Source organism: Nioella nitratireducens (assembly GCF_001879715.1).
Classification (GTDB): domain Bacteria; phylum Pseudomonadota; class Alphaproteobacteria; order Rhodobacterales; family Rhodobacteraceae; genus Nioella; species Nioella nitratireducens.
Map to the genome: position 1 here is coordinate 1 of NZ_MNBW01000009.1, position 190,895 is coordinate 190,895.

Genomic DNA, 190,895 nt, shown 5'->3' on the forward strand with positions numbered 1-190,895 from the left:
GGCCTGGCGCATCTCGAACACGCTGGAGGCCGACTTCTGTGTCGAGGCACTGAACGAGGCCATCCACAAGTTCGGGCCGCCCGAGATAATGAATACCGATCAGGGATCGCAGTTCACGTCCTTTGCATGGACAGACCGACTGCGCAGGAGCGGTGTGCGGATCTCGATGGACGGAAAGGGGCGCTTCCTGGACAATATCTTCATCGAGCGGCTCTGGCGGACCCTGAAATACGAGTGCGTCTACCTGCATGCTTGGGAAACCGGATCAGAGGCGAAAGCCGGTGTCGGCAGGTGGATCGAGTTCTACAACCGCAAGCGCCCCCATTCCGCCCTTGGCGGCAAACCCCCGGCCGTGGTCTACTGGCTGCGAAAAGACGAAACCCAAACCGGTCAGCAGGTGCAACGAGTAGCTTGATTTACGCCAGATCCTGTCCAACCGATGGGGAGTAGCTCAGAGGGCGGAACCGCTCGCCGTCCGGTGCACAAGCATCTTCATGCTGCCACCTCCTTTTTACCGATGTGCCGGAAGAATGCCGCGCGATCCTGGGCGCTCATGGCCTCGAAGGATGCGAGGGCGTATGCCTTGATTTCGGAGCGGTTGGCGTGAGAGGCCCAAAGACGCGCTTCATCCATGCCACCAAAGAGGGGCGGCACTGGCACGCCAGCCGATCCTATGGCGGCAGCCGCCGTTGCCTCGGCTTTGTCCTGGGCGAGTGTCGTCAGAGCGGCGAATGCCAGCCCGGCGCGCTCGGTTTCTGAAAGCCGAGCGGCAGAAAGAAGGCGGAAATTCATCCAGGCTTCGATAGTGCCAAGCGTCAGACAATAGCCGAGCGCCCGCGCCATGCGCTTGTGCTCGGGCTTGATGTAATGGCTGAGGCTCGAGGTGGCGCGGCGGGTGTTCTTGTGTCCCGAACGCCCCTCTAACCCATTGTTCTCAAATGCGCCGAAATCGGGCTGTGTGTCCCAGCTTGACCCCTGAAATTGCTTAGGAAATTGGCGAAGTTCGAATCCTGCCGGGGTCACCCTGTTTCCGGTTTGCCAGCCTTAGTCGAGGATCATAACCAGACCCTCGCGCACGAGGCGGCGGATCAGCACGGCGCGGCCTTCGGTGTCAAGGTCGCCGGGCAGGTCGCCCAAGGTGAAGCGCGGGGTTGTGATGGCGTAGGTCAGCGGGTCTTTCGCATAGGCGGGCAGAGTGATGACTGTGCCTTGGCACGAGAGGCCGACGCTGTCGTCTTCTCCGTCTTTTCCGGGCGTGTCGGTAAGGCGATAGATCAGGTTCGGACGCGCGCCGAGGGCGGTGGATTCGTTCAGCCCGTCCATGCGGGAGAGCTGCGCCATCTGGTTATGGGCGCGCGGCAGGCGGGTTCCGATGAAATCGGCACTGAATTCGTTCAGGATCGGCGGCAGGGTGGCGCCCGAGATACGCCCCAGAAGAGCGGCGAATTTGGCCTCGGCGCCGGACATGTCAAAGCCTTCGTTGGCGAAACCGGGCGGCAGGCTTTCGCGGAAGGCGGAGTCGTTCAGCGCCAGCTTGCGCACCGCCTCGACCATCACGTCGGCCCAGGACCGGGTCATCAGGCCGGTTGTGATGTGCAGCGAGGTTTGATCGGTCGAAACCGCGTCATGGGTCAGACCGCGTGGCACATAGACCATATCGCCCGGTTCCAGAACGAAGCGGTCGGTTTCCTCGCCGATCGGCACGTCATGGGGGTTGAAGCCCTGTTCCTGCAACGGCAGGTGCACCGGTGTGTCGTAGATGCGCCATTCCTTGGTGCCTTCGACTTGCAACACCAGCACGTCATGGCCGTCGTAGTGCGCCTTGAAGCCCTGGCTATGGGCCGGGGTCAGGTAGATGTTGGTCTGGACCCGGGCGGAAAAGACTTTTTCCAAGGCGCGGCAGAACTCGGCCAGCTTCGGCAGCCGTTCCTGCAAGTTCGACATGATGATGGTCGCGCCCTCGTCGAACAGCTTGCTGACGGACAGCGGATCGGTGAAGCCGCTTTCATAGGCGAAATCGGCTGCGGTAATGTCCCGGTCGGCCTGCACGACATTCACCTCGGGCGTGCTGAGGCCGAGGGTGGTGACGGCCCAGTCAATGTCGGCTGTGGACAGCAGGCTGGAGTAGTAGTCAGGTTGCCCCCGGCGGATGACGAGGTGCTTTTTCTCAAAACTGTCGGCGAAGAAGGCGTCACGTGTGACCGGGGCAATCACCTGATCGAAACTCATGGACATCTTTGGCGGTCTCCAATGGCAATATGATGCTTTTTTGTAGCTATGCGCAGATTTTGTGTTGGTGCAACGGTCGTTGGAACGTAGGTCGGTCTCAAAGATATTGACCGGATTGCGGGAAGCCACTATACTTCGTGTGTTTTATACATACACATAAGGCAGCGCGAAAGGCCACCTGAAATGACGAAGACCCCCAAAAAAGATCAGAAGTCCCTGACCGACGCAGATATCTCGACCGCCCGCCCGGCGCGTCGCGCGTTCCTGGGCCTGATGGCCGCCGGTGGCGGCGCGGCCATTGTGGCCCTGACCCCCACCAATGCACAGGCCGCTGACATCGACAACGGCTCTTGGACCGACAACGGTGCCTGCCCGCGCGGCAGCGGCGGCGTTTACTCCGGCTACACCGACAGCGACAACGGCAACCTGACCGATGCCGCCGGTTATGGTCGCGGTGCGCCCTACTGCTGAGGTGTTGCCTTTGCCTCGCTAACACTGCGGGCTGACTATGATACACTCTATCCGCGCAGGGCCATTTGGCTTGCGCGGATCGTTTCTTTTCGGGGGGGCGGAATGTCTGGAACCAACAAGACGCTGACAGAGGATGATATCGTGTCGCGCCCGGCGCGGCGGTGGGTTCTGGGGCTGGCCGTGGCTGGCGGGGCGATGGCCCTGATGCCGACGCGGGCGCAGGCCGCCGATGGCGATACCGGTTCCTGGACCGATGGCACGGCCTGCCCGCGCGGGCCGGGCGGTACCTGGACCGGCGCCACCGACAGCGACAATGGCGCGATCTCGGATCGCAGCGGCTATGGCCGGGGGCAGCCCAATTCTTGCTGACGGGGCTCAGATCATCTTGATGACGTCCTTGTCGATGGCCAGCATATAACCCCGACGGGCAATGTTCTTGACCAGAAGTTCGCTGACCATCTGGTTTCCGAGCGTGTCGCGCAGGCGCTTGATGCGGGTCGCACCGGCAGCCTCTTCGCAATCGGCGGCGGCCTTGCCTGACACCATTGATTCGATCTCGGCCCCCGACAACACGTCGTCGTCCATTCGCGCCTCGGCCAGCACGGCGAGGGTTTCCATCGCGGCGGCGGTCAGCTTGAATTCCATGTTGTTGAGGTACACCACGCCTTCTTCACGGCTGACCACCAGCGACGAGACCTGAATGCCCGATTTCTCGATTTCGTGCATCCGGCGGTTGAGCGTGATGATCGTGACCAGAAAGACAAGGCAGGCCACCAGAAGCGCCGTGGCGAAAAGGATCAGGACGAAGATGATGGCCCGATAGCTGGCGAGCACCTTGGAAAAGGTGGTGCCGGATTGGGCGAGGATTTCCAGAATCCGGATCGACTCGGTCGTCGTCAATGCATCGTTGACGAGGAAGATCTCGCGCACCGCGTCGTTGAACTCGTTGGCGTCCGGAAGATAGGAAAACAGCAAGACCGCCGCCACCGTAAGGATGGCGACGACTGCGACGATCCCAAGCTGGATGACTCGGGTGGCGGTGATCCGCGATTCAGAAGCGGAGGTAGTATTGTCCTGCACGTGCTCTCCTCGAATCCAACCCGGCCTCGTCAAAGACCGACATGACTTCCAGAAGTTGCCAGCCGCCCGTGAGACGGCCCGAGATATAGGACTGGGCTGCGCCGACAGAGCAGGCATTCGCTGGCAACTCAATCACACCGTAATGCAGGCGGAGCGGGTTATCCATCGTTGCCTTGTAGTCGGCGTAGCAGTTTGCGTTGGCCGCGGTGGCGATGCCCAGAAGGGCGAGGGAGAGGAGAAGCTGTTTCATCATGGTTCCCAGTTAGGGCGAACCGGCGTGGTCATTCAATATCAAGGGTTTGCGCGTGCCATGTTATTCGATAGCGGGGCGCTGATATTGCCTGTCCGAGTGGCTTGGATGGATTGTGGACAAGGACCGCGACTCTTGCGGTTTTTCATGACCTGTTCCCATCCCTCCTTGAAGACCCGGAGAAAACCCATGTTGAAATCCCTTCCCAAGCGCGTCGCTGCCCTGGGTCTGGCCGCAACCATCGCCGTCACGGGCGTAGCCGCCAGTTCCTCGCCCGCGCGTGCCGATAACGATAACCTTTTGCGATTCCTCGGTGGCGCAGCCGCCATTGCCATCATTGCCGGTGCCGTCGAAGCCAACCGCAACACGCGCCATCACGGCCACACCTATGTGCCCGCGCAGCCGCCGGTGACCCGCTATGGCTACGGCTATGGCTACACGCCGCCACCGCCGCCGCCGGTTCCCGTGCCGCTGTTGCCGAACCGGCGCCTGACCCTGCCCGGATCGTGCTTCAACTGGTTCGAGGGCCCCAATGGCCGCGTGCGTGGCTTTGGCGCGCATTGCCTCTACCAGCACGGCAACGGCTACGCGTCCCTGCCCAACAGCTGCCGGGACGAAGTGTTCACCTATCACGGTTGGCGCGATGTCTATGACGCGCAGTGCCTGTATCGCCACGGCTACGTCCGGTCGTGACCTGACCCCCTTTCGAGCAGGGCCAAGGCGGGCGGCGGGGTTTGACCTCGCCGCCATTTTGCTTGTGCCGCTGACCCTCGCATGGTTTCTGAGGGCATGAGCGACGGACCCGATCTTTTCTTTGAAATTCAGGCTGGTGGTCGTGTGGCCGGGGTGGACGAGGTCGGGCGCGGCCCGCTGGCTGGCCCGGTGACGGCGGCGGCCGTGGTGCTGAACCCCGCCGCCATTCCCGAAGGGCTGAACGATTCCAAGAAGCTGACGGCCCGCAAGCGCACGGCATTGATCGAGCTTTTGCTGGCGCATGCCGAGGTCTCGCTCGGGTGGGCCAGCGTCGAGGAAATCGACGCACTGAACATCCGCAACGCGACGTTTCTGGCGATGCAGAGGGCACTGGCGGGCTTGGCCCAGGTCGATCACGCGCTGATTGACGGCAACGCGATTCCCCCCGACCTGCCATGCCCCGCAACGGCCATCGTGAAAGGCGACGGGCGCAGCCTGTCCATCTCGGCGGCCTCGATCGCGGCGAAGGTCGCGCGGGATGATCACATGCGGGCGCTTGGGCAACAGTTTCCGGGTTACGGCTGGGACCGGAACGCCGGGTATCCGACAGCGGACCATAGGCAGGCCTTGCTAGATATTGGTGTTAGCCCCCACCATAGACGCAGCTTCAAGCCGGTCCACAATATCTTGTATCAAGATAAATCTATAACCTCCTGATTCAAAAAAGAAATTGACGACGAATCACCTTTGACTCATCTTTGGTGGTACAAAACAGCGCCCAAAAGAGGCGTGAGCCAGAGGCAGTATGATGAGCAAACCCAAACGAACGGAGGCCCCAGTGCTTCCGCTGAATACCATTTTGTCCGGGGACTGCATCGACCAGATGAACAGCCTGCCGGAATCGTCGGTGGATCTGATCTTCGCGGACCCGCCCTATAACCTGCAACTCAAAGGCAACCTGCATCGCCCCGACAATTCGATGGTCGATGCGGTGGATGACCATTGGGACCAGTTCGACAGCTTCGCCATCTATGACGCGTTCACGCGCGAATGGCTCAAGGCAGCAAACCGGCTGCTCAAGCCCAACGGGGCGATCTGGGTGATCGGCAGCTATCACAACATCTTCCGCGTGGGGGCCGAGCTTCAGAACCAGGGCTATTGGATTCTGAACGACGTGGTGTGGCGCAAGTCGAACCCGATGCCGAACTTTCGCGGCAAGCGGCTGACCAATGCCCATGAAACCCTGATCTGGGCCTCGAAATCCGAAGGGGCGAAATACACCTTCAATTACGAGGCGCTGAAGGCGTTGAACGAAGGCGTGCAGATGCGGTCGGATTGGGTTCTGCCGATCTGCAACGGGCATGAGCGGATCAAGGACCACAAGGGCGACAAAGCCCATCCGACGCAGAAGCCCGAAAGCCTGCTGCACCGGATTCTGGTGGCGACGACCAATCCCGGTGACGTGGTGCTCGATCCGTTCTTCGGCACCGGCACGACTGGTGCGGTGGCCAAGAAACTGGGCCGTGATTTCATTGGGATCGAGCGCGAGGACGCCTATCGAGAGGTGGCCGAGAAACGGCTCAAGGATATTCGCCGTTTCGACCGCTCGTCGCTGGAGGTCAGCACCTCGAAACGTGCCGAGCCAAGGGTGCCCTTTGGCCAGTTGGTCGAGCGCGGCCTGCTGACCCCCGGCGAAGAACTGGTCAGCCCGCGCGGCAAGATCGCCAAGATCCGGGCCGATGGCACGTTGGTCGTGTCGAACACCAAAGGCTCGATCCATCAGGTGGGTGCCAAGCTGGAGGGCGCGCCCTCGTGCAACGGCTGGACCTATTGGCACTTCCGCCGGGATGGAAAGACGGTCCCAATCGACCTTCTGCGTCAGCAGATCCGGTCGGAACTGAGCGGCTAGGCGTTCAACAAGAATACCGCCGGTGCCCCGCGGCCTGACCGTCGGGGGCACGCATCCTTGCCCCGCCAACCCATTGGATTGGCGGGGTCTTTTGGTATCAGGTCGCCCCCTGCTACATTGGCGTGCGGCCCTTGTCATAGGCCCGCCAGTCGGTGATTTCAGGATAATACATCTGCCGCCAGCGCTGCACGCGCGGGTTCATCCGCTTGCGCCACAGGCTGGGGACCAGGGCCATTGCCGTCATCGCGGGATAGCCGAGCGGCAATTGCGGGGCGTCAGCCTCGGAATAGGTTTGCAGCAGCGGAAACCGGCGGCTCGGCTTGTAGTGGTGGTCGGAATGGCGTTGCAGATTGATCAAGAGCCAGTTCGAGACGCGATGCGAGGCGTTCCAGCTGTGACGCGGCTGCACATGCTCGTATTTGCCGTTTCCAAGGTGTTTGCGGGTCAGGCCGTAGTGCTCGATATAGTTCGTCAGTTCGAGGAACGAGATGGCGAAAAAGGCTTGCAGCAGGAACAGCGCCAACCCCGGAAGTCCCCCAAGTATCAGAGCCAAAACGATAAATCCGGCTTGCAGTGCCCAGTAGCGCCAGAACGGGTTGGATTTGTGGTGCCATTGCAGCCCTTTGCGGGCCAGCATCGCTTTTTCCGCCCGGAAGGACGACCGCCAGCAGGCGGGCAGGATGCGGGCGAAGAAGTGATAAAAACCCTCATTATATCTGGCAGTTACGGGGTCTCGGGGGGTGCCGACATGGACGTGGTGGACCAGCAGGTGTTCGCTGCGGAAATGGCTGTAGAGGACGGAAGCCATCAAAAGGTCGCCAAGCCAGCGTTCCAGCGGTGGTTTCTGATGCATCAGCTCATGTGCATAGACGATGCCGACGCCGCCGGACATGATGCCAACCCCATAGAACAACAGGATTTTTTCCCAACCGGCGATTTGTCCGAAATGGGTGACGTACCAGACGAGGCCCAGTTGGGTGCTGATTTGCAGCGGGAACCAGATGAGTGTGATCAGGCGATACCAAAACAGCCCCGTTTCGGGCGTTTCCGGGTCGGGATTGGCGGTGTTCAGGCCGCTTGCTGCATCTAAAATAGTTGTCAAAACAATAGCGTAGAGAGGCGTCAGCACCAGTGCCCACCCGCCGACAGTGGCACCGAACCAGACCAGTGGCACCAGCGCGATGGTGATCCAGAAGGGCAGGGCATTTTGCAGCTTCACAACCTGTTGGGCAGGGATCATCGCGGGGCCTTTTTGACAGTTGCGTCGGAAATTTCTGACGGCGGTGTCGGAAAATCTTCACGGATCAGTGTGACCCGAGTTCGGGTTTAGCTCAATCCTCGGGCCATGCGCCTTGCGCAAGGTCAAACGCCTTGCGCATCACGGTGGGCAGGTTGGCGGGGCGGAATTGGTCGCGCGGCAGGAAGGTGCCTCGGGCGGGGTTGGCGGTTTCGACCGTGGCCAGCCGCAAGGACAGGCGCAGGTGGAAATGGGTGAAGGTATGGCGCACCTCCAGCTCTGGGTTGTGCCAGTCGGTGTCCAGCGGCGGGGATTCCGCCGGGGTGGCCTCGGTCCAGTCGGTTCCGGGCCATCCCAGCATCCCCCCAAGCAGCCCCTTGTCGGGCCGGGTTTCCAGCAGCCACGCGCCATCGGCGCGGCGGGCCAGATAGGCGATGCCGCGCCGGGTTGGCTTGGTCTTTTTCGGGGCTTTGCGGGGCAGGTCGGCGGCGATGCCCTGCGCGCGGGCCTGACAGGGGGCGCGCAGGGGGCAGATGCCGCACGCGGGGTTGCGCGGGGTGCAGATGGTGGCGCCGAGGTCCATCACCGCTTGCGCGTGATCGCCGGGGCGGTCCTGCGGCGTGACCGAGGCCGCACGGGCCTTGAGCACCAGTTTGACCTCTGGCAACGGGTCGGTTTCCGCGAAGACGCGGGACATGACGCGTTCCACGTTGCCGTCCATCACGACGGCGGGCCGGTCAAAGGCGATCGAGGCGATGGCAGCGGCGGTGTAGGGGCCGATTCCGGGAAGGTTTTGCAACGCGTCTTCGGTGTCGGGAAAGCGCCCGTCCAGATCAACCGCCACCACCCGCGCGCATTTCAGCAGGTTTCGGGCGCGGGCGTAATATCCCAGCCCCGCCCATTCGCCCATCACGGTGGCATCTTCCGCCGCCGCCAGATCGGCCACAGTGGGCCAAAGCGTTGTAAAGCGATGGAAATAGTCCTTCACCGCCGCGACGGTGGTCTGCTGCAGCATGACTTCGGACAGCCAGACGCGGTAGGGATCGGGCAGCACGCTGGCGCGGCGATCCTCTGGCGCGACGCGCCACGGCAGCACGCGGGCGTGGACATCATACCAGTCCAGCAAGACGGCGCTGAAATCTTCGTCACGCAAGTTTTATGTGCCCCTATCGTCTCGGCCATTGGTTCCCCTTGCCGGGAAGGATAGATTGAGCCGACAGAAAGGAAACCCCATGGCTGCCGCCAAACCTTCCATTCCTGCCCGACCGACCCGCCGCAAGCGCGGGTTCGAGGCCGCGTCGAAACTGGTCGCGGGGCATTTGCGCGGTCCGCTGGACAAACGCGGGTTTTCCGAGACCAAGCTGATCACCCATTGGGCCGGGATCGTGGGGCCCGATATCGCCGCCTGCGCGATGCCGGTGAAGATCACCCATTCGCGCGCCGGGATCGGCACCACGCTGGTTTTGCTGACGACCGGAGGCCATGCGCCGCTGCTTGAGATGCAAAAGGACACGATCCGCCAGAAGGTGAACGCCTGCTATGGTTATAACGCGGTCAGCAAGATCCATATCACGCAAACCGCCCCCACGGGCTTTGCAGAGGGGCAGGTGCAGTTCGCCGCGCGAGACAAGCCGCGCCCGGCCCCGACGCCCGAAATCCTGACCGCCGCACATGCAGCGGCTGCCCCGATACACGACGACCGGCTGAAAGAGGCGCTTGAACGCCTTGCCCGGAACGTTCTAACCAAGAACAGCCATTGAGGAGAGTATTTTGATGACCCGAACCCTCGTTCTATCCGCCCTGTCCGCCGTCATGGTGGCGCTTGGCGGCTACGTCTACCTGTCGATGTCGCAGCAGGTGGTCAGCGATCAGACCCGGCTGCCGCTGATGGCGGTTGGCGCGCAGGAAACCGACGAGTCGTCGGATGCCGCCGCAGCCGACGCCACCGCGCAGGAGGCCGATACCCCCGAAGTGATGGAAATGGTCGAGGGCTCGCCCGATGCGCCGATCACGGTGATCGAATATGCCTCGCTGACCTGCCCGCATTGCGCGCGCTTCAGCCAAGAGGTCTATCCGCAATTGGTGGAGAACTACGTCGATACCGGCCAAGTCCAGTTCGTCCTGCGCGAAGTCTATTTCGACCGCTACGGCCTGTGGGCCGGGATGGTCGCGCGCTGTGGCGGGCCGTTGCGCTATTTCGGCATCGTCGAGATGATGTTCGAAGAGCAGCGGGACTGGGTGCAGGGCGAACCGGCGGATGTGGCCGAGAACCTGCGCCGTATTGGCCGCCGTGCCGGGCTGAGCGATGACCAGTTGGAGCAATGCCTGAGTGATAACGCCATGGCGCAGGCGATGGTCACCCTGTCGACCGAGCAATCGACGGCTGACGAGATTCAGGGCACCCCGAGCTTTGTCATCAACGGTGAGCTTTACAGCAACATGAGCTATGCCGATTTCTCGGAACTGCTCGACGGTATGCTGGCCGACAGTCAGGAATGACGGCTCCGCTCGAAGGGCTGAAAGTCCTTGAACTCGCCCGTATTCTGGCCGGCCCCTGGGCGGGTCAGACCCTGTCCGACCTTGGCGCCGAGGTGACCAAGGTCGAAAGCCCCGCCGGCGATGACACGCGCCAGTGGGGCCCCCCGTTCATCGAGCGGGACGGCGACCGGACGGCGGCCTATTTCCATTCCTGCAACCGGGGAAAGCACTCGGTCGTGGCCGATTTCCGCACCCCCGAGGGGCAGGAATTCGTTCGCGGGCTGGCGGCCGAGTCCGATATCCTGATCGAGAATTTCAAGTTGGGTGGGCTGGAGAAATACGGGCTGGACTACGAGAGCCTCGCAAAGATCAACCCGCGCCTGATCTATTGCTCGATCACCGGGTTCGGGCAGACGGGGCCGTATGCGCACCGGGCGGGCTATGACTACATCATTCAGGGCATGTCGGGGCTGATGTCGATCACCGGCGACCCCGAGGGCCAGCCGCAGCGCGTGGGCGTGGCGGTGACCGATATCGTGACGGGGCTGTATTCCGTGAACGGCATCCTCGCGGCGCTCTATCAGCGGGAACGCACAGGGCGCGGGCAGCATGTGGACATGGCCCTGCTGGATTGCGCGGTGTCGATCACGGCCAACCAGGCGATGAACTACCTCGCCACGGGAACACCGCCGGGGCGGACCGGGAACTATCACCCGAACCTGACGCCCTACCAGGTGTTCGATTGCTCGGACGGGTTCATCATCATCGCCACCGGCAATGACGGGCAATATCGGCGGCTGTGCCGGTTGCTCGGGCTGGAGGATATGGCCGAAGCACCGGACTACCTGACCAATGCCGACCGGATCGCCAACCGCGACGAGATGATCCGCCGCCTGACCGAGCGCACCCTGCAACGGACCAAGGCCGATCTTTTGGCGGCCTGCGAGGCCGAGGGCGTGCCCGCAGGGCCGATCAACGACATGGCCGAGGTTTTTGCCGATCCACAGGTCGCTGCGCGCGGAATGCGGTTGGACCTGGACGGGGTGCCAGGGGTGCGCTCGCCGTTCCGGTTTTCGGAGGCCGGGCTGAAGCTGGACAAGGCATCGCCCAAGCTGGGAGAAGGGTAAGCGGGGGGTTTGACGGGGTCGATCCGCGCGGACTCAATGCCTTCAGCCCGCCCCCAACACCCGGTCCAGCGCCGTGTCGAGCGGGGTCCAGTCGTCCAGCCGCAATCGCACGGGCACCGTCAACACCTTGGGGCGGAAGTTGTCGGGCAGGCGGGTGGCGTCCTTTTCGGTCGTGACCAGTTGCGCGCCGAGGGTGCGGGCGTCCTGTTCCAACCGGGCGAGCAGCGTGTCGGTCAGCGGCTGGTGATCCGAGAGGCCCTCGGCCCGAAGCACCTTGGCGCCCATGGCGCGCAGCGTGGCGAAGAACTTTTCCGGGTGGCCGATCCCGGCGAAGGCCAGCACGGGCAGCCCCTCGAACGGCATACCCGTTGGCAGCGGTTCCAGCTTGCCGGTCAGGTGTGGGACGGTAATCGCCTCGCCCCATTGCGCGCGGAAATGGTCTTGCGCGGCGCGCGGGCCGATCGAGAGCAGCAGGTCGGCGCGGGCCATGCCGGTGGCCACGGGTTCGCGCAGGGGGCCTGCGGGGATCACCTTGCCATTGCCGAAGCCGCGCGCGGCATCCACGACGACAAGCGATATATCCTTGCGCAGGGCCGGGTTCTGGAACCCGTCGTCGAGCAAGATGACCTCGGCGCCCGCCCCGACAGCGGCGCGTGCCCCGGCGGCGCGATCCGTGGCGACCCAGACCGGCAGCCATGCGGCGATCAGCAGGGGTTCGTCGCCGACGGTTTCGGCATCGTCTGTTGTGGGGTCGACGCGATGCGGCCCCTCGACCGAGCCGCCATAGCCCCGGCTGACCACATGCGCGCTGATCCCGCGCGCGGTCAGAACCTCGGCCAGCGCGATCACGGTGGGGGTTTTGCCGGTGCCGCCCGCGTTGATGTTGCCGACGCAGATGACGGGCACGCCGGGGCCGTCCCACGGCCCTTTGGCCAGCCGCCGCGCGGTCGCCCGTGCATAGAGGGCGCCAAGCGGGGCAAGCAGGGAGCTTTGCCAGCCGGGGGGGTGATGCCAGAACGCGGGCGCCTGCATTACGCCGCCGACAGCCGCGGGGTGCGGTCGAGATAGTCGAACAGCATGTCCAGCGCCTTGTCGGTCACGTCGGCCCCGGCCGAGCAGACCTCCCACGCGGCATGGGCCATTTCGGCGGCGCGGTCGGGGTTGAGCAGGTCGTTCACCGCCGCCGCCAGCGATTCGGGCGAGGACACCAGTCGCGCGGCCTTGGCCTCGGCCAGCCGTTGGAATATATCGACGAAGTTGCTGACATAAGGCCCGTGCAGGATGACCGAGCCGAGCGCCGCGGGTTCAAACGGATTGTGGCCGCCGACAGGTTCCAGCGAGCCGCCGACGAAGCTGATCGGGGCAAGGCGATACCACAGGCCAAGCTCGCCCATCGTGTCGGCCAGATAGACGCTGGTGTCGGACCCCGGCAGCGCGCCCTTGCTGCGGCGGGCAAAGGTGCAGCGGTGATGTTCCATCATCTCGGCGATCTCGTCACCGCGATGCGGATGGCGGGGGACCAGAACCAGCAATAGCCGCGGATTGACCTTGAGCGCCAGTTTATGCGCTTCCAGCACCTTTTCCTCTTCGCCCTCATGGGTCGAGGCGGCCAGCCAGGTGGGCCGCCCGTTGAGGTGCGAGGCCAGCCGCGCGCGTTCGTCTTCATCGCACGGCAGGGCGGCGGCGCCTTCCTTGAGCGTGCCGGTGACATGCAGACGCTTGCCCGGCAGGCCGAGACGGCGCAGGTAGCCCGCCGTCAGGTCGTCTTGCACATGCGCCTCGTCGAAGCGGTCCAGCAGGCTGCGGGCCATGCCACGCAGAAAGCGCCAGCGGTCGTGGCTGGCCTTGGACATACGCGCGTTGATGATGACCATCGGGATGTTGCGCGCCTTGGTCTCGGTGATAAGGGCGGGCCAAAGCTCGCTCTCCGTCCAGACAGCAAGGTCGGGCTGCCAATGGTCGAGGAAGCGGCGCACATAGGGCAGCACATCGACGGGCACGAATTGGTGCATGGCGGCTGCGGGCAAGCGCGCCTCCATCACCTGGGCCGAGGTGACGGTGCCGGTGGTGACCAGAACGTGCAGGTCTGGGCGTTCCTCGGTCATCCGGCGGATGAGTTCCAGCAGGGACAGGGACTCGCCGACGCTGGCAGCGTGGAACCAGGCAAGCTGGCCCTCGGGGCGCGGACGCGCGGCGATGCCACGCCGCTCGTCGATGCGGGCGGGGTCTTCCTTGCCTGCCTCAAGCCGCGCGGCGAGTTTTTTCTCGGCAAAGCGGGTGGCGCGGGCGGAAAAGGCGAGATAGGCCGCGAGGGCGAGGGATCTTGGCATACGGGGCGCGCTCAGCCGTCGAGTTCCTCTGTCGACGAGGCCTCTTTGTTCTCGTCGCGCAGGCGGTGAATATGGGCGATGTAATAGCGCATATGGGCATTGTCGACCGTGCGCTGCGCGGCGTCTTTCCACGCGTCATAGGCACTGGCGTAGTCGGGGAACATGCCGACGATGTCGATGTCGTCCACATCCTTGAAAACGCTCTTGGAGGGGTCGACCAGTTCGCCGCCGAAAACAAGGTGAAGTCGCTGTGCCATGGGGGCCTCTGAGCATGTGTTGCGGGTTGCGGGCACCCTAGGGATTTGGGGCCAAGGGTCAAGCGGCGCGGGGTCGCTGGTGGTGGCCGCCCCGCGACCGCCCCAGAGGGTTTCCGCAAGGCAGACGGGTGGTCAGCGCGGTTGCCTGCGGGCTATCAGGGCGGCGTGCAGGGGGCGGGTGGCGGCGATGACGCCGGGCAACAGGGCAGAGGGGCCGTTGAACGCGAGCGGCTGGCCGTCGCGGCCGGTGACGATGGCCCCGGCCTCGGCCACGATCAGGGCCCCGGCGGCGATGTCCCATTCCCAGCTGTCGCGCAAGGTGATCATGCCGTCGAAGCGGCCTTCGCCCACAAGGGCGAGGCGGTAGGCCAGCGAGGGGCGAAAGCTGCGCTGCACGGGGGGCACACCGCCGGGCCAGTGGCTGTCGCTGAAATTGGGGCGCGAGGCGAGCACGGTGGACTCATTTTCCTCGGTCAGGGCAGAGGCGGCGAGCGGCTGGCCGTTCAGCGCCGCGCCTTGCCTGCGTTCCGCCGTGTAGAGCCGGTCCAGCATGGGCAGGTAAACCACGCCCGCCGTGACCTGCCCGTATTTCACCACCGCCAGCGAATGGGCGAAGTTCTTTTGCCCGTCGATGAATGACCGCGTCCCGTCGATGGGATCGACGATGAAGGTGCTTGGGCGCGACAGGCGGGCGGTGCTGTCCTCGGTTTCTTCCGACAGCCAGCCATAGTCGGGACGGGCGGCGGTCAGTTCGGTTCGCAGCATCCGGTCGATTTCAAGATCGGCCTCGGTCACCGGGCCGTGGCCGCCGGGTTTGTCCCAGATTTGCGGGTCGCGCGTCCAGTGGCGGGCGGCGATGTCTCCGGCGGCGCGGGCGGCGTCGATCAGAAGGGAGAGGTCACGCCCCGGCAAGCGTCAGCCCCTCGACCAGCAACGAGGGCACTACGCGCGACAGGTGCGGGCGGGCATCGTTGGCAGGCACGATCGTCATCAGCATGTCGCGCAGGGTGCCGGCAACGGTGCATTCGTTGACCGGATAGGTGATCTCGCCATTCTCGACCCAGAAGCCCGAGGCGCCGCGCGAATAGTCGCCGGTGTTGGGGTTGATCGAACTGCCGATCATCGACGTGATAAGAAGGCCTGTGCCCATTTGTTTGAGCAGATCTTCCCGGCTGGCCCCGCCTTGCGTCAGCGCGATGTTCGAGACCGAGGGGGACGGCGGCGCGGACAGGCCGCGCGCGGCATTGGCGGTGGAGGGCAGGTCCAGCTTGCGTCCGGTGGCAAGGTCCAGCGTCCAGCCTGTCAGCACGCCATCTTCGACGATGGCGCGTTTCGCGGTCGGCAGCCCCTCGGCATCGAAGGGGCGCGATCCGGCGGCGCGGGGGCGCAGAGGGTCTTCCACGACCGAGAGGCCCTTGGGCAGCACCTGTTCGCCCAGGGCATCGCGCAGCCAAGAGGCGCCGCGCACGATGGCAGAGCCGTTCACCGCCTGCAAAAGGTGGCCGATCAGGCCCGATGCGATGCGTTCATCGAAAAGCACGGGGTAGGCGCCGGTCTTGGGCTGGCGCGCGCCCTGACGCGCCACGGTGCGTTCGGCGGCAAGGCGGCCAACCTCGGCGGGGTCCATCAGGTCGGCGCGGTGCATCCGCATGTCGCCGTAATAATCACGCTCCATCCCCAGCCCTTCGCCGGTGATGGCGACGCAGGAAATCGCGTGGTCCGTGCGGGTGTAGCCACCGGAAAAGCCGTTGCTGGCGGCAAGGTGCCGGGTGCGGCGGCCATAGGCGGCGGTGGCGGACTGAACCTGTGAAATGCCCTCGACGGCGAGCGCGGCGGCCTCGGCTGTCAGCGCGGCAGCCTCTAACGCGGAGGGGTCGGGGGCGTCGTCCGGGTCGATCATGTCGAGCGCGGCGATGTCCCACGATGTCGCCAGTTGCGCCGGATCAGCCAAGCCTATGGTCGGATCAACCGGGGCTTCTCGGGCCATGGCGACGGCGCGCTCGGCCATTTCCTGCATGGTTTCTGGCCGGGTGTCGGATGCCGAAACGCAGGCCTGCCGCTGGCCCACCAGCACCCGAAGACCGATCTCGACCTCGTCCGAGCGTTCGGCCTGTTCCAGTGACCCCTTGAGAACGCCGATCGAGACCGAGGTGCCCTCTGCCGCGATCGCGTCCGCTGCGTCGGCCCCGGCTTTGCGGGCGGCGTCGAGAAGGGCGTGGGCGAGGGTTTCGGGGCTCTGGCGCATCGGGACATCCTGTATCTGGCTGATTGGCAGAGGTAGTGCCCGAGGCACGGGCGTGCAAGGTGGCACCAAAAACCCCCGGTCCGTACGGGGCGGACCGGGGGCGGTGTTGCGGCGGTGGCGTGCTTATTGCAGCGGCACGCCGTTCGCGGTGATCTGCCCGTCTTCGTGGAATTCGACAGTCGAGGTGAAGGTGTCAGCCTCGGCGCCGGGGATGGCGAACATACCGAGCATCCCGCGCGCCATGCCAGCCTGTTGCGGCGGCAGCAGGCCGCCATCGCTGAGGTTCTGGATCAGGCCGTTGGCCCCGGTCAGGCTGAGGTCGACCGTGCCCACGGGCATCGGCACCATCTGGCCGGGGGCGAACGTCACGTCGCCGGAGCCGGTCAGTTGCGCGCCGCCTGCCGACACCTCCAGGTCATTGAGGGTCATGCTGCGCAGTTCGCCCGGAGGCGCGGTCATGTTTTCCATCTGGTCTGGGGTCATCATCAGCAGATCGGCAAGGATCTGCACGGTGCCCGACAGATCGACAACAATTGATGCAGGGGTGCGCGGGATCGCCTGACCGGGGTCGAACATGGACCAGACAGACTCATCCATCGTCACACCGCGATAGCCGATGGCCGCCCCGAAGGACGAGGGTTGATCCTGTTGCGACAGCGGCAGGTCGATCGACAGGGCCGTCGATTCGGCAGAGGCCGAGACCGGGAAGGGCATATCCGGCGCGGTCATGGTAAAGGCCACGGTATTGGCGGACATTCCGAATTGCACACGGTCCTGCGATATGCCGAAACTCAGCCCGCCGCCCTGGTTGCTGGCCGAGCCCGAGGTGGTGTCGCCGTTTTCATGGAACAGGAAATCGAACGAGGCAGAGCCGTAGTTGGTGTCGCCGCTGATCGACATGCCGTCGGGGAAGTGGTCCAACTCCATCCAGTTGATGCCGCGGGGCATCACGCCCTGCGACGTGGCCTGAAGGCCGGACATCTGGATGGTGGTATCGAACCGCCCGTCCGCGCCGCCTTGGGTCATGCCGCCGGGGGCGGGCATCGGGGCCGGGGCGTCCGGCGTCACGAATTTGCCCGGCGCCGGAGAGGTCGGCTGCGGCGCGGGCGTCGGCGCCGGGGCGGGCATGGGCGCGGGCACAATGCCGGTATTGCCCGGCTCAAGCATGTCGAGGGCCAGAATCATGCTGTCCATGGTCGCGGTGGAGGTAAAGTCCAGCATGGCACTGTTGGACAGGTCATAGGTGGCGGTCGCGGAATAGCCGTCGAACGCGATGTCATAGGTCATCTCGGGAACCTCGGAGGGGTCGATCCCCTCGAAATTCACGTCTTCGACGGCGATCCGGGTAAAGCCGGATACGAGGGTCAGGTTTTCGGGTGTGCCAGAGGCGGTAGCGGTCATGTCCGTCAGGCTGACCAGCACGGTCATGGCGTCGGGGGCGTCGCCGCCCTCGAACCCGGTAATGCGATAGCGCATGGTGTCAGAGGTCGAGATGGAGACGGTGCCGTCGGCCTGATTGGTCATGGTGACCGAATCAACCGTGCCGGTGATCTGGATATCTTCGACCATGACCGTGTTGGTGACGTTGGACAGCGTCAGGCCATCCGCCGTCTCCGTCGCGGAGGCGGTCATGCTGTAGCCGAATTCGGCGGCTTGGTCTTGCCAGATCGACCAGAGCTGATCGGCGGTGATATCGGCAAATGCCGGGCTGGCGCAGACCAGCGCGGCGGCGGAGAGGCTGTAAGAAAGGGATTTCATCTTTGACATAAGGTCCATCCGAATGTGAATTGCTGAGCTGAATGTTCCGCCTCGAAAGGGCGGGCGTCAAGGCTCGTCCAGTATGGCCTTGAGACAATTGAAATTCTAGGCGGGAGTCTGCGCAATGGGCAAGTTGGATGGCAAGGTTGTCATGATCACAGGGGCAAGCCGGGGGATCGGCGAAGCGACGGCGAGGCTGTTCGCACAAGAAGGCGCGAAGGTCTGTTTGCTGGCACGGTCGCGGGATCGAATCGCTGAAATCGCGGGAGAGATCGGCCCTGCGGCGCTGGCCATTCCCTGCGATGTCAGACGCTTCTGGGAGGTGGAGGCGGCCGTCAACGCCTGTGTCGAAAACCTCGGCGGGCTGGATATCCTGATCAACAACGCGGGCGTGATCGAACCGATTGCCCCCCTGATGGAGGCTGACCCCGAGGGCTGGAGCGACGCCATCGACATCAACCTCAAGGGCGTCTTCAACGGGATGCGCGCGGCGATGCCGATCATGGTGGCCAAGGGGGGCGGGTCTATCCTGACCATCAGTTCCGGCGCGGCGCATAACGCGCTGGAAGGGTGGAGCCATTATTGCGCCTCCAAGGCCGGTGCGGCGATGATGACGAAATGCGCCCATGTCGAAGGGGCCGATCAGGGGATTCGCGCCATGGGCCTGTCGCCGGGGACGGTGGCCACCCAGATGCAGCGCGAGATCAAGGCCAGCGGGATCAACCCGGTCAGCGCGCTGGACTGGTCCGACCACATTCCCGCCGACTGGCCCGCGCACTGCCTGTTGTGGATGTGCTCGGAGGATGCGGACGAATACCTTGGCGAGGAAATTTCGCTGCGGGACGAAGATATTCGCCGCCGGATCGGAGTGACTGCGTGATCGGTCTGGAACGGGCGGGCGGTTTGTGGACCGTCACGCTGAACCGCCCGGACAAGGCCAATTCCCTGACCGAAGCGATGCTGCGCGACCTGTGCGAGATGGCCGAGGCCGCCGCCAAGGACGACAGCCTGCGCGCGCTGGTGCTGACCGGTGCGGGCAACCGGGTGTTTTCCGCCGGTGCGGATCTTGAAGCCGCCAAGGCGGGGCTTGCGACCTCGGACCTGTGGGAACGCCTTTCGGGGGCCATCGCGGCGCTGCCCTGCCTGACCATCGCGGCGCTCAACGGCACGCTGGCGGGCGGTGCCACGGGAATGGCGCTGGCCTGCGATATTCGCCTTGCGGTGCCGGGGGCCAAGTTCTTCTACCCCGTGGCCACGCTCGGCTATCTGCCGCAACCCTCTGATCCGGCGCGCATGGCGGCGCTGATCGGCCCGGCGCGCACCAAGATGATCCTGCTTGGCGCGCAGAAGGTCATGGCAGAGGAGGCCCTGGCGTGGGGGTTGGTCGATCGGCTGGTGGCGCCGGATGCGCTGATGGAGACCGCCCGCGATCTGGCCAAGGCGTCGCTGGAGGGCACGCCAGAGGTGCTGCGCGGGATCAAGGCGCTTTGCGTCTAGCCCCGTCGGCGCGTTCTGCCGCGCCGTGCACCTGGCGTCTTGGAATGGAAATCGTCTGGCCGCTTGCGGACCCATGCGATGAACCTGGCCAGCCGAGGGTGGGCCTGCAAGGCCTCGACCGTGTTGTAGACCCGCGCCAGCTCGGCCTCTGACAAGGTGGCGTGAATCTCGTTGTGGCAGATCTGGTGCAGCAGCACCGTTGGCCCGCCCTTGCCGCCGCGAAGGCGGGGAATCAGGTGGTGCAGGCTCTGCCTGGCCTGTGGCGGGATCGGGCGTCCGCAGAGCGGGCAAATGGGAAAGCTATGGTCCATGTCGCCTGTGGTGATGGGGGCCGCTGCCGCTTAGGATGGTGCGAAAGAACCAAGGGGCAAGGGCCGGATGTCAGCCGAAGAGATCGACGCATTGGTGGTTGGGGCCGGGCCTGCCGGGCTGATGGCCGCCGAGGTGCTGGCCAAAGCGGGGCGGTCGGTCGTGGTGGCCGAGGCCAAACCCTCTGCCGCGCGCAAACTGTTGATGGCGGGCAAATCCGGCCTGAACCTGACAAAGGACGAGCCATTCGAGGCGTTCCTTGCGGAATATCGCGAAGCTGCGGAGTGGCTGCGCCCGATGCTGGAGGCGTTCGGACCGCAGGAGGTCACGGCGTGGGCCGAGGTGCTTGGCCAGCCGGTTTTCACAGGCTCATCAGGGCGGGTCTTCCCCGAGGCGATGAAGGCCTCGCCACTGTTGCGGGCTTGGTTGGGCCGCACGCGGGCCGACATGCGGCTGCGCTGGCGTTGGCTGGGGTTCGACGGCAGCGGCCTGCGGTTTCAAACCCCGGACGGCCCGCAGGTGCTGGCGCCAAAGGTGACGGTTCTGGCCCTTGGCGGCGGCTCCTGGGCGCGGCTGGGGTCTGATTCGGCGTGGATGCCTTGGCTACAGGCCGAGGGGGTGGAGGTTGCCCCGATCTCGCCTGCGAACATGGGCTTTCGCGTGGATTGGTCGCCGCATATGGCCAAGCATTTCGGCGGGCCAGTCAAGGGATGTGCGCTGTCGGCAGGCGACCGGCAGGTGCGGGCGGAATTCGTGGTGTCGGAACAGGGCGTGGAAGGCGGCGGGATCTATGCGCTTTACCGCGAATTGCGAGAGGGCGCGTCACTGCGGCTGGATCTGTTCCCCGATTTGAGCGTCGCGGACCTGACCAGCCGCCTGTCGCGCCCGCGTGGCAAGGCGAGCCTCGCCAACCATCTGCGCAAGACCGTCGGGCTGGACGGCGTGCGCGCAGCGCTGGTTAACGAAGTCGCCCGCCCCCTGCCGTCAGGCGCGGCGTTGGGCGAACGGCTGAAGGCGCTGACGTTGCCCGTCGTCGGTCCCCGGCCTCTGGACGAGGCGATTTCTACCGCCGGTGGTGTGACGCGCGCCGCCGTGGATACGGGTCTGATGCTGCGCGTCCGACCAGGTGTGTTCGTGGCGGGCGAAATGTTGGATTGGGAGGCCCCGACCGGCGGCTACCTGCTGACGGCTTGTTTTGCCACGGGCCGTTGGGCCGCAGAGCATGCCACCCGGTGGGCAAAGGCCGAGGATCAGGCCCCGCTTCAGGCCCCTGTCGCACGTCCATAGGCCGGGCGGTCGAACATCATCGCGCCGAAGTCGTGCAGGCGATCCTCGATGATCGGGAACTTGGCGGCCACCGCCCATCGCAGGCAATGGGCAAGCAGCAGATCGGCAATGGTCATTGTCTCGCCCATCAGGAAGGGGCCGGTTTCGGACATGCGGTGCATCAGGCGTTTCTGGCTGCCCTCGAATTCCCATTTCAGGCTGTCCTTGACCGCAGGAACGCGATGCTCTTCGGGCAGGATGAAGCTGTGGCGCGCGGCCATCCACAAAAGCTGATCGAATTCTTCATGCACGAATTGGGTCAGCGAATCCTGGTGGGCGCGGTCGACGGTGCCTGCGGGAAAGGTCAGGCTGCCATGCTTGTCAGCCAGAAAGGTCATGATTGCCACGGAATCGGTGATCGGCACCCCGGCTGCTACCAGCACCGGCACCTTGCCGGCAGGATTAACCGCAACCACCGCCGGATCGCGCGGGGGGGCCTTTACATGGTCGTAGGCGAGGCCAAGCTCTTCCAGTGCCCACAGCACGCGAAAGGTGCGGGTCTGGGTGTTGCCGATGACTTTGTACATGCGCCGGATCCTTCTGTTGGCGGGCACAGGCTGGCACGCGGCGCGGGGGCCGTCCAGTGCGTTCAGCGCATCCGGCTGGCTGCCGTGGCGAGACGGATCAGCACCCGCTCCAACAGCGCCACCTGCGGAGCCTGCTGGCTGGACCGCAGGGTCAGGTCAGCCTCGACCAGCGCCTGCAACGCCTGTTCCAGACGCGAGGCCCCCCAACTGCCCGCCTGCCGGGCCAGTCGATCGCGGCGCGGGCCGAAGACGGGCGGGCGCAGCGCGCCGACGCCGGCGGAGGCGCCGTTGGGATGGATCGCCGCCGTATAAAGCGTGCGGAAATGGCGCAGCGCCATGATGGCCAGCGTCACCGGGGCGACCCCCTGGCCCGCGAGCTTTTGCATCAAGGGGCCGATTTCGGCGATGCGCCCCTCGGCCGCGGCGTTGACGATGTCGTCAATGCCTGCCTCGATCGTGGACGGGGAACAGGCGGCGACATCCGCGACCGTGACCGGGGCGGGGTCGCTCAGCTTGTAGAGCGCCAGTTTCTCGACAGTCTGCCGGAAATCGCCAGGGTCGAGCTGCGTTGCCAGCGTGGTCAGGTGGGCCGAGGCATCGCGGTCGATCTGGGTGACGCCGGATTTGGCCAGTGTTTCCTCGATCTCGGCGCGGGTCGGCGGGTTGTCGTAGATGCCAATGGCGTAGGCCCGCTTGTGCCCCTCGAAGAGCTTGCGCAGCGCCGATTTCGCGGCCAGTTGCCGGGGCGCGGTGACGATCACCTGTGCGTCGCCCGGCTGCCAGTCCGCCAGCGCCCCGGCGATGACGGGCGCAAGGCCATCGGCTGCATCCTCGACAAAGGCCACGCGCGGGCCGGGGAAGAAGCCCACGGATTTGATTGCATCGAGCAGCAGGGTCTTTTCGCTGCGCAACTCGCCCGCCGGAATCCGGGTGAGGCGCATTTCCTCTTCCGCGCCGGGGCCGAGCAGTTTGGCGATCACGTCCTGCCGCCGGATGGCGACCCGCATCGCATCGGCGCCAAAGATCAACAGCCCGGCTGCCGAGGAATCGGGATTGGCGAAATAGGCGGACGAGTCGCGGGCGTTGAGCTTCATGACCAGCGCGCGGAGGAAGCCAGAAGCCGCGACATTATCTGGTCGGCCAGCGCGCGCATCAGACGGTCTTCGGCATCGCGGCGCGCGGCGGCGGTGGCAACGGCGGTCGAAGTGGTGGAATAGGCCGTGAAGGTCGCCACCGTATCGGCCAGAAGCTGTGCGTCGGTCGCGGTCTCGACCAGTGTGAAGGACACGCTGCCGTGGATATTGATCCGGGTGATGTCGTTGGTGCCGGTGATGGCGAGGTCGGATTCAGAGGTGTTGATCTGGTAGTTCAGCCGGTAGGCCGCCGCATCGCCGCGCCCCAGCCGATCCTCCAGCCGGGACACCAGTTGAAACCCGAGCCGCGTGTCGGGGGCCGCGACCAGAACCTGCCCGCGCAGTGCCTGCCCCGTTCCGCCCGGCGCATAGACCGGGGCAAAGCCGCAGCCCGCAAGCGGGGCCACGGCCAGAAGGGTCAGGAAATGGCGGCGGTCAGATGACGACATTGACGATACGGCCCGGCACAACGATCAGCTTTTTCGGCTGGCCCCCGTCGAGGGCCTTGACCACAGCGTCGTCTGCCAGCGCGATCTTTTCAACCTCTTCCTTGGCCAGATCCTTGGCCACGGTGATTTCCGAGCGTCGCTTGCCGTTGATCTGGATCGGCAGCGTGACGGTGTTTTCCACCAGCATCGCTTCGTCGGCCTGCGGCCACGCAGCCTCGGCCACCAGACCCTCGCCGCCCAGAAGCGCCCAGATGTCTTCAGACAGGTGCGGTGTCATCGGTGACATGAGCTGTGCCAAGGTCTTGGTTGCCTGGCGCTTGGCCTCGGCCCCCGCCTTGGATTTGGCCAGCGCGTTGGTGAAGGCATAGAGCTTGGCGATGGCGGCGTTGAAGCCGAAGCTTTCCACCCCGAGCGTCACGTCTCGGATCGCCTTGTGCATCTCGCGCAGCAGGGCCTCATCCTCTCCGGTCGGGGCGTCTTGGGCTGCCGCGACCTCTTCGGCGATGCGCCAGACACGGCCGAGGTGCTTGAAGGCCGCGTCGGCCCCGGCGGCTGTCCATTCCACGTCGCGTTCGGGCGGGGAATCGGACAGCACGAACCAACGCGCGGTGTCGGCGCCGTAGGACGAGATGATGTTGACCGGATCGACGACGTTCTTCTTGGACTTCGACATCTTGGCCGAGGGGATGATCTCGACCGCCTCGCCGGTGGCGGCGAGTTTGCCGTCTTCCACGTCTTCGGGCAGGTGATAGACCGGGCGGTCATTGGCGTCGCGGGTCTGGTAGATTTCGTGTGTCACCATGCCTTGCGTAAACAGCGCGTTGAACGGCTCTTTCGACTTCTCGGGCAGGTGGCCGCAGATGTGCATCGCGCGGGCAAAGAAGCGGGAATAGAGCAAATGCAGAATCGCGTGCTCGATGCCGCCGATATACTGGTCGACGTTCATCCAGTAATCCGCCTCGGCCATGTCGGTCGGGGTTTCGGCGCGCGGCGCGGTGAACCGGGCGAAATACCACGACGAATCGACGAAGGTATCCATCGTGTCGGTTTCGCGCCGGGCGGGCGCCCCGCAGGCCGGGCAGGAACAGTCGCGCCATGTCGGGTGGCGATCCAGCGGGTTGCCGGGCTTGTCAAAGCTGACATCATCGGGCAGGCGGATCGGCAGGTTTTCCTTCTTCTCGGGCACCACGCCGCAGGCGTCACAATGGACAACGGGAATCGGGCAGCCCCAGTAACGCTGACGGGACAGGCCCCAGTCGCGCAGGCGGAACTTGGTGACGCCCTGACCCCAACCCTGTTTTTCGGCAAAGTCGATGGTGGCGTCGATGGCCTGTTGCCCCGTGGCCACATCAAGACCGGCGAAGTGGTTGATCCATTTCACTTTTTCGGTCTTCGGCGGCACGAATGCCTCGGTTTTGACCGGTGTTTGGTCGTCGAGCCCAAAGAAGGTGTCGATCACCGGCAGGTCATACTTGCGGCAGAAATCAAGGTCTCGCTGGTCATGCGCCGGACAGCCGAAGATGGCCCCTGTGCCGTAGTCCATCAGGATGAAATTGGCGATCCAGACCGGCAGTTCCCAGTCGGGGTTCAGCGGGTGCCGCACACGAATGCCGGTGTCGTAGCCCAGTTTCTCGGCGGTCTCGATCGCCTCTTCCGTGGTGCCGCCCTTGCGCGCCTCTTTCAGGAAGGCGGCAAGCTCGGTGCTGTCGGCCTCCATCGCCTTGGCGATCGGGTGGTCCGGGGAAATGCCGACGAAGCTGGCACCCAACAGCGTATCGGGCCGCGTGGTATAGACGGTAATCGGGTCGCCCGCGTCCGTGCGGTCAAAGCTGAATTGCAGCCCGCGCGACCTGCCGATCCAGTTTTCCTGCATCAGCCGCACCTTGGCGGGCCAGTCTTCCAGTGTATCGAGCGCGTCCAGCAGCTCTTCCGAGAAGTCGGAGATCTTGAAGAACCACTGGGTCAGCTCGCGCCGTTCCACCAGCGCGCCCGAGCGCCAGCCACGGCCGTTTTCCACCTGCTCGTTGGCCAGCACGGTCATGTCGACCGGGTCCCAGTTGACCACGGCGTTCTTGCGGTAGACGAGGCCCTTTTCGAGGAAATCGAGAAACAGCGCCTGCTGCTGGCCGTAATAGTCCGGGTCACAGGTGGCAAATTCGCGCGACCAGTCGATCGACAGTCCGAGCGGTTTCATCTGCTCTTTCATCGTGGCGATGTTGCCGTAGGTCCAGTCCTTGGGGTGGCCGCCAATGGCCATGGCAGCGTTTTCGGCGGGCATTCCGAAGGCGTCCCAGCCCATTGGATGCAGCACGTTGTGGCCGGTGGCAATCTTGTAGCGCGCTACCACGTCGCCCATCGTGTAGTTGCGCACATGGCCCATGTGGATGCGGCCCGAGGGGTAGGGGAACATCTCGAGCACGTAGTATTTCGGGCGGCTCTCATCGCGGGTGGCGGTGAAGGTGCCGGCCTCGTCCCACGCGGTTTGCCATTTCGGTTCGGTCACACCGGGGTCAAATCGGGCCATTTGCAGTCCTTAGGAGTGTCTTGTCATACGAAAACGCCGGGCGCGTGGGCCCGGCGTGTGTTTAAGAGTCTGTGCGGGCAGAATCTAGAGGTCACCGTCACGAATGCGTAGTTGACGGGCGCGGGTCAGGATCGCGTCTTCAACCGCGCGCGAGGTGTCGCGGCTGACCGGGCCGCCGCGCGACTGCAACGCCACCCGCAGGCTGCGGGCGTCGAGCGCGGGATCGGTGATATAAACCGTGGCGCGATAGGCGCGCCCGCCGCCGGGCGGGGTGCCGTAGCCATAGACGATGACACCCGAAAACGGGTCGGCTGCGTCGATCGGCATGAAGTCGAGGATTTCCAGCGTGGCGTTCCACAGGTAGCGGTTGACCTCGACCGTCACGTTGGGATCGTCGGCGTTTGTAAACAGGTCAAGCAGCGTGCTGCGGTTGGGATCGGCGATAGCGCCGTTTGCGATCAGTTGGGCGCGGGTTTCAGGGGACATTTCATTGTCCAGCGCGCCGCCGCCCAACCTGCTGCAACCAGCAAGGGCCGCCAGCGCCAGCACCACTACCGTGACTTTGCCGATACGTCCGATCATCTTGCGCCCTCGCCCCTCTTTCGCGGTCTTCGGCCCTGCGGCCGCTCGGCCCTTGGTATCGCAGGCCCAATAGCGCGGCAAGGGTATTGAGTCGTGCAGCGTTCAGGTGGGGTGTGGCATGTCTGCACCATAGGGCACGCAAGATGCGGATGCCGGTGCCCCGTTTCTTGCAATTGGAGGCCCGAAAGAAGAGTAGAGGGGCATACCCAACGCGGATTCCCCGGTTGGGGAGCTTTTATCTAACGAGGGAAAAACCATGAAAAAGGTTCTCTTCGCCACGACCGCGCTGATCGCGACCGCAGGCGTTGCCTCCGCACAGGGCGTGACCCTGTCCGGTTCCGCTGAAATGGGCATCTACGGCGGCGACATGATCAACTTCGGTACCGGTGTTGTCACTGCGCGCAACACCCAGTTCCACACCGACATTGACGTGACCTTCACCATGTCCGGCACCACCGACAACGGCCTGACCTTCGGCGCGTCGGTCGACCTCGACGAATCCGACGGTGCTGGCGCTGTTGGCGCATCCGCCGCTTTCGCAGCCAACACCCAGGGCGGTGAAACCATCTTCCTGTCCGGCAACTTCGGCACCGTCACCATGGGTGACACCGATGGCGCCTTCGACTGGGCGATGAACGAAGTTCCCGGCGGCCCCGGCTCGCTTCAGGACGACGAAACCTCGCACGCCGGCTTCAACGGCAACGCTGGTCTCGACGGCACCTATGACGGCCAGATCCTGCGCTACGACAACACCTTCGGTGCTTTCGGCATCGCAGTGTCGGCTGAAATCGACGACACCACCGGTGCAGCTCAGGGCGACCCGGTCATCGGCATCGGTCTGCGTTACAACCTGAACCTCGGCGGCTCCGACATGGAAATCGCCATTGGTCACCAGCAGACCTCGACCGCAGCTAACGTTGACTCCTCCGTCACCGGTATCAGCCTCGACACCACCATCTCCGGTCTGAATGTCGGCCTGAACTACAGCGTCATGCAGAACGACGCTTGGGTTGACGACCAGTCGCACGTCGCAATCGGTGTTGGTTACTCGATGGACGCCATCTCGTTCGGCCTGAACTACGGTGTCTACGACAACCTGGGTGGCGTTGCCGCCAACGACCGTAACGGTATCGGCTTCTCCGCTGGCTACGACCTCGGTGGCGGCGCTTCGCTGCTGCTCGGCTACGGCTACTCGGAAGTCAACATCGGCGCCGTCTCGACCAACGTGTCGGAATGGTCCTTCGGTGTGTCCATGTCCTTCTAATCCTAACGGATTATTTGGTAAGGGAAGAGCGGGCATTTGCCCGCTCTTTTCTTTTTGGGCAGAGGGGTTCTTTCCATGGCACTATCCGACATCACCAAGGCCATCGCGAAGGCCGAAACCGCGGCAGGCCGGGCGCCGGGGTCCGTGCGTTTGATTGCCGTGTCCAAGGTGCAGCCGCTGGACCGGGTGGAAGCGGTGCTGAACGAGGGTCACCGCCTGTTCGGGGAAAACCGCGTGCAAGAGGCCGCCGGGAAGTGGCCGGATTTTCGCGCGCGATATGACGGCGTTGACCTTCACCTGATTGGCCCGTTGCAGTCCAACAAGGCGCGACAGGCGATGGAGTTGTTCGATGCGATTCACACGCTCGATCGACCGAAGCTCGCCAAGGCCGTTGCGCGGCTGGCACAAGAGATGGGGCAGTGCCCCGATTTGATGATCCAGGTGAACACGGGCGAAGAGCCGCAAAAGGCCGGTGTCCTGCCCGCCGAGGCCGACGCCTTCGTCGCTGATGCGCGGGCGATGGACCTGCCGGTCACCGGGCTGATGTGCATTCCGCCGGTCGAAGAAGAACCGTCGTTGCATTTCGCGCTGCTCGCCAAGATCGCGGAACGCAATGGGCTGAAAGAACTGTCGATGGGCATGAGTGCGGATTTCGAGGCCGCCGTGGCGCTCGGGGCGACCTATGTGCGCGTAGGGTCTGCGATTTTTGGCGAGCGGGTCACGCCGTAGGGCACGCTTCAGCGCACGATCAGCCTGGCACCCAGGCGCAGGTGTCGAGCCAGCCAGAGAAGGTGTTCGGGCGCCATGGCGATGCATCCCTCGGTCGGGTGGCCGGGTTTGCGCCAGCGGTGCAGGAAGATCGCAGACCCATGGCCGGGGTGGGCAATCGGCCAGTTCCAATCGGTGAGCAGCACCAGATCATAGAGACAGTCGGCGCGGGACAGGCGCTCGTGGGTGCCTGTATAAGGCACGCGCACCATCTTGTTGTAGTCGGGGCAGGACGAATCGTCTGACCAGAGGTCGCCCGGGCCAATGGGCACGGCCCAGGGAACCGGCCTTGCCATGCGGTCGGGGCGGTAGAGGCACCCCACGATCCCGTGGTTGCCGCGCGGGGTGGCGCCGTCGCCCTCTCGCTTCGCGGTGCGGATGCCGCCCTTGCCGATGGAACAGGGTATGATCCGGCCCATCACCCGCAGCCCCATCGGTGTCAGGACCATGTCGCGCGGTGTCACAGCAGGTGCCCCGACTTTTCCGCCTTCACGCTCAGGTAATGGGCGTTGTGGCGATTGGTTGGCGTGATCAGCGGCACGCGTTCGGCCACGGTCACGCCCTCGGCCTGCATCATCGCCACCTTGCGGGGGTTGTTCGTCATCAAGCGCACGGAGTCAAAGCCCATGCGGCGCAAGATGTCTGCCCCAAGTCGGAAGTCTCGCTCATCATCCTCGAAGCCAAGTCGATGGTTCGCCTCCACCGTGTCAAACCCCTGATCTTGCAGGGAATAGGCACGCATCTTGTTGGCAAGGCCGATGCCGCGCCCTTCCTGATTGAGGTAGAGCAGAATGCCCGCCCCGGCGCTGCCCATCTCGGCCAGTGCGGTACGCAGTTGCGGGCCGCAATCGCATTTGAGCGACCCGAGGACGTCACCGGTAAAACAGGCCGAATGCAACCGCGCCAGCACCGGGGCCGAGCGATCGGGGCGGCCGATCTCGATGGCGTAGTGCTCGGTCCCGCCATTGTCGGGGCGGAAGATATGCAGTCGCCCGGAATCCGACGCTTCCATCGGCAGGCGGGCAGCCGCCACGGGCAACAGGCTGTGATGCATGATCAGGTCGCCATGCGTCGCTTCGGGCGATAGCGCGGTCAGATGATGCTCTGCCGCGAAGGCCCGCGCGTCGGCAAGGTCCACGACCAGTGCGGCAGGCAGCAATTGCGCCGATTTCACGAGGGCCAGTGCCAAACGGTGCAAGCCGGCTGCGCCCGCGCGGTCCGACAGAAGCGGGCCCTTCATCGGCACGCGCAAGTCGTCGGCGGGGTCGGCCACGGCGCGAATCCAACCAGCATCGGCATCAGCGGGCAACGAGATTCGGGCAAGGTCGCCGTCATAGGCCCGCGCCTTCAGCGTTTCGGCCCGACGTCCGGTGATCGCCAGAACCGGCTTGCCCAAAGCGCGGATCGCGGCCAGGCGGTCGGGACGCAGGGTTTCGGCGGCCAGCACCGCCACACCGGCGCCGCCGTCCCCCAGCACGACTGGCAGGCCCACGCGCAGATCGGCGCGGGCGCGGGCGGCAAATTCGGAGGCGGTTGGCAAAAGCGGCATGGCTGGGTCCAGACGGGCAGGGTTCCCTCCATTTAGTCCGACCTGTCGCGATTTGAAACATTTGCGCGCTCAGCGACACCAATGCGTGAGGTATTTGTCGCCTACCTTGTCAGACCATCCCCGGCGCGACATCTGCTAAGGGCAACAAGAAAGGAGATCCCGTCATGGCCAATCTCAAGAAAATCCTTCTGGTGGACGATGATGACGACCTGCGCGAGGCGCTGGCCGAACAATTGGTCATGACCGAGGAGTTCGACGTCTTCGAAGCCGCCAATGGCGCCGATGGTCTGGCAAAGGCCAAGGAGTCGATCCACGACCTCGTGATTCTGGATGTCGGCCTGCCCGATACCGATGGCCGAGAGCTGTGTCGCCTGATGCGCAAGCAGGGGGTGAAATGCCCGGTGCTGATGCTGACCGGCCATGACAGCGACGCTGATACGATTCTGGGCCTGGACGCGGGCGCGAATGACTACGTGACCAAGCCGTTCAAGTTCCCGGTCTTCCTGGCCCGGATTCGCGCGCAGTTGCGCCAGCACGAGCAGTCGGAAGACGCAGTGTTCCAGCTTGGGCCCTATACGTTCAAGCCAGCGATGAAGATGTTGGAAACCGAGGATATGAAAAAGATCCGGCTGACCGAAAAGGAAACCAATATCCTCAAGTTCCTTTACCGGGCGCAAGATGGCGTGGTGGCTCGCGATGTGCTGTTGCACGAGGTCTGGGGATATAACGCCGGGGTCACGACCCACACGCTGGAAACCCATATCTACCGCTTGCGGCAGAAAATCGAGCCCGATCCGTCAAATGCGCGTATTTTGGTCACAGAAAGCGGTGGATATCGTCTGTTGGCGTGACTCAACCGCTAAATCTTGACGAATTGGAAAAAGCAACCGATAGTTGTGACACGGGGGTAACTCCCCTTCCTCCCTGTTGAACTGGCCCGGCCCGCCTTGGATCGGGCCTCTTTTTGCTCTGCCCCGATATCGGATTGCGTGGCGACGTCTGGCCCCGTAGGTCTTGGGCAAGAGATAACAGGAGAGACCCGCAAATGCCCTTCACGCTCGCCACCTGGAACATCAACTCTGTCCGGCTGCGGGCCGAACTGGTGGCGCGGCTGATGCGCGACGAGGCGCCGGATGTGCTGTGCTTGCAGGAATGCAAAAGCCCGGTCGACAAGATACCGGTCGAGATATTCCAGGCCATTGGCTACGGCCACATGGTGGCGCGGGGGCAGAAGGGCTATAACGGCGTCGCGATCTTCTCGAAACTGCCGATGGAAGAGGCGGGAAGCCACGATTTTGCGGGGTTGGGCCATGCCCGCCACATTGCCGGGCGGCTGGAAAACGGGGTGACCATCCACAATTTCTACGTTCCGGCAGGCGGCGATGTGCCGGACCGCGAGAAGAACGAGAAATTCGGGCAGAAGCTGGATTACCTTGCCGACATGCGGGACTGGGGCAGGTTCGACGCGCCCGAGAAGGCGATTCTGGTCGGCGACCTCAATATCGCCCCGCGTGAGGATGATGTCTGGAGCCACAAGCAATTGCTGAAAGTGGTCAGCCACACGCCGGTCGAGATCGAGACCCTCGATACGGTGATGGAGGCGGGAAAATGGGTGGACATCACCCGCAAGGACATCCCCGACGGGCAGCTTTACAGCTGGTGGTCCTACCGCGCACGGGACTGGGACGCAGCCGACAAGGGGCGGCGGCTGGATCATATCTGGGCGACGCCGGATATTTCCAACGCGGGGCACAACAGCCGCATCCTGCGTGCAGCGCGCGGGTGGGAGAAACCGTCAGACCACGCGCCGGTGTTTGCAACGTTCGATCTTTAGATCCGGCCCGACGCTACAGCCCCCGGATCGCCACTGCCAGTGCCGTGCCAAGGGCGCGGTGTGCGACCGGGTCGAAATGAATGCCGTCCTGACCGCTGACCTTGATGACCTGCCCGGCGTCCAGAAACCCGACCCCGCGCGATTTGGCCAAGGCGCGGTAGGCGTCGGCGAGGTGCGGACCCACGGCCTCGGCCCCCCAGAACTGATCGCGGATCGGGCCGGTTTCCACCACCGGCGGCGGGCAGATGAGCAAGACCTTGAAGCCCTCGTGACGGGTCTGCATCGGCTCGGACAAGGCGATATCCAGCAGCCCTGCGACGCCGCCCGTGATCTTGGCGACCGAGGGCGAGAACCGCGTTTTCAGGTCGTTGGTGCCCAGCATGATTGTCAGCACGTCGATGCGCCCGTGGCTTTCCAACGCGATGCGCAGGCCGGTCTGCCCATTCATATGCGCGCCCATCACCGGGTCATCCAGCCCGGTCGTGCGCCCCGGCAGCCCCTCTTCGGCCAAGTGCCAGCCATCGCCCAGATGGGACAAGGCCACCTGCGGCCAGCGGATATCCGGCCCGAAGCGACCGTAAAGGCCCGGAGTCTCGATCGGGGGGGTGCCGTGGGTGTTGCTGTCACCGAAGGTCAGAAGCATCTGGGGCATGGGCGTCGCTCGTGAAAATCCATCTCCTGCAACGCTATGTCCCGGCTTGGGGAAAGGTCAAAGCCTGATTGGCCCCTTCCCCTTTTGACACATGCGGCCCATATAGGGCGGGACTAGAAAACATTGGGGGCAACCATGCTCGAACTCGGTGGAAACCAGACCGGCGCCGCACCCGCAGGGGACCTGATCAAGGACGGCACCGAAGAAAACTTCATGGCAGAGGTGGTCGAGGCCAGCCAGGAGGTTCCGATCATCGTGGACTTCTGGGCCACGTGGTGCGGCCCGTGCAAGACGCTCGGCCCGATGCTGGAAGCGGCGGTGACCGCGGCCAAGGGCAAGGTCCGCATGGTCAAGGTCGACGTCGACGCGAACCAGCGACTGGCGCAGGCCTTGTCGCAGCAGGGCCTGCCGTTGCAGTCCATTCCCACGGTCGTCGCCTTTTGGCAGGGCCGCCCGGTGGACATGTTCCAGGGCGCCGTGCCGCAATCCGAGATCAAGACCTTCGTCGACAAGCTGATCGGCCTGGCCGGGGATGGTGGCCTTGGCGAAGCGGTGGAGGCCGCGGAGCAGATGCTGGCCGAGGGGGCCGCGGCCGACGCCGCCCAGACCTTCGCCGCGATCCTTGGCGAAGAGCCCGCCCATGCCGGAGCCTATGGGGGCCTTATTCGCGCCCATCTGGCGACCGGTGCCGTCGATCAGGCCGAGGCGATGCTGGCCAATGTGCCGGACGAAATCGCCACCGCACCCGAGATCGACGCCGCGCGTGCGCAATTGGAATTGACCCGTCAGGCCGAAAGCGCCGGGCCTCTGACCGACCTCGCCGCTGCAGTCGAGGCGGACCCGAGCAACCTTCAGGCCCGGTTCGACTATGCGCAGGCCCTTCATGCCGCGGGCAATGTCGAAGAGGCGGTCGAGGAGTTGATAGATATCGTGCGCCGGGATCGGGAGTGGAACGAGGCCGCGGCCAAGACCCAGCTCTTCACGATTTTCGAGGCGTTGAAGCCGAATGACCCCGTTGCCCTCAAGGGGCGGCGTAAACTTTCGTCGTTGCTGTTTGCCTAAACGGTCAAAATGCCTAGATAACGAGGCATGATGTCCTTGGCTGACCTGCCCGAAACGATCCCGCTCTTTCCGCTGCCCGGTGCGCTGCTCTTGCCCCGGGCGCGGTTGCCGTTGCATATCTTCGAGCCGCGCTACCTTGCCATGCTTGACGATTGCCTGAAAACGCCGCACCGGCTGATCGGTATGGTGCAGCCGCTGGAATCCGGCACGCCGGGCCAGTCGCGTCTGCATGAAATCGGGTGTGCGGGCCGGTTGACCCAGTTTTCGGAAACCGAGGACGGGCGTTACATGGTCACCCTGTCCGGGGTATCCCGCTTTCGCATCCGGCAGGAAACGACGGGGTTTTCCCCCTATCGCCGCGCCGATGTGCGGTGGTCCGATTTCGGGCGCGACCTTGGCCCGGAAGAGGAAGACGTGAATTTTGACCGGGATGCTTTCCTAAGGCTGTTGTCGCGCTATTTCGTGGCGGCCGACCTGCAAACCGATTGGGAAAGCCTTGAAGAGGCCGATGACGAATTGCTGATCAATTCGCTGTCCATGCTCTGCCCGTTCAGCCTTGAGGAAAAACAGGCGCTTCTGGAAGCGCCGGAATTGCCCGACCGCCGCGAAACGCTGGCGGCCCTGATGGAATTCGCGTGCCGCAGCGGCTCGTCCGATGAGGTGATCCAATGAGCCAGCCCTCTGTGGTCGACCGCAAGATGCTGGAGGCGCTCGTTTGTCCGGTGACACAAGCCCCGCTGAGCTATGACGCCGAGGCGGGTGAATTGATCTCGCGGGCGGCGCATCTTGCCTTTCCGATCCGCAACGGCATTCCGATCATGCTGGAAGACGAGGCGCGCAAGCTGGACTGAGGCTTGACGCAAGCGGGGTGGGGCGGTCTAGATCGCGGGGTGTTTTCCCATCGAAGGATAATTTCCCGTGATTGCCCGCATTCCGCTTCTGGTTATTCCCCTGATCCTCTTCAACCTTGGTGTTTTCGGCCTGCTCGGGGATACCGGTTTTGGCCGCTCGCTGTTCACGCTCGACATGATGTCGGGCGGGATCTGGACAATGACGGTGGGCGATCTGATCGTGCTGGTGGCCCTGCTCATCCTGTTCGTTGAAATCATGAAATCCACCGTAACCGGCACCGCGTCGATCGTGGATCACCTGCTTTCGACTGTTGTCTTTGTCGCCTACCTCGTCGAGTTCCTGCTGGTCGCGGGGGCCGCGACCTCGCTGTTCTTTACGTTGATGGTGATCGCACTGATCGACGTACTGGCCGGGTTCTCGGTCTCGATCCGTGCTGCGGGGCGGGATATCACGATGCACTGACCAGACCGGTTTCGCCGCGCTGGCGCGCGTCGACCAAGGCGAGGGGCGCTGCCCCTCGCGCTCCCCGGAGTATTTTTGCCAAGAAGAAGGGACAGGTTGGCTAGAGTGGCTTGCCCTGCAACAGGCGCGGCAGATCGCCGGTGAGGCCTGCCGCCTCGCGGATGAAGCTGCGACGCGCGGCGGGAACGGCGTTGATCAGCCCCATGCCAAGATCGCGCCCGAGCCGAAGAATCGGGTTGTCGTTCGAGAAGAGCTTGTTGATCAGGTCGGTTGACGCGGCAAGCGTTGCGGTGTCGAAGCGGCGCCATTGCTGGTAGCGTTCCAACACGTCGATGGCGCCGATATTTTCGCCCCGGCGTTTGGCATCGGCCAGCACGTCTGCCAGTGCGCCGACATCGCGGAGGCCGAGGTTCAGGCCCTGTCCGGCAATCGGGTGAACGCCGTGGGCCGCATCGCCCACCAGAGCGAGGCGGGTATCTACGAACCGCTCGGAAATGGTCAGGTTCAGAGGGTAGGTAAAGCGCCGTCCTTCCAGGGCTATGTCGCCCAGGAAATCGCCAAAGCGCGGACGCAGCACGTCGAGGTAGGCGGCATCGCTCAGTGCGTTGATCTCGGCGGCCCGGTCGTGGGTTTCGCTCCAGACGATAGAGCAGCGGTTGCCCGTCAACGGCAGGATGGCCAGCGGCCCCGGCGGCATGAAGAACTGATGGGCGATGCCGTGGTGGGGCTGGTCATGGCGAAGCGAGCAGACAAGCGCGGTTTGGCCATAGTCCCAGCCTTGCCGCTTGATCCCGGCCCGCGCGCCGGTGCCGCTGCGTCGGCCATCGGCGCCGACAAGAACCTGTCCAGTCAGCATGCGGCCATCTTCCAGCGTCACGCTGGCCGGGCCGCCCGTGTCCTGCGCCACCACGGTTGCGCCAGGCAGGTGGGTGACGTTGGGATCGGCGTTCATCCGGGTCAGCAGGGCGTGGCGCAGGAAGCGGTCTTCCAGCATATAGCCCATCGGGCCTTCTTCGATCTCGGCATGGTCGAAATGCAGGAAGAAGGGCGACGGGCCTTCGCCCGCGCGCCCGTCGCTGGCCTTGATGTCCAGCATCGGTTGCGCGTTGGTCTTCACGCCCTCCCACACCCCGATGGCCATGAGCAGCCGGGCCGACGCCAGCGCCAGCGCGTAGGAGCGTCCGTCGAACGTGTTTGCGTCGCTGGTTTCCACAGGCAGCGCGTCAATCACGGTGCTGGTCAGCCCCGCCTGGGACAGGGCCAATGCAAGGCAGGGGCCGTTCAAGCCGCCGCCGACGATCAGGATATCGGAGTCGAGTGCCATGCCCCGCAATATGGCCACCCGACCGGGATTGTCCATGTGGCAGAGGCCCGCTAGCGTGGCCCGCGACACAATGGCGGAGGCGAGCGGATGCGGGACGGTTGGCAGGGATTGGGCGTGGCGGAACTGGGCCGCGCCATTGGCGCGGGAGAAATCGACCCGGTCGCGTTGACCGACGGCTACCTGGCGGCCATTGACGCGCATCCCTACCGCGACCGGATCTACACCGTGGTGACGGCAGAGCGCGCGCGGGCCGAGGCGGCGGCCGCATCGGATCGCGCGCGATTGGGCGTGCGGCGCGGGCCGCTGGATGGGGTGCCGGTGTCGTGGAAGGACCTGTTTGACAGTGCGGGCGATGAGACCAAGGCCGGGTCCGACCTGCTGTCGGGGCGGGTGCCGCCGATGGATGCCGAGGTGCTGGCCAAGGCCACGCGGGCCGGGATGGTCTGCCTTGGCAAGACGCATATGAGCGAACTGGCCTTTTCGGGACTCGGGGTGAACCCGGTGACGGAAACGCCGCCCAATATCAACGACCCAGAGCTTGTTCCGGGGGGGTCATCTTCGGGTGCCGCGGCGTCGGTGGCCTGGGGACTGGCGCCTGCGGGAATCGGCTCGGACACGGGCGGATCGGTGCGCATTCCCTCGGCCTACAACAACCTCGTGGGGCTCAAGACCACGGCGGGGCGGCTGAGCTTGCAGGGTGTCGTGCCATTGGCGGAGTCATTCGACACGGTGGGGCCATTGGCCAAAACTGTCGAAGACTGTGCGGCGCTGCTGGCGGTGATGGAGGGCGGTAAACCTGTCGATCTGGCGGGCGCGACGGTGACGGGGCGGCGGCTGCTGATCCTTGATACCTATACCGATGACGTGCGGCCCGAACCGGGCGCGGGCTTTTCCAACGCGGTGGACAAGCTGGCGGCGGCGGGGGCCGAGATCAGCCATGGCACGGTAGACGGCATCGTCGAGGCGATGGACCTTGCGCCGATTCTTTTCACCTCGGAGGCGTATGGAACGTGGAAACACGCGATTGAGTCTGCCCCGGAAAAAATGTTCCCGCGTATTCTCGATCGTTTCCGGTCTGGCGCAAACTTCAGCGCGGCCGATTACGTGGCCGCATGGCAGTGGCTGGAGCATTTGCGCGGCCAATGGGCGGCGCAGGTGGCGGGCTATGACGCGGTGATCCTGCCGACGGCTCCCAACCTGCCACCGCACGCGGCGCGGCTGCTGGAAGATGATGCGTATTATGTCACCGAGAACCTGCTGACCCTGCGCAACACGCGCGTGGGCAACCTGATGGGGCTGGCCGCCCTGACCCTGCCGACGGATGTGCCCGGCGCCGGGATCATGTTCCTTGGCCAGCCCTTTGGGGAAGAGGCGTTGCTGCGGCTTGGCAAGGCGGCAGAGGCGGCGCTGGCCTGAAGGCCACAGGCGCGCGCCGGTTTCATCGCCGGGGCGCGCGTTTTTCTGGACCAGACGCGGCCAAGTCTGTAACCTACCGACAAACAGGGCGAAAAACGACCCTGAACCAGAGGCAGACATGGCATTTCCTGAGCGGTTTTCGAACCTGCCAGCTTACGCGTTCCCGCGCCTTCGGGCGCTGCTCGATTCCCATGAACCGGGGACCGACCCGGTCAACATGACGATTGGAGAGCCGACCCATGCGTTCCCCGAATGGGTGACGCGGGTCATTTCCGAGAACGCGGCAGGTTTTGGCAATTATCCGGCCAATGACGGCACCCCCGAGTTGCAGGCGGCCATCGCAGGCTGGCTGCAGCGCCGCTATGGCGTAACGTCGGACCCTGCGGCGCAGATATTGCCGCTGAATGGCACGCGCGAAGGCCTGTTTAACGCCTGTATCGCCCTTTGCCCCGAAGGCAAGAATGGTGCGACGCCAGTCGTGCTGACGCCAAACCCGTTTTATCAAGTCTACGCGGTGGCGGCTGTCGCCGTGGGCGCAGAGCCGGTTTTCGTGCCGGCCACCGATGCCACCGGGAACCTGCCCGACTATGCCAGCCTGCCCGCCGAGGTGCTGAACCGCACCGCCGTGGCCTATGTCTGCTCGCCTGCGAACCCACAAGGGGCCGTGGCAAGCGTGGCGTATTGGCGCGGGTTGATCGGGCTGGCCGAGCATTACGATTTCCAGATCTTCGCGGATGAATGCTATTCCGAGATCTACCGGGACACGCCGCCACCGGGCGCGCTTGAAGTGGCCGCTCAGATGGGGGCTGACCCCGAGCGCGTCGTTCTTTTCAACTCGCTGTCCAAGCGGTCGAACCTGCCGGGGCTGCGCTCTGGCTTTGCGGCGGGCGGACCGGAAAGCGTGAAGCGGTTGAAACAGTTGCGCGCCTATGCCGGGGCGCCCTTGCCGGGGCCGTTGCAAGCGGTGGCCGCGCGGGCGTGGAGCGACGAGACCCATGTGATCGAGAACCGCGCGCTCTATGCCGAGAAATACGCGATTGCGGACGAGGTCTTCGCCGGGCTTCAGGGCTACGCGCCGCCCGAAGCCGGTTTTTTCCTGTGGCTGCCCGTCGACGATGGCGAGGCGGCCGCATTGAAGCTGTGGCGCGAGGTCGGGGTTCGGGTCTTGCCCGGTGCCTATCTGGCCCGCGATGTGAAGGGACACACGCCCGGCGCGGATCGTATCCGCGTGGCGTTGGTGGCCCCCAAGGATGACATGCAACGCGGGCTGATCCGGCTTCGCGATTGCCTGTATTGAGGTGAGGTAACGGCACGATGGCTTATCAGACCCGACAGAGAGACCCCCTGCTGGACAGCCGCATGCGAGAGGCGTTGGAACGGCGCGGCCGGGAGGCGGCGGGCATCGTCCTGATCCTGACAGGGATCGCGCTGGCCTTGATGCTGGTCTCTTACGTGCCCGACGATCCAAGCTGGTGGGCCGCGACCGACGCCATTCCGCATAATTATCTTGGCCGCTTCGGGGCTTCGCTGTCTGCCGCGTTGACGCTGGTGGTGGGCTGGGGCGCCTATGGGCTGGCGCTTGGCGCGTTTGTCTGGGGTCTGCGCCTGTCGCTGCATCAGGGCGGTGATCGGGCGCTGTCGCGTCTGATCTTCTTGCCGATTGCCGTGGCCCTGGCTGCCGTCTACGCCGCCAGCCACGAGCCGCCCGCGGGCTGGGACCAGAGCTTTGGTCTTGGCGGGGTCTTCGGCGACACCGTTTTGGGCGCGTTGCTCAACATCTTGCCGTTACCGGTCGGAGCGGGGCTCAAGGTGCTGGCGGCGCTGTCCTTCTTCTCCATGATCGGGCTTGGCCTGTTCGTTCTTGGGGCAACCGGGCGCGAGTTGCGGACCCTGTTGCGCTTTATGCTCATTGGGCTGATCAACTCACTTGGCTGGCTTGGGGCGTTTTTCGGGCAGGCCGGACGTGGCGCTGGACAGGCCGCGTTGGAATTGCAAGCGCGCCGCCGCAACCGGGCCGAGCAACGGCAATACCGCGAGGAGGAACACGTCCTTGCGACCTACGACGAGCCAGAAGCAGAACCCGAGCCAGAACAGCGCCCGCGCTTTGGCCTGCTCGACCGGATGCCGCCCCTGCTGCGCCGCGAACGCGCGGTCGATCCCGAGCCGGAACTGGTGGAACGCACCCCGGTCGCGCCCGACGATCTGGATGCACCGGACGATGACCGGATTCGCGCCAAGATCGCCAACGTGATCCAAAGCCGCGTACGCCGGGCTGGTGGGGCTGTTCCCGACATCGAGGATGAGGACGAACCGAAGTCGGCGGTTTCGGCTGCGGTTGCCGCCCGCCGGGCCGCCCATCACGCGAGCCTTGAGACCTATGGATCGGTCTCTGGTCGGTCCGAACCCCCATTGACCGCTGGCCGGGTAGAGCCGCCGTTGACCGCAAGCCACGCCCGCGCCGAAGAGCCGCCGCTTCACGCCGCGCCGCAGGTCGAGGATGAGCCGGTCGAGACGATCCCGTTGCCCTATTCCGCGCGCAGCGCCGCCCATGGGGCGCCGGTCCCAACCCCGGCCGAGCCGCGCCGCGTGGTGCAGCACACGCCGCGCAAGGTCGCCCAGCCATCGCGCGCCGCGCGGGCCGAGGCGCAGCCGACCTTGCCGCTGGAAGACGCCGGCACCGAGTATGAGTTCCCGCCGCTCAACCTGCTGACCAACCCCGCCAACATCCAGCGCCATCACCTTAGCGATGAGGCGTTGGAGGAAAACGCGCGGATGCTGGAAAACGTGCTGGATGACTACGGTGTCAAGGGCGAGATCGTGTCGGTCCGGCCCGGTCCCGTGGTCACCATGTACGAACTGGAACCCGCGCCGGGCCTCAAGGCCAGCCGTGTCATTGGCCTCGCGGACGATATCGCGCGGAGCATGTCGGCGCTGTCGGCCCGTGTTTCGACCGTGCCGGGGCGCAGTGTAATCGGGATCGAACTGCCCAATCAGCACCGCGAAAAGGTGGTTCTGCGGGAAATTCTGTCGAGCCGCGATTTCGGTGACGGCACCCAGAAACTTCCCCTTGCGCTTGGCAAGGATATCGGCGGCGACGCGGTGGTTGCGAACCTCGCCAAGATGCCCCACCTGCTGATCGCGGGAACGACCGGGTCGGGCAAATCCGTGGCCATCAACACCATGATCCTCAGCCTGCTTTACAAGCTGCCGCCAGAGGATTGCCGCCTGATCATGATCGACCCCAAGATGCTGGAACTGTCCGTTTATGACGGCATTCCACACCTGCTGTCGCCGGTTGTGACCGACCCGAAAAAGGCGGTCGTCGCCTTGAAATGGGTCGTCGGCGAGATGGAAGAACGCTATCGCAAGATGTCCAAGATGGGCGTGCGCAACATCGACGGCTACAATGGCCGCGTCGCCGAGGCGCTGTCCAAGGGCGATTTGTTCAGCCGCACGGTGCAGACGGGCTTTGATGACGAAACCGGCGACCCGATCTTCGAGACCGAGGAATTCGCGCCCGAGAAGATGCCCTATATCGTCGTCATCGTCGACGAGATGGCCGACCTGATGATGGTTGCAGGCAAGGAAATCGAGGCCTGTATCCAGCGTCTTGCACAGATGGCGCGTGCCTCTGGCATCCACATCATCATGGCCACGCAGCGCCCATCGGTCGATGTCATCACCGGCACGATCAAGGCCAACTTCCCGACGCGGATTTCCTTCCACGTCACGTCCAAGGTCGACAGCCGCACTATTCTGGGCGAGCAAGGGGCCGAGCAACTGCTTGGCATGGGCGACATGCTGTATATGGCGGGCGGTGCCAAGATCACCCGCGTGCACGGCCCCTTTGTCAGCGACGAAGAGGTCGAGGAAATCGTGAGCCACCTCAAGAGTTTCGGTCCCCCGGATTATGCCGCAAGCGTGCTGGACGGCCCGGATGACGACAAGGAAAGCGACATCGACGCGGTGCTTGGCCTTGGCGGCAACACCACCGGCGAGGATGCGCTTTACGATCAGGCAGTTGGCATCGTCATCAAGGACAGGAAATGTTCGACCTCCTACATCCAGCGTAAGCTGGCCATCGGCTACAACAAGGCCGCGCGGCTGGTCGAGCAGATGGAGGATCAGGGCGTTGTCAGCGCGGCTAACCATGTCGGCAAACGCGAAGTTCTGGTGCCCGAGCAGGCCTGAGCGAAATCGCGCTGCTGTGAGGTGCAAAGCCCGCGCCCAGACCCTAGATAGGTGCTATGAAACACGTGTTCCTTGCCGCGGCGCTGGCCGCTACTTCCGCCCTGCCGGCCTTGGCCGAACCGATTGCCCTGTCGGACCTGTCGGACTACCTCAACAGCCTGCAAACGGCCGAGACCAGCTTTACCCAGATCACCGACGATGGCGCGATCTCGACCGGCACGCTCTATTTGCAACGGCCCGGACGGATGCGGTTCGAGTATGACAACGAAGAGCTTCTGGTGATGGCCGGGGGCGGGCAAGTGGCGATCTTTGACGGACGGTCCAACACCGCGCCGGAACAATACCCGCTCAGCCGCACGCCGTTGAACCTGATCCTTGCCGCGAATGTTGATCTTGGCGCGTCGGGCATGATCCTTGATCATTCCGGCGACGACACCTCGACACGGATCGTGGCGCAAGACCCGGACGAGCCCGACATTGGCTATATCACGTTGGTGTTCACCGATGATCCGGTCGAACTGCGCCAGTGGATCGTTACCGATGCCACCGGCTTCGACACGACTGTAATTCTCGGCGGGTTGCAGACCGATGTCGACCTGCCATCGCGCTATTTCAACATCCCGATCGAACTCAGGGTGCGTGGCTTGGTCGAGTAACCGGCCCCGATGCGCCACGCCTTAGCGGCGACACCTTGCCAGTTGCTGCTGATACAGCTCTGCCCGCGCGTCCACCCGGTCTGCCACGCGGCGCAGCCAGGGTTTGTTGCGATAGCTGCCACGCGCGTATCCGCTATGACCCTCATGATAGGCGAGGTACTGGTTGCGCGCGTCATCCGGCGAGATCCCCAAACGCTCGACCGAACGGTTCATGTACCAGCCCATGAAATCGGTAGCGTCGCGGATGTCGGTGCGCCGGGCACGTCGGTTGCGGGTGTCCTGCCGGTAGTCGTCCCATGTGCCGTCCAGCGCCTGGCTATAGCCGTAGGCAGAACTGATCCGTCCCATGGGGATGATCCCGAGCGCATAGCGATGCGGCGTGCGGGCGTTATGAACGAAGCTGCTTTCCTGATGGATCGTGGCCAGCTGCACATGCACCGGAATGCCCCACGCCCGCTCGGCGCGGCGGGTGGCGCGGGCGATGTCGGGCCGGTCGCGCAGTATCAGGCACGCGTCGTCAAGACGACGAGGGGGAGTCGGCCCGCCGCACGCGGCGACGGCCAATAGCAGCACGAGAAGAATCGCGCGTTTCATGAAATCTGCCTGCTCGATTTGAGTTTTTTATTGACGGACAGCTTACGCGATTTTGGCGTCCGAGGGAACGGTTCAGAGCAGGAAATACAGCAGAACCGGCAGCGCGATCACGCTCATCAGGGTCGACACCACCACATAGCCCGCGACCGCCTGCGGATCGGTCTCGTATCGTTCGGCAAAAAGGTAAGAGGTCACGGCCACCGGCGTGGCCAGTTGCACCACCAGCACCGCGAAGGCCACGGGGTCGAGGTGGAACGCCCAGCCGATGGCGACACCCGCGCCGACGCCGATGGCCAGTTTCGCCGCCGACAGCAGCACCGCCCGCCCGACGCCGCGCGGGGTCAGCCGCGCCACCGCGACGCCAAGGGTGAACAGCATCAGCGGAATCGCAAGCTGACCTGCCAGCTCCAGCGAGTTGGTCAGCCAGCGCGGTGTATGCCAGCCCTGCCACAGGAACAACGCGCCCAGAAGTGTGGCCCAGACCATCGGTTCTTTCAGCACCTTTCGGGCCGAACCATGGCCCGAGACCATGCGAATACCGATGGTAAAGGTCAGCACGGCCATCACCGCAAACACCACCACGGCATAGCCCAGACCCAGCTCGCCAAAGGCAAAGACCGCCAGCGGCAGGCCCAGGTTGCCGGTGTTGCCAAAGATCGTCGGTGCCAGGAAGGTGCGCCTGTCGACGCCAGTGCCCCAGATCAGCAGCACGGAAAGCGCCATCACCACCGCGTAACCGGCTAGCGCGGCAAGCGTCAGGGTCGACAGGGACGCGGGATCAATCTCGGTGCGCATCAGCGCTGTGAAGATCAGGCAGGGGACGGCGATGGTCATGGCCAGCCGGGTGACGAACGCCACCGGATAGTCCAGACCCATCTTGCGCCAGACGAAACCAGCCGTGGCCAGTAGAAACACCGGCGCAACGATTTCCAGAACTGTCAAAACAAGTGTCACAGTCTGTTTCCTTCGAATCCCGCCCTCGCGGATGGACAATCCCCGCGGTCGCGGTTTAGGAGAGGGACCAAGGGGGCACAATCCGATGCTGAAGACTCGTGCGAAATTTTCGCTCGGACAAGTTGTGAGACACCGTAAGCACCCGTTTCGCGGGGTTATTTTCGATGTCGACCCGGAATTCTCGAACACCGAAGAATGGTATGATGCGATTCCCCCCGAGTCGCGCCCTTCGCGCGAGCAGCCGTTCTACCACCTGCTCGCAGAGAACGATCAGAGCTACTATGTGGCCTATGTGTCAGAGCAGAACCTGATTGCCGATGACACGGGCGAGCCGGTGGATCACCCCGACCTGCCCGAGTTGTTCGGCGAGTTTCGCGACGGCTATTACCCGCTGGAATTTCAGCTGAACTAGCCCGTCTTGTCGACCGGCAGCCCCGCGTCCCGCCACGCCGAAAAGCCGCCGTCGATCTCGGCTACGTCCTCCAGTCCCATCTCTTGCAGCGCCTTGGCCGACAGGGCCGATCGCCACGCACTGGCGCAGAACAGGACCAGCGTCTTGTCCGTGGCCAGCGGCGGCTTGTGATAGGGGCTTTCGGGGTCGATCCAGAATTCCAGCATCCCGCGCGGCGCGTGAAACGCCCCGGGGATGCGCCCCTCTCGGTCGAGTTCCCGAACATCGCGTATATCGACCAACAGGGCCGTGCCCGCGTCAGCCTGGCTGCGGGCCTCTTCGGGGGAAATGGTCTCGATCTCGGCCTTTGCGTTCTCCACGAGGGTTTTTACGGGAATAATCGGCATCCTAAATCTCCTCAGTAGCCAAGCGCGCAGCCGTCTTTGCGAGGGTCGGACGCGCCCTGCAACTGACCGGTCTTCGCGTCGATGCGGATGGCCTGCGCGCCGCCGATGGGGCCGCCTGGCACGTGGGCCTGATGCCCCATGTCGATCAGCGCCTGAAGCACGCTCGGGTCATAACCCCGCTCGACCTTGAGCCCGGCCGGTTCCGAAAAGGCGCGCGGCGCGTCGATGGCGGCCTGCGGGTGCAAACCGAAATCGACCGTGTTGGTGACGAAGCGCGCATGCCCCGTCGCCTGATAGGCGCCCCCCATGACACCGAAGGGCATCAGCGATCCATCCGACTCGCGTAACATGCCGGGGATGATCGTGTGCATCGGGCGCTTGCCACCGCCCGCCTCGTTCGGGTGCCCCTGTTCCAGCGAAAAGCCCGCGCCACGGTTGTGAAACAGGATGCCGAACGTGTCGCTGGCCAGCCCCGAGCCAAAGCCGTGGAAGATCGAGTAGATCAGCGACACCGCCATGCGGTCACGGTCGACCACGGTGATGTAGATCGTTTCCTTGTGCACCGACTCGGATAGCGCCTTGGGGTCGGCCATGGCCCGCTTGGGATCAATGAGCGCGGCAAGCGACTGTGCCGTTTCCGGGGCCAGCATATGGGCCAGCCGCGTGCAGTGATCGGCATCCGCGAGGAAGCGGTTTCGCGCATCATAGGCCAGCTTGGTGGCCTCTGCCTCGATATGCGCCCGCCCTGCACCGAACGGGTCCATCGAGGGCAGGTCGAAATGGGACAGGATGTTGGTCAGCAACATGGCGGTCGCGCCTTGGCCATTCGGGGGCAGTTCCACCAGTTCGGCCCCTTTGTAGCCATTGCGAAGCGGCGTGACATAGTCGCAGGCGGTGGCGGCAAAATCCGCTTCCGTATGGGGGCCGCCCAGTGCGTTCAGCGACGCAACCATATCCGCTGCAACTTCGCCTTCGTAGAACGCCTTGCGGCCATCGCGCGCGATGCGGCGCAAGACCTCGGCTTGCGCGGGCGAGCGAAAGACCTGCCCGGTGGTCGGGATCTGCCCGTTGATCAGGTAGTGGTCCTTGGCCACGCCCTGCAGGAACGGCCCGCTTTCCTGCAAGTCAAAGGCGACGCGGGGGGCAATCGGCACCCCCTCATCCGCGTAGCGGATGGCCGGGGCCAGCACTTCGGCCATGTCGAGCCGCCCCATGTCGCCATGCAATCGGCAAAAGGCGTCGACGGCCCCCGGCACCGTGATGGCGGCGGCGTCGTGGATGGGCATGGTGGTATGGCCGGCATCGCGCAAAGCATCGGCAGAGAGGCCCGCAGGCGCGCGGCCCGACCCGTTCAGACCCACGATCTCGTCGCTGTCGGGGCGCTTTACCAAGGCAAAGCAATCACCGCCGATCCCGGTCATCTGTGGTTCGCAAATACCTAGCAGGATGGCGGCGCCGATCGCCGCATCGACGGCGTTTCCGCCCGCTTCCAGCAGGGAAACGGCGGTCTTGGCGGCAAGTGGGTGAGAGGTGGCGCACATCCCGTTTTCTGCGAAAACGGCTGAGCGGCCCGGAAGGTGGAAATCTCGCATGGCTGTCCCTTGGTCTTGTTTGGGCACAGCCTAGGGTTTTCCGCTCCGGTGGCAAGAGCAGCAAGGACCTCGGCATCGCGCCACTGGGTGGGGGCTTAGGGACACGACACCGAGGGAAGCCATTGCAGCTACCCCCCCGTTGTCCTTGAGATTCCCGGCATGGATGCGGAGCAATTGCGGCGATTTCTTGAGTGGTTAACGCCTATGCGCAACGATCCCGCGCCTCGCGTCAGATTGTTTCTGAAGCAAGGTCAATCCCAAGACTCACCCGGTTCAAATCGCCGTCCCGTTGGTAGGTGAGCAGATCCGACATGTCGTGGATCAACCCCCAGCCGAACCCGCCCTCGGGCAAATCGCCAAGGGCCATCTCCTCGGGGGTGTAGCGCCGGGCCCCGGGCAGATGTCCATTCGGCATCGGGGCACCTTGGTCGGTGATCGTGCAAAAAATCCAGCCGTCGCGCACCGACAGGTCCAGGCTGATTGGCCCGCCGCCCCGATCGGCATAGGCGTGCTCGACCACGTTGTTCAGGATTTCGGCCAGCACCAGTTCCAGCATGAACAGCTTTTCGATGGGAAGACCCAGTTGCGTCAGCGTCTGGTTCAGACCGACAAGCTCAAGGCTCACCTCTTCGGCGCATGCCTCGAACCGTCTGCGCCAATCCCAGCCAAGCGTGCGGTGCGGTGGTGGCGCGCCCTCTCGAAGATGGAGAAGGTCCATGGGAGTCATGCCGCCGAGGCGTTTCCATGCGTGGCCAAGGCATCGTCGACGTTGGCGTGAATCGGAAAAACCGCGTTCATCCGTGTCAGCCGCATGACCTTGTCGACGGCCGGGGACAGGCCGGACAGGATCAAGGGCCGCTCTGCGCCCAGCAACTTGCGGGCGGCGACGACGGCCCCAAGCCCGGAACTGTCCAGAAAAACCACGTTTTGCAGGTCAAGCACCACCGGCCCCGACCAGTCGCGGATCAAATCGCGGAAGCTGTCCTTGAACTGGATGGCGACAGAGGCATCAATTCGGTCCGGCACCACGTGCAGCACGGCCACGGTCTGTTTTTCTTCGAAAGTGATCTCCATACGGGGCTGTCCTTTCACTCCTTGACGAAGACCCTAGACGCCAATCCTTTCCAAACGGTATCCATGGCCTTGGACAAAGACGGGAGAATTTTATGGACAACGTGGTGATCTGCGGGGCGTCCCGAACGCCCATGGGCGGTTTTCAGGGGGCGTTCACGGCGGTGACCGCCGCAGAGCTTGGCGGGGCGGCGATCAAGGCCGCGCTTGGCCAGTCGGGCGCCGCACCCGCCGATGTGCAAGAGCTTCTGATGGGTTGTGTCCTGCCCGCGGGTCAGGGGCAGGCCCCGGCGCGGCAGGCCGGGTTCAAGGCCGGGCTTGGTCAGGAGGTGCCGGCCACCACGCTGAACAAGATGTGCGGTTCGGGCATGAAGGCGGCGATGATCGCCCATGATCAACTGGCGCTTGGCCAGACCGACCTGATGGTCGCGGGCGGGATGGAGAGCATGACCAACGCCCCCTACCTGCTGCCCCAGATGCGCGGCGGTGCCCGGTTGGGGCATGGTCAGACCATCGACCACATGTTCCTCGACGGGCTGGAAGACGCCTATGACAAGGGCCGCCTGATGGGCACGTTTGCCGAGGATTGCGCCGAAACCTACCAATTCACCCGACAGGCACAGGACGACTACGCGCTCGCCTCGCTCTCGCGTGCGCTGGAGGCACAGGAAAGCGGTGCCTTCGCCGATGAGATCGTACCCTTCACGGTCTCGACCCGCAAGGGTGAGGTGCTGGTAAGTATCGACGAACAGCCCGCGCAGGCTCGGCCCGAGAAAATTCCGCAGCTCAAGCCCGCCTTCCGCAAGGACGGTACGGTCACACCCGCCAACTCGTCCTCCATTTCCGATGGCGCTGCCGCCCTCGTCATGGCGGGCGAAAGCGTGGCCGAGGCCAAGGGCCTGCCGATCCGCGCGCGCATCCTCGGCCATGCCAGCCACGCACAGGAACCGGGGTGGTTCACCACCGCGCCCGTCCCGGCCGCCGAAAAGCTGCTGGCCCGCCTTGGCTGGTCCAAGGACGATGTCGACCTGTGGGAAGTGAACGAGGCCTTCGCCGTGGTGCCGATGGTGTTCATGCACAAGATGGGCCTGCCCCATGACAAGGTGAACGTGAACGGCGGCGCCTGCGCGCTCGGCCACCCGATCGGGGCCTCTGGCGCGCGGATCATGGTGACGCTGTTGAACGCGCTGGAAAAGCGGGGCCTCAAGCGCGGTATTGCGGCCATTTGCATCGGTGGTGGCGAAGGCACCGCTATCGCCATCGAACGCCCCTGATCCTTTCTTCTTGGTCCAAATACTTCAGGGGGGTGCGGGGGGAGGATCCCCCCGCGGATCGACGCGCGGAACGCGCGGCGATCCCCTCTGACAAGAACCGGAACGCCCATGCCCCTCGACTACACCACCCTCGCCAAAACCATCGCCGCCCTGACCCACGGCGAAACCGACGAGGTCGCCCTGATGGCCACGCTGGCCTGCGAAATCCACCATGCCGACGAGCGGTTTGACTGGACAGGCTTTTACCGGGTGACAGAGCCGGGACTGCTCAAGATCGGGCCCTATCAGGGCGGGCATGGCTGCCTGCAAATCCCGTTTTCGCGCGGCGTTTGTGGTGCTGCGGCCCGCACCGGCGAGGCGCAGCTTGTTCCCGATGTCGAGGCTTTCCCCGGCCATATCGCCTGCGCCTCTTCCACCCGGTCGGAATTGGTGCTGCCGGTCTGGAACGCGGCGGGCGCGGTGATCGCGGTTCTCGATATCGACAGCAACAGGCCCGACGCGTTCACGCAAGAGGATGCCGATGGGCTGTCCGGGATTCTGGCCGCGACCTTCGCGGAGTAAAGCGGCCTGCCGATGCAGACCGCTTTGAGCCTGGCGTTCCCAACCCGACGCAAGATGCCCGCCCTGCACCTATTGCCGCCCTGCGCGAAACAGCGGTCGCCGCGCGCCGGGTGGCGAGCCCTAGCGGTGCGGTAGCGGCACGATCTCGGCTTCGTCCTTTGGGCCAAGCTCTTCGAAATCGAAACTGTCCAGCCGGGTGGCGCGTTTGCCCGCACGCTCGGCGGCGGTGCTGATGTCGTCGATATCCTTGCGTGCCTGCCCGAAATGGGTGCTCAGCTTGCCGACCCGCTCGACCACCAGTTCCACGTCCCGATGCAGCATCGCCAGTTGCTTGCGGATCGCGCCAGCCTGTTCGCGCATCCGCGCGTCCTTCAGCACCGCGCGCATCGTGTTCAGCGTCGCCATGCAGGTGGTTGGCGAGACGATCCAGACCCGCGCGGAAAACCCCTCGCGCACCAGTTCGGGGAAATTGGCGTGCAGTTCGGCATAGACCGCTTCCGACGGCAGGAACATCAGCGCGCCATCGGCGGTTTCGCCGTCAAGGATGTAGCGTTCGGAAATCGCCTTGATATGCCCGCGCACGGCCACCCGCAGGGCACGGGCCGCCTCTTCCGTTTCCCGCGCGGTCTTGGCCCGTCGCAGCGCCTCATAGGGTTCCAGCGGAAACTTGGAATCGATCACGATCGGCCCCGGCGGGTTCGGAAGGTGGATCAGGCAATCGGCTCGCTTGCCGTTTGACAGAGTCGCCTGAAAGCGGAAGCTGTCCGGTGGCAACGCCTTTTGCACGATGTCGTTGAGTTGGATTTCCCCGAAGGCCCCGCGCGTCTGCTTGTTTGACAGGATGTCCTGCAACCCCAACACATCGCCTGAAAGTTTTTCGATATTCGCCTGCGCCTTGTCGATCTGTTCCAGCCGCTGCTGCAATTCGCCAAGGCTGCGTGCTGTCCGGGTCGAGGTGCCATGCAGCGTTTCGCCCATGCTCTTTTGCACCTCTTCCAGACGCCGCTCCATCGTTTCCAGCATCTGCGCCTGCGCCTTGGCCTGCAATTCGCTGACATGGGTGATGCCGCCCGCCAGATGATGCTGCCCGTCCGAGATGCCCTGAACCCGGTCGCCAAGCGCACCGATCTGCTGTGCCAGCGGCGTCACCACCTGCGCCGCCCGGTTCGCTGCCGCCAACGAGCGAAGGACAAGGACCACCAGCAAGACAAAGGCGAGAAGGCCCCCCGCCGCAAACAGCGTGATTGGGTCGGTTAAATTGATGGTCATTTGTCCAAGTTCGATCATGTGCGCCCGAAGAGCCGTTCGATATCAGAGAGTTTCAGCTCCACATAGGTGGGCCGTCCATGGTTGCACTGGCCGGAATGCGGTGTTGCCTCCATCTCGCGCAAGAGGGCGTTCATTTCCTCGGCGCGCATTCGCCGACCCGACCGGATCGAGCCATGGCAGGCCACGCGCGACAGGATCGCCTCGATCCGGGCCTGCACTGTCAGGCTCTCGCCCAGATCATACAACTCGTCGAGGATGTCTTTCAGCATCGCTTCTGCATTCACCGGGCCAAGGATCGCCGGCGTTGCCTGCACGGCGACCGTGCCCGGCCCGAACGGTTCCAGCATCAGCCCGAGCCGCCCCAGATCTTCTGCAAGATCCAGCAGCCGCGCGGCGTCATCTTCGCCAAGCGTCACGATCTCGGGGATCAGCAGCGCCTGCGCCGCCCCCCCGTTGTCCGCCATCTGCCGCTTGAGCCTTTCATAGACCAACCGCTCATGCGCCGCGTGCTGATCGACGATGACCATGCCAGTTTCGGTCTGCGCAATGATGTAGTTTTCATGGACCTGTGCCCGGGCGGCGCCGAGCGGGTTTTGCGTGGCGTCGTCGGTATCCGGCCCGGTATCTTCGACCCGTGCCGAACTGGGGGCGAAGCTCTCCCCCGGGCCTTCTGCAAAGCCGCCGCTCCGGACCGCGCCGGAAAAGCCGGGTTGCGCCGGGGCCTGCCACGCGGCAGCGGCCCGCAGGGTCGACTGCGCGGGACGTTCCATCTGGTACACGCGCGCCGGGCCTTGTGGGCCCGCGGATGGTTCTGGCCGGAAAGCGCCCAACGTGGCCTGCGCGACCGTGGTCGAGGCGCGGTGCCCGGCCTCGGCCAGGGCGTGGCGCAGCGCCGACACGATCAGCCCCCGCACAACGCCCGGCTCGCGGAACCGCACTTCGGCCTTGGCTGGGTGGACGTTCACATCGACCCGCTCTGGCGGGCAGCCGACGAAGAGCGCCACGGCCGGGTGGCGGTCACGGCCGAGGAAATCGGCATAGGCCCCGCGCAGCGCCCCGCCAAGCAGCTTGTCCCGCACCGGGCGCCCGTTGACGAACAGGTATTGCGAGGTCGCGGCGCCCCGCGAATAGGTGGGCAGGGCAGCATAGCCGATCAGCCGCACCCCGTCGCGTTCGGCGTCGATGGGCAACGCGTTCTCGGTGAATTCGCGCCCCATGATCCGGCCAAGCCGACTGCCGAGAGCCTCGAAGAGATCGCCCGTCTCGGCATCGGCCCGAAAGACGGTGCGGTCATTGCCATCCGAGACATCCCGAAGCGAGAAGCCAATCGCCGGCTCGGCCATCGCCAGCCGTTTCACCACGTCGGTTATGGCCTGCATTTCCGCTCGGTCCGTGCGCAGGAACTTGAGCCGCGCAGGCGTTGCGAAGAACAGATCGCGCAGTTCCACCACCGTGCCTTCGCTGAGGGCTGCCGGCCGAATAACGGAATGCCTGCCGCCAGTTACGGCAATCACATGCGCCTCCGACCCCGCCGCCCGACTGGTAATCACCAACCGCCCCACCGCCCCGAGGGAGGGGAGGGCTTCGCCTCGGAAGCCGAAGCTGTGGATGTTCAACAGGTCGCTGCCGTCGATCTTGGATGTCGCATGGCGGGCCAGGGCGAGCGGCAAATCGTCCGGTCCCATGCCGCACCCGTTATCGGTGACACGGATCAGGCCTTTGCCGCCATGCGCGACGTCCACGGAAATCCGGGTCGCGCCGGAATCTATTGCGTTTTCAACAAGTTCCTTGACAGCTGACGCGGGCCGTTCGACCACCTCGCCGGCCGCGATGCGGTTGATCAGCGTCTCGTCGAGCTGCCGGATGCCCCGCCGGGCGTCGCTTATCTTGGGGTCAGGAATAGCCATGCTACAAGGGATAGCACGTCCCCGCTCGATTCGGAAACGCCCCCGCGCCGCTGCCGATGTCGCAAAACGGGCCTGTCACCCCCGGTACACCGTCCGTACACCCCCGGTACACCGGGCGTACACCGTCCGCGCCGCTTTTCACCGAATTTTAGGAAAATCGTGCCAGTCTGCCCCGGACTTTCCCAACAAGAGGACCGGGCCATGACCATGGATGGCACACCGCTGAGCAAGAGCCAGCGCGAACACCACCACTACCTGACCGACGCGCTGGCGCGGGTCGAGTTCGACATGCACCACCGCATCTGGATCAACCACCGGGTGCCACGCGGCTGGCGCGAAATCGCCAATTCGCCCACCCCCGACAAACGCCGGGTGACCATCCGTCTGGATGAGGACGTGGTAAAGTTTTTCCGCAGCATGGGCCGCGACTACGGCCCCCGCATGAACGACGTGCTCAAGGGCTTCATGCACGCGAAACTGATGGGGCTGTTCAAGGGCGACGAGACCCTCGACCAGTTCCGGGAACAGGAAGAACACGGCCTGCCCGAGCGCCCCGGCTGGGGCCACACCGAAGACCAGATCGCCCGGATCGCACCATCAAACCATGGGATCAAACACCTAAGGCTACTCGCCGCTGCGCAGGTGGGATGCTCTTGGGACAACCGGGCATTCCATGCGTTCCTGGTGGCTGTCCTTTGCATCGCTTTCCAGCAGACGAGACGCGCACCATTGGCCCATTTCGCGATGTGGCAACAGCACCGTGCTTAGTGCCGGCGAAAGGTGTTGGGCGATTTCCTGGTCATCGTATCCCATGACGGCGATGGTTTTTCCGATGGTCTCGCCAAGCTCTTTCAGGGCCTCGTAGCAGCCGACTGCCATCAGGTCGTTGGCGCAGAAGATGGCATCGGGGCGCTGTCCACGCGCCATCAGTTTCAGCGTTGCTTCGCGTCCACCGCTCGGCAGGAAGTTGCCTTCGACGATCAGGGACGGATCGACGGGAATGCCTGCGGCCCGCAGGGTCCGCTCATAGCCTTCCATGCGCTGGTCCGATGCCTCCATCCACGGTTCGCCAGAGATGAACGCGATGGTCTTGTGACCAGAGTCTATCAGGAAGCGCGTAGCTTCCTCGCCGCCCCGCCTTTCGGCTGGCACCACCGACGCGAAGCGTGTGTCGGGGTCGTAGCAATTCAGCAAAACCGCCCGGTGTTTCGACAATGCCTCGGGCAGTGCCGCCTTTCGGGTCAGGATTGAGCCGTAGATCACGCCCTCGACCCTGTCGGCGGCCCACTTTCGCAGGATCGCAGTCTCGTAGCCCTTGTCGCCACCGGTCATGACCACCTCGACAAGCACGTTATGTTTCCACGCCTCTTCCTGCACGCCTTCGATCGAGATCGAGGCGAAGGGGCTGGTCGCCACCTCGTCGAACATCAGCCCGATGACACGCAGTCCCGTCGACGCCGGAGGCCGTCCCGCCGAGCGCGGGCGGTAGCCAAGCTCTGCCGCCGCATCCAGCACACGCTGGCGGGTATCGGGGCTGATCCGCATGTCTTCCATGCCGTTGAGGACGAAGGAGACAGTCGATTGAGAGACGCCCGCGCGCACCGCGACATCCTTCATCGTGACGCGCGCGCCTTGGGAATTCTTGCCGTGAGCCATGCACGCACCATAGCGGGTTGCGTTCCGCTAATAAATATTGCTAATATTTTTAGCAGAGGAAAACCGGGAGGATTCGGGCCTATAGCCCGACCGGAGATCGACCTGCAGGGAGGGCAGTCGGTGACCAGTATCAACAAACGCCGCAACCATCTGAGCGAAGCGCAGGCCGCATGGGTTCTGTTGTTGCCATTTCTGGCGGTCTACGGGGCGTTTCTTGTCTACCCGTTCTTCCGTGGCATCTGGATCAGCCTGCATGACTGGAACCTGTTGGCCGTAGCCTTCAACCCGGATGCCCGCGAATTCGTAGGAGTCCGCAATTACGAACGCATCATGTGGGGGCGGAACATCGAATGGGCCGCCCTTGCCCATCCGACCTTGCAGATCCTCGGGATCGCCGGGGTCGGTATCAGTGTCTTCCTTCGCTGGACGAACCGGGCCAGCCGCGCCACCGCCATTGCCCTTGGGCTGGCCTCGGTGCTGCTCTTTGTCCTCCCCGGCTTCCACCCCGGCGAAGGAGGGCGCTGGTATGATCGACGGTTTTGGCCAACCGTCGGCAATACGATCACCTTTGTGGGTCTGACGGTGCCCGGCGTCACGATCTCTGCGCTTGTGCTCGCGGCTGCCCTGAACCGTGAAACGCGGGCCATGTCGGTGCTGCGAACGCTGTTCTTCCTCAGTCAGGTCTTGTCGGTGACCGTGGTCACGCTGATCTGGCAGATCATGTTTTCGCCCCGGCAAGGGCTGATCGCCAATCTCACCGAGCTGTTCGGGGGATCGCCGATCGTGTGGCTGACCGATGAAAGCTTTGCCATGGCGGCCATCGTCATAACCACGATCTGGTGGTCGCTCGGCATCGCGATGATCCTGTTCCTGGCTGGTTTGCAGGATATCTCGAAAGACCTTTACGAGGCGGGTGCGCTCGACAATGCCACGGGGTTGCGCGCGTTCTGGCATATCACCCTGCCCAATCTGAAACGCACCGTGACGGTGGTGGTCGTGTTGCAAATAATTCTGCATTTTCAGGTATTTGGGCAATCCCACCTGATGACCAACGGTGGCCCTAACGACACCACGCAGGTGTTGGTGCGCTACATCTACCAGACCGCGTTCCGCGATAGCGAACTGGGGCGCGCCTCGGCAATGGCGGTGTTCCTCTTCGTCATCATGGGGTCGTTCTCGATCCTGCAATTCATTCTCGGACGGGAGGACGACTGATGCTGACCCGTGGCTACTATTGGCTGGTGACGGCGCTGGCGATCCCGGCCTTCCTGTGGCTGGTGCCGACGATCTGGATGGTGTCGCTGTCCTTTCAACCCAACGAGGTTCTGGCGCGCACCACGTCCTCTACCGCGCTTGGGCTTGTGCCGGTTCCCTTCACGTTCGAGAATTACACCGCGCTGTTTTCTTTCGGGCAAACGCCGCTGTGGTTCCTGAATTCGGTGATCGTTGCGCTTGGCATGACGCTTGGCGTGCTGGCGGTCTCAACCACTGCGGGCTACGCGTTGGCGCGGCTGGATTTCCGGTTCAAGACGCCGGTGATGATCCTGTGCCTCATTGGCCTGATGGTGCCCGAGCAGGCTGTGTTCATCCCGCTCTACACCATGTTCGCCGATCTCGGCTGGCACAACAGCTATCACGCGCTGATCCTGCCGCGCATGGCGGTGCCGATCGGAGTGTTCCTGATGATGCAGTTCTTTCGGGCGATCCCGCAAGACATCGAAGAGGCCGCGCGCCTCGATGGCGTGGGCTGGTTGCAAATCTTTCGCTACGTGATGCTGCCCCTGGCACGTCCGGCGATGATGACGCTGGCAATCCTGACGTTCCTCTATGCGTGGAACGACTATCTCTGGCCGCTCGTTTCGGCACAGCAGCGGGAATTTTTCACCATCACGCTCGGCCTTGCCAGCATTCAATCGAATTTCGCGCAATCGGAGGGGCTGGGCCGTGTCATGGCCTCGGGCGTTATCGCCTCGCTTCCGGTCGTGATCCTGTTCCTGATCTTCCAGCGCTACGTCGTCCAGGCGATGACTGCCGGCGGAAGCAAAGGATGACACCGGGGGATAACCCCAAAATACAAACCGGGAGGAGACCCATGAAACAGATCGTAATCGGGGCGGCAATGGTCGCGGCCACCGTGACCGGCGCAACCGCGCAAGAGGTGACGCTTGGCCGTTTCTTCGGCGCCTGTGAAGATGCAGGCACCGACACCACCACCAGCGTGGGAGAGGCCTGTATCATCCAGTCCATCATCAACGCCGCGTCCGAACAGATCGACGGCGTTACCGTCAACACGCTGCCCACCGACTGGGGCAACTACTACGACCAGATCAAGGCGGCCTATGCCGGGGGCACGCCGCCCGACATCCATGTCTTGCACCGCTCGGCTCTGGCTGAATTCGCGGGGCTTGGCGCATTGGCCGATCTGACCGACGACCTGGAGGCCGCCGGGATCGACCCCAACGACTGGGCCGACGCTGCACGCGATGCGGTGACGGTGGACGGTCGCATCATGGCCGTGCCGATGGATTTTCACGCCAACCTCTGGCACGTGAACATGGACCTGATGGAACAGGCGGGCCTTGTCGATGACAATGGAGAGCCGATCCTGCCGACGTCGCCGGAAGAGTTGTTGCAGCAGGCCCAGATGGTCCATGACGCAACCGGCCAAGATTACCTTGCCGCCGATTTCGCACAATTTCCCATTGGTGTGCGGCTGGTGCTGTCGCTGATGTGGCAGCAGGGCGAGAACATCTTTACCGAGGACGGCACGGCCACCATCGACACCGAGGCCGCCCGCAACGCGATCACCGCGATCACCCAACTCTTCGACGCAGGGCTCGCCAATCCTCAATTGAACTACGCCGACAGCCAGCAGGCTTTCCTGAACGGCGAAGCGGCGATCCTCGTGAATGGCACATGGGTCGTGGACCTTTACGATTCCGAGGCGGCTGATCCCGACGTGGCTTTGTCCAACTACTACGTGGCTGACTTCCCGACGCTCTTCGACGAAGGCGCAACATGGGCCGACAGCCATATGTGGGCGATCCCGGCCTCGGTTCAGCGGGACGACCCCGAGACCTATCAGGCCGCGTTGCAGGTTCTGGCGTTCATCAACGATCACAACATCGACTGGGCCCGGACTGGCCACATGTCCGTGCGCAATTCGGTTCTGAGCTCTGACGCCTATGCCGCCCTGCCGCACCGCTCGGAATATGCCGGCACCGCGGAAATCGCCCGCGATACGCCGCCCTCAGAGCGATATGGCGCTATCCAGGACGTGCTGAATCGCGAATTTCAGGCGATCTGGCTGACCGACAAGCCGATCGGCGACGCGCTCGGCGATGCCGAGTTGGACGTTCAGGATCTGCTTGACCGCTAAGACCCATCGACCAGGCCCGTCCCCGCGGTAGGGGGCGGGCCGTATTTTGCCAAGACGAGGCCGCCAATGACCCGCTGGACACAATCGGATGCCAATCGCTGGTGGTCCTCCAAGCCCTGGATTTGCGGGGTCAATTTCCTGCCCTCCACGGCGGTGAACTTCCTGGAGATGTGGCACCCCGACAGTTTCGACCGCCCAACGATCGAGCGCGAACTGGGGTGGGCGGGCGAGATCGGGTTCAATGCAATCCGCGTCAACCTGCACGCGCTGGTATGGGAACATGACGCAGAGGGCCAGCTGGAGAGGCTCGACTGGCTCATGGGTGTCGCGGATCGCAACGGCATGGCCACCGTCCCCTGTTTTTTCGACGATTGCGGATTCGGTGGTGCCGAGCCGGTTTACGGGCCGCAGCCTGACCCGGTGCCCGACGTCCACAACAGCCGTGCAGTGGCCAGCCCCGGACGCCTGGCGGTGCAGGATCGCGCCCGCTGGCCCGGCTACGAGGCCTATCTGCGCGGGATCACCCGCGCCTTTCGCAGCGACGCGCGGGTGCTGTTCTGGGATCTCTACAACGAACCCGGCAACCGCATGGTCTTCACCGCAGATGGCGCGCAGGAACACGTTCCGGATTTTTCCGCCGATAGCCTTGCCCTCATGCGCGCCTGCTTCGACTGGGCGCGCGTCGAGGCCCCCGAACAGCCGCTGACCGTCGGTGCATGGACAACGCCCCTGCCGGGCTCGACCGATGCGCCCTACCAGACAGAGATGGACCGGGCCGCGTTGGACCTGTCCGATATCATCACCTTCCACGCCTATTGGGACGCGCCCCATGTGGGCCGGTTCATCGACCATCTGGCCCCCTTGGAGCGGCCCATGCTTTGTACGGAATGGATGGCCCGTCCTATCGGCAGCCGCATTGACGATCAGTTGGACCTGTACAAATCACGTGGCGTCGGCTGCTTTCAATGGGGGCTGGTCAAGGGCCGCACCCAGACGCACCTGCCATGGCCAGCCGAACTGGTCAAAGCGCATGGAGGGCAGGCGGATCGCAGTGTCTGGTTTCATGACCTGCTCCATCAGGATGGCACGCCATATATCGAAGACGAAATCGGTTTGACCAGGGAATTGACCGGCACGCCTGCCACCACTCGGCAGGTTTCCGGATAAGTGAACCTTGCCGCATCGCTTTGGCAGCCCGCGCCTTGCCATGAAGGGCGGTTGCGCTTGATTGAGGGACCGCGGGGTTGGCCCGCGATCCGCCCAACCTGCATCTGTCTTAGAAGTCGAGGTTTTCCACGCTCAGCGCGTTTTGCTGAATGAACTCTCGGCGGGGTTCCACCACGTCGCCCATCAGTTTGGTAAAGATATCGTCGGCCTCGGCCATATCTTCGACCTTCACCTGCAACAGCGTCCGGGCCTCGGGGTCCAGCGTGGTTTCCCACAGCTGGTTGGGGTTCATCTCGCCCAGACCCTTGTAACGTTGCAAGGTCAGGCCCTTTTCGCCCTCTTCCAGAATCGCATCCAGCAGGTCGGTCGGCCCGTGGATCAGTGTTTGCCGGTCCTTTCGCGCCAGATGCGCCGGGTCGCGATAGACGTCGCGGGTTTGCATCGACACCTCGGAAAGCTTGCGCGCCTCGCCAGAGCGCAGAACGGCGCCATCGAGCGTGCGAATTTCCTCGACCCCGCGCAGCACACGGGACAGGCGAATGCCGTGATCTTGCGTGATCCGGCCCTGCCAGCCACGCTCGTATTCCAAGGCGACCTGGTCGAGCCGCGCTGATACGCTGTCGGCCACTCTTTGCAGGTCTTCATCGGCGCGACCGGGGTCGAACGCCCCGGACAGGGCTGCCTGTTCGAGAATGCGGCGCGGGTAATGGGTCGGGAAGGCTTCGAGGATGCGTTTGAAGTTGCGGGCGCCCTCGACGACGCGGGCCAGATCCTGACCGGCGATTTCCTCGCCATTGGGCAGGCGCAGCACCGCCCCGTCGACACCCATCTGGATCAGGTAATCCTCCAGCGATGCGTGATCCTTGAGATAGACCTCGGACCGTCCCCGCGCGACCTTGTAGAGCGGCGGTTGCGCGATGTAGAGATAGCCGCCTTCGATGATCTCGGGCATCTGCCGGAAGAAGAAGGTCAGCAGCAGCGTGCGAATATGCGCGCCGTCCACGTCGGCGTCGGTCATGATGACGATCTTGTGGTAGCGCAGTTTCGAGATGTTGAACTCGTCCCGACCGATCCCGGTGCCAAGCGCGGTGATCAGCGTGCCGATCTCCTGGCTCGACAGCATCCGGTCGAACCGGGCACGTTCCACGTTCAGGATCTTGCCGCGCAGGGGCAGCACCGCCTGATTATACCGCGAGCGGCCTTGCTTGGCCGAGCCGCCGGCCGAGTCCCCCTCGACGAGGAACAGTTCGGAATTGGCTGGGTCTTTTTCCTGACAATCGGCAAGCTTGCCGGGCAGGCTGGCCACATCCATCGCCGTCTTGCGGCGGGTCAGTTCGCGCGCTTTGCGGGCAGCTTCCCGGGCGAGGGCGGCTTCGATGATCTTGCCGACGATGACCTTGGCCTGATTGGGATGTTCTTCGAACCATTCCGCCAGTTTCTCGTTCATCAACCCTTCGACCGCGGGCCGCACCTCTGAGGAGACGAGCTTGTCCTTGGTCTGCGAGCTGAATTTCGGGTCGGGCACCTTCACCGACAGCACGCAGGTCAGGCCTTCGCGGGCATCATCACCGCTGAAGGTCACCTTTTCCCGCTTCGCGATTCCCGAGGACGCCGCGTAGAGGTTGATGGTCCGCGTCAGCGCGCCCCGGAAGCCCGCCATATGGGTGCCGCCATCGCGTTGCGGAATGTTGTTGGTAAACGGCAACACTGTCTCGTGGTAGCTGTCGTTCCACCACAGCGCCGCTTCGATTTCGATGTCGTCACGGGTGCCGGTGATGTAGATCGGCTCTTCCATCATCGAATGCTTCGAGCGGTCCAGGTAGCGGACGAATTCCTTGACCCCGCCCTCGTAGAACAGCTCCGACCGAAGCGGTTCCGCCGGGCGATGATCTTCCAGAATGATCCGCGCGCCGGAGTTCAGGAACGCGAGTTCCCGCAACCGGTTTTCCAGCGTCTTGAAGTTGTATTCGAGGTTGGAAAAAGTCGTGGTCGACGCGAGGAACCGCACTTCGGTGCCCCGCTCGTCACCTGCGTCGCCCACGACCTCCAGGTGTTTCACCGTTTCGCCACGCTCAAAGCGGGCGTAGTGTTCCTTGCCTTCGCGCCAGATCCGCAGTTCCAGCCAATCGGACAGCGCGTTCACCACCGAAACACCGACGCCATGCAGGCCGCCCGAAACCTTGTAGGCGTTGTCGTCGAACTTCCCGCCCGCATGCAGTTGGGTCATGATGACCTCGGCCGCACTGACGCCTTCCCCGGCGTGGATTCCGACAGGAATCCCCCGGCCGTTGTCCCGCACGGTCACGGAATTATCGGCGTTTATCGTGACGCTCACGAAGTCGGCATGGCCTGCCAAAGCCTCGTCGATGCCGTTGTCCACGACCTCGTACACCATGTGGTGCAGGCCCGAGCCGTCATCTGTATCCCCGATATACATGCCGGGGCGTTTGCGAACTGCCTCCAAGCCTTTGAGAACCTTGATGGATTCTGCGCCGTAACTATCGGTCGCCTGCGCGTTTTCGGTCATGCCTGACACCTGTTTTTCTTGTCTCGTCCTTATACGTCCCGTGGCCGGGATTGTCACGGGTTCGACACAAAATATTGGGTGGCGGCGATGTGCTATCTACCGGTTCTGGCGCTGTTCAGGGCGTCTTGCCCCACGCTTGCGGGTCAACCGGCCACAGGCTGTCCCTTTCGCGGCGTCGGGCCCCCTCAGGTCAAAGCAATGATCCCCGCCACTCCGATCAGCAACCCGCCTGCAACGCGGTTGACGGTGGCAAGAGCCCCGGGAGAGGTGATCAACCGCCGCGCCCGGTCCACGAACGCGGAAAACATCAGGTTGCCGACGAGCGGTACCCCCATCGAGATCAGCGCGATCACGGCCACGTCCGACCGTGTCAGCGTGGTCAGATCGAAGAAGCCGGGCAGCATCCCCATGTAAAACAGCACCGCCTTGGGATTGGCAAGGATCGCCGCCAGCCCGGCGACGAACCCGGCCCATGCCCCCTTGCGATTCAGGCGACTGTCGGCCTCGATTCCCCGGTTGGCATGGCGGATCAGCATCAGCCCCATCAGGGCAAACACCGCCACCGCCAGCCAGCGCAGGATGTCCATCACCCCCGCATAGCTTTGCACCACCCAGCTCAGCCCGAGGATCGCCAGCAGCGACCACGCCATATCGCCAAGCGCGACGCCCAGCATCAACGGCAACGCCGCGCCGACCCCATGCGCCAGCGTCCGCGCGGCAAGCGCCAGCCAGACCGGCCCCGGCGTCAGGAACAGGATGAACAGTGCCCCGGCATAGAGCGCGGCCTGCGCGAGGGTAAGCGTCATGGAAAGCCTCTCAGAACAGCGGGCCGAGCAGGTCAATCGCCGCCCGTCCGTCCCAGTGCCTAGAGCCGAGTGGAAGCACCATCAAGCTTTCGATTGTATCGGTAACAACCCCTGCGGGGCGGCCGCTGTCAAAGGCGATGTGGGTGACGGGATTGGATTGCGCCTTGAACCCGAGCGGGGCGTAAAGGCCGGGATGACCGAAAAGGACCATGGCCTCTGCCACGGTGTCTCTGGCTTGGGCTATGGCCTGTTTCATCAAAGCGCTGCCGATGCCTCGGCCTTGATGGTCGGGATGGGTGGCCACCTCGGCGACGCCTGCGATCGTCAGTATCTCGGCGCCCATCCCGATGGCCCGGAGGTGAAGTGCGACATGGCCGATCAGCCCCGGGCCTGCCCAAGCCATGATCCGCAGGTGGTGGCGCTGCTTGTGAAAAGAGCGGCCTCCGAACCCGGCCTCCGTCCCGAACGCGGCTTGCAACAGGTCGGCAATGGCCTGATCCGCGTCACGCGCCAGCGCGTGTTCCGGCGTGATCTCAATCCGCATCGGGCAAGGTCAGGCTGCCGTCGTCGTTGAGCGGCCAGAAAGGGTTCATCGCCAGTTCCCAGACATGGCCGTCAGGGTCCGCGAAATAGCCAGAATAGCCGCCCCAGAACACCGTTTGGGGTGCCTTCAGGGCGGTCGCCCCGGCCTGAACCGCGCGGGCATAGGCGGCGTCCACCTCGGCTTCGGTCGCAAAGTTCTGCGCAAGGGTCGTGGCCCTGGTGCCAAGCGCCGCCCCGGCGCGGCCCTGATCCGCCGCCAGATCCTCTACCCCGAACAACCCAACGGCAAACCCGTTCGCCTGGTAAAATGTCACGGCCTCCTGGCTCTCTGGGTGCATTTTCCAGCCGAGCGCGGCATAGAAGGCGCGTGACCGGGCCATGTCGGCCACGCCAAGAGTGATGAGGGTAACGCGCTGTGGGGTCATCGGTCCGTTCCTGTTTGCGTGACAGAGGAATGTCCGTCCGTCTCCGTGATCTCGAAATACTGTGCCCGGTCGCCAAGTTCTGCAAACAGCTCCGGTCCGGTGCCGGTCATCCATGCTTGCCCACCAAGTGCGCAAATCTCGTCAAAGAGCGCCGCGCGCCGGGCGACGTCCAGATGTGCCGCGATTTCGTCAAGCAGCACCAGGGGCGCGGCGCCGGTCTCGGCCTTGAGCGCGCGGGCATTGGCGAGGATGAGCGAGATCAGCAGCGCCTTTTGCTCGCCCGTCGAACAGAGCCGCGCCTCGGTCTGCTTCGCCGCGTAGATCGCCCCAAGGTCGCTGCGGTGCGGGCCGATCAGGCTGCGCCCTGCGGCAAGGTCTCGGGGGCGCGACAAGGCGTGCGCAGATGCAAACGCTTCTGCCGTGGTCAGCCCCTCGCTGCCCTCGGCCTCGACAAGCTGAAGCGCGGCCACCGGAAACGCTGTCTCCGCACCCTCTTGTGCCGCTGCCAACCGCGCCACTGCCTTGCTTCGGTGCGCCACGATCCGCGCGGCGGCCTCAGCCATCTGTGCCTCGACCGCCGCATACCACGTCGCGTCGCGCACCTGATCCTTCAACATCCGATTGCGTTCGCGCATGGCCTTTTCATGGGTCAGCACCGCGTCGCCATGCTCGGGCGAAAAACTCATGGTGATCCGGTCCAGAAACCGCCGCCGCCCCTCGGCCCCTTCGATCCACAAACGGTCCTGCGCCGGAATCAGCCAGACAATCCGCGTCAGCCCCGCGAGGGACAATTGTGGTTCCGGCTTGCCGTCGATGCGCAGGCTGCGCGATTGTCCGGCTTCCGCCCCCATCTCCAGTTCGTGAAATCGTCCGCCGGTGATCAGCTCGGCCTTGATCTTCCAGCCAAGCGCCTCGGGCCTGCGCGCCATTTCCTCTGCCGCCGCACGCCGCAGGCCGCGACCGGGCGACAGCAGCGAGACAGCCTCCAGTATATTGGTCTTGCCCGCACCATTGGGACCGAAGAGCGCAACGGGCCGCCCGTCCAGCACCATCGCCGCCCGCTTGTGCGAGCGGAAATGCGAAAGGGTCAGCGCGCGCACATAGGTGCTGGCCATGACCCTCTCCTTCTTCTTGGTTCAAATACTCCCGCCGGAGGCGCGATTTTCCCTGGAAAAATCGCCTTCGTCACACCCGCATCGGCATCACGACATAGACCGCGCTCGTGTCATTGCCTTCCCGCATCAGGGTCGGATCGCCGGAGGAGTTGAACAGGAAAACCGCGTTTTCGCGGTCTACCTGGCTGGCGATCTCCAGCAGGTATTTCGCGTTGAACCCGATCTCCAGCTTTTCGTCGCCATAAGCCACGGCCAGCTCTTCCTCTGCGGCGCCGCTGTCGGGGGCGTTCACCGACAGGATCAGCCGGTCTTCGTCGAGCGAGAGTTTCACCGCGCGCGAGCGTTCCGAGGACACGGTTGCCACCCGGTCCACCGCCTTGGCGAATTCGCTGGCATCCACTTCCATCCTGCGGGTGTTCCCGATCGGAATGACGCGGGTGTAATCGGGGAAGGTGCCGTCGATGACCTTCGAGGTCAGGGTGATATCCGGCGTTGCAAACCGCACCTTGGTTTCCGAGACCGAGACAGCAATCGACATCTCGTCATCATCCAGAAGCTTGCGCAATTCGCCCACCGTCTTGCGGGGCACGATCACACCGGGCATGTTCTCGGCCCCTGCGGGCAGCGGCATGTCCACGCGGGCCAGACGGTGGCCATCAGTTGCCACGCAGCGCAGAACCTGTCCGTCGTCGCCTTGCGCCACATGCATGTAGACGCCGTTCAGGTAATAGCGCGTTTCCTCGGTGGAGATCGCGAATTTCGACTTGTCGAACAGCCGCCGCAACTCTGGCGCCTTGGCCGAGAAATTGGCGCTGTATTCGGTGGTGGCCATCACCGGGAAATCCTCTCGCGGTAGCGTCGCCAGCGAGAACGAGGATCGTCCTGCATTCACCGTCAGCCGCCCCGAGGCCCCGTCGTCGATCAATTGCACAAGGGCCCCGTCGGGCAGCTTGCGCACGATTTCATGCAAGGTCACGGCCGACACGGTCGTGGCCCCCGCGCGCTCGACCTGTGCCGGGGCCTTGTCCACCACCTCGATATCAAGGTCGGTCGCGCGAAAACTGGCGCTGTCGCCCTCGGCTTCGATCAGGACATTGGCCAGGATCGGAATGGTGTTGCGGCGTTCCACAACGGATTGTGCCTGAGAGACGGCCTTGAGCAGCGCCGCGCGTTCAATACTGATCTTCATGTCCTGGCTCCGACGAGGTGCGGGGGCGGTGAGGGTAGCCTCTCTGCCCGCAAGCACAAGAGTTTTTTCGGAGTTTGGCCAATGGGCGCGCGGCGTCAATGGGCGGATCGGATTTTCGTAGAAATTACTTGCCGCTGCGCCCCGCTGGCCGCGGGTGTCGACGCTTTCGGCGCCGACCCGGGCGGGGGGATACTCCCCCGTCGCCATTGGGCTTGAGCCAATGGCGCATCCAATGACGCCCCCCCTGGAGTATTTTCACCAAGAAGAAGGGGTCAGGCCTCCAGCATCCGCCGCAACAGCTCCGCGTCCTCGGCGATCTGGCTGTCGACCGAAATCAGTTCCTCGATCTTGCGGACCCCGTGCAGGATCGTGGTGTGGTCGCGGCCGCCGAACTTTCGACCGATCTCTGGCAGCGAGCGCGATGTCAGCTTCTTGCACAGATACATCGCCATCTGCCGGGGCCGCGCGATGTTGCGGGCACGGCTGGGGCTCATCAGGTCGGACTGGCGCAGGTGATAATGCTCGCAGGTCTTCTTGATGATCTCGTCCATGGTGACCTTGCGGTCGGTGGCGCGCAGGATGTCGGACAGGCATTCCTGCGTCATGTCCATTGTGATTTCGCAGCCGATCAGGTCGGCAAAGGCAAAGAGACGCGTGAGTGCGCCTTCCAGCACGCGCACATTGGTCGAGATGCGATGCGCGATGAATTCCAGCACGCCCGGCGCAATGCGCAGGTCGGGGGTGCGCTCGCGTTGTGCCTCGACCTTTTGTTGCAGAATGCCGAGGCGCAGTTCGTAATCCGTCGGGTGCAGATCGACCACCAGTCCGCATTGCAACCGCGAGGCAATGCGATTGTCGAGTTCATCCATATCCACCGGCGCGCGGTCGCCCGAAATGACGATCTGCTTGCCCAGTTCCACCAGGGCGTTGAACGTGTGGAAGAATTCTTCCTGCGTCGAATTCTTGCCGGCGATGAACTGCACGTCATCCACCATCAAAACGTCGATCGAGCGGAATACCTCCTTGAAGGACAGCGTGTCCTGATCACGCAATGCGCGGATGAAGCGGTACATGAACTGTTCCGCCGACAGGTAGATGACCTTGAGGTCGGGCTTGTTGTTGCGCAATTCCCAGGCGATGGCGTGCATCAGGTGCGTCTTGCCGAGACCGACCCCGCCATAAAGAAACAGCGGGTTGAAGGACACGGCCCCGCCTTCAGCGACGCGACGCGCGGCGGCATGTGCCAGTTCGTTGGGTTTGCCGACAACGAAATTCGAGAATGTCAGGCTGGGGTTCAACGCCGATTCCGGCATGCCGTGCGTCGTGACCGCGACAGGCGCCGTGCGCGGCGCGACCTGCGCGGCAGGTTGCGACCGGCGGGCGTCCGTCCCATTGGCGTGATCGGCATTGGCCGGGGTCATGGGGGCCTGCCCGTTGACCGCGAACTCGACGCGCTCGACGTCCAGCCCGGACGAGATCAGGTGCCGCAGAATCACATCGCCGAAATGCTGAGAAACCCATGTTCCGATGAAGTTCGTCGGAACGACCAGACGCGCGGTGCGGTCTTCCACCGTGTCGAAGCTGATTGGCTCAATCCAGGCAGAAAAATTGTTCTTTCCCACAGATTTCAGCAGTTCGCCCCGAACGTGTCCCCATTGATCTTGTGTCATTCTGATCCCGTCATTTTTAGACACGGCCCGATTGAATGGTCCGCGTGGGCGGTCGTTGCGCCGCCCAAACCCTTGTGCCTGCGCGATCTCCATAAATCTCTTCAGAGGGCCAAGACATGATGCCGTGACAGCATCTCGCCCCACCTTGGCCAACAGGAGGCGGTCTTTCGACCGAACAGAGGCCACCAGCCAAAAGACCACCACCACGGCCCCGACTCTATTGGTCTTGTGGGGTCGCTGCGATGAAACTCAGGTTGGAGGTCGTCGGACACTGACTCCTGCCGTCGTCGAAATCGTCGACAACAGAAACCAAACCCAGCTAAAGCCACGAAAGACGCCTGTCTCTCGCACTTGCTGGTCCAAGGCATCGCACGAAACCGAATTTGATTCCTTGGAAGGAAGCCCTCCAATGTGCTGACGCCCTAATGTCCCCCCAGACTATGTGAATCGCTGAGGTCTAAGCTAGCGGGACTCCGCGTAAACCCGCAACGACTCTTCGCCCTTGACTCTGGCCTCTTCAAGAACGAATCCGCCGGGCCGTTTGTAAGGGTGCCGAAGAACAAGGATTTTTCCGAAACAAAAAAGGCGCCCCGCTTGGGACGCCTTATAATCAAGCTGTTGCAGCTTTGCCTCAGGCGGCCATCGCCTTCACGCGGGACGACAGGCGAGACATTTTTCGGGCCACGGTGTTCTTGTGCAGAACGCCTTTGGTCACGCCGCGCATCAGCTCGGGCTGGACTTCGCGCAGGGCGGTTTTGGCGGCATCCTGATCGCCGGAAGCAATGGCTTCCTCGACCTTGCGAAGGTAGGTGCGGATGCGCGAACGGCGGGCTTTGTTGATGGCGAAGCGACGCTCGTTCTGGCGGGCGCGTTTCTTGGCTTGAGGCGAATTGGCCATATATCGGTTCCCTTCGTGGGTCTAATGTCTAACAGGTAGCGCCGAAGCCCACGAACCGGGTTTTCCGAACCGGTCGAATCCGGCCAAAGCGGGCCTCACGCGCATGTCTGGCGGCGCTCTTAGGCCAGAATTGTCGGAAAGGGAAGACCAAATGAGTCTTTCCCGTCTAAGCTGATCCGAACAGACAGCAACTGCGAGGGTTCCGTGCATCATCTTTCCAATCCCCACCGGGGCAAGGGGCTGATGCCCCTGTCGGACAGTCCCGCGCCCTCTGTCGATGCCGCCGCCGTCGCCGAACTGCTGGCCCGGTGCCCGGCCCATGCCGAAACCCCGCTGACCGAGGCCCCGGCCATCGCCGTCGCTGCTGGTGTGGCATCGGTCTGGATCAAGGATGAACGGGGGCGGATGGGGCTTGGCAGTTTCAAGGCGCTCGGCGCGGCATATGTCATCGCCTGCGATGCGGTGGCTACGGGGGCGGCGGATCTGTCCGTGGCGCTGACGGGCACCACCTATGTCACGGCGAGCGCGGGCAACCACGGCATGTCGGTCGCGGCGGGGGCACGCGTTTTCGGCGCGCGGGCCGTGGTGCATATCGCCGAGACGGTGCCCGAGAGCTTTGCGGAACGCTTGCGCGACAAGGGTGCCGATGTGGTGCGCGCGGGGGCGGACTACGAAACGTCGATGGCGCTGGCCGCTCAGTCGGCGGAGGAGAACGGCTATATCCTGCTTTCTGACAGTTCATGGCCGGGCTATACCGAGCGGCCCCATCGGTTGATGGAAGGCTATCTGCAAATGGCCGCCGAGGCGCTGGACCACTGCCCAAAGGCACCGACGCATGTCTTTCTACAGGCGGGCGTTGGCGGGATGGCCGGTGCGGTCGCGGCCTTGGTGCGGGACCGGCTGGGCAATGGGCCCCGGATCGTGGTGGTGGAACCAGAGGCGGCCCCTGCGCTGTTCGAATCGATCAGAGCCGGGGGCTTTGTCACCACGACAGGGCCGGTGTCTGCCATGGGGCGGCTCGATTGCAAGGAGGCGTCGCTGATTGCCCTGAAGGGTCTGTCGCGGGACGCGGATGATTTCCTGCTGATCCGCGAGGAAGAAGCCGCAGCCGCCCTTGCGCCGATGCGGGCGGCGGGGTTGGCCGGGTCGGAATCCGGCGTTGCCGGGGTGGCTGGGCTGCTGGTGGCCGAGGCCGAACCGCTTGGCCTTGGCCCCGATGCGCGGGTTCTGTGCTTCCTGTCCGAGGGCCCTGCATGATGTCGCGCGGCTTTCCCGCAGCGGAGTTTTCCGCCCGCTGTGCCCGCGCGCAGGCCCTTATGGCCGAGCATAGCCTTGCCGCGCTGCTGCTGACCACTGAGCCAGATGTGCGGTATTTCACCGGCTACCTGACCCGGTTTTGGGAAAGCCCGACACGGCCCTGGTTCGTGGTGCTGCCCGCTGGTGGCAGACCGATTGCCGTGATCCCGTCCATTGGCGCGCCGGTCATGGCGCGCACATGGGTCGAGGACATTCGCACTTGGCGCGCGCCTGACCTGACCGACGACGGCGTCAGCCTGTTGATTGACACGCTGGCAGAGATCGCCGGGGACGGGGCGGTCGGGGTGCCAATGGGGCACGAGACCCACCTGCGGATGCCGCTGGCAGACTTTGCGCGGCTGCGTCAGGTGGTGAATATCGCGTCGGATCAGGGCATTACGCGATCCCTGCGGCTGGTGAAGTCGGAGGCCGAGATCGACAAGATCCGCGCCGCCTGCGCCATTGCCGGACGCGCGTTTGACCGTGTGGGTGAAATCGCGCGGCCCGGTGTGGCGGTGTCGCAGGTGTTCCGCCGCTTCCAGATGCTGTGCCTTGAGGAAGGGGCGGATTGGGTGCCCTATCTGGCCGGTGGGGCGGGGCCTTTGGGCTATGACGATGTGATTTCGCCGGCCGCGGACGCGCCGTTGGAAACCGGTGATATCCTGATGCTCGATACCGGCTTGGTGTTTGACGGATATTTCTGTGACTATGATCGGAATTTCGGGATCGGCCCGGTCGATCCACGATGCCGTGACGGGCATCGGCGGCTGATTGAAGCTGTTGATTGCGCAATGGAAATCGCGCGGCCCGGTGCGACGGCGGCGGACCTGTTTCACGCAATGGACAAGGTGCTGACCGGGGGCGCGGGCGGGTCGGATGCGGGGCGCTATGGGCATGGGCTGGGGATGCAGTTGACCGAATGGCCGTCTCTTGTTCCCGACGATCACACGGAATTGGTGGCTGGTATGGTCCTGACGCTAGAGCCGGGAGTGGAGATCGCGAGGGGGCAAGTGCTTGTTCACGAAGAAAATATCGTGATCCGAGAGGGGGCGCCTGAACGGTTGTCGCCCTTCGCGGGGCCGGAGTTGAAGGAGATCTGAGATGCGGTTCGACTACGAGATGATCGACCAACTTGGCACGCGGGCGACGGTCGGGCTGGTGGTGTTGCAGTCCGATGAGACCATCGAGCATGACATGCGGCGGATTTTTCCTTTGGATGGCGTGGCTTGCTACGTGAGCCGGGTGCCGAGCGGGGCCGAGGTGACGAGCGAGACCTTGGCCCGGATGGAGGGGCAATTAACCGGCTCTGCGCGTCTTTTTCCGTTGCCCGTCAAGTTCGACGTGGTGGGGTATGGCTGCACCTCGGGCACCTCTGTCATCGGCGCGGATACCGTGGCAGGGATGGTCAAAAAAGGCTGTGAAACCAAAGCTGTAACAGATCCTTTGACGGCGCTGATCGCCGCGTGCGAGGCCTTGAAAATAACGCGTTTGGCGGTGCTCTCGCCTTATGTCGAGGCGGTGAACCAGAGCCTTTTGGCCGCGCTGGCGCGGCACGGGCTGATCGTTCCGGCCTTTGGCAGTTTTCAGGAAGAGCGAGAGGAATATGCCGCGCGGATCGCGCCGCAGTCAATCATTTCGGCAGCAGAAACCCTTGTAAATCAAGGGGATGTGGAGGGGATTTTCCTGTCCTGCACCAATCTGCGCACGCTGGACGTGATTGACGAGATCGAGGCGCGGACGGGTGTGCCGGTGCTGTCGAGCAACCAGGTGATGGGCTGGCACATGGCGCGGCAGGCGGGGGTGACGCCCGATGGCCGGTTCGGGCGATTGATGCGCTGACCCCCGTAAAACCTCCGTCGCCCCCCGTACACCGGGCGTACACCCCCCGTACACCGGAAACGGCGTTTTTGGCGGCGTGGCATGGGCGGGCCGTGCCACCGGGATTGGGGCGAAAGCGCCGTTTATTGGGGGAGAGATCCCCGCTTTCGCGGGGATGACAGGAGTTGCGGGATGGCGGGAGTTGCGGGATGGCGGGAGTTGCGGGATCACAGGGGTGAGGCGATCATCCTTCCTGTTTCCGCAAAGCAAACCCCCCGCCGGTTCGGACGGGGGGTTTTGCGTCGGATCGTGGCACGTTACCGGTCGCGGAACTGTGCCTCGCGTTTTTCGAGGAAAGCGCCCATGCCCTCTTTCTGGTCGTCGGTGGCAAAAAGCGCGTGGAACAGGCGGCGTTCGTATTTCAGGCCCTCGGTCAGCGTGGTCTCGTAGCTGCGGTTCACCGCCTCTTTCGCGGCGAGGGTCGAGATCGTGCTTTTCTCGGCGATCTTGGCGGCGGCGCCCATGGCCTCGTCCATCAGTTTCTTGGCGGGCACGATGCGGCTGACAAGGCCCGCGCGTTCGGCTTCTTCGGCATCCATGAAACGACCGGTCAGGTTCATGTCCATGGCCTTGGACTTGCCGACATAGCGGGTCAGGCGCTGGCTGCCGCCCATCCCGGCGATCACGCCGAGGTTGATTTCGGGTTGGCCGAATTTCGCGTTATCCCCGGCAATGATGAAGTCGCAGGCCATGGCCAGTTCGCAGCCACCGCCAAGCGCGTAGCCCGACACGGCGGCGATGATCGGCTTGCGAATGCCCATCAGCCGGTTGGAGGCGTCGGCAAAGAGGTCTTCCATGAAGACCTCGACATAGCTTTTCGACGACATTTCCTTGATGTCTGCGCCCGCGGCGAATGCTTTTTCCGAGCCGGTGATGACCACGCAGCGGACCTTGTCGTTCTTGTCGGCGCTTTCGAGCGCATCGCACAGTTCGGCCAGCAACTTGGTGTTCAGCGCATTCAACGCGTCCGGCCGGTTCAGTTTGATAAGGCAGATATGGTCTTCGATCTCGACGATCAGGGTCTCGTAGGCCATTCAATCGGTTCCGGTATTGTTGTCCCTCGAATGCGCAGGGTTATCAGCCCCGGCGCTCGGTTCAAGCTATCTTTGACAGGTGGGGCAATAGAAGCTGGACCGCCCCGATTGCACGATCCGGCGGATGGTCGCCGGACATCCGGGTGTGGCGCAGGGCATACCTTCGCGGCCATAGACCTGAAAACTATGCTGAAAATACCCAAGCTCGCCATCGGCCTGCCGGTAGTCGCGCAAGGAGGAGCCGCCCGCGTCAATCGCCTCTTGCAGCACCTGCCGGATCGTCGGAACCAAACCTTCCACGCGGGGCGTTGCAATTCTGCCAGCCTGCCGTTTGGGCGAAATCCGCGCCCGGAAGAGCACCTCGCAGACATAGATATTGCCGAGTCCCGCAACGATTCGCTGGTCCAGCAGGGCCGATTTGATCGGCGTCTTGCGGTCTTTCAGCCGCGCGGCAAGGTAGGGGCCGTCGAAGGCGTTGCCGAAGGGTTCGGGGCCGAGCACCGCCAGCAACGGGTGGGCATCCTGCGTGCCGCTGTCCATCAGGTCCATCGCGCCAAAGCGGCGGGCGTCGTTGAAGGTCACGCGGGCGCCGCCCTCGATATCCAGCACGACGTGATCGTGTTTCTCGGGGGCAGGGTGATCGTGGTGAAACTGGCCCGGCATGGCGCGATCGGCCACGCCGGAAATCAGCATCCGCCCCGACATGCCCAGATGGATCAGCAGGGTTTCCCCGGTATCGAGATCGGCAAGGATGTATTTCGAGCGACGGCGCAAGCGCAGGACGCGGGCGCCGGTCAGCCGGACGGCCATGTCGGGCGGAAAGGGCCAGCGCAGATCGGGGCGGCGGACCTGCGCGTTCTCGATCCGTTTGCCCTCCATCACCGGCAGCAGGCCGCGACGGACTGTCTCGACTTCGGGCAGTTCGGGCATGGCAGACCTTTCCTTGGGGGGCGGCACATTGTAACGCGTCACGCGGCCCCTATAAGAAGGGGAGCATTCGCGCGAGGGCAAGGCCCTTGGGGAAGGACCGGCAGATGAGTGACGAGAGCAGCCGCACCACGCATTTCGGCTTTCAGACCGTGGCGGAAGAGGACAAGGCCGGCAAGGTGCACGGCGTCTTTTCCAACGTCGCTTCGAAATACGATGTGATGAACGACGTGATGTCGATGGGCATCCACCGTGTCTGGAAGGATGCGATGATGGATTGGCTGGCGCCGCGAAACGGGCAGACGCTGCTGGATGTGGCGGGCGGCACCGGGGATGTGTCGTTCCGCTTTCTCGCCCGCGCGCCCGAGGCGCATGCCACCGTGCTGGACATGACCGAGTCGATGCTGGTCGAGGGGCAGAAGCGGGCCGAGGCCGGGCAGATGGCCGACAAGCTGGGCTGGATCGTGGGCGACGCCATGGCGCTGCCGTTTGAGGATAACAGTTTCGACGTCTACACGATCAGCTTTGGCATTCGGAACGTGACGCGGATTCCCGACGCGCTGTCGGAAGCTTACCGTGTGCTCAAGCCCGGCGGGCGGATCATGGTGCTGGAGTTCAGCCAGTTGCCGAACGAGGGGCTGCAAAAGCTCTACGATCTCTATTCCTTCAACGTGATCCCCAAGATGGGCAAGGTGATCGCCAACGATGCGGACAGCTATCAGTACCTGGTGGAGTCGATCCGCAAGTTCCCCGATCAGGAATTGTTCGCCAGCATGATCCGCGAGGCCGGGTTCGACATGGTGAAATATCGCAACCTGTCGCTGGGCATCGCGGCGCTGCATTCGGGCTGGAAAATCTGACATGAGGGGGCCGCACAACATTTGGCGTCTGATCCAGACCGGCGCCACCTTCGAACGCACGGGCGCCATGCAGCAGGCGCTGGAGGCGATGGACGCCCCCGGCCCGGTGCGGGCGGGGTTGCGGGTGCTGGCCTGGCCGTTCAAATGGCTGGGGCTGCGGGGCGACCCCAAGTTGCCACCGGTTGTGCGGGCACTGACGGCGCTGGGCCCGGCCTATATCAAGTTCGGCCAGATCCTGAGCACGCGGCCCGATGTGGTCGGCCCCGATCTGGCGACCGAATTGCGGGTGTTGCAGGACAAGCTGCCACCCTTTGACAGCGCCATCGCCAAGCGAATGATCGCGGCAGAGCTTGAGATGCCGGTGGAAGACCTGTTTTCCGAGTTTTCCGAACCGGTGGCGGCGGCCTCGATCGCGCAGGTGCATCAGGCGCGGCTGCGCGATACCGGGCAGAAGGTGGCCGTGAAGGTGCTGCGTCCGGGGATCGAACGGGCGTTCCGGCGCGATATCGACGCCTTTTACCTGATTGCTTCGCTGATCGAAACGCTGTCGCCCAATTCGCGCCGGTTGCACCCGCAGGATGTGATCGCGCATTTCGAGGGCGTGGTGCTGCGCGAGCTGGACCTGCGGATCGAAAGCTCGGCTGCGGGCGAGTTTGCCGCGCGCACCGATGGAGACGGCGGTTTTACCGTGCCGCAGGTCAACTGGTTCCTGTGCTCGCGTCGGGTGATGGTGCTGGACTGGGCCGAGGGCATCGCGTTGGGCGATCTCGACGCCATCGACGCGGCGGGCCATGATCGGCCGATGCTGGCCGAGCGTGTCTTGCAGATGTTCCTGCGCCATGCGCTGCGCGACGGATTCTTCCATGCCGACATGCATCAGGGCAACCTGAAGGTCGCGCCGAACGGCGATATCGTGGCCCTGGATTTCGGGATCATGGGACGGCTGGATGAATATACCCGCCGGGTCTATGCGGAAATTCTGATGGGCTTTATTCGCCGCGATTATCGCCGCGTGGCCGAGGTGCATTTCGAGGCGGGCTATGTCCCCGCGGACCGAGATATAGATGAGTTCGCACAGGCGTTGCGCAGCGTGGGCGAGCCGATCTTCGGGATGGAGGCCAGCCGCATTTCCATGGCGCGGCTGTTGTCTTACCTGTTCGAAGTGACCGAGCAGTTCGGGATGGAAACCCGGACCGAGCTGATCTTGTTGCAGCGCACCATGGTTGTGGTCGAGGGCGTAGCCCGCTCGCTGGATGAGAACATCAACATCTGGAGCACGGCGCGCCCGGTGGTCGAGCAATATATCACCGAGAATATCGGCCCCAAGGCGATGATCCGCGACCTGTTGCGCACGGCGCAGGTGCTGTCGCGCTTTGGCCCGCGTTTGCCGGGCATGGCGCAGGAAATGCTGCTGGCGCAGGCCAGGACGCCGGTGCAGCGCCGCTCTCGCGCGGGCGAGCGGCTGGCCTATCTGGCGGGCGGCGTGGTGCTGGCCCTTGTCTCGGTCGCTATTTGGGAAGTCTGGTTCTGATCCACGGGTGCGGGATTGCGCATGGACAGTGGCGGCGGGCTTTGGGACAGTCGGGGCGTGATCCCCTGCCCTGGAAGCCTGCCCCATGCCCGCCCTTTTCGACCGCCTCGACCTGACCCTGATGTTCCAAGCCGGAATTGCCGCCGCCGATCCCGTGCGCGCTGTCGATTCTGCGTTGCAGGCGCGACCGGTGGCGGTGCCCGAGGGCGGGCGGCTGACGATCGTGGCCGTGGGCAAGGCGGCGCATGGCATGATGGCGGCGGCGCGCGCCGGGGTGCCCGAGGGCGTCGATGCGCGCTGCATCGCGGTGACCAATTACGAAAACCACCAGGATGTGCCGGGGGTGGCGTGCTTTGCGGCGGGCCACCCGGTGCCGGATGAGAACGGGCTGCGCGCAGCCGAGGCGGTGGAGGCTGCCTTGCGTGAGACGGGGAGCGGTGACGCGGTGCTGGCGCTGATTTCGGGCGGTGGGTCTGCGCTGTTGCCGGGGCCGGTTGCGGGCCTGAGCCTTGCCGACAAGGCCGAGGTCAACCGGCTGCTCTTGGCACGCGGGGCTGATATCGAAGAGACGAATATCGTCCGGCAGGCGCTGTCGCGGGTCAAGGGCGGCGGCCTGTTGGCGCTGGCCGCCCCGGCGCCCGTGCGCAGCCTGATCCTGTCGGACGTGGTGGGCGACGACCTGCGGGTGATTGCCAGTGGCCCGACGGTGGCCCCGATTGCCGACCGGGCCGGTGCGCGCGCCGTTACCCGGCGGCTGGGGATCTGGGATGCGTTGCCCGTGCCTGCGCGTGCGGTGCTGGCGCAGGATGTGCCAATGCCCGATCTGCCGGCCGCCGATGCCGAATTGGTGGGGTCGAACCGGATCAGCGTCGAGGCGATGGCCAAGGCCGCACCGATGCCGGTGCGCGTGATTGAAGAGCCGCTGGTCGGACCTGTAAGCGCGGCGGCGGCGCGGGTGCTGGACCTTGCAGAAGAAACCCCGCCTGGACTCGCCCTGTTGTTTGGCGGGGAAACCACCGTCGTTCTGGCGGGCGATGGCAAGGGCGGGCGCAATCAGGAATTGGCGCTGCGCGTCGCGCTGTTGGCCGAGGCGCGGGGCGACATGGGCAACTGGCTGTTCCTGTCGGGCGGCACCGACGGGCGCGACGGGCCGACCGATGCGGCGGGGGCGCTGGTGGATCAGGACAGCCTGACCCGGATGCGCGCGGCGGGCACACCGCCCGAGGCGCTGCTGGCCAATAGCGACAGTTACGCCGCGTTGGCGGCATCGGGCGATCTGTTGATGACAGGGGCCACCGGAACCAATGTCGCGGACTTGCAGATCTTCCTGCGGGTCTGAACCGTTTGCGCGCGTCGCCCGACAAAAAAGAGTCGGCGCAACGGAACTTTCGCGCCATACTGACATCATTGGTTCTGACATTTCAGGAGGTCGACGTGGTGCGTCTTGGCGGCCTTTGGGTCGGGCTTCTATCGCTGGGAATTCTGCTGTCCGCCCCGGCCATGGCCGAGCGCGTGGCGCTTGTGGTGGGCAATGCGGGTTATTCCGTGTCGCCGCTGACCAACCCGGCCAACGACGCCACCGACATGGCCGAACGGCTGGAGGAAATCGGGTTCCGCGTGTTTGGCGACGGCCCGCAACTGGACCTTGAGCTGCGCGACCTGAACGTGGCGATCCGCGATTTCACCCGCAGCCTGAACCCCGGCGATCTGGCGGTGTTCTATTACGCAGGCCACGGGGTGGAATACAAAGGCACCAACTACCTGATCCCGGTGGATGACGACGAGATTGCCTTTGCCGAGGATGTGCCCGACTGGGGCTATCCCGCGCCGCGCCTGCTGGAACGGCTGGCGGCGACGGGCGCGACCGGGGTGATCATCCTTGATGCCTGCCGCAACAACCCGCTGCCTGAACGCGGGGCCAGCCGCGATGTGGGCACCGGCCTGTCGGCGATGGAAACCCCCGCCGGAGCGTCGGCCTTTATCATGTATGCCGCCGCACCCGGCCAGACCTCGTCCGACGGGACGGGGCGCAACGGGTTGTTTACCGAGGCGCTGTTGCAGGCGCTTGACCGGCCTGCGCGGCGCATCGACGACATCATGTACGAGGTGTCTTTCGCCGTGCGCAGTGCCACGCAGGGCCGTCAGGTGCCGTGGCTGGAATTTGCCTTTGCCGGCGAGGTGCCGCCGCATTTCCAGACCGGGGGCGGCAGGGCCGAGACGAACGAAGTGCCGGTGCAGGTCGCCGCAAGCCTTGCCACGGCGGGGAAGCCGGGACGCGGGATTGTCGAGGATGGTGACGCGCTTTACGGGCTGATCGCGCTGGCCGACGGGCCGCCGCCCGACCGGGGGCTGCGGCTGGACATGCTGGCTGGGGGATATGAGGACGCCGTGCAACTGGGCGGGGCCTGCCATGGTTTCGTGGCCTCAAGTCCCGATTTTCACCTGGACTGGGATGAACCGATCGGCCCCTTGCGCGTGCGCACCCTGAGCGAGGCGGACACCGTTCTGGTGATCCGCACCCCTGGCGGGGCGTGGCTGTGCGATGGCAGCGAGTCAGACGGATCGCCGCCGGTGGTGGACCTGACCGGGGGCGAGGTGGGCCTCTACCGTATCTGGGTGGGAACCGAACAGGCCCAATCGCGCGCGCCGGATGCCGAACTGGTGGTCGAGGTCTGGTCCGACGCGGATGACGCCCCGCCGGTAGCGGGACCCGAGCAAGACGCCCCGGTGCAACTGGTGCCTGCCGCGCCGATCCCGAATCCGGCGGCCACCATCGAACGGGGATTGGAGATGGAATGACCTGCCGGTCGGTGGCCCGGCGACGGGCCTGACCGCTTTTTGAACACAGGGGGGGAAGACGGATGAGTGCAGTGAAATCTTGGATACTGGGCGCGGCCTTGGTGGCGGGGGCGAGCATTGCCTCAAGCGGACCGGCGGTGGCGCAGGAATTTTGTTCGTCCGACCGGGTGATGGGCGGATGCTCGGTCTCGATCGGCGATTTCCCTTGGATCGTGTCGCTCAATCAGGCCAACGCGCGCAACCGGTTCGAGGGCCATTTCTGCGGTGGATCGGTGATTGCCGACCGTTGGGTTCTGACCGCTGCCCATTGCGTCGACTCACTGGCGCCGAATGCCCCGGCAGGGTTCGAGATCTACGCCAATTCGGCCAGTTTGCAGGCGGGCGGCGTGGCCTATGACGTGGATCGGATTTTCGTCCATGCGGGGTATCAGGGCGTCGGGGTGAACGATATTGCCCTGCTGGAAATCTCGCGCCCGATGGGGATCACGCCGGTGCGCCTGTCGGATGCGGCGTTGGCGCAGAGCGTTGAACGGGTCGGCGGCGAAACGGTTGTCATTGGCTGGGGCCTGACCCCGCCGCCCAACATCGCGCGCGGGCGTGGTCCCCTGACCCAGGCCGAGCGGGCGGCGACCCAGCCCCCGTCGATGTGGGATACCTCGCAGGTGTTGCTGGGCGCGGCGGTGCCCATCGTGCAGACCCAGCTTTGCGCCTCGGATGCCGGGCCGGGCGTGATCTGCGCCGGGTTCCACGACGCGGTGGCCGATGCCTGCCGGGGCGACAGCGGCGGGCCGCTGCTGGCGCATGACGCGCAGGGCTATGTTCAGGTCGGGCTGGTGTCGGGCGGCAATTATTGCCATCAGGATGGCGACCACTACGGCACCTATACCCGCGTCTCGGCCTTTGCCGACTGGATCACGGCCACCATGGCCGGTCAGACGCCGCAGGTCGATCTGCGGGCGACAGAACCGGATTACAGCCTGCCGCCGACCTTTGGCATGGTGTCGCTGTCAGCAGGGTTCCAACCCGATCCGCATCGCACCGCGCTGTTGGCGGGTGGGATGCTGGAGGCGTCGAGCGTCGGGCAGGGCTGCGCGGGCTTTGTGGCCGAGGCACCGGATTTCCGGGTGATCTATCAGGGCAGCGGCGCGCCGCTTGGTTTTTCGGTCACCAGCCCCGCGGATACGGCGCTGCTGATCAATGCCCCGGACGGGCAGTGGTATTGCGATGACAATGGCGCCGGGGGGATGGACCCGTCCCTTGTCTGGGGCACCCCGCCGCGCGGGCAATACGACATCTGGGTCGCCACGGTGCAGCCCCATGCCTCGGTCGGTTATCCCGAGGCGCAGCTTGTGCTGACCGGAAATGGCGGCAGCAGCGGGCCGTCTGGGGGCGGCGGCGCTGACAAATAGGGGTAGGCTGGGCGGGCGGACCCGGCCTAGCCGGGATCGCGCACCGCCTGCACCTCGGATGCGCGCACCTGCACGCCGCCCGGCAACGACAGCCAGACCTCTCCGTCGATCATTTGAGCTTCGTCGATGCGGGCGTAACCCTGAGCGGGCCGAGTGTCGATTGGGACGTCGTCGTTGAAATATTCGACGTGGAACCCGTACACAGCGTTTGGCAGCGGGCTGCCATCGGTGGTGACCCCGGCCCATTGAAATGGCGTGTCTGCTTCGGGCACCTGAAGGCGTTGCAGGGTCTGGCCCTCGGCATCGGTCACCACCAGTTCCATCCGGTCGGCCTGCGGATTGTCCGGGGCGATCAGGGACAGCGGCTGGCCGTCGAAAGACATTGGCATTTCGGCGCGCGCCTCCATCCCGATCCAACCGGCCAGATCGCCCATGCTCGACACCGCCATCCGGTCGCTTAGGGCGGTCAGAAGATCGTTGGTGCGCACCTGCTGTTCGACGCCGGAAAAAGTGGCGAGCTGGGTGGCGAATTCGGTCGATTCCATCGGGTTGAGCGGGTCTTGGTTCTGCATCTGGGTGGTCAGCATCTGCAAGAACGTCTCGAAATCGGAATTGACGAGCGTGCGATTGCTGTTGCCGGCCGCCGCGGCGGACGCGGTGGTTTGGGCAGTGGCGGAAACGTCCATTCGGGATCTCCTTTCAAAGGCGTAAATCGAGACCGGACCGCGCCGCGCGCGGGGCCTGCACGGGTGATTGCGCGGCGGGGGCCGGGGTGGGCTGCGTCTGGTCGGCGGCCTGATCGGGGGGGCGATGTGGGGCAAGCTCTGGTTGCGGGCGGTGCCCCTGCTGGCCGGAAAAGCTGAAACTGCTGTTTTCGAGGCCCTGACGCTGCAACTCGTGGCTCAGGGCCGGGGCGTGACGGCGCAACAGGTCGAGCGTGTCGGGATTGTCGGCATGCAGGTGCAGCACCATGCCGTCCTGTCCCCGGCTGACCGAGAGCCGGATGGTCCCAAGCTCGGGCGGGTCAAGCGTCAGTTCCAGCGGCGCTGTCCGGTCGGGCAGGGTCGGCTGGTTGCCGAGACGCTGGGCGATCTGCCAGCCGATTTGTTGCGGGCGGTCCGGCGCGGGGGCGGGGGGCGGCACCTCTGCCCGATGCGGTGGATCGGATGGCGGCACCGGGATTGGGCTGTCGAGGGCGGTGGGTGACCGGGATGCGTCAGGCGCGGGGCGTTCCAGTGGGGTTGGGCGGCCCGGTGCTGGCGGCAGAGCGTCGTCCCCGGAAGCGAAAGGTGCGGACAGCCCGGAGGGGGCATCTTGCGGCGCTGGCGTTGGCGCTGGTGGGGCGGGCGCGCTGCCCCCCTGACCTTGCAGGCTGGTTGAAGCAAGCGGCGTGGGCGCTTGAATAGTTGGCGGCGCCGAGGGTTGGGCAGCGAGGGGGGCAAAGGCGGGATGAAACCGCTCGGCAACGGGATCTTGCGGTGCAAGGAATTGGCGGAGGACCGCGGTGCTGCGCGTGCCGTGGTCCGGTTCGGTTGGTGCTTGCGGTGCGGCGGCTTTGTCCTTCGGCGGTGCCGAGGCTGGGCTGGCGGGCATTGCATCGGCGGGGTGGCGCCGCCCAAGGGCGGGATCGGGCGCTACCCGGGCTTGGGGAAGGTGGGGGGCAGATGGCGGCGTGTCGGTGATCGGGGGCGCCGGCGCAGGGCGCGGTGATGACAGATCTGGCACCGTGCCTGCGGGCACCGGATCGGCGGCAGGCACGGCGGGGCTGTTGTTGCGTTGCCCGGTATCCGGGATGGCCCTTTGGGGGCCGAAGATCCGTGTCGGCGTGGCGTTCTTGGCGGGCTGCGTCCCCGAAGCGCCGCCGACCCCCGCGCCCGTCGGCTGGGCCCCTGACAGCGGTTGTGCGGTGGGGGCTGGAGCCTTGGGGGGCGGCCCGACAGCCCCCATCGTCGATGTCGGGTGAAACCGAGTATCGCCGCTGGCCGCGAAGGCTGATGGGTCGGGCGTCGCATACGAAGGACCGGACCTCGGCGGGGCGGAGCGCGTGGGAGGGGCGTTCTTTGGCCCCGTTGTGTCGCCCATGGGGGCCGCGTCCGGGTGCGGCGATGCCGCCTCTGGCACCGGGTTCGCGGGCGGCGGAACGGGCCGCACAGGCGTGCCCGGTTTCGGGACGCGGGCCGCACGGGCGGGATTGTCTTGCCGGGATGGCGCCAGCGGGGACCGCGCGCCTTGCGCCGCTGGCGCGGGGCGGGGTTGAACCCTGTTGCCGTGGGTCACCGCCTCCGCCACCGCCGCAGGTGCCGCGATGCCCGGTGTCGCCTCAGAACCCTCCGGCATTGGCATTCCGCGCGGGGGCGACGGGTTTTCCGGCGCAGTCGCGGGCGTTGCGTCAGGTCTGGCGACCGTGTCAGCGGAATCCCCCGCGGGATCACGCGCAACTGGCGCACGCGCGCGCCTGTCGTGGTGGTCGGGTAGAGCGGGCCGGTGGCGATCCGCCCCGGCCGTGACAGGTGCGGCCTTTGGTTGTCGGGTCTGGAGGTCGGGTGCCGAAGGCGGCGTCATATCCTCGGGTCCCCGAGGGGGCCGCAGAGGCGGATCGGCCCGCCTGGAGGCAGAGGTTGGGTCTGCCTCGCGCGGCGGGGTTGGGGCAGGCGCGGCTGGTTGGGCGGCCACGGGTTCAGGGGAAGGCGCGACAGGGGAAGGCGGGACAGGGGAGGGCATCTGCGATGGCGCTTCTCTCGGAACGGTTCCCTCGGTCGCGCCGCGCTCTTCTTCTGTCGTCTGTGCCCTGAGTGGCGCAATGTGGGGCTTGATGGGGGCCTGCGCCACCATCGTGGTGTCGTCCGCTGCCAACGGTGGGGCTGCTGCCGCCACCCACCCTGCGGTCGGGTCCGCTTGTCCCCCTGAAGCGGCGGTCATCTGCACCGGCCCGGTCGGGCGCGGCTGGGTCGGTGCCGCACCCCGCGGCGGTTCGGCTACCACTATGGCCGCTGCTGTTACCAGATCGCCAAAAGCGGGGTCCGTGGTCGGGCCGGGCGGCAGGGCCGTTGTGGCGGCAGGTGGCAACAGCCTGTGCAGGGCGACAATAGTGTCCACGCGATCCATCCCCAGAATTCTTCCGGTCGTTCCGAAGACAATTGCGCCAAGAGCTTACCAAATCTTTACCCGTGGACCGGAATACTGCGCTCAATTGAGGAGAGTTTCCATGCCCGGACCCATTGCCCCCGCCGCGCCGCCCCCCCTGTCGCCCGCGCGGGACCGCGCGTTGCGGCAGGCCGCACAGGAGCTGGAGGCCGCTTTCCTGGCCGAAATGCTGCGCCAGACCGGGCTGGGCACGACCCGGCAGAGCTTTGGTGGCGGTGCCGGGGAAGAACAGTTTTCGTCGTTCCTGCGAACAGAACAAGCGCAGGCGATGGCCGCGCGCGGCGGTATCGGGCTGGCCGAGTCGCTGTTCGCGGCCCTTGTCGCCCGCGAGGGTGGCGCGCCATGAGCTGGCCGGGACGGACGCCCGCGGCGAGGGTCGAGGCGTTGCTTGACCGGTTGGAATGCCACCTGCAATCCGGCGATGTCGCGGGGGTGACGGCCCTGACCCCCAAGCTGGAGCAGGCGATGGGGCGGCTGGCCCGGTCTGACCGGATCGCCCCCGCACAAGCCGGGGCGCTACAGTCACGGGCGCGGCACCTGTCGCGCCTTGTCGAGGCTGCGCTGAGGGGCGTGGCCGATGGGCGCGCGGCGCTGGTACGGCCAGCCGGTTTTTCCAGCTACGATGCCGCCGGGCAAAGTGGCCGCGTCGGGGCGGCTGTGACGCATGTCGAAAGACGGCGGTGATGTTGCCGATTTTCCTAAAATCCTGCTGAAATCCATGGGCTTGTTAGGGCGTTGTTAGAGCTTTCCGTGAAGGGTCGAACCTGCACCGCATCGGTGGCGTGTCGGGCCGTTCCGGGCCGGCACAGGCGTCAGAAGGACGTTTCGGGCGAACCTGCGAAGGCAGGTTTGAAACGGGCGCGGAACCAAGGCGCCGATCTAGATTAGGAAGGACATGGCATGTCCAGCATTCTGACGAACTCCAGCGCCATGGTCGCGCTGCAAACCCTGAAATCGGTCAACACCAACCTCAACAAAACGCAGGAGGAAATCTCGACCGGCAAATCTGTGGCCACGGCCAAGGATAACTCCACGGTCTGAATGACCTTGGCGTTGGAGGAATAGGCGCGCTGCGTCTGGATCAACTGGGTCAATTCCCCGGCGACGTCGGTGGTCGATTCTTCCCGTGAAAAGCCCACGACGTCGCCCGTCGGACCGGAGCCCGCATCCCACAGGAAGAAAGAGCCGGAGTCGGGCGAGATCTGGTAGGCTTGGTTCGACAGGGCGATCAGGCCATTGGGGTTGGGCACGTCCACCAGTGGGATCTGGTACACCGTTCTGGTGAAGCCGCTGTCATAGATCGCGTGCACGAAACCGTCGCCATCCACCTCGACCGAGGTCAGATTGCCAACCGGCGAGCCGTCCTTGACAACCGGAGCGTGGGAAAACCTGTCCGAAAGCTGGGTGAAGCCGCCAGGTTCGCCGATGCGCCCGAGGTTCAGCTCCATCGGGCCGCCATCGACGTTGACCGAAATCGCCCCGGTTGCCGGGTCATAGGCGCCGCCGGTGGTGGCCGCGACGGTCAGAAGGTTGCCGCCACTGCCGCGGGTATCATCGAATCCGAGCGTGTATTCACCGACGACCGCGTTGCCGGACGCCGAGTCGCGGATCGTCATGGTCCATTCATTCGAGGTGCCGCTGGCGGGCACCGTTGGGGTAAAGGTGACATCGAGCACCTCGGATGTTCCGAGATTGTTGAAATATTCCGTCGACATGGTGACCGGGTCGCCCGCCGCCCCGGCCTCTGTTCCCGTGGCGGGCAGGTTCACGGTCATCTCCATCCGCGTGGTGGGATCGCCCGCGAACTGGTTGGTGTGAACCCGCACCGGTTCCAGTCCGTCGGTGGTGTCGCGGGGAAAGGTGGGCACGTTGCCATCGCCATCGGCAGGCCACCCCAACAGGACCAGCCCGGATTCAGATCGCAGGTACCCCTCGGCATCCGGGCGGAACGACCCTGTCGTGGCCAGCATGACCGGCATGTTGGTATCGCCGGACTCAAGCGCGCTGGCGGCCGTCACCGGCAGCATTCCACGCCCGCCAACGGCCAGATCGGTCGGGTTGTCGGTGGTGATGAGCGTGCCGCGTTGTTCGACCATGCGGCCCGTGATGACGCGCACCCCACCGGCGGAATAGCTGCCGTGGCCTTGGGAAATCACCATCGACTGGAAATTGGTCACCGCCCGTTTGTAGCCGTAGGTGCCCGAGTTCGCGATATTGTCGGAAATCGTGGCCAGCCGGCTGGCATTGACGTTGAGTCCGGCGACCCCGGAGTTGAGCGAGGAGGAAATGGTCATGGCAATGCGCCTTTCTGCTGCATCTCGATCGTAGGCTGAAGACAAGCACGGCCGCGCTTAACGGGAGCCTAATGGATAAAAATCTCTGCGTTTTTGGCTATGGATAGCTGCGGAGCAGGGTGATCTCGATCCGGTCGTTGCGGGGGGCCATCGGGTCTGACACGGCGGGGCTGCTGTCGGCAAATCCGGTCACGCGGCGAAACCGGTTACGGTCCAGCCCCGCGGTTTCAAGCGCCGCACGGACCGCGCGGGCCTGTGCCGAGGACCGGTCCCAACTGGTATCTGTCGCAACCACCACGGGTGCCGAGCGGACATGCCCGGCCACGGCGATGGTGTTGGTGACGGTGCCAAAGAGGTCTGCCATCAGGATCAGAACGTCGCCGAACCACGGTTCCGGTGTCAGACCGTCTTCGGTGAAGAGGGGGGCCCCGGGGCGGGCGAAGACCTCGATCACCAGCCCCTCGTCCGACAGGCGGGTCTGCACATGTTGCAAGGTCTCATCCTCCAGCCGCGAGTCGCCGTTGCCGCCGAGGATAGAGGTCTCGACATCCTGCAAGGCGGCGGCTTCAAGCGCGTCGGGGCTGTGGTCGGAGCCTTGCATACCCATGGCTTGCCGCCCCTCAGTCGGGCGTTGATCCGAGGCGCCGGTGCCGTTCTGGGCAACGACCGTTTCGGAAAACGGGCTATCCCCCCCGAAAGAGCCGTCCCCGCCGCCGGAAATTCGGCTGATGGGGACGGTCGGACTGAAATAATCCGCGATGCCTTTTCGTTGCTGTTCGGTCGTCGCGTTGAGCAACCACATCAGCATGAAGAAGGCCATCATGGCCGTGACGAAGTCGGCATAGGCGACCTTCCATGCACCACCGTGGTGGCCATCGCCGCCGATTACCTTTTTCTTCTTGATGATGATGGGACGCAGGTCGTTCTGGGCCGCCATGGCCTGTTCCCGGTATTGCCTCGGTTCGGGGCAAGCTATGATCCAGAAATGAAAGAAGGGTTAACCCATAAACCTGCCATCGGGCGGGAAATGCGGAAACTGGTGCCGATGAAGGGACTCGAACCCCCGACCCACGCATTACGAATGCGTTGCTCTACCAGCTGAGCTACATCGGCACGCGGGCAGGCTCATAGCAAGCCTGCCCGATCTTGAACAGCCCTAATTTGCGGTCGGAGGCGTGGGCTTGTCGGTTTCGTCGTCGGCGCGGACGTCGCCCATGTCGGGTGGAAGGTGGCCGGGGGCGTGCGGGTCTCTCTCCTGCTCGGTTTCGATGGCCTCGGCCTCCAGGATTTCTGAATCTGCCGTCTCCGGGCGGGCCGGGTCCGGTGTGTCCGCGTCCTGTTCCATGTCCCCGGGGGGCGTGTCGCGTCGGTCTTCCAGGGCGCCGACGATCAGGGGCAGCATCTGGGCCGGTCCGGCCAGGGCCGACTCGCTTTGCGGGGCCTCGGTCCAGGACAATGTGTCGAATCTGTCGCAATGGGCGCACACCGGTTGCCAATTGGCATGCACATGGCCGCAGGACTCGCAGGTCCATTGCGGCCCGCGCGACGCGGTCACTGCCTTGGCCAGCCATGCGCGCACCAGGCGATCCTCGCCGCCTTCGCCGCGCTCGATGGCGGCCATGATGGTCAGGGCGCGGGCCGTGGGGTGACGCTCTGCCAGATCGCCGAGCGCCTTGCGCGCGCCTGCGTAATCCTCTGCCGCGATGTGCAGTTCGGCGTCGAGCAGCTTGATCTCGTCCGATCCGGCATGGACCGCCAGCAGAACGCGAAAGCGTTTGAGTCGAGCGGTCGGGGTTTCATTCGGCTCGATCTCGGCAAAGGCGGCGGCAAGATCCGGGTGCGGGGCTGCATCCCATGCTTTGCGGATCACGCGGGTGGCGACCTTGGGCTTGCCGTCGGTGATCGCCATCCGCGCGGCCATGACAGCGGCGGGCACCAGATCGGGCGACAGGCGGTTGGCTTCGGTTGCCTCTTTCTGGGCGGTTTCGATCTTGCCCTCGGCCAGGGCGTCGCGGGCATCGGCCAAGGCCAGCACGGCATCGCGGCGCTTGTGCACGTCGCGGGGCAGGGTGTTGGATTTCAGCTTGGCGGCAAGCGTCTTGCGTGCGCCGGCCCAATCCTCTGCACCGGCTTGCAGGCGCAGAAGCGTATCCTGCACCTCGACATGCTGGGGGCGCAGACCAAAGGCCTTTTCTGCCAGTTTAAGCGCGGTATCGGTGTCGCCCGCGTCGAGCTTTTGCTTCATCAACCCGCGAATGCCAACAAAGCGCGTGGAGTCCTCGGCCAGCAGTTTCTTGTAGGTTTCTGTCGCCTTGGCGGTGTCACCAGCCATTTCGGCGGCCTGCGCCACCAGCAGGTTGGTCAGTTCGGGTTGCCGCAAATAGCCTTCTGCCCGTTCGGCCTTGCGGATGGCCAAGCGGCCTTCGCCCGATGCAAGCGCCAGCATCCCTTCTGACAACGCCTGATAGCCTTTGCGTTCGGCCCTGCGGTTGAAATAGCGGGAAATGGCGGTCTCATCGCCGTTGAAAAAGCGAATGAGCGCCACGAGAAAGCCAGCGACCCGCAGGATCACGAAGACCGCCAGCAGCAACAACAGCGCCGCAATCACGGCCGAGAGCGGCGTCAGCACGAACTCGCGGCCCGCGACGGTGATGAACATCATGTCGCTCGATTCCATCAGGAACCCGACCCCAAGGGTCAGCGCGACAACGATCACCACGAAGATGAGTATTTTCAGGACAGACCAGAGAAGCATGGGCAATCGTCCTCAATTCACGGTGTCGAGCGCGGCAGCCAGGGCCGTCAGCCCTTCGGTCGCGGCGATATGGGCCTGGGCATCGGCGGTCCAGTCGGCCATGACATCCTGCGCCTCTTGCGGCAGGGCCGACACCTCTTCCAAGGCGGTTGTCAGATCGCCGGTGGCCACGGCGGCTTCGGCCCGCGACAGGATCGCATCGGGGCTGTCGCCTTCTTGCGGTTCCAGCGAGCGGCCCCCGACCTGACTTTGCAGGAAGGCGGTGACGCGGTTCATGGCGCCGTCGCCGGCGGTTTCGCGGATCGCAATCGGCAGGGCTGTGCGCGCGACTGCGGGGAAGCGGGTTTGCAAGGCGTCCAGGCTGGGGGCACCGGTGTCTGCGACAGCAGCGAGACCCTCGGGGGTGTCGATGCCTGCCACATCGGTCACGTCGGCCAGCGCACTGGCAAAGGGTGCGCCCGTGGCGACCGCAATGCGCAACTGGCCTAGCGCGGCCTGTGCGGTGGCGCCGTTCACGCGGGCCTCGGCACGTGCTTCTGCGGCTGATATCCGCTCTTCCGCCGCAGAAGCCACGCCGCGCAATTCTTCGGCAAGGCTGGTGTTCTGGGCTTGTTGTGCCTCCAGAGTGGCCTGTTGTTCTGCGAGCGCGGCGCGCAATTGCGCAACGGCGGCGGCGGTCGCGGCGGTGTTGTTCCCGCCCGTTCCTTCGCCTGCGGGCACGGTTTCAAGGAAAGCCACACGGTCGGTCAGGTCGGAAATCCGGCCTTCGACCGTGTCGATCCGTCCGCCGAGCGCCTCGATCTGCGCGGCGAGCGGGGCAAGGTCCACCGGGTCCGGCACAGGGGGCAGGGCGGCAAGCTGGTCCTCCAGCGCGGCGGCGCGGTCCTGCAAAGTGCTGAGCGCGCCGGCTTGAGAGTCATCGGCGGCTTGCAGGCTGGCCAGTGCTTCCGTCGGGTCGCTCTGACCATTGGTCGGCAGATACCCCATATACGCTGCGCCATAGCCAAGGCCAGCCGCGACCACACCGCCCAAAAGCAGCGGCACAAAGCCGGGGCTACGGCGCACCACTTGTGGTTCTGCGCTTGGGGCCTGGGTGGGCCCGGCTGTGGCGTGAGGTTCTTCCGCCGGGGCATCTTGGCCGGTTTCGGCGTCATCCCCGGTTGCGTCCCCCGTGGGATCGTCGACAACCTCGGCATCCTCGATCGCATCTTGCGCGACGATCTCGGGCGCGTCCGTGCGACCCTCGGCCTGTTCGGTTTCGGTTGCGGTTACGTCTTCGTCATTGGGTGTCTTCGTCGGTTCGGGCACCGCTTCATTCCTTCCCAGTCAAATGGATGCGCCGTGGCCAATACTCCAACAGCGCCGAGTCAAAACAAAGGGTCGCATGGCGCGGCGGGCAAGGGCTAGTGGCAAAGTTGTCTCGCCACAGCCCTGAGCATCGCTTCGCCATCGGGGGTTTCGGCGATCATCGCCTTTTCCTGCAAGCCAAGTGGCAGGGCATCGCGTGTCGCCGGGCTGATACACAAGATTTCGGGCCGCGCGGCGTTCGGGCAGTCCCTGCCGAAGAGCGCGGCGCTTCGGGGTGAAAAAAGAGGCACCACCACGCGCCGGTCAGAGGTCAGCAGCGTTTTCGCTGTGTCCGTCAGGGGCAGCGCCCGTTGCGCGTAGACCGTGTACCCTTCGGCCCGCAGCCCCGCCGCCCCGAGACGCGCGACCACGCCCCCCCGCACATGTGTGCCATGCAAGTGGACCACCGGCGCTTGCGGCGCGTCGCGCAGCAGAAGCGCGGTCAGTTCGTGCGCCGTGCCTTGGGCCGAAATCGCGTCAAACCCGGCCTCTAGGGCGACCTTGGCTGTGCGGGTGCCCACACAATAGGCTGTGACACCCTGCAAGCACACGTCTGCCACAGCGCGCACCCCGTTTTCCGAGGTGAAGACCAAAACCGCCCCGTCGGGCAGGTCGGGCACCGGGTAAAAGACGATCTCTTGCATCGGGGCGATCAGGGTATCGACTGGTCCGCATCTGGCCTGCATTGCCGCCGCGAAGCGGTCCGCCTGATGGCGGGGACGGGTCAGCAATAGCACGGGCACGGCATTGTCAGGCATGGGGGGGAGTGTTACCTGCGAGTGACCCCCTCTGCAACGACACCCGACATGACCGATCGCCTGACCATCCTTGGCCTAGAAAGCAGCTGCGACGATACCGCTGCTGCTGTGCTGCGCGCCGAGGGCAACGGGGCAGAACTGTTGTCGTCCGTCGTCAGCGGCCAGACCGATCTGCACGCGGCCTATGGCGGCGTGGTGCCCGAGATTGCCGCGCGCGCCCATGCCGAACGGCTCGATCTAATGGTCGAGCAGGCGGTGGCGCAGGCGGGCATCTACCTGTCCGAGGTCGACGCCATCGCCGTCACCGCCGGACCGGGCCTGATCGGGGGCGTCCTGTCGGGTGTGATGTGCGCCAAGGGGCTGGCCATGGGCTTGGGCGTGCCGCTGGTTGGGGTCAACCACCTTGCGGGCCACGCGCTGACCCCGCGCCTGACCGATGGTGTGGCCTTTCCCTATCTGATGCTGTTGGTCTCTGGCGGGCATTGCCAGTTCTTGCGCGTGGATGGGCCAGATGCGTTTACCCGGCTGGGTGGCACCATCGACGACGCGCCGGGCGAGGCCTTTGACAAGGTCGCCAAACTGCTCGGCCTGCCGCAACCGGGCGGCCCGTCGGTCGAGCAGGCCGCCGCCCAAGGAAACCCCTTGCGCTTTGCCCTGCCGCGCCCGCTGCTGGACCGCCAAGGATGCGACATGTCCTTTTCCGGCCTCAAGACCGCAGTTTTGCGCGCCCGCGATGCAGTTGTCGCCGAACAGGGCGGCATGCGAGAGCAGGATCGCGCGGACCTCTGCGCCGCGTTCCAGGCGGCTGTGCGCGATGTGTTGTCCGAGAAATCCCGCCGTGCCCTCGCCGGTCAACCTGACCTGACGGGGTTTGCCGTGGCGGGCGGCGTAGCCGCGAACCAACCCCTGCGGACGGCGTTGGAAAAGGTCGCCGCCAGCCACGACCTGCCCTTCATCGCGCCGCCCCTGCGGCTGTGCACCGACAATGCCGCGATGATCGCGTGGGCAGGGCTGGAGGCATTTCGCGCAGGCCGAAGCGATGGGATGGACCTTGCCGCCCGCCCGCGCTGGCCGCTCGACCGCACCAGCCCGGCCTTGATAGGGTCGGGCAAGAAGGGGGCCAAGGCATGAGCCGAATCGACATTGCCGGGGCAGGGGCCTTCGGCACGGCGTTGGCCATTTCACTGGCCCGCTCCGGGGCCGAGGTCACGCTTTGGGCGCGCTCGGGGGGCGCCGAGATTCAGGCCGCGCGCGAGAATGCCCGCCGCTTGCCGGGGCATAGCCTGCCAGACAGCTTGCGGGTGACGGGCCGGATCGACGACCTGACGTCGGACCTCCTGTTGCTGGCGGTGCCGACCCAAAAACTGGCCGAGGTGCTTCCGTTCTTGCCGGGGCACGCGACAACCGTGCTCTCTTGTGCCAAGGGCATTCATCTGGCGACCGGCCTCAGCCCCTGCGAGTTGATCGCGCGGGATATGCCGCAAGTGACCCCCGGCACCTTGACCGGCCCAAGCTTTGCCGCCGATATCGCTGCCGGGCTGCCCACGGCCCTGACGCTGGCCTGTGCCGATGACGCCATCGGCGCGGCTTTGCAGGAACGGCTGTCGACCCCGGTCCTGCGCCTCTATCGCACCACCGATGTGATCGGCGCGGAATTGGGGGGCGCGCTGAAGAACGTCATCGCGATCGCGGCAGGCGTGGTGATGGGGGCGGGCCTTGGCGAGAGCGCGCGCGCCGCCCTGATGGCGCGCGGCTTTGCCGAGATGCGCCGGGTGGCGGCAACCAAGGGCGCGCAGGATGACACGCTGTCCGGCCTTTCCGGCCTTGGCGATCTGGTGCTGACCTGCACCTCGGACAAATCCCGTAACTACCGCCACGGCCAGGCGCTCGCTGGCGCCCGACCGCTCGACCCGGAGGCCACCATCGAAGGGGCCGCCACCGCGCAGGAACTATCCAGCCATCAATATCTGGACACCCCGATTGCCGATGTGGTCGCCGCCTTGTGTCAAGGCGGACTTTCCGTGCAGGATGCCATGGCTGCGCTTCTCAACCGTCCCTTGAAACCGGAGTGATCCCCCATGCTCTACGCCGTCATCTGCACCGACAAACCCGGCCACCTGGAAACCCGCAAGGCCAACCGCGACGCCCATCTTGCCTATCTCGATCAGACCAAGGCGCAGCTCGCCGGCCCCTTTCTGGGCGAAGACGGCGACATGATCGGATCGCTCGTCGTGATCGAGGCCGAAGATCGCACGGCGGCGCTGGCGTGGGCCGAAAACGACCCCTATGCCAAGGCGGGCCTTTTCGAGAAAACCCGCATCGAGGCGTGGAAGAAGGTAATCGGCTGATGCGCTACTGGCTGTTCAAGTCGGAGCCCAACACGTGGTCGTGGGACGATCAGGTCGCCAAGGGTGAAGCGGGCGAGGAATGGGACGGCGTCCGCAATTACCAGGCCCGCAATTACATGCGCGAGATGAAAATTGGCGATCGGGGCTTCTTCTACCATTCGCTGAAGGAAAAATCCGTCGTCGGCGTGGTCGAAGTCTGCGTCGAGGCGCACCCGGACAGTACCACCGACGATCCCCGGTGGGAGTGTGTGGATATCAAGGCCGTCGCCCCGTTCCCCCGCCCGGTAACGCTGGCCGAGATCAAGGAGGAGCCGCGCCTTGCGGATATGGTGCTGGTCAGAAATTCGCGCCTCTCTGTTCAACCCGTGACCGATGAAGAATGGCAGGCGGTCTGCCAGATGGGTGCCTTTTCCGCTTAGGATTGTGTTTGTTTCATCTCCTATTCACTCCGGTCAAAAGGATGTGTGACCCTGGGCATCCAAAGGATCGTCGCGGCAGGGTCAGCCGGTGGCGGCTTTATAGTGGTCAGGCGCCCCACGTTGTCCAAGCCGCAGGGCAAGTCCTAGATGTTCGATCCTCGGGTTTGGTGTTCTGGTCCTTTCGTTGGACGGGAAGAATTACTGTGCGAAAAGCTTCTCACGGTAGCGCCAAGACGACATACGCCGTCAGACCGAAGACAACGATCGCAAGATTCGGTCGCGCAACCGAACCAAGGTTTCAAGCGATAAGGGATTGATGCAGTGGATCAATCAGCGCGTAGAACAGGATCAACACCAAGACGTTGCCAAGTGGTGCAAGCGGGCGACGGTCGAAGTTCTGAAGTCCAAACCGCGGGAGCCGATCTCGGACGGGCTGCGGATCGTGCCGCCCGATGCGGGACCCTTCGCGCTCGACCGCTCGACCCTGCGGATCACGGTGCTGGGCGATGGCCGCGCCGTCGAGATGACCGGCTGCCATGGGTAGAATACCGCCTCAGGCGGCCCGCCCGCGCGCGTGCAACGCACCTGCCACCGCCAGTCCGATCAGCCATACCGTCAGGCACAATCCCGCCGTTCCCGCGATGAACAGCACTAGCGCGCCCTGAATCCCCTCGACAGGGACCAGTCCGGCAAGTGGCGTCCAGAGTGCCCCGGTGACCGCCCAGGCCCCGAGGGTTGCGGCGAAGAGGGCGGCGATCCCGGCCATGGTCAGACCGACCGCCGCGGTCACCCAAGGTGCCCGCGCTGCCATTTGCAGCCCACGCCGCAAGGCCCGCATCTGGCGGCCGATATCCTGTTGCAAGGCAAGGATCGCGGGCACGACCAAGAGCACGATGACCATGCCGAAACCGAGGCCATAAACCAGCGTGATGACCGTGGGTTTCAGGAACTGCGCATCAGCCGACCGCTCGTAAAGCAGCGGGGCAAGTCCCAGAACCGTGGTCATCGTGGTCAGCATCACCGCCCGCAGGCGGTCGGCCACGGCATCGACGATGGCAGGCAGCAGCCCCCGGTCGGCGGCATATTCATCGACCGTCGTGACCAGAACGATCGAGTCGTTGATGATGATCCCGGTCATCCCGATCAGTCCCACCACGGAGAACATGCTCAGCGGCACGTCCCAGAGGTTATGACCATAGATCGCACCGATCAGGCCAAAGGGGATCACCGCCATCACCACCATGGGCCGGGTCCAGCTGGCGAAGATCCACGCCAGCACAAGGTAGATTCCCATCAGGCACAGGCCGAAACCCACCAGTGCATCGTTGAGAAAGGCGTTTTCCTGCTCGGCCAGACCGGCAAGGCGATAGCTGACCCCGTAATCGGCTTCGATCTGCGGCAGGATCACCTCTCGCAATTCGGTCATGATTTCTTCGGCGCGCGCGGCATTGTCTTCGTTCAGGTCGCCGGTGACCGAGACCAGCCGCAGCCCGTTCTCGCGGTCGATGGTCGAAAAGCCCCTGCGCGAGGACACCGAAACCAGATCGGCCAGTGGCACGTATTCGCCAGAGCTGGCCCTGAGCAGCGTTCGGTCCAGGAAATCAGCGGTCAGCTCGCCCTCGGGCAGTTCCACCCGGATCGAGGCGGTTCGCACGCCCGAAGGGAAGGTCGCGGCCTCGACCCCGTTGAGACGGTTGCGCAGGGTGCGCCCGAGCGAGCCGATATCAAAACCGAGCGCCTGCCCCTGCGGCGTGAGGTCAAGGATCATCTCCTCGCGGTCATAGGCCAGGCTGTCTTCCAGCGCCGATACCTCTGGATAGGCCCCAAGCGCGGTTTGGATCGCCATGGCGGCGTCCTTCAGCACCTCGGCCCCGGCCCCGAACAATTGCACGTCCAGCGCATCGCCGCCCGGACCGCCGCGCCAGCCGCGAAAGCTGACGGCCTCGGCCAGCGGGTGGTTCTGGATCTCGTCTTGAAGCTCGGCCACGAATTGAAAGCTGGAATACGGTCGCAGGTCGGCGTCGATCAACTCGATGGCGATAGACCCAAGCAGGTCTGCATCCTTGTTGTCAGCCGCCGCCAGCCCCCGGCCCGTATTGCCGCCAAGCGACGCCAACACGAAGTCGAGAGGGTTCACCCCGTATTCGTCTTCGTAGCGGGTGGCGACGGCATTGGTGGCGCGCTGCATTTCGCGCAGCATGGCCAGGCTGTCGTCCCGCGTGGCGCCTTCCAGCATGGCAAAATTGCCCGAGACCGAGGGTTGTTCCGGCGAATTGAAGAACCGCCATGTCACGTCACCGCGCACGATCAGCGCGGTTTGGCTGGCCAGAATCGCAATGACGCCCGCCAACACCGGGTAGCGGGCCCAGATCACCAGCTTGATCAACGGGCGGAAAAGCGTTTCGCGGACCCAGCCGAACCCTTTGTTCACCACGCGCGAGGGCCAGTCATACCAATGCTGCTTGGCCGAATGGCTGAGGGCATGGGCCATGTGGTTTGGCAGGATCAGGAAGCATTCGGCAAGGCTGGCCAGCAGCACGGCGATCACGGTAAAGGGGATATCGGAAATAAGGTCGCCGAACCGCCCTCCGATGGCGACCAGACCGCCAAAGGCGAGAACCGTGGTGATGGTCGAGGAAAAAACAGGCGCGGCCATGCGGCGCGCGGCGGTCTCGGCCGCCAGCACCGGCCCTTCGCCAAGCCGCCTTGCCCGGAAATCCGCGTGTTCCCCGACCACGATGGCGTCATCGACCACGATGCCGAGCGTGATGATCAGCGCGAACAGCGAGATCATGTTGAAGGTCAGCCCGGCGGCATACATCACCGCGATGGCTGACAGCATCGCCACCGGAATCCCCGCAGCCACCCAGAAGGCCGTGCGCGCGTTGAGGAACAGGAACAGCAGCATCACAACAAGGCCAAGACCCATCAAGCCGTTGTTCAGCAACAGGTCCAGACGGCCAGTGATCGCCTCGGCCCGAGTGCGGATCAACTGGATCTGCACACCATCGGGCAGGGTCAGTTCCATCTCGGCTGCGACCTCTTCCACCGTGCGCTGGATGCCGATGGCGTCGCCCCGGTCGGACCGGTCCACGCGCACCGACATGGCCGGTGTTTCGCCCACGAAATAGGCCTGTTCGCGGTCGATGCCCTGTTCGTGCACAGCGGCCACGTCGCCAATCGTCAGGGCCGAACCGTCGGTATCGTAGCGCAACACGATTTCCGCGATGTCTACGGCGCTCCGCCGCGCGACGCCGGTGCGCACGCGGGCATTTGCCCCGGTCACGTCGCCTGCCGGCGCGGTGTCGACCTCTGCCGCGATGGCGGCAGAGATGTCGGCCATGGTGATGTCGTTGCGGATCAGCGCCGCCGAGGGCACCTCGACCACGATTTCGGGGGCGGCCACGCCGCGGATGGTTGTGCGCGTCACCCCTTGGTCGAACAATCGCGCTACGAATTCATCTGCAAAACGGCCAAGCTGGTCGACGCCCACGGGGCCGGAAATGACAACATCCGTCACCCTGTCGCGCCACGCGCCGCGGCGCACCACCGGATCGTCGGCATCCTCGGGCAGGGTCGAGATGGAATCGACGGCGACCTGAACATCGTCGGCGGCGCGGCCCATATCCCAGCCCGGTTCGAACTCCAACTGGATCGAGGCGCGGCCTTCGCGGCTGGTGGCGGAACTGTCGGTGACGCCCTCGACCGACAGCAGCACAGGTTCCATCACAGCGACGATGGCCTGATCCACGTCTTCGGCGCCCGCGCCGGTCCATGTCACGCTGACCGAGACATTGTCGATCACCACGTCGGGAAAAAACTGCGCCCGCATCCGGGGAAAGCTGACAAGGCCGGCCACCAGCAGGATAACCAACAGCAGGTTCGCCGCCGTCGCATGGCGGGTGAAGTAGGAGAGGATACCCCCCGCGCTCTCTGGCAGCTGTCTCATCCGCCCATCCGGCTTTCGATGCGGCTGACCATGCGGCTCGGCACCTCGTCCTCGCGCAGTTGGCGCAGCATCCGGTCTTTCACGTCATCGGGGATAAAGCCGTTGCCTTCGACATACGCAATCAGCCGCGCGCGCCGGTCGGGGTCGAGCGCGATGGTGTCGGGGTTTGCCGGGGCGGCGGCAGAGGTCTGCGCGCGCAGCGGGTTGACCCGGATGCCGCCCCCCAGCGATGGGGTCCGGGCAGCCACCACATCGGACCCGTAGACCTCCTCGGGCGCGCGGACGATCACATCATCGCCCTGACGCCGCAAAAGCGTGACCTGCACCTCGGAGAGCCGGTCTTCATCGTCCAGCACCAGAACCCTGTTTTCAGCGTCAAGCGCGGTCGCGGGCAGCACGGCGACCCCCTCAAGTGGCGGTTCCTGCAAGCGGACGGCCACGAAATCGCCGGCCCGGAAGCCGCGCGTTTCCTGCAACTCGGCAAAGAGCAACCGGCCCGATTGCCCCTGTTGCACCGCACCGCTTTCGCGGGTCAGGCGCGCCGGGGCGGTGATGTCGGCGCCTAGCACATCCAGCACAACCGTTACCTCGGCTTCGGGCAGCCGCCCGTCAGCGTCGATCAGCCGGGCATATTGCGTCGTTGACACGCGAAAGGACACCTCCAGCGCGTCGGGGTCGATCAGTGTGGCCACCTGTTCGTTCTGGTTGACCAGCCCACCCTGAACCACGCCGACATCGGCCAGCACGCCCGCGAATTCGGCGCGCAGTTCGGTCTCGGCCAGCATACGCTCCGCCTCTGACAAGGCAATCCGGCGGCGGTCGAGCGTGGTGCCCGCCTGATCATAAGTCGCCTCGGCCTGCGCGAGGGCCTGGCGGCGCGACAGCACCGCCTGATGGGCACCGGCTGCGGCCAGTTCCGCCGTTTCCACGGCAGCAGCCGATCCCACACCCCGGTCCAGCAGATCCTGCTGGCGCGTGGCGGCCCGGTCGCGCAATTCGGCCTGTGTGCGGGCGGCTTCCACGTCTTCGCGGGCCAGCCCGACGGCGGCCTCGGCCTCGGCCAGCGTATTTTCCGCTTCGCGCAGGTCAGAGGCGGCCACATCGCGGGCCGACTGTGCCTCGGCCGGGTCGATCTGCATCAGCAATGCACCCGCCGCGACCTCGCCACCGTCTTCGAAACCGTCGGCGAGGGTTATCACCGTGCCTCCGGCGGGCGCGCGCAATTCCAGCGTTCGTCGGCTGCGCACCTCGCCAAAGGCAGTCAGGATGGGGGTGGCGGTCTGCGCCTCCATTGCCACGACTTCGGCGGTGAACACGCGTTCGCGGGCCACGGCGGGCCGCACGCTTTCGGCCATGCGGGTCTGCATGGCTGTCCACATCGTGTAGCCTGCGACGAACAACAGTCCGACGGTCAAACAAATCAGGAAAAGCCCCGCAAGGGAGCGTCGGAAAAAGCGCATGGGCCGCGGCCTTGTGGACGTCTGTTAGCGAACAGATAGTGCGTGGCCCACAATAGGCCAAGCAAGAGGTTTCACGTTGGTCCCGATCACTTCCGTCGCTTGTGTTCGTCGAGTCTGGGAAAAATTTCGACGAAATTGCAGGGCAGGTGCCGATAATCGAGCTGCCAGCGAAGGATTTCATCCCACGCATCCTTGCACGCTCCGGAACTGCCGGGCAGCGCGAACAGGTAGGTGCCGTTCGACACGCCGCCGGTGGCGCGGCTTTGCACGGCACTGGTGCCGATCTTTTGATAGGAGACCATGGTAAAGACCGTGGCGAAGGCCTCGATCTCTTTCTCGTAGACATCGCGATGCGCCTCGACCGTCACGTCACGCCCGGTCAGGCCGGTGCCGCCGGTCGAGATCACCACGTCGATGTCGGGGTCTGCACACCACGCCCGCAGTTGCGCGGCAATCTCGGTGCGTTCGTCGCGCAGGATCTTGCGGTCGGCAAGGATGTGCCCGGCGTCAAGAATGCGCCCCTCCAACACGTCGCCGGATTTGTCCTCGGCCAATGTGCGGGTGTCGGACACGGCCAACACCGCGACGCGGACAGGGATGAAGTCTTTGCTCTCGTCGATGCGGCTCATGGCGTGACCTCGAACCAGTTGAGGCGCGGACCCAGATTGACGACGCGGGCCGCGCCCAGATGTCCCTCTTGGCCCCAACTGTCATGGATATGACCGCAAAGCGCCAGACGCGGGCGGATGCGTTCAATCGCCGCGCGGATGGCGGTCGAGCCGACAGACTGCCCGTGGGAGGTCACATCGGCCACGCCCTTGGGTGGCGAATGGGTGATCAGGATATCGGCCTTGTCGCAGCCCGCCAGCAATTCGGCGGCATAGGACTCCGACAGGTCGCAGGACCAGTCGCCAAAGGGCGTCTTCGGCACGCCGTAGCCAAGACCGAAGAGCGTGAGACCGTCAATCTCGCACGCATCGCCGTGCAGCACGGTTACGCCCGGCCCCGCAACCGCGCGCAATTCTGCTTCGCTTTCGGCATTGCCGGGCACCACGACGAAAGGCGCGGAAATGCCTGACAGCATTGCCATCGCCTCCTCCAGCCCTTTCCGCATGTTGCAGAAATCGCCAGCCCCGATCACCAGGTCGGCGCTGGCGCTGGCGGTCACGATATCGGCGGCGCGGGCACGCGCCATGTGCAGGTCGGAAAAGGCGAGAATGTTCATGTCGAGAGCCACGCTTTCAGGGTCAGCAGGTCCGCCCAGGCCTCGCGCTTCTTGGCAGGCTGGCGCAGCAGGTAGGCGGGGTGGAACATCGGCAGGGCCGGGCGGCCCACGACCTCTTGCCACGTGCCGCGCAGGCGGGTGATGCCGCGTTGCCCAAGCAACCCTTGGCACGAGATATTGCCCATCATCACCACAACATCCGGCGCGGCCAGTTCGATATGGCGCTGCACGAAGGGCAGCATCATCGCCATTTCGGCGGGGCTGGGGTCGCGGTTCTGCGGCGGTCGCCATGGCAGGATATTGGTGATGTAAAGGCTTTGCGCCGCGTCCGGGTGATCCCGGCCCATGCCAATGGCATCAAACATCCGGTCCAAAAGCTGCCCGGCCCGCCCGACGAAGGGCTTGCCTTGCATATCTTCGTCACGTCCGGGCGCTTCGCCGACGATCATCAGCCGCGCCGCCGGTGTGCCATCGCTAAAGACGAAGCTGCGCGCGCCGTGGCGCAGGTCGCAATGGCCAAAACCTTCCATCTCTGCCCGCAGCGCTTCAAGGTCGTGGGCGCGGGCGGCGGCCTTTCGGGCCTCGGCCACCGGGTCCAGATCTGCCTTCGGGGCTACCGCAGGGGCGGCTTGCTGCACGCGTGGCGCGGTCGGAGCGGTCTGTGTTGCCACGGCCTCGGCTGACACGAGGAAGCGATCCACGGGAGCCTCCGCAATCGCCTCATCGGCGCCAAGCTCGACCTGCCATTCCAGCAAGGCCAGCGCATCGTGATACTCGAGGGGCGACTCCATTGGCCCAAGCTAGGGCTGACAACCGAGACAGTAAAGCGGCTTAACGACCGCTCCTTACGCGATCAACCAGCAACATTTTTTCGGCTTTTTCTTTCGCTCGAGCTTTCCAAGCGGGATATGCTAAGAATGGCGCCACAAAGAAACCAATTATGAAAAAATTAAGCAATAATACCAGCAATGCGCGCTGCCAAAAGCCATGGGCCAGAAAATAAAGTGGGCCGAAAAGAAACGCCCACAGCCAGCTTAATCCAGTCGATTCGTCAAAGCTTTCTGCCAAAAGGTCAACTTCCGCCTCTTGCGTTGCTGCCTCGCCTCTAAGGCGGTCTAATCTCGAAACCTCGGACACTGGATTAACTCCCAACCTATTTACGCCACGGAAAAGAACTCGCGTTTAGACGATACCTGTTTAAATGGCTTAAGCAAGATAACAATCTGCCAGATTGGTGGAACGATCAATGTAGATTTGTTTTACAAGGGTTCCCGTTCGCGTCAGTACATCGCCCCCGCCCGTTAGCCGAGGTTCTGCTGCTCGACATAGGCGCGCATTTCCTCTGCCTCCTGCCGGGCTTCGCGCAGGCCATCCATCGCGGCGCGCAGTTCCGCTTCGGTCTGGGCGATCTGGTTGGTCAGTTCCGCCTCTCGATGCTGAAGGTAGCTGATCGCCTGATCGCGGGTTTCCTCGGCATCGTGCAGCGCCTTGGCCATTTCCTCCAGCTCGTTCATATCGACGCCTGAAACGCGGGTCAGGCGATGGACCAGCCAATTGGCGAACCAGCCGATGGCGAAGGCCACGAAAAGGATGATGGCGATGACAACGATGAATTCGGTGCGGTTCATTCGGTGTTCTCCTCGCCCGCGTCGGGCACAAGGTTATCGGGCCGCATCACCGGGCGCGGCGCGTCGGCCAACAGGGCGGCGCGGGCCTCGGCGGCTTCTCGGGCGTCGCGTTCGGCCACGTCCGAGGCCAGCAGGAATTCGATCCGGCGGTTGGTTTCGCGGCCCTCTTCGGTCTCGTTCGAGGCAATGGGCCGGGTCTCGCCATACCCATGCGCCGTCAGGTTCGACGTCAGGACACGCCGCGCGAGCAGCCCGTTTAGAACAGCATCCGCGCGGCCTTGGCTGAGGCGCAGGTTCATTTCCTCGCGGCCCTGGCTATCGGTATGACCGCCGATTTCCATCTGCACATGGGAACAGTCAGGCAGAATCTCAGCCAGATCGTCGAGGATATGGCCGGTCTCTTCGTTGATCTCGACCGAGCCGGGATCGAAGGTGATCTTGCGCTGAGACAGGACTGTGTTGACCCGGTCAAGGCATTGCTGCGGGGTCGGCAGGCCGGTCTGCGGGTCGAGGCTGGCCTGATAGGTGACGTTGATCTCGAAGCCTTCGGATTCGCCCAACAGGTCGCCCATCAGCTGCGACAGGTCCGATGTGGTGTCTTCGCTGCCGGAATTGCCGGTGATCCGCACGGTGTCGGGTTCCACCACCACGGCCCCGTTGTTCAGGTGCGACAGTGCCTCCAGCCCGGCCAGCACGCGCAGCGACCAGCCCGTCGGCAGCTCTTCGTCGGTGCGGGTGGCCAGATAGGTATTCTGGCGTCCGAACAAGGCGGTGCCATAGGCCTGCACGGCCTCGGTTATGCGGTCGTCGGGCAGGCGGCCGCGCAGTTGCACATAGCCTTCCGGGCTGCGGGTGGCGGTAAAGGTCGGGGGGCCATCCTCGTTGCCCTGTTCGGGCGGCGGGGGCGGCAGCACGGCGTGCAGCGAAAACACCTCGGGCAGGGCGGCGTCAAGTTCTCCGATCACCTCGTCGAACAATGGCGCGGGGGTGCCTTGTGCCACGATCAGCGTGATGTCGGCATCCGAAAAGGTGACGGTGGCATTTTCGAACCGGCTGACGGCGGACAGCGCCTGTTCCACGGCTGCGGGCCAATTCGGCGAGGGCACGCCCAGACCGATACGGCAGCTATCCGGGCCGGTCAGCCCGGCGACGCGGGCGGCGGCAAGAATACGGGTGCGGCTGTCTTCGGTTCCGGCCGAGCAGGCCTCGAAATGGCCGCCCTCGGGGGTTTGAACATAGCGCAGTGTAAAGGGTGTGATCACCGGGCGCGGGGCCGAGATGTCCATGACAAGGTCGATGGTCGAGGGCCGATTGTTGCGCAGGAAGGCCTCCCATTCGGCCTTTTGGGCGGGGCTGTCGGAGACCGCTTCGACCACGACCTGCCCGTCAAAGACCGACACTTTGGCGCGCGGCAGTTCGCCTAGAGCCTGAAGGCCAAAGCGCAGCGCCGCTGACCAGTTTTCAGGGATCGGGAAGTCGGCGATCTCGACCATATTGGCCACGTGCAACCCGGCGGCCAGATCGTCGATGCCTTGGGTCAGGCTCTCGCGGCCCTGCGCGGCGGGGATAAGGCCGATCAGCGACACCCCGTCTTCGTTGCGCAGCATTTCCAGCGAGAAGCGCGGCGGCTCGATCCCCTCGGGGTCCAGCACATGCATGGTGTCGACGACGCGATCGCTGTCCACCACCTCGCCTGCGGCGCGCAGCGCGTGAAAGCGCGCGGCCTCGTCCGGTGCGGTTCCGGCCAGAACCACCCGCAGGCCGTCAGCGCCGATCTCGACCCAGTCCAGGCCTTGCTGGCGCATCATCGAATTGACGGAGGCAACGGATTGCTGCTCGACCTGTTTTGCGCCGACGACGGCGACCCCAAGGCTCAGAACGGCGGCAAGCAGAAAGGCCCCGATAACGGCGAAGAGATAAGCTAAACGCATATGTCTGAAACTTGCCCCGACAAGTGATATAGCATGGCTTTAACGGCTTGGAGTCAGAGGTTCAATGAAACCAGTGCCGCGGCGGCGAAAAACAGCGCAGGGATCAGCCCCGCGTCGCGGTTGGACCGGAACAGCATCAGGCAGGTGTCGGGGGCGTCGATGTCAAGCTTGCCCATCTGCCAGACCATGTGCCAGCCAAACCCCCATGCGCCAGCCAGCGCCAGAACCAGCGACAAAACGCCAGCCATGGGCGTCAGCGCCATGATGATGGCAATGGCCATCAGCGTGACGGAGAGGATCAGGAACAGGCGCAGGATGGGCTTGGTGCGATCGCCGAACAGGCGGGCGGTGGATTTCACCCCGATAAGCGCGTCGTCTTCCTTGTCCTGATGGGCATAGATCGTGTCGTAGAAAATCGTCCACGCCATTCCGGCCAAGTAGAGCACCACCGGCGGCCCGTCGAGGCTGCCGGTATGCGCCACCCATGCCAGCAGCGCGCCCCAGTTGAAGGCGATGCCGAGAAAGATTTGCGGCCACCACGTAAACCGCTTGGCAAAGGGATAGATCGCCACGGGCGCGAGCGAGATGATTCCCATGAGGATCGCGGCGCTGTTGAAGGTCAGAAGGATCGTCAGCGCGATCAGGCATTGCAGCGCCAGCCACAGCAGCGCCTGCTTCACCGTCACCTGCCCCGAGGGGATGGGCCGCGAGCGGGTGCGCGCGACGGCACCGTCGATGTCGCGGTCAGTGATGTCGTTCCATGTGCAGCCCGCGCCCCGCATCAGGAAAGCACCGATGCCGCAGCCCGTGAAAATCCAGAGGTCTTCCCACCTTGGTTGCCCGGCGGCGGCGGCCAGCCAAAGGCCCCACCAGCAGGGCAAAAGCAACAGCCAGCTGCCAATCGGACGGTCCGCGCGCGAGAGGCGCAGATAGGGGCGCAGAGGTGCAGGCGCGATGGTATCGACCCAGTTCCCGCGCACCGCGTCATGCACCTGTCCCTCTGGCGTTTCGGTTGTGCCGGTCATATGGTCCGTCCCATGTCGTCGCGTGCCAAAATCCGCCTCTTCGTAGAGCATCCGCTTGGGGAAAAGCAAACCGTCGCGCTGTCGCGGGAGCAGGCGCATTACCTGTTCGGGGTGATGCGGCTTGCCGTGGGCGCAGACGTCGCCCTGTTCAACGGGCACGACGGGGAATGGACCGCGCAGGTTGTCGAGGCAGGCAAGCGGGGCGGGCTGCTGGCCTGCATCGTCAAGGCCGGTCCGCAGCGGATGCCGCCGGACCTGTGGCTGTTATTCGCGCCGATCAAGAAGGCGCGCACCGATTTCATCGTCGAAAAAGCGGCAGAGCTTGGCGCGGCGCGGATCTGTCCGGTGCAGACCGACTTCACCAATTCCGAACGCATTCGGCAAGACCGGTTGCAGGCCCATGCGGTGGAGGCGGCGGAGCAATGCGGCGGCACCTATGTGCCGCCGGTGGACGATCTGCAAAAGCTCGACCGGGTGCTGGCGGACTGGCCCGAAGACCGCAGGCTGATCTTCTGCGATGAAACCCTGTCCGGGGGCGGCGCGTCGCATCCGCTGGAGCTTCTCGCTGGAGGTGGCGAAAAGGCTGCGATCCTGATTGGCCCCGAAGGCGGGTTTTCCGACGCGGAACGCGCCCGTTTGCGCGCCATGCCGCAGGCGCTGTCGATCCCGCTCGGCCCCCGTATCCTGCGCGCCGATACCGCGGTCGTTGCGGCCCTGACGCTGTTTCAGGCCACGCGAGGTGACTGGTGAGCGGCTTTTTGCGGCCCGAGGCGCTTGCTGCGATCCGGCGCTGGCGCGAGAGCCTGTTTGGCCTCGCCGTCATCGTGCTTGGCTATGCCCTGACCGATGTGCGCGGCTCGGTGTTTCTGTTCTGGCTTGGCGTGGCGATCATGGTCATCGGCGGGCTGGTCGTGGTCGCAGGGCTGCAACGCGGGCGGTTCCGCAAGGCGCAGGATGGCCCCGGCGTGGTGCAGATCGACGAGGCCCGCGTCACATATTTCGGACCGCTCGATGGCGGCGTGGCGGATATCGACGAATTGACCTCGCTCATGCTCGACCACCGCAGCCATCCCGCGGTCTGGATTCTGACCCAGCCGGGTCAGCCGCCGCTTCACATTCCGGTGACCGCCAGCGGGGCCGAGGCGCTGTTCGATGCCTTCATGCGGCTACCGGGGATCAACGTGCCCGCGATGCTGCGCAAACTCGAAACACCGACCGAAATGAAAGAGGTGATCTGGGCGCGGCGAAAAGCGGTCCCGGCGCGTCCGTCTCTGAATTGACACTCCTCGCGTTTCCACCCATCAAGGGCCTTCGAAGCGCGTCATTTCAGGAGCAGGCCCCATGTCCATCCCCCAGTCCGGCGGCGGCCCGATCGAACGGCATGAGCAATTGGCCGAGTATCTTGCCGACGGCTGCAAGCCCAAGGAAGACTGGCGTATTGGCACCGAGCATGAGAAATTCGGCTATTGCAAGGACACGCTGAAGCCGCTGCCCTATGCGGGTGAACGCTCGATCCTCGCGGTGCTGGAGGGGCTGCGCGACGGCCATGGCTGGGATCCGCTGATCGAGGGCGGCAACCTGATTGGCCTGACCAAGGACGGGGCGAATATCAGCCTTGAACCGGGCGGGCAGCTGGAACTGTCGGGCGCACCGCTGGAAACCATCCACCAGACCTGTGACGAGGTGAACGACCACCTGCGCGACGTGAAGGACATTTCCGACAAGATCGGCGTGGGCTTCATCGGTCTTGGCGCGGCGCCGGTCTGGACCCACGACCAGATGCCGCTGATGCCCAAGGGGCGTTACAAGCTGATGGACGGCTACATGCAAAAGGTTGGCACCATGGGCACCACCATGATGCGCCGGACCTGCACCGTTCAGGTGAACCTAGATTTCGGGTCCGAGGCCGACATGGTGCAAAAGTTGCGCGTGGCGTTGGCCTTGCAGCCGGTGGCGACCGCCCTTTTCGCCAATTCGCCCTTCTTCGAGGGCAAGGTGAACGGCCACAAATCGTGGCGGGCCCGCGTCTGGCGCTCGCTCGATGCCGACCGGACGGGGATGTTGCCCTTCGTCTTCGAAGAGGGGTTCGGGTTTGAACGGTGGGTGGACTACGCCCTCGATGTGCCAATGTATTTCGTCTACCGAGACGGCCAGTATATCGACGCGCTCGGGCAGTCGTTCCGCGATTTCCTGCAAGGCAAGCTGCCCGCGCTGCCGGGGGAAACCCCGACGCTGTCCGATTGGGCGGACCACCTGACAACCGTGTTCCCCGAGGCGCGGATCAAGAAATTCATCGAAATGCGCGGCGCCGATGGCGGCCCGTGGCGGCGGCTCTGCGCACTTCCGGCTTTCTGGGTCGGACTTCTCTACGATCAGTCGGCGCTGGATGCGGCGTGGGATCTGGTCAAGGGGTGGGACGCCGAGACCCGTGAAGGCATGCGCGTGGCGGCCTCGGTCGACGGGCTTCAGGCCGAGGTGAACGGGCTGCGGATGCATGATCTGGCAGCAGAGGCCGTGGCCATTGCCGAGGCGGGTCTCAAGGCGCGCGCCCGACCCGGTGCAGGCGGGCTGGTTCCTGACGAAACCCACTTTCTGAATGCGCTGAAAGAAAGCATCGAAAGCGGCAAAGTTCCCGCTGACGAATTGCTCGATCATTTCAATGGCGACTGGAACGGCGATCTGAGCCGGATCTATTCCGAGTTCAGCTACTGACGCATCAGGTGCCGCGGGCGGTCTTGTTCTGTTGGATCGTGGGCAGGACTCGCGACTTGTAGTAGGCTGCGATTTCCGCCTTGTGGCGCTCTCGCAGCGCGTCCTTGATTTCGGGGTCGAGGTCGCCCATCAGGGCGGGATGGGTGTCATAGCCATTGCGGCGGCGTCCGATCGGATCGGGGCCGAAGGAATTACGCCCGGCGGTGCCCGGCAGGCACATCAGCACAAAAAACCAGATCGGTCCGATCAGCGGCACAGCGTTGATGAAATACCAGAACCCGCTGTGGTCGGTGTCATGCAGCCGTCGAACGCTGACAGACAGGCTCGGCAGGACGATGAAAACGAACTGGATGCCGAGATATACGAGGATCGGTGTCCAGTACTCGACGGGCGGCAGGCCGGTCGCCTTGATGGTGCCAAGCACCACTGGCATCTGCATCATGTAGACGACGAACCCCGCCGTCAGGGCGAAGCCGAACAGCATCTGGAACACCACGAACCACCAGTATTCCGACCGCCGCGCGCGGCCGGAGAAGGTGAGCGTCTTGGCATAGCAACTCTTGATGGCGGCGAAAAATCCCATCTGGCCCTCTTGGTCCCCGGTCAAAGATGTTGCCAATGGGCCACGCGACTATGGCCGAAGGATGGCGTTCCGGGGACCGGAGGGGGATTTTGCGTCTGTGGCATGGGGCAATTCCACACGCATAGCCCCGGCTCACCCCAGTTCGCGCGGGACGGTTTAAACTTTCGTTTGAACCGTTTGCCACTTGCAGACATCATACAAGAACCATTTTCGAAAGGAGTTTATGAAATGCGTGATTTCTTTATCGGCTTGCTGGACAAGCTGATCGCCGTCCTCGTCATCCTCATGATCGTCGGCGTTCTGGTCGGTACGGTGGTCGCCGCGACCAGTCCGATGGGCGGCGCCCTGCAAGCGGTCGGCGTGCTGATCGGTGGCGGCCTTTACGTGATCCTGATGGCGGGCATGATGTACCTATTCCTTGGCATCTACCACAATACCAAGCGCACGGCTGATATCCTCGAAAGCCGTGGCTAAGACCCTTGGATGCCGTGCCCATTCTGGGGCACGGCATCGACCTTCAGCGCCGGCTCGAAAGCCATCCGCTTCGCCTCGGGCATCTCGCTCAGGCGCAACAGCGTGCCTTTGTCTGTGCCCCGGAAGGTGCTGAACGGCAGCGCGCCAACGGTAGCGGGGGGCGCCCGCCCGGCCTAGCTCTTGCCGCCGATCCGGGGCTCTTCGCCTTTCAGCAGGCGTTTGATGTTGGCGTCATGGCGCACGAAGATCAGTGCCGCCAGCAAGGCGGTGACCAGTCCGGCCTGTGGCATACCGAAAACGGTCACGAAAACCGGGGCGAGCGCGGCAGCCACCAAGGCCGACAGCGAGGAAATGCGCCCCACGGCGGCCACCACCAGCCACGTTACGCACGCGGCGATCCCGGCAGGCCAGAACAGGGCCAGCAGCGTGCCGAGGAAGGTCGCCACGCCCTTGCCGCCCTTGAACCCCAGGAAGACAGGGAAGCAATGGCCAAGGAACGCGGTAAAACCCGCGATCTGCGCCGCGTCATCGGCCAGTGCATACCGCGCGATCAGCACCGCGATCCCGCCCTTGCCCGCGTCGAGCACCAGCGTAAGCGCGGCGGCGGGCTTGTTGCCCGTGCGCAGGACATTCGTCGCGCCAATATTGCCCGAGCCGATCTGCCGGATATCCCCCAGCCCGAAGACCCGCGCCATGACGAGGCCGAAGGGCACCGACCCCAGCAGGTAGGCCGCCAGAGCCGCGATGGCCAGCAGGCTGCCAGATGTCTCGAAAACAGGGGTCATGCGGCGTCCCTTTCAAATACGATGTCGCCCGCCACGAGCGTCATCAGAACCTTGCCTTCCATCCGCATTCCGTCAAAGGGGGTATTCTTGGATTTCGAGCGCAGGGTGAACCGGTCCAGCACGAAGGGCGCGTCGGGATCGAACAGCACGAGATCGGCAGGGGCGCCTTGGGCCAGTGTCCCGGCATCGAGGCCGAGCCGCCGCGCCGGGTTCAGCGCCATGGCGCGGAACAGTTGCGGCAGGTTCAGATCGCCCGCATGGTAGAGCCGCATCGCGGCCGGCAGCAGGGTTTCCAGCGCCACCGCGCCAGAGGCCGCGGCCTCGAACGGCAGGCGCTTGGATTCTTCGTCCTGCGGGGTGTGCATGGAGCTGATGATATCGAGCGTCCCGTCCGCCACGGCCTGCACCATCGCCAGCCGGTCATCTTCCGCGCGGAGCGGCGGCTTGACCTTGAAGAAGGTGCGGTAGTCGCCCACATCGAACTCGTTCAACGTCAGGTGGTGGATCGACGCGCCCGCCGTTACATCAAGTCCGGCCGCCTTGGCGCGGGCCAGCGCAGGCAGAGCGGCAGCGGTGGAAATCTGGTCGGCATGATACCGCACGCGGGTCATCTCGACGAGCGCCAGATCGCGTTCCAGCCCGATCCGCTCGGCCATCGGCGGCACGGCGGGCAGGCCCTTGAGCGAGGCGAATTTGCCCGACGTCACGGCGGCGCCGCCCGACAGGCCCGGTTCCTGCGGGTGCATGATGATGAGCGCGCCAAGGCCGCGCGCATAGGTCATGGCACGGGTCAGCACCTTGGTGTCGGTCACCACGTGGTCGCAATCGGTGAAGGCCGCCGCGCCCGCATCCAGCAGGAACCCGATCTCGGTCATCTCGCGGCCCGCGCGGCCCTTGGTCAGCGCGGCCATCGGCAACATGCGCACCGGCGATACCTGCTCGCCCCGGCGTTTCACGAATGCCAAGGCTTCCGGCGTGTCGATGCACGGGTCGGTGTCGGGCCGCGTCACCATCGTGGTCACGCCCCCCGCTGCCGCCGCCGCGCCTGCCGTGCGGATGGATTCCTTGTGGCGTTCGCCCGGCTCGCAGGTCTTGACGCCGATATCGACGATGCCGGGGGCAAGGCACTTGCCGCTTGCGTCAATCACCCTGTCCGCGTCCTTCGGCGGGGTGCCGGTGCCAATGGCAGCGATGCGCCCGCCCTTCACCAGCAGCCACCCGGTGGCGTCGCTCTGCGCCTCGGGGTCGATCAGGCGGGCATTGGTGAACAGACTGGAAGTCATCGGGCGTCCTCTCGCAGGCTGCGCTGTGCGTTTCGAAGCAGGTCATAAACCTGCCGGGCCTCGTCGATCCGGTGCAGGCCAAGCCGCGTCGTGGGGGCGGTGCTGCCCTTGAGGCGAAACAGCACCGAGCCGGGATCGCCCTCGCGCAGAAGGATGCGGTCGAGGTCGCGGATCGGCCAGCGTTTCAGGCTTCGTTTGCCCAAGACCTTGCGGGCGATGAACACCTGCCGATTGGTCAGGGTGTACCACGTCTGCCCGGCGGTGAAGGCGGGCCACAGCACGCGCCCGCCCAGCATCCACAGCCCCAGCAGGAAAAAGGGCACGCCGAACAACGGAAAAAACTGGAACGGCGCCGGAGCGTTGGTGCCTTGGGTCATCGCAGCCGCCATCGAGATCCAGAAGGCCGAGAAACCGGTGAAGATCAGGCCCATGGCCGTGAGCGGGCTAATTAAAGCGCGCCACTCGATCTGTTGCCGGGGCTGGCCCTGCCACAGGATGTCCTCTCCGGGGGCGAGAAGCCCGTCCCAACCGCCGGCCCCGCTCATATCGCGTTGCCTGCGCGGGCCATGGCGGCCTCGATCTCGGCCACAACGCGGGGCCGGTCCGACAGGTATTTGATCAGGTGCTTGTCGCCGGAATGGGTGATGAGTTGGACGGCGCTGCCGAGCGTTTTGATCTTGGCGATGTCTGTCAGGCGCACGTGGCGGTCCTCGGGGCCGGTCAGGTCGGTCTCGGTCAGCACCCATTCGGCGTGGGCGTCATCGGAGGCCAGGTAGAGCGCCCGCACCGCGATGGCAAAGAGCCCGCCGACCGCGCCGGTCCAGACAAAGGGGTTTCCCATCAGCCACAGCACGACCATGCCAAGCGCCATCGCGCCCGCAGCCATCCACGCGTGGTCGCGCCAGTAGGTCATGCGGTCGGCGCGGAAGATCGTTTGGTCAGACATAAACACCGCCCCCCTCTTGCCGCGTCGCGCGCAGGTTGCGCGCCAGAAGGTCCATCGCGGCCATGCGCACGGCGACACCCATTTCCACCTGTTCCTGAATGACCGAGCGGTTGATGTCGTCGGCGATGGTGCCGTCGATCTCGACGCCCCGGTTCATCGGGCCGGGATGCATCACGATGGCGTCGTCCTTGGCGCAAGAGAGCTTTTCGGCGTCCAGCCCGAAGCGGTGGTAGTACTCGCGTTCCGAGGGGATGAAGCCGCCGTCCATCCGCTCTTTCTGAAGCCGCAGCATCATCACCACGTCCGCGCCCGCAAGGCCCGCGCGCATGTCGTCATAGACCTCGACCCCCCAATCAGCGGCGCCTGCGGGGATCAGCGTGGACGGGCCGACCAGCTTTACCCGGTTTTCCATCTTGCCCAGAAGCAGGATGTTCGACCGCGCCACCCGGCTGTGGGCGATATCCCCGCAGATCGCGATATTGAGCCGGTGCAGCCGCCCCTTGGCGCGGCGGATGGTCAGCGCGTCCAGCAGCGCCTGCGTAGGATGTTCGTGCCGCCCATCGCCCGCGTTCAGGACGGCGCAGGTCACCTTTTCCGCCAACAGGTTCACGGCGCCGGAATGGGGGTGGCGCACAACCAGAAGATCGGGATGCATCGCGTTCAGCGTCAGCGCCGTGTCGATCAGGGTCTCGCCCTTCTTGACGCTGCTGGTCTGCATCGACATGTTCATCACGTCCGCCCCAAGCCGCTTGCCCGCCAGTTCGAAACTGGCCTGCGTCCGGGTGGAGTTCTCGAAAAACATGTTGATCTGGGTCAGCCCGGCCAATGCGTCGCCATGCTTGGCGGTGCCCCGGCCCATTTCGGCGTAGCGGTCAGCCAGATCCAGAACAGTTGTGATTTCGGTGGGGTGCAGGGGTTCGATCCCCAGGAGGTGACGCTTGGCGAAAGACATGGCAACCCATCCGTTTTGATCGCTTCGCGGTATAGGCAGCAGGGGCCTGCGGGGCAAGGGGGCGAGGACGCGTGCGTTTTGCCCATGGTGTATCGCATCAGGGCCTTGCCGCAACGGCAGAGCGCCCCTAGGGTCCGGATTTAAAGCAGTCAGCGCGAAGAGGTGCGAGATGAGTAAATTCGAGGCCCGTTTGGCCGACATGGGGATCACCCTGCCCGACGCCCCGGCCCCGGCCGCCAATTACGTGCCCTATGTGGTTGTGGGCGATCTGGTCTATGTTTCGGGCCAGATTTCCAGCGACGAGAATGGCCTGATCCTTGGAAAGCTTGGCGACGACATGGCGACCGAGGCCGGTGCCGCCGCCGCGCGCCGCTGCGCAATCAGCCTGTTGGCACAGGTCAAGGCGGCCTGCGGCGGCGATCTGGATCGTCTGACCCGCGTGGTCAAACTGACCGGTTTCGTGAACTCGACCGCCACCTATACCGAACAGCCCAAGGTCGTGAACGGCGCCTCCGACTTTCTTGTCGAAGCGCTTGGCGATGCGGGGCGGCACAGCCGGTCTGCGGTTTCCGCCGCGTCTCTGCCGCTTGGTGTCGCGGTCGAGATCGAAGGGATCTTCCAGATCGCATGACGCTGCCGGGTGTCTTCCTTACTGGTCCGATCGCGCATCGGGCCCTGCATGATGCTGCCGCCGGTCGGCCCGAAAACGGGCTGTCAGCGTTGCGTGCGGCTGTTGCCGCGGGCTATGGGGCCGAGTTGGATTTGCAACTGTCATCGGACGGCGTGCCGATGGTTTTCCACGACTACACGCTGGACCGGCTGACGCCCGAGACCGGCCCCGTCAACACCCGCAGCGCGGCCGAACTTGGCGCGATCCGGCTGACCGGCAGCGAAGACACGATCCCGACGTTGGCCGAGGCTTTGGCCGAGGTCGCGGGGCGCGTGCCCCTGTTGTTGGAATTCAAGGAGCAATCGCAGGTCATGGGGCCGGTGGACGGGGCGCTGGAACGGGCCGTGGCGGAATTGCTGGCGGGCTATGACGGACCCGTCGCGGTGATGAGCTTCAGCCCCTACGCGCTGGCCGCGTTTCAAAAGGTCGCGCCGCAGGTGCCCCTCGGCATGACAACCGGCAGCTACGATGACCCGGAATGGGCGCCCTTGGGCGAGGATCGTTTGGCCCGGTTCCGCAGCCTGCAAGACGCGCAGGATCTTGGCGCGTGTTTCATCAGCCAGTACCATAAGGACTTGGGTGATCCGAGGGTTGCGGCGCTGAAGGCCAAGGGGCTGCCGATCCTGTGCTGGACCATCCGTTCGCACGAGGAAGAGGCAGAGGCCCGCAAGATCGCAGATACCATCACCTTCGAAGGCTACCGGCCCGCCTGATCCGGGCCAGCCGATTGATCTTGCGGCCTGCCAGCCCATCTTGTGTCCAAGACCGCGCAAGGATCAGCCATGGACGGGGAAACCCAGATCGAGATTTCGGCCTTCGCAAGCCTAGCCGACATAGCGGCCGAGGACTGGGATGCCTGTGCCTGCCCGGAAACCGCCGATGGTAGGCCGCCCTGTGACCCGTTTACCACGCACCGGTTCCTGCGGGCACTGGAAGAGAGCGGGTCAGTCGGGCCGGGTTCTGGCTGGCAGCCGCGTTACCTGATGGCGCGGGCGGGCGAAGAGACCATCGCCGCCGCGCCACTCTATGCCAAGGGGCACAGCCAGGGCGAATATATCTTCGATCACAACTGGGCCCATGCCTATGAACAGGCGGGCGGGCAGTATTACCCCAAGTTGCAAATGGCAGTGCCGTTCACCCCCGCCACCGGGCGGCGGTTCCTGACAAAACCGGGGTGGCAAGGTGTCGGCCGTGCGGCCCTTGTGCAAGGGGCGGTGCAAATCGCCGAAAACAACCAGCTTTCCTCGCTTCACATTACCTTCTGCACCGAGGATGAGGCCGAGCGGGGCGCGGAAATGGGCCTGCTCCACCGCGTGACTCAGCAGTTTCACTGGGAAAACCACGACTACGGCAGTTTCGACGATTTCCTCGCCAGCCTGTCCTCGCGCAAGCGCAAGACGCTGCGCAAGGAACGGAGACAGGCGCAGGATTTTGGCGGCGAGATCGTGCAACTGACGGGTGATGACCTGCGGCCCGAGCATTGGGATGCATTCTGGCAATTCTATCAGGATACCGGCGCGCGAAAATGGGGGTCGCCCTACCTGACACGGGCGTTCTTCGATCTGGTGCAAGAGACGATGCGCGACGACGTGCTGTTGGTGCTGGCTATTCGAGATGGCGTGCCAGTGGCCGGGGCGCTGAATTTCATCGGGCGCGAAACGCTCTTTGGCCGCTACTGGGGGTGCATCGAACACCACCCCTGCCTGCATTTCGAGCTGTGCTATTACCAAGCCATCGACGCCGCTATCGCACGCGGGCTGAAACAGGTCGAGGCGGGCGCGCAGGGTGAACACAAGCTGGCGCGCGGATATTTGCCGGTTGCCACCCATTCCCTCCATTGGATGGCGGACCCGGGTTTTTCCGACGCCGTGGCGCGCTATCTGGAGGCTGAGAGGGCCGCGATGGAGGAGGATATCGAGATCCTCACCGCCTACGGCCCGTTCCGCAAAGCCCAAGTGGAGGAACAGGAATGACCGACAAGCTGACACAGACTGACCGCACCGAACGGCTCGCCCCGCTGATCGAGGCCGGATGGACCATGGTCGACGGGCGCGATGCGATCACCCGGACATACACGTTCGGTAATTTCGTGGAAGCGTTCGGCTTCATGACCAAAGCCGCCTTGTGGGCCGAGAAATGGAACCACCACCCGGAATGGTTCAATGTCTACAAGACTGTCGAGGTTACCCTGACCAGTCATGACGTGGACGGTTTGAGCGCCCGTGATGTGAAACTGGCGGCCAAGATGGACCAGTTGGCGGGGTAACGAAGGTATCGGGCTGTGCCGGGGAATCTGCGGCGGTGCCGGATGAAACGCCGGCGCGCCGCAGGTTTCGGGACATCGGGGGCGTCTTCGTCGCCCCGGATGTCGCGTGGTCAGGCCTGATCGGCGGCCTGTCGCGCGATCTGCGGGATCTCGCTGCGGTGAAAGCCAAGGTCGGCAAGGTCGCGATTGCTGAGCGCCTGAAGTTCGTACACCGTCCGGTTGTAGACGGCCCGGCGGGCGGCACGCTGTTCCAGCATGTCACGGATTTCTTGAATGCGCGCTTTCAGTCCGAACCGGTCCAGACGCGCGACGTCGCTGTGTGCATAGGCCATTTGAAGCCTCCTTTTAAATGCCGACGCCGGATTGCATCGACACCCCGATAGATAGGCCAATGCTGCGGCTGCACAATCGACAAGCTCGAATTGCTGCCATGCAGCAATGTCAACGCTAACAGCCCGGTCTGGCGCAGTTTAGGGCAAGATGACCACGAACTGCGCAGTCGGTGGCCAGATCAGGACCGCAACGAAACGGGGCGCCGCATCGGGCGCCCCGTCGCATCAGATCTTTTCCAGCAGTTCCTCGCCCACGGTCAGCTTGCAGGCGCCGCCTTCCTCTTCGAGGTTCAGGACCGTTACCACGCCGTCCTCGGCCATCAGGGCAAACCGTTGGCAGCGGTCCAGCAATCCGATGGCGGGTACGCTGAAGTCCAGACCGATGGCCTTGGTGAACTCTGCCGACGGATCGCCCAACATGGTGATCCCCGCCTCATGTGCGCCGCTGGTGTCACCCCATGCGGCCATCACGAACGGGTCGTTCACGGCGATGCAGATCACCTCGTCCACGCCCTTTTCGGCGAAGGTCGGACGGGTCCGCATGAAGCTGGGCAGATGGGTCGCGTCACAAGTGCGGGTAAATGCGCCGGGCAGGCCGAACATCACCACCTTGCGCCCGGACAAGACAGGGGCCAGCGGCACCTCCTCCGGTCCATTCTCGCCGAACCTCAGCAAAGTGGTCTCGGGCAGGCGGTCGCCAACAGAAATTGCCATGGTTTTCCTCACGCGCTTGTTGCATTACCGAGGCGATATAAGGCTGTGCCGCCGCCGGGCCAGACAAGGGGAGAAAATTCATGTCGCATATTGTCGTGATCGGGGCCGGTCAGGCCGGATCGTCGCTGGTGTCCAAGCTCAGAACCCTCGGATTCGACGGCGACGTGACGTTGATCGGCGCCGAACCGGCGCCGCCCTATCAACGCCCGCCGCTGTCCAAGGCCTACCTGTTGGGCGAAATGGAGCGTGAACGGCTCTACCTGCGGCCCGAGGCGTATTACGGCGATAACGGCATCGCCCTGAAACTCGGCCAATCCGTGACTGCCATCGACGCCGCGGCCAAGACGGTGAGTGTGGGTGACGACGTGATATCGTACGACCAACTCGCGCTGACCACCGGCTCGATCCCGCGCCGTCTGCCCGCTGCCATTGGCGGCGATCTCAAGGGTGTTTTCACCGTGCGTGACCTGGCCGATGTCGATGCCATGGCGCCAGAAGTGACCGAAGGCGGCCGGGTGCTGATCGTCGGCGGCGGCTATATCGGGCTGGAGGCCGCGGCGGTTTGTTCCAAGAAGGGCATGAAGGTGACCCTCGTGGAAATGGCCGACCGTATCCTGCAACGCGTGGCCTCTCCTCAAACCTCAGACTATTTCCGGGGGCTACATACCGCGCATGGCGTCGATATCCGCGAGGGAGTCGGCCTCGACCGTCTGACCGGAGAGGGTCATGTTTCGGGCGCGGTGCTGTCTGACGGCAGCGAATTGCAGCTCGACATGGTGATCGTCGGTGTCGGCATCGTGCCCGACGCGCGGCTGGCGGACCTGGCCGGGGTGGCGCTGGAAAACGGGATCAAGACCGACTCTTACGGGTGCACCTCGGACCCGTCGATCTGGGCGGCTGGCGATTGCGCGAGCTTTCCCTACAAGGGCAACCGCATCCGTCTGGAGAGCGTGCAGAACGCCATCGACCAAGCGGAATGCGTCGCGGCCAATATGATGGGCGCGGGCAAGGATTACATGCCCGAGCCGTGGTTCTGGTCCGACCAGTACGACACCAAGTTGCAGATCGCGGGGCTGAACACCGGCTATGACGACATCGTCACCCGCAAGACCGACGACACCTTGTCGTTCTGGTATTTCACGGGCGATCAGTTCCTTGCGGTAGACGCGATCAACGATCCGCGCGGCTACATGGTGGGCAAACGGCTGCTGTCGATGGGCAAATCGCCCGACAAGGCCGCCGTGGCCGATGCGGCGACGGATCTCAAATCGCTGCTCAAGGCGTGAGGATCATCGCGGGCGCACAGAGGGGCAAGCGGCTGGCCTCGGTCGGCAAGGGCGATGCGGGCGCGCATCTGCGCCCCACGACCGACCGTGTGCGCGAGAGCCTGTTCAACCTGTTGGTCAATGGCGGTTATGGCGACCCGGTGACGGATGCCCGCGTGCTCGACCTGTTTGCAGGCACCGGCGCGCTTGGTCTGGAGGCCCTGTCGCGCGGTGCGGCGTTCGCCTGTTTCGTCGATGACGGGCAGGCCGCGCGGGCGCTGTTGCGCGAGAATATCGGCCTGTGTGCCGCGCAGGGAAGTTCCAAGGTATTCCGCCGCGACGCCACCAAGCTTGGCGACGTGCAACAACCGCCCTTTGACCTCGTCTTCCTTGATCCGCCCTATGGCAAGGGGCTGGGGGAAAAGGCTCTGATAGCGGCAATTGCGGGGGGCTGGCTCTTGCCCGAGGCCTTGATCGTGTGGGAGGAAAGCACCGCCCCCGTGCCGCCTGCGACCTGCGACCTGCTCGACCAGCGCCGCTACGGTGATACGGTTCTGACCATTCTGCGCTACCTAGGACAAGGTTCATGACCCGCCCCGACCTGGTGATCTTCGACTGTGACGGCGTGCTGGTGGACAGCGAGACCGTGTCCAATGTCGTGTTGGCCGAAAACCTTTCCCGCCACGGGTTGCCGATGACGCCTGAAGGATGTCTCGATCTTTTCGTCGGTGGCACCATGCGCTCGGTTGGCGAGCAGGCGCGGGCATTGGGTGCCGATCTGCCCGCCACCTGGGTTGATGACATCTACGAGGAAATCTACGCGGCGCTGCGGGCGGGCGTCGATGTGATTGCAGGCATCCCCGAGCTTCTGGACGGTCTTGACGCGGCTGGCATCCCCTACGCGGTCGGGTCGAACGGCAGCGACCGCAAAATGCAGATCACCCTCGGCCAGACCGGCTTGATGCCGCGGTTTGGTGATGCAGTTTTCTCTGCACATACGCTCGGCGTGGCCAAGCCGGATCCGGGCCTCTACCTTGCTGCGGCCGCCCATCACGGGGTCGATCCGACCCGCGCAGTGGTGGTCGAGGATAGCGCGACCGGCGTCCGCGCCGCGCAAGCGGCGGGAATGCGCTGCCTCGGATACGCGGCGCATGACGACGGGGCACGGTTGGCGGCGGTCGGTGCCGAGGTTTTCGAGTCCATGTTCCACGTGCCCATGCTGATCGGTCTGGCGGAGGCTGCGGAATGATTCTGCCCGAACATCATTGTCCCGGTTGCGGCGTGGCCCAAAAGGCCAGTCCGCGTTATCCATGGCATTTCTGCCAAGAGTGCCTCGGCCTCGCCGTTGATGCGCGCGGGCAGCACCTGGAATTTGCCAACGCCTCAGTCTCCGGCGATCTGGTCTGGCGGCGTGTCGGCGATAGTGACTGGCAAAACGCACAGCATGTCCTGTGCCTGATCCATGATCGGCCCGTTCTGGTGCACGAGGCCCGTTTCGGTGGCGTCGTGGCCGAGCCTGTGCCGGAAATTCCGCTGACCGGGCTGAGTGGCCTTATCGACCTGCGTCGTGGGGGCGGAAACAAGAGCTAGGGGTTCTTGTCCCCGAGGTCACAATATGCGACCGTCGCGAGCAATCATAACACCAGAGCAGCCCGATCCGACAGACCATGCCGGCCCCTTCCGAATTGCTATCCACCGTTTTCGGCTTTTCCGCCTTCCGCACCGGACAGGAGGAGATCGTCGATGCCGTGACCGCAGGCCGCAACGTGTTGGCGATCATGCCCACGGGCGGCGGCAAATCGCTGTGCTTCCAACTGCCCGCACTCTGCCGCGAGGGGCTGACCGTGGTGATTTCGCCGCTCATCGCCCTGATGCGCGATCAGGTTAGGGGCCTGCGCGAAGCGGGGGTCGAAGCGGGAGCGTTGACCTCGGGCAATACCGAGGAAGAAACCGACGCCGTCTGGCAGGCGTTGGAGGCGGGCACGCTGAAATTGCTCTACATCGCGCCGGAACGGCTGGCTTCGGGCGGGACCGAGCGGATGCTGACCCGCGCGGGCGTCAGCCTGATTGCCGTGGACGAGGCGCATTGCGTCAGCCAATGGGGCCATGACTTCCGCCCGGATTACCTGAAGATCGGCGAATTGCGGCGGGCGCTGAATGTGCCGCTCGCGGCCTTTACCGCGACCGCAGACGCCGAAACGCGGGCCGAGATCGTGACCCGGCTGTTCGACGATGTGGCGCCAGAGACCTTCCTGCGCGGCTTCGACCGGCCCAACCTGGCCCTCGCCTTCGAGGTCAAGAACCAGCCGCGTCAGCAGATCCTCAGCTTTGCCGCCGCGCGAAAAGGGCAGTCCGGCATCGTCTATTGCGGCACTCGCGTCAAGACCGAGACGCTGTCCAGGGCGCTGCGCGAGGCGGGACACAATGCCTGTCATTACCACGGCGGCATGGATCCCGCCGAAAGGCGCGCGGTTGAAACCCGATTCGCGCAAGAGGACGGGTTGATCGTTGTGGCGACGGTGGCCTTTGGCATGGGGGTCGACAAGCCCGATATCCGGTGGGTGGCCCATGCCGACCTGCCGAAATCCATCGAGGCCTATTACCAGGAAATAGGTCGTGCTGGCCGCGATGGCGCGCCCGCCGACACGCTGACCCTGTTCGGCCCCGACGACATCCGTTTTCGCCGCCAGCAGATCGACGAGGGGCTGGCGCCCGCCGAACGCAAATCCGCCGACCACGGGCGCCTGAACGCGCTGCTTGGCCTGGCCGAGGCCACGGGGTGCCGCCGTCAGGTCTTGTTGCGGTATTTCGGAGAAGATCCCGCGCCTTGCGGGAATTGCGACCTTTGCACCGATCCGCCGGACCTGTTCGAGGCGGGCGTCGCCGTGCAAAAGGCACTGTCGGCCATGCTGCGCACCGGCGAAAGCTTTGGCGCGGGGCATCTGATCGACATTCTGGTTGGGGCCGAAACCGACAAGGTCCGCCAGCGGGGTCATGATGCTCTGCCCACGTTCGGTGTCGGGACAGAGTTCGACCGGCGCGGCTGGCAGGCGGTGTTTCGGCAGATGATGGGCCATGACCTGGTGCGGCCCGATGCCGAACGCTACGGCGCGCTTCGAATGACCGACAAGGCCCGCCCCATCCTGCGGGGCGAGGAGGGGATCACCCTGCGCCGCGACACGATCCGCAAGGCCGCGCGCCGCCCCGCCGTCAAGATGCTGGTCAGCGAAGAGGATGCGCCGCTGCTTTCGGCACTCAAGGCCAAGCGTCGCGCCTTGGCGGAAGAGGCGGGGGTGCCCGCCTATGTCATCTTTACCGACAAGACGCTGATTGAAATGGCCGAGACACGGCCCGAAACGCTGGACCAGATGGCGCGGATCAGCGGCGTCGGCGCCACCAAGCTGGAGCGGTATGGCGCGACCTTCTTGCAGGTCATCACCGGCGAGGCCCCGGCGCCTGAACATCCGATGCGGCGCAGGCTGGCCGGGCGCGATGCGGGGCCTATATACGACCAACTGATGCAGGCGCAGATGGATCTGGCGCGGGGGGATATGGGGACCGAGAAGTTCCTCTCTTGCACCAATTCCACCTTGCGCCAGATTGCCGAACGTCGCCCCGGCACGATAGCAGACCTCGCCCGCATTCCGGGTATGGAGAAGGTCAAGATAGACCGCTTCGGCGTGGCATTTCTGGATGTGTTGGCGCAGGTAGGCGAGTGACAGGATTGAGGGAAGCGACGAGATGCTGATCGTGATTTCACCGGCGAAAAAGCTCGACTGGACCGAGCGCGATGTGCCGATGACCCAGCCGATGTTTCAAGACGATGCCGACTACCTGGCGAAGGTGGCGCAAGGTCTGTCCGTGGCCGATCTGCAAAAGCTGATGTCGATCAGCGAGAGCCTTGGCAAGCTCAACCGCGACCGGTTCGCGCGCTTCCATGACCATGCCGATAAACGCCCCGCCGTGTTGGCCTTTGCGGGTGACACTTATACCGGGCTGGAGGCTGGCAGCCTGGACGGTGACGAGATGATCTTTGCACAGGATCACCTGCGCATTCTGTCGGGCCTCTACGGCCTGCTGCGCCCACTGGATGCGATGCAGGAATACCGCCTTGAAATGGGTAGCCGGTTGCGCACCGAACGTGGAAAGTCGCTCTATGACTATTGGGGTGGCCTGATCGCCGACGCCCTGAACGCCGAGGCCGACCGGCTGAACACCGACACGCTGATCAACTGCGCGTCGGTTGAGTATTTCACCGCCGTGAAATCCGACGCGCTGCGCCCCCGCGTGATCACTCCGCAGTTTCTGGAGGAAAAGCCGGGCGGACCCAAGGTGGTCAGCTTCTGGGCCAAGAAAGCCCGTGGCGCGATGGCGCGGTATATCATTCAGAACCGGCTGCAAGACGCGCATAGCATTCTTGAGTTTGACAGCGGCGGCTATCGCCACGAGCCGGATCTGAGCGAACCGGGCCGCCCCGCCTTTTATCGCCGGGCGATGGCCGAGGCGTAGGGGCACCGCGACTGGCCAAACCCGCACCGGGATTGACCCTGGCCCTTGTGCCCCGGCAGCCTGAGGTTCGGGGAAGCGATCAAGGGCTGATTCGTCAGCAGACGGTGCAGCCCATTGCGCGGGTGGGGGCGACGGGGGAATAGCCTTGGTCCAGAACCCTGTTCATGCCGCCCGCAACGTCGACCACCGGCACGTCTACCCGGCCCGCGATCTGCGCCGCCGCGCGGGAACTGCGGTTGCCCGAGCGGCAGATCAGGGCAAGGCGTTGCCCGTCGCGCAGGTGCGGCCTGACCTGAGACAGGAAACTGTCCGCGTCGGAATAGGTCACCAGCAACGCCCCGTCGATCACGCCGCTGTCCTGCCATTCGCCGGGGGTGCGGATATCGACCAACAACGTGCCGTCGTCCTGCGCCAGCGTGTCGCCGGACAGGGCTTCCAGCGTCAGGTTCTCGGGCCGGCCTCCGATCAGTAAGCTGGCGCCTGCGGCGGCGACGGCGACAACCGCGCCGAAGGCGATGAAGATACGTCTGTCCATGATGCTTCCTATGCTGGCTGGCGACGCATCTAGCCACCGCGTCCGCGTGCTTCAACCTGCCCGGCCTGCTGGCATTGTCGCAGTGGCTGTGCTTTCTTTCCCCCGAATGCGCGTCTCACAGGGGGAGAGGGCCGATGTTGCAAGTGTTCGGGCCCGGCCTTTGGCTGGCCGATGGGCCAGAAATCCGGGCGATGGCGGGGTTCCACTATCCCACCCGCATGGCGGTGGCGCGTTTGCCGGATGGTGGGTTGTGGCTGTGGTCGCCCGTCCACCTGACGCCTGCGTTGCTGGAGGCAATCGAGGCGCTCGGTCCTGTCCACCACATCGTCGCGCCGACCCGCCTGCATCACATGGCGCTGAGCGATTGGGCGCATTTTTGCCCCGAGGCGCAGATTCACGCGGCGCCGGGGTTGCGCGCCAAGCGTGGCGATATTGCCTTTGCCGCCGATCTGGGCGTGGCGCCGCCGCCCGATTGGGATGGATTGATCGCGCAGGTGATCTGGCCGAACAAGATCGCAGATGAGGTCACCTTCTTTCACCGCGCCAGTGGAACGGTCCTGTTCACGGACCTGCTGCAACAGATGCCGAGAGGCTGGTATCGCGGCTGGCGTCGAATGGTGGCGGGGTTGGACCTGATGACCGGGAAAGAGCCTCAGGTGCCCCGCAAATTCCGTATGGCGACGCGCGACCGGGTCACCGCCAAGGCAGCGTTGGGCCAGATCGAGGCGTGGCAGCCCGCGCGCGTGGTGATGGCGCATGGACCACCTGTTACAGACGGTGTTCCCGCATTCTTACGCCGCGCCTTCGCGTGGTTGGGCTGAGCGATCAGTCCTTTTTAAGCACGTTTTCCTCGAACGCCTTTTGGAAAGCGGCCTGTTTCGCGGGGTCGGCCTCGGTCTGGTTTTGATCCTTCCAGACATCGTAGGGCATGTCGTAGAATGCCTCGCGCCCTTCGTCCTTGGTCATGCCGATACCGCGGGCGTTTGCGGCCTCTTGATACCAGCGCGACAGGCAGTTGCGGCAGAACCCGGCCAGGTTCATCAAGTCGATATTCTGCACATCCGGCCGGTCTTGCATCAGGTGCTGTTGCAGGCGGCGAAAGGCGGCGGCTTCAAGCTCTATACGGGTCTGGTCGTCCATGGTGTCCTCCGGGGCTTGGCTTAAACCTGTGCATCGGCCAGCGCGCCGTCAAGGATCGGGGCAAGGCGTTGGCCCCAATGCTCTTGCTGCTCGGGCGTTTCGATCAGGTCGTTCCTGAGTTCGATCAGAACGTGCGGGCGGCCGGGCTGCACGCCGTGGCGATCCATGCTGTCACCCGGCAGGTGGCCGGAATAGGGCTGGTTGTCGCCGACATAGATGTCACTCTCGGCGCGCAGCCGGTCCAGCAGCGGATCGGCCAGCCGCCGGTCTTCTGCATAGAGCACCCCCACATGCCATGGCCGCATCGGGCGACCCTTGAACTGTGGAGTAAAGCTGTGGATCGCCACAACCACCGTATCCTCTCGGCGCGCGGCCAGTTCGGACAGGGCCGTATGGTAGGGGCGATGCAGCATTTTCAGCCTACGTTCCAACTCTGCGGCGTCGGCATTGCGGTTGGCGGGAATGATCGAGCCGTCATAAAGCTTCATCAGCACCGTCGGATCATGCTCGCCCCGGTTCGGGTCCACCACCAGCCGCGAGAAATCCGACAAGATCACCGGCGCGTCCAACTCTTGGGCCAAGGCGCGCGACAACCCGGCGGCGCCAACGTCAAACGCGATATGGCGGTTCATATCGGCCTCTGTTAAACCAAGGGAACCGCCGTTCACACGGCCCGGCACCCGGTTCGACGCGTGGTCGCATGTCACCAGCCAGCGAGAGCGCCGCTCGCCCCCGTCGATGTGGAAGGCCGCTGTCATTTTGGTGTTATCCTTCATTGCCAGAAGGGACATAAAACAGCTACCGCGCGAGCGCCAGTTGCCATGCGGCGGCTTTTGCGACATAAGGGCCGCAAGCGAGATGTGAGCGCTAACATTTACCACAAGGAGCGATCGGGCCGCAGATGAGACCTCAGCGCAATGTGAAGATCGTGGCCACTCTCGGGCCCGCGTCGAATGACTACGAAACCATCCGGGCGCTGTTCGAGGCCGGGGCCAACGTGTTCCGCCTGAACATGAGCCATGGCGACCATGAAGAGATCCGGGCCCGCCATGCCTTCATTCGCCAGATCGAGAAAGATACCGGTCGCCCGATTGCGATTCTGGCCGACCTTCAGGGCCCCAAGCTACGCTGCGGCGTTTTCGGCGACGGTCCCCACGATCTGGAAGATGGAGCTGCCTTTCGCCTCGATCTGGACCCTGCCGAGGGCGACCAGACCCGCGTGCAGTTACCGCATCCCGAGATTTTCCAAGCGCTGGAAGTTGGTTCGACCCTTCTGGTCAATGACGGCAAGATCAAGCTTCAGGTTGAAGCCTGCGGCGATGACTTCGCCGATTGCCGCGTGATCGCGGGCGGCAGCATTTCCAACCGCAAGGGCGTGAACGTGCCTGACGTGGTGCTTCCGCTGGCCGCCCTGTCGGAAAAGGACCGTGCCGATCTGGAATTTGTTTGCCAGCTTGGTGTCGATTGGCTGGCGCTCAGCTTTGTGCAGCGCCCCGCCGACGTTCAGGACGCGCGAGACCTCGCCAAGGGTCGGGCGGCGATCCTGTCGAAAATCGAGAAGCCCGCAGCGGTGCAGGCCTTCGACGACATCCTGGCCGTGTCCGACGGGATCATGGTCGCGCGGGGCGACCTGGGCGTGGAACTGCCCGTCCACGCGGTGCCGCCGATCCAGAAGCGCCTGGTCCGCAAATGCCGGGCTGCGGCCAAGCCGGTGATCGTGGCCACGCAGATGCTGGAATCGATGATCGAGAGCCCGGTGCCAACCCGTGCCGAGGTGTCGGACGTGGCGACAGCGATCTACGAGGGTGCGGATGCCGTGATGCTGAGCGCGGAAAGCGCCGCCGGTGGGTATCCGGTCGAGGCCGTGACCACCATGCACAACGTGGCGGTCGAGGTGGAATCGGACCCCACCTATCGCGACATCATGGAATCGACCCGGCCCAAGCAGCGCCGCACCGTGGCCGACGGGATCGTCGCCTCGGCCCGCGAAATCGCTGAAACCGCGCATATCAAGGCGATCTGCTGCTTTACCCAATCCGGCAACACCGCCGCCCTCGTGGCGCGCGAACGCCCCCGCGTGCCGATCATCGGGATCACCCCGCTGGTGGGCGTGGCGCGGCGCATGTGCCTGACCTGGGGCACAAAGTTCTACCTTTCGGGCGAGGTTACCCGCTTCAAGATGGCGGTGATTTCGGCGGTGCGGGCGGCGCGTGATGCCGAGGTTGCAACAGAAGATGACTTTATCGTCGTGACCGCAGGTGTGCCCTTCAATGTTCAGGGCACAACGAATATCATCCGGGTTGCTCCATGTGACGAGCGTATGATCCATTCCACGGACCTTGAATGATCCTTGCCCCGGACCTGCTGATTGCGCTGTCGACCCTTGTGCTGGTGTTTGCCATCGCGTCGGCGCTGTCTGTGTGGTCGGATGGGTCTGGATTTCCAACGGTGGCCCTGGCGGCAATTGCGGCCGGGGTTGGCGTGTTTCTTTATGCCTACTGGCAGATTGAACCGGCGCCGGGGTGGCGCGTGATCCCGGATTCCTTCATCTCGGTCTTTGCCCGGATCCTGCACTGACCCCTTGCCAATACCCCCAATCGGGGATAATGCACCCGCTCCAACCGGTGCGACCGGCCCAAGTGGCATGCCGAGTCGCGCTAGAACGTAGCCAATGAACTGGAGACGAAAATGCCCAAGATGAAGACAAAATCGAGCGCCAAGAAGCGCTTCAAGGTCACGGCCTCGGGCCGTGTCAAAGCAGGCCAGGCCGGCAAGCGCCACGGCATGATCAAACGGACCACCAAGTTCATCCGCACCGCGCGGGGAACCACCATCCTGTCCGCCCCTGACGAGAAGATCGTCAAGGGTTACATGCCCTATTCGCGCTAAGGAGGTCTGATCCATGTCCCGAGTTAAAGGTGGCACGACCACTCACGCCCGCCACAAGAAGGTGCTCAAGGCCGCGAAAGGCTATTATGGCGCCCGCAGCCGCAACTTCCGCACCGCGACGCAAGCCGTCGACAAGGCGAACCAGTACGCAACCCGTGACCGCAAGGCCCGCAAGCGTCAGTTCCGCGCCCTGTGGATCCAGCGTATCAACGCCGCTGTCCGCAGCCATGACGAGTCGCTGACCTATTCGCGTTTCATCAACGGTCTGGCGAAAGCCGGTCTGGAAGTCGACCGTAAGGTTCTGGCCGACCTGGCCGTGCACGAGCCCGAAGCCTTCGGTGCCATCGTGACCCAGGCGAAAGCCGCCCTGGCCTGAGCCAGCGCCGCGGCGTCGCCGAAAGAATTGGGCCTGTCAGCTCCCTGCTGGCAGGCCCTTTTCGTTTGGCCGGGCGCGGCGCTACCAGAGATCCGGTTGATCGAAAGCCGCCACGCAGCGCGACGGTCCGGCAAGCGGTGTCAGCAGGGTCTCGGTCAGGGACTGGCCCAACCAGCCCTCTGGCTGGGACAAGGGCAGTGGCGCCTGCGCCTCCCTCTCGGTGATCGGGCGGAACCCGACCTTGCCGTAGTAATCCGGGTTTCCGTAAGTCAGGACCACGTCGACCCCGCGCGCTCGCATCTGCCCAAGCCCATGCGTCAGCAACGCCTGACCGACGCCCGTGCCTTGCGATGTCGTGGCGACGGCGACCGGTGACAACAGGAACACGTTGCGCGGCTCGTCATCGTAGGCAAGCCGGGTGAAGCAGATGGCGCCGGACAATTGGCTACCGTCCAGCGCCAGAATCGTCACAAGATCCTCTGCCGGGGTGCGGGCGAAGATGTCCTGCACCAGCGCGCCGATCGCTGCACCCGCGTCGGGGCCTTCCGAGTCGGAAAAGGTGCTGTCAAAAAGGTGGACGATCTTTTCAATTCGTCCGGCGGTGTTCGTTGAAAAAGTGATCATCATCCGTCCGCGCGCATGTATTTTCTCCGTGCCTCCTGCTCTATGTCCAGCCGTAACTGCACATCGGCAAGGGTTCTTTGCAGGGCCTTTCGGATCGCGTCATCGTCAGCGGCCCGGATCTGTGCCATCAGCGCGTCCCGCTCCTTGCGCAGCTGGATTTCACGCGGCAGAACGCCAGCCTCGGCCATGATGCGGAACCCTGCGGCATCGGCGCTTTCGCCCATCTCTGGCTTCAACGGCTTGCCCGCACCGCTGAGGTCATCAAGTTGCCCCTCCGCCTCGGCCTTTCGGATCTGTTGCTCGGCAAGCTTGTCCCATCGCATTGCGCAGTCCCCCGTTGTGTCTGCGTGAACGATAGGCCCATTTCGACCCGAAAACCATGTGCCGGATCATCCGGCCAATCACCGGCCAACGCCCATCCGCGACCACCCGAACCTTGTGATTCCCGTCTGGCTGAGGTTTTCATGGGTCCGTACGCGCAACACCCGGAAGGAAGAGCCTCATGGCCTCCCGCAGCTTCGCCGTGATCGGCCTTGGCACCTTTGGCAGCACCGTGGCCAGCGAACTTGCCCGGTTCGGCAACCCGGTGCTCGGCATTGATACCGAAGAACGCAACGTGGCCCGCTTGGCCGACACCCTGTCCGAGGCGATCATTGCCGATGGCCGGGACGAGATCGCCCTGCGTGAGGCCGGGGTCGGTGACTACGATGTCGCGGTGGTCGCCATCGGCGAGGATCTGGAGGCCAACATCCTGTGCACCATGAACGTCAAGGTTCTGGGGGTGGAAACCATCTGGGTCAAGGCGTTGAACCGCACCCATCACCGCATACTGTCCAAGCTGGGGGCCGATCGGGTGATCCTGCCCGAACAAGAAGTTGGCCAACACATCGCGCAGATGCTGCACAACCCACTGGTGCGCGACTATGTCAGCCTTGGGAATGGCTTTCACGTGGTCGAAATGATCGTGTCCGACCGGATGGCAGGCAAGACCCTGACCGAAACCGAACTGGCCGAGACATACGATCTGCGGGCGTTGGGGGCGATGCGCGGCACCACGTTCCTGTCTTGCGATGACGGCACCCTGCGGCTGGAACAGGGCGACAACCTCTTGCTGCTCGGCAAGCGGGCGGAGCTGCGCCGCTTCGGCGATGCAATGCGGCTCGGGGGCTGACCCCTTGGCCATCCGCCACACCAAAGGGCGCGCGCCGCATCTGGCCCCGCCGCTGGTTCTGATCCTGATCTATGCCGCAATGGTCGTGACGGGGGCGGGGCTGCTGAAACTGCCCTTCGCTACCACCGGCCCGATCGGCTGGTCCGACGCGATCTTTACGGCAACCTCTGCCGTGACCGTCACCGGGCTGGCCGTGCTGGATACTGGCGCGGATTTCACCGGTTTCGGGCAGGCGGTCATTTTGGTGCTGATCCAGCTTGGCGGGTTGGGGCTGATGGCCTTCGCGGTGCTGATCCTTTCGATGATGGGGCTGCCCGTGGGCTTTACACACCGGCTTTACCTGCGCGAAGACCTTAACCAGACCTCGGCCACCGATCTGGTGCGGCTAACCAAGATGATCTTTCGCGTCGTGCTGCTGTGCGAACTGATTGGCGCAGGTTTGCTGGCGCTTGTCTTCGTACCCGATGCGGGCTGGGGCCGCGGCTTGTGGCAGGCATTTTTTCATGCTGTGTCGGCCTTCAACAATGCAGGCTTTTCGCTGTTTTCCGACAGCCTGTCGGGTTACGTGGGCAATTCCATCGTGAACCTCGTCGTTCCGGCGCTGCTGATCTTCGGCGGGCTTGGCTTCACCGTGGCTGTAGATGTCTACAAGCAACGCCAATGGCGGCGCTTTTCCCTGCATAGCAAGCTGATGCTTGTGGGCACGGCGACCTTGCTGATCTGGTCCACGCTCGCCTTTGCGGTGATGGAGTGGAGCAACCCGGACACGCTTGGTGCCTTGCCTTTCGGTGCGCGCCTTTGGGCAAGTTGGTTTCAGGCGGCCACCACGCGCACAGCCGGGTTCAACACGGTCGATTTCGGATCGCTCAATGACAGCACCACGCTGATGGTTCTGACGCTGATGGTGATCGGCGCGGGCAGCACCTCGACCGGTGGGGGTATCAAGGTCACGACCTTTATCGTGCTGTTTCTGGCGACGGTGGCGTTTTTCCGACGCCGGACCGAGATTGACGTCTTTGGCCGCCGACTGGGGCTGGAGCAGATCATGAAGGTTCTGGCGCTGACCGTGGTGACGGTGGCCACGCTGCTGCTTGGCCTTTTCGTGCTGTTGCTGTTTCACGAGGGGAATTTCCTCGATCTGGCGTTTGAGACAGTCTCGGCTTTTGCCACGGTCGGCCTGTCGCGCGGCATCACCGGTGATTTCGACCTTGCAGGCCGGATCGTTATCATGGCGATCATGTTCATAGGGCGGGTCGGGCCCCTGACCCTCGGGTTTTTGTTGGCGACGCGCAGCCCGCGTCGGATCGCCTACCCCGAGGGCACGGTCTATCTGGGATAAGGACGTCTGGAATGAATTTCGTTGTCTTGATCAACGGGCTGACCATGTTGTTCTTCGCCGCCCTGATGGGGGTCGATGCCGCGCTTTTTCCGGCTACGGGCGAAGAGTTCGGCCTGTCTGCCGTTCTGGTTGGCCTGACCGGTGCGGCGCTCAGCCTTGCGGGCGGCACCTCGACGGATACTGCCGGGCTGCACCGGATGCATACCTTCCTTCTGACGTCCTCGGTCTGGATGACGGCGGCGCTGGCCGGGGCGGTGCCGCTGATGTTCTGGTCGCTGACCCCGGTGGATGCCGTGTTCGAGGCGATGTCAGGCATCACCACAACGGGTTCGACCGTGATGAGCGGGCTGGATCAGACGCCGCGCGGGATCATCCTGTGGCGCGCGGTCTTGCAGGCGGTTGGCGGTGTCGGCTTTATCGTGACGGGCATTGCCCTTTTGCCGATCCTCAAGGTCGGGGGGATGCAGCTCTTCCGCACCGAAAGCTCTGACAAGGGCGAAAAGGAATTGCGCAACGCTACGCTCTTTGCCTCGGCCACCTTGCAGATCTATCTCGGGCTCATGGCGCTTTGCGCTTTGGCCTATCTGGCCGGCGGGATGAGTCCCTTCGACGCCGCGACCCATGCGATGACGACGCTGTCGACCGGGGGATATTCCGGCTATGACGCCTCGTTCGGTCATTTCACCAGCCCGTTCCTGCAATGGGCGGGCACCGTCTTCATGTTGCTCGGGGCGCTGCCCTTCGCGTGGTACATCCGCGTGGTCTATCGTGGTGCCTTCCGTAGCGAGCAGGTGACTGGCCTTGTCTGGGGCCTGGCCGTGGTGATCGTCGGGCTGGCCTTCTGGCTGGCCATTGCCGACGAGGTGCCGTTGACCGAGGCGCTGCGGATGGTGGCCTTCAACGTGGTTTCGGTGGTGACGACCACGGGCTTTGCCACCACCGACTACACGCTCTGGGGGCCAGTCGCGGTGGCGGCATTCTTCTTGCTGACGGCCATGGGCGGCTGCACCGGTTCGACCGCCGGGGGCGTCAAGGCGATGCGTTGGCTGTTGCTGGGGCGCCGGGTCCGGGTGCAGATCCAGCATATCGTGGCCCCGCACCGCGTGGTGACCGTGAAATACGAAGGCCGCCCCGTCGAGGAAGACGTGCTGAGCGGCGTCGTCTCCTTTTTCGTCTTCTTTGCGGCGTCCTTCCTGATCCTGTCAATCGTCCTCACCCTGTTCGGACTGGATCTTGCCACCGCGACGAGCGGCGCGATGACGGCACTGGCCAATGTCGGCCCCGGCGTGGGTGAGATCATCGGTCCGGCGGGCAACTTCGCCAGCCTCAGCGACCCTGTGAAGCTGGTTCTGGTGCTCGGCATGTTCCTTGGGCGGCTTGAAATGCTGACCGTCTTCGTCCTGCTCACGCCGCTGTTCTGGCGCGAGGTGGCGACCCTCTAGCACCGATTGGCGACTTGCATTCCGGGCTGTCGCTGGCTAGCAGTCACGGCAAGATGACGAGGGGCTGTGAACCATGGACGATCTGCGCGAGAAATACCTGAAAGCCGTTGCTGATGCCGCTGATGAGGCGGCGCTGGAAGACCTGCGGGTGCAAGCGGTCGGCAAGAAGGGCGAGATCAGCCTGAAGATGCGCGAGCTTGGCAAGATGACCCCGGAAGAGCGGCAGGTCATGGGGCCGAAGCTGAACGCGCTGAAGGATGAGGTCAACTCGGCCCTTGCCGCGAAAAAGGCTGCGTTGGCCGATGCCGCGCTCGATGAACGCCTGCGCGCCGAGTGGCTGGATGTCAGCCTGCCGGGCCGTCCCCGCCGCATGGGCACCATCCACCCGGTCAGCCAGGTGACCGAGGAAGTGACCGCGATCTTTGCCGATATGGGCTTTGCCGTGGCCGAAGGCCCGCAAATCGAAACCGACTGGTACAATTTCGACGCGCTCAACATTCCCGGCCACCACCCCGCACGGGCCGAGATGGACACGTTCTACACCCACCGGGCCGAGGGCGACAATCGCCCGCCCCACGTGCTGCGCACGCACACCTCGCCGGTGCAGATCCGCTACATGGAACAGCATGGTGCCCCCTGCCGCGTGATCGCGCCGGGCCGCGTCTACCGCGCCGATTATGACCAGACCCATACGCCCATGTTCCACCAGGTCGAGGGGCTGGCCATCGACAAGGACATCTCCATGGCGAACCTGAAATGGGTGCTGGAGGAATTCTTCTCCGCCTATTTCGGCGCCAAGGTCCGCACCCGCTTCCGCGCCTCGCACTTCCCCTTCACCGAACCCTCGGCAGAGGTCGACATCCAGTGTTCATGGGAAGGCGGCACCGTGAAGGTGGGCGAGGGCGACGACTGGCTGGAGGTGCTGGGGTCCGGCATGGTCCACCCCCATGTGCTGCGCGCCGCCGGGGTCGATCCCGACCAGTGGCAGGGCTTTGCCTTCGGCATGGGCATCGACCGGATCGCGATGCTGAAATATGGCATCCCGGATCTGCGTGCGTTCTTCGATAGCGACCTGCGCTGGCTGAGGCATTACGGTTTTGCGGCGCTGGATGTGCCGGCGGTGCATTCGGGGGTGTGAGTGGGTGTCAGTCGAGCGAGACACCAACACTGAGCTGCTAAAAATGCTTGCTGCGCGAAACGATAAAACGCTTCGCTTTCAGCGCTACGTTGGACCGAAGCCAGAAGATGAGAAGAATATAGCTCGCCTAAAGTTTCTTGCTGATAAGGGTTTAGTCCAGGAAACCGAGGGCCCTCACTCCGTCTCTTTTCGGCTTACCTCTCAAGGCGATCAGTATCTTAATGCGCCAACGGAAAGCAACCGGGGGTGGATTAGGCATTGTTGGTCCAAGTGCAATGATTGGGTGAGGACAATAGCTATGATTATTCTCGTGCCTGTGGTGATCGGAGTACTAGTTCATTTGCTCACGGTTGAATGCCCAAGCACTTCCTTCATTGGCGAACCATACTGCTCACTCCGCAATCTCATAGGGCAGGATGCTGTCGCACCTTGAGTCGCGCGGAGTCGCGCGGAACCAAGGCCGTAAGGCCGCCGCGCATCGCCGGGCCGCCCCCCGGCACGGCGATTTGGCTGCCGCCTGCGCCCCCCTTAACCCTCTCACGGAAGCGGCCCGATAAAGCGCCCCACACAGGCGCAGGATCGCCGCGCCGCGGCCCGTCGATGCGCGGCTTGTTCTATTTGTTCGGTGGAGGTGCATCCCCTGAACGCAGTCATGCGCGCTGCGCGGCCCACCGATGCGCGGCGGGTGCCCCTATGGCCACCCGCGCTGCTTTCCCGTAAATGGGGCCGCATTCGACAAGACCAGAGGACCGCTGCCATGCCGCTTTTTTCCCACAAGAACCGAGAGCGGAGCAACGCCACCCGCCGGGTCTATGCCGCCTATGAACTGGCCCACACGGCCGTCGATTTCGCGGCTGCGGTGGCGTTCCTCGTCGGGTCGGTCCTGTTCCTGTCGGCGGAATACGCGACCCCGGCGACATGGCTCTTCATCCTCGGGTCGGTCTTCTTCTGTGTGAAGCCGAGCCTGCGCATGGCACGCGAGATTCACTTGTGGCGGATGGGCCGGTTGGAGACGCTGGCGGATCGGGGGGCGGTGGAAGACTGAGCAGCCCGCGCTTTGACAATGACATCCCTTCGGCTTCGGGGGCATTTCTTGTCTTTGAGCAAGCCCGCGCCTGCGCTACGGTTTCTCACCCTGCTTTTTTGGAGCCTTCCCATGATCAAAGCTATTCTTCCCGCCCTCGCGGCGCTGGCCTTCGCGGTTCCCGCCCTCGCAGACGAGGTCTGGTCCTCGGACACGGGCCAGATCGTTTACCTTGCCGATGAATATGGCTCGGCCATCCTCACCTTTACCGATACCGACGGCACCAATGGCGAGCTTGTGTTTCCGGGTCTGGCCGGGAACTTCACCGACCGAAGTGTGCACTATGGCTATTGGGTGGGCCAAAGCGCCCTGCAATGCCCCGCCGCCCTTGGACGCCCCGGTGCCCTGACCAGCCTGAGCTGGGGTATGGCCACGATCGCGTTCGACGATCCGGGGTTCCCCTCGGCCTTCACCGTGCTGTTGGCGGATTGCGACGGCGACTTTGACCGATCCATTCGCGCGACCCCTTTCTGAGGCAGGCGATGGCGACGATCCTGATTGTCGAATCCAACCCTTTTGAGGGTCCGCGATCGGCTGGCTTTTTTACGGAGTCCATCGAGATCGTCGACCCGACCCTTCAGACCCGCGTCATCGCCCCCTATGACGGGCCCGTCGACGACGCGATGCTGAGCGATGTCGATGGCGCGATCTTTACCGGCTCGGCGGTGGAATGGGGTGTGGATGCGCCGCAAGCCGCCCCCCTGCGCGCGGTGATGGAGAGGATCTTCGCGGCGCGCATCCCGTCTTACGGGTCGTGCAACGGCATGCAGATGGCGGCTTTTGTTCTGGGTGGGGCGTCGGGCCCGTCCGGCAACGGACAAGAGGCGGGGCTGGCGCAGGCGGTCGCCCTGACCGATGCGGGAACGCGCCATCCGTTTCTGGCCGGGCGGCGCAGCGGGTTTGCGGCCCCGTGCATTCATCTGCACGAGGTCACCCGGCTGCCCGAGGGCGCCGTTCTGCTGGCAGGCAACAGCCACTCCCCGGTGCAGGCCTTCGCCTATGAGCAGGCGGGCGTGCGGTTCTGGGGCGTGCAATATCACCCCGAAATGTCACCGGCGTGTCTGGCCGGCATTCTGGCAGAGCAGGGTGGCCACGGCGCCGCGACGCTGGCCGATTTGCGGCACGCTGAAACAGATGCAGAGGCGGCCCGCCGGTTGGGGGCCGCCCCTGAGGATGTCACCCCGGAGGGCCGTTTGACGGAAATCCGGAACTGGCTGGCCAGCCTTTCGGCCTAGGGGGCCTCCAAGACCAGCTCGAACCCGGCCAGCTTGTCGCCGTCGCGGTCGAGCAGGACCAGCATGTCGTTCCCCATGGCGACCAGTGAGGCATTGTCCAGAACGCGGGTCATTGCCGTTTCGAGGTCTTCGACCGGGCCGAGGCAGGCCATCATGGTCATCCCGTATTCAGCCGAGGCCACGACGCCACCCCGCATCACGATCTCGCCGAACATCCGGTTGCAGCCGACATAGGCGCTGAACGGGCCGTCGATATCGACGTTGAACTCCGTCGCCGACAGAAGGTCTGCGTCAACGTCCAGCGGCTGTCCGTCGTCATCCACGATCTCGGTCAGGCGCCATGCACCGGCAAAGCTGATCGGCTGGTCCGGGTCCGTGTCGTCCAGCAGGATCGGCGGGGCAAGCGGGCGGCCCGGCTGCACGATGACATCGGCACTGACCCACTGCATCCTTGGCACCACGGTGTTGTGAATGAACGCTTCGGCCATACCAAAGGCAGACCCCTGCGGCATGACGGGTATGGCGGCAGAGGGCATTGGACCGGATTGGATGATGACCATATCGGCATGGGCCGCTGGCGCGGCAAGGGTGGCCACCAAAAGGGCGGCGCGGAGGGAGAGGGGACGCATGAAATGTTCCTTTCGGGTTGGGGGCGACCCCCGCAGCATCGCCCGTGTGTCGTGTCGCGTGCCCCAAGGGTTCAATCTTTGCCGGAAGGCATGCGTTCGGGTTCCCTTCCCCCCCGAGATGCGCTAAGCGCGAGCGGCAAAGACGCAAGGGACGAAAGCGATGAAATTCACCCTCTCCTGGTTGAAGGACCATCTGGACACCGACGCCTCGCTGGACGAGATCTGCGACGTGCTCAACGACATCGGACTCGAGGTCGAAGAGGTCGAGGATCGCGCCTCGCGTCTCGGGGAATTTACCATCGCCAAGGTCAAAGAGGCCGAGAAGCATCCGGAGGCAGACCGCCTGCGCGTTTGCAAGGTCGAGACCGACGAAGGCGAGATGCAGATCATCTGCGGCGCGCCCAATGCGCGCGCCGGAATCACCGTGGTTTTGGCAAAGCCCGGCAGCTACATCCCCGGCCTCGACATCACCATCGGGGTCGGCAAGATCCGTGGGATTGAAAGCTACGGCATGATGGCGTCAGAGCGCGAGCTGGAATTGTCGGACGAGCATGACGGCATCATCGAATTGCCCTCGGGCGAGGTCGGTCAGCGTTTCGTCGATTGGCTTGCCGAAAATGACCCTGCCAAGGTCGACCCGGTGATCGAGATTGCCATCACCCCCAACCGGCAAGATGCGCTTGGGGTGCGTGGCGTGGCGCGCGACTTGGCGGCGCGCGGTCTTGGCACGCTGAAACCGCAGGCGGACAGGAATGTTCCGGGCAGCTATGAATGCCCGATCAAGGTGACGATCGACGGCGACACGCTGGACGACTGCCCGCATTTCACCGGTCGTCTGATCAGGGGTGTCAAGAACGGCCCGTCGCCGCAATGGCTGCAAGATCGTCTGCGCGCGATTGGCCTGCGTCCGATCTCGGCGCTGGTGGATGTGACCAACTACTTCACCTACGACCAGAACCGCCCGCTGCACGTCTTTGACGCCGACAAGGTCAAGGGCAACCTGCGGGTGCACACGGCCAAGGGTGGTGAGACCCTGCTGGCGCTGGATGAGAAGACCTATACCTTCCAGCCCGGCCAAATCGCGATTTCCGATGATGAAGCTGTGGAAAGCATCGCGGGGATCATGGGCGGCGACCCCACGGGCTGCACCGAAGAAACCGTCAACGTCTTTGTCGAGAGCGCTTTTTGGGATCCGGTGCGCACTGCCTATACGGGCCGCGACCTGAAAGTGCATTCCGACGCGCGCTACCGGTTCGAGCGGGGCGTCGATCCCGACTACACCCTGCCGGGGCTGGAAGCGGCCACGCGAATGATCCTCGACCTGTGCGGCGGCGAAGCCTCGCAGGTGGTCGAGGCCGGGGCTGCGATCAACACCGCGCGCAGCTACAAACTCGACACCGCGCGGGTGATCAGCCTTGTCGGCATGGAGATCCCGAAAGAGGAGCAGGTGCGCATTCTGACCGCGCTTGGCTTCTCGGCCACTGGCGCGGGCGATGTGTTGGAGGTCTGGGTGCCGTCGTGGCGCCGTGACGTGCAGGGCGAGGCCGACCTGGTGGAAGAGGTTGCGCGCATCGCCTCGCTGACCAAGTTGCAACCGCAACCGCTGCGCCGCCCCAAACCGGGTGTGCCCGCGCCGGTGCTGACGCCGATGCAATTGCGCGAACGCGCGGCCCGGCGCACTGTGGCAGCCCTCGGCTACAACGAATGCGTGACTTACAGCTTCATCGACAAGGCCTCTGCGACTCTGTTTGGGGGCGGCGGCGATGACGTGATGCTGGAAAACCCGATTTCGTCCGAGATGAGCCATATGCGCCCCGGCGTTCTGCCCGGTCTTTTGCAGGCCGCAGCCCGAAATCAGGCGCGCGGGTTCATGGACCTTGCCCTGTTCGAGGTCGGCGCGGCCTTCCACGGCGGTGAACCGACCGAGCAGCACTTGCAGGTGTCCGGCCTGTTGGTCGGCCATAGCGGTCCCCGTGACCCGCATGGCGCGCGGCGCCCGGTCGACGTGTTCGATGTGAAGGCCGATGCCGAGGCCGTGCTGGCCGCCATGGGGGCCCCCGCCAAGGTGCAGATCCTGCGCGGCGCGGATAACTGGTGGCACCCGGGCCGTCATGGCAAGATCTGTCTTGGACCCAAGAAGGTGCTTGGCATTTTCGGCGAGTTGCACCCCAAGGTTCTGGCCGAGATGGACGTGAAAGGGCCAGCGATGGCCTTCACCCTCTTCCCCGAGGACATTCCCATGCCGCGCAGCCAAGGGGCCAGCCGTGGCGCGTTGGACATGAGCGATTTGCAAGCGGTCGAGCGGGACTTTGCCTTCGTGGTTGACGCCGAGGTCGAGGCGATCAACCTCGCAAATGCCGCTGCCGGTGCCGACAAGAAACTGATCGAGGATGTGCGCATCTTCGACGAGTTCACGGGTGGAACCGCCGAAGCGCAGATGGGTGCAGGCAAGAAATCCATCGCCCTGACCGTGCGCCTGCAACCGCGCGACAAGACGCTGACCGAGGAAGAGATCGAGGCCGTGGGGGCCAAGATTGTCGAGAAGGTCAGCAAGGCCACCGGCGGTGTTCTGCGCGGTTGATTCGCGAAAGGGCGGGCGCGCCAAGCGCCCGCTTAATCCCCGTTGGGCCGCGTCAGAATGAACAGCGCGGCCCCGCCCATGGCGACGATCTGGATCACCAGAACCCGCGCACCGACGCCTGACATCAGGCTGACCAGCAGCACCAGCGCCATCGCCGTGACCGCCATCCCCTTGTAGCGTGGGCGGATTGCGCCGGTTTCCTCCCAATCGCGGATCGGTCCGCCGAAAATCGGATGCTCCTCCAGCCAGCGGCGCAGGCGGGGCGAGCTTTTGCCGAAGGCAAAGGCCGCGAGGATCAGGAAAGGCGTGGTCGGCAGCACCGGCAACACCACCCCGGCAAACCCAAGCGCGACCGCCAGCCATCCGAGGATCAGCCACGGCAGGTGGCGCAGCCGAGGGCGCCGGGGGATATCGTCGGGCAGGCTCATGCCGGGCAACCTAGCGCGGCCGCTGCGGGCGACGAGGGGGCGCGGCGCTGACCGGCACTTCGCGCCACTCGCCCGGCGCGAGGCCGTCCAGGCCCCACTCGCCCACCCTCGCCCGGATCAGCCGTAGCGTGGGCAGACCCACGGCAGCGGTCATACGGCGCACCTGCCGGTTGCGCCCTTCGGTAATTGTCAGTTCCAGCCATGCGTCGGGCACGCTTTTGCGATAGCGCACCGGCGGGGTGCGCGGCCAAAGGTCGGGCGGTTCCCCGACGCACCGAACCCTGGCGGGGCGGGTGGGGCCGTCCTTCAGCGTCACTCCCGTGCACAGGGCTGCGATCTGCTCGTCGCTCGGACTCCCTTCGACCTGCGCCCAATAGGTCTTGGGCGTCTTGGTGCGCGGGCTCGTGATACGCGCTTGCAACCGTCCGTCGTCGGTCAGAACCATCAGCCCCTCGCTGTCGCGGTCCAGCCGACCCGCCGCGTAAACCCCCGGAACGTCGATGAAATCCGACAGGGTACGGCGCGGGGTGCCTTCGGTCCCCTTGTCGGTGAACTGCGAGAGCACGTCATAGGGTTTGTTGAACAGGATCAGCTTGGTCATCATGGTGCCTTCGGGTTTGTCCCGGTCCTGACCGATCTTGGCGCGTTCGGCAAGAACAGTGTCGGTCCCGCGATAGAATGGGCCCGCTATCCGCCTAGCGTGGTCTGGTCACATCATGAAAACTCAGGGAGTTCGCCATGCCGCAGGGATGCGCACCGTTCTCGTCCGCGGAATATGACCGCCGTATCGCCAAGACCCGCGCGGCCATGGCCCAGGCCGGCCTCGACGCGATCTTCGTCACCGACCCGTCAAATCAGGCGTGGCTTACCGGATATGATGGCTGGTCGTTTTATGTCCATCAGGGCGTGATCCTTCGGATGGACGGCGAGCCGGTCTGGTGGGGACGCAGTATGGATGCGCTTGGCGGTCTGCGCACCTGCTGGATGAGCGCCGACAGCATCCACGGCTATGCAGATCACTATGTGCAATCCACGGTGCGCCACCCGATGCAGGATCTTGCCGGGCACGTCAAACGCCTGGGGCTGGAGACCGCGCGGATCGGCGTCGAGATGGAGAACTACTATTACTCCGCCAAAGCCCATGCCGTCCTGACCGAGGAATTGCCGGGCGCGACGCTGGTCGATGCGACCGCGTTGGTGAACTGGCAGCGACTGGTGAAGTCGGAGGAAGAGATCGGGTTCATTCGCAAGGCGGCCCGCATTTCCGAAAAGATCGTTCAGGTCGCCATCGACCGGGCCGAGCCGGGGGTGCGCAAGAACGACGTGGTGGCCGATATCATGCATGCCGGGATCACCGGCGTGGATGACATCTGGGGGGATTACCCGGCAATCGTGCCCCTGACGCCGTCGGGGTTGGACGCCACCGCCGCCCACCTGACGTGGGATGGCGCGCCAATGAAACAGGGTGAGGCGACATTTTTCGAATTGTCCGGGTGCTATCGCCGTTACCACGCCCCGCTGTGCCGGACGGTTTTCCTGGGAACGCCACCGCAAGAGGTTCTGGAGGCCGAGAAGGCCCAATTGGAAGGCATCGAAGCAGGGCTGGAGGCAGCCCGCGCCGGCAACCGCACCGCAGACATTGCAAATGCCTTCGTTCGCGTGTTGAACAAATATGGCATCGAACGCAATGGGCGCTGCGGGTATCCGATCGGCCTGTCTTACCCGCCGGACTGGGGCGAGCGCACTGCCTCGATCCGGTCAGAGGACGAGACCGTGCTGGAACCGGGAATGACCTTTCATTTCATGCCCGCGCTTTGGATGGACACTTGGGGCCTTGAAACGACCGAGACCATCCTGATCTCCGAAACCGGCCCCGCCGAGGCCGTCTGCAAAATGGAACGCAAGCTCTTCGTGAAACCATGACTGGACTGCCTGAAACCACTGATCTGCTCGCCGAACTGATCGCCTATCCGACGGTTTCTACCGACAGCAACCTCGACATGATCGCCTATCTCGCGACCCAGTTGGAAGGCTGCGGCGCCGCGGTCGAGGTGCTGACGGATGAAACCGGACGCAAGGCCAACCTGTTTGCGCGGATCGGGCCCGAGGTGCCGGGCGGGATTATGCTGTCGGGTCACACGGACGTGGTGCCGGTGGCCGATCAGGAATGGGAAAGTGATCCGTTCAGGATGCGGGCCGATGACGCCAAGCTCTACGGGCGCGGCACCTGTGACATGAAGGGGTTTATCGCCGCCTCGGTGGCGATGGCCCCCCTGTTCGCCGAGCGTCGGTTGAAGCGGCCGATCTATTTCGCCTTTACCCATGACGAGGAAACCGGTTGCCTGGGTGCGCAGTCGCTGGTCGAGGCCCTCAAAGGGCGCGCGTTACTGCCCGATGTGGCGATTGTCGGCGAACCCACCTCGATGCGGATCATCGAAGGGCACAAGGGCTGCTGCGAATATTCGACCCATTTCACCGGGCTGGAAGGGCACGGATCGTCGCCCGATCACGGGGTGAACGCGGTAGAGTTTGCTGTGCGCTATGTGAACCGGCTGATGGAATTGAAGGACGCGCTCAAGACCCGCGCGCCTGAAGACAGCAAGTTCGAGCCGCCATGGACCACGATCAACACCGGCGCGCTGATCGGGGGCGTCGCGCATAACGTGATCCCCGGTCGGGCGCGGGTGGATTGGGAAATGCGGCCCGTGCAAAAGGCGGATGCCGATTTCGTGCGTGGTGACCTGTGGCGCTATTGCGAAGAAGTGCTGCTGCCCGCGATGCGCGCCGTCGACCCCGACGCCACGATCGAAACCGAAGTGATCGGCGAGATCAACGGACTGATACCCGCAGACGAGAACGAAGCCCGCGACATCGTGATGGAACTGACCGGCGCGAACGGGGCCGGGCTGGTGCCGTTCGGAACCGAGGCCGGGTTGTTTCAGGATCTGGGAATGTCCGTCGTCGTTTGCGGGCCGGGTTCGATCGAGCAGGCGCACAAGCCTGACGAATTCATCGAACTCACCCAGATGGGTCAATGTTTGGGCATGATGGAACGTCTGGCCGAAAAATTGGCCTGACAGGGCAGGTGCCATGGCCAGCGGGGGCCTGCCGATCTATCCTGACCCGGATGGCGCAAGGCACATGAGGTGACGGGATGAAGATCGGAATCATTGGCGCGGGCATGGTCGGATCCTCGGCAGGCTTCGCCCTGATCCTGCAAAGGCAGGCGTCAGAGATCGTGTTGGTCGATGTCAACCACGCCCGCGCCGAGGCAGAGGCCGAGGACATCGCCCATGCCATTCCCTTTTGCACGTCGGCCATCGTCCGGGCGGGCGACTACAGCGATCTGGCAGGGGCCGGGGTGGTGATTTTGTCCTGTGGGGTGTCGCAACAGCCGGGGGAAACGCGGCTGGCCCTGTTGGAACGCAATGCCGAGGTTTTTCGCGTAGTCATCGCCGGTGTCATGGCGGCCTGCCCCGATGCGATCCTGCTGGTGGCCTCGAATCCCGTCGATCTGATGACCCAGATCACCACCCGCCTGTCGGGGCTGCCGCCGGGGCGGGTCATTGGCTCGGGTACCATTCTGGACACCGCCCGCTTCCGCTGGCTGGTGGGGCAGCATCTGGGAATCTCGCCCAACTCGGTGCACGGATATGTCCTTGGCGAGCATGGCGATTCAGAGGTTCTGGCATGGTCGAACGCGCGGGCCGGGTCGGTGCCGCTGGAAAGCTTCGCTGCACAGGTTTCTGCCCCGTTGACGGGGGACGTGCGCGCCCGGATCGACAAGGGCGTGCGACAGGCGGCCTACACCATTATTCAGGGCAAAGGCGCGACATGGTTCGGGATCGGCGCGGGCCTTGCCCGGATCGTCGCTGCCATCGCGGGTGATGAGCGGTCGGTGCTGTCGGTCTCGACCCTTGAAGACGAGGTGTTCGGCGTGCCTGACGTGGCCTTGTCGCTGCCCCGGCTGGTGGGGCAGGCGGGCGTCTCGGCGACGTTGTGGCCAGACCTGAACGAGGCCGAAACCGACGCATTGCGTGCCTCTGCCACTGTGCTGAGCGACCGACTGGCGGGGCTGGCGCCATAGAGCATGTCGCGAAAAAATGGGCACCGGTTTTTCGCCTCTCGGACATGCGTCATCAAGGAAGGAGGGCATGTCGCGAAAAAGTGGGCACCGGTTTTTCGCCTCTCGGACATGCGTCATCAAGGAAGGAGGGCATGTCGCGAAAAAGTGGGCACCGGTTCTTCGCCTCTCGGACATGCACTGTCGAGTGAGTGCCCCAACGGCTCATAGCATCACCGGGCAACGTCCCGTCGGCACCGGCAGGCCAACGCGCTGCGGATTAAGGATCAGGTGCCACGTCGGCGGGTAGCCCGGCGCCTGCGCCCGGGAATAAGAACACCCTTGCGGCGTGGTGTAGATCACGGCGGTGTAGGTGTCGGGCGGGCGCGATGCTGGCGTCGCGAGCGCTGCACTGGTCATCAAGGCGGGCAGCAGCAAAGCCGCCAAGGTCGGGGCATTTCCCATGTCGGACCTCCTGGTAAGGCGTGAAAAGTGCCCTCACCCTGCGCCGTCGCCCCATCGGTTTCGGAGGCGGCAATTGGAAGAAACCGTGACCTTAGCAGACGTTTTTCCGAAAACTTGCCCTCACTCCCGATCCAGATCGTGACAGTCCTTTCCAAGAAAAAACGCAATTTCCTGCGCAGGGGGATAGCGCGCGCGTTCTGCCCGGCGGCAGTCAGGCGAGTCAGAGTGCGGATCAAAACGGGTCTGGAAATCGGTCCATCAGATCGCACAAAACGTGGCTTCCTAGGGGCGTGAATTTGTTGCCCGCATTGGGGTAAGAGGTGAATTCACCGAACACGACACCCCGCTTGGTGATGTAGAAATCGAGTCGCATGAAGCACTGGATATCGTGCGCGATTTTGTCCGACAGGCTAAGCAGTTCCCGGTAGTGTCTTGGCTTTGCGACCCGGTTTCCATGCGCGTTGGTCTTCTGGAACTCGGAAAACGCCACCCAATCCCGACTGTAGAACCTGTGTCGGCAGCCAACCTTTTTCGCATTTCGATCAACAACCTGCACCACGTGGGCTCGTCCTCCGGCGACAAAGACCTTGAAATCCCTTGGAATGGCGAAGCGATCGTCAAAATCTTGTATGAACTCTTCGGCGATAAATGTTGTGCCTCTGGTCGACAGTTCGAGGGGACCCAACCTTCGGGTCACATAGGCCCGGCGTTCGGAAATCGGGACATCGTCGCCGCTGAAGGCCTCCCGTTCCCGGTCAAACAGCAAGACCCCCTTATTGTTGGACAGGTTGTTGGGTTTGATAACGACCCTATCCGGCAAGGTGGAGAAATCGAGGTCGTCGAGGCTCCGGCCCTCGGCATAGCGTTTGGGCAAGGGTAGGTTCATCTGTTCTGCGTAGCTGTGCATCCGCGATTTATTCACGAGGCCAGCCACAAACAAGCGCCGTTCTTGCAGGTCCGGGTCGGGATGCGAGGCCTTGCCGCGATACCACCGTTGCAATCTATCTTCCATCCGACGCTTGAACTCGGTCGGTTGTTCCTGCGCTGACGACAGTTGCCGCCGCCGCGAAGAGAAGAAAGTATTTAGTCGGATTGAGCCAACTCCGTCATATGACGCCGGAAATGCCTTCGGACGTCTAGGCTTCTAAAGAGAAAAGCACTGCCTTTCCGATCAGAGCAAGCTTTTTGTCGAACCTGCCCTCACCCCCGGTCCAGATCGCGGGCGATCAGGTCTTTCATGATTTCATTTGTGCCGCCGTAGATCTTCTGCACCCGTGCGTCGGCGAAGAGCTCGGCAATCAGGTATTCGTTCATATAGCCGTAGCCGCCATGCAGTTGCAGGCATTCGTCAACGATCTCGCATTGCGTTTCGCTGCCCCACCACTTGGCCATGGCGGCCTTTTCCGCGGTCAGCGTGCCTTGTTCCAGCTCTGTCAGGCATTGATCGAGGAAGGCTGCCAGAATTTCGATCTTGGTCGCCGCTTCGGCCAGCTTGAACCGGGTGTTCTGAAAATCCATGATCCGCTGGCCAAAGGCCTTGCGCTCCTTCACATAATCCAGCGTGGTTTTCAGCGCACATTGCGCCGCCCCGAGCGCGCCATAGCCGAGGATAAGCCGTTCCCACGGCAATTGCCGCATGAGTTGATAGAACCCTTGGCCCTCTTCCGATCCCAACAGGTGATCGCGGGGCAGGCGGACGTCCTCGAAGAACAACTCGGCCGTGTCGTTGCGGCGCATCCCCAGTTTGTCCAGCTTGCGCCCGACACGAAAGCCCTCCAGCGCTTCGGTTTCGACCACCATCAGCGACACGCCCTTGCCGCCGACGCTTGGGTCGGTCTTGGCCACGAGGATCAGCAAATCGGCGCTGCCGCCATTGGTGATGAAAGTCTTGGAGCCGTTCACCAGATAGCCGTTGCCGTCGGGAATCGCCGTGGTGCGCACCGCCTGCAAATCGCTGCCCGTGCCCGGTTCGGTCATGGCGATGGCACCGACCATTTCCCCGCTCGCCAGCTTTGGCAACCAGCGGGCCTTTTGCTGTTCGGTTCCGTAGCCGGTGATGTAGTGGGTGGCGATGTTGTGAACCGAAAAGCCCCAGCCGCTATCGCCGATCTTGGCCTGTTCCAGAAAGGTCACCGCATCGAAATGCCGGGTCAGGCCAAGGCCGCCATGTTCTTCGGGGATGGTTGCCCCAAGGATGCCAAGCGCGCCCGCCTTTTCCCAGAAGTCCTTGGGCACGCGGCCCGCCTCTTTCCAGGCGTCCCGGTTCGGTTGGAATTCGTCGTCCAGAAAGCGCCGGACGGTATCGGCAAAGGCGTGATGCTCTTCCTGCATCCAGAGATGGTTGGGCATGGTCGATCCTCCTTGCCCAAAGGTGGCGTGGCCGGGGACATTGGGCAAGCTTGCCGTTGCGGCGCAGGGCCGCGCAAGGGCGATGGCCGTTGACACCGCCCCGCTGCGGCGGAAAGTGAGGCGGCTGTCGCCAAGCCGCAGGAGACCCCATGGACCGCTACCACCCGATCACCGTTACTTTGCATTGGTTGCTGGCCGTGTTGGTCATCGGGATGCTGGTGATGGGCAAGACCGGGCTGAATGCCCTGCCGAATTCCGAGCCCGACAAGCTGTGGCTGCTTGGCCTGCATCGGCTGGTGGGGATTGCGGTTCTGGTGTTGACCGTGCTGCGGATCGTGCTGCGCCGGTTCCTGCCCGCGCCGGGCCACCTTGGCACCGGCAGCCGATTTCTCGACAAGCTCGGCGTGGTGATGCCCCGGATCCTGAACATCTTCGTGATCTTGATGGCGGCGTCGGGGATATGGTTGGGGCAACAGGCCGGGCTGTCAGAGGCACTGTCCGGCGCAGCGCCCTTGCCCGAGACCTTCTACGCCTACACCCCGCGCATGGTGCACGCCATTCTGGGCACCCTGATCATCGCAATCCTGGTCTTCCATGTTCTGGGGGCGCTCTACCATCAGATCATGTTGCAAGACCGGCTGTTCTCGCGGCTTTGGTTCGGAAAATAAGGGAAAGGGCGGCTTAGGCCGCCAGCCCCTTGGTGCCCATATCGAGGTATTTCTTGCGGCGGGCCGAAACCAAATCGGTCCGGTCAATACCATCCATCGTTGCCAGAAGCGATTCGAGCCCCTTTCCGACGGAGGTGATCGCCGCCTGCCGGTCGCGTTGCGCCCCGCCGAGGGGTTCCTTGATGATCCGGTCGATCACACCCAGTTTTTCCAGGTCCTGCGCGGTCAGGCGCAGCGCTTCGGCTGCTTCGCGCATCTTGCCGCCGTCCTTCCACAGGATCGAGGCACAGCCTTCGGGTGAGATCACCGAGTAGATCGAGTGTTCCAGCATCGCGATGCGATCGGCGGTGGCAAACGCCACGGCGCCGCCGGAACCGCCCTCGCCGATCACCACTGACACGATCGGCACACCGATCTGGAGGCATTTTTCCGTCGCCCGCGCGATGGCTTCGGACTGGCCGCGTTCTTCCGCGCCCTTGCCGGGATAGGCGCCGGGCGTGTCCACCAGCGTGATGACGGGCATGTTGAAGCGGTCGGCTAGGTCCATCAGGCGCACGGCCTTTCGATAGCCTTCTGGCCGGGCCATGCCGAAGTTGCGTTCGATCCGGGTCTTGGTGTCATGGCCCTTTTCATGGCCGATCACCACGACAGGGCGGTCGTTCAGACGCGCCATGCCGCCCATGACCGCGTGGTCGTCGGCAAAATTCCGGTCCCCGGCAAGCGGCGTGTATTCGGTGAATATCGCCGCGATATAGTCGCGGCAATGGGGCCGGTCGGGGTGACGCGCGACCTGGCATTTTCGCCACGGCGTCAGGGACTTGTAGAGGTCCACCAACAGGTCGGCGGCCTTCTTGTCGAGCGCCTTGGCCTCGGCCTCGACGTCCATCTCGCTGTTGCCACGGGCCATCGCCCGCAATTCTTCGGCTTTTCCCTCAATCTCGGCGAGGGGTTTTTCGAAGTCGAGATAGTTCATGTGCGCCTCCGTCTGACACTGGGCTATATGCAGGCGAAGGCAATGATTTGCAATGTGCCCCGTGCAACAGAGTGGCCTTGGGGCCTATTGTCTGGGGCCGTCAGCCCTTGGCGATCAATTCGGACTGCGCGACGATGACCTCGGCTTGCTTGATGGACGCGATGTCGACAAGACGGCCCTTATAGACCGTCGCGCCGGCACCGGAGGCCTTGGCGTCCTCCATCGCGGCGAGGATTTCGCGGGCTTCGGCCACTGCCTCGTCCGAGGGGGTAAAGACCTGATTTGCAAGGGCGATCTGCTTGGGGTGGATAGCCCATTTCCCAACCATCCCGAGGGTGGCAGACCGGCGGGCCTGGGCGATGTAGCCCTCATCATCAGAGAAATCGCCGAAGGGGCCGTCCACGGGCAAAATGCCGTGGGTGCGGCAGGCGGCGACGATGGCGGTCTGGGCCCAGTGCCACGGATCGGAGTAGTGGCGATTCTGCCCGTGCAGCATGTAGTAATTTTCCTGCGTCCCGCCGATGCCGGTGGTCTGCATACCCATCGACGCGGCAAAGTCGGCGGCGCCGAGGCTCATGGCTTCCAGACGGGGCGAAGACGCGGCGATCTCTTCGACATGGGCGATGCCGGCGGCCGATTCGATGATGACCTCGAAGGCGATTTTCCTGGACCGGCCCTTGGCGGCCTCGATGGCCGTGACCAGCGCGTCGACGGCGTAGACATCTTCGGCGCACCCCACTTTGGGGATCATGATCTGATCAAGCCGATCCGAGGATTGTTCAAGAAGATCAACAACATCACGATACCAATAGGGGGTGTCCAGCCCGTTGATCCGCACGGATAGCGTCTTGGTGCCCCAGTCCACGTTTTCGATCGCCTCGATCACGTTGGCCCGCGCCTGATCCTTGTCGGACGGCGCGACGGAATCCTCAAGATCGAGGTTGATCACGTCGGCAGAGGAGGCGGCCATCTTGGCGAAGAGCTTGGTGTTGGAGCCGGGGCCGAAGAGCTGGCAGCGGTTCGGACGGGCGGGCGCGGCGGGCTGGAGGCGGAAGGACATGGGCAGATCCTCTGAGTAAGGAAATTTCGTATGTGTTCCAAGCTTGGGTAGAATATTGCGCCGCGGCGCGCAAGTGCTGCGTTGCGGCAAAGGGCGCACCCCCTGGATTCGGCCGTCGCCGGGCGTACACCCTCTGTGCACCCCCCGTACACCCCGCGTACACCGGCTTGGCGGTTTCGGGGGAAAGGCGGACTCTTGCGGCGGTGCGGAAAGAGGGACGTAGGTGGGGGAGATCCCCGCTTTCGCGGGGATGACACGTGGCCGGGGATGACACGTGGCCGGGAATGACACGTGGCCGGGGATGACACGTGGCCGGGGATGACAGGGGCCGGGGATGACACGTGGCCGGCGCCCTACTGAAGGTCGCTGAACGCCTTTGCCAGACGGTCCACCGCCTCGGCGACGCGGGCGCGGGGGGTGGCGAGGTTGAAGCGCAGGAAGCTGTCGCCGCCCTTGCCGAAGGTCGGGCCATGGTTGGCGGCGATCCTGGCGCCTTTTTCCACCCGCGTGGTAAATTCATCACGGCTCATCCCGGTGCCGGAGAAATCGACCCACGCGAGATAGGTGGACTCGAGTGACATCGAGGCGAGGCCCGGAATGGCGTTGACGCCTTCGTCGAAGAGGCGGCGGTTGCCGTCGAGATAGGCCACGAGTTCATCCACCCATGCCGCGCCCTCGGGGGAATAGGCTGCGGTGGCCATGAACAGCCCGAAGGAATTGGGCGAGATGCCAAGCGCGGCCATTCGGGCGCCGAAGGTGGCGCGCAGGGCCGCGTCAGGGATGATCACGTTGCCGATGTGGCTGCCCGCGATGTTGAAGGTCTTGGTGGTCGCCGTCATCATCACCAGCCGGTCCGCAACCCCGTCGATCTGGGCCATCGGCGTATGTTCGTGGCCGGGCATGACAAGGTCGTGGTGGATCTCGTCCGAGACCAAAACGAGGTCATGACGCTTGGCAAAGGCGGCCACGGCCTCCAACTCGGCCTTGGACCAGACCCGCCCGCCGGGGTTGTGGGGCGAGCAGAAGACCAGCATCTTTTCGGCGCCGGTCATCTGCGCGTCCCAGGCGTCGAAATCGAGCGTGTAGCGGCCATCCTCTTGCGGCATTTCGCATTCCACGACCTCGCGCCCGGCCGCCGCGATCACGCGGGCGAAGGCGTGGTAGACCGGGGTGAACAGCACGACACCGTCGCCGGGCCGGGTGAATGCATCGACGCACATGGCGGTGCCGTTCACCAGACCGTGGGTGGTGAATATCCAATCGGGGTCAACCCGCCAGCCATGGCGGTTTTCCATCCACCAGCCGATGGCCGCCTTGTACGCGCTGTCATCGCCGAAATAGCCGTAGATGCCGTGGGCGGCCGTGTCTTCGACCGCTTTTTGCACGCAGGCGGGCGGACGGAAATCCATGTCGGCGACCCACATCGAGATGCCTTCATCCGCCGACACGCCGTAGATTTTCTCCATCATGTCCCATTTCACCGAATGGGTGCCGCGTCGGTCGATGATCTCGTCGAAATTCATGGGGCTCTCCGCTGTCTGTTTGACCGGGAGGCTATCGGAACCAGCGGCAGCCGCAAGGGGCGTTGCGAGCGCGCGCGGGATACCTTATTTGACCCATATGTTGAAGCCGATCCTGATCCATCCCGACCCGCGTCTGAAGAAGCCGGCGGCCCTTGTCACGGACTTGTCCGACGAGTTGCGCACGCTGGCCGAGGATATGTTGGAAACCATGTATGACGCGCCGGGCATCGGTCTGGCCGCGCCGCAGATCGGCCTGTCGAAGCGGCTGATCGTGCTGGATTGCGTGAAGGACGACAGCGCCGCGCCGCGCCCGCTGGCCATGTTCAACCCCGAGGTCATCGCGTCTTCGGACGACACCAGCGTGTATGAAGAGGGCTGTTTGTCGATCCCCGAGGTCTATGCCGAGGTGACCCGGCCTGCCGAGGTCGAGGTGCGCTGGATGAACCTGAAGGGCGAGGAGGAGCGCGAGGTCTTTACCGGCCTCTGGGCCACCTGCGTGCAGCACGAGATCGACCATTTGGATGGCAAGCTGTTCATCGACTATCTCAAGCCGATGAAGCGGCAGATGATCACCCGCAAGATGGTCAAGTTGAAACGCGAACGGGCCCGGGAACAGGCGTGAGCATTCTGCCGATCCTGCACTGGCCCGATCCGCGGCTGAGCGAGGTCTGCGCGCCGGTTACGGGCGATGTTGCTGCGCTGGCCGCCGATATGCTGGACACCATGTACGACGCAAAGGGGCGTGGGCTGGCCGCGCCGCAGGTAGGGCATATGATCCGGCTGTTCGTCATGGATGTCGGCTGGAAAGAGGGTGCGCCCGATCCCGTCGTCATGATCAACCCAGAGGTGGCCCCCGCGGCGGAGGGCTCCGTTTGGGGGCAGGAGGCGTGCCTGTCGATCCCCGGCGTCGCGGCCGAGCTGTGTCGTCCGGGGCATGTCAGGGTGCACTGGACCGATCTGGAGGGCGCGCGCCATGACGGCGTGATGACCGGCTTTGCGGCGCGTTGCGTGCAGCATGAGCTGGATCATCTGGATGGGCTGGTGATCTTTGACCGGCTCTCTCCCGAGAGGCGCAAGGACCTGGAGAACGCATATGGCGGTTAGACCCTTCGTGATGTGGCCGGACAAGCGGCTGCGGACGCCAGCCGCGCCGGTGGCCGAGGTCACGGACGAGATCCGCGCGACCTGGGACGACATGATCGAGACCATGGACGCGATGCCGGGGGTGGGTCTGGCCGGTCCGCAGATCGGGGTGATGCTGCGGCTGGCGGTGGTCGACGCCTCGAATGAACGCGGCAAGGCGGTGCGGATGGCGAATCCGAAGATCCTGCATTCCTCGATCGAGTTGAGGCCGCATGAAGAAGCCAGCCCGAACCTGCCCGGCGTCTATGCCAAGATCGAGCGTCCCCGCGCAGTGACAGTGAGCTTTGTCGACCATCACGGCATGACGGTGCGGCAGGATTTCGTGGGGCTGTGGGCGACCAGCGTGCAGCACCAGATCGACCATTTGAACGGCAAGATGTATTTCGACAATCTCAGCAAGGTGAAGCGGGACATGTTCTTGCGCAGGGCGAGGAAGCGGACATGAGAGTCGTCTTCATGGGAACGCCCGATTTCTCGGTCCCGGTGCTGGAGGCTTTGGTCGAGGCCGGGCACGAGGTGGCGGCGGTCTATTGCCAGCCACCACGCCGGGCCGGGCGGGGCAAGAAGGAGCGGCTGACGCCGGTTCATGCAAAGGCCGAGTCGCTCGGGCTGGAGGTGCGCCACCCTGTTTCGCTCAAGTCGGAAGAAGCGCAGGCGGAGTTCGCGGCGTTGAAGGCCGATGTGGCAGTGGTTGTGGCCTACGGGTTGCTGTTGCCGCAGGCGGTTCTGGACGCGCCTGCGCAGGGCTGCCTCAATATCCACGCCAGCCTGTTGCCACGCTGGCGCGGGGCGGCGCCGATCCATCGTGCGATCATGGCGGGCGACGCGGAAACGGGCGTGTGCATCATGCAGATGGAGGCGGGGCTGGATACCGGGCCGGTGCTGTTGCGCAAGGCGACGCCCATCGCCGCCGAAGAGACCACGCAAGACCTGCACGACCGGCTGAGCGTCATGGGGGCGGCGGCCATCGTCGAGGCGCTGAACCGGCTGGCCGATCTGGTGGCCGAGCCGCAGCCGGACGAGGGCGTGACCTATGCCCACAAGATCGACAAGGCCGAAGCGCAGATCGACTGGACCGCGTCCGCCGCAGAAATCGACCGCCAGATCCGGGGGCTGTCGCCCTTTCCCGGCGCATGGACGATGCTTGCGGGCAAGCGCCTGAAGCTGTTGCGCTGCCGATTGGCCAAGGGGGCGGGCGCGCCCGGTGCGGTGCTGGACGGGCTGACCATTGCCTGCGGCACGGATGCGGTGCAGGTTACCGAGGTGCAGGCCGAGGGGCGTGGGCGTCAGGCGGCGGACGAGTTCCTGCGCGGCACGCCTGTCCCGCCGGGCACCGTATTGGGAGGCTAGGCCATGGGGTTCTTCGCTTTTTTCGGCTCGCTGATGATCGGGGGGGCTATCGCCGTTCTGTTCGAAAGGTTGCGGATCACCCATAACGGGCTGGTCCCGTCGATCATTATCGCCCTTGGTGCGGTGGTGGTGCTGTTCATGCTGCGCGCGCTGTTCCATCTCAGCTTTGGCTCGCCGGGGGTGGATGCGATCATCGGTTCGGCGGCGGCGCTTGTGCTGATTCCCGCCGACTCCGCGCGCAGGCGGCGCGGCCGTAACCGGCGGCGCTAGGCCGCTTTGAAACCGTCATCAAGCTGGGGCATAGTTCTGATATGGTCGTTGTCTATCTCATCATCATCGGCGCGGCGGCGGGGTTTCTTGCCACCCGGATCATGAATGTCGAAGCGGATGTGATCACCACGGTCAGCATCGGCATTCTGGGGGCGATCATCGGCGGTCTGGTGCTGCGTTTTCTGTTGACGGTCATGGGCATGTTCGCGGGGTTTCTGGGCGCGCTGCTGGGGGCACTGGTGCTGATCTGGGCGTGGCAGACCTACGTCAAACGCTGATTAGCTAGCGGCGCGGCGGACGGCCCCGGTAGACGGGCAGCCGCCAGCCGAACACGAGCGATCCGGCACGCAGGGCAAAACAGGTGCTCATGCAGGCGACGATCGGGGCCAGAGGATGCGGCGACAGGGCCGAGGCGATCAGCGCCGCGCCCGCCCCGGCAAAGGCGGCTGTGACGTAAAGTTCGCCTTGTTTCAGAACCAGCGGCACCTCGTTGCAGACCACATCGCGCATCAACCCGCCGAAACAGCCGGTGGCGACCCCCATCACGAGGACGATGGACGGCGACTGGTCCAGCGATTGCGCCACGCCCGCCCCGGCGGCGACCGCGACCGACAGTGCGACGGCATCGAGCCAGAGGATCGTGCGGTAGCGGCTTTCCAGCAGGTGGGCGGTGAAAAACACAACCAGTGCCGCGGAACTGGCGAGCAGCAAAGGCATCGGGTCGGCGATCCAGAACACCGGATCGCGGGCGAGCAACAAGTCGCGGATGGTGCCGCCGCCGACAGCGGTCAGGCAGCCGACGAAGAAGAACCCCACGATGTCGAGCTGCGCCCGGCTGGCAACAAGCGCCCCGGTGAGCGCAAAGACCAGAACGGCCGCATAGTCGAGAAGAAGCAGGGTCATGGGGGCGAGTGTGACGGGTTTGGGACGGCCGGGAAAGCCCGGAATCAAGGCGCGTCAGCGCCGCCCGGTTCCTTCCGTCACGCGCCTTTCTTGAATGGGGCCATGCCCGCGCGGGCCAGTTCATCGGCGCGCTCGTTTTCCGGGTGACCGGCGTGGCCCTTGACCCATTCCCATGTCACGTCATGGCGGGCTTGGGCCGCGTCGAGCCGCTGCCATAGATCGACGTTCTTCACCGGTTTCTTGTTCGAGGTTTTCCATCCATTTCGCTTCCAGCCGAAGATCCAGCCGGTGACGCCGTTCTTCACATAGGCCGAGTCGGTCACGATGATGATTGTCGACGGGCGTGACAGGCTTTCCAAAGCGGTGATCGCAGCCAGCAGTTCCATGCGATTGTTGGTGGTGTCGGCCTCGCCGCCGCTGAGTTCGCGAGACTTGACGACGGTGTCGCCTTCCTTGGCTTGCAAGAGCGCGCCCCAGCCGCCGGGACCGGGGTTTCCAGAGCAAGCACCATCCGTGTAGGCGTAAAGATCGGGCATCAGAAAATCAGGTCCACGGCCAGCGCGTTGACGACGATCAGTGTCAGCAGCACGCGCAGGCCCATCCACCATTGGGGCGCGAGGCCCCGTTTCCAGAACACCCAATCCAGCGCCAGCAGGCCGATGAACCCGACGATCAGCGCGCCTGCCGCCCGTTCGGCCCCGCCGCCGGTGGTGAAGAAGGCCCACAGCGCCGGGATGACCGACAGGACATAGGCGTCCCAACCCTCGGCCTTGGTGGCGAAGCCCCAGAGGACGCCAGACATGAAGGCAAGAATGATCGCACCGTAGAAGACCTGCACATAAGGCCCGACGAAGCGGGGGCCAAGCAGATCGCTGCCCCATTCGGCCAGACCGGGCTGGACCGAGGTCAGCGCACCCCAGAGAAAGGGCAGCAGGCCAGCAAGCCCGAGCAGAAGGGCGGGACGGGGAATGGGGGACATCGTGTGCGGCTCCGAATATTGGGCGGGCCCTTATTGGCGCTGTCGGCGCAGAAGGGCAACCCGGCTCAGGGCTTGAGTGCCGTCAGCAGTATGAAGGGATCGGCGGTGCCCGCAAGGCCCACCCCTGTGCCATGGCTGGTGTGGATCGGGGTCAAACCGGCCTTGTCCAGATGGGTGTGCAGTTCGGCCTCGGTGAAATAGGCGTAGAAACGCCCGAGCGGGTCGCGGTGCTCGCCCTCGCCCAGTTTGAGGCCAAGGAAGAGGTGGCCCTGCGGTTTGAGCGCGGCGTGAATCGCTGCAAGGTGGCGGGGGAAATCGGCCTTGGGCGCGTGCAGCAGCGAAAAGCTGGCCCAGATCGCATGATAGGCGCTTGTCTGGGTCACGTCGTCGAAGGTGGCGAGTTTGGCCTTCACCCCCTTGGCGCGGGCGGCATCGACGAACTCGGGCGTGGCGTCCAGCGCGGTGACGGCAAAGCCCTGTGCCTGCATCTGCGCGGCATGGGCACCGGGGCCGCAGCCGAGGTCGAGGATATGGGCCCCCGCAGGCAAGCGGGCAAGAAAGCCCGACAGCGCCGCCTGTTCGGGTTCGGACGGCGGCAGGTCGCTGTAGTCGGCGGCCTTGCCCCCGTAGACGCCGAGGGTTTCACGATCTGCCATGTCAGAGCCGTTCCATGGCGAGCTTGAGACCCAGCCCGGCGAAGACGGCGGCAAAGCTGCGGCTCATCCAGCGCATGGTGCGGGCGCTGCCCAAGACGGCCTTGCGGGCGAAGGCGGCGAAGGCTCCGTAGAGGGCAAAGATCACGAAGGTGAGCGCCATGAAGACCAACCCGAGCAGCGCCATTTCCGCCGTTGCGCTGGCGGGGTTGCCGCTGAGGAACGGCGGCAGGAGGGCGAGGAAGAAGATCGAAAGCTTGGGGTTCAGGATGTTGATGAGCGCACCGCGGAGCGCGATGCGCGGGCCGCCGTCCTGCGCGTGTTTTTCCTCGATCCGGAGCGCGCCGCCTGCGCGCACTGCGCCCCACGCCAGCCACAGAAGATAGGCGACCCCGGCCCATTTCACGATGTTGAAGGCGATGGCCGAGCTGTGCATCAGCGCCGCCAGCCCCAGCGTGGCCGCCACCATGTGCGGGACGATCCCGAAGGTGCAGCCAAGCGCCGCCCAGATCGCGGCGCGGCGACCTTGCCCGAGGCCGAGCGCCAGCGTGTAGATGACCCCGGTGCCGGGGACGAGAACGACCACGAGTGCGGTCAGAAGGAATTGTGCAGAAATCATGGGCGGCCTTTCCGGGGCAGAGTGTCGGCAACATCGGCGGCGATGGCCTTGGCTTCGCGGCTGGTGGCGAACAGCTGGCCGTCGGGGGAAACGCGGAACGAACAGAAATAGAGACCGGGTTCGGCGGTTGGCCCGCCGCTGACCGTGGGGCGGCCTTGTGGGTCGAGCGCAGCGCAGTCGGGGCCAAGCAGCGGGCGCAGATCAACCTTGTATCCGATGGCCGCAATAATCGTGTCGAAGGGGGCAGCGCTGTCGTCGTCGAAGCGGACAGTCCTGCCCGCCAGTGCCTTGACGCCCGGTTTCACCGTGATGCGCCCGGCCTTTATCGCGCCAAGCGCGCCCACGTCGATCATCGGGATGCGCCCGTCTTCTTGCACCATCGCGCCGGGGCCCTTGTTCATGGAGTGCAGGCCGTAATCCTCGGCCTGCCCGATCTTGAGCCGCAGGATCGGCGCGGTCAGGATATCGGCAGTCCTGTAGCCGAGCAGCTTTGTCAGCAGGCCAAAAGAGGTGATCGGCACCCCGAAAAGCTCTTTCGGCAGGATGTTGACGGGGCTGCGCACCGCGACGGTCACGTCCACGCCCGCACGGCTGAGGTCGAGGGCGATGTCCCCGCCCGAGTTTCCGAATCCCACCACAAGAACGCGCCGCCCCGCGAAGGGCCCGGCGTTGCGGTAGTCGGTCGAATGCAGGATGGGGCCGTCGAAGGTGCCCGGCCAGTCCGGCGTTTTGGGGCGTCCGTTCACGCTGGTGGCGACGACGACGATATCGGCCTGCTCCGCACCATCGGAATGGGTGACGCACCAACCCGCGCCCTTGCGCGCGATGGCGGTAACGGTGCATCCAAGCCGGGGGGCCAGCCCGTGATGTTGTGCGTAGGCGTCAAGATAGGCGATCACCTGTTCCCGGCTGGGGTATTTGCCGACGCCCTTGGGGTAGGACAGCCCCGGCAGGGTCGAGCGGCCCCGCGCGGTGTGCAGGTGCAGGCTGTCGTAGTGGTTGCGCCAACTGCTGGCGATGGTCTGGGCGCGGTCGAGAAGCGTAACAGTGACACCGCGTTGCTTGAGACAGGCCGCCGCGGCAAGGCCTGCCGGACCTGCGCCGACAATGATCGCTTTCATGATGTGCGCTCCCGGACGTGATGGCTGGCAACGTGGCCCGGATCGTGGGTGGCGGTCAACGCTCAGGCGAAGTCGCGCAGGACGCGGGGAACCTTGAACTCGACCCGTTCGACGGCGGTTTCGACCTGTTCCACGGTCACGTCATAGCGAGCGCGGAAGGCGTCGATGACTTCCTCGACAAGAACTTCGGGGGCCGAGGCCCCTGCGGTGACGCCGACCGAGGAAATCCCCCCTAGTGACCGCCAGTCGATGTTTTCGGCCCGCTGGACAAGCTGCGAATAGGAGCAGCCCGCCTTGGAGCCGACCTCGACCAATCGGCGCGAGTTCGAGGAATTGGGCGCGCCCACGACCAAGATCGCGTCGGCCTTGGGGGCAATCGCCTTGACCGCCGCCTGCCGGTTGGTGGTGGCGTAACAGATGTCTTCCTTGTGGGGGCCGATGATCTTGGGGAACCGCGCCTGAAGGGCCGCGACGATGCCCTTGGTGTCATCGACCGACAGCGTCGTCTGGGTAATGAAGGCCAGCCGCTCGGGGTCGCGGGGGGCAAGGCCCGCCACGTCGGCCTCGGTTTCCACCAACAGCACCTCACCTGCGGGCAACTGGCCCATTGTGCCCACGGTTTCCGGGTGGCCCGCATGGCCGATCATGACCATTTGCAGCCCGTTCTGGTGGTGGCGCTCGGCCTCTATATGGACCTTGGACACCAGCGGGCAGGTGGCATCCACATAGACCATCTGGCGCGCCTCGGCGGCGGCGGGGACGGATTTGGGCACGCCATGGGCGGAAAAGATCACCGGCCGGTCGTCCGGGCAATCTTCCAGTTCTTCGACGAAGACCGCGCCTTTGGCGCGCAGGTCATCGACGACGAACTTGTTATGCACGATCTCGTGGCGCACATAGACCGGCGCGCCCCATTTCTCGATCGCCATTTCGACGATCTTGATCGCCCGGTCGACACCGGCGCAAAAGCCGCGTGGGGCGGCGAGGTAGAGGGTGAGGGGCGGTTTGGTCATGGCGGGCCTCCTTGGCTTGGCCCAGAGGTAAGCCACCGGTCGCTCATGGTCCAGAGGGGGGCCTCACGCGGTGGTGATTGGACCTTGCCGGGCGGGAAGGTTGTATCCAGCGGCTTGATCTTGAAATGGGAGACGACAATGCGCGCACCCTTGACCGCGGTGATTACGACGATGTGCCTCCTCGGGGCGACCTCGGCACTTGCCAGCCATGGCGAGCGCCCCGGCCTTCTGCCCTATGACCACCCCGAGGCGGTCGCGCGGGGCGAAGTGGTCTATGCGGAAACGTGCGCCAGCTGCCATGGCGCGGACCTGTCCGGCCAGGCAAATTGGCGCGAGCGCGATGCGGAGGGGTTCTTGCCCGCGCCGCCCCATGACGAAACCGGGCACACATGGCACCACCCCGACAACCTGTTGGTGGCCATCACCACCTATGGCTCGGCTGCCCTGATCGGCGGTGAGTATCGCAGCCACATGGCGGGCTTTGGCGATGTGATGAGCGAGCAGCAGATCCTCGACGTGCTGGCCTATATCAAGAGCACATGGCCCGACCGGGTGATCGAGATGCATAACGAGATGAACGCGCGTGCGCTGGAGTGATCTGTCCGCTCTGTGACATGCTCACCGACGGGGCGGGATCGCCATGATAGTCTATGGACCTGACCCGATCGGAGCGCACAGATGACCGAGAGCACGACAGAACATTGGAATACGCGCTATGGCCACAACGCGCCAGAAGGCTTGAGCTGGTTCGAGGCTTCGCCGGATTTGTCGCTGGACCTGATCCTTGGCCGTTCCGGTCCGAGCGACGCCGTCATTGATATCGGGGGCGGGGCCGCCCGCCTGCCCGATGCGTTGCTTGCAGCGGGGTATTCGGACCTTTCGGTTCTGGACATGTCGGACGAGGCGCTTGCGCTCAGCCGGGCGCGGCTTGGCGCGGCGGCGCAGAAGGTGGCGTGGATCACCGCCGATATCCGCAAGTGGCGCGCCGAGCGGCCCTATAACCTGTGGCACGATCGGGCGGTGTTTCATTTCCTGACCGACCGCGATGACCAGCAGCACTATATCGAAACCATGCGGCAGGCGATTGCCCCCGATGGGCACGCGGTAATCCTGACCTTTTCCAGGGCCGGGCCGATGACCTGCTCGGGCTTGCCGGTGCAGCGCTACGATCCGCTGGATCTGGTCATTCGTCTGGAAGAGGTCGCGCCAGAGGCCTTCAAGCTGGAAACAAGCGGCTTTGCCGATCACGTCACCCCCGGCGGGGCGGTGCAGTCTTTCCAATGGAGCGTGCTGCGACGGCTGGATCGAGTATAATTTACCAAAACAACCATATTTGAGACAAAATTGGCTGTCAGGGTACAACGGGGGCCTTGATACGGCTGCGTGACCGGTGCCGTGATTGGCTGGCCGGTCAATCCGCGTGGCGGAACGGAGGGAGGATGACTTCCGACGACTGCACATTCTGGCATGGGGAAAGCGGTGCGACCACAGTGGATTGGGTCGTGCTGTCAGCCGCCGTGACCGGGTTGGGGATTGCCGCGATGGCGACGACCATCGCAGGGCTTGGTTCCCTCTCGGGCGAAACGCGGGATGCGATGACGGGGATTTCTGTCGGGGCCGGGTTCGGCGGCGGGCCGCTGAACGCGGAAGATACCGCGATTGCCGTCGGGTTGGTCAACGGACATCTCGATTCCGATCAACTGGCGGGGACTTGGTCGCTCGGTACGGTAGACGGCTGGTCCAATGCCGGGTCTGGTGGACAGATCGAAACCTGGGGCAACGGCTTTCACGGCATGGAAACCGGGGATGGCTCGTCCTTTGTCGAACTGGACGCGACGTCAAACGGAATTGACCACATCTCGACTCTGATCGACATGGAAGACGGCGTTGCCTACGAGTTGAGCTTTGCCAGCGCCGCGCGGGCCGGTGGCAGTTCCGGAGACTCTTTCGAGGTGGTGGTGAACGGTGACGTCGTGGCGACGATCAGCCCACAGAGCACGACGAGTTTCGAGCAATCGTCGGTGGTGATCTATGGGCAGTCCGGGGATGACCGGATCGGCTTTCGAGAGATCGCCGACCAGAACAACAGTCTGGGCATTCTGCTCGACAGTGTCGAAATTTCCCAGATGTAACGATTGTGCCGAGGGGGCCCTCCGGCGCAGATGGCCGGAGGGCGCGATCTCAGCTTTCTTCAGTTTCGTATTGCGCCTGCTCGCTTTGACGCGGTTCGCGCGGCGGACGGCCAACAACGTCTTTCAACTCATCCAGTTCGATGAAGTTGTCGGCCTGACGGCGCAGGTCGTCTGCGATCATCGGCGGCTGGCTGCGAATGGTGGACACAACCGACACCCGCACGCCCTTGCGTTGCAGCGCCTCGACCAGCGGGCGGAAATCGCCATCGCCCGAGAACAGCACGATGTGATCGACATGGGGGGCGATTTCCATGGCATCGACCGTCAGTTCGATATCCATGTTGCCCTTGACCTTGCGGCGCCCCTGGCTGTCGATGAACTCTTTCGCCGGTTTGGTGACCATGGAGAACCCGTTGTAATGCAACCAGTCAACCAGCGGACGGATCGGCGAATAGTCGTCGTTTTCCAGAAGGGCGGTGTAGTAGAACGCCCGCAGCAGTTTGCCGCGTTGCATGAATTCTTGTCGAAGAAGTTTGTAGTCGATGTCAAAGGCCAGCGCCTTTGCCGCCGCGTAGAGGTTGGAGCCATCAATGAAGAGCGCCAACCGTTCGTCCCGATAAAACATGATAGTGGTCCCGTGAGTGATAACATCGACCGCAATCGCTAAGAGAAAAATGAAATGGCAAAAATCACGATCGACAATGGCCCGAGAATAAGAGCTGGAACGCGCTTTGCAACGTCCAGACTGTAATATTTCCTTCACAAATGCGCTTATTGCCGTCGGCTCCAACGGTTCTTCCGAGGTAAACCTGTCCTTCAGTATAGTGCGCGACGCCGTGGATCGGGTGGTCGGCGAAAGCGGCGGCAAAGCCGTGGTGTCACGATTCTATCGCACCCCCGCCTTTCCGGCGGGGGCGGGGCCGGATTTCGTGAACGCGGCCTTTGCCATCGACTGGAGCGGGAGCGCCGAGGATCTGCTGGCGCTGCTCCACCGGGTCGAGGTCGACGCGGGGCGGACGCGGACCCGCCGATGGGAAGCGCGCGTTCTGGACCTTGATCTGCTGGCGCTTGGCGAACAGGTGCGCCCGGATGCCGAGACCCAGACAGCGTGGCGGACGATGCCGCTGGCCGAGGCCGCAACGCGGGCGCCGGGGCAGCTTGTCCTGCCCCATCCCCGCTTGCAGGAACGGGGGTTCGTGCTGGTGCCGCTGGCAGACGTGGCCCCCGATTGGCGCCATCCGCTGACCGGTGACACGGTTCAACAGATGCTGGATCGGCTGCCCGCCGCCGACCTGCACGAAATCGTGCCACTTGATCCGGATTGATCCCTTGTCAATCCTTTTTATGGCCTGTAAGTAGGCCCCTTGCGCACCCCTCCTGAAACAGAGCTCGGAGATATTTAATGGCCCGCGTGACGGTAGAAGATTGCGTTGACAAGGTCCCGAACCGGTTCGAACTGGTGATGCTTGCCGCCCATCGGGCGCGTGAGATTTCCGCCGGTAGCCCGCTGACGCTGGACCGCGACAATGACAAGAACCCTGTCGTCTCGCTGCGTGAAATCGCAGAAGAGACGCAGTTGGCCGACGATCTGCGCGAGCGTCTGATCGAGTCCAACCAGACCCAGATCGAGGTGGACGAGCCGGAAGAAGACGCCATGGCCCTGCTGCAAGGCGTCGAAGCGGATCGCCCCGCCGCCGACGACATGTCGGAAGAGCAGATGCTGCGCCAGCTTATGGAAGCGCAAGGCCAGCGCTGAGAACGGACGGACCAGGGACGGAATGATCGACGTTGACGACCTTCTGAGTCTGGTCCGCAACTACAACCCCAAATGCAACGAGGCCCTGCTGCGCGGGGCCTATACCTATGCCAAGGGGATGCATGACGGGCAGATGCGCCGGTCGGGCGAGCCCTATTTCACCCATCCTGTGTCGGTCGCGGCGATCCTGACGGAACAGCGGCTGGACGACGCCACCATCGCCACCGCGCTGCTCCACGACACGATCGAGGACACAAAGGGCACCTATACCGAGATTGCCGACAAGTTCGGGCGCGATGTGGCCGAATTGGTGGATGGGGTCACCAAGCTGACCAACCTGGAGCTTTCGAGCCGCGAGACCAAGCAGGCCGAGAACTTCCGCAAGCTGTTCATGGCGATGTCCAAGGATCTGCGCGTGATCCTCGTGAAGCTGGCCGACCGCCTGCACAACATGCGCACCATCAAGCACATGAAGCCCGAAAAGCAGGCCCAGAAAGCCCGCGAAACCATGGATATCTATGCGCCGTTGGCCGGTCGCATGGGGATGCAGTGGATGCGGGACGAACTGGAGGATTTGTCCTTCTCGGTCCTGAACCCGGACGCGCGCAAGTCGATCATGCGCCGCTTTGTGTTGCTGCAAAAGGAATCGGGCGATGTGATCCCCAAGATCACCGACGATATCGAGCTGGAGATGGAGCGGCACGGCGTGTCCGGCGATGTGCTGGGGCGCGCGAAAAAGCCGTTCTCGATCTGGCGCAAGATGCAGGAAAAGGACATGGCCTTTTCGCGCCTGTCCGACATCTACGGGTTCCGCGTGATCACCGAGACCGAGGATGATTGTTACCGCGTTCTGGGAGCGATCCATCAGCGCTGGAAATCGGTGCCGGGTCGGTTCAAGGACTATATCAGCCAACCCAAGTCGAACGGTTACCGCTCGATCCACACCACGGTGTCGGGGCGCGACGGCAAGCGGGTCGAGGTGCAGATCCGCACCCGCCAGATGCACGAGGTGGCGGAATCGGGTGTTGCGGCGCACTGGTCCTACAAGGACGGGGTGCGCGCCGAGAACCCCTTTGCCGTCGACCCGGCGAAATGGCTGGCGGGTCTGACCGAGCGGTTCGAGATGGCCGAGGACCATGATGAGTTCCTCGAACATGTGAAGCTGGAAATGTATTCCGATCAGGTGTTTTGCTTCACGCCCAAGGGCGATGTGGTCAAGCTGCCCAAGGGCGCGACTCCGCTCGATTTTGCCTACGCGATTCACACCCGGATCGGGCATAGCTGCGTCGGCGCCAAGGTCGATGGCATCCGGGTTCCGCTGTGGACCCGCCTAAAAAACGGCCAGTCGGTCGAGATCATGACCGCCGAGGGGCAGACGCCGCAGGCGACGTGGATCGACATCGTCAAGACCGGCCGCGCCAAGGCCGCGATCCGCCGTCTGCTGCGCGAAGAAGACCGGGGGCGCTACATTCGGCTCGGGCAGGAATTGGCGCGGGTGGCGTTCGAACAGGTCGGCAAGAAGGCGACCGACAAGGCGTTGGAAACCGCGGCAAAGACCATGAACCTTGCCAGCGGCGAAGAGATTCTGGCCCGCATCGGGTCGGCCGAGCTGTCCGGGCGAGAGGTCGTCGCGGCGCTTTACCCCGAATTGGTCAGCCGCAGCGACCAGGAAGAGACCGTGCGCCGCCCGGTGATCGGCCTGCCGCCGGGGGCCGAGATCAACCGCGCGCAATGCTGCCAGCCGGTGCCGGGCGAACGCATCGTCGGCGTGCCCTACAAGGGGCGCGGGCCGATCTTGCACGCCATCGACTGCCCGGCGCTTGCCGATCTGGACGCGATGGCAGACAACTGGATCGACGTGCATTGGACGGAAGGGCGCCATGCCGCTGTCCATAACGTCACCATCAATGTGACCATCGGCAATTCCAAAGGGGTGCTGGGTCGAATATGCACATTGATCGGTGAACAAAACGCCAATATCTCGGACCTGCACTTCATGGACAGGAAACCGGACTATTTTCGCCTCTTGATAGATATAGAAGTGCGGGACGCCGAGCATTTGCACGCCGTGATGATGGCCGTTGAGGCCGATAGTGATGTGGCCACGTTGGAGCGCTACCGGAATCTCGACCGGCGCCCCTGACGCGGATAGTTGGAGGGTGAACACCCCATGGTGTTCAAGCGTAGAGATGCACGCCGCTGGTTCGTCGTGGTTGGCCACTGGTTCTACCCGCGCGGCGGGTGGGGCCGGGCCATTCAGTACATCCGGCACCGCTTGCATCGCCTGCCCGGCACCCCCGAGAGCATTGCCCGTGGCGTCTTCGCCGGGGCCTTTACCGTCTTCACGCCGTTTTTCGGGCTGCATTTCGTGGTCGCCGCGCTGATTGCACGGCTTATGCGGGGCAACATTCTTGCGGCACTGCTGGCGACCTTCATCGGCAACCCGCTAACCTATGTGCCGATTGCCCTGATCTCGATCCATACCGGGCATTTCCTGTTGGGAACCGATCCCGGCGGCGTCGGCGGCAATGTCTTGCACGCCTTTGGCGGCGCCTGGCACGATCTGCGGCACAACTTGGTGGCGCTGTTCACCTCGGATCAGGCGCGTTGGGACGAGTTGATCGACTTCTACCGGTCCGTCTTTTTCCCCTACATGGTCGGAGCGGTCATTCCCGGCATCATCTGTGGCACGATCTGTTACTACCTGTCGGTGCCGGTGATCCGCGCCTATCAACAACGGCGCATTGCCAAGATGCGGGAAAAAATGGAAAAGATGCGCAGGCAGGCGCAGGAACAAGCCGAGTAGGCGCGCGCCCGCCCGATTGGGAAAGGGAGCTTCAGCATGACCAGCCATCCCCGCCTTGGGGTCAATATCGACCATGTGGCCACGGTGCGGAACGCCCGTGGCGGCGACACGCCCGATCCGGTGCGCGCCGCGCTGATCGCACAAGAGGCAGGGGCCGATGGCATCACTGCCCATCTGCGCGAGGATCGGCGCCATATTTCGGATGGCGATATTGACCGGCTGATGGAGGCGTTGACCATTCCGCTCAACTTCGAAATGGCCGCGACCGAGGAAATGCAGGCCATCGCCCTGCGCCACAAACCCCACGCCGTCTGCATCGTGCCGGAAAAGCGCGAGGAAAGGACGACCGAGGGCGGGCTTGAGGTCGCGCGAGAGGAAAACCGGCTGGCCCATTTCATTGCGCCGCTGCGCGATGCCGGTTGCCGGGTGTCGATCTTCATCGCCGCCGACAAGCCGCAGATCGAGGCGGCGCACCGGATCGGGGCCGAGGTGATCGAATTGCACACGGGCGCCTATTGCGATGCCCATGCCGAGGGCCGCATGAACGACCGCGACCAAGAGCTTGGGGCCCTGCGCGAGATGTCGGCTTATGCCCATTCGCTCGGGCTGGAAGTTCACGCAGGCCACGGCCTGACCTATGAGACGGTCCAGCCGGTGGCGGCCTTCCCCGAAATCATGGAACTCAATATCGGGCATTTCCTGATCGGCGAGGCGATCTTTCGTGGACTGACCCCGGCGATCGAGGAAATGCGGCGATTGATCGGGGAGGCAAGGGCATGATCTTCAACCCGCGCCGCTACCTTCTGATTTTCGGCGGTGCGATGATCGTGCTGTTTGTTCTGACGCTTGCGGGGCAGGCCCTGTTCGGGATCAACCTCGGGTCAGCGGCGATCCCGTTGATCCCGGCCATGGCCGCCGCCGCAGTGGAAGGCCAGCGCTACGCCCGCGAGCACCGCGAAGACCCGGTCGGCATGGTGGCATGGCAGGCGGCGCTGAAGATGAGCTTCATCGCGCTTGGCCTGAACATCCTGCAACTGGGGCTGATGATGCTGGTTCAGCCCGCGACCTACACCGTGATGATGCAGAACCCGTTGCCGTCGATCGGTATCCTGGCGCTCTATTTTGGGCTGTGGGTCTTGGTGAACCGGTTCTTCTATCGCATCGGCCTGCGCAACGAGCGCAGCACCGGAGCACGCAAGCGCTAGGCGGATCGACCGGCGCGCAAGGGCTTGGCCCCCTGCGCGCCAGACCGTCATTCGGTGACGGTGATCAGGGTCCACATCCCCATTTCGTAGTGTCCAGGGACATTGCAGTAGAGAACATACTGGCCCGGATCGAGCGTGATCGTAAGCGCGCCGGTATCGCCGGGCTCCAGTTCCGAGACCTCGCCCAAGGACATCGCGCTTTCTTCTTCCACGCGGTAGGCGGCTTGATCGTAGGGCAACATGCCGCCATCCGCCGGCACCGGCGAGATCAGCATTTCGTGAATCGTCGCCTCGCTGTCATTCGTGGCAGTGAAGGTGATTTCGCCTGCGGGGACCGTTGCCATGTCGGTCGTGATACCCATGGTTGCCATGCCCATATCGGCATCCGGCATGTTCATGCCCATACCCGGCATCGTGCCGAGTGCGTCCAGGGCCATCATGCCATTGTCCCAAAGCGAAACGGACACGGTGGTTGCCGCCGCCATGGCGCCATGGCCGAAAACGGCCGCCGTCAGGCCGGCGACGAGGAACAGTGAACTGCGTTTGGTGGTGGTCATTGGTATACTCCCTTTCAATCGGTGTATGTCCGGCAAGCCCCTGCTTCTTTCGTCGATTGCGCAATGATCTGAGTCAGGCTTGAGTGGCGCAGGCCCCGAAACGGGGGTATCTCACGCTAACGTGTCCGGAATCGGCCCTCAGCGCCGGGGCCGGGGCGGCTGTAATCAGAAGGGGGCCAGTCCCATGATCCTTGGTGTCGGAACCGATCTGGCGAATATCGAGCGTATTCAGGCCGTGCTCGACCGGCACGGCGACCGGTTCCGCAACCGCGTCTTTACCGAGATCGAGCAGCGCCGCGCGGAACGCACCCAGAGCCCGGCCGCGACCTATGCCAAGAGATGGGCCGCGAAAGAGGCCTGTTCCAAGGCCCTCGGCACCGGATTGCGCATGGGAATCGCGTGGAAAGACATGGCTGTGACCAACCTGCGCACGGGCCAGCCGATCATGCATGTCACGGGATGGGCGCAAGAACGGCTGTTGGCAATGACCCCCGAGGGCTGCGACGCGACGATTCACGTCAGCCTGACCGACGATATGCCGTGGGCGCAGGCATTTGTCGTCATTTATGCATATCCCGAAGGTATGGGGTGGCAACCCTTGCCTCCAACGGCACCGGGGCGCTCGCTTGCTTGACACTGCGGGCGCAACCACTCATGTGAAAGGCCCGAGGGCCAGAGACGAAAGGCAGGATCAATGGCGGCAGCAGCCAACAATAAAGACGGTGTCTGGGAAACCGTTAAAACGGTGGTCTACGCGCTGCTGATCGCAGGTGTGTTCCGGACGCTGTTCTTTCAGCCGTTCTGGATTCCCTCCGGCTCGATGAAAGACACGTTGCTGATCGGCGATTTCCTGTTCGTCAACAAGATGGCCTATGGCTATTCCCGCTATTCCTGCCCGTTCTCGATGTGCCCCTTCTCGGGCCGCATCTTCGGGTCCGAGCCAGAGCGCGGCGACGTGATCGTGTTCCGCCACCCGGTCAACGGCACCGATTTCATCAAGCGGGTGATCGGCCTGCCGGGGGACACCGTTCAGGTGCGTAACGGCGTGCTCTACATCAACGGCGAGGCGGCCCCGCAGGAACCGCAGGAACCCTTTGTCGAGACCTATGCACAGCAGGGTCCGATCGGCCACACCCCGCGTTGTTCCAATGCGCCGGTGGGCGAGGGCGGTAGCTGCGAAAAAGAGCGCGCGTTGGAAACCCTGCCCAATGGTGTGGTGCATTCGATCCTCAATATCGAGAATGGCAGTTTTGCCGACAACACGCCCGTCTTTACCGTGCCGGACGGCATGTATTTCGTGATGGGCGACAACCGCGACAACAGTCAGGACAGCCGCTTCCCGCAATCCATCGGCGGGGTGGGATTTGTCCCTTATGAAAACATCATCGGTCGCGCCGATCGGATCATGTTCTCTGCCGCAGGCGAGCGGATGGTCTATTTCTGGACCTGGCGGTCTGACCGTTTCTTCCGGGCGATCGAGTGAAACTTTCCAAAGATCTGAAAGCCTTTTGTGACCGCTTGGGTCACGAGTTCACCCGCCCGGATCTGTTGATCCGGGCGCTGACGCATTCGTCGCTGTCCTCGGACACGCGGCCAGATAACCAGCGGTTGGAATTCCTTGGAGACCGGGTTTTGGGGCTGGTCATGGCCGAGGCGGTGCTGGAGCAGGACAAGGACGCGCCCGAGGGCCGTCTTGCCCCCCGGTTCAACACACTGGTGCGCAAGGAAACTTGCGCCGAGGTTGCGCGCGAGATCGACCTCGGGGCGGTGCTGAAACTCGGGAAATCCGAGATGAAGACCGGTGGGCGACGCAAGAACGCCCTGCTTGGCGACGCGATGGAAGCGGTGATCGCCGCCGTCTACCGCGATGCCGGTTTCGAGGTGTCGCGCGCGTTGATACGACGCCTCTGGGGCGAGCGGGTGGCGACGGTGCAAGCGGATTCGCGCGACGCCAAGACCACCTTGCAGGAATGGGCGCAGGCCCGCCGCCAGACCCCGCCGACCTATGCCGAGGTGGAGCGCAGCGGCCCCGATCACGCGCCTGTCTTCACCATCGAGGTGCGGTTGCAATCGGGTGAAAGCGCCCGGGCCGAGGCCGCGTCGAAACGGCAGGCGGAACAATCCGCCGCGCAAGCGATGCTGGCGAAAGTGATCGGCGGCCAGTAGCGGTGCGGCACGCGCGATGCCGCTAACGGGCACCGATCCCGGCGAGGGTCGGAACTGGCCATGGCCAGAGATTCCCTGTAAAGGCGGCGGATAGTCAGAACGGAATACCAGACACATGACCACACGCGCAGGCTTCGTTGCCCTGATCGGGGAACCCAATGCCGGGAAATCGACGCTTCTGAACCGGATGGTCGGGGCCAAGGTCTCGATCGTCACGCACAAGGTGCAAACCACCCGCGCACGGATTCGGGGCGTGGCGATGGAGGGCGAGAGCCAGATCGTCTTCGTCGACACGCCAGGCCTGTTCCGCCCGCGCCGTCGGCTGGACCGGGCGATGGTGGCCGCGGCCTGGACCGGGGCGGCGGATGCCGATCTGGTGGTGCTGCTGATCGAGGCGCATCGGGGCATGACCCATGGGGTCGAGGCCATCCTCGACGGTTTGAACGAGCGCGCACAAGGGCGTCGTGTGGCGCTGGCGATCAACAAGATCGACCGGGTGAAGGCGGAAGTGCTGCTGGCGCTGACCAAGAAGATGAACGAAGCCTATCCTTTCGAAGAGACGTTCCTGATTTCGGCAGAGAAGGGCCACGGCGTGGACGCGTTGCGCCACTGGCTGGCGGGCAACCTTCCCGAGGGGCCTTGGCTTTACCCCGAAGATCAGATCGCGGACCTGCCGATGCGGATGATCGCGGCCGAAATGACCCGAGAGAAGCTGACCCTGCGGCTGCATCAGGAATTGCCCTACCAATTGACGGTGGAAACCGAGAATTGGGAAGAACGCAAGGACGGCTCGGCCCGGATCGACCAGGTGATCTATGTTGCACGCGACGGTCACAAGGGCATTTTGCTGGGCCACAAGGGCGAGACCATCAAGGCCGTGAGCCAAGCTGCGCGGGCAGAACTGGAAGAGTTCCTTGGCCGCAAAGTGCACCTGTTCCTACAGGTCAAGGTGCGCCCGAACTGGCTGGAAGAGTCCGAGCGCTATTCCGAGATGGGGCTCGATTTCAAGGACGGCAATTGACCCGGTGGAGCGCGAGCAGATGCGCCTGACAGCAGAGTTTTGGGTCAAGGCCTATCTCACTCGGCTGCGGCTGGCCGATATACCGGCCTTCGTGGTGGCGCATGGCGACGACACAGGCGGGGCGGTGCTGGTCAAGCTGAGCACGCTCGACGGGCAGGCGCAGTTGTTTCAGCGCAGTTTCGATCTGATGACCGGGGACCGCGCGTGGATCGTGCTGAGCGAGGGGGAAGAGCGCGAGGTGGACGAGGCGATTTCCCGGCAGCGGCGCATGGACCCGGACCTGTGGGTGATCGAGGTCGAGAATCGCGCCGGGCGGCATCTGCTGGATGAGCCGGGGCTGAGCTGATCCCTCCGCAATGCATTTCCCCTTGGAGTGGCGCGGTGGACAGGTAGGATCACCCCCATGGAATGGCGGGACGAAGGCGTGCTTCTGGCCATGCGACGGCATGGGGAAAACGCCGCGATCATCGAGGTCTTTACAGAACGGCATGGCCGACACGCGGGCGTTGTGCGCGGCGGGGCCGGTCGGCGTATGGCCCCGATTCTGCAACCGGGGGCACAGCTTGACCTGACATGGCGGGCCCGGTTGGAGGATCATCTGGGCGCCTACACACTGGAACCGATCAAGGGACGGGCCGCCGATGCGCTGGACGATGCCGCCGCGCTTGCGGGGCTGTCTTCGGTGTGCGCCCTTCTGGCGTTTTGCCTGCCCGAACGCGAGGCACATCCAGACCTCTACGCCCGGTCCATCGCCCTGCTGGATGCGCTTGGGGCCGAAGGCTGGGCCTATGCTTACCTGCGATGGGAACTGGCCCTGCTGGACGAGATGGGGTTCGGTCTCGACCTGTCCTGCTGCGCGGTGACGGGGCAGACCCAAGGACTGGAATTCGTCTCGCCGCGCAGTGGCCGGGCCGTGACGCGCGAAGGGGCAGGGGAATGGGCCGATCGCCTGCTGCCCCTGCCAGCCAGCCTGCGCGGTGTCGGTGGTGGAGAGCGGGCCGACCTGTTGGTCGGGTTCGGCGTAACCGGACATTTCCTGAGCGACCACCTGGCCCGGTCCCTTGGCGACAAGCCCTTGCCCGCAGCCCGCCAGCGCTTTGTCGACCGGGTGGCGCGGGGGGCATAGGCCCGTTCCCGTCCGTGCCCGCGCAACCGGCTGTCGCCCGACCGGCCATGCGCGGGGAATTGCCGAGATCGTGATCATTGCGCGCGGTCAAGACTCTTGTCGTGACAGGCTGTTACCCTTCTCAAAGCGGGGCGCCGATCGCGCTCTGAAGTGATAGGAGATTGGATATGAGGAAGTATTTTGCGATCGGGGCCTGCGTGCTTGCCCTTGCGGGTGCCACCTGCACGCCCCAGGAACAAATGATGGTCGGCGGCCTGGTCGGGGCCGGTGTCGGCGTCGGACTCGCCGACCTGATGAACGCGAATACCGGCTGGACAGTGGTCGCGGCCATGGCCGGTGCCGCAGTCGGGTCTCAGGTGGCGTATAACGCCCAGACCAACCAATGCGCCTACAAGCGCGCGGACGGACGGGTTGAAGTTCGCCCCTGTTGACGGATGTGTCGTCCGTGAACTGGAACCCCGCCTGTTTCGGGCGGGGTTTTGTTTTTCGTGAGAAGAACGCTCGTCGTCATTTAGTTGACATGTGTCAATGTCGGCAATTGTAATATATGAGAGGTGAAACTGACCCCCCTCCTCGATCGAGCGCACCGACAATGAGCACATCCACCGCAGATCCGACCCCGACCCGCCTTGAGCATTTCCCGATAACGTTCTTCGCGGTTGTCATGGGCCTGACCGGGCTGTCGCTGGCCGTTCACGCGGCCGAGCAGGCCTTTGGCTGGCCCCTCGGTATTTCGGAGAAGCTCTACTACATCGCCTTCGGGATCTTCGGGCTAATCACACTCGGGTTCCTGCTGAAACTGGTCCGCTATCCGGGGGCCGTGGCGGCAGAGTGGAACCATCCGGTCAAGCTGGCCTTCTTCCCGGCTATCTCCATTTCCCTGCTCTTGCTGGCCACCGCATCGCTTGGTCATGCGCCGCTGCTGGCCGAGGAACTATGGGCCCTCGGGGCCGCGTTGCAGGCGGTTCTGACCATCGCCGTGGTGACGGGCTGGATCGGGTCGCGCGCCTTTCAGCATGGGCACTTGTCGCCTGCATGGTTCATTCCAGCCGTGGGCAACGTGATCGTGCCGGTTGCGGGCGTGCCGCTCGGCTATGTCGACCTGAGCTGGTATTTCATGTCGGTGGGGCTGGTCTTCTGGGTGGTGCTGCTGACATTGGTCTTCAACAGGCTGGTGTTCCACGATCCGCTGCCGGGGCGGTTGCAGCCGACGCTGGTGATCCTGATCGCGCCACCCGCCGTGGCCTATGTCGCATGGATTCGGCTGGTGGGAGAGATCGGGCCAGTGCCGATGATCCTGTTGAACACGGCCTATTTCTTTACGCTGGTGGTGGCAGTGCAGTTGCCACGCATCATCCGCCTGCCTTTCGCCCTGTCCTTCTGGGCACTGAGCTTTCCCTTTGCCGCTGTGACGATTGCCAGCTTCGCGCACGCAAACCTGACCGGGCAACAGGGCTACAAGCTGATCGGTGCGGGGTTGCTGGCGGTTCTGGTCGTGATCATCGGGGCGTTGGTGTTGCGCACGGTCCGGGCGATGGTGGCGGGCCAAATCTGCCAGCCAGAGGGATAGTCGGCAAAGGGCCCGCCGGGTCAGGGCGGGCCGTTTCCGTCGTCTGAGATCGGGATCAACCCAGAAGCCTGCGGGCGATCACCTGTGCCTGAATTTCGGCGGCGCCCTCGAAGATGTTGAGGATTCGCGCGTCGCAGAGGATGCGGCTGATCTTGTATTCCAGCGCGAAGCCATTGCCGCCATGGATCTGCAAGCCGTTGTCGGCAGCGGCCCATGCCACGCGGGCGCCAAGCAGTTTGGCCATCCCGGCCTCGAGGTCACAGCGCTTGTCGTGGTCCTTCTGCCAGGCGGAGTAATACGTCAGCTGACGGGCCACCATGATCTCGACCGCCATCATCGCCAGCTTGCCTGAAACGCGAGGGAAATCGACCAGAGACTTGCCGAACTGCTTGCGATCATTGGCGTATTGCATCGCGATTTCCAGCGCGGATTGGGCCACGCCAATGGCGCGGGCAGCGGTCTGGATGCGGGCGGATTCAAAGGTTTGCATCAATTGCTTGAAGCCTTGTCCGGTTTCGCCGCCCAGAAGGTTGCCTTCCTTTACCTTGAAGCCGTCAAAGCCAAGCTCGTATTCCTTCATGCCGCGATAGCCCAGAACCTCGATCTCGCCTCCGGTCATGCCGGGGGTGGGAAACGGGTCTTCGTCGGTGCCGGGGGTCTTTTCGGCAAGGAACATCGACAGGCCCCGGTGGTCGGTGGTCTCGGGATCGGTCCGGGCCAGCAGCGTCATCACATGGGTGCGCGCGGCGTGGGTGATCCATGTCTTGTTGCCAGTGATCTCCCAGCCCTCGTCGGTCTTGACCGCGCGGGTGCGGAGAGACCCGAGGTCAGAGCCGGTGTTGGGTTCGGTAAACACCGCCGTGGGCAGGATTTCCCCGCTGGCAATCTTGGGAAGCCACTGGGCCTTTTGGTCTTCGGTGCCGCCGCACAGGATGAGCTCAGCCGCGATTTCAGAGCGCGTGCCGAGGGAACCCACGCCGATGTAACCGCGGCTGAGCTCTTCCGAGACCACCACCATCGAGGCTTTGGACAGGCCGAAGCCGCCATATTCCTCGGGGATGGTCAGGCCGAATACGCCCATTTCGGCCAATTCCTCAATGATTTCCATCGGAATCAGCTCGTCTTTGAGGTGCCAGTTGTGGGCGTTGGGTTCGACTCGTTCGCGGGCGTAGCGGGAGAATTGCTCGCGGATCATTTCCAGCTCTTCATCAAGGCCGCTGGCGCCAAAACAGGTGGTGGAACCCGCTTTTTCCTGCATTAATTCAACGAGTTGGCTGCGCGCCGACTGGGTGTTTCCACCGGCGCAGAGGGTGTCGACCTGGGGGATGGCCAAATCGGCGGCGTCGAGGCCCATATCTTGCAGGCGCAGAATTTCGCCCTGGCTCATCGGGATGCCGCCGCGGATCTGGCTGAGATACTCGCCAAAGGCGATCTGGTGGAGCAGGTGTTCCATCTCGCCGAACTGGCCCGCCTCGCTCAATCGCGTGGCCCAGGCCTGCATCTGGCGCAGCGCCTCAACATAGGTGGCAAGCCATGCCAAACCGTGCGCGGCCATTTGATTTTCTTCGAGTTTCTTGCCCGACACGCGCCCATCTGCGCTGACCGTGTCGCGCAGCGTGGTCGTGGCCTGGTCGAGCAGCGCCTCAAGCGGCGCGATGGTCGCGCCGGTCAGGCTGAGAAGCTCGGGCAGAAGAGTGGCCTTGGTCGTTTCGGGCATGGTCGTTCCGTCATGCGGCATGGTCTGTCTCCGGTCTTTCGTGCTGGTGCAGAGATAATCCCTTCGCAGGTGCAGCGCAAGAATAATTCGTGCAACGCGACTTTCTGGACAATTTGTGTCTCACGCACTGTCCGTCGCCGGGCGTACACCCCCCGTACACCCCCTGTGCACCCCCCGTACAGACGCGGAGGCGTTTCTGTCGGGCAGGCGCACGCCGTGACCGCGGCCAAATTGGCCCACCTGTGATTGACTGTGCGGCCGCGCAGGGCGGGTTTGCAGATGCGGGGCCGCGCGGCTTGCGCTAGAGCATCGCCATCACCTGAGTGGAGACCCCGATGGGCGCCGTGCTGGAAACCCTGCCGATCACGATCCTTGCAGCCGCAATCGCGGTGACGATGTTCGGCGGCTTCGTAAAGGGCGCGGTCGGCTTTGCCCTGCCGCTGATCATGATGTCGGGTCTGGCGGCGATTCTGCCGCCCGAGGTGGCGCTGGCCGGGCTGATCATCCCCGCCATGGTCGCCAACATGTGGCAGGCGTTTCGGCAGGGGTTGGGTGGCGCGGTCGAGTCGGTCAAGCGGCACTGGCCCTTTATCGGGATCGTGCTGGTCTGCATGGCGATCAGTGCCCAATTGGTGCTGAGCCTGCCGCAATGGCTGTTCTTCACGGTGATCGGCGTGCCGATCTCGCTCTATTCGGCGTTGCAACTATTGGGCTGGCAATTGCGCGTGCCCACCGAGCGGCGGCGGCTTGCGGTCTGGTTGTTCGGAGGGCTGGCCGGGGTCTTTGGTGGCTTCTCGGCCATTTTCGGGCCGCCGACGGTGGCCTACCTGATCTCGCTGGACACCGAGAAATCGGAACAGGTGCGGGTGCAGGGGATGGTCTATTTCCTTGGTAACGTACTGCTCTTCGGCTCTCACCTGCGGTCGGGGGTGCTGAACGCCGACACGATCCCGTTTTCCCTGATGATGGTGGTGCCCGCCATGCTGGGCATGTGGATCGGGTTCCAGGTGCAGGACCGGATGGATCGGGCGACGTTCCTGAAGGCGACGCTGGTGGTTCTGCTGCTCGCCGGGCTGAATTTGGTGCGACGGGGGGTGATGTAGCCCGCAGCGCCGCATCCGCCCACAAAACAAGGGCCCGCCGGTTGGGCAGGCCCTTGCCTTTGTCCCGAACGCGGGATCAAGAAATCGCGGCGGCCTTCACATCGTCGTCGATGAACGGCACGTATTGCGCGAAGTTCTCGGCAAACATGTTGACCAGTTTCGCGGCCTGCGCGTCGTAGGCTTCGGGATCATCCCAGGTGCGGCGCGGGTCGAGCAGCACTTCGGCGACGCCGGGGCACTCGGTGGGAACCTCGAAGCCGAAATTGGCGTCCTTGCGGAACTCGGTCTCGTTCAGCGACCCGTCCAGCGCGGCGGTCAGCAGCGAGCGGGTAGCGCGGATCGGCATCCGGCTGCCGGTGCCGTAGGCGCCGCCGGTCCAGCCGGTGTTGACCAGCCAGCAGGTCGCGCCGTGACCGGCGATCTTTTCGCGCAGCAGGTTGCCGTAGACCTCGGGGCGGCGCGGCATGAAGGGGGCGCCAAAGCAGGTCGAGAAGGTCGGGATCGGTTCGAGCACGCCCACCTCGGTGCCCGGTGTCTTGGAGGTGAAGCCGGACAGGAAGTGATACATCGCCTGCGCGGGCGTCAGCCGGGCGATCGGGGGCAGAACCCCGAAGGCGTCACAAGTCAGAAGGATGATGTTTTTCGGATGGCCGCCAAGCGCGGTATCCGACGCGTTCGAGATGTAGTGCAGCGGGTAGGCGCAGCGCATGTTCTCGGTCAGGCTGCTGTCCTCGAAGTCCAGCTCCTTGGTGTACTCGTCATAGACCATGTTCTCGATGACGGTGCCGAATTTCTGGGTGGTGGCGTAGATTTCCGGCTCAGCCTCGGGGTTGAGGTTGATGGTCTTGGCGTAGCAGCCACCCTCGAAGTTGAAGATGCCCTTTTCGGACCAGCCATGTTCGTCATCGCCGATCAACACGCGGGACGGATCGGCGGAAAGCGTGGTTTTGCCGGTGCCCGAGAGACCGAAGAAAACGGCGGCATCCTCTGGGTCGTCGACGGCGTGGTTGGCCGAACAGTGCATGGCCATCACGTTGTTGCCGGGCAGAATGTAATTGAGCAGCGTGAACACCGATTTCTTGTTTTCGCCCGCATAGGCGGTGCCGCCGATCAGGATCAGCTTTTTCTCGAAGTTCAGTGCGATCACGGTTTCACTGCGGCAGCCGTGCCGAACCGGGTCGGCCTTGAAGCTGGGGCAGTTGACGATGGTGAATTCCGGCACGAAACTGGCCAGTTCCTCGGCTTCGGGGCGGCGCAACATGGTGCGGATGAAAAGACCGTGCCAAGCCAGTTCGGTCACCATGCGCACATCAAGGCGGTGTTCCGGGTCGGCGCCACCGAAAAGATCCTGCACGAAATATTCGCCGCCCTTCATGTGGTCGAGCATGTCGGCATAGAGCTGGTCGAAGGCGTCGGGGGCCATCGGCGTGTTGTTGTCCCACCAGATGGTGTCTTCGACGGCGGGGGTGCGCACGACGAACTTGTCCTTGGGGGAGCGGCCAGTGTGCCTGCCGGTTGAAACGAGGAAAGTCCCCCCCTGACCGAGCGTCCCTTCGTCGCGGCGAAGGGCGGCTTCCATCAGGGCCGGTTCGAGCAGGTTATAGTGAACCGTCCCGAGATCCGAAATGCCTTGGGCTTCCAGCGTTTGGGCCGGGTTCACGCGTCCTGTGGTCATTATGCAAGCTCCTGCGCCGTCTGGTCCTGGCGCCTTGAGTGATCCTTGAGAAGTGCGGTCGGATGGGCCGCTGGCGTAGCCGCCATATAACATGCCGCTTTCGGCGAGGAACAGGACGCAATCGCACAGTTAGCGCAACCAAGTTGAGGCAAAGGGCCTGTTAGCGCTGCCTTAACATTCCATCCTTAGAGAATCACGGGGCGGCAAAGGAGCGATTCTCAACTTAGAGATTGATTCAGAAGGCGGAAATGTAGGAGAATACGCAAAAAATAACATAACCGGGCAGCATAAGGACATATCACCATGTCGAGGATCGCACTTGTCGATGACGACAGGAATATTCTGACCTCCGTCGCCATGACCCTTGAAGCTGAGGGATTTGAGGTCGAAACCTATAACGACGGCCAGTCGGCCCTGGACGCTTTTTCGCGCCGGATGCCGGAGCTTGCCGTGCTGGACATCAAGATGCCGCGGATGGACGGCATGGACCTGTTGCAGCGCCTGCGCCAGAAATCCAAGGTGCCGGTGATCTTCCTCACCTCCAAGGATGATGAGATCGACGAGCTGATGGGCCTGCGGATGGGGGCCGACGATTACGTGCGCAAGCCCTTTTCGCAGCGTCTGCTGGTGGAACGCATCCGGTCGATCCTGCGCCGACAGGAGGCGATTGCCTCGGACGAGACCGGAACCCCGGAAGAAAGCCAGGTCATGGTGCGCGGTCCGCTGACGATGGACCCGCTGCGGCACGCGGTAACATGGCGCGGCAAGGACGTGTCGCTGACGGTGACCGAGTTTCTGCTGTTGCAGGCGCTGGCGCAACGGCCCGGTTTCGTAAAAAGCCGCGACCAGTTGATGGACGTGGCCTATGACGAGCAGGTCTATGTCGACGACCGCACAATTGACAGTCATATCAAACGCTTGCGTAAGAAGATGCGGGAAGCGGATGACGATTTTTCCGCCATCGAGACGCTTTACGGCATTGGGTATCGGTACAACGAAGAATAGTAGATGACATTGGCCTCCGACATCGGGACCACGGACCGCCGCGATCGGGCAGAGTCGCAGATCGTGCTTGGCGAAGACTGGGACCGTCCCGCGGGGGCGGTCGAGGCGGAATTGCGCAATGCGCGCGCCCGTCGCGGGCTGATGTCGCTCAACCGGTCGCCCTTGGCGCGAAAGATAATCGTGTTCAACCTGCTGGCGTTGATCGTGCTTGTGGCGGGCGTTCTGTTCCTCAATCCCTTCCGTGACAGCCTGGTGGTGCAGCGCGAACGCGCGCTGGCAACCGAGGCGCAACTGGTGGCCGAGGTCTTTCAGGCCAGCCTGCCGCGCACCGCCCCCGCCAACCTGCTGACCGGCGACGGGATCGACCCGGCCGAGGTGCTGGCCCGGATCGGCCTGTCGGACGGGGTGGATATCTACGTCTTCGCCCCCAACGAAACGCTGGTCGCCTCGACCGATTCCATTCAAACCGCCGCGGCGCATCCGGTGACCGGGCTTGGCGATGGCAATGGGCAGTCGCTGGTCATCACCGACTTTCTGAACCGCGTCTGGGATCTGCTGGCGCGGGTCATGTCCACCCAAGAGGCTGTGCCACCGACCGGCCCCGCGACCGAAGAGCTGGCGCGCGGGCTGGTGGCCGAGGCGCTGAATGGCAACACGGTGTTGCATGGTGGCAACGGTTTTGATGGCACCGTCTTTCTCGCCGCCTCGCCGATCACCGGCACGACCGGCCCCGCCGGCGTGGTGGCCGTGGCAACCGCCGCGGGCGAGATCGAGCAATTGGTCCGCGCCGAGCGCGAACAGATCCTGCAAATGTTCTTTGTCGCGCTGATGGTGTCGATCGGGCTGAGCCTTGTGCTGGCCTCGACCATCGCCAACCCGCTGTCGGACCTGTCGGCGGCGGCGGAACTGGGCCGCGACAAGAATGCCCGCAAGATGAGCCCGACCCGCGTGCGCATCCCCGATCTGACCGGACGCCCCGACGAGATCGGGCGACTGTCGGCGGCGCTGCGCGGCATGGTGGCCGCGCTCTATGACCGGATCGACGGCAACGAACAATTCGCCGCCGACGTGGCGCACGAAATCAAGAACCCGCTCGCCTCTCTGCGTTCGGCGGTTGGCACGATGCGGCTGGCCAAGACCGATGATCAACGCGGGCGGTTGCTGGACGTGATCGACCACGACGTGCGGCGGCTCGACCGGCTGGTGTCGGATATTTCCAACGCCTCGCGGCTCGATTCCGAGTTGGTGAAAGAGGATGCGGACGAGTTCGACCTGATCCACATGTTGGGCAACCTGACCCAGTATCACACCGAGGAAGCGAAGCAGCACGAGATCGAGTTCATCTCGGATCTGCCTGCGGAACCGGTGGTGCTGCACGGGCTGGAGGGGCGCTTGGCACAGGTTTTCGTCAACCTCATCACCAATGCCCTGTCCTTCTGCGAGGCGGGCGACGCGGTGCGGGTCTGGGCACGAAAACGCGAAAACCGGGTGCTGATCGTGGTCGAGGATACCGGCCCCGGCATCCCGGAAGAGGCGCTGACCAAGGTGTTCAACCGTTTCTACTCGGAACGCCCGGTGCAGCAATTCGGCGACCACTCGGGCCTTGGGCTGGCGATTTCCAAGCAGATCGTCGAGGCGCATGGCGGTGTGATCTGGGCCGAGAACATCCGCCCGACCGAGGCCGACATGATGTCGGAGCCGCTCGGTGCGCGCTTCGTCGTCGGCCTGCCGCTCTGAGCCTTGGACGCCCTGTTCGCCAGCTACACGGAAGCCGCCCCGGATGGGCGGCTTTTTTGCCGGGGCACGGGCGTGGCGTTGAACGGGCAGGGGGTGCTGATCCTCGGGGCCTCCGGGCGGGGCAAGACCCGGCTGGCATTCGAGCTCTTGGCGCTTGGGGCCGACCTGTTGGCCGATGATGGCGTGTGGCTGGATGGCGAAAATCGCCTGATCCGCCCCGACACCGCCCCCGCCCTGATCGAAGCGCGCGGGGTGGGGCTGTTGCGCGCCCGCCCGATCCAAAGGGCCCAGTTGGTGCTGGTGGTCAATCTTGACCGGGCCGACCCCGACCGCCTGCCCCCGCGACGAGAGGTCGCCGCGCCGGGCGGTGCGGTTCCATTGATCCTTGGGCGGGATCACCCTTTTCTGGCGCCTGTCTTGCACCATCTATTGCAAAACGGACGGGCGGAGTAACGCGATGAATAACGAAGACCACCCACGCGATGAAGAGGCGGCCCGCGTTGTCTTTGTCTCGGGTCCGTCCGGGGCCGGGCGCTCGACCGCGATCAAGGCGCTGGAGGATCTGGGGTTCGAGACCATCGACAACCTGCCGCTCAGCCTGCTGCCGCGCCTGTTGGACGGACCGCCGCCGTCGCGCCCGCTGGCCTTGGGCACCGATCCGCGCAATCGGGACTATAGCGCGCAGGCCGTGATCGCAGCGGTCGATCGGCTGACGGCGGACCCCGATATCCTTGCGGATCTGGTTTATCTGGATTGCGCGACAGAGGTGCTGGTGCGCCGCTATTCCGAGACCCGCCGCCGCCATCCGCTGGCACCCGAGGACAGGCCGATCCTTGGTATCGAGTTGGAACAGGACCTGCTGGCCCCGGTGCGGGCGCGGGCGGGTATCCTGATCGACACCTCCGAGATGACACCGCACGATCTGCGCGCCGAAGTGCAGCGCTGGTTCGCGCCGGACGGGCAGACGCTGGCCCTGTCGGTGCAGAGCTTTTCCTACAAGCGGGGCCTGCCGACCGGGGCCGATCTGGTGTTCGATTGCCGGTTCCTGCGCAATCCCTACTGGAACCCCGATCTGCGCAGTCTGGATGGGCGCGATGGCCCCGTGGTCGACTACATCACCGACGATCCGCGCTTTCATGCGTTCCTTGAACAGGTCACGACATTGGTCGAAACCCTGCTGCCCGCCTATCAGGACGAGGGCAAGGCGCATCTGACGGTTGCCTTCGGGTGCACCGGCGGGCAACACCGGTCGGTTGCCGTAACGGAAAAACTGGCCGCCCATCTTGCGCGCGCCGGGTGGCAGGTGTCTAAGAGACACAGGGAGATTGAACGCCGGGGAGCGACCCGCGCGCCGTAAGGGGCAAGGAAGCAGAACGTGATCGGCATCGTGATCGTGGCACATGGAGGTCTTGCGCGAGAGCTGCAAAATGCCGTCGAGCACGTGGTCGGCCAGCAGTCCGGTATGCTGTCCATTTCCATCGGCGCCGAGGATGACCGTGGCCGCCGCCAACGCGAGATCTGCGATGCCGCCGACGCGGTGGATACTGGCGATGGCGTGGTCGTGGTCACCGATATGTTCGGCGGCTCGCCCTCCAACCTGTCGCTGCGGGCCTGCCGCCCCTCGAATCGCAAGATCCTGACGGGGGTGAACCTGCCGATGCTGGTCAAACTCGCCAAATCGCGGAACCTGCCGGTCGATGAGGCCGTCGCCCGCGCCACCGAAGCCGGTCGGCGCTATATCAACAGCTTCGACGGAGCCCCGGAATGAGTGATGGCGTGACCCGCGACCTGAAGATCGAGAATGTCAAAGGACTGCATGCCCGGGCGTCCGCCAAGTTCGTGGAAGTGGTGGAAGATCATGACGCAACGGCAACCGTTCGCAAGGATGGGCTAAGTGCCGCTGGCGACTCGATCATGGGGCTTTTGATGTTGGCAGCCTCTCAGGGAACCACTATTGAGGTCGAAACGAACGGGCCAGACGCCGACAAGCTGATGGACGCCCTGTCGGTCTTGGTCGCAGACAAATTTGGCGAAGGCATGTAGGCTGAGACAGGGGAAAGAAAAAGGTAGGGAAGAGGTGACCGACGTCACGACGCCCAATCACCGGCGCCAAGGCCAGCCGGTGCAAACCCAATCCCCGGCCGTCTATGACCGCCGGAGTTTGACCTATGCCAACTCCTTCGACTCGCCGTTGCGGTCGACCTTGATCCGGGCGATGGAGTGGTTCAGCGGCAAGATCACCATTATCCGTCGCGTTCGCGAATTCGAACGCCGGGGGGCACCGCTGGGGCAGGCGTTCTGGCCTGCGACCATGGATGTCATGGGCATCGAGCTGCAAACGCCCGCGCATCAATTGGATCGCATCCCGTCCGAAGGGCCGGTGGTCTTTGTCGCAAACCACCCGCACGGGCTGGTCGATGGCATGATCCTGGCCGACCTGATCGGACGGCGGCGCGATGATTATCGCATTCTTACGCGTTCGCTGCTGACCGGCATCGACGAAAGCGCGGCGAGTTACATGATCCCCGTGCCGTTCCCGCACCAGCCCGATGCGCAGCGCGAGATGATCCGTATGCGTTCGGCCGCCATGGCCCATCTGGAAGAGAAGGGGTTGATTGCCCTGTTTCCCTCTGGGGTCGTGGCGACGTCCGAGTCGGCGTTTGGTCCGGTGATCGAGGCAGAGTGGAACGTGTTCACCGCCAAGATGATCCGCAAATCCGGGGCGACCATCGTGCCCTGTTTTTTCCAGGGCACCAACTCTCGCGCCTACCAGATTGCCAACCGCATCTCGCCGACATTGCGGCAGGGGCTGTTGCTGCACGAGGTGGTCAAGAGCTTCGACAAGCCGCAGGCCCCGATCATCGGCCATCCCATCACCCCCGATGAATGGGAAGAGCCGATCAAGGCGCCTCGCAAGTTCATGGCGCGGTTGCGCGAACACACGCTGTCGCTGAAAGCCGATCCCGACAAGACAATCTGAACGTCCCCGCTATCGGGTGCCGGGCGTGTCCCGGTGCCCCCCGCACCTCGCATGGGCATGGGGGCTGCCCAGATGGAAGAGGCGCGTGTGTCAGCGCGTGGGAACAGGTGTCTCGCCACGGTAGTCGTAGAAGCCGCGCTGAGTCTTGCGGCCAAGCCAGCCGGCCTCGACATATTTGGTCAACAGCGGGCAGGGGCGATACTTGGTGTCGGCCAGACCGTCATGCAACACGTTCATGATCGCAAGGCAGGTGTCGAGGCCGATGAAATCGGCCAGTTCCAGCGGCCCCATCGGGTGGTTCGCGCCCAGCTTCATCGCTTCGTCAATCGACTTCACGTTGCCGACACCTTCGTAAAGGGTATAGACCGCCTCGTTGATCATCGGCATCAGGATGCGGTTGACGATGAAGGCCGGAAAATCTTCGGCGCTGGAGGCGGTCTTGCCGATCCGATCGACCACGGCGAGGCAGGATTTATACGTCTCTTCATCGGTGGCGATGCCGCGGATCAGTTCCACCAATTGCATCACCGGCACCGGGTTCATGAAGTGGAACCCCATGAATTTTTCCGGCCGGTCTGTGCGGCTGGCCAACCGCGTGATCGAGATCGACGACGTGTTCGAGGTGAGGATGGTGTGCGGCTTGAGATGTGGCAGCAGGTCTTCGAAGATCGCCTGCTTGACGGTTTCCCGCTCGGTCGCGGCCTCGATGATCAGGTCGCAGGGGCCAAGGTCGGTCAGGGTCAGGGTGGTCTTGATCCGGGCCAGCGAGGCGGCCTTTTCCTCGGCGCTGATCTTTTCGCGGCTGACCTGCCGGTCGAGGTTACGCTCGATCAGGGACATTGCCTTGTCGATGCTGTCCTGCGAGATGTCCGTCATCAGAACATCGTAACCGGCCAGCGCGCAGACATGGGCGATGCCGTTGCCCATCTGACCTGCGCCCACGATCCCGATCTTCTGAATGTCCATGTCCCGTCCCTCCGATCAGTGTTTTCGCGCGCACCATAGGCGTCCGGTGGCGGGGCAGACAAGCGCAAACGGTGCGTCGGTTTGTTCGAAAAATCCCGGCAAACTTGCCGTTTAGCCTTTTGGCAACGGGTGCCGCCCAAGCTGGACACGGGTGAGTCGAACTATGGGTGGAGCAAGCTGATGAGCTATGCACAAACGGGGCATGGCCCCCTTGATTATCAACCGTGCCAGTATGACGGATCGCCGATGACGTTCCGGGGGCCAAAGGCGGGGCTGGATCAGTCTTTCGTGCTGTGTCTGGGCGGGTCGGAAACCTTCGGGAAATTCACGCCAGAGCCCTATCCCGACCAACTGGCCAAGGTGCTTGGTCGGCGCGTGGTGAACATGGGTGCGATGAACGCGGGCGTTGACCTGTTGCTATATGACGCCGCGATCACCGGCGCCGCCGCGCGGGCCGAAGCGGTGGTGCTGCAACTGCCGGGCGCGGCCAATCTGAGCAACCGTTTCTTCACAGTGCATCCACGCCGCAACGACAGGTTTGTAAAGGCTTCGACCATGCTGCGCACGATCTATCGCGAGGTGGATTTTACCGAGTTTCATTTTACGCGCCACATGTTGACCGCGTTGCGGCGCCGGTCCGAGGACCGGTTTTCCATTATCCTGCAAGAGTTACGAGAGGCGTGGCAGGCGCGGATGATCCGGGTTCTGTCGCAGATCGAGGTGCCGGTGCACCTGCTGTGGTTGTCGCAGCGGGCACCGGACGATGACCCGCTTGGCGGCGACGATCTGGGGGACGATCCGCTTTTCGTGGACGGGGAGATGCTGGACACGGTGGCACGCCACGCGGCCAGCACCAGCGTATGCGTCACGCCCACGGATGCGCGGGCCCCGGCGCAGCGCGGCATGTATTTCGGACGCGGAGAGGACGAAGCCGCGCGGCTGATGCCGGGACCGGCCGATCATGCGCGGGTGGCCGGGCAACTGGCGGCGGTGCTGACATGAAAAAGGCCCGCCGGGTCGGGCGGGCCTTTTGCGAAGGTGATGTCGTGGGGCTCAGCCGAGCTTTTCGGTGAGGGCCGGCACAGCGGTGAAGAGGTCGGCAACCAGGCCGTAATCGGCGACCTGGAAAATCGGGGCCTCTTCGTCCTTGTTGATCGCGACGATGATCTTGGAGTCCTTCATCCCCGCGAGGTGCTGGATCGCACCCGAGATGCCGACCGCTATGTACAGGTCGGGGGCGACCACCTTGCCGGTCTGGCCCACCTGCCAGTCGTTCGGCGCAAAGCCCGAATCGACAGCGGCGCGCGAGGCCCCGACGGCGGCACCAAGCTTGTCGGCAAGTGCTTCGATGATCTTGAAGTCCTCTTCCGAGCCGACGCCACGCCCACCCGACACGACGATGCCAGCACTGGTCAGCTCGGGGCGGTCGCTTTCGGCCACCTTGTCTTCAACCCATTGAGACAGCGCCGGACTATCTGCCGCACCGATGGTCTCGATCGGCGCTGCCGCCTGCTCGCCCGCTGCATCGAAGGTCGAGGTCCGGAAGCTGATAACCTTCTTTTCATCTTTCGAGCGCACGGTCTGCACCGCGTTGCCCGCGTAGATCGGGCGCTCGAACGTGTTGGCGTCCACAACACCGGAGGCATCGGAAATCACCATCGCGTCCAGCAGCGCCGCGACGCGCGGCAGCACGTTCTTGGCATCCGTTGTAGCGGGTGCCACGATGTGTTCGTAGTCGCCAGCCAGCGACACGATCAGCGCCGCAGTCGGTTCCGCCAGACGGTGACCGAGCGAGGCATCTTCGGCGACCAGCACCTTGGCCACGCCGTCGATCTTGGCGGCGGCCTCACCGGCTGCGGCGGCAGACGCGCCGGCGCACAGAACGGTCACGTCGCCCAGTTTGGACGCGGCGGTCACGGCCTTGGCGGTGGCGTCCAGCGCCAATTCACCATCGGTGACTTCAGCAAGGAGAAGAACAGCCATTACACAGCCCCCGCTTCTTTGAGTTTGGCCACAAGCTCATCGACAGAGCCCACGATTTCACCGGCCTTGCGGGCCTCGGGCTCGGTCGTCGAGACGATTTCGAGCCGCGGCGCGACATCGACGCCGTAATCGGCGGCGGTCTTTTCTTCCAAAGGCTTTTTCTTGGCCTTCATGATGTTGGGCAAGCTCGCATAGCGCGGTTCGTTCAGGCGCAGGTCAACGGTGACGATGGCGGGCATGGTCACGCTGATCGTTTGCAGACCGCCATCCACCTCGCGGGTGACCTTGGCGCCATCGCCGTCGATTTCGAGGGCCGAGGCGAAGGTGGCTTGCGACCAACCCAAAAGTGCCGACAGCATCTGGCCGGTGGCGTTCATGTCGTTGTCGATCGCCTGCTTACCGCAGAGCACGAGGCCGGGCGCCTCTTCTTCGACAACCTTGGCAAGGATCTTGGCGACGGCGAGCGGTTCGATATCGGTGTGCACGTCATCGGCAGCGACGACCAGAATGGCGCGGTCCGCGCCCATGGCCAACGCCGTGCGCAGGGTTTCCTGGCTCTGTTTCACGCCAATCGAGACGGCGATAACCTCGTCGGCCTTGCCCGCTTCCTTCAAGCGGATCGCCTCTTCAACGGCAATCTCGTCAAACGGGTTCATCGACATCTTCACATTCGCCAGATCGACCCCGCTCCCGTCCGCCTTCACGCGAACTTTCACGTTGTAGTCGATCACGCGTTTGACCGGTACGAGTACCTTCATTTCCACGTCTCTCCTGTAATGGCCCCCGAGGCACGGCCCCGGGAAAGTCATGCTACCCTGCGGTTGTTACCGGTTCGAATCGCGTGATGACAGGTCAAAATCGACGCGTTCGGCCAATTGGACGCCGCGTTTTTGCCGACAACGGGCTGTTGATGACGGATCGGGGACCAGGGCGGCGCATGGGCAGGTTGGCCCCCGGAAAGGGCCGGTATAGAAAAATGGTCGGGATTCGGGGGGGCCTGCGGCGCGGGCCGCCGTGATGGCCGGGTGCCCCGCGTTATCCGGGGCACCGAACCCGCCAGAGCAGGCGATCAACGGTTGGCGCCGGGAACCCAGAGCACATCCTTGCGGCCGTCATCGTTGCACAAGCGGGCGGCGACAAAGAACCAGTCGGACAGGCGGTTGAGGTATTTCACCGCCGCCGGGTTCACCTGTTCGACGGTCGACAATTCCACGGTCATCCGCTCTGCGCGCCGGGCCACTGTCCGGCACAGGTGCAGATGGGCCGCGGCAGGTGAACCGCCAGGCAGGATGAAGCTGCGCAGCGGTTCCAGCCGCTCGTTCATGGCGTCTATTTCGGCTTCCAGACGGTCCACCTGAGAGGGCACCATGCGCAGCGGAGGGTAATCTGCCTCGGCGTCTTTCTGCATATCCGGGCGGCAAAGATCCGCCCCGAGGTCGAACAGGTCGTTCTGGATCGCGGCCAGTTGGGCATCCATGGCGTCCATCACGTGCAGCCGGGCCATTCCGAGCGTTGCGTTCAGCTCGTCCACTGTGCCGTAGGCGGTGACGCGGGGCGAGAATTTCTCGACTCGTTCGCCATTTCCAAGGGCCGTTTGCCCGGTGTCGCCGCTGCGGGTGTAGATCTTGTTCAGAACGACCATCCGTCAGCCTCCGTAGCCGCGGATCATGACGAAGGCGGTGATCAGGATCACGGCCACGAATTGTGCGGCCAGACGCCAGCGCATGATCTTGTTGGCGTTGCGGCGGTTGAAATCGCCGCCGCGGGTAAAGGTGCCGATCCCGAAAAGCAGGATAATCGCGACCGCCACCGTGGCGATCAGCGCAAGCACGAAGAATGTATTTTCCATGGCGGTCCTTTCCGGGCCCTACCGTCTGGTCTGACGGGCCCCTGTGCGCGGTCTTTGATCCCTACCTAGGCCGCTGCGGACCAAAAGCGAAGGGAATTTGGGGAAATCGGACTGTGGTCATGTGACCCGCCGGGCGAGCCAGTCAAAAGCGCGGGTCGGCAGAACCCGATCCAGCACGCAGGCCAGTTCCGCCAGCTTGGTAACCCGATAGCGGGGGCGGGGGCGGGGCGATTCGAGGGCGTGGATCAGTTTGCGCGTCACCGCCGAGGGCGGCACTTCGAGATGTGCCACCGCGCTGCGGCCCTGCGCCTTGGCCAGCATCGTCGTTCTGTAGTCTTCGGCCCGGACCGAGCCTTCCCAGTCGATCCATTTCTGCATCTGGTGGCCAGAATTTTCGCCGAACCTTGTCGTGATCAGGCCGGGCTGGATCAGGCTGACTGCGATCCCGGTGTCGTGCAGTTCTTGCCGCAAGCTGTCGGTCAGACCTTCCAGCCCGTGCTTGGTGGCGATGTAGGCGCCGCGCCACGGCACCGCGACATAGCCGAAGACCGAGGTGCAGTTCACGATCCGCCCGTGGCCCTGCGCCCGCATCACCGGGACAAGCTGTTGGGTCAGGTCATGCGGGCCGATCAGGTTGGCCTGAAGGATGGCCTCGAACGCGGCGCGGGGCAGATCCTCGACCAGCCCCGGAATGCCATAGGCGCCATTGTTGTAAAGCGCGTCCAGGCGTCCACCGGTCGCCTCCAACACCTCGGCTACGGTCGATGCGATGCTGTCGGCGTCTTCGTAGTCGAGGCGCGGGCTGGCAAAACCCTCGGCGCGCAGGCGGTCGCAATCTTCGGGCTTGCGGCAACTGGCAAAGACCTGCCAGCCGCGGTCGCGCAAGGTATGCGCCGCGTCATGGCCGATACCGGAGGAACAGCCGGTGATGAGGATGCTGCGGGTCATGGGCGGGTCTTCCTGCGCGGGGCGGTCTGGGACAAGGGGTAGGGGCTTCGCAAGACTGGTGCAAGGCTCGGGGCGGCTCCTCCGCCCGGCAGTTGCGGCACCTTCGGTCGATGACTGGCTGCCCGTATGGACGAGGCGCAGCACATCCCTGCTTTACCAGCCCTCGTGGTTTCGCGTATCACGGATACCAAATGACAGAGCAGACAATGTCCGAAGATCCCCGCGAAACAGCCGAACCCCTGCGCCGTGCCATTGGCTCGCGCTATCTGCAATATGCGCTTTCCACCATCATGCATCGGGCCCTGCCCGACGCGCGCGATGGGTTGAAGCCAGTGCATCGGCGCATCTTGTATGCGATGCGCGAGTTGCGGCTCGCCTCGAACGGGGGGTTCCGCAAATCGGCCAAGATCTCGGGCGATGTGATGGGCAACTATCACCCGCACGGCGATGCCGCGATCTACGACGCCATGGCGCGTCTGGCGCAGGATTTCACCATTCGCTACCCGCTGGTGGACGGGCAGGGCAACTTTGGCAACATCGACGGCGATAACCCGGCCGCCAGCCGCTATACCGAGGCGCGCATGACGGCGGTCGCCGAGGCCCTGCTGGAAGGGTTGACCGAAAACGCCGTCGATTTCCGCGACAACTACGATGGCACCTTGCAGGAACCCGAGGTTCTGCCCGCGGCCCTGCCCAACCTGCTGGCCAATGGATCAAGCGGGATTGCCGTGGGCATGGCCACCAACATCCCGCCGCACAACGTGGATGAACTGATCGCCGCCAGCCTGCATTTGATCAAGGCACCCGATGCGCGCGACGAAACGCTGCTGACCTACATTCACGGGCCCGATTTCCCGACCGGCGGCATCATCGTCGAGCCGCCGGAAAGCATGGCCGAGACCTATCGCACCGGGCGCGGCGCTTTCCGGCTGCGGGCGCGGCACGAGATCGAGGATCTGGGGCGCGGTCAGTGGCAGATCGTGGTCACCGAGATTCCCTATCAGGTGCAGAAATCCAAGCTGATCGAAAAGATCGCCGAGCTGATCCAGACCAAGAAGATTCCGATTCTGGCCGACGTGCGCGACGAGAGTGCCGACGACATCCGCATCGTGCTGGAACCGCGTTCCAAGAACGTCGACGCCGACATCCTGATGGGCACGCTTTTTCGAAACTCGGATCTGGAGATCCGCTTCAACCTGAACATGAACGTGCTGATCGACGGGCGCACCCCCAAGGTGTGCAGCCTGAAAGAGGTGCTGCGCGCCTTTCTCGATCACCGGCGCGAGGTGTTGATCCGCCGCTCGACCCACCGGATGGAAAAGATCGACCATCGGCTGGAAGTGCTGGAAGGCTTCATCATCACCTTCCTCAATCTTGACCGGGTGATCGACATCATCCGCTACGATGACGACCCCAAGGGCGCACTGATGCGCGAGACCTGGGGCGTGCCGCATGTGCGGGCCACGAGCGAGGCCGACTATGTGACCCCGGCCCCCGGCGACGGGGAACTGACCGAGGTGCAGGCGGAGGCGATCCTCAACATGCGCCTGCGCAGCTTGCGCCGGCTCGAAGAGATGGAGCTGCTGAAAGAGCGCGACGCCCTGATGGAAGAGCGCGCCGGCCTCGACGATCTCCTGTCCCGCGAAGAACTGCAATGGGCTCGGATCGCCGAAGAGCTGCGCGAGGTGCGCAAGCAATTCGGCAAGGGCACCGAGTTCGGAAAGCGCCGCACAACTTTCGCCGAGGCGGGCCAGATCGAAGACGTGCCGCTGGAAGCCATGATCGAACGCGAGCCGATCACCGTGGTCCTGTCCAAGATGGGCTGGATTCGCGCGATGAAGGGCCATGTGGCGCTGGATGGCGAGTTCAAATACAAGGACGGCGACGAAGGCCGCTTCCTGCTTCATGCCGAGACCACCGACAAGATTCTGCTCTTTGGCAACAATGGCCGGTTTTACACGATTGCCGCCAGCACCCTGCCCGGCGGGCGCGGTATGGGCGAGCCTGTGCGCCTGATGGTCGATATTCCCAACGAGGTCGAGATCGTCGATCTGCTGATTCACCAACCCGGCGCCAAGCTGCTGGTGGCCTCGTCGGCGGGCGACGGTTTCCTTGTGGCCGAGGCGGATGTGCTGGCGCAGACGCGGTCTGGCAAGCAGGTGCTGAACGTGCGCGGCGACGTCAAGGCGCGGGTCTGCACGCGCATTGCCGAGGGCGACGATCACATCGCCTGTGTCGGCGAGAACCGCAAGGTTCTGGTCTTTGCCATGGAAGAGCTGCCCGAAATGGGCCGGGGCAAGGGCGTCCGGTTGCAGAAATACAAGGACGGCGGCCTGTCCGACGCGCGCAGCTTCGTGATGGCCGAGGGACTGTCATGGCACGACCCGGCAGGGCGCACCCGGACCGAGACCGATCTGGCGGAATGGATGGGCAAACGGGCTGGCACCGGGCGCATGGCGCCGCGCGGCTTCCCGAGGAACAATCGGTTCACCTGATCGGCGGGCGCATGGTGGCAGTTGGCACGGAAGTCACGATTTCTTGCGCATAGGCGGGCTGTTTCGGCCCATTGATTGCACCGCGACCACGCCTGCGGTATCCGGGACCGGCTGCCATCGAGGAGAAGCCTATGCGCACCCTTATTCGCCTGACCCTGCTGGGAATGGTCCTGATCCTCGGGGCCTGCGCCGCGACGGACCCGTTGGAGGAAGAGTTGCCTGACATGGGCGACTTCCAGCTTGGTTACAATATCGTGGTGGCCGACAACATGCAGCAGGTGCCCCCCTCTCGCACGGCGACCGAAGAGGAATGGGTGCAGGCGCTGACCGCCGAGATCGACCGCCGGTTCGGTGGCTATGACGGTGACCGGCTCTATCACATCGCGCTGCATGTCGATGCGTATTCGCTGGCGCCCCCGGGGATTCCGGTGGTCTTGCAGCCGCGCTCGATCCTCGTGATCAGCGCCAATGTGTGGGACGATGAGCTTCAGGCAAAACTGCACGACGAGCCCGAGCAGTTGACGATTTTCGAGGGCACGTCGGCCGACACGTTCCTTGTCGGTTCCGGCATCGCCCGCTCGCGCGAAGAGCAGATGCAGGTGCTGGCGCGCAATGCGGCCCGGCGGGTGCAATTGTGGATGCTGGAGCATCCCGAGTGGTTCTCGATTGATGAAGAAGCCGCTGCGGCCGCGCAGGCCGAGCTTGCGCAAGCGGTGGCCGAGGTCGAGCAGCCGGTTGAGATCCCTGAAGATCCGGCGGCGGCAGACGCAGCCCAGTAACGTCCGGCCTGAAAACGGACCGGATACCCCGCAAGGGTCAACTGCCCCTTGATTTTTCCTGCGCGCCTGAGTAACGAGCGCGCGACGTTGAACCGGGGCCCGGCGGCCCCCCCAGACCACGAGGCGCCTAAGGCTATGGCTAAGGAAAAGTTTGAGCGCGGCAAGCCGCACTGTAACATCGGCACGATCGGTCACGTTGACCACGGCAAGAC

General features: G+C 64.2%; 206 protein-coding genes, 1 tRNA gene and 4 pseudogenes. 114 read left to right on the forward strand and 97 right to left on the reverse strand.

Annotation, left to right across the window (positions count from 1 at the left end):
• The coding region (locus BKY27_RS10305) for an integrase core domain-containing protein (protein ID WP_146636224.1) at positions 1-415 on the forward strand (415 nt) is incomplete at its 5' end.
• A 77-nt stretch (positions 416-492) separates the two neighbouring features.
• Here BKY27_RS10305 and BKY27_RS10310 read toward each other — a convergent pair.
• On the reverse strand, positions 493-1,023 hold the full coding sequence (locus BKY27_RS10310) for a hypothetical protein (protein WP_071674400.1): 531 nt from the start codon (positions 1,021-1,023) through the stop codon (positions 493-495).
• Positions 1,024-1,044: 21 nt separating this feature from the next.
• The gene (locus tag BKY27_RS10315) at positions 1,045-2,235 is read right to left on the reverse strand and encodes a cupin domain-containing protein (protein ID WP_084667936.1); all 1,191 of its coding nucleotides are present in this window, start codon (positions 2,233-2,235) and stop codon (positions 1,045-1,047) included.
• A gap of 177 nt (positions 2,236-2,412) precedes the next feature.
• On the opposite strand from BKY27_RS10315, the gene BKY27_RS10320 reads away from it, so the two are divergent.
• Together BKY27_RS10320 and BKY27_RS10325 are read left to right on the forward strand one after the other, a co-directional pair.
• Positions 2,413-2,700 (forward strand): hypothetical protein, encoded by a 288-nt coding sequence (locus tag BKY27_RS10320; RefSeq protein WP_071674402.1) that lies wholly within the window; start codon positions 2,413-2,415, stop codon positions 2,698-2,700.
• A gap of 102 nt (positions 2,701-2,802) precedes the next feature.
• Complete coding sequence (locus BKY27_RS10325; RefSeq protein WP_071674403.1) at positions 2,803-3,069, forward strand: hypothetical protein; 267 nt, start codon at positions 2,803-2,805, stop codon at positions 3,067-3,069.
• A 6-nt stretch (positions 3,070-3,075) separates the two neighbouring features.
• On the opposite strand, the gene BKY27_RS10330 is transcribed toward BKY27_RS10325, so the two are convergent.
• Together BKY27_RS10330 and BKY27_RS10335 are read right to left on the reverse strand one after the other, a co-directional pair.
• On the reverse strand, positions 3,076-3,780 hold the full coding sequence (locus BKY27_RS10330; RefSeq protein ID WP_071674404.1) for a winged helix-turn-helix domain-containing protein: 705 nt from the start codon (positions 3,778-3,780) through the stop codon (positions 3,076-3,078).
• Positions 3,752-4,033, reverse strand: a complete 282-nt coding sequence (locus tag BKY27_RS10335; protein WP_324609994.1) for a hypothetical protein — start codon at positions 4,031-4,033, stop codon at positions 3,752-3,754. Before BKY27_RS10335 ends, BKY27_RS10330 begins: the two co-directional genes overlap by 29 nt.
• Positions 4,034-4,219: 186 nt before the next feature.
• Here BKY27_RS10335 and BKY27_RS10340 point away from each other — a divergent pair, with 186 nt between their 5' ends.
• From BKY27_RS10340 to BKY27_RS10350, 3 genes are all read left to right on the forward strand, one after another.
• A complete protein-coding gene (locus BKY27_RS10340; protein ID WP_071674405.1) occupies positions 4,220-4,723 on the forward strand; it encodes a hypothetical protein in 504 nt (167 codons plus the stop codon).
• A gap of 96 nt (positions 4,724-4,819) precedes the next feature.
• Positions 4,820-5,440 carry a ribonuclease HII gene (locus BKY27_RS10345; protein WP_071674406.1) on the forward strand — a complete coding sequence of 207 codons (621 nt, stop codon included), beginning with the start codon at positions 4,820-4,822 and terminating at the stop codon, positions 5,438-5,440.
• An 88-nt stretch (positions 5,441-5,528) separates the two neighbouring features.
• Positions 5,529-6,632 carry a site-specific DNA-methyltransferase gene (locus BKY27_RS10350; RefSeq protein WP_071674407.1) on the forward strand — a complete coding sequence of 368 codons (1,104 nt, stop codon included), beginning with the start codon at positions 5,529-5,531 and terminating at the stop codon, positions 6,630-6,632.
• A gap of 112 nt (positions 6,633-6,744) precedes the next feature.
• Here the strand turns inward: BKY27_RS10350 and BKY27_RS10355 are convergent, their stop codons facing one another.
• Complete coding sequence (locus BKY27_RS10355; protein WP_071674408.1) at positions 6,745-7,872, reverse strand: alkane 1-monooxygenase; 1,128 nt, start codon at positions 7,870-7,872, stop codon at positions 6,745-6,747.
• Between the two features lie 91 nt (positions 7,873-7,963).
• Positions 7,964-9,022: an A/G-specific adenine glycosylase gene (gene mutY, locus BKY27_RS10360; protein ID WP_071674409.1), complete on the reverse strand. Its 1,059-nt coding sequence runs from the start codon at positions 9,020-9,022 to the stop codon at positions 7,964-7,966.
• A gap of 79 nt (positions 9,023-9,101) precedes the next feature.
• On the opposite strand from mutY, the gene BKY27_RS10365 reads away from it, so the two are divergent.
• Genes BKY27_RS10365 through BKY27_RS10375 form a run of 3 tightly spaced genes read left to right on the forward strand, consistent with a single transcriptional unit; the run spans position 9,102 to position 11,474 of the window.
• On the forward strand, positions 9,102-9,629 hold the full coding sequence (locus tag BKY27_RS10365) for a DUF721 domain-containing protein (protein ID WP_071674410.1): 528 nt from the start codon (positions 9,102-9,104) through the stop codon (positions 9,627-9,629).
• Positions 9,630-9,642: 13 nt separating this feature from the next.
• A complete protein-coding gene (locus tag BKY27_RS10370) occupies positions 9,643-10,368 on the forward strand; it encodes a DsbA family protein (RefSeq protein ID WP_071674411.1) in 726 nt (241 codons plus the stop codon).
• On the forward strand, positions 10,365-11,474 hold the full coding sequence (locus BKY27_RS10375; protein ID WP_071674412.1) for a CaiB/BaiF CoA transferase family protein: 1,110 nt from the start codon (positions 10,365-10,367) through the stop codon (positions 11,472-11,474). The genes BKY27_RS10370 and BKY27_RS10375 overlap by 4 nt, the downstream gene beginning before the upstream one ends.
• Before the next feature lie 42 nt (positions 11,475-11,516).
• Here BKY27_RS10375 and lpxK read toward each other — a convergent pair whose 3' ends face one another.
• The 6 genes from lpxK to BKY27_RS10405 form a co-directional block, all read right to left on the reverse strand.
• Positions 11,517-12,506 (reverse strand): tetraacyldisaccharide 4'-kinase, encoded by a 990-nt coding sequence (lpxK, locus tag BKY27_RS10380; protein ID WP_071674413.1) that lies wholly within the window; start codon positions 12,504-12,506, stop codon positions 11,517-11,519.
• Positions 12,506-13,804: a 3-deoxy-D-manno-octulosonic acid transferase gene (locus tag BKY27_RS10385; protein ID WP_071674414.1), complete on the reverse strand. Its 1,299-nt coding sequence runs from the start codon at positions 13,802-13,804 to the stop codon at positions 12,506-12,508. The genes lpxK and BKY27_RS10385 overlap by 1 nt, the downstream gene beginning before the upstream one ends.
• A gap of 11 nt (positions 13,805-13,815) precedes the next feature.
• Positions 13,816-14,061, reverse strand: coding sequence for a DUF4170 domain-containing protein (locus BKY27_RS10390; RefSeq protein ID WP_071674415.1), 246 nt, complete (start codon positions 14,059-14,061; stop codon positions 13,816-13,818).
• Positions 14,062-14,193: 132 nt separating this feature from the next.
• The gene (locus BKY27_RS10395; RefSeq protein ID WP_071674416.1) at positions 14,194-14,973 is read right to left on the reverse strand and encodes an inositol monophosphatase family protein; all 780 of its coding nucleotides are present in this window, start codon (positions 14,971-14,973) and stop codon (positions 14,194-14,196) included.
• Complete coding sequence (locus tag BKY27_RS10400) at positions 14,960-16,306, reverse strand: TldD/PmbA family protein (protein ID WP_071674417.1); 1,347 nt, start codon at positions 16,304-16,306, stop codon at positions 14,960-14,962. Before BKY27_RS10400 ends, BKY27_RS10395 begins: the two co-directional genes overlap by 14 nt.
• Before the next feature lie 123 nt (positions 16,307-16,429).
• Positions 16,430-18,064, reverse strand: a complete 1,635-nt coding sequence (locus tag BKY27_RS10405; protein ID WP_158514975.1) for a DUF2125 domain-containing protein — start codon at positions 18,062-18,064, stop codon at positions 16,430-16,432.
• A gap of 124 nt (positions 18,065-18,188) precedes the next feature.
• Here BKY27_RS10405 and BKY27_RS10410 point away from each other — a divergent pair, with 124 nt between their 5' ends.
• Both BKY27_RS10410 and BKY27_RS10415 read left to right on the forward strand, forming a co-directional pair.
• Positions 18,189-18,944, forward strand: a complete 756-nt coding sequence (locus BKY27_RS10410) for an SDR family oxidoreductase (RefSeq protein ID WP_071674419.1) — start codon at positions 18,189-18,191, stop codon at positions 18,942-18,944.
• Complete coding sequence (locus tag BKY27_RS10415) at positions 18,941-19,561, forward strand: enoyl-CoA hydratase/isomerase family protein (RefSeq protein WP_071674420.1); 621 nt, start codon at positions 18,941-18,943, stop codon at positions 19,559-19,561. Before BKY27_RS10410 ends, BKY27_RS10415 begins: the two co-directional genes overlap by 4 nt.
• Here BKY27_RS10415 and BKY27_RS10420 read toward each other — a convergent pair.
• Positions 19,558-19,872 carry an HNH endonuclease gene (locus BKY27_RS10420; RefSeq protein ID WP_071674421.1) on the reverse strand — a complete coding sequence of 105 codons (315 nt, stop codon included), beginning with the start codon at positions 19,870-19,872 and terminating at the stop codon, positions 19,558-19,560. The genes BKY27_RS10415 and BKY27_RS10420 overlap by 4 nt on opposite strands.
• An 82-nt stretch (positions 19,873-19,954) precedes the next feature.
• On the opposite strand from BKY27_RS10420, the gene BKY27_RS10425 reads away from it, so the two are divergent.
• Positions 19,955-21,157, forward strand: coding sequence for a TIGR03862 family flavoprotein (locus BKY27_RS10425; protein ID WP_084667946.1), 1,203 nt, complete (start codon positions 19,955-19,957; stop codon positions 21,155-21,157).
• Here BKY27_RS10425 and BKY27_RS10430 read toward each other — a convergent pair.
• The 5 genes from BKY27_RS10430 to BKY27_RS10450 form a co-directional block, all read right to left on the reverse strand.
• Positions 21,133-21,723 carry a glutathione S-transferase family protein gene (locus tag BKY27_RS10430; RefSeq protein WP_071674423.1) on the reverse strand — a complete coding sequence of 197 codons (591 nt, stop codon included), beginning with the start codon at positions 21,721-21,723 and terminating at the stop codon, positions 21,133-21,135. The two genes, BKY27_RS10425 and BKY27_RS10430, sit on opposite strands and share 25 nt — an antisense overlap.
• Before the next feature lie 62 nt (positions 21,724-21,785).
• Positions 21,786-22,817: a DNA polymerase III subunit delta gene (gene holA, locus BKY27_RS10435; protein WP_071674424.1), complete on the reverse strand. Its 1,032-nt coding sequence runs from the start codon at positions 22,815-22,817 to the stop codon at positions 21,786-21,788.
• Entirely contained in the window at positions 22,814-23,305 is a 492-nt protein-coding gene (lptE, locus tag BKY27_RS10440) for an LPS assembly lipoprotein LptE (RefSeq protein WP_071674425.1), read from the reverse strand. Before lptE ends, holA begins: the two co-directional genes overlap by 4 nt.
• Positions 23,292-25,829 (reverse strand): leucine--tRNA ligase, encoded by a 2,538-nt coding sequence (gene leuS, locus BKY27_RS10445; protein WP_071674426.1) that lies wholly within the window; start codon positions 25,827-25,829, stop codon positions 23,292-23,294. Before leuS ends, lptE begins: the two co-directional genes overlap by 14 nt.
• Before the next feature lie 84 nt (positions 25,830-25,913).
• Positions 25,914-26,315 carry a DUF3576 domain-containing protein gene (locus tag BKY27_RS10450; RefSeq protein ID WP_407668418.1) on the reverse strand — a complete coding sequence of 134 codons (402 nt, stop codon included), beginning with the start codon at positions 26,313-26,315 and terminating at the stop codon, positions 25,914-25,916.
• A 352-nt stretch (positions 26,316-26,667) separates the two neighbouring features.
• Here BKY27_RS10450 and BKY27_RS10455 point away from each other — a divergent pair, with 352 nt between their 5' ends.
• A complete protein-coding gene (locus BKY27_RS10455) occupies positions 26,668-27,675 on the forward strand; it encodes a porin (RefSeq protein WP_071674428.1) in 1,008 nt (335 codons plus the stop codon).
• A 75-nt stretch (positions 27,676-27,750) separates the two neighbouring features.
• Positions 27,751-28,404: a YggS family pyridoxal phosphate-dependent enzyme gene (locus BKY27_RS10460; protein ID WP_071674429.1), complete on the forward strand. Its 654-nt coding sequence runs from the start codon at positions 27,751-27,753 to the stop codon at positions 28,402-28,404.
• Positions 28,405-28,412: 8 nt separating this feature from the next.
• On the opposite strand, the gene BKY27_RS10465 is transcribed toward BKY27_RS10460, so the two are convergent.
• Together BKY27_RS10465 and ribA are read right to left on the reverse strand one after the other, a co-directional pair.
• Positions 28,413-28,907, reverse strand: a complete 495-nt coding sequence (locus BKY27_RS10465; RefSeq protein WP_071674430.1) for a L,D-transpeptidase family protein — start codon at positions 28,905-28,907, stop codon at positions 28,413-28,415.
• Positions 28,904-29,992, reverse strand: coding sequence for a GTP cyclohydrolase II (gene ribA / locus BKY27_RS10470; protein WP_071674431.1), 1,089 nt, complete (start codon positions 29,990-29,992; stop codon positions 28,904-28,906). The genes BKY27_RS10465 and ribA overlap by 4 nt, the downstream gene beginning before the upstream one ends.
• Positions 29,993-30,156: 164 nt before the next feature.
• On the opposite strand from ribA, the gene BKY27_RS10475 reads away from it, so the two are divergent.
• Together BKY27_RS10475 and BKY27_RS10480 are read left to right on the forward strand one after the other, a co-directional pair.
• Positions 30,157-30,843: a response regulator transcription factor gene (locus tag BKY27_RS10475; RefSeq protein WP_071674432.1), complete on the forward strand. Its 687-nt coding sequence runs from the start codon at positions 30,157-30,159 to the stop codon at positions 30,841-30,843.
• 194 nt (positions 30,844-31,037) lie between these two features.
• Entirely contained in the window at positions 31,038-31,826 is a 789-nt protein-coding gene (locus BKY27_RS10480) for an exodeoxyribonuclease III (RefSeq protein ID WP_071674433.1), read from the forward strand.
• A gap of 13 nt (positions 31,827-31,839) precedes the next feature.
• On the opposite strand, the gene BKY27_RS10485 is transcribed toward BKY27_RS10480, so the two are convergent.
• Entirely contained in the window at positions 31,840-32,478 is a 639-nt protein-coding gene (locus BKY27_RS10485) for an SGNH/GDSL hydrolase family protein (protein ID WP_071674434.1), read from the reverse strand.
• Between the two features lie 135 nt (positions 32,479-32,613).
• On the opposite strand from BKY27_RS10485, the gene BKY27_RS10490 reads away from it, so the two are divergent.
• The 4 genes from BKY27_RS10490 to BKY27_RS10505 all read left to right on the forward strand — a co-directional run bounded on the left by BKY27_RS10490 (position 32,614) and on the right by BKY27_RS10505 (position 34,854).
• A complete protein-coding gene (locus tag BKY27_RS10490; RefSeq protein ID WP_071674435.1) occupies positions 32,614-33,540 on the forward strand; it encodes a tetratricopeptide repeat protein in 927 nt (308 codons plus the stop codon).
• 27 nt (positions 33,541-33,567) lie between these two features.
• Positions 33,568-34,212, forward strand: coding sequence for an LON peptidase substrate-binding domain-containing protein (locus BKY27_RS10495; RefSeq protein WP_071674436.1), 645 nt, complete (start codon positions 33,568-33,570; stop codon positions 34,210-34,212).
• Positions 34,209-34,391: a Trm112 family protein gene (locus BKY27_RS10500; RefSeq protein ID WP_071674437.1), complete on the forward strand. Its 183-nt coding sequence runs from the start codon at positions 34,209-34,211 to the stop codon at positions 34,389-34,391. Before BKY27_RS10495 ends, BKY27_RS10500 begins: the two co-directional genes overlap by 4 nt.
• A 67-nt stretch (positions 34,392-34,458) precedes the next feature.
• Positions 34,459-34,854 (forward strand): hypothetical protein, encoded by a 396-nt coding sequence (locus BKY27_RS10505; protein ID WP_071674438.1) that lies wholly within the window; start codon positions 34,459-34,461, stop codon positions 34,852-34,854.
• 100 nt (positions 34,855-34,954) lie between these two features.
• Here the strand turns inward: BKY27_RS10505 and BKY27_RS10510 are convergent, their stop codons facing one another.
• Complete coding sequence (locus tag BKY27_RS10510) at positions 34,955-36,214, reverse strand: UbiH/UbiF/VisC/COQ6 family ubiquinone biosynthesis hydroxylase (RefSeq protein ID WP_071674439.1); 1,260 nt, start codon at positions 36,212-36,214, stop codon at positions 34,955-34,957.
• 51 nt (positions 36,215-36,265) lie between these two features.
• Between BKY27_RS10510 and BKY27_RS10515 the strand changes: the two genes are divergently transcribed.
• From BKY27_RS10515 to BKY27_RS10530, 4 genes are all read left to right on the forward strand, one after another.
• Positions 36,266-37,594: an amidase gene (locus BKY27_RS10515; protein WP_071674440.1), complete on the forward strand. Its 1,329-nt coding sequence runs from the start codon at positions 36,266-36,268 to the stop codon at positions 37,592-37,594.
• A 118-nt stretch (positions 37,595-37,712) separates the two neighbouring features.
• Positions 37,713-38,891, forward strand: a complete 1,179-nt coding sequence (locus BKY27_RS10520; RefSeq protein WP_071674441.1) for an aminotransferase class I/II-fold pyridoxal phosphate-dependent enzyme — start codon at positions 37,713-37,715, stop codon at positions 38,889-38,891.
• Between the two features lie 17 nt (positions 38,892-38,908).
• Positions 38,909-41,785: a DNA translocase FtsK gene (locus tag BKY27_RS10525; RefSeq protein ID WP_071674442.1), complete on the forward strand. Its 2,877-nt coding sequence runs from the start codon at positions 38,909-38,911 to the stop codon at positions 41,783-41,785.
• 56 nt (positions 41,786-41,841) lie between these two features.
• The gene (locus BKY27_RS10530; RefSeq protein ID WP_071674443.1) at positions 41,842-42,441 is read left to right on the forward strand and encodes a LolA family protein; all 600 of its coding nucleotides are present in this window, start codon (positions 41,842-41,844) and stop codon (positions 42,439-42,441) included.
• A 21-nt stretch (positions 42,442-42,462) separates the two neighbouring features.
• Here the strand turns inward: BKY27_RS10530 and BKY27_RS10535 are convergent, their stop codons facing one another.
• Both BKY27_RS10535 and BKY27_RS10540 read right to left on the reverse strand, forming a co-directional pair.
• Positions 42,463-43,035 (reverse strand): transglycosylase SLT domain-containing protein, encoded by a 573-nt coding sequence (locus BKY27_RS10535; protein ID WP_071674444.1) that lies wholly within the window; start codon positions 43,033-43,035, stop codon positions 42,463-42,465.
• Positions 43,036-43,107: 72 nt separating this feature from the next.
• A complete protein-coding gene (locus BKY27_RS10540) occupies positions 43,108-43,989 on the reverse strand; it encodes an AEC family transporter (protein ID WP_071674445.1) in 882 nt (293 codons plus the stop codon).
• Positions 43,990-44,074: 85 nt separating this feature from the next.
• Between BKY27_RS10540 and hspQ the strand changes: the two genes are divergently transcribed.
• Positions 44,075-44,401 (forward strand): heat shock protein HspQ, encoded by a 327-nt coding sequence (gene hspQ / locus BKY27_RS10545; RefSeq protein WP_071674446.1) that lies wholly within the window; start codon positions 44,075-44,077, stop codon positions 44,399-44,401.
• Here hspQ and BKY27_RS10550 read toward each other — a convergent pair.
• The 4 genes from BKY27_RS10550 to BKY27_RS10565 form a co-directional block, all read right to left on the reverse strand.
• Positions 44,398-44,787 (reverse strand): rhodanese-like domain-containing protein, encoded by a 390-nt coding sequence (locus BKY27_RS10550; protein WP_071674447.1) that lies wholly within the window; start codon positions 44,785-44,787, stop codon positions 44,398-44,400. The genes hspQ and BKY27_RS10550 overlap by 4 nt on opposite strands.
• 11 nt (positions 44,788-44,798) lie before the next feature.
• Positions 44,799-46,379 (reverse strand): gamma-glutamyltransferase family protein, encoded by a 1,581-nt coding sequence (locus tag BKY27_RS10555; protein ID WP_071674448.1) that lies wholly within the window; start codon positions 46,377-46,379, stop codon positions 44,799-44,801.
• A gap of 229 nt (positions 46,380-46,608) precedes the next feature.
• Positions 46,609-47,097, reverse strand: a complete 489-nt coding sequence (locus BKY27_RS10560) for an ATP-binding protein (protein WP_071674449.1) — start codon at positions 47,095-47,097, stop codon at positions 46,609-46,611.
• A 5-nt stretch (positions 47,098-47,102) separates the two neighbouring features.
• Entirely contained in the window at positions 47,103-47,453 is a 351-nt protein-coding gene (locus tag BKY27_RS10565; protein WP_071674450.1) for an STAS domain-containing protein, read from the reverse strand.
• A gap of 92 nt (positions 47,454-47,545) precedes the next feature.
• Between BKY27_RS10565 and BKY27_RS10570 the strand changes: the two genes are divergently transcribed.
• Together BKY27_RS10570 and BKY27_RS10575 are read left to right on the forward strand one after the other, a co-directional pair.
• Positions 47,546-48,724: a thiolase family protein gene (locus BKY27_RS10570; protein WP_071674451.1), complete on the forward strand. Its 1,179-nt coding sequence runs from the start codon at positions 47,546-47,548 to the stop codon at positions 48,722-48,724.
• Positions 48,725-48,832: 108 nt separating this feature from the next.
• Positions 48,833-49,285, forward strand: coding sequence for a GAF domain-containing protein (locus tag BKY27_RS10575; protein ID WP_071674452.1), 453 nt, complete (start codon positions 48,833-48,835; stop codon positions 49,283-49,285).
• Positions 49,286-49,405: 120 nt separating this feature from the next.
• Here the strand turns inward: BKY27_RS10575 and BKY27_RS10580 are convergent, their stop codons facing one another.
• Both BKY27_RS10580 and mutL read right to left on the reverse strand, forming a co-directional pair.
• Positions 49,406-50,572, reverse strand: a complete 1,167-nt coding sequence (locus BKY27_RS10580; RefSeq protein WP_071674453.1) for a DNA recombination protein RmuC — start codon at positions 50,570-50,572, stop codon at positions 49,406-49,408.
• A complete protein-coding gene (gene mutL, locus BKY27_RS10585) occupies positions 50,569-52,461 on the reverse strand; it encodes a DNA mismatch repair endonuclease MutL (protein ID WP_071674454.1) in 1,893 nt (630 codons plus the stop codon). Before mutL ends, BKY27_RS10580 begins: the two co-directional genes overlap by 4 nt.
• Before the next feature lie 288 nt (positions 52,462-52,749).
• On the opposite strand from mutL, the pseudogene BKY27_RS20355 reads away from it, so the two are divergent.
• Positions 52,750-52,917, forward strand: a pseudogene (locus BKY27_RS20355) (BrnA antitoxin family protein); the annotation flags it as partial.
• 168 nt (positions 52,918-53,085) lie between these two features.
• Here the strand turns inward: BKY27_RS20355 and BKY27_RS10595 are convergent.
• On the reverse strand, positions 53,086-54,117 hold the full coding sequence (locus BKY27_RS10595) for a LacI family DNA-binding transcriptional regulator (protein WP_071674456.1): 1,032 nt from the start codon (positions 54,115-54,117) through the stop codon (positions 53,086-53,088).
• Positions 54,118-54,237: 120 nt separating this feature from the next.
• Here BKY27_RS10595 and BKY27_RS10600 point away from each other — a divergent pair, with 120 nt between their 5' ends.
• From BKY27_RS10600 to BKY27_RS10615, 4 genes are all read left to right on the forward strand, one after another.
• On the forward strand, positions 54,238-55,332 hold the full coding sequence (locus BKY27_RS10600; RefSeq protein WP_199559097.1) for a carbohydrate ABC transporter permease: 1,095 nt from the start codon (positions 54,238-54,240) through the stop codon (positions 55,330-55,332).
• Positions 55,332-56,168 (forward strand): carbohydrate ABC transporter permease, encoded by an 837-nt coding sequence (locus tag BKY27_RS10605; protein WP_071674457.1) that lies wholly within the window; start codon positions 55,332-55,334, stop codon positions 56,166-56,168. Before BKY27_RS10600 ends, BKY27_RS10605 begins: the two co-directional genes overlap by 1 nt.
• Positions 56,169-56,209: 41 nt before the next feature.
• On the forward strand, positions 56,210-57,496 hold the full coding sequence (locus BKY27_RS10610) for an extracellular solute-binding protein (RefSeq protein ID WP_071674458.1): 1,287 nt from the start codon (positions 56,210-56,212) through the stop codon (positions 57,494-57,496).
• A 66-nt stretch (positions 57,497-57,562) separates the two neighbouring features.
• A complete protein-coding gene (locus tag BKY27_RS10615) occupies positions 57,563-58,663 on the forward strand; it encodes a glycoside hydrolase 5 family protein (protein WP_071674459.1) in 1,101 nt (366 codons plus the stop codon).
• A 109-nt stretch (positions 58,664-58,772) separates the two neighbouring features.
• Here BKY27_RS10615 and gyrB read toward each other — a convergent pair whose 3' ends face one another.
• The 8 genes from gyrB to rpsT form a co-directional block, all read right to left on the reverse strand.
• Positions 58,773-61,190, reverse strand: coding sequence for a DNA topoisomerase (ATP-hydrolyzing) subunit B (gene gyrB / locus BKY27_RS10620; RefSeq protein ID WP_071674460.1), 2,418 nt, complete (start codon positions 61,188-61,190; stop codon positions 58,773-58,775).
• A 185-nt stretch (positions 61,191-61,375) separates the two neighbouring features.
• On the reverse strand, positions 61,376-61,996 hold the full coding sequence (locus tag BKY27_RS10625) for a LysE family translocator (protein WP_071674461.1): 621 nt from the start codon (positions 61,994-61,996) through the stop codon (positions 61,376-61,378).
• Positions 61,997-62,006: 10 nt separating this feature from the next.
• Positions 62,007-62,540, reverse strand: coding sequence for a GNAT family N-acetyltransferase (locus tag BKY27_RS10630; protein ID WP_071674462.1), 534 nt, complete (start codon positions 62,538-62,540; stop codon positions 62,007-62,009).
• Positions 62,530-62,964 carry a VOC family protein gene (locus BKY27_RS10635; protein ID WP_071674463.1) on the reverse strand — a complete coding sequence of 145 codons (435 nt, stop codon included), beginning with the start codon at positions 62,962-62,964 and terminating at the stop codon, positions 62,530-62,532. The genes BKY27_RS10630 and BKY27_RS10635 overlap by 11 nt, the downstream gene beginning before the upstream one ends.
• Positions 62,961-64,079, reverse strand: a complete 1,119-nt coding sequence (recF, locus tag BKY27_RS10640) for a DNA replication/repair protein RecF (RefSeq protein WP_071674464.1) — start codon at positions 64,077-64,079, stop codon at positions 62,961-62,963. Before recF ends, BKY27_RS10635 begins: the two co-directional genes overlap by 4 nt.
• A gap of 70 nt (positions 64,080-64,149) precedes the next feature.
• Positions 64,150-65,268: a DNA polymerase III subunit beta gene (gene dnaN / locus BKY27_RS10645; RefSeq protein WP_071674465.1), complete on the reverse strand. Its 1,119-nt coding sequence runs from the start codon at positions 65,266-65,268 to the stop codon at positions 64,150-64,152.
• Between the two features lie 272 nt (positions 65,269-65,540).
• Complete coding sequence (dnaA, locus tag BKY27_RS10650) at positions 65,541-66,938, reverse strand: chromosomal replication initiator protein DnaA (RefSeq protein WP_071674466.1); 1,398 nt, start codon at positions 66,936-66,938, stop codon at positions 65,541-65,543.
• Positions 66,939-67,569: 631 nt separating this feature from the next.
• Positions 67,570-67,836 (reverse strand): 30S ribosomal protein S20, encoded by a 267-nt coding sequence (gene rpsT / locus BKY27_RS10655; RefSeq protein ID WP_071674467.1) that lies wholly within the window; start codon positions 67,834-67,836, stop codon positions 67,570-67,572.
• Positions 67,837-68,040: 204 nt separating this feature from the next.
• Between rpsT and BKY27_RS10660 the strand changes: the two genes are divergently transcribed.
• Genes BKY27_RS10660 through BKY27_RS10670 form a run of 3 tightly spaced genes read left to right on the forward strand, consistent with a single transcriptional unit; the run spans position 68,041 to position 70,971 of the window.
• The gene (locus BKY27_RS10660) at positions 68,041-69,093 is read left to right on the forward strand and encodes a pyridoxal-phosphate dependent enzyme (protein WP_233491817.1); all 1,053 of its coding nucleotides are present in this window, start codon (positions 68,041-68,043) and stop codon (positions 69,091-69,093) included.
• Positions 69,093-70,232 (forward strand): M24 family metallopeptidase, encoded by a 1,140-nt coding sequence (locus BKY27_RS10665; protein WP_071674597.1) that lies wholly within the window; start codon positions 69,093-69,095, stop codon positions 70,230-70,232. The genes BKY27_RS10660 and BKY27_RS10665 overlap by 1 nt, the downstream gene beginning before the upstream one ends.
• A gap of 1 nt (position 70,233) precedes the next feature.
• Positions 70,234-70,971 carry a maleate cis-trans isomerase family protein gene (locus BKY27_RS10670; RefSeq protein WP_071674469.1) on the forward strand — a complete coding sequence of 246 codons (738 nt, stop codon included), beginning with the start codon at positions 70,234-70,236 and terminating at the stop codon, positions 70,969-70,971.
• Positions 70,972-71,267: 296 nt separating this feature from the next.
• On the opposite strand, the gene BKY27_RS10675 is transcribed toward BKY27_RS10670, so the two are convergent.
• Together BKY27_RS10675 and mutM are read right to left on the reverse strand one after the other, a co-directional pair.
• A complete protein-coding gene (locus tag BKY27_RS10675) occupies positions 71,268-72,044 on the reverse strand; it encodes an enoyl-CoA hydratase (protein WP_071674470.1) in 777 nt (258 codons plus the stop codon).
• 66 nt (positions 72,045-72,110) lie between these two features.
• Complete coding sequence (gene mutM, locus BKY27_RS10680; protein WP_071674471.1) at positions 72,111-72,974, reverse strand: bifunctional DNA-formamidopyrimidine glycosylase/DNA-(apurinic or apyrimidinic site) lyase; 864 nt, start codon at positions 72,972-72,974, stop codon at positions 72,111-72,113.
• 104 nt (positions 72,975-73,078) lie between these two features.
• Here mutM and ubiE point away from each other — a divergent pair, with 104 nt between their 5' ends.
• The 5 genes from ubiE to BKY27_RS10705 all read left to right on the forward strand — a co-directional run bounded on the left by ubiE (position 73,079) and on the right by BKY27_RS10705 (position 79,570).
• Positions 73,079-73,831: a bifunctional demethylmenaquinone methyltransferase/2-methoxy-6-polyprenyl-1,4-benzoquinol methylase UbiE gene (ubiE, locus tag BKY27_RS10685; protein WP_071674472.1), complete on the forward strand. Its 753-nt coding sequence runs from the start codon at positions 73,079-73,081 to the stop codon at positions 73,829-73,831.
• Position 73,832: 1 nt separating this feature from the next.
• Positions 73,833-75,362 (forward strand): 2-polyprenylphenol 6-hydroxylase, encoded by a 1,530-nt coding sequence (ubiB, locus tag BKY27_RS10690; RefSeq protein WP_071674473.1) that lies wholly within the window; start codon positions 73,833-73,835, stop codon positions 75,360-75,362.
• Positions 75,363-75,447: 85 nt separating this feature from the next.
• Positions 75,448-76,701: a glycerate kinase type-2 family protein gene (locus BKY27_RS10695; protein ID WP_071674474.1), complete on the forward strand. Its 1,254-nt coding sequence runs from the start codon at positions 75,448-75,450 to the stop codon at positions 76,699-76,701.
• Between the two features lie 95 nt (positions 76,702-76,796).
• On the forward strand, positions 76,797-78,161 hold the full coding sequence (locus BKY27_RS10700; protein WP_146636225.1) for a caspase family protein: 1,365 nt from the start codon (positions 76,797-76,799) through the stop codon (positions 78,159-78,161).
• Between the two features lie 71 nt (positions 78,162-78,232).
• The gene (locus BKY27_RS10705; protein WP_158514976.1) at positions 78,233-79,570 is read left to right on the forward strand and encodes a S1 family peptidase; all 1,338 of its coding nucleotides are present in this window, start codon (positions 78,233-78,235) and stop codon (positions 79,568-79,570) included.
• A 26-nt stretch (positions 79,571-79,596) separates the two neighbouring features.
• On the opposite strand, the gene BKY27_RS10710 is transcribed toward BKY27_RS10705, so the two are convergent.
• Together BKY27_RS10710 and BKY27_RS20145 are read right to left on the reverse strand one after the other, a co-directional pair.
• Positions 79,597-80,256, reverse strand: a complete 660-nt coding sequence (locus tag BKY27_RS10710; RefSeq protein ID WP_071674477.1) for a flagellar hook capping FlgD N-terminal domain-containing protein — start codon at positions 80,254-80,256, stop codon at positions 79,597-79,599.
• Between the two features lie 13 nt (positions 80,257-80,269).
• On the reverse strand, positions 80,270-80,746 hold the full coding sequence (locus BKY27_RS20145; protein WP_158514977.1) for a flagellar hook-length control protein FliK: 477 nt from the start codon (positions 80,744-80,746) through the stop codon (positions 80,270-80,272).
• A gap of 2,029 nt (positions 80,747-82,775) precedes the next feature.
• Between BKY27_RS20145 and BKY27_RS10720 the strand changes: the two genes are divergently transcribed.
• The 3 genes and pseudogenes from BKY27_RS10720 to BKY27_RS20360 all read left to right on the forward strand — a co-directional run.
• A complete protein-coding gene (locus BKY27_RS10720; RefSeq protein WP_071674479.1) occupies positions 82,776-83,060 on the forward strand; it encodes a rod-binding protein in 285 nt (94 codons plus the stop codon).
• Positions 83,057-83,398 (forward strand): hypothetical protein, encoded by a 342-nt coding sequence (locus tag BKY27_RS10725; protein ID WP_071674480.1) that lies wholly within the window; start codon positions 83,057-83,059, stop codon positions 83,396-83,398. Before BKY27_RS10720 ends, BKY27_RS10725 begins: the two co-directional genes overlap by 4 nt.
• A gap of 216 nt (positions 83,399-83,614) precedes the next feature.
• Positions 83,615-83,752, forward strand: a pseudogene (locus BKY27_RS20360) (flagellin N-terminal helical domain-containing protein); the annotation flags it as partial.
• A gap of 35 nt (positions 83,753-83,787) precedes the next feature.
• Here BKY27_RS20360 and BKY27_RS10735 read toward each other — a convergent pair.
• The 6 genes and pseudogenes from BKY27_RS10735 to BKY27_RS10760 all read right to left on the reverse strand — a co-directional run.
• A pseudogene (locus BKY27_RS10735) lies at positions 83,788-85,008 on the reverse strand (flagellar hook protein FlgE); the annotation flags it as partial.
• A gap of 97 nt (positions 85,009-85,105) precedes the next feature.
• Entirely contained in the window at positions 85,106-85,945 is an 840-nt protein-coding gene (locus BKY27_RS10740) for a flagellar motor protein MotB (protein ID WP_071674481.1), read from the reverse strand.
• A gap of 100 nt (positions 85,946-86,045) precedes the next feature.
• A tRNA-Thr gene (locus BKY27_RS10745) sits at positions 86,046-86,121 on the reverse strand.
• Between the two features lie 43 nt (positions 86,122-86,164).
• Positions 86,165-87,763 carry a heme biosynthesis protein HemY gene (locus BKY27_RS10750; RefSeq protein WP_071674482.1) on the reverse strand — a complete coding sequence of 533 codons (1,599 nt, stop codon included), beginning with the start codon at positions 87,761-87,763 and terminating at the stop codon, positions 86,165-86,167.
• Between the two features lie 12 nt (positions 87,764-87,775).
• The gene (locus BKY27_RS10755) at positions 87,776-89,071 is read right to left on the reverse strand and encodes a COG4223 family protein (protein ID WP_071674483.1); all 1,296 of its coding nucleotides are present in this window, start codon (positions 89,069-89,071) and stop codon (positions 87,776-87,778) included.
• Between the two features lie 95 nt (positions 89,072-89,166).
• Positions 89,167-89,868, reverse strand: coding sequence for a uroporphyrinogen-III synthase (locus tag BKY27_RS10760; protein ID WP_071674484.1), 702 nt, complete (start codon positions 89,866-89,868; stop codon positions 89,167-89,169).
• Between the two features lie 48 nt (positions 89,869-89,916).
• Here BKY27_RS10760 and tsaD point away from each other — a divergent pair, with 48 nt between their 5' ends.
• From tsaD to BKY27_RS10785, 5 genes are all read left to right on the forward strand, one after another.
• Positions 89,917-90,999, forward strand: a complete 1,083-nt coding sequence (tsaD, locus tag BKY27_RS10765; protein WP_071674485.1) for a tRNA (adenosine(37)-N6)-threonylcarbamoyltransferase complex transferase subunit TsaD — start codon at positions 89,917-89,919, stop codon at positions 90,997-90,999.
• The gene (locus tag BKY27_RS10770; protein ID WP_071674486.1) at positions 90,996-91,940 is read left to right on the forward strand and encodes an NAD(P)H-dependent glycerol-3-phosphate dehydrogenase; all 945 of its coding nucleotides are present in this window, start codon (positions 90,996-90,998) and stop codon (positions 91,938-91,940) included. The genes tsaD and BKY27_RS10770 overlap by 4 nt, the downstream gene beginning before the upstream one ends.
• Before the next feature lie 6 nt (positions 91,941-91,946).
• On the forward strand, positions 91,947-92,216 hold the full coding sequence (locus BKY27_RS10775; RefSeq protein WP_071674487.1) for a YciI family protein: 270 nt from the start codon (positions 91,947-91,949) through the stop codon (positions 92,214-92,216).
• On the forward strand, positions 92,216-92,635 hold the full coding sequence (locus BKY27_RS10780; protein ID WP_071674488.1) for an EVE domain-containing protein: 420 nt from the start codon (positions 92,216-92,218) through the stop codon (positions 92,633-92,635). Before BKY27_RS10775 ends, BKY27_RS10780 begins: the two co-directional genes overlap by 1 nt.
• A 316-nt stretch (positions 92,636-92,951) precedes the next feature.
• On the forward strand, positions 92,952-93,179 hold the full coding sequence (locus BKY27_RS10785) for a hypothetical protein (RefSeq protein WP_071674489.1): 228 nt from the start codon (positions 92,952-92,954) through the stop codon (positions 93,177-93,179).
• Between the two features lie 9 nt (positions 93,180-93,188).
• On the opposite strand, the gene BKY27_RS10790 is transcribed toward BKY27_RS10785, so the two are convergent.
• From BKY27_RS10790 to ubiA, 9 genes are all read right to left on the reverse strand, one after another.
• Positions 93,189-96,584 (reverse strand): efflux RND transporter permease subunit, encoded by a 3,396-nt coding sequence (locus BKY27_RS10790; RefSeq protein ID WP_071674490.1) that lies wholly within the window; start codon positions 96,582-96,584, stop codon positions 93,189-93,191.
• Positions 96,581-97,999: an efflux RND transporter periplasmic adaptor subunit gene (locus tag BKY27_RS10795; RefSeq protein ID WP_324609996.1), complete on the reverse strand. Its 1,419-nt coding sequence runs from the start codon at positions 97,997-97,999 to the stop codon at positions 96,581-96,583. The genes BKY27_RS10790 and BKY27_RS10795 overlap by 4 nt, the downstream gene beginning before the upstream one ends.
• 131 nt (positions 98,000-98,130) lie before the next feature.
• Complete coding sequence (moaB, locus tag BKY27_RS10800; RefSeq protein WP_071674492.1) at positions 98,131-98,673, reverse strand: molybdenum cofactor biosynthesis protein B; 543 nt, start codon at positions 98,671-98,673, stop codon at positions 98,131-98,133.
• Entirely contained in the window at positions 98,670-99,269 is a 600-nt protein-coding gene (locus BKY27_RS10805; RefSeq protein ID WP_071674493.1) for a metallophosphoesterase family protein, read from the reverse strand. The genes moaB and BKY27_RS10805 overlap by 4 nt, the downstream gene beginning before the upstream one ends.
• The gene (locus BKY27_RS10810) at positions 99,266-100,060 is read right to left on the reverse strand and encodes a uracil-DNA glycosylase (RefSeq protein WP_071674494.1); all 795 of its coding nucleotides are present in this window, start codon (positions 100,058-100,060) and stop codon (positions 99,266-99,268) included. Before BKY27_RS10810 ends, BKY27_RS10805 begins: the two co-directional genes overlap by 4 nt.
• Positions 100,061-100,100: 40 nt before the next feature.
• On the reverse strand, positions 100,101-100,406 hold the full coding sequence (locus BKY27_RS10815) for a DUF2628 domain-containing protein (RefSeq protein WP_158514978.1): 306 nt from the start codon (positions 100,404-100,406) through the stop codon (positions 100,101-100,103).
• A 164-nt stretch (positions 100,407-100,570) separates the two neighbouring features.
• Complete coding sequence (locus tag BKY27_RS10820) at positions 100,571-100,897, reverse strand: hypothetical protein (RefSeq protein ID WP_071674496.1); 327 nt, start codon at positions 100,895-100,897, stop codon at positions 100,571-100,573.
• Positions 100,894-102,828 carry an OmpA family protein gene (locus BKY27_RS10825; RefSeq protein WP_071674497.1) on the reverse strand — a complete coding sequence of 645 codons (1,935 nt, stop codon included), beginning with the start codon at positions 102,826-102,828 and terminating at the stop codon, positions 100,894-100,896. Before BKY27_RS10825 ends, BKY27_RS10820 begins: the two co-directional genes overlap by 4 nt.
• A 53-nt stretch (positions 102,829-102,881) precedes the next feature.
• Positions 102,882-103,853 (reverse strand): 4-hydroxybenzoate octaprenyltransferase, encoded by a 972-nt coding sequence (ubiA, locus tag BKY27_RS10830; protein WP_071674498.1) that lies wholly within the window; start codon positions 103,851-103,853, stop codon positions 102,882-102,884.
• 12 nt (positions 103,854-103,865) lie between these two features.
• Here ubiA and BKY27_RS10835 point away from each other — a divergent pair, with 12 nt between their 5' ends.
• From BKY27_RS10835 to BKY27_RS10845, 3 genes are all read left to right on the forward strand, one after another.
• Positions 103,866-104,603, forward strand: coding sequence for a 16S rRNA (uracil(1498)-N(3))-methyltransferase (locus BKY27_RS10835; protein ID WP_071674499.1), 738 nt, complete (start codon positions 103,866-103,868; stop codon positions 104,601-104,603).
• A complete protein-coding gene (locus BKY27_RS10840; RefSeq protein WP_199559098.1) occupies positions 104,600-105,133 on the forward strand; it encodes a hypothetical protein in 534 nt (177 codons plus the stop codon). Before BKY27_RS10835 ends, BKY27_RS10840 begins: the two co-directional genes overlap by 4 nt.
• Before the next feature lie 61 nt (positions 105,134-105,194).
• The gene (locus BKY27_RS10845) at positions 105,195-106,565 is read left to right on the forward strand and encodes a glutamate--cysteine ligase (RefSeq protein WP_071674500.1); all 1,371 of its coding nucleotides are present in this window, start codon (positions 105,195-105,197) and stop codon (positions 106,563-106,565) included.
• 4 nt (positions 106,566-106,569) lie between these two features.
• Here BKY27_RS10845 and BKY27_RS10850 read toward each other — a convergent pair whose 3' ends face one another.
• Positions 106,570-107,148: a DUF805 domain-containing protein gene (locus tag BKY27_RS10850; RefSeq protein WP_071674501.1), complete on the reverse strand. Its 579-nt coding sequence runs from the start codon at positions 107,146-107,148 to the stop codon at positions 106,570-106,572.
• Between the two features lie 228 nt (positions 107,149-107,376).
• Here BKY27_RS10850 and BKY27_RS10855 point away from each other — a divergent pair, with 228 nt between their 5' ends.
• Positions 107,377-107,622 carry a hypothetical protein gene (locus BKY27_RS10855; protein ID WP_071674502.1) on the forward strand — a complete coding sequence of 82 codons (246 nt, stop codon included), beginning with the start codon at positions 107,377-107,379 and terminating at the stop codon, positions 107,620-107,622.
• Between the two features lie 173 nt (positions 107,623-107,795).
• On the opposite strand, the gene plsY is transcribed toward BKY27_RS10855, so the two are convergent.
• The 5 genes from plsY to BKY27_RS10880 are packed head-to-tail and all read right to left on the reverse strand — an operon-like array spanning position 107,796 to position 111,588.
• On the reverse strand, positions 107,796-108,407 hold the full coding sequence (gene plsY, locus BKY27_RS10860) for a glycerol-3-phosphate 1-O-acyltransferase PlsY (protein WP_071674503.1): 612 nt from the start codon (positions 108,405-108,407) through the stop codon (positions 107,796-107,798).
• The gene (pyrC, locus tag BKY27_RS10865) at positions 108,404-109,690 is read right to left on the reverse strand and encodes a dihydroorotase (protein WP_071674504.1); all 1,287 of its coding nucleotides are present in this window, start codon (positions 109,688-109,690) and stop codon (positions 108,404-108,406) included. Before pyrC ends, plsY begins: the two co-directional genes overlap by 4 nt.
• Positions 109,687-110,235, reverse strand: coding sequence for a YdbT family protein (locus BKY27_RS10870; protein ID WP_071674505.1), 549 nt, complete (start codon positions 110,233-110,235; stop codon positions 109,687-109,689). Before BKY27_RS10870 ends, pyrC begins: the two co-directional genes overlap by 4 nt.
• Positions 110,232-110,636: a hypothetical protein gene (locus tag BKY27_RS10875; protein WP_071674506.1), complete on the reverse strand. Its 405-nt coding sequence runs from the start codon at positions 110,634-110,636 to the stop codon at positions 110,232-110,234. The genes BKY27_RS10870 and BKY27_RS10875 overlap by 4 nt, the downstream gene beginning before the upstream one ends.
• A complete protein-coding gene (locus BKY27_RS10880; protein WP_071674507.1) occupies positions 110,629-111,588 on the reverse strand; it encodes an aspartate carbamoyltransferase catalytic subunit in 960 nt (319 codons plus the stop codon). Before BKY27_RS10880 ends, BKY27_RS10875 begins: the two co-directional genes overlap by 8 nt.
• Before the next feature lie 169 nt (positions 111,589-111,757).
• Here BKY27_RS10880 and BKY27_RS10885 point away from each other — a divergent pair, with 169 nt between their 5' ends.
• From BKY27_RS10885 to BKY27_RS10900, 4 genes are all read left to right on the forward strand, one after another.
• Positions 111,758-112,219, forward strand: a complete 462-nt coding sequence (locus tag BKY27_RS10885) for a RidA family protein (protein ID WP_071674508.1) — start codon at positions 111,758-111,760, stop codon at positions 112,217-112,219.
• A complete protein-coding gene (locus BKY27_RS10890) occupies positions 112,216-112,971 on the forward strand; it encodes a glycerophosphodiester phosphodiesterase family protein (protein ID WP_071674509.1) in 756 nt (251 codons plus the stop codon). Before BKY27_RS10885 ends, BKY27_RS10890 begins: the two co-directional genes overlap by 4 nt.
• A gap of 69 nt (positions 112,972-113,040) precedes the next feature.
• On the forward strand, positions 113,041-114,231 hold the full coding sequence (locus BKY27_RS10895; RefSeq protein WP_071674510.1) for a GNAT family N-acetyltransferase: 1,191 nt from the start codon (positions 113,041-113,043) through the stop codon (positions 114,229-114,231).
• Positions 114,228-114,524, forward strand: a complete 297-nt coding sequence (locus BKY27_RS10900) for a 4a-hydroxytetrahydrobiopterin dehydratase (RefSeq protein WP_071674511.1) — start codon at positions 114,228-114,230, stop codon at positions 114,522-114,524. Before BKY27_RS10895 ends, BKY27_RS10900 begins: the two co-directional genes overlap by 4 nt.
• 110 nt (positions 114,525-114,634) lie before the next feature.
• On the opposite strand, the gene BKY27_RS10905 is transcribed toward BKY27_RS10900, so the two are convergent.
• Together BKY27_RS10905 and BKY27_RS10910 are read right to left on the reverse strand one after the other, a co-directional pair.
• On the reverse strand, positions 114,635-114,856 hold the full coding sequence (locus BKY27_RS10905) for a DUF1127 domain-containing protein (RefSeq protein ID WP_071674512.1): 222 nt from the start codon (positions 114,854-114,856) through the stop codon (positions 114,635-114,637).
• A 225-nt stretch (positions 114,857-115,081) separates the two neighbouring features.
• Positions 115,082-115,570 (reverse strand): peroxiredoxin, encoded by a 489-nt coding sequence (locus BKY27_RS10910; protein WP_071674513.1) that lies wholly within the window; start codon positions 115,568-115,570, stop codon positions 115,082-115,084.
• Between the two features lie 80 nt (positions 115,571-115,650).
• On the opposite strand from BKY27_RS10910, the gene BKY27_RS10915 reads away from it, so the two are divergent.
• The 6 genes from BKY27_RS10915 (at position 115,651) to yaaA (ending at position 121,344) form a co-directional block, all read left to right on the forward strand.
• Positions 115,651-116,856 carry an NAD(P)/FAD-dependent oxidoreductase gene (locus tag BKY27_RS10915; protein WP_071674514.1) on the forward strand — a complete coding sequence of 402 codons (1,206 nt, stop codon included), beginning with the start codon at positions 115,651-115,653 and terminating at the stop codon, positions 116,854-116,856.
• Positions 116,853-117,425 carry a 16S rRNA (guanine(966)-N(2))-methyltransferase RsmD gene (gene rsmD, locus BKY27_RS10920; protein WP_071674515.1) on the forward strand — a complete coding sequence of 191 codons (573 nt, stop codon included), beginning with the start codon at positions 116,853-116,855 and terminating at the stop codon, positions 117,423-117,425. The genes BKY27_RS10915 and rsmD overlap by 4 nt, the downstream gene beginning before the upstream one ends.
• Positions 117,422-118,084 (forward strand): HAD family hydrolase, encoded by a 663-nt coding sequence (locus tag BKY27_RS10925; protein WP_071674516.1) that lies wholly within the window; start codon positions 117,422-117,424, stop codon positions 118,082-118,084. The genes rsmD and BKY27_RS10925 overlap by 4 nt, the downstream gene beginning before the upstream one ends.
• The gene (locus BKY27_RS10930; protein WP_071674517.1) at positions 118,081-118,425 is read left to right on the forward strand and encodes a hypothetical protein; all 345 of its coding nucleotides are present in this window, start codon (positions 118,081-118,083) and stop codon (positions 118,423-118,425) included. Before BKY27_RS10925 ends, BKY27_RS10930 begins: the two co-directional genes overlap by 4 nt.
• A 77-nt stretch (positions 118,426-118,502) precedes the next feature.
• Entirely contained in the window at positions 118,503-120,554 is a 2,052-nt protein-coding gene (recQ, locus tag BKY27_RS10935; RefSeq protein WP_071674518.1) for a DNA helicase RecQ, read from the forward strand.
• Between the two features lie 22 nt (positions 120,555-120,576).
• Entirely contained in the window at positions 120,577-121,344 is a 768-nt protein-coding gene (yaaA, locus tag BKY27_RS10940; protein ID WP_071674519.1) for a peroxide stress protein YaaA, read from the forward strand.
• A 94-nt stretch (positions 121,345-121,438) separates the two neighbouring features.
• Here yaaA and BKY27_RS10945 read toward each other — a convergent pair whose 3' ends face one another.
• Positions 121,439-121,879 carry a rhodanese-like domain-containing protein gene (locus BKY27_RS10945; protein ID WP_071674520.1) on the reverse strand — a complete coding sequence of 147 codons (441 nt, stop codon included), beginning with the start codon at positions 121,877-121,879 and terminating at the stop codon, positions 121,439-121,441.
• A gap of 134 nt (positions 121,880-122,013) precedes the next feature.
• On the opposite strand from BKY27_RS10945, the gene BKY27_RS10950 reads away from it, so the two are divergent.
• Complete coding sequence (locus BKY27_RS10950) at positions 122,014-122,700, forward strand: DUF4336 domain-containing protein (RefSeq protein WP_071674521.1); 687 nt, start codon at positions 122,014-122,016, stop codon at positions 122,698-122,700.
• 4 nt (positions 122,701-122,704) lie between these two features.
• Here BKY27_RS10950 and BKY27_RS10955 read toward each other — a convergent pair whose 3' ends face one another.
• The gene (locus tag BKY27_RS10955; RefSeq protein WP_071674522.1) at positions 122,705-123,019 is read right to left on the reverse strand and encodes a DUF1244 domain-containing protein; all 315 of its coding nucleotides are present in this window, start codon (positions 123,017-123,019) and stop codon (positions 122,705-122,707) included.
• Positions 123,020-123,039: 20 nt separating this feature from the next.
• Positions 123,040-123,777, reverse strand: a complete 738-nt coding sequence (locus BKY27_RS10960; RefSeq protein ID WP_071674523.1) for an N-formylglutamate amidohydrolase — start codon at positions 123,775-123,777, stop codon at positions 123,040-123,042.
• A 143-nt stretch (positions 123,778-123,920) separates the two neighbouring features.
• Here BKY27_RS10960 and pyk point away from each other — a divergent pair, with 143 nt between their 5' ends.
• From pyk to rplT, 4 genes are all read left to right on the forward strand, one after another.
• Positions 123,921-125,366 (forward strand): pyruvate kinase, encoded by a 1,446-nt coding sequence (gene pyk / locus BKY27_RS10965; protein ID WP_071674524.1) that lies wholly within the window; start codon positions 123,921-123,923, stop codon positions 125,364-125,366.
• Positions 125,363-125,596, forward strand: coding sequence for a hypothetical protein (locus tag BKY27_RS10970; RefSeq protein ID WP_071674525.1), 234 nt, complete (start codon positions 125,363-125,365; stop codon positions 125,594-125,596). Before pyk ends, BKY27_RS10970 begins: the two co-directional genes overlap by 4 nt.
• Before the next feature lie 111 nt (positions 125,597-125,707).
• Positions 125,708-125,908, forward strand: coding sequence for a 50S ribosomal protein L35 (rpmI, locus tag BKY27_RS10975; protein WP_071674526.1), 201 nt, complete (start codon positions 125,708-125,710; stop codon positions 125,906-125,908).
• Positions 125,909-125,921: 13 nt separating this feature from the next.
• Positions 125,922-126,284 carry a 50S ribosomal protein L20 gene (rplT, locus tag BKY27_RS10980; protein WP_071674527.1) on the forward strand — a complete coding sequence of 121 codons (363 nt, stop codon included), beginning with the start codon at positions 125,922-125,924 and terminating at the stop codon, positions 126,282-126,284.
• 81 nt (positions 126,285-126,365) lie between these two features.
• Here the strand turns inward: rplT and BKY27_RS10985 are convergent, their stop codons facing one another.
• Both BKY27_RS10985 and BKY27_RS10990 read right to left on the reverse strand, forming a co-directional pair.
• Positions 126,366-126,908, reverse strand: a complete 543-nt coding sequence (locus BKY27_RS10985) for a GNAT family N-acetyltransferase (RefSeq protein WP_084667949.1) — start codon at positions 126,906-126,908, stop codon at positions 126,366-126,368.
• The gene (locus BKY27_RS10990) at positions 126,908-127,231 is read right to left on the reverse strand and encodes a DnaJ family domain-containing protein (protein ID WP_071674529.1); all 324 of its coding nucleotides are present in this window, start codon (positions 127,229-127,231) and stop codon (positions 126,908-126,910) included. Before BKY27_RS10990 ends, BKY27_RS10985 begins: the two co-directional genes overlap by 1 nt.
• A 179-nt stretch (positions 127,232-127,410) precedes the next feature.
• Between BKY27_RS10990 and BKY27_RS10995 the strand changes: the two genes are divergently transcribed.
• The 7 genes from BKY27_RS10995 to BKY27_RS11025 all read left to right on the forward strand — a co-directional run bounded on the left by BKY27_RS10995 (position 127,411) and on the right by BKY27_RS11025 (position 134,317).
• Positions 127,411-128,079, forward strand: coding sequence for a potassium channel family protein (locus BKY27_RS10995; protein WP_071674530.1), 669 nt, complete (start codon positions 127,411-127,413; stop codon positions 128,077-128,079).
• Positions 128,080-128,083: 4 nt separating this feature from the next.
• Positions 128,084-129,418: a TrkH family potassium uptake protein gene (locus BKY27_RS11000; RefSeq protein WP_071674599.1), complete on the forward strand. Its 1,335-nt coding sequence runs from the start codon at positions 128,084-128,086 to the stop codon at positions 129,416-129,418.
• An 11-nt stretch (positions 129,419-129,429) separates the two neighbouring features.
• Positions 129,430-130,860 carry a TrkH family potassium uptake protein gene (locus tag BKY27_RS11005; protein WP_071674531.1) on the forward strand — a complete coding sequence of 477 codons (1,431 nt, stop codon included), beginning with the start codon at positions 129,430-129,432 and terminating at the stop codon, positions 130,858-130,860.
• A gap of 73 nt (positions 130,861-130,933) precedes the next feature.
• The gene (pheS, locus tag BKY27_RS11010) at positions 130,934-131,998 is read left to right on the forward strand and encodes a phenylalanine--tRNA ligase subunit alpha (RefSeq protein ID WP_071674532.1); all 1,065 of its coding nucleotides are present in this window, start codon (positions 130,934-130,936) and stop codon (positions 131,996-131,998) included.
• Between the two features lie 757 nt (positions 131,999-132,755).
• The gene (locus BKY27_RS11015) at positions 132,756-133,043 is read left to right on the forward strand and encodes a YrhK family protein (RefSeq protein ID WP_071674533.1); all 288 of its coding nucleotides are present in this window, start codon (positions 132,756-132,758) and stop codon (positions 133,041-133,043) included.
• A 111-nt stretch (positions 133,044-133,154) separates the two neighbouring features.
• Positions 133,155-133,556: a hypothetical protein gene (locus BKY27_RS11020; RefSeq protein ID WP_146636228.1), complete on the forward strand. Its 402-nt coding sequence runs from the start codon at positions 133,155-133,157 to the stop codon at positions 133,554-133,556.
• A gap of 8 nt (positions 133,557-133,564) precedes the next feature.
• The gene (locus BKY27_RS11025) at positions 133,565-134,317 is read left to right on the forward strand and encodes a type 1 glutamine amidotransferase (RefSeq protein WP_071674535.1); all 753 of its coding nucleotides are present in this window, start codon (positions 133,565-133,567) and stop codon (positions 134,315-134,317) included.
• Here the strand turns inward: BKY27_RS11025 and BKY27_RS11030 are convergent.
• Complete coding sequence (locus tag BKY27_RS11030) at positions 134,314-134,946, reverse strand: META domain-containing protein (RefSeq protein WP_071674536.1); 633 nt, start codon at positions 134,944-134,946, stop codon at positions 134,314-134,316. The genes BKY27_RS11025 and BKY27_RS11030 overlap by 4 nt on opposite strands.
• Positions 134,947-135,106: 160 nt before the next feature.
• Here BKY27_RS11030 and pheT point away from each other — a divergent pair, with 160 nt between their 5' ends.
• Entirely contained in the window at positions 135,107-137,527 is a 2,421-nt protein-coding gene (pheT, locus tag BKY27_RS11035; RefSeq protein ID WP_071674537.1) for a phenylalanine--tRNA ligase subunit beta, read from the forward strand.
• Positions 137,528-137,559: 32 nt separating this feature from the next.
• On the opposite strand, the gene BKY27_RS11040 is transcribed toward pheT, so the two are convergent.
• The gene (locus BKY27_RS11040) at positions 137,560-137,955 is read right to left on the reverse strand and encodes a YbaN family protein (protein WP_233491818.1); all 396 of its coding nucleotides are present in this window, start codon (positions 137,953-137,955) and stop codon (positions 137,560-137,562) included.
• A 10-nt stretch (positions 137,956-137,965) separates the two neighbouring features.
• The gene (locus BKY27_RS11045) at positions 137,966-138,556 is read right to left on the reverse strand and encodes a pseudouridine synthase (RefSeq protein ID WP_071674600.1); all 591 of its coding nucleotides are present in this window, start codon (positions 138,554-138,556) and stop codon (positions 137,966-137,968) included.
• A 137-nt stretch (positions 138,557-138,693) separates the two neighbouring features.
• On the opposite strand from BKY27_RS11045, the gene BKY27_RS11050 reads away from it, so the two are divergent.
• The 3 genes from BKY27_RS11050 to BKY27_RS11060 all read left to right on the forward strand — a co-directional run bounded on the left by BKY27_RS11050 (position 138,694) and on the right by BKY27_RS11060 (position 142,042).
• A complete protein-coding gene (locus tag BKY27_RS11050; RefSeq protein WP_071674538.1) occupies positions 138,694-139,878 on the forward strand; it encodes a M24 family metallopeptidase in 1,185 nt (394 codons plus the stop codon).
• A complete protein-coding gene (gene argE / locus BKY27_RS11055; protein WP_071674539.1) occupies positions 139,875-141,032 on the forward strand; it encodes an acetylornithine deacetylase in 1,158 nt (385 codons plus the stop codon). Before BKY27_RS11050 ends, argE begins: the two co-directional genes overlap by 4 nt.
• A gap of 77 nt (positions 141,033-141,109) precedes the next feature.
• Positions 141,110-142,042, forward strand: coding sequence for an L-lactate dehydrogenase (locus BKY27_RS11060; RefSeq protein WP_071674540.1), 933 nt, complete (start codon positions 141,110-141,112; stop codon positions 142,040-142,042).
• Between the two features lie 201 nt (positions 142,043-142,243).
• On the opposite strand, the gene BKY27_RS11065 is transcribed toward BKY27_RS11060, so the two are convergent.
• From BKY27_RS11065 to BKY27_RS11075, 3 genes are all read right to left on the reverse strand, one after another.
• On the reverse strand, positions 142,244-142,483 hold the full coding sequence (locus BKY27_RS11065) for a hypothetical protein (RefSeq protein WP_071674541.1): 240 nt from the start codon (positions 142,481-142,483) through the stop codon (positions 142,244-142,246).
• A 232-nt stretch (positions 142,484-142,715) separates the two neighbouring features.
• The gene (locus BKY27_RS11070; RefSeq protein ID WP_071674542.1) at positions 142,716-143,495 is read right to left on the reverse strand and encodes an ATP-grasp fold amidoligase family protein; all 780 of its coding nucleotides are present in this window, start codon (positions 143,493-143,495) and stop codon (positions 142,716-142,718) included.
• Positions 143,496-143,683: 188 nt separating this feature from the next.
• Positions 143,684-144,832, reverse strand: coding sequence for an acyl-CoA dehydrogenase family protein (locus tag BKY27_RS11075; RefSeq protein ID WP_071674543.1), 1,149 nt, complete (start codon positions 144,830-144,832; stop codon positions 143,684-143,686).
• Between the two features lie 149 nt (positions 144,833-144,981).
• Between BKY27_RS11075 and BKY27_RS11080 the strand changes: the two genes are divergently transcribed.
• The gene (locus BKY27_RS11080; protein WP_071674544.1) at positions 144,982-145,500 is read left to right on the forward strand and encodes a cytochrome b; all 519 of its coding nucleotides are present in this window, start codon (positions 144,982-144,984) and stop codon (positions 145,498-145,500) included.
• Between the two features lie 13 nt (positions 145,501-145,513).
• On the opposite strand, the gene BKY27_RS11085 is transcribed toward BKY27_RS11080, so the two are convergent.
• The 3 genes from BKY27_RS11085 to BKY27_RS11095 form a co-directional block, all read right to left on the reverse strand.
• A complete protein-coding gene (locus BKY27_RS11085) occupies positions 145,514-146,473 on the reverse strand; it encodes an acetyl-CoA carboxylase carboxyltransferase subunit alpha (RefSeq protein WP_071674545.1) in 960 nt (319 codons plus the stop codon).
• A gap of 100 nt (positions 146,474-146,573) precedes the next feature.
• On the reverse strand, positions 146,574-147,533 hold the full coding sequence (locus BKY27_RS11090; protein WP_071674546.1) for an L-malyl-CoA/beta-methylmalyl-CoA lyase: 960 nt from the start codon (positions 147,531-147,533) through the stop codon (positions 146,574-146,576).
• Positions 147,534-147,886: 353 nt separating this feature from the next.
• Positions 147,887-149,056, reverse strand: a complete 1,170-nt coding sequence (locus BKY27_RS11095) for a MalY/PatB family protein (protein WP_071674547.1) — start codon at positions 149,054-149,056, stop codon at positions 147,887-147,889.
• Positions 149,057-149,153: 97 nt separating this feature from the next.
• Here BKY27_RS11095 and def (BKY27_RS11100) point away from each other — a divergent pair, with 97 nt between their 5' ends.
• From def (BKY27_RS11100) to BKY27_RS11125, 6 genes are read left to right on the forward strand one after another with little or no spacing between them, the layout of a single operon-like run.
• Positions 149,154-149,678, forward strand: a complete 525-nt coding sequence (gene def, locus BKY27_RS11100; RefSeq protein ID WP_084667943.1) for a peptide deformylase — start codon at positions 149,154-149,156, stop codon at positions 149,676-149,678.
• Complete coding sequence (gene def / locus BKY27_RS11105; protein ID WP_071674549.1) at positions 149,675-150,160, forward strand: peptide deformylase; 486 nt, start codon at positions 149,675-149,677, stop codon at positions 150,158-150,160. Before def (BKY27_RS11100) ends, def (BKY27_RS11105) begins: the two co-directional genes overlap by 4 nt.
• The gene (def, locus tag BKY27_RS11110) at positions 150,150-150,644 is read left to right on the forward strand and encodes a peptide deformylase (RefSeq protein ID WP_071674550.1); all 495 of its coding nucleotides are present in this window, start codon (positions 150,150-150,152) and stop codon (positions 150,642-150,644) included. Before def (BKY27_RS11105) ends, def (BKY27_RS11110) begins: the two co-directional genes overlap by 11 nt.
• Positions 150,641-151,549, forward strand: coding sequence for a methionyl-tRNA formyltransferase (fmt, locus tag BKY27_RS11115; protein WP_071674551.1), 909 nt, complete (start codon positions 150,641-150,643; stop codon positions 151,547-151,549). The genes def (BKY27_RS11110) and fmt overlap by 4 nt, the downstream gene beginning before the upstream one ends.
• A gap of 3 nt (positions 151,550-151,552) precedes the next feature.
• Positions 151,553-151,819 (forward strand): hypothetical protein, encoded by a 267-nt coding sequence (locus BKY27_RS11120; protein WP_071674552.1) that lies wholly within the window; start codon positions 151,553-151,555, stop codon positions 151,817-151,819.
• A 41-nt stretch (positions 151,820-151,860) separates the two neighbouring features.
• Complete coding sequence (locus tag BKY27_RS11125; RefSeq protein WP_071674553.1) at positions 151,861-152,097, forward strand: GlsB/YeaQ/YmgE family stress response membrane protein; 237 nt, start codon at positions 151,861-151,863, stop codon at positions 152,095-152,097.
• Between the two features lie 4 nt (positions 152,098-152,101).
• Here BKY27_RS11125 and BKY27_RS11130 read toward each other — a convergent pair whose 3' ends face one another.
• From BKY27_RS11130 to ispH, 7 genes are all read right to left on the reverse strand, one after another.
• Positions 152,102-152,722, reverse strand: coding sequence for a trimeric intracellular cation channel family protein (locus BKY27_RS11130; RefSeq protein ID WP_071674602.1), 621 nt, complete (start codon positions 152,720-152,722; stop codon positions 152,102-152,104).
• Positions 152,723-152,799: 77 nt separating this feature from the next.
• Positions 152,800-153,258: a ribonuclease HI gene (gene rnhA, locus BKY27_RS11135; protein ID WP_071674554.1), complete on the reverse strand. Its 459-nt coding sequence runs from the start codon at positions 153,256-153,258 to the stop codon at positions 152,800-152,802.
• The gene (locus BKY27_RS11140; RefSeq protein ID WP_071674555.1) at positions 153,258-153,701 is read right to left on the reverse strand and encodes a DUF3429 domain-containing protein; all 444 of its coding nucleotides are present in this window, start codon (positions 153,699-153,701) and stop codon (positions 153,258-153,260) included. The genes rnhA and BKY27_RS11140 overlap by 1 nt, the downstream gene beginning before the upstream one ends.
• A gap of 65 nt (positions 153,702-153,766) precedes the next feature.
• Positions 153,767-154,357, reverse strand: a complete 591-nt coding sequence (locus BKY27_RS11145; protein ID WP_071674556.1) for a class I SAM-dependent methyltransferase — start codon at positions 154,355-154,357, stop codon at positions 153,767-153,769.
• A gap of 1 nt (position 154,358) precedes the next feature.
• Complete coding sequence (locus BKY27_RS11150; protein ID WP_071674557.1) at positions 154,359-154,973, reverse strand: LysE family translocator; 615 nt, start codon at positions 154,971-154,973, stop codon at positions 154,359-154,361.
• Entirely contained in the window at positions 154,970-156,094 is a 1,125-nt protein-coding gene (locus BKY27_RS11155; RefSeq protein WP_071674558.1) for a flavin-containing monooxygenase, read from the reverse strand. Before BKY27_RS11155 ends, BKY27_RS11150 begins: the two co-directional genes overlap by 4 nt.
• Before the next feature lie 62 nt (positions 156,095-156,156).
• Entirely contained in the window at positions 156,157-157,107 is a 951-nt protein-coding gene (gene ispH, locus BKY27_RS11160) for a 4-hydroxy-3-methylbut-2-enyl diphosphate reductase (protein WP_071674559.1), read from the reverse strand.
• A gap of 138 nt (positions 157,108-157,245) precedes the next feature.
• Here ispH and BKY27_RS11165 point away from each other — a divergent pair, with 138 nt between their 5' ends.
• From BKY27_RS11165 to BKY27_RS19925, 3 genes are all read left to right on the forward strand, one after another.
• Complete coding sequence (locus BKY27_RS11165; protein ID WP_071674560.1) at positions 157,246-157,704, forward strand: c-type cytochrome; 459 nt, start codon at positions 157,246-157,248, stop codon at positions 157,702-157,704.
• Positions 157,705-157,785: 81 nt separating this feature from the next.
• On the forward strand, positions 157,786-158,421 hold the full coding sequence (locus BKY27_RS11170; protein ID WP_071674561.1) for a class I SAM-dependent methyltransferase: 636 nt from the start codon (positions 157,786-157,788) through the stop codon (positions 158,419-158,421).
• Between the two features lie 125 nt (positions 158,422-158,546).
• Complete coding sequence (locus BKY27_RS19925; RefSeq protein WP_071674562.1) at positions 158,547-159,239, forward strand: hypothetical protein; 693 nt, start codon at positions 158,547-158,549, stop codon at positions 159,237-159,239.
• Between the two features lie 49 nt (positions 159,240-159,288).
• Here the strand turns inward: BKY27_RS19925 and BKY27_RS11180 are convergent, their stop codons facing one another.
• A complete protein-coding gene (locus BKY27_RS11180) occupies positions 159,289-159,864 on the reverse strand; it encodes a LabA-like NYN domain-containing protein (protein WP_071674563.1) in 576 nt (191 codons plus the stop codon).
• 106 nt (positions 159,865-159,970) lie between these two features.
• Here BKY27_RS11180 and folK point away from each other — a divergent pair, with 106 nt between their 5' ends.
• The 6 genes from folK (at position 159,971) to BKY27_RS11210 (ending at position 165,006) form a co-directional block, all read left to right on the forward strand.
• Entirely contained in the window at positions 159,971-160,564 is a 594-nt protein-coding gene (folK, locus tag BKY27_RS11185) for a 2-amino-4-hydroxy-6-hydroxymethyldihydropteridine diphosphokinase (RefSeq protein WP_324609997.1), read from the forward strand.
• Positions 160,565-160,641: 77 nt separating this feature from the next.
• Positions 160,642-160,995, forward strand: coding sequence for a DNA-directed RNA polymerase subunit omega (gene rpoZ, locus BKY27_RS11190; RefSeq protein WP_071674564.1), 354 nt, complete (start codon positions 160,642-160,644; stop codon positions 160,993-160,995).
• A 22-nt stretch (positions 160,996-161,017) separates the two neighbouring features.
• Entirely contained in the window at positions 161,018-163,138 is a 2,121-nt protein-coding gene (locus BKY27_RS11195) for a RelA/SpoT family protein (RefSeq protein WP_071674565.1), read from the forward strand.
• Between the two features lie 27 nt (positions 163,139-163,165).
• Positions 163,166-163,801 carry a DUF2062 domain-containing protein gene (locus BKY27_RS11200; protein WP_071674566.1) on the forward strand — a complete coding sequence of 212 codons (636 nt, stop codon included), beginning with the start codon at positions 163,166-163,168 and terminating at the stop codon, positions 163,799-163,801.
• Positions 163,802-163,837: 36 nt separating this feature from the next.
• Entirely contained in the window at positions 163,838-164,581 is a 744-nt protein-coding gene (locus BKY27_RS11205) for a pyridoxine 5'-phosphate synthase (protein ID WP_071674567.1), read from the forward strand.
• Positions 164,578-165,006 carry an ABZJ_00895 family protein gene (locus tag BKY27_RS11210; protein ID WP_071674568.1) on the forward strand — a complete coding sequence of 143 codons (429 nt, stop codon included), beginning with the start codon at positions 164,578-164,580 and terminating at the stop codon, positions 165,004-165,006. Before BKY27_RS11205 ends, BKY27_RS11210 begins: the two co-directional genes overlap by 4 nt.
• 47 nt (positions 165,007-165,053) lie before the next feature.
• On the opposite strand, the gene BKY27_RS11215 is transcribed toward BKY27_RS11210, so the two are convergent.
• The gene (locus tag BKY27_RS11215; RefSeq protein ID WP_084667944.1) at positions 165,054-165,563 is read right to left on the reverse strand and encodes a plastocyanin/azurin family copper-binding protein; all 510 of its coding nucleotides are present in this window, start codon (positions 165,561-165,563) and stop codon (positions 165,054-165,056) included.
• Positions 165,564-165,747: 184 nt separating this feature from the next.
• Between BKY27_RS11215 and acpS the strand changes: the two genes are divergently transcribed.
• From acpS to BKY27_RS11255, 8 genes are all read left to right on the forward strand, one after another.
• A complete protein-coding gene (gene acpS / locus BKY27_RS11220) occupies positions 165,748-166,197 on the forward strand; it encodes a holo-ACP synthase (RefSeq protein ID WP_071674569.1) in 450 nt (149 codons plus the stop codon).
• A 60-nt stretch (positions 166,198-166,257) separates the two neighbouring features.
• Positions 166,258-167,046 (forward strand): signal peptidase I, encoded by a 789-nt coding sequence (gene lepB / locus BKY27_RS11225; protein WP_071674570.1) that lies wholly within the window; start codon positions 166,258-166,260, stop codon positions 167,044-167,046.
• Positions 167,043-167,729, forward strand: a complete 687-nt coding sequence (gene rnc, locus BKY27_RS11230; RefSeq protein WP_071674571.1) for a ribonuclease III — start codon at positions 167,043-167,045, stop codon at positions 167,727-167,729. Before lepB ends, rnc begins: the two co-directional genes overlap by 4 nt.
• A 115-nt stretch (positions 167,730-167,844) precedes the next feature.
• On the forward strand, positions 167,845-168,750 hold the full coding sequence (era, locus tag BKY27_RS11235; protein WP_071674572.1) for a GTPase Era: 906 nt from the start codon (positions 167,845-167,847) through the stop codon (positions 168,748-168,750).
• A 19-nt stretch (positions 168,751-168,769) separates the two neighbouring features.
• Positions 168,770-169,096: a DUF1491 family protein gene (locus BKY27_RS11240; protein ID WP_071674573.1), complete on the forward strand. Its 327-nt coding sequence runs from the start codon at positions 168,770-168,772 to the stop codon at positions 169,094-169,096.
• A gap of 57 nt (positions 169,097-169,153) precedes the next feature.
• On the forward strand, positions 169,154-169,876 hold the full coding sequence (recO, locus tag BKY27_RS11245; protein WP_071674574.1) for a DNA repair protein RecO: 723 nt from the start codon (positions 169,154-169,156) through the stop codon (positions 169,874-169,876).
• A gap of 167 nt (positions 169,877-170,043) precedes the next feature.
• On the forward strand, positions 170,044-170,307 hold the full coding sequence (locus tag BKY27_RS11250; RefSeq protein WP_071674575.1) for a hypothetical protein: 264 nt from the start codon (positions 170,044-170,046) through the stop codon (positions 170,305-170,307).
• 161 nt (positions 170,308-170,468) lie between these two features.
• Positions 170,469-171,446 (forward strand): SLAC1 anion channel family protein, encoded by a 978-nt coding sequence (locus BKY27_RS11255; protein ID WP_071674576.1) that lies wholly within the window; start codon positions 170,469-170,471, stop codon positions 171,444-171,446.
• 55 nt (positions 171,447-171,501) lie between these two features.
• Here BKY27_RS11255 and BKY27_RS11260 read toward each other — a convergent pair whose 3' ends face one another.
• On the reverse strand, positions 171,502-173,184 hold the full coding sequence (locus BKY27_RS11260; RefSeq protein ID WP_071674577.1) for an acyl-CoA dehydrogenase family protein: 1,683 nt from the start codon (positions 173,182-173,184) through the stop codon (positions 171,502-171,504).
• Between the two features lie 314 nt (positions 173,185-173,498).
• On the opposite strand from BKY27_RS11260, the gene BKY27_RS11265 reads away from it, so the two are divergent.
• Entirely contained in the window at positions 173,499-174,266 is a 768-nt protein-coding gene (locus tag BKY27_RS11265; RefSeq protein ID WP_071674578.1) for a sulfite exporter TauE/SafE family protein, read from the forward strand.
• 76 nt (positions 174,267-174,342) lie between these two features.
• On the opposite strand, the gene BKY27_RS11270 is transcribed toward BKY27_RS11265, so the two are convergent.
• Complete coding sequence (locus tag BKY27_RS11270; protein WP_071674579.1) at positions 174,343-175,941, reverse strand: phosphoenolpyruvate carboxykinase; 1,599 nt, start codon at positions 175,939-175,941, stop codon at positions 174,343-174,345.
• Between the two features lie 303 nt (positions 175,942-176,244).
• On the opposite strand from BKY27_RS11270, the gene BKY27_RS11275 reads away from it, so the two are divergent.
• The 7 genes from BKY27_RS11275 to BKY27_RS11305 are packed head-to-tail and all read left to right on the forward strand — an operon-like array spanning position 176,245 to position 181,663.
• Positions 176,245-176,946: a response regulator transcription factor gene (locus tag BKY27_RS11275; RefSeq protein WP_071674580.1), complete on the forward strand. Its 702-nt coding sequence runs from the start codon at positions 176,245-176,247 to the stop codon at positions 176,944-176,946.
• A 3-nt stretch (positions 176,947-176,949) separates the two neighbouring features.
• Entirely contained in the window at positions 176,950-178,683 is a 1,734-nt protein-coding gene (locus BKY27_RS11280; RefSeq protein ID WP_071674581.1) for a sensor histidine kinase, read from the forward strand.
• Positions 178,684-178,686: 3 nt separating this feature from the next.
• Positions 178,687-179,136 carry a serine kinase gene (locus BKY27_RS11285; RefSeq protein WP_233491819.1) on the forward strand — a complete coding sequence of 150 codons (450 nt, stop codon included), beginning with the start codon at positions 178,687-178,689 and terminating at the stop codon, positions 179,134-179,136.
• Between the two features lie 4 nt (positions 179,137-179,140).
• Positions 179,141-180,040 carry an RNase adapter RapZ gene (gene rapZ / locus BKY27_RS11290; RefSeq protein WP_071674582.1) on the forward strand — a complete coding sequence of 300 codons (900 nt, stop codon included), beginning with the start codon at positions 179,141-179,143 and terminating at the stop codon, positions 180,038-180,040.
• Between the two features lie 18 nt (positions 180,041-180,058).
• Complete coding sequence (locus tag BKY27_RS11295) at positions 180,059-180,451, forward strand: PTS sugar transporter subunit IIA (protein WP_071674583.1); 393 nt, start codon at positions 180,059-180,061, stop codon at positions 180,449-180,451.
• Positions 180,448-180,726: an HPr family phosphocarrier protein gene (locus tag BKY27_RS11300; RefSeq protein ID WP_071674584.1), complete on the forward strand. Its 279-nt coding sequence runs from the start codon at positions 180,448-180,450 to the stop codon at positions 180,724-180,726. The genes BKY27_RS11295 and BKY27_RS11300 overlap by 4 nt, the downstream gene beginning before the upstream one ends.
• Before the next feature lie 34 nt (positions 180,727-180,760).
• Positions 180,761-181,663, forward strand: a complete 903-nt coding sequence (locus BKY27_RS11305; RefSeq protein ID WP_071674585.1) for a lysophospholipid acyltransferase family protein — start codon at positions 180,761-180,763, stop codon at positions 181,661-181,663.
• Positions 181,664-181,753: 90 nt separating this feature from the next.
• On the opposite strand, the gene BKY27_RS11310 is transcribed toward BKY27_RS11305, so the two are convergent.
• Complete coding sequence (locus BKY27_RS11310; protein ID WP_071674586.1) at positions 181,754-182,629, reverse strand: 3-hydroxybutyryl-CoA dehydrogenase; 876 nt, start codon at positions 182,627-182,629, stop codon at positions 181,754-181,756.
• A 180-nt stretch (positions 182,630-182,809) separates the two neighbouring features.
• Here BKY27_RS11310 and BKY27_RS11315 point away from each other — a divergent pair, with 180 nt between their 5' ends.
• On the forward strand, positions 182,810-183,631 hold the full coding sequence (locus BKY27_RS11315; protein ID WP_071674587.1) for a DUF6473 family protein: 822 nt from the start codon (positions 182,810-182,812) through the stop codon (positions 183,629-183,631).
• Positions 183,632-183,682: 51 nt separating this feature from the next.
• On the opposite strand, the gene BKY27_RS11320 is transcribed toward BKY27_RS11315, so the two are convergent.
• The 5 genes from BKY27_RS11320 to BKY27_RS11340 all read right to left on the reverse strand — a co-directional run bounded on the left by BKY27_RS11320 (position 183,683) and on the right by BKY27_RS11340 (position 187,409).
• Positions 183,683-184,612 carry an electron transfer flavoprotein subunit alpha/FixB family protein gene (locus BKY27_RS11320; protein WP_071674588.1) on the reverse strand — a complete coding sequence of 310 codons (930 nt, stop codon included), beginning with the start codon at positions 184,610-184,612 and terminating at the stop codon, positions 183,683-183,685.
• Positions 184,612-185,370, reverse strand: a complete 759-nt coding sequence (locus BKY27_RS11325) for an electron transfer flavoprotein subunit beta/FixA family protein (protein ID WP_071674589.1) — start codon at positions 185,368-185,370, stop codon at positions 184,612-184,614. The genes BKY27_RS11320 and BKY27_RS11325 overlap by 1 nt, the downstream gene beginning before the upstream one ends.
• Before the next feature lie 311 nt (positions 185,371-185,681).
• Positions 185,682-186,254 carry a cob(I)yrinic acid a,c-diamide adenosyltransferase gene (locus tag BKY27_RS11330; protein ID WP_071674590.1) on the reverse strand — a complete coding sequence of 191 codons (573 nt, stop codon included), beginning with the start codon at positions 186,252-186,254 and terminating at the stop codon, positions 185,682-185,684.
• 3 nt (positions 186,255-186,257) lie between these two features.
• Positions 186,258-186,461: a twin transmembrane helix small protein gene (locus BKY27_RS11335; RefSeq protein WP_071674591.1), complete on the reverse strand. Its 204-nt coding sequence runs from the start codon at positions 186,459-186,461 to the stop codon at positions 186,258-186,260.
• 117 nt (positions 186,462-186,578) lie between these two features.
• On the reverse strand, positions 186,579-187,409 hold the full coding sequence (locus tag BKY27_RS11340; RefSeq protein WP_071674592.1) for an SDR family NAD(P)-dependent oxidoreductase: 831 nt from the start codon (positions 187,407-187,409) through the stop codon (positions 186,579-186,581).
• A gap of 191 nt (positions 187,410-187,600) precedes the next feature.
• Here BKY27_RS11340 and BKY27_RS11345 point away from each other — a divergent pair, with 191 nt between their 5' ends.
• The 3 genes and pseudogenes from BKY27_RS11345 to BKY27_RS19930 all read left to right on the forward strand — a co-directional run.
• Entirely contained in the window at positions 187,601-189,904 is a 2,304-nt protein-coding gene (locus BKY27_RS11345; RefSeq protein ID WP_071674593.1) for a DNA topoisomerase IV subunit A, read from the forward strand.
• Between the two features lie 131 nt (positions 189,905-190,035).
• On the forward strand, positions 190,036-190,683 hold the full coding sequence (locus BKY27_RS11350) for a hypothetical protein (RefSeq protein ID WP_071674594.1): 648 nt from the start codon (positions 190,036-190,038) through the stop codon (positions 190,681-190,683).
• A 135-nt stretch (positions 190,684-190,818) separates the two neighbouring features.
• A pseudogene (locus BKY27_RS19930) lies at positions 190,819-190,895 on the forward strand (GTP-binding protein); the annotation flags it as partial.

What these genes read in the sequence shown, in the direction of transcription:
- ubiB (WP_071674473.1), top strand. Translation starts at nt 73,833, where the DNA reads ATGAGGGGGCCGCACAACATTTGGCGTCTGATCCAGACCGGCGCCACC.
- dnaN (WP_071674465.1), bottom strand. Translation starts at nt 65,268, where the DNA reads ATGAAGATCAGTATTGAACGCGCGGCGCTGCTCAAGGCCGTCTCTCAG.
- BKY27_RS10910 (WP_071674513.1), bottom strand. Translation starts at nt 115,570, where the DNA reads ATGGCAATTTCTGTTGGCGACCGCCTGCCCGAGACCACTTTGCTGAGG.
- BKY27_RS10780 (WP_071674488.1), top strand. Translation starts at nt 92,216, where the DNA reads ATGCGCTACTGGCTGTTCAAGTCGGAGCCCAACACGTGGTCGTGGGAC.
- BKY27_RS10985 (WP_084667949.1), bottom strand. Translation starts at nt 126,908, where the DNA reads ATGATCACTTTTTCAACGAACACCGCCGGACGAATTGAAAAGATCGTC.
- BKY27_RS11130 (WP_071674602.1), bottom strand. Translation starts at nt 152,722, where the DNA reads ATGACCCTGCTTCTTCTCGACTATGCGGCCGTTCTGGTCTTTGCGCTC.
- mutM (WP_071674471.1), bottom strand. Translation starts at nt 72,974, where the DNA reads ATGCCCGAACTGCCCGAAGTCGAGACAGTCCGTCGCGGCCTGCTGCCG.
- moaB (WP_071674492.1), bottom strand. Translation starts at nt 98,673, where the DNA reads ATGAGCCGCATCGACGAGAGCAAAGACTTCATCCCTGTCCGCGTCGCG.
- BKY27_RS10995 (WP_071674530.1), top strand. Translation starts at nt 127,411, where the DNA reads ATGGCCTCCCGCAGCTTCGCCGTGATCGGCCTTGGCACCTTTGGCAGC.
- BKY27_RS10515 (WP_071674440.1), top strand. Translation starts at nt 36,266, where the DNA reads ATGCGGGACGGTTGGCAGGGATTGGGCGTGGCGGAACTGGGCCGCGCC.
- BKY27_RS11050 (WP_071674538.1), top strand. Translation starts at nt 138,694, where the DNA reads ATGCCGCAGGGATGCGCACCGTTCTCGTCCGCGGAATATGACCGCCGT.
- BKY27_RS10900 (WP_071674511.1), top strand. Translation starts at nt 114,228, where the DNA reads ATGACCGACAAGCTGACACAGACTGACCGCACCGAACGGCTCGCCCCG.
- BKY27_RS10890 (WP_071674509.1), top strand. Translation starts at nt 112,216, where the DNA reads ATGACGCTGCCGGGTGTCTTCCTTACTGGTCCGATCGCGCATCGGGCC.
- pyk (WP_071674524.1), top strand. Translation starts at nt 123,921, where the DNA reads ATGAGACCTCAGCGCAATGTGAAGATCGTGGCCACTCTCGGGCCCGCG.
- lepB (WP_071674570.1), top strand. Translation starts at nt 166,258, where the DNA reads ATGGCGGCAGCAGCCAACAATAAAGACGGTGTCTGGGAAACCGTTAAA.
- BKY27_RS10725 (WP_071674480.1), top strand. Translation starts at nt 83,057, where the DNA reads ATGAGCTGGCCGGGACGGACGCCCGCGGCGAGGGTCGAGGCGTTGCTT.
- era (WP_071674572.1), top strand. Translation starts at nt 167,845, where the DNA reads ATGACCACACGCGCAGGCTTCGTTGCCCTGATCGGGGAACCCAATGCC.
- BKY27_RS11335 (WP_071674591.1), bottom strand. Translation starts at nt 186,461, where the DNA reads ATGGAAAATACATTCTTCGTGCTTGCGCTGATCGCCACGGTGGCGGTC.
- BKY27_RS10945 (WP_071674520.1), bottom strand. Translation starts at nt 121,879, where the DNA reads ATGGACAGACGTATCTTCATCGCCTTCGGCGCGGTTGTCGCCGTCGCC.
- BKY27_RS10760 (WP_071674484.1), bottom strand. Translation starts at nt 89,868, where the DNA reads ATGCCTGACAATGCCGTGCCCGTGCTATTGCTGACCCGTCCCCGCCAT.
- rpmI (WP_071674526.1), top strand. Translation starts at nt 125,708, where the DNA reads ATGCCCAAGATGAAGACAAAATCGAGCGCCAAGAAGCGCTTCAAGGTC.
- BKY27_RS11065 (WP_071674541.1), bottom strand. Translation starts at nt 142,483, where the DNA reads ATGGGAAATGCCCCGACCTTGGCGGCTTTGCTGCTGCCCGCCTTGATG.
- BKY27_RS11310 (WP_071674586.1), bottom strand. Translation starts at nt 182,629, where the DNA reads ATGGACATTCAGAAGATCGGGATCGTGGGCGCAGGTCAGATGGGCAAC.
- BKY27_RS10350 (WP_071674407.1), top strand. Translation starts at nt 5,529, where the DNA reads ATGATGAGCAAACCCAAACGAACGGAGGCCCCAGTGCTTCCGCTGAAT.
- BKY27_RS11170 (WP_071674561.1), top strand. Translation starts at nt 157,786, where the DNA reads ATGACCGAGAGCACGACAGAACATTGGAATACGCGCTATGGCCACAAC.
- BKY27_RS10580 (WP_071674453.1), bottom strand. Translation starts at nt 50,572, where the DNA reads ATGATCGAACTTGGACAAATGACCATCAATTTAACCGACCCAATCACG.
- acpS (WP_071674569.1), top strand. Translation starts at nt 165,748, where the DNA reads ATGATCCTTGGTGTCGGAACCGATCTGGCGAATATCGAGCGTATTCAG.
- BKY27_RS11240 (WP_071674573.1), top strand. Translation starts at nt 168,770, where the DNA reads ATGCGCCTGACAGCAGAGTTTTGGGTCAAGGCCTATCTCACTCGGCTG.
- BKY27_RS10605 (WP_071674457.1), top strand. Translation starts at nt 55,332, where the DNA reads ATGCTGACCCGTGGCTACTATTGGCTGGTGACGGCGCTGGCGATCCCG.
- BKY27_RS11350 (WP_071674594.1), top strand. Translation starts at nt 190,036, where the DNA reads ATGCGCACCCTTATTCGCCTGACCCTGCTGGGAATGGTCCTGATCCTC.
- BKY27_RS10385 (WP_071674414.1), bottom strand. Translation starts at nt 13,804, where the DNA reads ATGCCAAGATCCCTCGCCCTCGCGGCCTATCTCGCCTTTTCCGCCCGC.
- BKY27_RS10810 (WP_071674494.1), bottom strand. Translation starts at nt 100,060, where the DNA reads ATGGAGTCGCCCCTCGAGTATCACGATGCGCTGGCCTTGCTGGAATGG.
- recQ (WP_071674518.1), top strand. Translation starts at nt 118,503, where the DNA reads ATGCCGGCCCCTTCCGAATTGCTATCCACCGTTTTCGGCTTTTCCGCC.
- BKY27_RS11210 (WP_071674568.1), top strand. Translation starts at nt 164,578, where the DNA reads ATGATCTTCAACCCGCGCCGCTACCTTCTGATTTTCGGCGGTGCGATG.
- BKY27_RS11090 (WP_071674546.1), bottom strand. Translation starts at nt 147,533, where the DNA reads ATGTCCTTCCGCCTCCAGCCCGCCGCGCCCGCCCGTCCGAACCGCTGC.
- leuS (WP_071674426.1), bottom strand. Translation starts at nt 25,829, where the DNA reads ATGGCCCGATTTGACCCCGGTGTGACCGAACCGAAATGGCAAACCGCG.
- pheT (WP_071674537.1), top strand. Translation starts at nt 135,107, where the DNA reads ATGAAATTCACCCTCTCCTGGTTGAAGGACCATCTGGACACCGACGCC.
- BKY27_RS10990 (WP_071674529.1), bottom strand. Translation starts at nt 127,231, where the DNA reads ATGCGATGGGACAAGCTTGCCGAGCAACAGATCCGAAAGGCCGAGGCG.
- BKY27_RS10420 (WP_071674421.1), bottom strand. Translation starts at nt 19,872, where the DNA reads ATGGACCATAGCTTTCCCATTTGCCCGCTCTGCGGACGCCCGATCCCG.
- BKY27_RS10315 (WP_084667936.1), bottom strand. Translation starts at nt 2,235, where the DNA reads ATGTCCATGAGTTTCGATCAGGTGATTGCCCCGGTCACACGTGACGCC.
- def (WP_071674550.1), top strand. Translation starts at nt 150,150, where the DNA reads ATGGCGGTTAGACCCTTCGTGATGTGGCCGGACAAGCGGCTGCGGACG.
- ispH (WP_071674559.1), bottom strand. Translation starts at nt 157,107, where the DNA reads ATGACCAAACCGCCCCTCACCCTCTACCTCGCCGCCCCACGCGGCTTT.
- BKY27_RS10430 (WP_071674423.1), bottom strand. Translation starts at nt 21,723, where the DNA reads ATGTACAAAGTCATCGGCAACACCCAGACCCGCACCTTTCGCGTGCTG.
- BKY27_RS10455 (WP_071674428.1), top strand. Translation starts at nt 26,668, where the DNA reads ATGAAAAAGGTTCTCTTCGCCACGACCGCGCTGATCGCGACCGCAGGC.
- BKY27_RS10955 (WP_071674522.1), bottom strand. Translation starts at nt 123,019, where the DNA reads ATGGACGACCAGACCCGTATAGAGCTTGAAGCCGCCGCCTTTCGCCGC.
- BKY27_RS10710 (WP_071674477.1), bottom strand. Translation starts at nt 80,256, where the DNA reads ATGGACGTTTCCGCCACTGCCCAAACCACCGCGTCCGCCGCGGCGGCC.
- BKY27_RS10565 (WP_071674450.1), bottom strand. Translation starts at nt 47,453, where the DNA reads ATGGAGATCACTTTCGAAGAAAAACAGACCGTGGCCGTGCTGCACGTG.
- recO (WP_071674574.1), top strand. Translation starts at nt 169,154, where the DNA reads ATGGAATGGCGGGACGAAGGCGTGCTTCTGGCCATGCGACGGCATGGG.
- BKY27_RS10390 (WP_071674415.1), bottom strand. Translation starts at nt 14,061, where the DNA reads ATGGCACAGCGACTTCACCTTGTTTTCGGCGGCGAACTGGTCGACCCC.
- BKY27_RS10595 (WP_071674456.1), bottom strand. Translation starts at nt 54,117, where the DNA reads ATGGCTCACGGCAAGAATTCCCAAGGCGCGCGCGTCACGATGAAGGAT.
- BKY27_RS10355 (WP_071674408.1), bottom strand. Translation starts at nt 7,872, where the DNA reads ATGATCCCTGCCCAACAGGTTGTGAAGCTGCAAAATGCCCTGCCCTTC.
- BKY27_RS10850 (WP_071674501.1), bottom strand. Translation starts at nt 107,148, where the DNA reads ATGGGATTTTTCGCCGCCATCAAGAGTTGCTATGCCAAGACGCTCACC.
- BKY27_RS10530 (WP_071674443.1), top strand. Translation starts at nt 41,842, where the DNA reads ATGAAACACGTGTTCCTTGCCGCGGCGCTGGCCGCTACTTCCGCCCTG.
- BKY27_RS11095 (WP_071674547.1), bottom strand. Translation starts at nt 149,056, where the DNA reads ATGAATTTCGACGAGATCATCGACCGACGCGGCACCCATTCGGTGAAA.
- BKY27_RS11300 (WP_071674584.1), top strand. Translation starts at nt 180,448, where the DNA reads ATGAGTGATGGCGTGACCCGCGACCTGAAGATCGAGAATGTCAAAGGA.
- BKY27_RS11345 (WP_071674593.1), top strand. Translation starts at nt 187,601, where the DNA reads ATGACAGAGCAGACAATGTCCGAAGATCCCCGCGAAACAGCCGAACCC.
- BKY27_RS10930 (WP_071674517.1), top strand. Translation starts at nt 118,081, where the DNA reads ATGATTCTGCCCGAACATCATTGTCCCGGTTGCGGCGTGGCCCAAAAG.
- BKY27_RS10345 (WP_071674406.1), top strand. Translation starts at nt 4,820, where the DNA reads ATGAGCGACGGACCCGATCTTTTCTTTGAAATTCAGGCTGGTGGTCGT.
- BKY27_RS10550 (WP_071674447.1), bottom strand. Translation starts at nt 44,787, where the DNA reads ATGCCGATTATTCCCGTAAAAACCCTCGTGGAGAACGCAAAGGCCGAG.
- lpxK (WP_071674413.1), bottom strand. Translation starts at nt 12,506, where the DNA reads ATGCAGGCGCCCGCGTTCTGGCATCACCCCCCCGGCTGGCAAAGCTCC.
- BKY27_RS10340 (WP_071674405.1), top strand. Translation starts at nt 4,220, where the DNA reads ATGTTGAAATCCCTTCCCAAGCGCGTCGCTGCCCTGGGTCTGGCCGCA.
- BKY27_RS11080 (WP_071674544.1), top strand. Translation starts at nt 144,982, where the DNA reads ATGGACCGCTACCACCCGATCACCGTTACTTTGCATTGGTTGCTGGCC.
- BKY27_RS10510 (WP_071674439.1), bottom strand. Translation starts at nt 36,214, where the DNA reads ATGGACAATCCCGGTCGGGTGGCCATATTGCGGGGCATGGCACTCGAC.
- BKY27_RS10495 (WP_071674436.1), top strand. Translation starts at nt 33,568, where the DNA reads ATGATGTCCTTGGCTGACCTGCCCGAAACGATCCCGCTCTTTCCGCTG.
- BKY27_RS11275 (WP_071674580.1), top strand. Translation starts at nt 176,245, where the DNA reads ATGTCGAGGATCGCACTTGTCGATGACGACAGGAATATTCTGACCTCC.
- BKY27_RS11025 (WP_071674535.1), top strand. Translation starts at nt 133,565, where the DNA reads ATGGCGACGATCCTGATTGTCGAATCCAACCCTTTTGAGGGTCCGCGA.
- BKY27_RS11060 (WP_071674540.1), top strand. Translation starts at nt 141,110, where the DNA reads ATGAAGATCGGAATCATTGGCGCGGGCATGGTCGGATCCTCGGCAGGC.
- holA (WP_071674424.1), bottom strand. Translation starts at nt 22,817, where the DNA reads ATGAAGCTCAACGCCCGCGACTCGTCCGCCTATTTCGCCAATCCCGAT.
- BKY27_RS10370 (WP_071674411.1), top strand. Translation starts at nt 9,643, where the DNA reads ATGACCCGAACCCTCGTTCTATCCGCCCTGTCCGCCGTCATGGTGGCG.
- BKY27_RS10525 (WP_071674442.1), top strand. Translation starts at nt 38,909, where the DNA reads ATGGCTTATCAGACCCGACAGAGAGACCCCCTGCTGGACAGCCGCATG.
- BKY27_RS10520 (WP_071674441.1), top strand. Translation starts at nt 37,713, where the DNA reads ATGGCATTTCCTGAGCGGTTTTCGAACCTGCCAGCTTACGCGTTCCCG.
- BKY27_RS11260 (WP_071674577.1), bottom strand. Translation starts at nt 173,184, where the DNA reads ATGCCGCATGACGGAACGACCATGCCCGAAACGACCAAGGCCACTCTT.
- mutL (WP_071674454.1), bottom strand. Translation starts at nt 52,461, where the DNA reads ATGGCTATTCCTGACCCCAAGATAAGCGACGCCCGGCGGGGCATCCGG.
- BKY27_RS10740 (WP_071674481.1), bottom strand. Translation starts at nt 85,945, where the DNA reads ATGGCGGCCCAGAACGACCTGCGTCCCATCATCATCAAGAAGAAAAAG.
- BKY27_RS11145 (WP_071674556.1), bottom strand. Translation starts at nt 154,357, where the DNA reads ATGGCAGATCGTGAAACCCTCGGCGTCTACGGGGGCAAGGCCGCCGAC.
- BKY27_RS11165 (WP_071674560.1), top strand. Translation starts at nt 157,246, where the DNA reads ATGCGCGCACCCTTGACCGCGGTGATTACGACGATGTGCCTCCTCGGG.
- BKY27_RS11020 (WP_146636228.1), top strand. Translation starts at nt 133,155, where the DNA reads ATGATCAAAGCTATTCTTCCCGCCCTCGCGGCGCTGGCCTTCGCGGTT.
- BKY27_RS10805 (WP_071674493.1), bottom strand. Translation starts at nt 99,269, where the DNA reads ATGAACATTCTCGCCTTTTCCGACCTGCACATGGCGCGTGCCCGCGCC.
- BKY27_RS10535 (WP_071674444.1), bottom strand. Translation starts at nt 43,035, where the DNA reads ATGAAACGCGCGATTCTTCTCGTGCTGCTATTGGCCGTCGCCGCGTGC.
- BKY27_RS11155 (WP_071674558.1), bottom strand. Translation starts at nt 156,094, where the DNA reads ATGAAAGCGATCATTGTCGGCGCAGGTCCGGCAGGCCTTGCCGCGGCG.
- BKY27_RS10695 (WP_071674474.1), top strand. Translation starts at nt 75,448, where the DNA reads ATGCCCGCCCTTTTCGACCGCCTCGACCTGACCCTGATGTTCCAAGCC.
- BKY27_RS10325 (WP_071674403.1), top strand. Translation starts at nt 2,803, where the DNA reads ATGTCTGGAACCAACAAGACGCTGACAGAGGATGATATCGTGTCGCGC.
- BKY27_RS10335 (WP_324609994.1), bottom strand. Translation starts at nt 4,033, where the DNA reads ATGATGAAACAGCTTCTCCTCTCCCTCGCCCTTCTGGGCATCGCCACC.
- BKY27_RS10785 (WP_071674489.1), top strand. Translation starts at nt 92,952, where the DNA reads ATGCAGTGGATCAATCAGCGCGTAGAACAGGATCAACACCAAGACGTT.
- lptE (WP_071674425.1), bottom strand. Translation starts at nt 23,305, where the DNA reads ATGTCGTCATCTGACCGCCGCCATTTCCTGACCCTTCTGGCCGTGGCC.
- BKY27_RS11075 (WP_071674543.1), bottom strand. Translation starts at nt 144,832, where the DNA reads ATGCCCAACCATCTCTGGATGCAGGAAGAGCATCACGCCTTTGCCGAT.
- BKY27_RS10970 (WP_071674525.1), top strand. Translation starts at nt 125,363, where the DNA reads ATGATCCTTGCCCCGGACCTGCTGATTGCGCTGTCGACCCTTGTGCTG.
- rnhA (WP_071674554.1), bottom strand. Translation starts at nt 153,258, where the DNA reads ATGCCCGATCTTTACGCCTACACGGATGGTGCTTGCTCTGGAAACCCC.
- BKY27_RS11270 (WP_071674579.1), bottom strand. Translation starts at nt 175,941, where the DNA reads ATGACCACAGGACGCGTGAACCCGGCCCAAACGCTGGAAGCCCAAGGC.
- BKY27_RS10915 (WP_071674514.1), top strand. Translation starts at nt 115,651, where the DNA reads ATGTCGCATATTGTCGTGATCGGGGCCGGTCAGGCCGGATCGTCGCTG.
- BKY27_RS11085 (WP_071674545.1), bottom strand. Translation starts at nt 146,473, where the DNA reads ATGAACTATCTCGACTTCGAAAAACCCCTCGCCGAGATTGAGGGAAAA.
- gyrB (WP_071674460.1), bottom strand. Translation starts at nt 61,190, where the DNA reads ATGACCGAAAACGCGCAGGCGACCGATAGTTACGGCGCAGAATCCATC.
- BKY27_RS10610 (WP_071674458.1), top strand. Translation starts at nt 56,210, where the DNA reads ATGAAACAGATCGTAATCGGGGCGGCAATGGTCGCGGCCACCGTGACC.
- BKY27_RS11265 (WP_071674578.1), top strand. Translation starts at nt 173,499, where the DNA reads ATGGGCGCCGTGCTGGAAACCCTGCCGATCACGATCCTTGCAGCCGCA.
- BKY27_RS10560 (WP_071674449.1), bottom strand. Translation starts at nt 47,097, where the DNA reads ATGGACCTTCTCCATCTTCGAGAGGGCGCGCCACCACCGCACCGCACG.
- BKY27_RS11215 (WP_084667944.1), bottom strand. Translation starts at nt 165,563, where the DNA reads ATGACCACCACCAAACGCAGTTCACTGTTCCTCGTCGCCGGCCTGACG.
- BKY27_RS11015 (WP_071674533.1), top strand. Translation starts at nt 132,756, where the DNA reads ATGCCGCTTTTTTCCCACAAGAACCGAGAGCGGAGCAACGCCACCCGC.
- rapZ (WP_071674582.1), top strand. Translation starts at nt 179,141, where the DNA reads ATGAATAACGAAGACCACCCACGCGATGAAGAGGCGGCCCGCGTTGTC.
- BKY27_RS10960 (WP_071674523.1), bottom strand. Translation starts at nt 123,777, where the DNA reads ATGACAGCGGCCTTCCACATCGACGGGGGCGAGCGGCGCTCTCGCTGG.
- BKY27_RS11005 (WP_071674531.1), top strand. Translation starts at nt 129,430, where the DNA reads ATGAATTTCGTTGTCTTGATCAACGGGCTGACCATGTTGTTCTTCGCC.
- argE (WP_071674539.1), top strand. Translation starts at nt 139,875, where the DNA reads ATGACTGGACTGCCTGAAACCACTGATCTGCTCGCCGAACTGATCGCC.
- hspQ (WP_071674446.1), top strand. Translation starts at nt 44,075, where the DNA reads ATGCTGAAGACTCGTGCGAAATTTTCGCTCGGACAAGTTGTGAGACAC.
- BKY27_RS11200 (WP_071674566.1), top strand. Translation starts at nt 163,166, where the DNA reads ATGGTGTTCAAGCGTAGAGATGCACGCCGCTGGTTCGTCGTGGTTGGC.
- BKY27_RS10925 (WP_071674516.1), top strand. Translation starts at nt 117,422, where the DNA reads ATGACCCGCCCCGACCTGGTGATCTTCGACTGTGACGGCGTGCTGGTG.
- BKY27_RS10875 (WP_071674506.1), bottom strand. Translation starts at nt 110,636, where the DNA reads ATGTCTGACCAAACGATCTTCCGCGCCGACCGCATGACCTACTGGCGC.
- BKY27_RS11125 (WP_071674553.1), top strand. Translation starts at nt 151,861, where the DNA reads ATGGTCGTTGTCTATCTCATCATCATCGGCGCGGCGGCGGGGTTTCTT.
- plsY (WP_071674503.1), bottom strand. Translation starts at nt 108,407, where the DNA reads ATGACCCCTGTTTTCGAGACATCTGGCAGCCTGCTGGCCATCGCGGCT.
- BKY27_RS10485 (WP_071674434.1), bottom strand. Translation starts at nt 32,478, where the DNA reads ATGCCCCAGATGCTTCTGACCTTCGGTGACAGCAACACCCACGGCACC.
- BKY27_RS11195 (WP_071674565.1), top strand. Translation starts at nt 161,018, where the DNA reads ATGATCGACGTTGACGACCTTCTGAGTCTGGTCCGCAACTACAACCCC.
- BKY27_RS10480 (WP_071674433.1), top strand. Translation starts at nt 31,038, where the DNA reads ATGCCCTTCACGCTCGCCACCTGGAACATCAACTCTGTCCGGCTGCGG.
- BKY27_RS10635 (WP_071674463.1), bottom strand. Translation starts at nt 62,964, where the DNA reads ATGACCCCACAGCGCGTTACCCTCATCACTCTTGGCGTGGCCGACATG.
- BKY27_RS11320 (WP_071674588.1), bottom strand. Translation starts at nt 184,612, where the DNA reads ATGGCTGTTCTTCTCCTTGCTGAAGTCACCGATGGTGAATTGGCGCTG.
- BKY27_RS19925 (WP_071674562.1), top strand. Translation starts at nt 158,547, where the DNA reads ATGACTTCCGACGACTGCACATTCTGGCATGGGGAAAGCGGTGCGACC.
- BKY27_RS10750 (WP_071674482.1), bottom strand. Translation starts at nt 87,763, where the DNA reads ATGCTTCTCTGGTCTGTCCTGAAAATACTCATCTTCGTGGTGATCGTT.
- BKY27_RS10770 (WP_071674486.1), top strand. Translation starts at nt 90,996, where the DNA reads ATGAGCCGAATCGACATTGCCGGGGCAGGGGCCTTCGGCACGGCGTTG.
- BKY27_RS10665 (WP_071674597.1), top strand. Translation starts at nt 69,093, where the DNA reads ATGTCGCGCGGCTTTCCCGCAGCGGAGTTTTCCGCCCGCTGTGCCCGC.
- recF (WP_071674464.1), bottom strand. Translation starts at nt 64,079, where the DNA reads ATGGCCAGCACCTATGTGCGCGCGCTGACCCTTTCGCATTTCCGCTCG.
- BKY27_RS11340 (WP_071674592.1), bottom strand. Translation starts at nt 187,409, where the DNA reads ATGACCCGCAGCATCCTCATCACCGGCTGTTCCTCCGGTATCGGCCAT.
- pheS (WP_071674532.1), top strand. Translation starts at nt 130,934, where the DNA reads ATGGACGATCTGCGCGAGAAATACCTGAAAGCCGTTGCTGATGCCGCT.
- BKY27_RS10720 (WP_071674479.1), top strand. Translation starts at nt 82,776, where the DNA reads ATGCCCGGACCCATTGCCCCCGCCGCGCCGCCCCCCCTGTCGCCCGCG.
- BKY27_RS10820 (WP_071674496.1), bottom strand. Translation starts at nt 100,897, where the DNA reads ATGAACCGCACCGAATTCATCGTTGTCATCGCCATCATCCTTTTCGTG.
- BKY27_RS11150 (WP_071674557.1), bottom strand. Translation starts at nt 154,973, where the DNA reads ATGATTTCTGCACAATTCCTTCTGACCGCACTCGTGGTCGTTCTCGTC.
- BKY27_RS10905 (WP_071674512.1), bottom strand. Translation starts at nt 114,856, where the DNA reads ATGGCCTATGCACACAGCGACGTCGCGCGTCTGGACCGGTTCGGACTG.
- BKY27_RS10575 (WP_071674452.1), top strand. Translation starts at nt 48,833, where the DNA reads ATGCCCCTCGACTACACCACCCTCGCCAAAACCATCGCCGCCCTGACC.
- BKY27_RS10870 (WP_071674505.1), bottom strand. Translation starts at nt 110,235, where the DNA reads ATGAGCGGGGCCGGCGGTTGGGACGGGCTTCTCGCCCCCGGAGAGGAC.
- BKY27_RS10885 (WP_071674508.1), top strand. Translation starts at nt 111,758, where the DNA reads ATGAGTAAATTCGAGGCCCGTTTGGCCGACATGGGGATCACCCTGCCC.
- BKY27_RS10490 (WP_071674435.1), top strand. Translation starts at nt 32,614, where the DNA reads ATGCTCGAACTCGGTGGAAACCAGACCGGCGCCGCACCCGCAGGGGAC.
- BKY27_RS10500 (WP_071674437.1), top strand. Translation starts at nt 34,209, where the DNA reads ATGAGCCAGCCCTCTGTGGTCGACCGCAAGATGCTGGAGGCGCTCGTT.
- BKY27_RS10855 (WP_071674502.1), top strand. Translation starts at nt 107,377, where the DNA reads ATGCGTGATTTCTTTATCGGCTTGCTGGACAAGCTGATCGCCGTCCTC.
- BKY27_RS10835 (WP_071674499.1), top strand. Translation starts at nt 103,866, where the DNA reads ATGTCGTCGCGTGCCAAAATCCGCCTCTTCGTAGAGCATCCGCTTGGG.
- BKY27_RS10570 (WP_071674451.1), top strand. Translation starts at nt 47,546, where the DNA reads ATGGACAACGTGGTGATCTGCGGGGCGTCCCGAACGCCCATGGGCGGT.
- rplT (WP_071674527.1), top strand. Translation starts at nt 125,922, where the DNA reads ATGTCCCGAGTTAAAGGTGGCACGACCACTCACGCCCGCCACAAGAAG.
- pyrC (WP_071674504.1), bottom strand. Translation starts at nt 109,690, where the DNA reads ATGACTTCCAGTCTGTTCACCAATGCCCGCCTGATCGACCCCGAGGCG.
- fmt (WP_071674551.1), top strand. Translation starts at nt 150,641, where the DNA reads ATGAGAGTCGTCTTCATGGGAACGCCCGATTTCTCGGTCCCGGTGCTG.
- BKY27_RS10450 (WP_407668418.1), bottom strand. Translation starts at nt 26,315, where the DNA reads ATGTCCCCTGAAACCCGCGCCCAACTGATCGCAAACGGCGCTATCGCC.
- BKY27_RS10400 (WP_071674417.1), bottom strand. Translation starts at nt 16,306, where the DNA reads ATGCGCCAGAGCCCCGAAACCCTCGCCCACGCCCTTCTCGACGCCGCC.
- BKY27_RS10950 (WP_071674521.1), top strand. Translation starts at nt 122,014, where the DNA reads ATGTTGCAAGTGTTCGGGCCCGGCCTTTGGCTGGCCGATGGGCCAGAA.
- BKY27_RS10375 (WP_071674412.1), top strand. Translation starts at nt 10,365, where the DNA reads ATGACGGCTCCGCTCGAAGGGCTGAAAGTCCTTGAACTCGCCCGTATT.
- BKY27_RS11180 (WP_071674563.1), bottom strand. Translation starts at nt 159,864, where the DNA reads ATGTTTTATCGGGACGAACGGTTGGCGCTCTTCATTGATGGCTCCAAC.
- BKY27_RS10790 (WP_071674490.1), bottom strand. Translation starts at nt 96,584, where the DNA reads ATGAGACAGCTGCCAGAGAGCGCGGGGGGTATCCTCTCCTACTTCACC.
- BKY27_RS10405 (WP_158514975.1), bottom strand. Translation starts at nt 18,064, where the DNA reads ATGAAATCCCTTTCTTACAGCCTCTCCGCCGCCGCGCTGGTCTGCGCC.
- def (WP_084667943.1), top strand. Translation starts at nt 149,154, where the DNA reads ATGTTGAAGCCGATCCTGATCCATCCCGACCCGCGTCTGAAGAAGCCG.
- BKY27_RS10615 (WP_071674459.1), top strand. Translation starts at nt 57,563, where the DNA reads ATGACCCGCTGGACACAATCGGATGCCAATCGCTGGTGGTCCTCCAAG.
- BKY27_RS11120 (WP_071674552.1), top strand. Translation starts at nt 151,553, where the DNA reads ATGGGGTTCTTCGCTTTTTTCGGCTCGCTGATGATCGGGGGGGCTATC.
- ribA (WP_071674431.1), bottom strand. Translation starts at nt 29,992, where the DNA reads ATGCCGCTTTTGCCAACCGCCTCCGAATTTGCCGCCCGCGCCCGCGCC.
- BKY27_RS11325 (WP_071674589.1), bottom strand. Translation starts at nt 185,370, where the DNA reads ATGAAGGTACTCGTACCGGTCAAACGCGTGATCGACTACAACGTGAAA.
- BKY27_RS11070 (WP_071674542.1), bottom strand. Translation starts at nt 143,495, where the DNA reads ATGGAAGATAGATTGCAACGGTGGTATCGCGGCAAGGCCTCGCATCCC.
- rpsT (WP_071674467.1), bottom strand. Translation starts at nt 67,836, where the DNA reads ATGGCCAATTCGCCTCAAGCCAAGAAACGCGCCCGCCAGAACGAGCGT.
- BKY27_RS11315 (WP_071674587.1), top strand. Translation starts at nt 182,810, where the DNA reads ATGAGCTATGCACAAACGGGGCATGGCCCCCTTGATTATCAACCGTGC.
- dnaA (WP_071674466.1), bottom strand. Translation starts at nt 66,938, where the DNA reads ATGACACAAGATCAATGGGGACACGTTCGGGGCGAACTGCTGAAATCT.
- BKY27_RS11250 (WP_071674575.1), top strand. Translation starts at nt 170,044, where the DNA reads ATGAGGAAGTATTTTGCGATCGGGGCCTGCGTGCTTGCCCTTGCGGGT.
- BKY27_RS11330 (WP_071674590.1), bottom strand. Translation starts at nt 186,254, where the DNA reads ATGGTCGTTCTGAACAAGATCTACACCCGCAGCGGCGACACCGGGCAA.
- BKY27_RS11140 (WP_071674555.1), bottom strand. Translation starts at nt 153,701, where the DNA reads ATGTCCCCCATTCCCCGTCCCGCCCTTCTGCTCGGGCTTGCTGGCCTG.
- BKY27_RS10410 (WP_071674419.1), top strand. Translation starts at nt 18,189, where the DNA reads ATGGGCAAGTTGGATGGCAAGGTTGTCATGATCACAGGGGCAAGCCGG.
- BKY27_RS10630 (WP_071674462.1), bottom strand. Translation starts at nt 62,540, where the DNA reads ATGCGGATTGAGATCACGCCGGAACACGCGCTGGCGCGTGACGCGGAT.
- ubiE (WP_071674472.1), top strand. Translation starts at nt 73,079, where the DNA reads ATGAGTGACGAGAGCAGCCGCACCACGCATTTCGGCTTTCAGACCGTG.
- BKY27_RS10880 (WP_071674507.1), bottom strand. Translation starts at nt 111,588, where the DNA reads ATGTCTTTCGCCAAGCGTCACCTCCTGGGGATCGAACCCCTGCACCCC.
- BKY27_RS10365 (WP_071674410.1), top strand. Translation starts at nt 9,102, where the DNA reads ATGGCTGCCGCCAAACCTTCCATTCCTGCCCGACCGACCCGCCGCAAG.
- rpoZ (WP_071674564.1), top strand. Translation starts at nt 160,642, where the DNA reads ATGGCCCGCGTGACGGTAGAAGATTGCGTTGACAAGGTCCCGAACCGG.
- BKY27_RS11280 (WP_071674581.1), top strand. Translation starts at nt 176,950, where the DNA reads ATGACATTGGCCTCCGACATCGGGACCACGGACCGCCGCGATCGGGCA.
- yaaA (WP_071674519.1), top strand. Translation starts at nt 120,577, where the DNA reads ATGCTGATCGTGATTTCACCGGCGAAAAAGCTCGACTGGACCGAGCGC.
- BKY27_RS10475 (WP_071674432.1), top strand. Translation starts at nt 30,157, where the DNA reads ATGGCCAATCTCAAGAAAATCCTTCTGGTGGACGATGATGACGACCTG.
- BKY27_RS10845 (WP_071674500.1), top strand. Translation starts at nt 105,195, where the DNA reads ATGTCCATCCCCCAGTCCGGCGGCGGCCCGATCGAACGGCATGAGCAA.
- BKY27_RS10825 (WP_071674497.1), bottom strand. Translation starts at nt 102,828, where the DNA reads ATGCGTTTAGCTTATCTCTTCGCCGTTATCGGGGCCTTTCTGCTTGCC.
- BKY27_RS10675 (WP_071674470.1), bottom strand. Translation starts at nt 72,044, where the DNA reads ATGGCCTACGAGACCCTGATCGTCGAGATCGAAGACCATATCTGCCTT.
- BKY27_RS10320 (WP_071674402.1), top strand. Translation starts at nt 2,413, where the DNA reads ATGACGAAGACCCCCAAAAAAGATCAGAAGTCCCTGACCGACGCAGAT.
- BKY27_RS10555 (WP_071674448.1), bottom strand. Translation starts at nt 46,379, where the DNA reads ATGCGAGATTTCCACCTTCCGGGCCGCTCAGCCGTTTTCGCAGAAAAC.
- BKY27_RS11040 (WP_233491818.1), bottom strand. Translation starts at nt 137,955, where the DNA reads ATGAGCCTGCCCGACGATATCCCCCGGCGCCCTCGGCTGCGCCACCTG.
- BKY27_RS11255 (WP_071674576.1), top strand. Translation starts at nt 170,469, where the DNA reads ATGAGCACATCCACCGCAGATCCGACCCCGACCCGCCTTGAGCATTTC.
- BKY27_RS11030 (WP_071674536.1), bottom strand. Translation starts at nt 134,946, where the DNA reads ATGCGTCCCCTCTCCCTCCGCGCCGCCCTTTTGGTGGCCACCCTTGCC.
- BKY27_RS11045 (WP_071674600.1), bottom strand. Translation starts at nt 138,556, where the DNA reads ATGACCAAGCTGATCCTGTTCAACAAACCCTATGACGTGCTCTCGCAG.
- tsaD (WP_071674485.1), top strand. Translation starts at nt 89,917, where the DNA reads ATGACCGATCGCCTGACCATCCTTGGCCTAGAAAGCAGCTGCGACGAT.
- ubiA (WP_071674498.1), bottom strand. Translation starts at nt 103,853, where the DNA reads ATGACCGGCACAACCGAAACGCCAGAGGGACAGGTGCATGACGCGGTG.
- BKY27_RS11205 (WP_071674567.1), top strand. Translation starts at nt 163,838, where the DNA reads ATGACCAGCCATCCCCGCCTTGGGGTCAATATCGACCATGTGGCCACG.
- BKY27_RS10460 (WP_071674429.1), top strand. Translation starts at nt 27,751, where the DNA reads ATGGCACTATCCGACATCACCAAGGCCATCGCGAAGGCCGAAACCGCG.
- BKY27_RS10625 (WP_071674461.1), bottom strand. Translation starts at nt 61,996, where the DNA reads ATGACGCTTACCCTCGCGCAGGCCGCGCTCTATGCCGGGGCACTGTTC.
- BKY27_RS10670 (WP_071674469.1), top strand. Translation starts at nt 70,234, where the DNA reads ATGCGGTTCGACTACGAGATGATCGACCAACTTGGCACGCGGGCGACG.
- BKY27_RS10775 (WP_071674487.1), top strand. Translation starts at nt 91,947, where the DNA reads ATGCTCTACGCCGTCATCTGCACCGACAAACCCGGCCACCTGGAAACC.
- BKY27_RS10895 (WP_071674510.1), top strand. Translation starts at nt 113,041, where the DNA reads ATGGACGGGGAAACCCAGATCGAGATTTCGGCCTTCGCAAGCCTAGCC.